Annotated in this window: 182 protein-coding genes, 9 tRNA genes, 1 other RNA gene, 1 pseudogene and 1 riboswitch (1 of these 194 only partly in view); of the genes and pseudogenes, 83 read left to right on the plus strand and 110 right to left on the minus strand. The window is 35.6% G+C overall.

The features are described 5' to 3' along the window. From DEU40_RS01160 to DEU40_RS01240, 17 genes and pseudogenes are all read left to right on the plus strand, one after another. Positions 1-1,285 carry the 3' portion of a CitMHS family transporter gene (locus DEU40_RS01160; protein ID WP_110008149.1) on the plus strand. Its footprint begins 2 nt before the window's first position, so only the last 1,285 of its 1,287 coding nucleotides appear in the window; its start codon straddles the left edge of the window (only 1 of its three bases is visible, at position 1); its stop codon occupies positions 1,283-1,285. Between the two features lie 46 nt (positions 1,286-1,331). Continuing rightward, positions 1,332-2,543: a cation:dicarboxylate symporter family transporter gene (locus tag DEU40_RS01165; protein WP_228406419.1), complete on the plus strand. Its 1,212-nt coding sequence runs from the start codon at positions 1,332-1,334 to the stop codon at positions 2,541-2,543. Continuing rightward, positions 2,530-3,321, plus strand: a complete 792-nt coding sequence (locus DEU40_RS01170) for a TerC family protein (protein WP_110008150.1) — start codon at positions 2,530-2,532, stop codon at positions 3,319-3,321. Before DEU40_RS01165 ends, DEU40_RS01170 begins: the two co-directional genes overlap by 14 nt. Positions 3,322-3,437: 116 nt before the next feature. Next, on the plus strand, positions 3,438-3,716 hold the full coding sequence (gene groES, locus DEU40_RS01175; protein ID WP_002976538.1) for a co-chaperone GroES: 279 nt from the start codon (positions 3,438-3,440) through the stop codon (positions 3,714-3,716). Positions 3,717-3,771: 55 nt separating this feature from the next. Next, on the plus strand, positions 3,772-4,128 hold the full coding sequence (locus tag DEU40_RS01180) for a four helix bundle protein (protein WP_110008151.1): 357 nt from the start codon (positions 3,772-3,774) through the stop codon (positions 4,126-4,128). Positions 4,129-4,197: 69 nt separating this feature from the next. Then, positions 4,198-5,823, plus strand: a complete 1,626-nt coding sequence (groL, locus tag DEU40_RS01185; protein WP_062675889.1) for a chaperonin GroEL — start codon at positions 4,198-4,200, stop codon at positions 5,821-5,823. 408 nt (positions 5,824-6,231) lie between these two features. Continuing rightward, positions 6,232-7,602 carry an AAA family ATPase gene (locus DEU40_RS01190; protein ID WP_110008152.1) on the plus strand — a complete coding sequence of 457 codons (1,371 nt, stop codon included), beginning with the start codon at positions 6,232-6,234 and terminating at the stop codon, positions 7,600-7,602. 9 nt (positions 7,603-7,611) lie between these two features. Beyond that, a pseudogene (gene groEL, locus DEU40_RS01195) lies at positions 7,612-7,788 on the plus strand (chaperonin GroEL); the annotation flags it as partial. 147 nt (positions 7,789-7,935) lie between these two features. Then, positions 7,936-8,397, plus strand: coding sequence for a hypothetical protein (locus DEU40_RS01200; protein ID WP_110008153.1), 462 nt, complete (start codon positions 7,936-7,938; stop codon positions 8,395-8,397). Positions 8,398-8,647: 250 nt separating this feature from the next. Beyond that, positions 8,648-9,916: an ATP-binding protein gene (locus DEU40_RS01205; protein WP_110008154.1), complete on the plus strand. Its 1,269-nt coding sequence runs from the start codon at positions 8,648-8,650 to the stop codon at positions 9,914-9,916. A 136-nt stretch (positions 9,917-10,052) separates the two neighbouring features. Beyond that, complete coding sequence (locus DEU40_RS01210) at positions 10,053-10,874, plus strand: hypothetical protein (RefSeq protein WP_110008155.1); 822 nt, start codon at positions 10,053-10,055, stop codon at positions 10,872-10,874. Positions 10,875-11,040: 166 nt separating this feature from the next. Then, positions 11,041-11,448: a helix-turn-helix transcriptional regulator gene (locus tag DEU40_RS01215; protein ID WP_110008156.1), complete on the plus strand. Its 408-nt coding sequence runs from the start codon at positions 11,041-11,043 to the stop codon at positions 11,446-11,448. Between the two features lie 27 nt (positions 11,449-11,475). After that, positions 11,476-11,925: a hypothetical protein gene (locus tag DEU40_RS01220; RefSeq protein ID WP_110008157.1), complete on the plus strand. Its 450-nt coding sequence runs from the start codon at positions 11,476-11,478 to the stop codon at positions 11,923-11,925. Positions 11,926-11,996: 71 nt separating this feature from the next. Next, a complete protein-coding gene (locus DEU40_RS01225; RefSeq protein ID WP_110008158.1) occupies positions 11,997-12,491 on the plus strand; it encodes a hypothetical protein in 495 nt (164 codons plus the stop codon). Positions 12,492-12,535: 44 nt separating this feature from the next. Next, positions 12,536-13,171 (plus strand): hypothetical protein, encoded by a 636-nt coding sequence (locus DEU40_RS01230; protein ID WP_146207820.1) that lies wholly within the window; start codon positions 12,536-12,538, stop codon positions 13,169-13,171. An 82-nt stretch (positions 13,172-13,253) separates the two neighbouring features. Then, positions 13,254-13,922 (plus strand): tetratricopeptide repeat protein, encoded by a 669-nt coding sequence (locus tag DEU40_RS01235; protein ID WP_110008160.1) that lies wholly within the window; start codon positions 13,254-13,256, stop codon positions 13,920-13,922. Between the two features lie 151 nt (positions 13,923-14,073). Further along, positions 14,074-14,580 carry a hypothetical protein gene (locus DEU40_RS01240; protein ID WP_110008161.1) on the plus strand — a complete coding sequence of 169 codons (507 nt, stop codon included), beginning with the start codon at positions 14,074-14,076 and terminating at the stop codon, positions 14,578-14,580. 183 nt (positions 14,581-14,763) lie between these two features. On the opposite strand, the gene DEU40_RS01245 is transcribed toward DEU40_RS01240, so the two are convergent. Further along, complete coding sequence (locus DEU40_RS01245; protein WP_062675879.1) at positions 14,764-15,192, minus strand: CBS domain-containing protein; 429 nt, start codon at positions 15,190-15,192, stop codon at positions 14,764-14,766. A gap of 550 nt (positions 15,193-15,742) precedes the next feature. Here DEU40_RS01245 and DEU40_RS01250 point away from each other — a divergent pair. From DEU40_RS01250 to DEU40_RS01340, 18 genes are all read left to right on the plus strand, one after another. After that, the gene (locus DEU40_RS01250; RefSeq protein ID WP_146207821.1) at positions 15,743-16,372 is read left to right on the plus strand and encodes a hypothetical protein; all 630 of its coding nucleotides are present in this window, start codon (positions 15,743-15,745) and stop codon (positions 16,370-16,372) included. Between the two features lie 576 nt (positions 16,373-16,948). Beyond that, positions 16,949-18,133, plus strand: a complete 1,185-nt coding sequence (locus tag DEU40_RS01260; protein WP_110008164.1) for a T9SS C-terminal target domain-containing protein — start codon at positions 16,949-16,951, stop codon at positions 18,131-18,133. 59 nt (positions 18,134-18,192) lie between these two features. After that, on the plus strand, positions 18,193-18,888 hold the full coding sequence (locus DEU40_RS01265) for a hypothetical protein (protein ID WP_110008165.1): 696 nt from the start codon (positions 18,193-18,195) through the stop codon (positions 18,886-18,888). A gap of 37 nt (positions 18,889-18,925) precedes the next feature. Continuing rightward, positions 18,926-19,435 carry a YegJ family protein gene (locus DEU40_RS01270; RefSeq protein ID WP_110008166.1) on the plus strand — a complete coding sequence of 170 codons (510 nt, stop codon included), beginning with the start codon at positions 18,926-18,928 and terminating at the stop codon, positions 19,433-19,435. 105 nt (positions 19,436-19,540) lie between these two features. Further along, positions 19,541-20,086 carry a hypothetical protein gene (locus tag DEU40_RS01275; RefSeq protein ID WP_110008167.1) on the plus strand — a complete coding sequence of 182 codons (546 nt, stop codon included), beginning with the start codon at positions 19,541-19,543 and terminating at the stop codon, positions 20,084-20,086. 7 nt (positions 20,087-20,093) lie between these two features. Then, entirely contained in the window at positions 20,094-20,753 is a 660-nt protein-coding gene (locus tag DEU40_RS01280; RefSeq protein ID WP_110008168.1) for a DUF2461 domain-containing protein, read from the plus strand. Positions 20,754-20,783: 30 nt separating this feature from the next. Beyond that, positions 20,784-21,359 (plus strand): hypothetical protein, encoded by a 576-nt coding sequence (locus tag DEU40_RS01285; RefSeq protein WP_110008169.1) that lies wholly within the window; start codon positions 20,784-20,786, stop codon positions 21,357-21,359. A 9-nt stretch (positions 21,360-21,368) separates the two neighbouring features. Then, a complete protein-coding gene (locus tag DEU40_RS01290; protein ID WP_110008170.1) occupies positions 21,369-22,337 on the plus strand; it encodes a hypothetical protein in 969 nt (322 codons plus the stop codon). Then, a complete protein-coding gene (locus DEU40_RS01295; RefSeq protein ID WP_110008171.1) occupies positions 22,338-22,841 on the plus strand; it encodes a hypothetical protein in 504 nt (167 codons plus the stop codon). A 1-nt stretch (position 22,842) separates the two neighbouring features. Then, positions 22,843-23,277, plus strand: coding sequence for a hypothetical protein (locus DEU40_RS01300; RefSeq protein ID WP_110008172.1), 435 nt, complete (start codon positions 22,843-22,845; stop codon positions 23,275-23,277). A gap of 85 nt (positions 23,278-23,362) precedes the next feature. Continuing rightward, positions 23,363-24,973, plus strand: coding sequence for a serine hydrolase (locus DEU40_RS01305; RefSeq protein WP_110008173.1), 1,611 nt, complete (start codon positions 23,363-23,365; stop codon positions 24,971-24,973). 131 nt (positions 24,974-25,104) lie between these two features. Beyond that, a complete protein-coding gene (locus tag DEU40_RS01310) occupies positions 25,105-25,488 on the plus strand; it encodes a 5-carboxymethyl-2-hydroxymuconate Delta-isomerase (RefSeq protein ID WP_110008174.1) in 384 nt (127 codons plus the stop codon). Positions 25,489-25,524: 36 nt separating this feature from the next. Continuing rightward, positions 25,525-26,028 carry a DinB family protein gene (locus tag DEU40_RS01315; RefSeq protein ID WP_110008175.1) on the plus strand — a complete coding sequence of 168 codons (504 nt, stop codon included), beginning with the start codon at positions 25,525-25,527 and terminating at the stop codon, positions 26,026-26,028. 634 nt (positions 26,029-26,662) lie between these two features. Continuing rightward, complete coding sequence (locus DEU40_RS01320; protein ID WP_110008176.1) at positions 26,663-27,496, plus strand: hypothetical protein; 834 nt, start codon at positions 26,663-26,665, stop codon at positions 27,494-27,496. 110 nt (positions 27,497-27,606) lie between these two features. Continuing rightward, on the plus strand, positions 27,607-28,383 hold the full coding sequence (locus tag DEU40_RS01325) for an alpha/beta fold hydrolase (RefSeq protein ID WP_110008177.1): 777 nt from the start codon (positions 27,607-27,609) through the stop codon (positions 28,381-28,383). Positions 28,384-28,392: 9 nt separating this feature from the next. Next, positions 28,393-28,746, plus strand: a complete 354-nt coding sequence (locus DEU40_RS01330; protein ID WP_110008178.1) for a DUF2200 domain-containing protein — start codon at positions 28,393-28,395, stop codon at positions 28,744-28,746. A gap of 145 nt (positions 28,747-28,891) precedes the next feature. Beyond that, positions 28,892-29,017, plus strand: a riboswitch (FMN riboswitch). 92 nt (positions 29,018-29,109) lie between these two features. Beyond that, positions 29,110-29,757, plus strand: a complete 648-nt coding sequence (gene ribB / locus DEU40_RS01335; RefSeq protein WP_110008179.1) for a 3,4-dihydroxy-2-butanone-4-phosphate synthase — start codon at positions 29,110-29,112, stop codon at positions 29,755-29,757. A 135-nt stretch (positions 29,758-29,892) separates the two neighbouring features. Further along, positions 29,893-30,891 (plus strand): T9SS type A sorting domain-containing protein, encoded by a 999-nt coding sequence (locus tag DEU40_RS01340; protein ID WP_110008180.1) that lies wholly within the window; start codon positions 29,893-29,895, stop codon positions 30,889-30,891. A 62-nt stretch (positions 30,892-30,953) separates the two neighbouring features. Here the strand turns inward: DEU40_RS01340 and DEU40_RS01345 are convergent, their stop codons facing one another. Next, positions 30,954-33,038 carry an outer membrane beta-barrel protein gene (locus DEU40_RS01345; RefSeq protein WP_110008181.1) on the minus strand — a complete coding sequence of 695 codons (2,085 nt, stop codon included), beginning with the start codon at positions 33,036-33,038 and terminating at the stop codon, positions 30,954-30,956. Between the two features lie 163 nt (positions 33,039-33,201). Between DEU40_RS01345 and DEU40_RS01350 the strand changes: the two genes are divergently transcribed. Together DEU40_RS01350 and DEU40_RS01355 are read left to right on the plus strand one after the other, a co-directional pair. Then, the gene (locus tag DEU40_RS01350) at positions 33,202-33,954 is read left to right on the plus strand and encodes a DUF3575 domain-containing protein (protein WP_110008182.1); all 753 of its coding nucleotides are present in this window, start codon (positions 33,202-33,204) and stop codon (positions 33,952-33,954) included. A gap of 110 nt (positions 33,955-34,064) precedes the next feature. Beyond that, complete coding sequence (locus tag DEU40_RS01355; protein ID WP_110008183.1) at positions 34,065-35,357, plus strand: MFS transporter; 1,293 nt, start codon at positions 34,065-34,067, stop codon at positions 35,355-35,357. A gap of 58 nt (positions 35,358-35,415) precedes the next feature. Here the strand turns inward: DEU40_RS01355 and DEU40_RS01360 are convergent, their stop codons facing one another. Continuing rightward, complete coding sequence (locus DEU40_RS01360; protein ID WP_110008184.1) at positions 35,416-35,634, minus strand: hypothetical protein; 219 nt, start codon at positions 35,632-35,634, stop codon at positions 35,416-35,418. A 218-nt stretch (positions 35,635-35,852) separates the two neighbouring features. On the opposite strand from DEU40_RS01360, the gene DEU40_RS01365 reads away from it, so the two are divergent. The 6 genes from DEU40_RS01365 to DEU40_RS01390 all read left to right on the plus strand — a co-directional run bounded on the left by DEU40_RS01365 (position 35,853) and on the right by DEU40_RS01390 (position 41,085). Beyond that, complete coding sequence (locus DEU40_RS01365) at positions 35,853-36,527, plus strand: DUF4919 domain-containing protein (protein ID WP_110008185.1); 675 nt, start codon at positions 35,853-35,855, stop codon at positions 36,525-36,527. A 202-nt stretch (positions 36,528-36,729) separates the two neighbouring features. Beyond that, a complete protein-coding gene (locus DEU40_RS01370) occupies positions 36,730-37,581 on the plus strand; it encodes an alpha/beta fold hydrolase (RefSeq protein ID WP_110008186.1) in 852 nt (283 codons plus the stop codon). Continuing rightward, positions 37,581-38,051, plus strand: a complete 471-nt coding sequence (locus DEU40_RS01375) for an RNA polymerase sigma factor (protein WP_110008187.1) — start codon at positions 37,581-37,583, stop codon at positions 38,049-38,051. Before DEU40_RS01370 ends, DEU40_RS01375 begins: the two co-directional genes overlap by 1 nt. Before the next feature lies 1 nt (position 38,052). Next, positions 38,053-38,634 carry a hypothetical protein gene (locus tag DEU40_RS01380; protein WP_228406420.1) on the plus strand — a complete coding sequence of 194 codons (582 nt, stop codon included), beginning with the start codon at positions 38,053-38,055 and terminating at the stop codon, positions 38,632-38,634. After that, positions 38,631-39,242 (plus strand): class I SAM-dependent methyltransferase, encoded by a 612-nt coding sequence (locus DEU40_RS01385; protein WP_110008189.1) that lies wholly within the window; start codon positions 38,631-38,633, stop codon positions 39,240-39,242. Before DEU40_RS01380 ends, DEU40_RS01385 begins: the two co-directional genes overlap by 4 nt. A gap of 61 nt (positions 39,243-39,303) precedes the next feature. After that, entirely contained in the window at positions 39,304-41,085 is a 1,782-nt protein-coding gene (locus DEU40_RS01390) for a GEVED domain-containing protein (RefSeq protein ID WP_110008190.1), read from the plus strand. An 83-nt stretch (positions 41,086-41,168) separates the two neighbouring features. Here DEU40_RS01390 and DEU40_RS01395 read toward each other — a convergent pair whose 3' ends face one another. The 5 genes from DEU40_RS01395 to truA form a co-directional block, all read right to left on the minus strand. Next, positions 41,169-42,926: an ABC transporter ATP-binding protein gene (locus DEU40_RS01395; protein ID WP_110008191.1), complete on the minus strand. Its 1,758-nt coding sequence runs from the start codon at positions 42,924-42,926 to the stop codon at positions 41,169-41,171. 131 nt (positions 42,927-43,057) lie between these two features. Continuing rightward, positions 43,058-43,828, minus strand: coding sequence for an alpha/beta hydrolase (locus DEU40_RS01400; protein ID WP_110008192.1), 771 nt, complete (start codon positions 43,826-43,828; stop codon positions 43,058-43,060). 86 nt (positions 43,829-43,914) lie between these two features. Next, complete coding sequence (locus DEU40_RS01405; protein ID WP_110008193.1) at positions 43,915-44,502, minus strand: Crp/Fnr family transcriptional regulator; 588 nt, start codon at positions 44,500-44,502, stop codon at positions 43,915-43,917. A gap of 69 nt (positions 44,503-44,571) precedes the next feature. Further along, the gene (locus DEU40_RS01410) at positions 44,572-44,913 is read right to left on the minus strand and encodes a hypothetical protein (RefSeq protein ID WP_110008194.1); all 342 of its coding nucleotides are present in this window, start codon (positions 44,911-44,913) and stop codon (positions 44,572-44,574) included. 29 nt (positions 44,914-44,942) lie between these two features. Then, positions 44,943-45,674: a tRNA pseudouridine(38-40) synthase TruA gene (gene truA / locus DEU40_RS01415; protein ID WP_110008195.1), complete on the minus strand. Its 732-nt coding sequence runs from the start codon at positions 45,672-45,674 to the stop codon at positions 44,943-44,945. A gap of 108 nt (positions 45,675-45,782) precedes the next feature. Here truA and lpxK point away from each other — a divergent pair, with 108 nt between their 5' ends. Together lpxK and DEU40_RS01425 are read left to right on the plus strand one after the other, a co-directional pair. After that, the gene (gene lpxK, locus DEU40_RS01420; RefSeq protein WP_110008196.1) at positions 45,783-46,808 is read left to right on the plus strand and encodes a tetraacyldisaccharide 4'-kinase; all 1,026 of its coding nucleotides are present in this window, start codon (positions 45,783-45,785) and stop codon (positions 46,806-46,808) included. Next, positions 46,792-47,607: a purine-nucleoside phosphorylase gene (locus DEU40_RS01425; protein ID WP_110008197.1), complete on the plus strand. Its 816-nt coding sequence runs from the start codon at positions 46,792-46,794 to the stop codon at positions 47,605-47,607. Before lpxK ends, DEU40_RS01425 begins: the two co-directional genes overlap by 17 nt. 13 nt (positions 47,608-47,620) lie before the next feature. On the opposite strand, the gene DEU40_RS22280 is transcribed toward DEU40_RS01425, so the two are convergent. Next, positions 47,621-47,782, minus strand: coding sequence for a hypothetical protein (locus tag DEU40_RS22280; RefSeq protein ID WP_181397920.1), 162 nt, complete (start codon positions 47,780-47,782; stop codon positions 47,621-47,623). 32 nt (positions 47,783-47,814) lie between these two features. Between DEU40_RS22280 and DEU40_RS01430 the strand changes: the two genes are divergently transcribed. The 4 genes from DEU40_RS01430 to DEU40_RS01445 all read left to right on the plus strand — a co-directional run bounded on the left by DEU40_RS01430 (position 47,815) and on the right by DEU40_RS01445 (position 51,671). Further along, a complete protein-coding gene (locus DEU40_RS01430; RefSeq protein WP_110008320.1) occupies positions 47,815-48,330 on the plus strand; it encodes a TlpA family protein disulfide reductase in 516 nt (171 codons plus the stop codon). A gap of 81 nt (positions 48,331-48,411) precedes the next feature. Beyond that, a complete protein-coding gene (locus DEU40_RS01435; protein WP_110008198.1) occupies positions 48,412-48,867 on the plus strand; it encodes a GNAT family N-acetyltransferase in 456 nt (151 codons plus the stop codon). A gap of 189 nt (positions 48,868-49,056) precedes the next feature. Then, entirely contained in the window at positions 49,057-50,154 is a 1,098-nt protein-coding gene (dinB, locus tag DEU40_RS01440; RefSeq protein WP_110008199.1) for a DNA polymerase IV, read from the plus strand. A 44-nt stretch (positions 50,155-50,198) separates the two neighbouring features. Next, a complete protein-coding gene (locus DEU40_RS01445) occupies positions 50,199-51,671 on the plus strand; it encodes an alpha-amylase (RefSeq protein ID WP_110008200.1) in 1,473 nt (490 codons plus the stop codon). Positions 51,672-51,731: 60 nt separating this feature from the next. Here DEU40_RS01445 and DEU40_RS22285 read toward each other — a convergent pair whose 3' ends face one another. From DEU40_RS22285 to DEU40_RS01455, 3 genes are all read right to left on the minus strand, one after another. Continuing rightward, a complete protein-coding gene (locus DEU40_RS22285; protein WP_171006304.1) occupies positions 51,732-51,899 on the minus strand; it encodes a hypothetical protein in 168 nt (55 codons plus the stop codon). A 247-nt stretch (positions 51,900-52,146) separates the two neighbouring features. Beyond that, positions 52,147-53,487: a carboxylesterase family protein gene (locus DEU40_RS01450; RefSeq protein ID WP_181397921.1), complete on the minus strand. Its 1,341-nt coding sequence runs from the start codon at positions 53,485-53,487 to the stop codon at positions 52,147-52,149. A gap of 225 nt (positions 53,488-53,712) precedes the next feature. Continuing rightward, on the minus strand, positions 53,713-54,615 hold the full coding sequence (locus tag DEU40_RS01455; protein ID WP_110008201.1) for a helix-turn-helix domain-containing protein: 903 nt from the start codon (positions 54,613-54,615) through the stop codon (positions 53,713-53,715). Positions 54,616-54,881: 266 nt separating this feature from the next. Here DEU40_RS01455 and DEU40_RS01460 point away from each other — a divergent pair, with 266 nt between their 5' ends. Next, positions 54,882-55,937, plus strand: a complete 1,056-nt coding sequence (locus DEU40_RS01460; RefSeq protein WP_110008202.1) for an NAD(P)-dependent alcohol dehydrogenase — start codon at positions 54,882-54,884, stop codon at positions 55,935-55,937. A 53-nt stretch (positions 55,938-55,990) separates the two neighbouring features. Here DEU40_RS01460 and DEU40_RS01465 read toward each other — a convergent pair whose 3' ends face one another. Then, a complete protein-coding gene (locus DEU40_RS01465; RefSeq protein ID WP_110008203.1) occupies positions 55,991-56,419 on the minus strand; it encodes a winged helix-turn-helix transcriptional regulator in 429 nt (142 codons plus the stop codon). Between the two features lie 82 nt (positions 56,420-56,501). Between DEU40_RS01465 and DEU40_RS01470 the strand changes: the two genes are divergently transcribed. Then, positions 56,502-57,380, plus strand: coding sequence for an NAD(P)H-binding protein (locus DEU40_RS01470; RefSeq protein ID WP_110008204.1), 879 nt, complete (start codon positions 56,502-56,504; stop codon positions 57,378-57,380). Between the two features lie 96 nt (positions 57,381-57,476). On the opposite strand, the gene DEU40_RS01475 is transcribed toward DEU40_RS01470, so the two are convergent. The 41 genes from DEU40_RS01475 to rpsU form a co-directional block, all read right to left on the minus strand. Further along, on the minus strand, positions 57,477-58,760 hold the full coding sequence (locus DEU40_RS01475) for an ectonucleotide pyrophosphatase/phosphodiesterase (protein WP_110008205.1): 1,284 nt from the start codon (positions 58,758-58,760) through the stop codon (positions 57,477-57,479). 110 nt (positions 58,761-58,870) lie between these two features. After that, positions 58,871-59,716: a GNAT family N-acetyltransferase gene (locus DEU40_RS01480; RefSeq protein ID WP_110008206.1), complete on the minus strand. Its 846-nt coding sequence runs from the start codon at positions 59,714-59,716 to the stop codon at positions 58,871-58,873. A 175-nt stretch (positions 59,717-59,891) separates the two neighbouring features. Beyond that, positions 59,892-60,641 (minus strand): DOMON domain-containing protein, encoded by a 750-nt coding sequence (locus tag DEU40_RS01485; protein WP_110008207.1) that lies wholly within the window; start codon positions 60,639-60,641, stop codon positions 59,892-59,894. 1 nt (position 60,642) lies between these two features. After that, the gene (locus DEU40_RS01490; RefSeq protein ID WP_110008208.1) at positions 60,643-61,167 is read right to left on the minus strand and encodes an ankyrin repeat domain-containing protein; all 525 of its coding nucleotides are present in this window, start codon (positions 61,165-61,167) and stop codon (positions 60,643-60,645) included. Beyond that, entirely contained in the window at positions 61,164-61,709 is a 546-nt protein-coding gene (locus DEU40_RS01495; protein ID WP_110008322.1) for a YceI family protein, read from the minus strand. Before DEU40_RS01495 ends, DEU40_RS01490 begins: the two co-directional genes overlap by 4 nt. Positions 61,710-61,720: 11 nt before the next feature. Further along, on the minus strand, positions 61,721-62,068 hold the full coding sequence (locus DEU40_RS01500) for a hypothetical protein (protein ID WP_228406421.1): 348 nt from the start codon (positions 62,066-62,068) through the stop codon (positions 61,721-61,723). A gap of 1 nt (position 62,069) precedes the next feature. After that, positions 62,070-62,912: a DUF5777 family beta-barrel protein gene (locus DEU40_RS01505; RefSeq protein WP_110008210.1), complete on the minus strand. Its 843-nt coding sequence runs from the start codon at positions 62,910-62,912 to the stop codon at positions 62,070-62,072. Between the two features lie 125 nt (positions 62,913-63,037). After that, complete coding sequence (locus DEU40_RS01510) at positions 63,038-63,688, minus strand: Crp/Fnr family transcriptional regulator (RefSeq protein WP_110008211.1); 651 nt, start codon at positions 63,686-63,688, stop codon at positions 63,038-63,040. 292 nt (positions 63,689-63,980) lie between these two features. Continuing rightward, a complete protein-coding gene (locus tag DEU40_RS01515; RefSeq protein ID WP_002976436.1) occupies positions 63,981-64,286 on the minus strand; it encodes a DUF3467 domain-containing protein in 306 nt (101 codons plus the stop codon). A gap of 87 nt (positions 64,287-64,373) precedes the next feature. Further along, positions 64,374-68,639: a DNA-directed RNA polymerase subunit beta' gene (rpoC, locus tag DEU40_RS01520; RefSeq protein ID WP_110008212.1), complete on the minus strand. Its 4,266-nt coding sequence runs from the start codon at positions 68,637-68,639 to the stop codon at positions 64,374-64,376. A gap of 127 nt (positions 68,640-68,766) precedes the next feature. Further along, positions 68,767-72,588: a DNA-directed RNA polymerase subunit beta gene (gene rpoB / locus DEU40_RS01525; RefSeq protein ID WP_110008213.1), complete on the minus strand. Its 3,822-nt coding sequence runs from the start codon at positions 72,586-72,588 to the stop codon at positions 68,767-68,769. Between the two features lie 576 nt (positions 72,589-73,164). Further along, positions 73,165-73,620: a hypothetical protein gene (locus tag DEU40_RS01530; RefSeq protein ID WP_110008214.1), complete on the minus strand. Its 456-nt coding sequence runs from the start codon at positions 73,618-73,620 to the stop codon at positions 73,165-73,167. Positions 73,621-73,889: 269 nt separating this feature from the next. Beyond that, positions 73,890-74,258, minus strand: coding sequence for a 50S ribosomal protein L7/L12 (gene rplL / locus DEU40_RS01535; RefSeq protein WP_062675820.1), 369 nt, complete (start codon positions 74,256-74,258; stop codon positions 73,890-73,892). Between the two features lie 46 nt (positions 74,259-74,304). Further along, positions 74,305-74,892, minus strand: a complete 588-nt coding sequence (gene rplJ, locus DEU40_RS01540; protein WP_110008215.1) for a 50S ribosomal protein L10 — start codon at positions 74,890-74,892, stop codon at positions 74,305-74,307. Between the two features lie 17 nt (positions 74,893-74,909). Further along, a complete protein-coding gene (rplA, locus tag DEU40_RS01545) occupies positions 74,910-75,602 on the minus strand; it encodes a 50S ribosomal protein L1 (protein ID WP_002976422.1) in 693 nt (230 codons plus the stop codon). A gap of 11 nt (positions 75,603-75,613) precedes the next feature. Then, positions 75,614-76,057 carry a 50S ribosomal protein L11 gene (gene rplK, locus DEU40_RS01550; protein WP_047435399.1) on the minus strand — a complete coding sequence of 148 codons (444 nt, stop codon included), beginning with the start codon at positions 76,055-76,057 and terminating at the stop codon, positions 75,614-75,616. Between the two features lie 266 nt (positions 76,058-76,323). Beyond that, the gene (locus DEU40_RS01555) at positions 76,324-76,992 is read right to left on the minus strand and encodes a hypothetical protein (RefSeq protein WP_110008216.1); all 669 of its coding nucleotides are present in this window, start codon (positions 76,990-76,992) and stop codon (positions 76,324-76,326) included. A 7-nt stretch (positions 76,993-76,999) separates the two neighbouring features. Further along, on the minus strand, positions 77,000-77,647 hold the full coding sequence (locus tag DEU40_RS01560; protein ID WP_110008217.1) for a hypothetical protein: 648 nt from the start codon (positions 77,645-77,647) through the stop codon (positions 77,000-77,002). An 11-nt stretch (positions 77,648-77,658) separates the two neighbouring features. Then, a complete protein-coding gene (locus tag DEU40_RS01565) occupies positions 77,659-78,279 on the minus strand; it encodes a hypothetical protein (protein ID WP_110008218.1) in 621 nt (206 codons plus the stop codon). A 515-nt stretch (positions 78,280-78,794) separates the two neighbouring features. Then, the gene (gene nusG, locus DEU40_RS01570) at positions 78,795-79,337 is read right to left on the minus strand and encodes a transcription termination/antitermination protein NusG (RefSeq protein ID WP_002976412.1); all 543 of its coding nucleotides are present in this window, start codon (positions 79,335-79,337) and stop codon (positions 78,795-78,797) included. A gap of 19 nt (positions 79,338-79,356) precedes the next feature. Continuing rightward, the gene (gene secE / locus DEU40_RS01575) at positions 79,357-79,563 is read right to left on the minus strand and encodes a preprotein translocase subunit SecE (protein WP_002976410.1); all 207 of its coding nucleotides are present in this window, start codon (positions 79,561-79,563) and stop codon (positions 79,357-79,359) included. A gap of 12 nt (positions 79,564-79,575) precedes the next feature. Further along, a tRNA-Trp gene (locus tag DEU40_RS01580) sits at positions 79,576-79,646 on the minus strand. 64 nt (positions 79,647-79,710) lie between these two features. Further along, positions 79,711-80,898 carry an elongation factor Tu gene (gene tuf / locus DEU40_RS01585; protein WP_110008219.1) on the minus strand — a complete coding sequence of 396 codons (1,188 nt, stop codon included), beginning with the start codon at positions 80,896-80,898 and terminating at the stop codon, positions 79,711-79,713. A 260-nt stretch (positions 80,899-81,158) separates the two neighbouring features. Further along, positions 81,159-82,265 carry a hypothetical protein gene (locus DEU40_RS01595; protein ID WP_110008221.1) on the minus strand — a complete coding sequence of 369 codons (1,107 nt, stop codon included), beginning with the start codon at positions 82,263-82,265 and terminating at the stop codon, positions 81,159-81,161. A gap of 2 nt (positions 82,266-82,267) precedes the next feature. Then, on the minus strand, positions 82,268-82,834 hold the full coding sequence (locus DEU40_RS01600; protein ID WP_146207822.1) for a hypothetical protein: 567 nt from the start codon (positions 82,832-82,834) through the stop codon (positions 82,268-82,270). Positions 82,835-82,994: 160 nt separating this feature from the next. Next, a complete protein-coding gene (locus DEU40_RS01605) occupies positions 82,995-86,093 on the minus strand; it encodes an efflux RND transporter permease subunit (RefSeq protein ID WP_110008223.1) in 3,099 nt (1,032 codons plus the stop codon). A 69-nt stretch (positions 86,094-86,162) separates the two neighbouring features. Next, the gene (locus DEU40_RS01610; RefSeq protein ID WP_110008224.1) at positions 86,163-87,248 is read right to left on the minus strand and encodes an efflux RND transporter periplasmic adaptor subunit; all 1,086 of its coding nucleotides are present in this window, start codon (positions 87,246-87,248) and stop codon (positions 86,163-86,165) included. Positions 87,249-87,252: 4 nt separating this feature from the next. Then, positions 87,253-88,494, minus strand: a complete 1,242-nt coding sequence (locus DEU40_RS01615) for a TolC family protein (RefSeq protein WP_110008225.1) — start codon at positions 88,492-88,494, stop codon at positions 87,253-87,255. A gap of 213 nt (positions 88,495-88,707) precedes the next feature. After that, positions 88,708-90,072: an ATP-binding protein gene (locus DEU40_RS01620; protein WP_110008226.1), complete on the minus strand. Its 1,365-nt coding sequence runs from the start codon at positions 90,070-90,072 to the stop codon at positions 88,708-88,710. Next, positions 90,073-90,753 carry a response regulator transcription factor gene (locus DEU40_RS01625; protein ID WP_110008227.1) on the minus strand — a complete coding sequence of 227 codons (681 nt, stop codon included), beginning with the start codon at positions 90,751-90,753 and terminating at the stop codon, positions 90,073-90,075. 71 nt (positions 90,754-90,824) lie between these two features. Further along, entirely contained in the window at positions 90,825-91,883 is a 1,059-nt protein-coding gene (locus tag DEU40_RS01630; protein ID WP_110008228.1) for a hypothetical protein, read from the minus strand. Between the two features lie 115 nt (positions 91,884-91,998). Next, positions 91,999-92,070 (minus strand) — tRNA-Thr (locus DEU40_RS01635). A 41-nt stretch (positions 92,071-92,111) separates the two neighbouring features. After that, a tRNA-Gly gene (locus tag DEU40_RS01640) sits at positions 92,112-92,184 on the minus strand. 86 nt (positions 92,185-92,270) lie between these two features. Further along, positions 92,271-92,351, minus strand: a tRNA-Tyr gene (locus tag DEU40_RS01645). An 18-nt stretch (positions 92,352-92,369) separates the two neighbouring features. After that, positions 92,370-92,446, minus strand: a tRNA-Thr gene (locus DEU40_RS01650). 89 nt (positions 92,447-92,535) lie between these two features. Beyond that, positions 92,536-92,608, minus strand: a tRNA-Gly gene (locus DEU40_RS01655). Between the two features lie 89 nt (positions 92,609-92,697). After that, positions 92,698-92,778 (minus strand) — tRNA-Tyr (locus DEU40_RS01660). 17 nt (positions 92,779-92,795) lie between these two features. Next, positions 92,796-92,869 (minus strand) — tRNA-Thr (locus DEU40_RS01665). Positions 92,870-92,978: 109 nt separating this feature from the next. After that, on the minus strand, positions 92,979-93,269 hold the full coding sequence (locus DEU40_RS01670) for an HPF/RaiA family ribosome-associated protein (RefSeq protein ID WP_002976393.1): 291 nt from the start codon (positions 93,267-93,269) through the stop codon (positions 92,979-92,981). Next, on the minus strand, positions 93,266-94,153 hold the full coding sequence (locus DEU40_RS01675) for a tyrosine-type recombinase/integrase (RefSeq protein ID WP_110008229.1): 888 nt from the start codon (positions 94,151-94,153) through the stop codon (positions 93,266-93,268). Before DEU40_RS01675 ends, DEU40_RS01670 begins: the two co-directional genes overlap by 4 nt. Positions 94,154-94,232: 79 nt before the next feature. Beyond that, positions 94,233-94,430, minus strand: coding sequence for a 30S ribosomal protein S21 (rpsU, locus tag DEU40_RS01680; RefSeq protein ID WP_034693154.1), 198 nt, complete (start codon positions 94,428-94,430; stop codon positions 94,233-94,235). A gap of 270 nt (positions 94,431-94,700) precedes the next feature. Between rpsU and ssrA the strand changes: the two genes are divergently transcribed. After that, positions 94,701-95,102: a transfer-messenger RNA gene (ssrA, locus tag DEU40_RS01685) on the plus strand. A gap of 181 nt (positions 95,103-95,283) precedes the next feature. Here the strand turns inward: ssrA and DEU40_RS01690 are convergent. Next, the gene (locus DEU40_RS01690; RefSeq protein ID WP_062702406.1) at positions 95,284-95,814 is read right to left on the minus strand and encodes an antirestriction protein ArdA; all 531 of its coding nucleotides are present in this window, start codon (positions 95,812-95,814) and stop codon (positions 95,284-95,286) included. Between the two features lie 1,112 nt (positions 95,815-96,926). Between DEU40_RS01690 and DEU40_RS01695 the strand changes: the two genes are divergently transcribed. From DEU40_RS01695 to DEU40_RS01710, 4 genes are read left to right on the plus strand one after another with little or no spacing between them, the layout of a single operon-like run. After that, positions 96,927-98,249 (plus strand): hypothetical protein, encoded by a 1,323-nt coding sequence (locus DEU40_RS01695; protein WP_110008230.1) that lies wholly within the window; start codon positions 96,927-96,929, stop codon positions 98,247-98,249. Continuing rightward, entirely contained in the window at positions 98,249-100,741 is a 2,493-nt protein-coding gene (locus DEU40_RS01700) for a sensor histidine kinase (protein WP_110008231.1), read from the plus strand. Before DEU40_RS01695 ends, DEU40_RS01700 begins: the two co-directional genes overlap by 1 nt. Further along, positions 100,741-102,633, plus strand: coding sequence for a hypothetical protein (locus DEU40_RS01705; RefSeq protein WP_110008232.1), 1,893 nt, complete (start codon positions 100,741-100,743; stop codon positions 102,631-102,633). Before DEU40_RS01700 ends, DEU40_RS01705 begins: the two co-directional genes overlap by 1 nt. Continuing rightward, the gene (locus tag DEU40_RS01710) at positions 102,633-103,658 is read left to right on the plus strand and encodes a DUF4238 domain-containing protein (protein WP_110008233.1); all 1,026 of its coding nucleotides are present in this window, start codon (positions 102,633-102,635) and stop codon (positions 103,656-103,658) included. The genes DEU40_RS01705 and DEU40_RS01710 overlap by 1 nt, the downstream gene beginning before the upstream one ends. A gap of 165 nt (positions 103,659-103,823) precedes the next feature. Here DEU40_RS01710 and DEU40_RS01715 read toward each other — a convergent pair whose 3' ends face one another. From DEU40_RS01715 to DEU40_RS01770, 12 genes are all read right to left on the minus strand, one after another. Beyond that, a complete protein-coding gene (locus DEU40_RS01715) occupies positions 103,824-104,471 on the minus strand; it encodes a hypothetical protein (protein ID WP_110008234.1) in 648 nt (215 codons plus the stop codon). A gap of 16 nt (positions 104,472-104,487) precedes the next feature. Then, on the minus strand, positions 104,488-105,549 hold the full coding sequence (locus tag DEU40_RS01720) for a hypothetical protein (RefSeq protein WP_110008235.1): 1,062 nt from the start codon (positions 105,547-105,549) through the stop codon (positions 104,488-104,490). A gap of 9 nt (positions 105,550-105,558) precedes the next feature. Continuing rightward, on the minus strand, positions 105,559-105,993 hold the full coding sequence (locus DEU40_RS01725) for a hypothetical protein (RefSeq protein WP_110008236.1): 435 nt from the start codon (positions 105,991-105,993) through the stop codon (positions 105,559-105,561). A gap of 13 nt (positions 105,994-106,006) precedes the next feature. Continuing rightward, entirely contained in the window at positions 106,007-107,167 is a 1,161-nt protein-coding gene (locus DEU40_RS22290) for an RHS repeat domain-containing protein (RefSeq protein ID WP_181397922.1), read from the minus strand. Between the two features lie 38 nt (positions 107,168-107,205). Next, a complete protein-coding gene (locus tag DEU40_RS01735) occupies positions 107,206-108,687 on the minus strand; it encodes a hypothetical protein (protein ID WP_146207823.1) in 1,482 nt (493 codons plus the stop codon). Between the two features lie 124 nt (positions 108,688-108,811). After that, positions 108,812-109,033: a hypothetical protein gene (locus tag DEU40_RS01740; protein WP_110008238.1), complete on the minus strand. Its 222-nt coding sequence runs from the start codon at positions 109,031-109,033 to the stop codon at positions 108,812-108,814. Positions 109,034-109,039: 6 nt separating this feature from the next. Continuing rightward, on the minus strand, positions 109,040-109,474 hold the full coding sequence (locus DEU40_RS01745; RefSeq protein ID WP_110008239.1) for a hypothetical protein: 435 nt from the start codon (positions 109,472-109,474) through the stop codon (positions 109,040-109,042). A 2-nt stretch (positions 109,475-109,476) separates the two neighbouring features. Further along, positions 109,477-109,833 carry a hypothetical protein gene (locus tag DEU40_RS01750; protein ID WP_110008240.1) on the minus strand — a complete coding sequence of 119 codons (357 nt, stop codon included), beginning with the start codon at positions 109,831-109,833 and terminating at the stop codon, positions 109,477-109,479. A 7-nt stretch (positions 109,834-109,840) separates the two neighbouring features. Then, entirely contained in the window at positions 109,841-110,263 is a 423-nt protein-coding gene (locus tag DEU40_RS01755) for a hypothetical protein (RefSeq protein WP_110008241.1), read from the minus strand. Positions 110,264-110,739: 476 nt separating this feature from the next. After that, positions 110,740-112,221 (minus strand): hypothetical protein, encoded by a 1,482-nt coding sequence (locus DEU40_RS01760; protein ID WP_110008242.1) that lies wholly within the window; start codon positions 112,219-112,221, stop codon positions 110,740-110,742. A gap of 226 nt (positions 112,222-112,447) precedes the next feature. Then, positions 112,448-112,711, minus strand: a complete 264-nt coding sequence (locus DEU40_RS01765) for a helix-turn-helix domain-containing protein (RefSeq protein WP_110008243.1) — start codon at positions 112,709-112,711, stop codon at positions 112,448-112,450. A gap of 997 nt (positions 112,712-113,708) precedes the next feature. Then, positions 113,709-115,004 carry an integrase gene (locus DEU40_RS01770; RefSeq protein ID WP_110008244.1) on the minus strand — a complete coding sequence of 432 codons (1,296 nt, stop codon included), beginning with the start codon at positions 115,002-115,004 and terminating at the stop codon, positions 113,709-113,711. 544 nt (positions 115,005-115,548) lie between these two features. Between DEU40_RS01770 and DEU40_RS01775 the strand changes: the two genes are divergently transcribed. The 6 genes from DEU40_RS01775 to pyk all read left to right on the plus strand — a co-directional run bounded on the left by DEU40_RS01775 (position 115,549) and on the right by pyk (position 120,662). Beyond that, positions 115,549-116,004, plus strand: coding sequence for a hypothetical protein (locus DEU40_RS01775; protein ID WP_110008245.1), 456 nt, complete (start codon positions 115,549-115,551; stop codon positions 116,002-116,004). Positions 116,005-116,479: 475 nt separating this feature from the next. After that, a complete protein-coding gene (locus DEU40_RS01780) occupies positions 116,480-116,719 on the plus strand; it encodes an acyl carrier protein (RefSeq protein ID WP_002976354.1) in 240 nt (79 codons plus the stop codon). Between the two features lie 35 nt (positions 116,720-116,754). Continuing rightward, complete coding sequence (fabF, locus tag DEU40_RS01785; RefSeq protein ID WP_002976350.1) at positions 116,755-117,999, plus strand: beta-ketoacyl-ACP synthase II; 1,245 nt, start codon at positions 116,755-116,757, stop codon at positions 117,997-117,999. A 9-nt stretch (positions 118,000-118,008) separates the two neighbouring features. After that, positions 118,009-118,773 carry a ribonuclease III gene (rnc, locus tag DEU40_RS01790; protein ID WP_110008246.1) on the plus strand — a complete coding sequence of 255 codons (765 nt, stop codon included), beginning with the start codon at positions 118,009-118,011 and terminating at the stop codon, positions 118,771-118,773. Then, complete coding sequence (locus DEU40_RS01795; protein WP_110008247.1) at positions 118,751-119,224, plus strand: IPExxxVDY family protein; 474 nt, start codon at positions 118,751-118,753, stop codon at positions 119,222-119,224. Before rnc ends, DEU40_RS01795 begins: the two co-directional genes overlap by 23 nt. Next, positions 119,217-120,662 carry a pyruvate kinase gene (gene pyk / locus DEU40_RS01800; protein ID WP_110008248.1) on the plus strand — a complete coding sequence of 482 codons (1,446 nt, stop codon included), beginning with the start codon at positions 119,217-119,219 and terminating at the stop codon, positions 120,660-120,662. Before DEU40_RS01795 ends, pyk begins: the two co-directional genes overlap by 8 nt. 234 nt (positions 120,663-120,896) lie before the next feature. Here the strand turns inward: pyk and DEU40_RS01805 are convergent, their stop codons facing one another. From DEU40_RS01805 to hutI, 3 genes are all read right to left on the minus strand, one after another. Continuing rightward, complete coding sequence (locus DEU40_RS01805) at positions 120,897-122,189, minus strand: aldehyde dehydrogenase family protein (protein ID WP_110008249.1); 1,293 nt, start codon at positions 122,187-122,189, stop codon at positions 120,897-120,899. 138 nt (positions 122,190-122,327) lie between these two features. Beyond that, positions 122,328-123,248 carry a formimidoylglutamase gene (gene hutG / locus DEU40_RS01810; protein WP_110008250.1) on the minus strand — a complete coding sequence of 307 codons (921 nt, stop codon included), beginning with the start codon at positions 123,246-123,248 and terminating at the stop codon, positions 122,328-122,330. A 73-nt stretch (positions 123,249-123,321) separates the two neighbouring features. Further along, on the minus strand, positions 123,322-124,545 hold the full coding sequence (gene hutI / locus DEU40_RS01815) for an imidazolonepropionase (protein WP_110008251.1): 1,224 nt from the start codon (positions 124,543-124,545) through the stop codon (positions 123,322-123,324). Between the two features lie 177 nt (positions 124,546-124,722). Here hutI and ruvB point away from each other — a divergent pair, with 177 nt between their 5' ends. The 4 genes from ruvB to coaE are packed head-to-tail and all read left to right on the plus strand — an operon-like array spanning position 124,723 to position 127,933. Further along, on the plus strand, positions 124,723-125,745 hold the full coding sequence (gene ruvB / locus DEU40_RS01820) for a Holliday junction branch migration DNA helicase RuvB (protein ID WP_110008252.1): 1,023 nt from the start codon (positions 124,723-124,725) through the stop codon (positions 125,743-125,745). Positions 125,746-125,802: 57 nt separating this feature from the next. Next, on the plus strand, positions 125,803-126,414 hold the full coding sequence (locus tag DEU40_RS01825; protein WP_110008253.1) for an FMN-binding negative transcriptional regulator: 612 nt from the start codon (positions 125,803-125,805) through the stop codon (positions 126,412-126,414). 13 nt (positions 126,415-126,427) lie between these two features. Further along, positions 126,428-127,294, plus strand: a complete 867-nt coding sequence (locus DEU40_RS01830; protein WP_110008254.1) for an MBL fold metallo-hydrolase — start codon at positions 126,428-126,430, stop codon at positions 127,292-127,294. Between the two features lie 9 nt (positions 127,295-127,303). Next, positions 127,304-127,933: a dephospho-CoA kinase gene (gene coaE, locus DEU40_RS01835; protein ID WP_110008255.1), complete on the plus strand. Its 630-nt coding sequence runs from the start codon at positions 127,304-127,306 to the stop codon at positions 127,931-127,933. A gap of 143 nt (positions 127,934-128,076) precedes the next feature. Here the strand turns inward: coaE and DEU40_RS01840 are convergent, their stop codons facing one another. From DEU40_RS01840 to lpxB, 12 genes are all read right to left on the minus strand, one after another. Further along, the gene (locus DEU40_RS01840; RefSeq protein WP_110008256.1) at positions 128,077-132,507 is read right to left on the minus strand and encodes a GEVED domain-containing protein; all 4,431 of its coding nucleotides are present in this window, start codon (positions 132,505-132,507) and stop codon (positions 128,077-128,079) included. Between the two features lie 167 nt (positions 132,508-132,674). Beyond that, on the minus strand, positions 132,675-135,707 hold the full coding sequence (locus DEU40_RS01845) for a reprolysin-like metallopeptidase (RefSeq protein ID WP_110008257.1): 3,033 nt from the start codon (positions 135,705-135,707) through the stop codon (positions 132,675-132,677). A gap of 277 nt (positions 135,708-135,984) precedes the next feature. Next, the gene (locus DEU40_RS01850) at positions 135,985-136,650 is read right to left on the minus strand and encodes a DUF6048 family protein (RefSeq protein WP_110008258.1); all 666 of its coding nucleotides are present in this window, start codon (positions 136,648-136,650) and stop codon (positions 135,985-135,987) included. Beyond that, positions 136,616-137,092: a hypothetical protein gene (locus tag DEU40_RS01855; protein WP_110008259.1), complete on the minus strand. Its 477-nt coding sequence runs from the start codon at positions 137,090-137,092 to the stop codon at positions 136,616-136,618. Before DEU40_RS01855 ends, DEU40_RS01850 begins: the two co-directional genes overlap by 35 nt. 30 nt (positions 137,093-137,122) lie before the next feature. Beyond that, positions 137,123-138,535 carry a 23S rRNA (uracil(1939)-C(5))-methyltransferase RlmD gene (gene rlmD / locus DEU40_RS01860; RefSeq protein ID WP_110008260.1) on the minus strand — a complete coding sequence of 471 codons (1,413 nt, stop codon included), beginning with the start codon at positions 138,533-138,535 and terminating at the stop codon, positions 137,123-137,125. Positions 138,536-138,643: 108 nt separating this feature from the next. Next, positions 138,644-140,185, minus strand: a complete 1,542-nt coding sequence (locus tag DEU40_RS01865) for a TlpA family protein disulfide reductase (protein ID WP_110008261.1) — start codon at positions 140,183-140,185, stop codon at positions 138,644-138,646. A gap of 309 nt (positions 140,186-140,494) precedes the next feature. Then, the gene (locus tag DEU40_RS01870) at positions 140,495-141,262 is read right to left on the minus strand and encodes a succinate dehydrogenase/fumarate reductase iron-sulfur subunit (protein WP_062675785.1); all 768 of its coding nucleotides are present in this window, start codon (positions 141,260-141,262) and stop codon (positions 140,495-140,497) included. Between the two features lie 24 nt (positions 141,263-141,286). Next, positions 141,287-143,299: a fumarate reductase/succinate dehydrogenase flavoprotein subunit gene (locus DEU40_RS01875; RefSeq protein ID WP_110008262.1), complete on the minus strand. Its 2,013-nt coding sequence runs from the start codon at positions 143,297-143,299 to the stop codon at positions 141,287-141,289. Between the two features lie 15 nt (positions 143,300-143,314). Next, the gene (locus DEU40_RS01880; RefSeq protein WP_110008263.1) at positions 143,315-143,977 is read right to left on the minus strand and encodes a succinate dehydrogenase cytochrome b subunit; all 663 of its coding nucleotides are present in this window, start codon (positions 143,975-143,977) and stop codon (positions 143,315-143,317) included. Between the two features lie 145 nt (positions 143,978-144,122). Beyond that, entirely contained in the window at positions 144,123-145,895 is a 1,773-nt protein-coding gene (locus DEU40_RS01885) for a ComEC/Rec2 family competence protein (RefSeq protein ID WP_110008264.1), read from the minus strand. A 141-nt stretch (positions 145,896-146,036) separates the two neighbouring features. Further along, complete coding sequence (locus DEU40_RS01890) at positions 146,037-147,128, minus strand: glycoside hydrolase family 99 protein (RefSeq protein ID WP_110008265.1); 1,092 nt, start codon at positions 147,126-147,128, stop codon at positions 146,037-146,039. A gap of 42 nt (positions 147,129-147,170) precedes the next feature. After that, positions 147,171-148,274, minus strand: coding sequence for a lipid-A-disaccharide synthase (gene lpxB, locus DEU40_RS01895; RefSeq protein WP_110008266.1), 1,104 nt, complete (start codon positions 148,272-148,274; stop codon positions 147,171-147,173). A gap of 78 nt (positions 148,275-148,352) precedes the next feature. On the opposite strand from lpxB, the gene DEU40_RS01900 reads away from it, so the two are divergent. From DEU40_RS01900 to DEU40_RS01910, 3 genes are all read left to right on the plus strand, one after another. Beyond that, positions 148,353-148,862, plus strand: a complete 510-nt coding sequence (locus DEU40_RS01900; protein ID WP_110008267.1) for a DUF2480 family protein — start codon at positions 148,353-148,355, stop codon at positions 148,860-148,862. Between the two features lies 1 nt (position 148,863). After that, positions 148,864-150,123 (plus strand): protein O-mannosyl-transferase family, encoded by a 1,260-nt coding sequence (locus DEU40_RS01905; RefSeq protein ID WP_110008268.1) that lies wholly within the window; start codon positions 148,864-148,866, stop codon positions 150,121-150,123. 80 nt (positions 150,124-150,203) lie between these two features. Then, a complete protein-coding gene (locus DEU40_RS01910; protein WP_110008269.1) occupies positions 150,204-150,863 on the plus strand; it encodes a DUF937 domain-containing protein in 660 nt (219 codons plus the stop codon). Positions 150,864-150,920: 57 nt separating this feature from the next. On the opposite strand, the gene DEU40_RS01915 is transcribed toward DEU40_RS01910, so the two are convergent. After that, complete coding sequence (locus tag DEU40_RS01915; RefSeq protein WP_065119703.1) at positions 150,921-151,040, minus strand: 30S ribosomal protein THX; 120 nt, start codon at positions 151,038-151,040, stop codon at positions 150,921-150,923. Between the two features lie 120 nt (positions 151,041-151,160). After that, a complete protein-coding gene (locus DEU40_RS01920; protein WP_110008270.1) occupies positions 151,161-152,555 on the minus strand; it encodes an MATE family efflux transporter in 1,395 nt (464 codons plus the stop codon). 112 nt (positions 152,556-152,667) lie between these two features. On the opposite strand from DEU40_RS01920, the gene DEU40_RS01925 reads away from it, so the two are divergent. From DEU40_RS01925 to DEU40_RS01935, 3 genes are all read left to right on the plus strand, one after another. Continuing rightward, positions 152,668-153,030 carry an ankyrin repeat domain-containing protein gene (locus DEU40_RS01925; RefSeq protein WP_137905203.1) on the plus strand — a complete coding sequence of 121 codons (363 nt, stop codon included), beginning with the start codon at positions 152,668-152,670 and terminating at the stop codon, positions 153,028-153,030. A gap of 138 nt (positions 153,031-153,168) precedes the next feature. Then, positions 153,169-154,923 carry an aspartate--tRNA ligase gene (gene aspS, locus DEU40_RS01930; RefSeq protein WP_110008272.1) on the plus strand — a complete coding sequence of 585 codons (1,755 nt, stop codon included), beginning with the start codon at positions 153,169-153,171 and terminating at the stop codon, positions 154,921-154,923. A 513-nt stretch (positions 154,924-155,436) separates the two neighbouring features. Continuing rightward, positions 155,437-156,768 (plus strand): M12 family metallopeptidase, encoded by a 1,332-nt coding sequence (locus tag DEU40_RS01935; protein ID WP_110008273.1) that lies wholly within the window; start codon positions 155,437-155,439, stop codon positions 156,766-156,768. 84 nt (positions 156,769-156,852) lie between these two features. Here the strand turns inward: DEU40_RS01935 and DEU40_RS01940 are convergent, their stop codons facing one another. Further along, positions 156,853-158,130, minus strand: coding sequence for an adenylosuccinate synthase (locus DEU40_RS01940; protein WP_110008274.1), 1,278 nt, complete (start codon positions 158,128-158,130; stop codon positions 156,853-156,855). Between the two features lie 171 nt (positions 158,131-158,301). Continuing rightward, positions 158,302-158,871 carry a Crp/Fnr family transcriptional regulator gene (locus DEU40_RS01945; protein ID WP_110008275.1) on the minus strand — a complete coding sequence of 190 codons (570 nt, stop codon included), beginning with the start codon at positions 158,869-158,871 and terminating at the stop codon, positions 158,302-158,304. 146 nt (positions 158,872-159,017) lie between these two features. Here DEU40_RS01945 and DEU40_RS01950 point away from each other — a divergent pair, with 146 nt between their 5' ends. From DEU40_RS01950 to ligD, 3 genes are all read left to right on the plus strand, one after another. Further along, positions 159,018-159,803 (plus strand): Ku protein, encoded by a 786-nt coding sequence (locus DEU40_RS01950; RefSeq protein ID WP_110008276.1) that lies wholly within the window; start codon positions 159,018-159,020, stop codon positions 159,801-159,803. Then, positions 159,803-160,408 (plus strand): DNA polymerase ligase N-terminal domain-containing protein, encoded by a 606-nt coding sequence (locus DEU40_RS01955; RefSeq protein ID WP_110008277.1) that lies wholly within the window; start codon positions 159,803-159,805, stop codon positions 160,406-160,408. Before DEU40_RS01950 ends, DEU40_RS01955 begins: the two co-directional genes overlap by 1 nt. A 71-nt stretch (positions 160,409-160,479) precedes the next feature. Beyond that, positions 160,480-162,351: a DNA ligase D gene (ligD, locus tag DEU40_RS01960; RefSeq protein ID WP_110008278.1), complete on the plus strand. Its 1,872-nt coding sequence runs from the start codon at positions 160,480-160,482 to the stop codon at positions 162,349-162,351. Positions 162,352-162,406: 55 nt separating this feature from the next. On the opposite strand, the gene DEU40_RS01965 is transcribed toward ligD, so the two are convergent. The 5 genes from DEU40_RS01965 to DEU40_RS01985 form a co-directional block, all read right to left on the minus strand. Beyond that, positions 162,407-163,252, minus strand: a complete 846-nt coding sequence (locus DEU40_RS01965) for a mechanosensitive ion channel family protein (protein ID WP_110008279.1) — start codon at positions 163,250-163,252, stop codon at positions 162,407-162,409. Between the two features lie 269 nt (positions 163,253-163,521). Continuing rightward, positions 163,522-164,256 (minus strand): SDR family NAD(P)-dependent oxidoreductase, encoded by a 735-nt coding sequence (locus DEU40_RS01970; RefSeq protein ID WP_110008280.1) that lies wholly within the window; start codon positions 164,254-164,256, stop codon positions 163,522-163,524. 184 nt (positions 164,257-164,440) lie between these two features. Continuing rightward, complete coding sequence (gene yajC, locus DEU40_RS01975; RefSeq protein ID WP_002976292.1) at positions 164,441-164,800, minus strand: preprotein translocase subunit YajC; 360 nt, start codon at positions 164,798-164,800, stop codon at positions 164,441-164,443. Between the two features lie 10 nt (positions 164,801-164,810). Beyond that, entirely contained in the window at positions 164,811-165,317 is a 507-nt protein-coding gene (locus tag DEU40_RS01980; protein ID WP_110008281.1) for a DUF1573 domain-containing protein, read from the minus strand. Between the two features lies 1 nt (position 165,318). Next, the gene (locus tag DEU40_RS01985) at positions 165,319-166,224 is read right to left on the minus strand and encodes a transcription antitermination protein NusB (RefSeq protein ID WP_110008282.1); all 906 of its coding nucleotides are present in this window, start codon (positions 166,222-166,224) and stop codon (positions 165,319-165,321) included. 91 nt (positions 166,225-166,315) lie between these two features. On the opposite strand from DEU40_RS01985, the gene DEU40_RS01990 reads away from it, so the two are divergent. Together DEU40_RS01990 and DEU40_RS01995 are read left to right on the plus strand one after the other, a co-directional pair. Beyond that, entirely contained in the window at positions 166,316-167,977 is a 1,662-nt protein-coding gene (locus tag DEU40_RS01990) for an ABC transporter ATP-binding protein (RefSeq protein ID WP_110008283.1), read from the plus strand. Between the two features lie 99 nt (positions 167,978-168,076). Further along, complete coding sequence (locus DEU40_RS01995) at positions 168,077-168,412, plus strand: DUF3276 family protein (protein WP_027375472.1); 336 nt, start codon at positions 168,077-168,079, stop codon at positions 168,410-168,412. A gap of 128 nt (positions 168,413-168,540) precedes the next feature. Here the strand turns inward: DEU40_RS01995 and DEU40_RS02000 are convergent, their stop codons facing one another. The 12 genes from DEU40_RS02000 to DEU40_RS02055 all read right to left on the minus strand — a co-directional run bounded on the left by DEU40_RS02000 (position 168,541) and on the right by DEU40_RS02055 (position 180,485). Further along, the gene (locus DEU40_RS02000) at positions 168,541-169,743 is read right to left on the minus strand and encodes a hypothetical protein (protein ID WP_110008284.1); all 1,203 of its coding nucleotides are present in this window, start codon (positions 169,741-169,743) and stop codon (positions 168,541-168,543) included. 259 nt (positions 169,744-170,002) lie between these two features. Then, positions 170,003-170,078: transfer RNA gene (locus DEU40_RS02005), tRNA-His, on the minus strand. A gap of 35 nt (positions 170,079-170,113) precedes the next feature. After that, on the minus strand, positions 170,114-170,833 hold the full coding sequence (gene bshB1 / locus DEU40_RS02010) for a bacillithiol biosynthesis deacetylase BshB1 (RefSeq protein WP_062675760.1): 720 nt from the start codon (positions 170,831-170,833) through the stop codon (positions 170,114-170,116). 82 nt (positions 170,834-170,915) lie between these two features. Further along, positions 170,916-172,568 carry a tetratricopeptide repeat protein gene (locus DEU40_RS02015; RefSeq protein ID WP_110008285.1) on the minus strand — a complete coding sequence of 551 codons (1,653 nt, stop codon included), beginning with the start codon at positions 172,566-172,568 and terminating at the stop codon, positions 170,916-170,918. A 91-nt stretch (positions 172,569-172,659) separates the two neighbouring features. Continuing rightward, positions 172,660-173,532 carry a PstS family phosphate ABC transporter substrate-binding protein gene (locus DEU40_RS02020; RefSeq protein WP_110008286.1) on the minus strand — a complete coding sequence of 291 codons (873 nt, stop codon included), beginning with the start codon at positions 173,530-173,532 and terminating at the stop codon, positions 172,660-172,662. Beyond that, positions 173,522-173,719 carry a DUF308 domain-containing protein gene (locus DEU40_RS02025; protein WP_171006307.1) on the minus strand — a complete coding sequence of 66 codons (198 nt, stop codon included), beginning with the start codon at positions 173,717-173,719 and terminating at the stop codon, positions 173,522-173,524. The genes DEU40_RS02020 and DEU40_RS02025 overlap by 11 nt, the downstream gene beginning before the upstream one ends. A gap of 75 nt (positions 173,720-173,794) precedes the next feature. Next, complete coding sequence (locus tag DEU40_RS02030; protein WP_062675757.1) at positions 173,795-174,637, minus strand: energy transducer TonB; 843 nt, start codon at positions 174,635-174,637, stop codon at positions 173,795-173,797. A 29-nt stretch (positions 174,638-174,666) separates the two neighbouring features. Then, positions 174,667-175,236, minus strand: coding sequence for an ExbD/TolR family protein (locus tag DEU40_RS02035; protein WP_110008287.1), 570 nt, complete (start codon positions 175,234-175,236; stop codon positions 174,667-174,669). 11 nt (positions 175,237-175,247) lie between these two features. Beyond that, entirely contained in the window at positions 175,248-175,856 is a 609-nt protein-coding gene (locus DEU40_RS02040; protein ID WP_047435560.1) for an ExbD/TolR family protein, read from the minus strand. Between the two features lie 61 nt (positions 175,857-175,917). Beyond that, positions 175,918-176,781: a MotA/TolQ/ExbB proton channel family protein gene (locus DEU40_RS02045; protein WP_076594929.1), complete on the minus strand. Its 864-nt coding sequence runs from the start codon at positions 176,779-176,781 to the stop codon at positions 175,918-175,920. Between the two features lie 240 nt (positions 176,782-177,021). Beyond that, positions 177,022-179,835 carry a leucine--tRNA ligase gene (gene leuS / locus DEU40_RS02050; protein WP_110008288.1) on the minus strand — a complete coding sequence of 938 codons (2,814 nt, stop codon included), beginning with the start codon at positions 179,833-179,835 and terminating at the stop codon, positions 177,022-177,024. A gap of 173 nt (positions 179,836-180,008) precedes the next feature. Further along, on the minus strand, positions 180,009-180,485 hold the full coding sequence (locus DEU40_RS02055) for a lipocalin family protein (RefSeq protein ID WP_110008289.1): 477 nt from the start codon (positions 180,483-180,485) through the stop codon (positions 180,009-180,011). A 145-nt stretch (positions 180,486-180,630) separates the two neighbouring features. On the opposite strand from DEU40_RS02055, the gene DEU40_RS02060 reads away from it, so the two are divergent. The 3 genes from DEU40_RS02060 to DEU40_RS02070 are packed head-to-tail and all read left to right on the plus strand — an operon-like array spanning position 180,631 to position 183,066. Beyond that, positions 180,631-181,662 carry an acyltransferase family protein gene (locus DEU40_RS02060; RefSeq protein ID WP_171006308.1) on the plus strand — a complete coding sequence of 344 codons (1,032 nt, stop codon included), beginning with the start codon at positions 180,631-180,633 and terminating at the stop codon, positions 181,660-181,662. Positions 181,663-181,684: 22 nt separating this feature from the next. Further along, positions 181,685-182,440 (plus strand): glycosyltransferase family 2 protein, encoded by a 756-nt coding sequence (locus DEU40_RS02065; protein ID WP_110008291.1) that lies wholly within the window; start codon positions 181,685-181,687, stop codon positions 182,438-182,440. Beyond that, positions 182,440-183,066, plus strand: a complete 627-nt coding sequence (locus DEU40_RS02070) for a deoxyuridine 5'-triphosphate nucleotidohydrolase (protein WP_110008292.1) — start codon at positions 182,440-182,442, stop codon at positions 183,064-183,066. The genes DEU40_RS02065 and DEU40_RS02070 overlap by 1 nt, the downstream gene beginning before the upstream one ends. Here DEU40_RS02070 and DEU40_RS02075 read toward each other — a convergent pair. The 7 genes from DEU40_RS02075 to DEU40_RS02100 form a co-directional block, all read right to left on the minus strand. Continuing rightward, the gene (locus DEU40_RS02075) at positions 183,058-184,296 is read right to left on the minus strand and encodes a 3-deoxy-D-manno-octulosonic acid transferase (RefSeq protein WP_110008293.1); all 1,239 of its coding nucleotides are present in this window, start codon (positions 184,294-184,296) and stop codon (positions 183,058-183,060) included. The two genes, DEU40_RS02070 and DEU40_RS02075, sit on opposite strands and share 9 nt — an antisense overlap. Before the next feature lie 5 nt (positions 184,297-184,301). After that, entirely contained in the window at positions 184,302-184,646 is a 345-nt protein-coding gene (locus DEU40_RS02080) for a cupin domain-containing protein (RefSeq protein WP_110008294.1), read from the minus strand. Continuing rightward, positions 184,643-185,110: a DUF1648 domain-containing protein gene (locus DEU40_RS02085; RefSeq protein ID WP_110008295.1), complete on the minus strand. Its 468-nt coding sequence runs from the start codon at positions 185,108-185,110 to the stop codon at positions 184,643-184,645. Before DEU40_RS02085 ends, DEU40_RS02080 begins: the two co-directional genes overlap by 4 nt. A 22-nt stretch (positions 185,111-185,132) precedes the next feature. Next, positions 185,133-185,849, minus strand: coding sequence for a C40 family peptidase (locus DEU40_RS02090; RefSeq protein WP_110008296.1), 717 nt, complete (start codon positions 185,847-185,849; stop codon positions 185,133-185,135). 85 nt (positions 185,850-185,934) lie between these two features. Further along, positions 185,935-186,582: an O-methyltransferase gene (locus DEU40_RS02095; RefSeq protein WP_110008297.1), complete on the minus strand. Its 648-nt coding sequence runs from the start codon at positions 186,580-186,582 to the stop codon at positions 185,935-185,937. 119 nt (positions 186,583-186,701) lie between these two features. Beyond that, a complete protein-coding gene (locus DEU40_RS22825; RefSeq protein WP_407936191.1) occupies positions 186,702-186,857 on the minus strand; it encodes a CCPGW family putative bacteriocin in 156 nt (51 codons plus the stop codon). Between the two features lie 601 nt (positions 186,858-187,458). Continuing rightward, complete coding sequence (locus DEU40_RS02100; RefSeq protein WP_047435593.1) at positions 187,459-188,292, minus strand: OmpA family protein; 834 nt, start codon at positions 188,290-188,292, stop codon at positions 187,459-187,461. Positions 188,293-188,379: 87 nt separating this feature from the next. On the opposite strand from DEU40_RS02100, the gene tilS reads away from it, so the two are divergent. From tilS to DEU40_RS02115, 3 genes are all read left to right on the plus strand, one after another. Further along, positions 188,380-189,732 (plus strand): tRNA lysidine(34) synthetase TilS, encoded by a 1,353-nt coding sequence (gene tilS, locus DEU40_RS02105; protein WP_110008298.1) that lies wholly within the window; start codon positions 188,380-188,382, stop codon positions 189,730-189,732. Beyond that, positions 189,705-190,265 carry an RNA polymerase sigma factor gene (locus DEU40_RS02110; RefSeq protein ID WP_110008299.1) on the plus strand — a complete coding sequence of 187 codons (561 nt, stop codon included), beginning with the start codon at positions 189,705-189,707 and terminating at the stop codon, positions 190,263-190,265. The genes tilS and DEU40_RS02110 overlap by 28 nt, the downstream gene beginning before the upstream one ends. Before the next feature lie 98 nt (positions 190,266-190,363). Further along, positions 190,364-191,305 (plus strand): redoxin domain-containing protein, encoded by a 942-nt coding sequence (locus tag DEU40_RS02115; protein WP_181397923.1) that lies wholly within the window; start codon positions 190,364-190,366, stop codon positions 191,303-191,305. The last annotated feature ends 428 nt before the right edge of the window (positions 191,306-191,733 follow it).

Consider the following 191,733-nt stretch of genomic DNA (forward strand, 5'->3'; position numbering starts at 1 on the left):
GCTTACATTTCTTGGTTTTTTAATGATTTTCATCTTCATGATCCTGATCATGAACAAAAAGATGACCCCGCTTACGGCTTTGGTCATTGTGCCGGTAACTATAGCCCTTTTTGCAGGCTTTGGTCCTCAGTTGGGGGACATGATGAAAAACGGTGTCAAAGAAATAGCTCTGACCGGTGTTATGCTGATCTTTGCGATCCTTTATTTCAGTTTAATGATAGATACAGGACTTTTTGAACCGTTAGTGAATATAATTTTAAAAGCAGTTGGAGACAATCCCATCAAAACAACAATAGGAACTGCTGTTCTTACAGCATTGGTTTCATTGGATGGTGATGGTTCATCTACCTATTTAATTGTCGTGGCTGCTATGCTTCCGTTATATAAAAAACAAGGGATGAATCCGCTGATTCTTACCTGTATTATTATGCTTGCCGGGCAGATTATGAATATTCTTCCCTGGGGAGGACCAACAGCAAGGGTAATGAGTTCCCTGAAGCTTGGCCACACTGAAATATTTGTGCCTATGATTCCTATTATGGCAATAGGTATCCTGTGGGTTATATTTGTTGCCTATATTTTGGGCAGAAGGGAAAAAATACGAATCGCAAAACATGGTAGGTTTACACGCTACAACAGCAATGATATTATTGGCGAAGCAGATCCTGCACTTCGCCGCCCGAAACTGATTCTGATCAATCTTGCTCTTACCATTACCCTTTTGGTAGTCATGATTCTTGATATTGTTCCTTTAGGGATTGCCTTTATGATTGCTTTCTGTATCGCTTCCATCATCAATTATCCCAAATTAAAAGACCAGCAGAAAATCATTTCCAAACATGCAGGAAATGCCCTATCAGTGGCCGGAATGATCTTTGGAGCCGGAATTTTTACAGGAATACTGAACGGATCGGGCATTATGCAGGCAATGGGAAACAGTATGATAGAAATAGTTCCTAAGAGCTGGGGCGGTTATATGAATATTGTGACAGCCTTATTCAGTATACCGTTTACTTTTTTCCTATCCAATGATGCCTACTACTTTGGAATATTGCCCATTATCGTTGCTACCGGTCATCAATTGGGAATTTCACCGGAAATATTGGGAAGAGCAAGTCTTATCGGGCAGGGTTCTCACCTTCTCAGTCCATTGGTTCCGTCTACTTATCTGTTGGTATCGCTGGCGGGTGTGGAGTTTTCAGATCATTTGAAATATACATTAAAGTGGGCCTTAGGATCATCAGTCATCATGTTGCTGAGTGCATTGATTCTTGGTATTATATAAGGTTATATCTTTGAATTTCGTAATCTTATTATCTATAAAAAAGTGAATGATGAAAACTGTTAAGCAAAAAACATTTACAGACTCCTATTTAAGAAACCTTACCCTGTATGTTTTCACGGCTATTATCTGTGGCGCATTAACGGGTTATTATTTTCCGGAAGTCGGTAAACAGCTGGAAAAGGTAAGCAGTTACTTTTTTATGCTTCTTGAAGTGTTGATCATTCCTGTTATTTTCATTGCGGTGACTTATGGCGTAAGCTATATTTTCAGCACTAAAAATGCTTTTAAAATTGTAATCCAGATGGTTCTGTATTTTTTAATCATCACTTCCATAAGCATTGTATTGGGAATCGGGTCCGGTCTTCTTTTAAAACCGGGAGCCAACACGGGAATTATTATTTCTTCGCACAAGGCACTTCCGGAAAGATTTTTAACAACGGCCAGCAACCCACTGCATATCAGCAACTATGTACTGTTTCTGTTCATATCCATATCTGCGGGAGTTGTGATTGGTGTTTCGAAGAAGAGAAATAACATCTTTAAAGCTTTAGACGCAGGAAGAAATTTGTTTTTCAGGCTCATCAAATATGTGTATCTGTTTCTGCCGATAGTCATTTTCTGTAACATCGCTTATGGCATTTCGGTATATGGAATCAATACTTTGCTGCCTTTAAGTAAAATTGTGGCCACTGTATATCTTACCAGTGTATTTTTTATTTTCGGAATATTAGGGATTGTAACGGCTTACTTTAAAATCAATCTCTGGGATTTTTTAATCAGCATCAAAGAGGAAATTATTCTGGTAGTAGCCACTTCTTCTTCCAAGATGGCGTTCCCTATGATTTTTGATAAAATGGAATCTCAGGGTTATGACCGGAAAATTCTTCGTCTTATAATTCCTCTCGGATACAATTTTAATCTGGCGGGCGCCTGCATTTATCTTTCAATATCGTGTATTTTCCTGGTCCAGTTATATAATATCCCTCTTACGTTACAAGATTATTTCTGGCTTTTTATCACCATTTCCATTGCTTCCAAAACAGCTTCGGGAGTACCGGGATCAGGTTTTCTTGCGCTGATGTTTACCCTAAGCAGGTTTGGAAAAATTCCCACTACAGATCTTGCATTGCTGTACAGTGTAGACCGCTTTATGAATGAAGCCAGATCTGTCACCAATTTCATCGGCATTTCAGTTTCCGCTGCCATTATTTCAAAACTTAATCAAAATTCTATTCCTTTAAAAAATGATGTTTCCTGATTTTACCCACCTTTTCAATGACATATTACAAAACCCTGCAAAATCGATAGCCATTATCGGCAATCTGATCCTTATTGAAAGCCTTCTCTCCGTAGACAATGCCGCCGTATTGGCAACCATCGTCATGGACCTGCCCGAAAATCAAAGAAAAAAAGCCCTGAAATACGGAATTCTTGGAGCTTATGTATTTCGCGGGCTTGCTCTTATTTTCGCCTCCGTACTCATTTCCGTGTGGTGGCTGAAACCACTGGGAGGATTATACCTGATCTATATTTCCTTTGACTGGTTTGTCAAAAAAATAAAAAACACAAATGATGAAGAAAATCCGGAGGAAAACCCCGACAAAGAATCCAGCTGGTTGTATAAAAATTCAATTGGATTGCTGGGCCAGTTCTGGGCAACGGTTGCTATTGTGGAAGTGATGGATCTTGCTTTTTCTATCGATAATGTCTTTGCAGCAGTGGCTTTTTCAGATAATTTACTTTTAATCACACTGGGTGTTTTTATTGGAATTTTAGCGATGAGATTTATTGCGCAGTGGTTTGTCCGTTTGATGCAGGTATTTCCTTTTCTGGAAACAGCGGCTTTTATTGTCATTGCCATTTTAGGAATTAAATTAAGTCTGTCCTTATACGAGCACTTCTACCCTGCTACGGCATTCGCTCATTTCTTAGGCAGCCATACCATGGAAATTTTAGTTTCCGCCATTACCGTTCTGTTGTTTGTAGTACCGGTAGCAACCAGTTATCTTTTGGGATTTCCGGCCCGCAAAAAATAATTTTTCTGCCAAATTTTCACATTCGGAAATAAAAATCTGCCATTTCAGCCATCAGCGTCTCATGGCATACATTTAGAGAATTACAACACAGAAATAATTAAAAAATTAAATATATTATGTCAGTAAACTTTAAACCATTGGCAGACAGAGTTCTGGTAGAGCCAATCGCAGCAGAAACTAAAACAGCTTCAGGAATCATTATCCCGGACACTGCAAAGGAAAAGCCGCAAGAAGGTACTGTAGTAGCAGTAGGTCCTGGTAAAAAAGACGAGCCTACAACGGTTCAGGTAGGTGACAAAGTACTTTATGGTAAATATTCAGGTTCTGAATTGAAGTTGGAAGGTAAAGATTATTTGATCGTAAGAGAAGCTGATTTATTGGGAATCATCGGTTAAGCTTCTGGCTATTGGCTTCTGGCAAATGGCTTTTTTTCTACATGAAAATTAATGTATGAGAGATTTTAAAAAATTTGAAGTATGGCAATTAAGTCATCAGTTGACATTGAAAATTTATACTTCAACCAGAAGTTTTCCAAAAGAGGAAATTTTTGGACTCACCTCTCAAATCAGAAGATCATTTGCATCTATTGGATATAATATCTCAGAAGGAAGCGGCAGAAATTCAGATAAAGAATTTGCCAATTTCATTAATATTGCTCTGGGATCATCCAATGAAGCCGAAAACCAATTAATTCTCGCCAAAGATTTAGGATACATTCATGAAAATGATTATCACAATCTTTTGGAAGAGTTGACAACATTAAAGAAAAAGCTTGTCACTTTGTGGAACAGGCTCAATGGAAATTAAAAATTAAAGTTAAACACGCGAATTGCAAAAGCTAAAAGCAAAAAGCAAGTCGCCAAAAGCTAAACAAACATGGCAAAAGAAATAAAATTCGATATTGAATCAAGAGACGCTCTAAAAAGAGGGGTTGATGCATTAGCAAATGCAGTAAAAGTAACTTTAGGTCCTAAAGGGAGAAACGTAGTAATCGAAAAATCTTTCGGTGCTCCACACGTAACTAAGGATGGTGTTTCTGTAGCAAAAGAAATCGAACTTGAAGATAAGGTAGAAAACATGGGAGCTCAGATGGTGAAAGAAGTAGCTTCCAAAACCAATGATATCGCAGGAGACGGTACTACTACCGCTACTGTATTGGCACAAGCTATCGTAAGAGAAGGTCTTAAGAACGTAGCGGCTGGTGCTAACCCGATGGATCTTAAAAGAGGGATCGACAAAGCGGTAACTGCTGTTGTGGAAAACCTTAAATCTCAATCTCAGGAGGTTGGAGATTCTTCAGAAAAAATCAAGCAGGTTGCTTCTATCTCTGCCAACAACGATGATACCATCGGTTCTTTAATCGCTGAAGCGTTCGGAAAAGTAGGTAAAGAAGGAGTAATCACTGTAGAGGAAGCTAAAGGTACTGATACAACCGTAGACGTTGTAGAAGGTATGCAGTTCGACAGAGGATACCAGTCACCTTACTTCGTGACGAACCCTGAGAAAATGTTAGCTGAACTTGAAAACCCATATATCCTTTTAGTAGAGAAGAAAATTTCTTCAATGAAAGAATTGTTACCAGTTCTTGAGCCAATTGCACAAGGTGGTAAGTCTCTATTAATTATCTCTGAAGAAGTGGAAGGAGAAGCTTTAGCTACTTTGGTGGTAAACAAACTAAGAGGTTCTCTTAAAATTGCTGCTGTAAAAGCTCCGGGATTCGGGGACAGAAGAAAAGCAATGTTAGAAGATATCGCGATCCTTACAGGTGGACAGGTAATTTCTGAAGAGCAAGGTTTCACTATGGAAAACATCTCTTTGGATATGCTTGGAACTGCTGAGAAAGTAACGATCGACAAAGACAACACAACAGTTGTAAACGGTGGTGGTGACGAAGCGAAAATCAAAGGAAGAGTCGCTCAGATCAAAGCTCAGATGGAAACTACAACTTCTGACTACGACAGAGAAAAACTTCAGGAAAGATTAGCTAAGTTAGCTGGTGGTGTTGCTGTTCTTTACGTAGGAGCTGCTTCTGAAGTAGAAATGAAAGAGAAAAAAGACAGAGTAGATGATGCATTACACGCTACAAGAGCAGCTGTTGAAGAAGGTATCGTTGCCGGTGGTGGTGTTGCTTTGGTAAGAGCCATCTCTGCACTTGACAATCTTTCAGGATCTAACGCTGATGAAACAACAGGGATCAAAATCGTGAAAAGAGCTATCGAAGAGCCATTAAGACAAATCGTTGCCAACGCAGGTGGTGAAGGTTCTGTAATCGTTGCTAAAGTAGCAGAAGGATCAGGAGACTTCGGATACAACGCGAAAACTGATGAGTACGTTCACATGCTTGAAGCAGGAATCATTGACCCAACTAAAGTAACAAGAGTTGCCCTTGAAAACGCAGCTTCTGTATCTGGAATGCTTTTAACAACTGAATGTGTAATCACTGAAGTGAAGAGCGCTGAACCAGCTATGCCAATGGGTGGTGGAATGCCAGGAATGATGTAACAGCGTGTCGCTGAGACAAATTTAATATACTAACCGCTCTGCTTTTGTAGGGCGGTTTTTTTTGTGAAAATTTTAAGACAAAGATACCTGGATTGACATCCTTGTCAAGGTTTAAAACCTTGACAAGGATCTGCTGAAATATACTTGAAAACGCAGCTTCTGTTTCCGGAATGCTTCTTACAACTGAATGTATAATCACTGAAGTGAAGAGCGCTGAACCAGCTATGCCAATGGGTGGAGGAATGCCAGGAATGATGTAACAGCGTGTCGCTGAGACAATTTAATATACTAACCGTTCTGATTTTCAGAGCGGTTTTTTTTGTAGATTATGGTTTTCCGTAGAGAAATGTTATCTAAATGCATTATTTTGGTATTAAAGAAAATTAATAATTTTAACAAACTAACAATATGAAAATTCGTAAAGTAAAATGGAAAGGACATCCGATTTTAGGTGATTTAGAACTTGACTTTTTAAAACCTGACAATACGCCTTTTGATGTGGTAGTTTTTGCAGGAGAAAATGGCGTGGGAAAAACATCAATTCTTGAAACAATTGCCACATTCGTAAATTTAGGTTCATTTGAATTTTTTGAATTTATAGAATACGAAACAGAAGGTAAAATAGTCCGAGCAGTACCGACGGATTCAGAAATCAACACTTTTTATAATTTGATAGATGGCGAAAGTACAACAACAATATATGCGGGCAAGGGACGTGTCCATAAAGAATCAGATGAAAACCCTTTAACTATAAGCTATAATGGAGGAGTATTCTCTAAAGCTAGAGCTGATTTCAAAACTGAGAAAATTCAATCAACAACGGTTAAACAACTTGATGTGGAGAAATTTGATAATGATCAGGAAGAAGACTTCACATCTCTAAAACAGCTTTTAGTTGATATTGATAATCAAGACAATGCAATTTATGCACGACTAAATAGAGACCGAGGAGAGAACAATCCATTAAATTGGAAAGAGTTCTACCCAACATCTAAGACATTTAGGTTCTCCAAAGCATTTGATGATTTTTTCCCAAATATGAAATATGAAAAAGCAGATGATGTTGATGGAGAAAAAACAATTCTATTCAAAAAAAATGGTAAATCAATATCAATTGATAATTTAAGTACTGGAGAGAAACAAATTGTATTTAGAGGAACTTACTTATTGAGAAATATAAAGAATCTAACCAAAGCTTTAATATTTATTGACGAACCAGAGCTAAGTATGCATCCCAAATGGCAAAAAAACATTTTAGAATATTACGAAAATTTATTCACTACAGACAATATCTTAAATTCACAAATGTTTTTTTCTACACATTCTGAACATGTATTGAACAGTGCATTAAATAAAAAAGAAAATCATATTATAATAATATTAGAAGACACACAAGGTACAATAGAATCAAAAAAAATAAATGCTCCTTCCGTTTTGCCTTCAATTACAACTGCTGAAACCAATTATGTTGCATTTGATATAATTTCTAATGATTATCATATCGAACTTTATGGCTATCTACAAGAAAAATTCCAGTTACGTAAAGTAAAAGATACCGATGAATATATTGTAAATCAAACTCAATTTTATAATCCAGCTATACATCAAAAAGTATATACATATAATCATTCCAGAGGAACGACAACTTATAATAGTCTTTCAACATATATTAGAAATTGTATTGACCATCCTGATCAAATTCATAGTTATTCAGAGGCAGAAATAAAAACATCCATAAAATTACTTATTGAACTTTGTCAACAACCATCTCCTGTCTGATAGTGTAACAAGCATGTTCACATGCTTGAAGCAGGAATCATTGACCCAACTAAAGTAACAAGAGTTGCCCTTGAAAACGCAGCTTCTGTTTCCGGAATGCTTCTTACAACTGAATGTGTTATCACTGAAGTGAAGAGCGCTGAGCCAGCTATGCCAATGGGTGGTGGAATGCCAAGAATGATGTAGTAACGTAAGCTAAGACAAATTAATATATAGACCGCTCTGCTTTTGTGGAGCGGTTTTTTTGTGGAATATGGTTTTCCGTAATGAAATATTAACAAGACATTTTAAATTAGTCAGAACAAAAACTAATTAACACGAGTAGTATAAATTATGAAATCAATCCTAATTATTGGAGCCAGTAATGCTGGAAAGTCAACAACTGCACAAGAAGTTTGTAAACAACTTCAACCAACCAAAGTATTTAGACTAAATATTTCAGAAGAAAAATTAATAGAAGCTGAAATAAAAAATATTTTCAATAATACTTTTATTATTGAAGTAAATGGTAAACTTATTTTAGTTGTTGCCGGAGCAACAACTGAACAAGGTTTCAAAATTACAGCTATAATCGATGTTTGTTTAAGATTAAAGCTTAATATATCTTTCGCCATTGTATCAATGAGAAGTTTTGAAAGAACAAAAGGATTTAACACTAAAAATCAATTATCCTCAATATCGGAAATATTGCTGGAAGAAAGAATCTATAAGATTAATGCCGAAGATTTTAGAAACTCAAAAGAATGGAAAAGTAGAATTGAAAAAATAATTAGCATAATTAAAGATAATATTTAAAGCCACCACTATCGCACTTTTTGCATAATGTGGTAGCCGTGTGTCGCTAAGACAATTTAATATATAGACCACTCTGCTTTGTAGGTCGGTTTTTTGTTGAATATGGTTTCCCGTAAAAAATATTATTACAAACGCTTTAAATTTGTATAAAACTTAAATATAAATAAATAGCATTTGTAATTTTATAATTATTATATAAAAATGATTTACTATATCGTTTAAATTTGAATTTTATCACATAATAAAAACTATGCTTCCAAACTCTACTTGCTTTTTAACAAAAAAAAATAAATCAATTACCTTCACAGAAAAAATAAATTCTATTTCAATTTTGCATTTTATTAGCGCAGTAAAATATGCATTGAAACTAGGTTATAATAGATTAACAATTGATTTTACTAAAGTTCAAAAAGTTTTCCCAAATGGGATGCTACCAATAATTTGTACTATTGACGAACTTCGAAACTCAGGTATTCAAATTTATGTAAAGCTTCCAAAACATCACGAGACTCGAAGAATGTTTAGAAGTGTAAATTGGGCACACTTTCTTTCTCCAGAACAGTATGATAAATCAGAATCACATTATGATAGACATTTAGTTACCAGAAGATTTGAAACAGCTGAAGAGCAAAAAAGTGTAGTTGATGATTTTATGGATGTTGTATTGAGAAATCTACAAGTTCCAAAAGACATTTTATCAGGACTGGAATGGTCAATTAACGAAATCACTGATAATGTTCTAAATCACTCAAATTCCAAACATGGGGGTATAATTCAAGCAAGTACTCAAACTAAGGAAAAAAGAGTTGTTTTTGCAGTTGCAGATTCAGGAAGAGGAATATTAAAATCAATGCAAGAAGGTTTCCCTGATTTACGAACAGATTTAGATGCAATTGGTGAAGCTATTAAGTCAGGAGTTACAAGAAACCCGAAATTTGGGCAAGGTAATGGGCTAGCTGGGACATTAAGAGTTACAACACAAACTAAAGGTTCAATTGAAATCTTAAGCGGTTTAGGTCGTTTAAAAGTCACTGAATTAGAAACTACACGTAGAAAAAATTCACTCTCCTACAATGGGACATTAGTAAGTGGCGAAATTAATCTTATTGAAGAGTTTTCAATCGCAAAAGCTTTAGATTTCGATGGAAGTGGTCAAAACTATATTCCATCAAATATAATAGATTATAAATACGAAGATGAAGAGGCAGATATTCTCAAATTAATAATGAAGAATGAAACAACTGGCTTCGGCTCAAGAAAATCAGGACTTCAAATTAGAACTAAAATAAAAAATCTAATTGATGCTAGAGAGGGATATCCACTAATCATAAACTGGGAAGGAGTTCCTGTTATTTCTAGTAGTTTTGCAGATGAAATGATTGGAAAGTTATTTTTAGAAATGGGAGCAATGTCCTTTTCTTCCATAATACGAAATATTAACATGGAACCATTAATTACTAATCTTTTAGATAAAGCTGTCTCTCAAAGATTAACTCAAGCTCTTGATGATGAACAATAAATTGTCAACTCTGTAAAGCTCAACTTTGCCAGCTTAATAAACGAAAATAATCTGCAATTATGCAATTATACAATATATATTAACTCAATTTGTAAATTTGGATGTTAGGTAACATATTATTTCAATACTTAATTCAATGAAGGATATATTTTTATCAATATTTAAAACAACTGAAGAACGACTAAAAAATCCATTTATTGGAACATTTATAATTTCATTTATTGTATATAACTGGAAACCATTATCTGTTTTCTTTTTATCAAGTCAGAAAATTGAACAAAGAATAACATTCATTTCAAATAATTATACGGATATTTTAAATTTATTAATTTACCCTCTTGTAACCTCTGTTATTTATATTGTCCTACTTCCTTATTTAATGTGGCTATTTGAAAGCCTTGTTTTTAAATCATATAAGGAACGTAATCAAAATCTTTACAAAAATAAATTAATTGATATCAATGGAAAAAAAAGTGTTGCTGAAAGTGAAATCGAATTAGAAAATCTCAAAGCAAACTATAAGGAAATGGCAGATCTAAATAGTCAGTTACAATTGTATAAAGATCAGGTTGTCACTAAAGATTTAGATATAAAAGCACTAGAAGACAAAATCCATGACTTTACACAATTGACTAATAATTTAGAAAGTAAAATACAAGAGAAAGACAAAAGCATAAATAACTTATATATTCAATTAGAAGATAGCGAAATAAAAACAAAAAATTATTATGATGAATATGAAAATACTCCTGAAAACACAGTTCGAGATTTTGTAAACAATCTACATTTGATAAATAAAGCTGATAAAAATGAAAGTAATACATTCTTTATTGATCGATTTATAGCTCTTGGATTATTACAAGTTGTTAAAGATGAGAAAACTAGAAAAGAATATATTCAAATAACAGATAAGGGATTATTTTACATTAAAAGAGCATTTTCCTCACGAATCATATAAAAAAGTATCTCCCTCTACACAAAGTCCTCCCGGCTTTGCTCATAAAAAACAAAGTCCGAAGTCTCCCACTTCGGATTCTTTATAATCCCATCATCTAAAATACCTCACTCCCCCATTTCCTATCCCCCAACTTTTACTTATATTTGTTTCTATAACGTACACAAATATGCAAAACAAAAAAATACATCAGGGTAGAAATATCAAGCGTTTTCGGGAGATGTTGGGCATCAAGCAGGAGGCTTTGGCTTTTGATCTTGGGGAAGACTGGAACCAGAAGAAGATTTCGCTTTTGGAGCAGAAGGAAACTATTGAAGATCCTTTGCTGAAAAGGATTTCTGAGGTATTGAAAATTCCTGTGGAAGCATTTCAGAATTTTGATGAAGAACAGGCTATCAATATTATTTCTAATACTTTCGATAATTGTCAGCAACCAGCTTCTATTTTCTATAATTCTACACTTAATCCTGTAGATCAATTAATCAAAGTACACGAAGAAAAAATTGCGCTGTACGAAAGAATGCTGAAAGAAAAAGATGAAATGATGGCCAGACTAGAGCAATTGATTCAGAAATAAAAAAACAAAACTAATAACCAACCCTTCATGAAACTCTATACTTTCATAGCAGTATTATTCTTGCTGGCCTTCAGCTGTGTAAAAAAAGACAAATACAGTGTTGGCCAGCAATGGAACTACAAAACCCGTCCTACCGAAAAAAGCTCTACCCTTACCATATTAAAGATTGAGGAATATCCTGAAACCGGAAAAGTGATTCATATTTCTGTCAGCGGTTTGAAGATGAAAAACCCTGCCAGCCCCACTGGGTATGCAGAAAACCTCAGCCATCTTCCCCTATCAGAAGAAGCTTTGAACAAAAGTATAACCACCCTGAAAAGTGAGACCGGCAAAAGGCCGGATTCTCTTGAGCTCGACGGATATTCTTACTGGAAAAAAGAGTTTGATAAAAGAAATGCCGGGATATTTACGATTCCCGTTTCTGAGATCGTAAGTACAATGGAAAAATCTATTGTTGCAGGGGATTATACCAAATAAAATACCTATATGACAAAGTCTCTGGACTTCAGAAACAAACTATATAATTTAGAATTATCCTTAATACTGGTATGAAAAACTTTAGTCTGATTTTAGCTTTATTACTTTTTTTATCTTGCAACTCACAGAAAAAATTGCAGGGAACCTATAAATCCAACAAAGCTGAATTTGGTTTCTTCGTCACCAAAATAGAATTTAAGAATAACAATGAATTTAATTACGTGTTTTCCGGAGATCTTCAACATCAGGAACTTTCCGGGCATTATACGGTAAGCGGCCATAATTTGTATTTAAAATTCAATAAAAATAAAGAAGAGGTCGAATCTGTACATGATTCATTAACAATAGCTGACATGTTATCCGGCAACTATAATAATTATGATTTAAAAAACGAAAACGGGATCAACTACCATTTAAAATATAAAATCAAAGGAAATAAGCTCTTTGTTTATGACATCAAAAGTGGGCAACTGAAAAGAAAATCAAAAGTATATACTAACCAAAGGAAGTATGTATTTTGGGGCACCCGATGGAAATACCAAACAGTTTATCTTAAAAAAATATAGTCCTGGAATATTAATTTTATATCTAAATTAAAATCAGAATGAAAATGAATTGCAACAAATGTAAAAATGAAGTGATTACTCTAAAATTTTCTGAAGAACAAAAGCTTGATCTTTATATTTTGATGCAAAACGATTTAAAATTATTTGCTGAAAAAAAATTAATTGACGAATTCAATTTGGACAAAAATGAAGCAAGAATTATTATTCAACATGTAAACAATAGAAATGGCAGATGCGCAGAATGTGATTTTGAAAAATTGAATGGAGAATATATTGAATGTCCCAATTGTGGTGCTTTTAATTATAATCTTAATGAACCCATGTTTAATTTAGAATTTTGCAGTCATTTAGAATGGACTCTGGATTTTAAAAACATTGAAAATGAAAAGATAAAATATTATGCTAAGAGTTTTTGGTGTGATGGTATACATCATTTACCCGAAGACACACAATCTTTACTTTATCATAATATTGAAAACAACAAGCAAATAATAACAAAAGCCTGGATTGGATATGGTGGCAATGAAATTTATGAAATGAAAATCAAGTTTGGGAAAAAAGCTATAGAAAATTATAAAAATAATAAAAGTTTAATCGAATGCATTCCAGGAAAGAATGAAGTTCCGAATTGGATAAAGTTATTTATGGAAGATAAAAAGATTGAAATTCAATTAAAATAATAACTGTTGCTAACGTGAGTTTACACCCGCTCCGCAAAGTCTCAGATACGACGGACAATTTACTGTGATTAAGAATATTGTTATGAACAGAAGAACATTAATAAAGCTATACATGAAAAAAAAATTACTCTTAGGAATATTGTTCTCTGTTTCAATTTCTTTTCACATTAAAGCTCAGGATTTTCCACAAAAATTTGAAAAGGAATTTTGCACTTGTTTATCTGGTAAAACAAATTACACTGATGAAACATTTAAAACTTGTTCCTATGAAGTAATGTCAAAACTTCAGAAAGATTTTGAAAACTTCCATAACAGCACAGCTAACAAAAACAGAAATGATTTCATGAAAGACCTTATGATCAGATTAATAAATAATTGTGATCCTTTCTATATTCATATGACTGATGTAAAGAAAACAGGAATGGACAAGTTTAGAAATGATTACAAAGAAATAAGTATCGATTCTCTAAAAAATAAATTTACTGAAACAAAGCTTTTATCTAATTATTGTGAAATAGCCAACTGGTATTTTGCTCATAATGAAATTGAACAGGCTGAAAGAATGTATAAAGAAATTTTAAAAAATGAACCTGATCAAATAGAAGCTGCTTATATGTTAGGAGCACTTTATGATGAATTGGGAAAGTACAAAGAGGCAAAGGTATTATATGACAAAGTATATGAAAGTACAGGAAATATACAGTATAGATTATATTCGGAAATGGACTTGAAAAAGGTAAACAATAATTAAATTCATCAGAAATAAAACGCAAACCTTTTCATTTTCCTTATAAATTCGGATAGAATCATACTATATTACTGGATAATTTGAATGCTCTACAAGAATTTATATTAAATTCTTTTTTGATATTTTCGTAGCAATCAATACAATCACAACATATATGGGAATAACAATTCATTTTGAAGGACGACTTAAAAATGAAGAAAGCTACAATACATTAGTAAAAAAAGTAATTGAGTTTTCATCATTTCAAGAATGGGATCATTTTCAATTTGAAAATGAATCTGTAACTCTGAAAAGAGTAAAAGACGAAGAAAATGTAAACTATGAAGGTCCTACCAAAGGTGTTCATATACAACCTCACGAAAATTCAGAACCCTTAATTTTCGAGTTTGATAAAGATTTGTACATTCAGGAATTCTGCAAAACACAATTTGCATCCACTGAAATACACATAAAAATAATTGAATTACTTGAGATTTTAAAAGAATATTTCGAATGTCTCAATGTTGTTGATGAAGGAGAGTATTGGGAAACAAAAAATTATGATCAACTAGAAGAACATTGGGAAAACTTCTATATAGCTATGGATAGAACAATTCAGGAAAATAGCAGTTTGCAGGGGCCATTCAAACTTAAAAGTGGCAGAATCATTGACCTGATGTAACTCAATATTATAACCACAGAAGGATTCTTACAGCAACGGGGATATTCAGCAGCCACTAAAAATTAAAGAAACCCGAAGTACAGACTTCGGGTTTCTTATAACGTATATAATCTCCAATTACTCTGAATTTGGAAAATGTAAGAACTCAGTGTAAGTGGACATTTAACATGAATACTGGTTCATTTAATACTGCTGCAATAAATACTTTAAAATATCTGTAGTAGTCACAATACCTTTTAGGTCACCATTTTCTACCACCGGAACAGAATGAAAACTATGTTCGGATAAAATCTCTGCCACTTCTTTTATGGTGGTCTCAGGATTGACAGTGAGAGGAGCTTTTGTCATCACCTGCGAAATAGTAAATACGTCGTATACCACTGCTGATACAGGAACATCCTCCGCATCATCCGATTGTTCTACGTCCGCATAGCTGATTTTTAATAAATCACTATAGCTTAATACGCCTAATAACTTTTGATTTTCCACAACCGGAATATGCCTGATTTTATTTTTTTTAAATAAATTTTCAGCCTCATACAATGATTGTGTAAGATTGAGTGTAATCAGGTCTTTAGTCATAATTTGGGAAATTGGAACTCTTTGTTTCATACCATTTTTGTTTAGATTATTGTGAAGATTTACAATGAAAAACGAACCTTAAATCCCTTTTTCATACTCAAAGTTAGCGAAGAAACACCTGCCTCATCATACCATTGCAGCTGATATTTATCAATTTTCCCCGCTGTATGATATGTTACATATCATGGTTTCATTTTTGTATTTTTTCAAAGAAACCTCTAAATTTAGTATATCATTTTCAATAACTTACAAAAAACCACTCCACATTCTATGACACTAAGCAAGCAACAATATAGCTTTTTGTCCTCATCTAAAATACCCGCTCCCCCACCTACCGCACGATTGTATTGTATGGCTCGGTTAAAACTATATAATTTATAATACTGTAACCACACGAAAGGATTCGTGCAGGTAGCATGGTATTGCTGGAATTTAGGGTTGAATGTTAGCAATAGAACTATTTGTTTCAGAAATCTTCGTAATTTTACACGGATTATGCTTCGGTTGCCCCCGAAACTACAGCAATACCCGAAACGTTAGCAGAAATTTTATCATATACATCGCTTATCAAGCAAAACTTATGAAATTAAAACCAATTATTATTTTATCATCTGTACTTTTACTTACAAGTTGCGTAAAAGTTTGGAATCAGATGAGTGAATTGAAGCCACTTGAAGAGTACTCTACTCAAAACGCAAATATCCAAGAAAAAAATGTGATGGATGCGAAAATCACTTTCATTAACGATAAAACGATTGATGGAAAAATTAGAGGTCAAAAAAATATAATTTATGGATTTCTAAATGAAACTTCAATAAACAAATTTCTTCAAATTTATGATAAGACAGGAAAAAAAGAATACATCTATTTCCAACTCCTAAAAGAAATAACTATTAAAGATTATAACGGAAACGAAAGAAGATTTGTGAATAGAGGTTCTGAATATAAATCTTTGCAGGAGAACTTTTATGATGGAAAAATTAAATGGTTTAGAGAATATTACAATAACGCATATGATGGAAGCGTTCAGATAAAAGATCATTTCATCAATGAAAAAAATCAAGAAGTGAATGTTGGCACATTCAATAGTATGAAAAATAAACTGAAAGAAATTACCTCTTCAAAACCTGAATTATCTTCAAAAATTGAAAATACATCAACATTTGACAAAGAAACTGTTATTAGAATTTTAAAAGAATATGAACAATAAGAAAAATTTCTGATAACATCGGTTTTGCAATAGTGGGGCGAACCCACGCTCCGCAAAGTCTGGAGACTTTGCGCCATCATAAAAAACAAAATCCGAAGTCTCCCACTTCGGATTCTTTATATCCCTCCGCCTAAAATACCCCCACTCTCCCGCTCCGCAAAGTCTCCCGACTTTGCGAAAAAAAATAAAGCACCTCTACCCTCTTCTATAAATCCTTCAGCCTCTGTTATAGGTTCCTCCAGCCACTTCATGAAGTATCTCCAGCCCCTTCCATAAGTCCTTACAGCCCCTTGAGTAAGGGGGTATCTCCCCTTCGGAACGGCCTCTACCCCCTTATGCAACCCCCAATAACCACTTCATAAAGCCCCTCCAACCCCTTCCATAAGTCCCTTTACCCCCTTGGATAAGGGGCTATACCCCCTTCATGAACCCCCTATATCCCCTTTGGTAAGGGGGTAGCGATACCTGATGAAATATAAAGTGTGATTGAAATCGACCATTTTTAAAAAATAACCTCATGCTTGTCTGAATAAAGTAATTTTAAAATTCTCTTCAACTTTTTCCTATCTTTAAACCATGATACCATTGAAAACAAAATTATTATTCCTTTCATTTTTGGGCTCACTGCTCGCCCATGCACAAACACTTCAATTTAAAACGCTCGCCAATATGTCTGCAGGCAGAGGAGCCCTATCCAGTGTCATCGTAGATGATAATATCTATGTGAGCAACGGATATCAGGAAAGCGGAGGTATGGCCAATTATATTGAAAAATACAATATTACAGACAACAAATGGAGTGTTCTCAATGCAACTATCAGCCCTAAAAAATTTGCTAATTCGGAGACTTACAATAATAAAATGTATATTTTTAACGGTTGGGGAAACAGCCATCTTGAAATTGTAGATCTTGAAACCCTGAAAGTAACGAAGGGAGCTGTGAACCGTTCGTATACAGGAAATGCAGGTTCTGCCATCCATAACGGGAAAATATATGTGTTCGGCGGAAGCGGACTGAACGGCGCTGCAACCACTGCATTTTCCAACAGATTCCAATATTATGATATTGCTTCAGATACCTGGCATCCCTTACCGGATATGCCCACCGCCAGAGAAGCAAAGGGCAAAATTGTGAATGATAAATTGTATGTCATTGGCGGTTTCAACGGTACTTCATCCCGCCTGATCAATATCTACGACATCAATACCAATCGCTGGACCGATCAGATTACGATGCCGGCCGGGATATCAGGACATTCATTAGCGGTATCCGGTGATAAGATTTTCATTGCAGGAGGCTATAATAATCAGACGTTTATGGCCTACTTTGATACCGCAACCCATAAATTCCACCAGCTGTCATCCAATATGATTCCCAGAAGACATGCTGCAGCAGAAGTATACAACAATAAATTATACATCATCGGCGGAAGTACAACGTCTGTAACCAAATCAGCTATTAAAAGTACACAGGCGGCTGATATTTCTGAAAATGCCCTCTCTTCCAATACAGCCAATGAAGACCGTGAGACCACAACAAGAGTCTATACCAATGCATCCAGAGACGGTTTTATCATCAGCAATAAAAATAACAGCAATCAGTTTGAATTTACCGTCTACTCTTTAGATGGAGAAGTTATCAACAGGGGCTTTGCCTACTATAACAGAAATATAGATTTATCCAAAGTACAAAGAGGAACTTATATCTTTAGTTTTAAAGATGAGAAAGGGGGTTTACAGAAGATTAAAATTGTAAGATGATAATAAGTGCTATTTATTAAATATTTGCATTAGCAACATAATCCATTAAAACAGCTTTGATGGATTTACAGGATTTGAAAACCAATAACCATACTATGACTGCTCAGGAACTTCAAACATTACTCACCGAAAGAGCTGAAAAATTTCATCTCAAAAATGAAGCATTTCACACGCTCCACAAAATACTCTCAGAAGATCCTGAAGAATTGATAGGAGGCTTTGCCCGCCACGAAATTACTTTTGTATTTGAGGGATACCAATATCTGATTGAACAGCAATACCGGGAACCTGTTATCCGGGCAAGAATAAGTCTTTGTGTGGAAAATGACATGTATCTTAGAAATTCAGAACCCATCGGATATTATGATCTTGAAATGGATTTTGATGGCGAAATAGTGGACGACTGGTTTGTTATCGAAAAGGAGAAATACCTGAAAGACATCGGAATCATATCCTATTTTCAGGAGATGAACAAAATGATGCCTTCTCACTATTTAAAAGGAAATCATGGCGAATATGAATTTGTTTCCTATATATCCTTAGTTGGAACACTATTCATAACCAAAGATTTTGAAGGCTCCGGAGTATTTGTCGACAGAGCAAGCACTTATTTAAAAGATCATTCTTTACCTGATAAAGATTACTTAAAGGAATGCAGGTATTTCCTGAAAATAATAAGCCGCTACCTGATAGACAACAACCTGGTTTCTGAAGAACTGAAACAGAAATTAGAAGATTATACGATTAATAAGTGACAATTAGAAACTTGAATTAATATCATCAGATTAAATTATGTACTGTAAATATCCAATCTATCTACTTCTAAGCCTTCTCGTATTAAGCTGTCAAAGAAAAGATCAAGTTGTAAAAAGAGATCATGAGCCCGATATTCATATTCTGCAGGGAGAAGACACCGAAATGAATACTGCGATAGAAAATGCCCAAAAATCATTATATAAGTTCAAAGAAGCAATAGAAAGCCGCAATCCGGATTACTACAATTTTGCACTGAAAGAAAGATTTAACACCGCAGGTTCCGGAGGCGAGCATATCTGGATAAGTGAAGTTCAATATTCTGATGATAAATTCTATGGAATTGTAGATGGAGATCCCATATCAACAACAGAAGTAAAACTGGGAGATACTATTGAGATTAATCCACACAATATTACAGATTGGATGTACATCGACAAAAATATTGTGAAAGGAGGTTATACTACCAGAGTTTTAAGAAAAAGAATGTTACAAAAAGAACGTGAACAAATGGACAAAGAAAATGGTTTTACATTTGAAAATGAGTAAGCCACATCATTTTCCCTTCCTTCATTTTTTATCCCTCCAACTTTCCCTTATATTTGTTTCAATAACGGTCTGATCAATGATGACGGCACAAACCAAACAAAAAATATGACAACAAAAGAAGACTTCTGGGACAGGAAAAAGAAATTAAATGATGATTTTTTCGTAATGAGTTCCCTGGCAAATCCGGCCACCGAAGAACAGATTACAAAGTATGAAGAAAGTACAGGTTTTACATTCAGTGAAGATATTAAGGATTTCCTGACAACATTTGGCTCCTTGCTTCTTGAAGTTAGAGAAGAAGTATGGAAACGGCCCGAAGAATTTGATGTTCTTCCAGCCTGGAAATTCGGGTACGGCTTTTTCGTGTACGGGCTTTCGCAGGACGAAGAAATGCCTTCATGGATGGGTTTTGAAGAGAAGCATGCCGAAGCTCTTGAATATAAAGAAAAGCCTCTGGGCCAATTATTTTTCAAACGCAGTGGAAATCTGTACAGAGCTTATACCGACAATGGAATCATAAAAATTGAATATGACAAATATGACGAGGAAGATTACGATATATTTGAAGGAAATATTTATGATTTCCTGATAGAGGAAATTAACAAATTAGAAGAAGATTATCAAGAATATATCAACGAAGGAAAATCCTGATCTGAATATGAAAAAAGCATTTGAGTTTCTCACCCATTTAAAAGAAAATAACAACCGGGAATGGTTCGCAAAGCACAAATCTGAATATGATACCATTGTAAAGGAAAATAAAGTTTTATTTACTCAGATCTACAATGAACTTCAGGAGCATGATCAGCTTAAAGGAATGCATATTTTCAGGATTTATAATGACGTCCGTTTTTCCAAAAACAAAACACCCTATAAAACCAATTTTGGAGTGGGATATTCCCGTTCGAAGCCCATGCTGAGAGGTGGATATTATATTCAGCTGGAACCGGGCAACAGTTTTGTAGGTGGTGGATTCTGGGGGCCTGAAGCCAAAGATTTACTTCGCATCCGTAAAGAATTTGAAATCAGCAGCAAAGAAATTGAAAAAATTATCGCTGATAAAACTTTTATACAATATTTTGGAGAGCTTAAAGGTGACGCTGTAAAAACAGCACCGCGGGGATTTGATAAAAATCATCCGGCTATTGATTTAATCAGAAAAAAGCAATTCCTGGTGATGCGTACATTTACAGATAAGGAGGTTCTGTCAGACAGCTTTCAGAAGGAAGCCATCCAGACCTTGCTGGCAATGCGTCCTTTTTTTGATTATATGAGTGAAGTGCTGACAACGGATCTCAATGGAGAGCCTTTGTATTAAAATTCATACTTTTTCAAAGCTAAACACGATATGAAACCGTTCCTTCTATTATCTTTTTATTTATTGATATCAGCATGTCATTCGTCAAATAAGAATGATGCAATCATCTCGAAACCTACATTTGAAATCATTAAGGAGACAGATTCAACGTCTTCTTTACGCTGGACTAATGGTAAGAGTATATTCAATTCTTCAGAGCCGATCAGTAACAATTATCTGGATCATAAAACATCCTTACAATGGAGTAATGATCAATTCATGTGTATCAGACATTCCAATGGAAGCGATACATGGACAGACTTAATTTTACCTTTCGACAGTAATGAAGTTAAATTGTATGAAAATGCTCTGGCTTATGACAAAGTGAACGGTATTGTTATCTATGAAACAGACTCTCTTCCTTACCGGTTAGTAGCCGAAAATATGATTAAAAAGGAAAAGCAGTTCCTGGGAGAAAACTGGAAAGACTGCTCCAGCATTTTCCCTCATTATTGCATCGACAGTATTCATATTGAAAACAAAGAATTGTATGTTCATTGGACTTTACCCAACAAAATAGATAAGCCCAACAAAACAGAAGTAGAAAAAATTAAAGTAAAACTTTAAAAACAACCCATGAAAATAAAAATTCTTCTTCTTCTTTTATTCATCGTCAATGCTGTCAAAGCACAAATCACCGAGAAAATAACCATTCCCAATGGCGTAGTTTATCATTATGCAGATGATAAAATCAACGAAAAAGCAAAAAAACTGCTAACGGAGAGTCTTACCAATGCACCCAATGATGATCTGTTGGGAAAAAATTTAATTATCGGACCAACACTCTGGAAAAGATTTAAAAATATTGAAAGCTTAAAAAGTATTCCTGATAGTTTGATTTTCCATATAGATGATGTGGAAATTGAAGGAAAAATGGCCAAAAAGCTGGATGACTCCAAAAAAATATGGAATGAATTTAAAAAAGAAGTTTCCGGGAATTATCAGATAAGAAAAGCCAATGAAGATGAATTAAAATATTACTGGTCTACCATCTCATTTGATATTCAGGAACCCTTGTTCATCATTCAGACCGAGAACCACTATTATATTGTCAACTTTCTGAAGGAAAAGCTAAAATTATTCTGGCTGGATGAGTTCCCATATAAAAATTCTTACAGCAATCCTATTGACAACGGAACCTATAGAACGGATAGAACCATTAAAACGTATAAAAATGGCAATGAGGTATATGTTACCGATAAAGGCAACAAAGAAACTAAACTTGAAAAGGTCATATTTTTGTCCGGTGATTCAGAATTAGAGGCCAATTCTTCTTTTGAAGATATTAAATCTGTTATTGAAAAAACCAACAGAATTTTTGAGAATTTGTTTAAAAACTCAAAAGGTGAAGGAAAAATAATGGTTCAATTTGAATTGGGAAAAAAGAAAAACGACATTCAGTTTGCAGTTAAAGATAATCCGGATCTGGAAATCATGAAAGAATTTGAAAAACAGGTGAATAAAGAAACATATCCTAATTCTAAAAAAAATACCGTTAAGTTTCAACTGCTTTATAAGGTTAATTCTTACAACGATATTGAATAAATGTCTACCATCATTAAAATAAAAAACAAGACCAATTGGCTATTGACCATTATATTAGGGTTAGGGTTACTCATACTCTCTTTTATTATTCTGATTATTATTCCTCTTTCAAGCCTTCAGGAGGAAAGTTCCTTTTTTATTTTACATTATATTTCATTTACCGCTCCATTTACAGTTTTTTTTATACTATTCCTGTATATCTGGCTATGGAATACCTTTGGAAAAACGGTTCTGACCATTGATCCCGAAACCATAAAAATTGAGTATAAAAATAAATTGTTTGCCAGCCCTAAAACTTATCTGAAAAAAGATATTAATCAGATTGAAATAAAAGATTTTCAGGTAGAAAGATATAAGTTGGGTGTTCGTTATCACTTTTCTCTGAGTGGCTCAACCTACTCTGTTGTTTTTATACATAATGGCAATGAAATAAGACTTATAGACTGGATTACAGAAACCAAAGCCAGTGAAATAGTGAATGAAATAAAAAACATGTGGTATTAAAATGAAAAAAAACGATCAATCAAAACACCGTATCTGTATTTCAAAGATAAAAAGAACTACTATTAAACCTTACGATGCTTTTCAATGGACAAAATTTTATGAAGACAATTATTCTTTTTATGATGCATATCCTGGCATCTCAATCCAATTAAATGCAGAAGAACTTCTGATCTGTTCTACTATTATTGACTTAGATAATTACAGTATTCTGACGACTCAGAAATTGATCACATCAGAAAAAGGAGTTTTGGAATCCGGACTCATTATACATGCAGAAAATGGATTATACGGAAATTTTAAAGGACATGGAAATGAGAAGTTTATTTTCGGAAAAATCATTCTGGAAAATGGAAAAATCTTAAAATATTTTATCGAAACAGGAAAAGCATCTATGATCATGGTCTATGGAGTTAAGACTTTAATTCAAATTAAATAATCCTCTACTCTTCTTCAATAAAAACATTTTTAAAACCCCATGTAATATTATCACACTCAAAAGTGTCTTATTTAAAAAAAATTACATGAAATCTATTCTCACCTGTATCGTTTTAATGTTTGCGATGCATCCTCTTTTTTCACAGAAATCCCAAAAACTGGAACAGTTATTTTCAACGTATGAAAAAGCAGGATTGTTCAGTGGTTCTGTTTTGATTGCCGAAAAAGGAAAAATTATTTTTGAAAATAGCTATGGCTACAGAAATGCTCCTAAAAAAGAAAAAAATACCAATAACAGTCTTTATAGAGTTTTCTCCACCACAAAAATGTTCACAGCAACCGTTATTTTTCAGTTGGAAGAACAAGGGAAATTGTCTCTGAATGACAAACTCTCCAAATATTATCCTGATTTTCCGAAGGGTGACAGCATTACTTTAGCTCATCTGCTTTCCCATACATCAGGAATTCAAAATCATACCAACTCTGAGGATACTGTAGATGAAGAAACATTTTTAAAATATATTTCTGCAAAACCCTTGAATTTCCCCCCGGGCAAAAATTGGGATTACTCCAATTCCGGATATTATATTCTGGGTTACATTATTAAAAAAATAACAGGTTCAGGTTATGATAAAGTGATAGAGAATAATATCCTGAAGCCCCTTAAAATGAACCATAGCGGATTCAACTTCAACAATGTTACGGATGAGAATAAAGCATTAGGTTATGAATTTCTATCCGATAATAAGTCTAATGAAGCATTACGTTTCAAAACTGACCATCCTTTTGGGGCAGGAGCCATGTATTCTACGGTAGAAGATCTTTTCAAGTTTAACGAAGCATTAAAGAATCACACCCTTCTGAAAAAGGAAACCACAGATAAAGCTTTTACTCCCTATCTCAAGGATCATTATGGATTAGGCTTCCAGATTTCGACTGTTTTTGACAAAAAACGGGTGGGGCATGATGGCGGCGGACCAGGTTACAGAAGCAGATATTACAGAATTCCGGAGGATGATATTTGTGTGATTGTCATATCAAATTCAGAACTTTCACACACGGATTTTATCTTTCCTCAATTAGAAAAAATACTGTACAATAAACCATATAGCATTCCGGCCATTGCAAAAGTGAGTGCCGGGGATTTAAAAAAGCTGGAAGGTGTTTATTCCACAGAAGATTCCAATTTTTACATCACCAGTAACGATGGACAACTTGTTTTCAAAGAAGGCAGCTATCCAAGAAACGCTTTATTACCGAAAAGCAAAACATCATTTCAGCTGGATGAAAAATTCACCTGTACATTCCAACGTGATCAAGACGGAAAAATAAATACTCTGGTCATTCATTTCTGGGATGGAACTGTAAAAACAGCAAAAAGAAAGGCCAATACTCTTACGTGGGGAATTATCGGAAACGCAACGCCGAACGGTTGGGACGGAAAAGATATACTGCTACAAACAGATCCTAAAAATCCGAATATTTATTTTCTGAAAAACTATACATTAAAAAAAGGTAATTTAAAATTCAGGTTTAATAATGACTGGGGATACAACCTCGGTCTGAATAATGACAATAAAAGTATTGCCTTCGATGCTTATGATTTCCCAATCCATGAAGATGGAATTTATGATATTGTTCTTGACATGACCAACGCTGTACAACCACAATACAGCATTAAAAAATCAAATCTATAAAACCAGTATTCACAAAGTAAAAAATACATATTTTAAAGCCGTTTTGTTTTCAAAACGGTTTTTATTTTTAATTTCCATTACTATTTTTTATTATTTTTATCTCACACAAAATCAAACACAAAATAGAATCTATGCCCCATTTTATAATAGATTGTTCACAGGATATTCTTCAGCAGAGAACACCCGATGAATTGATGGATGCAGTTTATGAAGCGGCAGACGGAACAGGACTGTTTGCTCCCAACGACATCAAAGTAAGGCTTCAGCCTTATCAGTATTACAGGCTAGGTACAGGTAAGAAATACTTTTTACACGTATTCGGTTATATCATGCAGGGCCGTACGACAGATCAAAAAGCCGGTCTTTCAAAACAGATCAGCATCAGGCTTTCAAAATTGCTGCCGGATATTTCTTTTCTTTCTGTAAACATCAGTGATTTCGAAGCAGCGACCTACAGCAACAAAGCACTCATTAATCCTGAAAATTCAGACCAGGACAGGCATTTTGGTTTATAACATTCACCTTTACACACACAACTAAACATTAATAATATGAGCTTAAAAACATTAGTCAGCAAAAGTGCACAGTACAACAACTGGGTGGTCAATAAATACATCGACTGGCTATCCACAAAGTCTGACGAACAGCTGAATCAGGAAACCATTTCGAGTTTTCCGACTATTTTAAAGACATTACACCATATCTGGCAAACCCAGGAATATTGGTGGAGTCATATTTCTGAAAAGGATGATTTTGATTTTGTAAAAACAGCAGAGACTACCAGCAAAGAAGATGTTTTCAATGCCATAAAAAACAACTCGCAGAAACTGGTAGATTATGTGGAAAGTTTGTCTGAAGAAGATCTTTCAAAAAATGTAAAAATAGAATCTCAGTGGTTTCAGTGTGATTTTTCCAAATACGAATACATCCAGCATGCTATTCTTCACAGCACGTATCACAGAGGACAAATCGTAACGATGGGAAGAAACATCGGAATTACTGATGCTCCTATGACCGATTTTAATTTCTGGAATATTTATAAAGATCAGCAATAAAAGCCCAATTTTGTGGATAAGTGTAAAATAGAATTTTCGGACACCGATCGAATCCAATTAAAATATTGATTTTAAATATTTTAAATCAAAACAGGCAGTTATCCACATTTTCAACTATTTGTGGATAACTTTCTATGATCTCTTTTTACCATTGTGGATAAACTATGGATAAGTTTTTAAGTCATTTAAAACATCCCTTACAAATATCTATAAATCATTATTTTATAATGAATACCGTTTTTTATGGATTTTCCACAATGAAAAATCATGTGGATAAGTTCTGTGGATAAAATTATCCCTACTTTTTTCAGCTTTACTCTTTTACTTATTCAAAGCAATAGTTTAAATTTTATCTATTTATTCATAAATCTTTATGAATATTTTTTATAAATTGCATCAAAAACAAATCACCAAGTAAAGAAATACATGTCACAAAATATTTATATTCAATTAATTAAAAATCTATTTACAAAAAATACTATCAGAATAACAATGATTGACAATTGTTTTTTCTGATTCATGATTAAAGCGGTTTAAGAATATAAACCATAATCAGCACAGATGATGTTTTACACAATGATGAAAAGTTATCCACAACCGAAAAAGTTTAATAACCCAATAATCCCTCATCCAGATGACAACAACCGACATCAAAAAAAACATCATTCCTTACCTTGGAGAAACAGCTCCTTATATTTCTATTCCTGAAAACACTGTTTTCAACGGAAACAGAATGGAAGCTGAAATTTCCAATTACAACTTCACCAAAGAAAATTTTTCGAAACTCATCAAGGTATTATCTTCCCTGGGAAGCTGTAATTTATACAGACTTTTAAACACCAAATCCACAGAGCAGATTTATTTTATGGGTGAAAAGGTGAGAATAAGACAGCTTTCTTATAAAAAATCAGATTCAGCTTCTATTACCTGTGAAAGTTTTTTAGAATCCAAAAGAAAAGGAAAATCGTCACTTCTTATGAGAGACAACCATTCAGGAGAAGCGCTCTATTCTTTCGAGCTTGATTATCACATTATTGCTAAAGATACCTTTAAGTTGTTTTACAAAGATTATTTCAATGATGCTGCGGTAGAATATCATGACGAAAATCTTCCTGAAGGCGACATAACTATAGAAGATGCGCATCGGTTTACAGTTTTGCTTAGCCCTTTTACTCCCAATCAATGCAAAGGTCATTTTGAAAATTATCCTATTGTTCCTTCCGTTTTCATTATGAATTGTACATTAAGAGAAATTTTCAACTTCATGGGCAGTACAAATACTTATGAGGTAGACAACCTGGAGGGTTTTGCTAGCAAAGCAATGCCTACAGGAATAAAATACCGGATTGAAATATCCCATCAGAAGTTTTTAAAAGACCTCATCTTTTTCAAATGTGAAATAAAAGATCTCCTGGGAACACTGTATGCGATCATTATCGTCAACCTGAGATCAAAAGATAAAAAATAAATTCCGGAGTTATCATTTAATGCTGGCCTTTTTACATTCTGATCATCAGATTTCCGGCAGTCTTTTGTAAATTTGGTTTAAATATAATATACTTAATTACTCTTATTGAAATGAAAAAATACGCAATATCATCAGACGGTCAGAAAATTCATTATAAAGAATCCGGAAATGGAAATCCTGCGCTGATCTTCGTCCATGGATGGCTTGGCAATACCGAATGGTGGGAAAGCCAGAAAGAATATTTCAAAGACCAATATCATATTGTTTTGATGGATCTTGCCGGACATGGAAAATCAGATGCTTCAAGGCAGGAATGGACAAGCGAAAGATATGCTGATGATATTAAATCAGTGGCTGATGCTGTTAACACGCAGGAAATAATTCTTGTAGGACATTCGATGTCCGGGGCTTATGTCCTGGAAGCTTCTTTAAAAATTCCTGAGGTAAAAGCCATCATTCTGATAGACACTCTAAAAAATCTGGACGAATCTTTTACCAGGGAACAAACTGAACAAGTGCTTTCTCAGTACAGAAAGGATTTCAAACACACTGTAGAAAACTTTCTGCCGCAATTTTTATTTGCAGAAGGAACACCTCCTTCTGTAAGAGAAAGAGTACAGCATGAATTCCTTCAACATGAATCCGAACTGGCAATCAATGCTCTCCGGCCTCTGTATGCAACAGATTTCAAAACGGTTGCAAAACAGATTCAAGTTCCCGTTATAGCCATTAATTCCGATGCTTCTCCTACACATCCGGAAAACAACAGAAAATATTTGAAAAATTATGATTATGTAACCATTGAAGGTGTCGGACATTATCCTATGCTGGAGAAACCTGAAGAATTTAATACCCTTTTGGATGGAGTCATCAAAAAATTAATCTAATATATTCCCATGCAGAATACCAGAATTTTCACAACTGCTTTTGCCAGTGTTTATCCACATTACATTCAAAAAGCTGAGAAAAAGGGACGCAGCAGAGAAGAAGTGCATGAAATCATATTCTGGCTGACGGGATATGATGAAAGTGATCTGCAGAACATCCTTAACAACAAAACCGACTTTAAAACTTTCTTTGAACAGGCACCTCAACTCAATCCAAATGTTTCATTGATCAAAGGAGTCATCTGCGGATATCGTGTGGAAGAAATTGAAGATGAACTGATGAGAAACATCCGGTACCTGGACAAATTGATTGATGAACTGGCCAAAGGAAAGAAGATGGAAAAAATTCTAAGAACAGCCTGAAAATTTAATTTCAAAAAGATTCACTGCTTAAATATGATTAAAAAGCTTCTCCAATTCAAAAAACTTCACGAAATTAGCGGTCTGTGCGTTAAATACTATTAATGAAATAAAAATTTAATTACAACATACAGCAAAACTTAGTATAAGTTTTCTTCGGGGCAGGGTGAAATTCCCTACCGGCGGTTACAGTCCGCGACTCCTTTCTTCGGAAGGGACTGATCTGGTGAAATTCCGGAACCGACAGTTAAAGTCTGGATGGGAGAAGAAAATGAGATGACCAATAAGATTCCTTATGGACTCTTGTTGCGTTGTATTTCATTTCCATGTGCCGAAGTGTATTTTAACTTTTAAAAGTAAAATAACATGGAAAAATTATTAGAACAATTCGGAGCAAACTCCAAAGAACGTGTAGAAAAAGCACTTCAGACATTACAACAGGGAAAAGGTATTCTACTGGTAGATGATGAAAACCGCGAAAATGAGGGCGATATCATCTTTCCCGCCTCCACTATTACAGAACAGGATATGGCACTTCTGATCCGCGAATGCAGCGGTATCGTCTGCCTTTGTATTTCCGAGGAAAAAAGCCGCCATCTTAATCTTCGTCCGATGGTGGAAAACAACAATTCAAAAAACCAGACCGCATTCACGATTTCCATTGAGGCAAGAGAAGGGGTAGAATCGGGAGTTTCTGCCAAAGACCGCGTGACAACAATCAGAACTGCTGTAGCAGCAAATGCCCAGGCGGAACATATTGCAAGTCCGGGCCACGTTTTTCCTCTGATTGCAAGAAAAGATGGCGTATTTGAAAGACGCGGCCATACCGAAGGCAGTGTAGATCTTGTAAAAATGGCCAATCTTGGTGAAGATGCCGTACTTTGTGAACTGACAAATGAAGACGGTTCCATGGCAAGGCTCCCTGAAATTGTAAACTTTGCCATCAAAAAAGATATGAGTGTCGTAACCATTGAAGATATTTATGCTTACCGTAAAATGGTAATAAGCAATTAAACCCAAGCATTTTTAACGCACAGACCGCCTGTTGATCCGATCAGCAGGCGTTTTTATTAAAAATATAATTAAAAAGAAAAAAAATTAACATTTGAATACTATTTTTTAATTATTTTTAACAAAAAAATTCTGACTATGAAAAAATCTCTACTCCTTTTACTAGGAGCATCTGCCATGATGTCTGCGCAGATCACGCTTACAAAAGCAGCCAATGACCCTATTTCCGGAAATATTGTTAATTACAACAACACAGCCGGCACCGTAAACAACTCTGCAACAGGTCCTAACGCAACATTTTCCAATGGCGGGCTTACGATGGGAGCAGCATCACAAACAACGTATTCAACTCCTAGTTCTACTGAAATAGCAACTTTCCCGGGTTCTACTCTTAAAATGGTAGACGGAGCAACAACCGTTTATTACAAAGCTTCAACTTCTAAACTGGAAATTACAGGAATTGTAAATACACAGGCCACTTTAAACTTTAGTGTGGATAACGGTACTCATATTAATTATCCAACAACGTACGGACCGACACAGAACGACACCGCCAAAGGTACTTTTTCCTCATCTTCTGCCAGCGGATTATTCAGTGGTACAATGACTGCCATTGCTGATGCATATGGAACTTTAATTATAGGCAATCAAACATACACTAATGTTCTTAGAGTAAAATTCACACAGAATTTCAACCTGTATTCATCTCTGGATGTTACTTATTCTAACCCTATCGGAGCAATAACCAATACAGCCTATTCTTATTACGATGCTTCTCACAGATATGCCCTGCTTAATTCTACAAGCGGAAATATCAGTATTCCACTGTTGAGCATCAACCAGAATGTAAAAACTACATTTGCATTAAGTGAAACATTCCTGGGCGTAAACAGTGCAGTAAAAAAAGAAAACTTAGTGGTTTATCCTAATCCTGCACAGGATTTTATCGGTTTCAAAGGAAATACGGATAACTATTCCAAAGCAGATATTTACAGCCTGGATGGTAAACTGGTTAAAACTTCAGATGTAAAATCCGGAAACATACAGATTTCAGATCTTCCGCCAGCATCTTATTTCATTCAGATCAGCGGAAAAAATGCTGCAGATACAAAGAACACAAAATTCATTAAGAAATAATAAAACAAAATCCCCACTCCTACAAATGAGCGGGGATTTCTTATTAACATTCAAATTAGCATCTAAAAGGTAGCTGCAGGAGCCGTTTCATTATTAAGCTTTCGCTGAATTTCTGTCTTTTTCCCTTTCGAGAAATCATAGCTCAGTCCTAATACAAACATGGATTTGTTGTTCATAATCTGTGTATGAACTTTATAATCTACGAGACTTTCCGGTAGGCTTTTCGTTTTATATTCCGAAGGCATTCCTATCCAGTACATTCCTGTAGAAAATGTCCAGTTCTTATGTTTATAGCTCACAAAAATATTATTCTGGTTTTCATTCGTATTAAGAAATGCTCCATTAAGGCTGTATACCGGAATATTGAACTGGTACTGAACAGAGAAAGATTTATATTCTGAAGAAAGCGAAAAGTAATTTCCTAAATAGTCATTTTTTATCAGAGCACCTTTACTAGTTCTTACTGTTTCAGATGTTGGTGTGATTACAGCTTTTATGACCAAAAGAGTATTTCCGAAAGGTTTATAAGATCCTGTTAACTGAACTCCATATCTCTGAGCATTCTTCCCGTTTTCATAAGTCAGGGCATATCCATTCAACACCTCATCGTGAACGTAGTACTGATTGATTACCCTGTTGGTATACCGGTAAAATAAGCCTGCATTAAAATCAAAATACTTATTATTAAAAGAATAAGTCAGGTTATTAGAAAAAACCTGCTGAGATTGTAAAAAGGGGTTTCCCCTCTGAACAATATTAGGAGCCAGCTGCACCACATTGCTACTCAAAGCATTACTCCATGGACTTACCGGATTATAACTTGCTGTAAAACGTAGGTTCTGATTCCCTTTAAGCTGATAAGCTAAAATAACCTTTGGAGTAAAAGTCCATTCATCAAAAGTATTTTCTGCACTTTTATTGTGAATATTGGTAAGCCCTGCTCCGATACGATAACTGAATTGATCTGCTTTTCCTGCAAATTCAGTATAAAAATACTGTTCCAGATAAGTAACATTATATTGAGAGTATCCGGCAAGATTATTCAGATCATTGGAAATAGAAGACCTTGAAATCCGGTATCCGGACGAAAGTTTTCCTGACTTGAAATCATGCATATGCGCAAGTTCCCCAACCAAACTTGTTTGCTTTGCTTTCAATACCATATCATTGTCATATACAGACAATCCCGAACCAACAATCCATTCTTTGGCCGTTTCTGTGGTATTGGTGGTGTAATGAGAACCTACTACATTAATACTCAACTCATCTTTTTCACCAATCTTTTTAGAATAATATAGATCCAGCTTAGGAATCACATAATCCGAGCCATTATTTTTAAACATATTGTGTTCTTCTTTCAGATAATCTTCGGTAAAGACGCTCTGTCCTGTTCCTTTCGAAAACCTGCTGAAAATATCCATATTAAGTTTAGCCTGAAAAGCATAGTCATCGGGAACAAGTCTCGTATAGCGCAAAGCTATACTCTGGAAGGTATATCCAAAATGATCTTTGCGGTTTTCATCAGACCGGTAATGCTTCCCGTTCAGCTGATAATCATAGATGCTGTTGACTCTTCTGTCATTATAATCCCTAAGATTAAGGGAATATTCCAGTCCGAAATTATTTTTCCCTTTAGTATAATTGGCGTAGGCAGAACCGTTCACAAATCCGGTATTCAAAGCCGTAGATACATCAGCCCCGAAAACATACCCTGTTTCTGTGGATCTTGTCAGAATATTAACTACCGTATCTGCTCTCGTAGCCCATCTCGCTGGCGGAATGTCATAATATTCTACTTTCACCACTTCACCGGGCGCAACACTTCGGATCTGCATATCTGTAGCTTCAATCCCGTTGATAAGGAATAGTGTGGTTCCCCCTTTCGTACTGGTAATGGTATTTTCTACGGGATTCAGTTGTAACTCCGGGAGTGTGCTAAGTAAATCTTTTGCATAGCGTGCTCTGGCAAGCGCTTCTTTATCAAAAGTATAAACAGCTTTGTCTGCAAACTGTTTTTTACGTTGTGATTTTAAAATAACTTCCTGAATTTCTTTGGTTGTCCCTACATCAGCCGTATCATTTTTCTTCTCCTGTGAAAACATAAAAGCACTGCAAAGAAAGAAGATGGTATATATAGTTTTTTTCATGTCTGAAGATGAATTATACTAGTAGGACAATCAATGGCTGATGACTATTACATTAATAACAGCAAACAATTAAAAAATCAACATATTTTTTTATTTTCCATTTATTATGTTAAATTCAGCCCGTTTTTTGCTGGTATTTTTTTACATCACAAAATATTGAGTCATGAAAAAAGCATTCATAGTAATTCCGTACTTCCTGTTTTCGGTCCTGGGAGCTCAGGAAATTCAGAACAGCCCGGCAGAGAAGATGAATATCATCAAGACCAATGTCACGGCTTATACGTTCAGAAATATCAATCTGTCTTATGAAAGAGCTATCAGCCAATGGTTTTCTGTGAATCTCGGTTTCGGCACAATGCCTGAAGGAAAAGTACCTTTCATTAATGCTTTTCTGAAAGATGAAGATGAAAAAAGATTCCAGAATCTTAGAGTAAAAGCAACCAATTTCACCATTGAACCAAGATTTTATATCGGTAAAGGCTATGGAAAAGGATTTTATTTTGCTCCTTATTACCGGTACTCAAGTGTTACTTCCAATACTTTTGATTTTTATTATGATTATAAGGGTCCGAATGGAGTTACCTATCCAATTCCACTCAAAGGACAGGGGGACACCAATGGAAACAGTGGTGGATTAATGGTTGGGGTACAATTCTTTCTGACCAGAAGCCAGAATCTTGTCCTTGATTTCTGGATCGCTGGAGCCCATTACGGAAGCGGAAAAGGTGATTTTACCATGACCTCGGATTATGTACTGACGCCTGATATGCAGGCTCAGCTTAAAAAGGAAATTGAAAATCTGGACATTCCATTTGTTAAGTATACCGTAGAAACCAATGCCAATGGTGCCAGAATAAAAGTAGACGGGCCGTGGGCAGGCTTCAGAAGCGGGCTTTCCATTGGATATCGGTTTTAAGAAATCATTCTTAATATAGTATTCAACCGTTCTTTTTAGGAACGGTTTATTTTTTTCTGAATTTTGTATCTTGGATGTCATTATAAAAAAACTTTCTGGAAACAACATCTATGGACTCAGCCTCAATCACCACAGGTCAAAGAATCAAAGCCATCATTGGCGGATCTATCGGTAATCTCGTTGAATGGTACGACTGGTATGCTTACGCCGCCTTCGCCATTTATTTCTCCCATTCATTTTTTCCTGATTCTGATCTGAATGCCCAATTGATGAATACCGCAGGTATTTTTGCCGTAGGTTTTCTTATGCGCCCTATCGGCGGGTGGATGTTCGGAAGCATTGCAGATAAGATCGGAAGGAAAAAAGCAATGACGCTCTCCGTCCTGCTGATGTCTTTTGGATCTCTGCTGATTGCCCTTACTCCCACTTATCAGTCTATTGGTATTCTGGCTCCTTTATTACTTTTACTGGCAAGATTGCTTCAGGGGCTAAGTGTGGGTGGTGAATATGGAGTTTCCGCCACTTACCTCAGCGAAATGGCCACCCAGGACAGAAGAGGATTTTATTCAAGTTTTCAATATGTCACTTTGATTGGCGGACAGCTTATAGCTTTAGGTATCCAGCTTATTTTACAAAAATTATTACTCACTGAGGCACAGCTTGAAGAATGGGGATGGAGAATTCCTTTTGTGATCGGAGCTATGCTTTCTATTATTGCCTTATATCTTAGGGCTAATCTTCATGAAACCGAAGCTTTTGAAAATAAAAAGGAAGTCAGCGAAAAGAAAAAAGGAACCGTAAAAGAACTTCTGAAACATCCAAAAGCATTACTTACCGTTGTGGGGCTGACTTTAGGAGGAACGCTGGCATTTTATACCTACACCACTTATATGCAAAAATTTCTGGTGAATACCGTACACCTTACAAAGGAAGAATCTACATTAGTCTCCTTTGTTTCACTCTTTATATTTGCCTGTCTTCAGCCTGTATTTGGAGGATTATCAGATAAAATCGGAAGAAGGCCGCTTCTTTTAGGTTTTGGTATTTTGGGAACTTTATGTACCGTTCCGCTCCTTACGGCTCTCAGTACTACCACTTCAATATGGGGTGCATTTTTCCTGATTATGGCAGCTTTAATTATTGTAAGCGGCTACACTTCGATCAATGCGGTAGTAAAAGCAGAACTTTTCCCTTCTGAAATCAGGGCACTTGGTGTAGGTTTACCTTATGCTATTACTGTTGCTGTATTTGGCGGAACAGCAGAATATCTTGCGCTTTGGTTTAAAAAGATAGGGTCAGAAGAATATTTTTATTGGTATATAACAGGCTGTATTCTTTTTTCCCTGCTCGTTTACATCGGGATGAAAGACACCAAAAATACCTCTACACTGGATAAAGATTAATATTACAAATTTTACAAAAAACATGCGCCACAGAAAATCTGCGGCGCATATTCTATTTTTAATGATAGGCCTGTTTAAATTTTTCAATCATATGATCCAGATTATGACGCTGGACATAGATACTTTTTACCTCTTCATACCTCGGCGATTTGTAGAAAACCTCATGGAAATCCATACTGCCGTTTCCTACTTTCACAACTTTCTGTACTTCGATATTCAACTTTCTTAATTCGTCTTTGAAGACTTTAAATTCATCTTGTATACTACTACTGCTCATTAATATTTTTAGTTTTTTAGTTAAAAATTCCTTTTACCCCTTCAAATGTCAGGGGTAACATCTCAAATTCCGAATAAAGTTAGTAAATTTATTGACACAAAGTAGCAGTTTGATAATATTTTATTATTTTTTTTACAAATAGTAAGTTGATATTACCCGATTGATGCATATTTCGTATTTTTAATCTCACAAAAAATTGTAACAACCTTATACAAACCATGAGTATCAAAGCATTTTTCACTTTATTCTTTCTAACACTGCTGACTTTTCTGCATGCTCAGAAAATGGAATTCAAAGCACCGGATTATGCTGCCATTCAAAAAAGTATTGAGGATAAAAATTCAGAATTCTATTATCCAAAGCTTTTAAAAAGATTAAAGCAGAACGATACGCTCCTTACCAGCAATCAGTACCGTCATCTTTATTTCGGATATACATTTCAAAAAGAATATCAACCTTATAAAATAGGAAAGAAAGCTGAAGAAGTAGCCAAATATTACCGAGGTGAAGGCATCTCCCAAAAAGATCTTTCAAAGGGAATCCAGTTGTTCCTGGGTGCATTGGAGGAAAATCCACTGGATTTGCGGGCTATGAATTATCTCGCTTACTTGTATCATTTGAATAAAGATGATGCTACCGCCGAAAAAATTGCAGGAAATTTCCACGGATTATTAAATGCCATTCTTACTTCCGGCGATGGTCTCACATGTGAAACAGGTTTTCATGTGATTTCTGTAACAGATGAATATGTCCTTTTAAACAGATTTCAAATGGAAACAAAATCTCAAAGCCTGAAGGGAAAATGCGATTATCAGGAGTTTGAAAAGGACCAATATAAAATTCCCGGATTTTATTTTGACATCAGCAGGTTCTATGGAAAAATATTGGATTAATCATCCCGAATAAATACTTATCAATTTAATATTATTGAACCATTAACAAAAAATCGCTAAAATAAATTTCATATGATTTTGCCCTGAACAAAAGGGTTGAGAAGGAGGAGAAATATTTTTTTTCAAAAAAAATCAAATAGTGTGTAACATTTTTTTAAGGTTCGTCTCTAAAAGACAAATACACTTTAAAACTTAAGAAATCATGAAAAAATTTACACTCCTTTTAATCATTATGTTGTTTTTTTTAGCAGTATGCAATATATTCGGCCAACAAACAGTGTATCCGTTTGAATTAAAGAAAACAGGAAACGGAAATCAGGCATTAATTTTCATTCCCGGATTTGCTTCTTCAGGTGACGTCTGGAATGATACCACCGCAAAGTTTGAAAAAGATTTCACCTGCTATACTTTAACAATGGCTGGATTTGCAGGAATAAAACCCCAGACAGATGCCAGTTTTAAAGACTGGGAAAAAGGAATTGCAACCTATATCAAAGACAATAAAATTGAGAAGCCCATTCTTATCGGGCACAGTATGGGAGGCGGTCTTGCCCTGGCCATAGCGGCAGATTATCCGGAGCTTGCAGGTAAAATTATCATCGTAGACACGCTTCCCTGCCTGGCAGCGCTATCTGATCCCAGTTTTACATCGAAAGAAAATAATGACTGTTCGCCTGCTATTGCTCAATTGACAGCGATGAACGATGAGCAGTTCCGGAAAATGCAGGCACAGGCGATGCCCCGTCTTCTGGCAGATGCTTCTATGCAGGAAACGGTAATTAACTGGAGTATGAAATCGGACCGAAAAACATTTGCTAAAATATACTGTGATTTTTATAATACCGATCTCAGAGAGAAAATAAAAAACATCCAATGTCCTTCTCTTATTCTTCTGGAATCTTATTTTGTCACTCTAAAGCCAACGATTGAAAACCAGTACAAAAATTTAAAAAATGCCAATATGCAGTATGCTTCAAAAGGTTTGCATTTTATCATGTACGATGATAAGGATTGGTATTTTAATCAGCTTACTCACTTTTTATCTGCGAAATAATGGTTTTTGAAGAGATATATGAACTCTACTGGCAAAGGATATTCCGTTTATGTATGGGATATGTGAATGATGCCGAACTTGCTCAGGATCTTGCCCAGGAAACCTTTATCATCGTCTGGCAGCAGCTTCCGAAATTCAGGAATGAATCCAGTATAGGGACGTGGATTTTCAGAATTGCATCCAATAACTGCCTCCGGCAGATTGAAAAGGAAAAGAAATTCAGCAAAACCGATCTCCCCATCAATCTGGAAGAGAAAAAACAGGAATCTATAGAACCTCAGATCCAGATGCTCTACCAGTTTATTTCGGAACTGCCTGAAACGGACAGAATTATTATTTCATTGGAACTGGAGGAAGTGAAACAGGCTGAGATCGCCCATATCGTAGGACTTTCAGAATCCAATATAAGGGTAAAGATTCACAGGATAAAAGAAAAATTAACACAAAAGTTTAAAGAAAATGGATTCTAATATGGATTTTAAAAATATATGGAAGCAGCAGACTTCCGGCAAACCTGATCTGGATGCGCTTCTCGGTAAGCTGAAAAAATTCAGAAATCAAAATCTGCGCAGACTGATCTTTGCTAATATTGGATTAATCGCTACCTCCTTATTGATTCTTTTTATCTGGTACCGTTACCAGCCTGAAATGATCACTACAAAAATCGGGATTGTACTTGTCGTGCTGGGAATGGTTATTTTTCTTCTTGCCTACAACAAAATGTTTATGATATTTTACAAGATTGATCAGACGCAGTCAAACAACGAGTATCTCCAGAGTTTATATGTAGTAAAGAGTAAGCAGAAATTTATGCAGACCACCATACTTAACTTATATTTTGTCATGCTCTTTCTGGGAATATGCCTGTATATGTACGAATATACTTCAAGAATGACCCTTAGCTCAGGTATTCTGGCCTATGCTTTAACATCTGTCTGGATTGCTTTCAACTGGTTTTATCTGAGACCGCGAACAATAAAAAAACAGCAAGGTAAACTTGACGAATTAATTAATAAATTTGAAGAGATCAATAATCAATTAAAAGAATCATGATATCGTCTGACAACAAAAATCACTGGGAAAATGTATATGAAACCAAAAATCCGGATCAGGTAAGCTGGACCCAGAAAAAACCTCAGACTTCCCTTGATTTTATACATTCTTCCGGATTGGGAAAAGAGGCCAGCATCATAGACATTGGTGGTGGAGACAGCAACCTTGTTGATTTTCTTCTTGAAGAAGGTTATGAAAATATTACAGTTCTTGATATTTCTGCCAAAGCTTTGGAAAAGGCACAGAAACGACTTGGAGCAGCAGCAGACAAAGTAAAATGGATCACTAGCGACATTACGGCTTTCGAACCTATGGAAACCTATGATATCTGGCATGACAGAGCAGCCTTTCATTTCCTGACCACCCCGGAACAGGTTTCAAAATATATTGATATTGCAGAAAAGAAGGTGAACCATTTTATGATTGTCGGAACTTTTTCGAAAAACGGTCCTACGAAATGCAGCGGATTGGATATTCAGCAGTATGATGAAGAATCATTATCCGAAAAATTTGAAAAAAGTTTTAAAAAAGTAGACTGTATTACTGAAGATCACACCACTCCTTTTGACACCATTCAAAATTTTGTATTCTGCAGTTTTAAAAAGTAGTAATGAATTGTATGTATTTTTTATTTATTTTTAAATTCCCAACCATTTAAATAAAAATACTATGAAAAAATTATTATTTCTGCTTATTTCAGGCACATTCTGCTCAAATTTTTATTCACAACATTTGGAATTTCAGGAATGCGGAACCGATGAATTAATGAAAAAACATTATGAAAGGTATCCTGAAGAGAAAGCGCGTGACGATGCTTTCAACCTGGAATTGTCAAAAATGATCAAAAGTGGCAAATTTACGTCTAAGCTCAACAATCAGGTATACGAAATCCCTATTGTTGTACACGTTGTAGGAGACGGAAGTGCTATAGGAACTGCTAATAATAAGTCTGACGCAGACATCATTGCATGGATAAACTATACCAATGGTGTTTTTGCAGGAAGTTCCACCAGCGGAATGTCAGGAACAAGTGCAATACTGCCTGTCAAATTTGTTTTTGCAACCAAGGATCCAAACTGTAATGTAACTAACGGGATCAATAGAATCAATGCTTCAGGTCTTCCCAAATATGTAAGCGGCGGTGTAAATAATGACAATACAACCAATGCCGTAACTGCTTCTGAGATTACTGCAATGGGAATGTGGGATACTTCTAAATATTATAATATCTATGTTGTTAAAAAATTAACATCCAACTCCGGAGGATTAAATGGCTTCGCTTATTATCCGGGAGGAAGCAAAGATTATGCTTTTATGGCAGCAAGTGCATCCGCTGTTAATGCTCAGACTTTAGGGCATGAATTCGGACACGCTTTGGGACTCCGACATACGCATGAGGGATACAATGAAACTACAGGAGACTGCCCTGTCAACAATGACTGTACTTTAGAAGGAGATCTTGTTTGTGATACTGAGCCTATGAAAAGTCTTTATCATTCGTCAGTTCCTCACACATGTCAAACCGGACAGATCAATCCTTGTACCACCCAATTATACAATGGTGGTGAGAGAAATGTGATGGCTTATACCTACTGCTTCAGAGATTTATTTACACAAGGACAGACCAACAGAGCTACAGCACAGCTTTTACAATACAGACAATCGCTGATCAACTCACCGGTTGGATCTCCAACTACTATTAATAACAATGTAACATTAACCAATGCATGTACTCCCGCAACCATTACAAATCCGGGTAATTACAATGTAGGAATTACTTTGGTAAAGTTTGGAAGTATTAATAATTATTCAACTAATTATAAGCAGGCAACCAATAATTTTTATGAAAACTTTACCGGTACTTACTGTTTGGGGATTTCAAAAACCAATATTCCACAAAATGCCGCCACCACACTTACTGTAGCTCCGGGAACAAACAACCCTCACATTATCAAAGCATATATTGATTATAATAATGACGGTCAATTCGATGAATCTACAGAGCTGGTTCTTAATCAAAGTGGAATAAGCAATGGTTCATTGGCTACAGCACAGGTAACTCCTCCTGCAGGTGCAATAACCAATACTCCTTTAAGAATGAGGGTCATTGGAGAATACAACGGAACAGCAGTAACGGCATGCTTTACTCCAAAGTACGGACAGGTGGAAGATTACTCCGTCATCATTGAACCTCAGAATGTATTAGCAATAGAAAATGCAGGATTGAAAAATGCACCTGTTATTTTTAAAGATGAAAATTCAGTATCTGTAAGAAGTAATGTGAAAATCTCCTCGGTACATATTTATGATGCTGCAGGAAGATTACTGATGAGAAAAAATGATATTAAATCTTCAGAATTCAAATATCCTGTTGACCAGAAAAATATAATCATCACGGCTACAGCAGTACTGGAAGACGGAAAAGTAATTACGAAGAAATTAAAATTTTAATTATTTCAATTATAAAATAAAAAAGAGAGTCATTGCTGACTCTCTTTTTTGTTTATCTCATTCAAAAGAAAATTTCTTCCCGATTATGATTCTTTTTTTTCTTCCATTTCCACTTCATGTCGAAGCTGAGCTTTGTAAAGCGTGGCATAATATCCGTTCTTATCCAGAAGTTCAAGATGCTTTCCTTCTTCTACGATTTTACCATGCTCCATCACAATAATCTTGTCTGCTTTCTCAATGGTGGAAAGTCTGTGGGCAATAATAATGGAGGTCCTGTTTTTCGTAATTTTCTCTGTAGCTCTCTGAATCAGCTTTTCACTTTCATGATCAATGGAAGAGGTAGCTTCATCCAGAATTAAAATTTTCGGATCTGATAAATAAGCTCTCAGGAAAGACAGTAACTGTCTCTGACCTAAAGAAATTGAAGAACCTCTCTCACTCACTACATAATCGTATCCGCCAGGAAGCTGTTCAATAAACTGATCTACCTCAATTTCTCTCGCTCCCGCTTTTATTTTTTCCAGTGTGATACTATCATCCCCGAAGGCAAGGTTTTCAAAAATACTTCCGTGGAAAAGGAATACATCCTGCAGCACCACGCCGATATGACTTCTGAGATTATAAAGCTCGTAATCTTTTAAATCCACATCATCAATGAGGATATTTCCGGAATTGATATCATAGAGTCTTGTAATCAGACTGATAATGGTAGACTTTCCGGCACCTGTTGCCCCAACGATGGCTACCGTTTCTCCCGGATTTACTTTAAAGTCAATTCCTTTCAGTACTTCCTGCTTTTCATCATAAGCAAAGTGTACTTTCCGGAATTCAATTTTTCCTGCAAAATGATCTTTCTTCACGGTTCCGTTATTCGGCATCGAGTTTTCTTCATCCATTAATCCCAGCACTCTTTCTGCTCCTACAATTCCTCGCTGGATATTGTTAAAACGGTCAGCAATCTGTCTCAAAGGACGGATCAGCATTGAAATATACTGGATAAATGCAATCACGACTCCGGCACTGATGGTAATATATCCTCCATAGAAAAGAATAAATCCTATGAATAATGAAGAAATAAGTTCCACCACAGGGAAGAACAGTGAGAAAATAAATACGGTTCTCAGCAATGCTCCTTTCAGGGTAATATTGATATCATCAAATTTCTTAAACTCAGATTCCTGTCTGTTGAATACCTGAATAATAGACATTCCTGCCAGTCTTTCCTGAACAAAAGAGTTTTGATTGGCTGTCCAGTTTCTCTCATCCCCGAAAGCTTTTTTCAGCCTTTTCTGGAAGAATCTTGTAATGACTACCATCAAAGGTAAGATGGCCAGTGTAATATAACTGAGGTGAACATTGGTACTGAACATCATCACCAATACAAACAGAATTCTCAGGATATCTCCAAATACCATCAGGAAACCATCTGTATATACGGTCGCAATGGTTTCCACATCTCCTACAGCCCGCGTTACCAGCTGTCCGATGGGTGTTTTATCAAAAAATGAAGTTTTGAAATAGATCAGTTTAGCATATAATCGCTCTCTGATATCCCTGATCACATTCTGTGAGATAAAATTTGAAAAATAAACCAGGAAAAAGTTTAATATCGTTTCAGCAAACACCAATCCCACAAGGATGTAGATGTGTTTCATCATCAAAGCTTTATCATGCAGCTTTGTAATGTCATTATCCACCACCTGCATGGTAAGATAAGGCCTGTAGGTGGAAACGATGGAAAGGAATATGGAAATGATAAGGGTAAGGATGAACCAAGAACGAAATTTCATTCCGATAAAGAACAGCCTCTTTATAATTCCCCAGGTATCTTGTTTTTTCATTGTACGAATCGAAAGAAAGAATTAAAATAAAATTCTATGCAAAAATAAGACATTATAACCGGACTGCCTTTACAACTTTTGCAAATCGTCATAGAAAATATCAGATACTTACCATTTACAATATGAATAGATTAAGTATTCTTTTGTATCCAGCCTAAAACATATTCTGCTACTTCTTCCCAATTTTTCTCTCCACAGATGAAATGACTTCTCCCTGCAAACTCTTTAAAATCTACAATGCTTCCCGGATCTTTGTAAGCCCCTGCTATTTTCTTTGAAAATGCTGCCGGGAAAATATGATCATTAGAGCCTGCAATGAACAGCAGCGGTTGATGGGGTTTCTTTAAATCTAATTTTGCAGAAGCTTTAAACAAAGGATCTTTTGCCAATTTTCTGCTTTCAGGAACTGCTACTGTCTCGTAAAGCCTGTCACTTTCTTTCTTTGAATAATTATTGAAAAAAGCTTTGTGATACCATTCTTTTTTTCCCATATATGGACTGTTTCCTTTGAAGAAATTCACTACAGGCCAAACAATTTTAATGGTAGAAAAAGGAGCCATGATATTTTTCGGAGGAGCACCGTCAATACTTATACCAGCTACTGCTTTTCCCATGTCAATCAGCTTCTGAACCATAAGTCCTCCAAAAGAATGTCCGATAACAATAGGCTTTTCGGGAAGACTGTCAATCAGTTTCACAAGATTGTCCACGGTATCGTCAAAACCGACATGTCTTAATTCTCCGGGAATATTATTTTTTAAGTATACGGGATCCCCTCCATGTCCCGGATTTGAGGGTGTATGTACAGTATATCCCTGCGCTTCAAAATAAGTTTTCCATTCTTTCCAGCTTGTATTATTCACAAATAACCCATGAATGAATACGATCGTTTTTGTTTTCATAATTTTCACTTTTTTGTTTTGTTAAATTGATGAAACAAATTTCTGCAGATAAAATGACGAAAACTTTAACCCAGGTTAAAATCGTACTATTTGCCTGAAATTCTTTTTCTTATCCTGCTCAGAGAAGGCCCCTGAATCCCTAGATAAGAAGAAATATGATACAGCGGAACATTACTGAAAATATCCGGATGCTCTTTCATCAGATCCAGATAACGTTCTTCCGGAGACTTTAATAAAAATCCTTCTACCCTTGTCATGGTAACGTTAAATGCTGCCTGTGCCAGAAGTCTCCCAAATTTTTCCCATTGATGCGACTGCTGGTAAAGAGAAATAAGATCTGCATGCCGGATAAAAATAATAGATGCATTCGTAAGGGCCTGTGTAAAATAATCACATGGGATCTGATTGAGAAAACTTTTAAAAGAAACTACAAAACCATTGGCCGAATAAAGAAAAACATTCTTTTCTTCACCCGTATCTCCATTGATGACATAAGAACGAAAAACTCCATCGACAATAAATCCTAAATAAGAACAGACGTTTCCCTGAAGATTATAAAATTCTCCTTTTTTATATTCTTTTGGAAACCAAAAATTTTCAGACAGTCTGAAATCTTCTTCTGAAAGTCCCGCAAAATGATATAATGCGAAGGCTAATTTATCAATTTCAGTCATGGCTATTTTTTTAGTATTTCTTACAGTATTTAAAAATAATCTTAATTTCCGATACTAAAAAAAGAAATCTTACTGATCAATAGTCTTCCCAATCTCCTCGATTTCGATGGTCTTTGCCGGTCTTTCTTTTATAAATTTATTTTCAAGGAATTTATAAACTCCCCAAACCGCAACAATAGAGATTAACCAGCCAACGATATTCACTGCTGAAAATCCTGTATAATTGACATTTTCTGCGGATTCAGGATCTGTTAATCCCATATACATACCATAACCGAAGCCTAACAAAAGCTGGGTCCCCAGATAAATACCGATAGCCAGAACACCATACTGCCACTTTGTTTTTCCAAACCTTTCTGCTAATTGTGCATAATACCGGTAAGCGCCGATAAGAATAAAAATTGATAACATGATTATTATTTTGTTTTTTAAGTTTTTATTTAAAATTCATATCCCACGTCTACAAGATACAGCCCGTGTCCCGGAGCTGAAGTTCCCGCAGCGTTACGGTTTTTGTCTTCAATCACTTTACGGAGATCTTCAGGCTTCAGTTTTCCGGTTCCTATTTCTACCATCGTTCCGACAATCGCGCGAACCATATTTCTTAAAAAACGATTGGCAGAAACCGTGAACTTCAGCTCTGAACCGTTCTGCTCCCATACTGCTTTGTAGATTTTACAGATATTGGTTTTGTTGTCGGTTTTTAATTTGGCAAAACTGGTGAAATCTTCATATTCAAAAAGAATTTTACAGGCTTCATTCATGGCATTAATATCCAGTGATCTTTTCCAGTGCTGCCATGCAGATTCCTGAGTGAAGGGATTTTTTTCCAGGGAAATATAATATTCGTAGGTTCTGTACGTCGCATCAAAACGGGCATGAAAATCGTCTTTTACCGGAAAAATTCTTTTAATGGAAATATCGGGCGGAAGAAAACTGTTCAGCCTTCTTGTAAGCTGATCATCCAACTCTTTTTCCGTATCAAAATGGGCAAATATTTTTTTGGCATGAACGCCTGTATCGGTTCTTCCTGCTCCTGTTGTTTTAATCTCTTCGCGCAAAATGGTAGACAGCGCTTTTTCCAGTTCTTCCTGTACAGAAATAGCATCCGGCTGTATCTGGTAGCCGAAATAATTCTTTCCGTTGTAAGAAAATTCAATAAAGTATCTCAATGTATTGTAATAACTCCACAAAAATACTTTAATTTAACGAAATATTTGTTGAAAAGTCTTCGAGAATATTACATCAATGCTTATTAAAATTCCTATTTTTGCAATCGTATGAAAAGATGGTACCTTTATCCTTTTTCCCTTGGTTATCATTTGGTAACGGGTATCCGGAACACAATGTATGATCTGGGAGTTTTTAAGTCGACGAAATTCAAAACACCGATAATCAATGTCGGGAATCTTTCTGTGGGCGGAAGCGGAAAGTCACCAATGGTGATGTATCTTGCTCAGTTCCTGTCCAAACATTACAGAACTGGAGTGCTTTCACGGGGTTACGGAAGGCTTACAAAAGGCTATGAAGTAACCAATTACGACAGCAACTACAAAATGGTGGGTGATGAAGCGATGCAGCTTTTTGAGCGTTTTAAAAACCGTTTTGTCATTGCTGTTTCCGAAGAACGTGTTCCCGGTGCCAAAAAGGTGATCGATGATATGGACCTTGAAGTTCTTGTACTGGATGATGCCATGCAGCACAGAGCCATCAAAGCCGGATTCAATATTCTGATGACCGATTTCAGTGATCCTTTTTTCAAGGATTATCTTCTTCCTGCGGGGGATCTGAGAGAATCAAGAGCCGGATATAAAAGGGCTGACATCATCATGGTCAGCAAATGTCCTGATGAACTGACAGAGGAAACAAAAAGGTATTATATTTCAAGAATACGACCTTCTTACGGACAGAAAGTATTTTTTTCATCCATCGGTTATGACGAAAATGTCTACGGAAAAGACAAAATGCTTCCGGATAACAACCTGAATTATTATGATATTTTGCTGATCACCGGAATTGCGAACCCTAAACCGCTTCTGGAACATCTGGCAAAATTCTCAAAAAGGGTAAAACATTTAAAATTCAGAGATCATCATAATTTCACGGATGATGATATTAAAAAAATCCTTGCCGAGTATAAAAAATTAGGAGAATATAAACTGATATTAACCACAGAAAAAGACTATGTGCGTCTGAAAACTTTTGACTATCTTAGAGAAATTGTTTACTACTGGCCTATCAATGTACTGATTGATAAGAAAGAAGAATTCAATCAAATCATCTTAGATTATGTTAGAAAAAATTAAAGAAACTGCAGATTTCATTAAAAATATCATTCAGGGAACCCCTGATTTTGCAGTGGTTTTAGGATCCGGACTGGGAAAATTACAAAATGAAGTAGAACAGATCCATGTTTTAGAGTACAAAGATATTCCTCATTTTCCACAGACTACAGTGGCCGGGCATACCGGAAAACTGATTTACGGAATTCTGGAAGGAAAAAAAGTACTGATGATGAGCGGACGTTTCCATTATTATGAAGGTCATTCGATGGAAACGGTAACATTCCCGGTGAGAGTTTTCAATCTGCTGGGTATTCAAAATCTTATTCTTTCCAATGCCTGTGGCGGTGTAAACCCGGCTTACAGCGTTGCAGATATTGTCATCCTGAAAGATCATATCAACATGATGCCCGAACATCCTTTACGAGGAAAAAATATCGATGAGCTCGGACCTCGTTTTGTAGATATGAGCGAACCTTATAACAAAAAAATGATTGCCACAGCGGAACAGGCAGCTGCAGATCATCATATTAAAATTCATCAGGGAGTTTATGTGGCACTACAAGGACCAACCTTTGAAACCCCGGCCGAATATGGCATGATTAAAGCTATTGGTGGGGATATGGTAGGAATGAGCACCGTTCCCGAAGTTATAGTTGCCAGACATATGGGAATGGATGTTTTCTGTATTTCCGTGATCACAGACCTTGGCGGACCGGATGTCGCTTTTGTCGTTTCCCACGAAGAAGTTCTGAATGCAGCCAACAAAGCAATGCCCAACGTAATTGCCGTTGTCAAAGGCCTGATTAAAAACTATCAGTAAAAATAACCTAATACTACAACTGAAGACGTAACATTCCCATCCTCCGGAGGAGTGGCAAAAATTCAAAGAATTTTGCCGGGTGGTTTTCGCACTCCCACTCTCCCATCCCATAGAATTCATCAATATTATAAATTTTTCCTAATTCACCGGAAATCAGTTTCAGATTCCAATTCATTGTTTAGATTTGTACCCATGAAATTGTACGAAATGAAAAAGCTGATATTAATTTTTATGATGGGTATTTTTGGGATAAGTTATTCACAAAAAGCACCTGCTGTCCTTAAAACAGGATTTTCAAAAGAAGCTTTACAGCAGAAGCTGGAAGATGAAGAAGGGAAAACCGTTACCATACAACAGATTCTGGATCAGCATAAAGGGAAAGTTTTGGTCATTGATTTTTGGGCAGGATGGTGCAGAGACTGCTTAAATGCGCTGCCAAAAGCGAAGGAATTAGAAGAACATAATAAGAATATTGATTTTGTATTCCTGTCATTAGACCGTTCAAAAGAAGGGTTTGAAAAAAGTATGGAAAGATTTGATATGAAAGACAAAGAAAATTATTGGTTTTCCACAGGCTGGAAAAATGATTTCAATAATTATGTAGACCTTAACTGGATCCCGAGATATATGGTGATTGATCAGAAGTCTTCCATTGCAAAATATTATGCAATATCTCCTGAAGATCCTGAACTTCAACAAACCATCGACAAACTTTTACAATAGTTATCCTTAACTTTAACAACATAAAAACTCATTGGAAATTTTAATTTTCAATGAGTTTTAAAATTTTATTTATATAACACCATGATCACAAGAGAAGCCACAGAAAAGGATTTAGAAATCCTCTTAAAATTTGAACAGGGAGTTGTTACTGCCGAAAGACCTTTCAACAGTACATTGATTGAAGGAGAGATTCATTATTATGATTTAAAACATTTAATACAATCTCCGCAAGCAACCGTAATTGTTGCTGAAGAGAATCATGAAATTATTGCTTCAGGATATGCCCTGATCAAAAAAGCAGAGAAAGATTATTATCAGTTTAAAGAATATGCCTATTTAGGTTTTATGTACGTAAAACCTGAGCACAGAGGAAAAGGAATCAATAAAGTGATTACCGATGAACTCATTTCCTGGTCAAAATCAAGGGGAATAAGCGAGGTAAGACTGGACGTATATGCTCAGAATGAATCTGCCATAAAAGCGTATGAAAAGGCAGGTTTTGAACCTCATCTTCTCACCATGAGACTAAAGAAGTAAATGCAGGAAGCTGGAAGATTGAAGCTGGAAGTAGTCTATGCACTAAGAATAGCCTGTGATTTTTTTTAATTAATTTTCAATAAACAGGTCATCAATTTCTATATCGTCCTCATTAACTTCCAGCCTCCCGCTTCACACTTCCATCATATAAAAAATTTACCGTCAATAAATGAATCCATATCTTTGTATATGGATTTTTCTTTGCCTCTTCGTAAAATTATTCATGTGGATATGGATGCATTCTATGCTTCTGTGGAGCAACATGATAATCCCACACTGAAAGGCAAGCCCATCGCCGTAGGAGGACAACACCGTGGTGTAGTGGCAGCAGCAAGCTATGAAGCCAGAAAATTTGGTGTCCGATCTGCCATGCCCAGTAAAACAGCCAAAGAAAAATGTCCGCAGCTTATTTTTGTTCCTCCCCGCTTTGCCCGATACAAAGAAATCTCGAAAAAGATCCGGGAAATTTTCTATGAATATACGGATCTGGTAGAACCTCTGTCTCTGGATGAAGCTTATCTGGATGTCACCGAAAATAAAAAAGGAATGGAATCTGCCAACCTCATCGCCAAAGAAATCCGCCAGAAAATTTTTGAACAGACCGGATTAACAGCTTCTGCAGGAATTTCAGTGAATAAGTTTCTGGCTAAAGTTGCTTCTGACATCAATAAACCTAATGGCCAGAAAACCATTCATCCTGATAAAATGGAACAATTCCTGGAAGAATTGCCCGTAGAAAAATTTTATGGGGTTGGAAAGGTTACGGCTAACAAAATGTTTAGTTTAGGAATTTATAAAGGAAAAGATTTAAAAAAGAGATCACTAGAAGATCTGATAAGGCTTTTTGGAAAATCCGGCCAGCATTATTATAATGTGGTTCGCGGAATTCATACATCCGAAGTGAAGCCTCACCGGATTCAGAAAAGCGTAGCCGTGGAAAGAACTTTTTTTGAAGATCTTCTTGACGAGCAGCAGATCAATGAAAAGCTGGAAAGCCTGGCTGAAGAAATTCATCAGAGATTACAGAAAAATAATATTCTCGGAAGAACTTTAACATTAAAAATAAAATATAAAGATTTCTCTCTTTTTACAAGAAGCATTACGAAAGAGGATTATTTCTCTTCGCCGGAACAGTACTACAACACCGGAAAAAAACTATGGGAACTCCGGCCGTTTGATAAAGCTGTCCGGCTGCTCGGATTGTCTCTTTCCCAACTGAATACGGAAGAAAAGAAACAGGTTTCCGTTCAACTAAAAATCCCGTTTGAGGAATTTGAAAATGAATAGATCATATTTTTTTACTATCTTGTATCAATCAAATCAGCAAATTTATGAACCCAACCATGATTCAGTTTTTTCACTGGTATTCTGAAGGAGACGGAAAGTTGTGGAAAGAAGCCGAAAAACAGGCAAAATATCTGGCAAAACTTGGAATTACTTCTGTATGGTTCCCTCCAGCCTATAAAGGAACAAATGGCGGTTACTCGATTGGTTATGATGCCTATGATCTGTATGATCTCGGAGAATTTGACCAGAAGGGAACTATTCCTACCAAATACGGCACTAAAAACGATTATATAAAAGCTATCAAAGCCTTAAAGAAACAAAATATACAAGTCATTGTAGATATTGTTCTGGGACATAAAGCCGGAGGTGATGAGCTTGAAAAATTTAAAGTCGTAAAAGTAGATGAGGAAAACAGGGAAAAAGTGATTTCCGATGTCATCGAAATAGAATCTTATACTAAATTTACCTTTCCCGGAAGAGGAAAAAAATATTCTGATTTTGAATGGAACTTCACCTGCTTCAGCGGTGTAGATTATGCCGAGGGTATGGACTCTCATATCTTTAAAATCCAATCCGAATATGGAAATGACTGGGAGGAAATGATTGATGATGAAAAAGGAAATTATGATTACCTGATGTATAATGACATCGAACACCGGAATCCTTTTGTACGGGAAGAACTCAACCATTGGGCAAAGTGGTATTTTGACCAGACAGATTTTGACGGCGTGAGACTGGATGCTTTAAAGCACATTTCATTTGATTTCTATAAAGAATGGCTCACTCTGCTCCGCTCCAATTCCGGGAAAAACATTTTTGCTGTAGGCGAATACTGGGCTCCGGGATATCTTCATTTACTTCAAAAGTATATTGAAGTGACGGAAGGCTGCATGAGTCTTTTCGACAGTTCTTTGCAAAATAACTTTCATACAGCTTCCAGAGAAGGTGATTCTTATGATCTCCGAAGAATTTTTGATGAAACCCTTACCCAGGCAGATCCCCTACATTCGGTAAGTTTGGTAGCCAATCATGATACACAGCCTTTACAGGATCTTGAAGCTCCTGTAGAGCCATGGTTCAAGCCACTTGCCTATGCTCTTATTTTATTGAGAAAAGACGGTTATCCATGTGTTTTCTATCCTGATCTTTATGGTGCTCATTATACGGATAAGGACAGAGAGGGCAACGATCAGGAAATATTCATGCCTAAAATTGATGGAATTGAAGAATTATTAAAAGCCAGAAAAGAACACGCCTATGGTGAGCAGCATGATTATTTTGAGGATGCCAACTGTCTTGGATGGGTTCGTACAGGAGATGAAAAACATAGTGGATGTGCAGTCGTTTTAAGTAATAAAGATGCCTACAATAAGCCTATGGAAGTAGGAAAACTTTATGCCGGAAAAAAGTTTAAAGACCTGCTGAAAAGATTCGAAGAAAAAGTAATTATTGATGAAAACGGATGGGGAAATTTCCCTGTTCCCGCAGGAAATGTGAGTGTTTGGATTCCTGAATGAAATTAATTTAACGAGAAACCCCTTGTCAAGGTTTGGAACCTTGACAAGGGTCTTTAAGATTTAGCAGTAAATATATCTGCAATTCCAAACATCTATAGCCCATTCACAACAATACCCTTCTTCGTTGGAAGTACAGCATACTCTGTCTCTGTTGATATCTCCGGCTTTTAAACTCTTTAATTCCTGACGGTTCAGTTTTCTTACTTTGAAGTCTCTGTTTGTTTTCATAATTATTATTTTTTATGGTTTAGATAATAAATATACATTAAAAATTATAATTATGAATAAACATTTAATACTAACTACCTGATTTAGTATATACAATTTTCATTATTAAAGATAAATATTGAGAATATGATGAGCCACCCCGTCAAAAATTTTTCGAATTTTTGCCACCCCTCCAAAGGATGGGAATGTTTACATCTTCAGTTGGATTTCGGTTAAGATTAGAGATTTCCTAAAGTTGGATTTATTATTACATCTTTCGCAGTTCCAGGATTTCCGGTCTTTCTGAGGTGTCAGCTATTTTTCCGGTTCTGGCAAATTCTGCCCAAAGTGCCCGTAATTTTACACCATTTTCATGAATACGGCTCCAGGGAATATCTTTCAGCAGTTCGGAAGATTTCCAGGCTGCCTCGTTACCAAAAATCAATGGGAGATCTATACAATGTGGTGCTCCAATGTGATTATCTTTCAATTTTGAATAAATCCTGAAGAGATAGACATTTCCACCGGCTTCAGCCAGGTTCCTCGCAAACTGTCTTGCCGGATTTCCGTAGATAAGCGCAGTCGTTTTTTCAACTGTTTTATCCATGAGTTTTAAACCCAATCCTTTTCCGAAGTATTTATTCAAGGCCTCTGAAGTTTTAAGATAAAAAGCAGTTTCATCATTATTTAAGCCAATCAGAACATCATATTTCTGAGCGTTTTTTTTCCACATTTTCACAGATTCGTCTTCTTTACACAAAGGAAAATGTCCGTATTGAGTACCAAAAGGCATTGCTGCTTTCAAACCATATTTTATTACAGAGGGTACCAATACTTTATATTCGTCCATCATTTTTAAAACATCGGTTTCATCTTTCAATATTTCTGTTTTTTTCAGAAATTCTGCCGACATTTTTTGTCTTTTATGGCGTAATCCCAGGGGAGCACTCTGAATAATCACACGCTGGAATAAGCCCTCCACACCTTCTGATATCATTAAATGGGCAATAGCATCGCCTCCTGAAGACTGTCCGAGAAGGGTAATATTATTTTCATCGCCTCCCAGATCAGCTATATTGTTTTTGATCCACTTTAGTGCTTCGATGATATCCAACAGTCCTAAATTGGCAGGTCTTTTTTCATCTCCCCCTAAAAATCCAAATAATCCCAGACGATATGAAACACTCACAACGATAATATGCTGTTCTTTTACCCATTCGGCGGGATCGGCTGTAGCCAGATCTCCACAACCTATTTCATGAGAGCCTCCATGGATCCAGACCACCACAGGAAGTTTTTCATTTTTAGAAATTGTTTCAGGCCGGGTTATGGAAAGGTATTGGGTAGATTCATCTGCTTCAAAACTTTCAACAGGTGTCGCTCCGATCATTTTTTCTACAAGCGGACTTAAAGCCTGCGGGCACACCGGAGTTTTTTCCGGAGAAATAATGATTGAAGATAGAGAGGTTTCTACAGCGACTGGTTTTTTAAATCTTTCAGAATGGGCATAACGGATACTTCTGGCTCTGATAATTCCATTTTCTTTTAAGGCTAAAATTTTTCCGAAACGAGTCTCGAAAATAGTGGTATTCTGCTGATTGGGTGTCATCTTTACAAATGTGAAAACTTTTCTCTTTAAATTTAATTATTTAAACGCAAATATCACAAATGCAGGCACAAATATTCACAAACCATCATTGTGTTATTTGTGAAAAAAATTAGTGTTATTCGTGTTGAAAAAATCTAAACACAAATTCCACAAATGCAGGCACAAATATTCACAAACAATTATTGTGTTATTCGTGAAAAAATTAGTGTTATTAGTGTTAAAAGACTAGTTCAGGATTTTATATTCGCTGGGAGAAATCCCTACTTTGGTTTTAAAAAGTCTTGTAAAATGCTGTGGATATTTAAATCCTAAATCATAAGAAATTTCACTTATTGTTTTTGTCTGATCCAGAATCTGTTCTTTGGCTATATCAATCAGTTTATTGTGGATAAACTCCTGAGCTGAAATTCCCAGTTCTTTTTTGATCAGATCTCCGAAATAATTGGCAGATAAATTCAGCTTTTCTGCAAAATAATTGACCATTGGAAAACCTATATTTTGGGGATTTTCAGATTTTAAATAATCATCCACCAGATTTTCAAATTTCCCGATGACTCCCTGGTTGATGTGATCTCTTGTAATAAACTGGCGGTCATAAAAACGCATGCAGTAGTTCAGAAAGAGTTCAATATTATTAACAATTAAAGATTTACTATGCTTATCAATAGCTTGTTCCAGCTCCAGTTTAATATTTTTAAAGCAATCCAGCACTACTTCCCTTTCTTTTTCTGAGAGATGAAGCGCTTCATGCACATCATAAGAGAAGAAGGAATAGTCTTTCATATTCTTCCCTAAGTTGGTTCCTTTAATTAAATCCGGATGAAAAATAAGGGCAAAACCTGCGGGCTGGATAAATCTGTCATTATTATAAATTCCATACGTCTGTCCGGGAGCAATAAAAACTAAAGTTCCTTCCTGATAATCGTAGCTGTGTTTCCCATACTGCATATCTCCGCACATTACATCTTTCAGAAAAACGGTATAAAACCCGAATTTTCTTTGGTGCTGGCAGATAGGATCAGATTTGGAAAAATCAATAATACTCACCAGCGGATGCAGGGTTTCATGATTGGCCATTTTATTGTATTCCGAAACACTGTTGTAAATTTCAACCTTCTGATTTTCCATGAAGTACATTTTTATTACTATTCAAAATTACCACTTTCATTTGTAACTGAAATGGTGCCAGTAAAATTGGTAAGTAATTCGGTAATCTGTATAAGTTTTGTTTACAGGAAAGTTTCGACTTTTGTATCGTTATAGAAAGTTTTAATACGGACATTCCTCAAAAAGGGAAAAGCTTTTCCGGATTAGTTCTCTTAAGGAACAGCATAGGTTCATATTGAATATCATAATTTATAACATTTATAACCCTAAATAAACTAAATATAAAAATGAGTACAATCACAGTAAAAGCTTATGGTGCAGAGTCTACCACGGCAGATCTGAAAGAAATGAATATTGAAAGAAGAGAAGTCACCTCAAAAGATGTAGAAATTGAAATTCTATACTGCGGGGTATGCCACTCTGACCTTCATACAGCCAGAAACGACTGGGGCGGATCTTTATATCCTGTAGTTCCGGGGCATGAAATTGTAGGAAGAATTACCAAAGTAGGAAGTGAGGTTTCTAAATTTAAAGCGGGAGATCTGGCAGCAGTAGGATGCATGGTGGATTCATGCGGACATTGCGACAGTTGTCAGCACGATCTGGAGCAATACTGCCAGAATGGATTTACAGGGACTTATAACGGAAAAGATAAGCATCTTGGAGGTCATACTTTTGGAGGATATTCTCAAAAAGTAGTTGTTGATGAACATTTTGTTTTAAGTGTTCCTGAAAACTTAGATCTGGCAGCAGTAGCACCCCTTCTGTGCGCAGGGATTACCACATGGTCACCGTTAAGACACTGGAACGCTGGTCCGGGTTCAAAAGTAGCCGTTGTAGGATTAGGCGGTTTAGGTCATATGGCTATTAAACTAGCAAAAGGACTGGGAGCAGAAGTTACTTTATTCTCAAGAACTCCGGGAAAAACGGATGATGCGAAACAGCTTGGAGCAGATCACGTAGTAATCTCTACGGATGATTCCCAAATGGATGCTGTAAAAGGTAAATTTGACCTTATCATCGATACGGTACCTTACGAACATGACATCAATCCTTATATGCAGACTCTTTCTCTGAACGGAACTCTGGTTCTTGTAGGATTCGTTGGTGAATTCCAGGAAACGCAGGTAAGTACAAGACCTATGATCTTCCAACGCCGTTCTGTAGCAGGATCTTTGATCGGAGGTATTGCAGAAACCCAGGAACTGTTAGATTTCTGTGGAAAACATAATATCGTATCTGATATCGAGCTGATTAAAATGCAGGATATCAACAATGCATATGAAAGAATGCTTAAAAGCGATGTAAAATACCGTTTCGTGATTGATATGCAGTCTTTATAATTCTTTGATAGAATAGTAACAGAAACAGGCTCTTCGGATTGAAGAGCCTGTTTTTATTTTTTAAGATTCTGGCTGAAAGCATTCTGATCCTGATTCGTTATATATCTGTTTCCTTCAGCACATTTATTATCATTTCTTTCCATATCCTGAAATGCCCAGGCTGCCATGGCATCAATCACGGGGGCCAGTTCATTCCCTGCGTCACTTAGTTTATACGTCACATGAGGCGGTACTACAGGTTTTGCTGTTCTGATAATGAGTCCGTCGGTTTCAAGCTGTTTCAAATGCTGGATGAGCATTTTTTCTGTTACGGCCGGAATTGCTTTTTTCAATTCACTGTATCTTTTTTCTCCTGTGGAAAGATTGAACAGGATAATAGGTTTCCAGAATCCACCGATTCTTTCCATAACATACATTACAGGACAATCCTGTACCGTCTTTCTGTTTTCCTGGATAGTTGAACTTTCTTTGATGGCTGTCATAATTACATACTTTAGGGTAAGTACTTGTATAAAAGTAAGTACAAATATAACTTTGTTCTCAGAAATAAAAAAATATTCACATATGAAAATTGTAATCACAGGATCACTAGGAAATGTAGCTAAGCCATTAGCCCAACAGTTAATTGCAGAAGGGCACGATATTACAGTAGTAAGCAGCAGCGAGGCAAGAAAACAGGATATTGAATCGATGGGTGCCACGCCAGCCATAGGATCTATCACAGATGTTAACTTTTTAACTCAGACTTTTGAAGGGGCTGATGCGGTTTTTGTAATGACTCCTCCGGCTATCAGCCCTGATAAAATTGTAGAAAATACTACCAATGCAGGGAAAAATTATGCGGAAGCTTTAAAAAAAGCTAATGTAAAAAGAGCTGTAATGTTAAGCAGTGTAGGCGCTGAATCTCCGGTAGAAAACGGCCCGATTGCAGGTCTTCACAATATTGAAAAAATATATAATGAAGCAGAGAACACTTCTTTTACTTTTTTAAGAGCCGGATACTTTTATAATAACTTTTTCAATGATATTCCTTTGATTCAAAATGCAGGAATCATTGGAGCAAATTATCCTGCAAGTATTGAAGTACCGGTTGTACATCCAACTGATATTGCGAAAGCTGCTGCCAAAGAACTGGTAAACGACGGAAATACCAATACGATCAGATATATTGTAAGCGATATAAGAAAAGCCTCTGATTTTGCTAAAGTTTTGGGTTCTGCTGTTAATAAGCCGGAACTTCCATGGGTAGAGTTCTCTGATGAAGATTCTTTAAACGGAATGCTGCAGGCCGGACTCCCTGAAGATATGGCCAAGCTATATGTTGAAATGGGAAGAGGAATAAGAACCGGTGTTGTACAGAAAGATTTTATTGATCATGGTTCCCCGGTTACAGGAAGTGTTAAATTAGAAGATTTTGCAAAGGAGTTTGCTTCTCAATTTTAATTTCTTTTGTCTTTTTAAAGACTAATAAAATTAGTTTCGGCGCACCTTTGGTGCGCCGAAACTGTTTTTTTACTATTATATTTTAAGCCTTAAGAATTATTTCTTCTCTTTCAGGGCTTCTTTTAGAACTTTTAATTTTCCATCAATAGGCTGATCGATTTTTAATCCTAAAACCTCAGCCACCAAAGGATAAACATTGATGTTCGCAAATTCATCAATCACCAGATTGTTTTTAAATTCTGGTCCCCAGGCAAAGAAAGTAGCTTTCATTTCCGGTACCACTTTAGGGTTATAGCCGTGTTTTCCAACAGATGTTTTCTTACCTTTCTCCAGGAAAATCTTTGGTGCTTTCGGAATCAGAAGAATCTGTCCTATTCTGTTGTACTGGTCATCCCTTGTAGCGAAATGCAGGTATCTGGGAAGCTTTTTATCCAGATATACTTCGTAGTCGTCTGTTTTATTGGCTTTCAGTTGTTTATAAACTGCTTTTACCTCATCAGGGTTTTTAACGTAGACTCTTAGTAAAGTCTGGGAATTATAAAAATCAAATCTGTTTTTATCAAAAAGAAGAGCAGGAATTTCCAAAGGTGTACCGCCGTCTACTTTAATCATCCCGTGATCGGAAACAAAAACAAAGTTGACATTTTTCAATCCTAATCCATTTACTTTCTGAACAAGATCACCAATAGCCTGATCTATCAGATGAACAGCTATTTCCGTTTCTTTCGCATCAGGACCAAAATGATGCCCGCTCCCATCTACTTCCGGGAAGTACAATGAAATAAAATGAGGTCTTTTATCTTCAGGCAGTTTCAGCCAGTTTACCACTTTTTCTACCTTTTCGGAAGGTGTGAACTTTTCGTGATATGGATAATAATAAGTGGGTCTCATCCCTCCTGCATCGCTGGCAGATCCTACCCACATTAAAGAGGCCGACACCATTCCCTGTTTTTCAGCAAGCCCCCAAAGCGGAGTTCCTCCATACCAGCTTCCGTCCTCAGCATTTTTCTTATTGCTCATCGCATATCCTTCTTTTCTCTTATAATCATAGAAAAAATTATCAATCAGGCCATGATGGGAAGGATAAAGCCCTGTGATAAGACTCCAGTGGTTGGGGAAAGTAATACTTGGATAGCTTGGAATCATTGCTTCAGCCTTTACACCGCCATTAGCCAGTTTTAAAAGATTTTCAGCATTATATTTCTTAGCATAATCATAACGGAAACCATCCGTTGATATCATAATCACATAAGGTTTCGACTGTGCTTCAGTACTGTTTTGTCTTCCTGGTATTACAACCTGGGCAGTATCAATATTGGCCTGCTGGGCAAAAGCCGTAAAGGAAATGAGCAGCAGTAAAAAATGGATTCCTCGCTTCATTATTTTAAAAATTTTCGGCAAAGTTACATCCTATCCTTCTCCCTGAAAAGTTTAAGAGATTAAAAGTATATTAAAACCTCTTATTTTGTTTGAATCAAAATTAATCGCTGTTAAATAGACCTTTTCATTTCAAATTGTGACAGCCAGTTGTTCAGTCCTATTTTTTCGCTAAGAAACTTATCTGTACTTTCTGAAGAATCATCCACATTGTTTAACGCTATCGCCTGCCCGTTATTTTTTTCTCTGATAGCATTAAAGAGCTTTGTACCAATTCCCTTATTTCTGTAATTCTTATCTACAGCAAACTGATATACTTTTTTCGATGCAGGACCATAAACAATATATCCGACGAGCTTTTCCCTTTCATAAGCACCTAAAGTCACATAATTTTCAGGCATCGGTTCCAATACGAAAACTGATCCCTGCCATGAAGGTTCAATATCCCAGAATGAACATAACAACTCCCATTGAAATTCTTTCAAATCCTTAATAGAAACCTCAGCATTTTCTTTTCCCTGCTGAATACTTCCGTTGAAGCAAAGTAATCTTCGTACAATCGTAAACCCGAGATTTTCATAAGCTCTGATGGCAGGCTGATTTCCTTCAATCACTTCAAGCAATAAGGTATTGGCATTTCTATCCTTTAAAACAGGAATGATAAAATCATACATTTTTCTCACCAATCCCTTGCCTCTGCTTTCCGGAACTACTCCTGTACCGCCATTGTAAATAATTTTCTCCCCGTTTTCAATTTTTTCAGACTGAAGGATAAAGGCAACCAGTTTCCCCTCTTCAAATGCTCCGGCAGACAAACTCAGATCTAATTTTTCTGCTGCAATTTTTGAAACAAGCACTTCTTTTGTCAAGTGAAAAGGAACAACATAATCAGAAAATGAGTAATTGAATACTGATAAAAGTTCATCTATTGTGATATCAGCTAAGGTTTTGAATTCCATAGGATCGTAAAAATTATAAGGTCAAAAAATTTTCCTTTATTAAGAATCAGGATACATACAAATATAAGAATTTTAAAGCAATCACCCTGAAATTGGGACTTTAAGAAAAAATGATACCCCTGAAAAATCAGAGGTATCTGTTTAAAAAATATTGAGGTGTGTTTTTTCTGAAAAATTATTCTTTGATCAGTTTTTCATAAGATGTACTTCCGTCTTTAAGCTGAATTTCAAGATAGTAACTTCCTGATTTCAGATTTTCAATACTGATGCTTTCTCCATCTGGTTTTACTGACAATACTTTTCTGCCTGTTGCTTCGTAGATATCAACGGATTTTATTTTGTCAGAATTTTTGAAATTAACGGTTGATTTTGCCGGATTAGGATATAGATTTACCTTTTTGCTATCAGCTGTAATTTCATTGGTGGATAAAGTGGCAGCTGTCATCGTCAATGTTGCATATCCTCGTCCTGCATCATGATATCCTAAAGAAGTTCCTCCACTTTTACGAGCATAGAAAATATTGATGGTTCCCGCAGCATTGGCAATGGCAAAATCTCCTGTTCCACCTGTAAGTGACCTTGTTGCCACTACAGTTCTTGTAGATCCGGATACGGTGTTCGAAGTTTCTGTCCAGTCCTGAGATGCATCGGCCGAGGGTGCATTAGGAACATTATTGAACGAATAGTCTCTATTGGCAGAAGAGTTATAAATAAATCCGTCTGATCCCGCAGCCATCCCGGTAGTTCCAAAACCTATTCCCATCATAGAGTTGCTGTCACCTGTTACCGTAATCGTTACTCCTGAAGGAGTTGTATCTAATTTCACCGTCATGGAAGTTGCCGGTAAGTTTACCGTTCCTGACGAAAACTGTGCCAATGCGAAATTGGCAAGTAGTACGCTTAGCGCTAGTAGAGTTTTTTTCATATCAATTTTTTAAAAGATTAATAATTTCCTTGTTATTGGTTTGTAATGCATATTCGAAAGGGGTCATTCCCATTGAATCTTTCTTTGTTTTATCTGCTTTATACTTCAGCAGCTGTTCTACCAGATCTTTATTTCCGGATTTTACAGCCCAGAATAAAGGGGTGTATCCTGTTTCATCTGCAATATTGGGATCTGCTTTTTTCTTAAGCAGATGTTCTACAAGGTCTTTGTTGTATTTAATCGCAAGACCTGCCAATGCCGTTCCTTCACGGCTTTTGTAATTGACATCTTTTACATTTTCAATCAGAAAATCGGCAACGTCTGTATTTCCTCTGTAACAGGCCAGAATAAGGGGTGAAAATCCGTGTTCATTGGTTTGATTGATCACATCCGGATTTTGTTTCATCAGTTCCTGTACTTCAGCAACCGTTCCGCTTCTGGCAATATCAAATATTGATTTCGCTTTTTCCTGAGCAGATAACAATGAACTCAGGAACAGTCCCAATACTAAGATTATATTTCTCATTGTTTTACCATTACATAGTTATATTCGATGTTGACATTTTCAGCCACTTTCTTGGTTACCATTTTTGGAATGGTCACTTTATAATCTACCGGTCTGGCTACAAATCCACCCTGCATATAGATTTTGCCGTCTTTTGCGTATAATGTGGCAGAAGAAGTAACAGCCTTGTCTACCCCATGGAAGTTTAGCGTTCCCTGAACGGTATATTTCTGAGGACTTGTGGTAAGTTTTGTTTTATCAAAGTTGACAATTTTCCCTTTGAAAGTAGTTTTCGGATATTTTGCAGATTCAGCGTAGCTTTCATTGAAATGCTCTTCCATTAATTTTGTTTTAAAATGAAAGTTTTTAACGGTTGAAACAGATGCCATTTCACCGTTATCTGCATTCAGAATCACAATATTATTATCATCCTGGGCAAAGATATCGTCAAACAGAGGTACTGATGCTTCAAAAGTTACTTTTCCTGTTTTGGAGCTATATTTCTGTGCCGAAGCGTATCCCGCAGAGAGAAGTAATACGCTTAATAATGCTAATTTTTTCATAATCATTTATTTTAATTTTCATTTAATCCGTCAGCTTTCCATTTGATGAAAATATTGATCTGAGCGGCAGATAATGATCCTCCCTGAGGCATTTTCCCGGGATCGCCATTAGGTCTTTGGATACGGTCCAGAATTCCGTCTATATTATTCTTTACCTGATCATAAGTAACGAGAGGTTTAAAACTTCCCGCAGAATGACAGCCTATACAGCTGTTATCCACAATTGGTTTTACATCTGCTGTATATTTTACAGGTGCTGTGATGGGTGTATTATCAGAAATCTCTTCGTAAGTTCTGCTGTCACAAGCCGTTAGTATGATTGCTGACGACAATATCAATAAGGATGTTAGCTTTTTCATATTAAAAAACTCTGTAAAGATTAAACCCAAAGAAAATATGTCCCTTTCCCCATGCTCCTGTGGCATTGGTAAGATATCCGATATCAGAATTAATCTGGGAGTTTGTCAGTAAAAGCTGGAACACATGTCCTCCGGTTTCTATATCTACGCCCAACGATAAAGGGTTTTTATAAAAACTGTGATCGTCAAAATTCACAAAGTATTCTGCATTCACAGAAACTCGTTTTGAAATTTTATAGCGTCCTCCCAAACCTGCCAGAAACTGGTTTTTGTTTTCAATGGTAGGTTCGTAAAGGTTTTTATGAACAAATGAAGGCGTAAGCTGTACTGAAAGCTTATCACTGAATCTTCTTGAGATCAATGCCTGGGTAAGATAAGAAAGCCTGTCACTGAATGTAAGGTGAGGATAAGTGTCCTTATCCAGTTCAGTATTGGCTCCCATTACGTTATACCCCACAATATCCACCGGGAAGTTTTCACTTTGTTTTATCAATCTGTATTTCACTGCTCCTTCAAATGTTTTCATATTGGTTTCTCTGGAAAGGCTTACAGATATTGCGTCTGAAATACCATAGATAACACCTAATTTGGTGGAAGCATGATCAAGACCGAAAAAGTCTTTAAATCCAGCGCTTATATCACCAAATCTATGGGCAACGATAATGTACCATTCTTTTTTGGCTGCAAGTTTTGTAGATTGTCCTGTTACAATCTGAAGGGCTTTGAAAGCAGGTTGTGAGGTTTCTGTATTGGTTTTAACCGTGTCAATATCTTTCAGCAGGTCTTCCTGTGCAAAGACAAGACCTGAAGAAAACATTGACAAAAATAAGAGAGTTTTTGTCATATACAATTTGAATTAAATTATGATATGACAAACTTATTGAGTTCTCAATTCAAAAATAGGTGATAAAAGTCACCAGTCAAATTGTTTTTATCAATAATAGAAATAAACTTTTCAAACAATTGAAATTAGACCGTTCTAACATTTTCATTTACAGGAACTTTTATTCCTTCTTTGGTCTGCATAATTTCACCTTCGCTTTCAATTTTTTTCAAAACTCTGCTTACCACTTCTCTTGAAGTCCCCAAACTGTTGGCAATTTCACGATGGGTAATCTTAATAGGGTTGTTTCCTGTGGATACAATCTGTTGTTTAATATAGTTCAGAACCCTCTTATCCAGTCTGTGAAAAACAGCATCGTTCACCATATTCATCACTTCTGAAAATCTCCGGTCATATTCATGGTAAAAGAGCTTATTAATTTCAGGAAACCTTATAAGCCATTCGTGCATGACAGAAACGGGAATAAGAATCGCTTGCGAATCTTCTTCTGCGATGGCATATACCCTGCTGATATAATCTGTCAGAATGGATGAAAAGGTCATGAGACAGCTATCTTTCGGTTTGATATAATAGTAGATCAGTTCTCTTCCGTCATTTAAGGTAAAGACTTTGATAGAGCCTTTTATGAGGAAAGGAACAAATTTATTCTTCTGTCCTTCTCTTATGATCTCTGTTTTTGCTTTTATATCAACAGCAACAGCATGTTTTTCAAGCTCCGATAAAAATTCGGCACCCAAAAAGCCAAATTTACTTACAGCGAACGAGTTATCAATCATATCTTATATTTTCTGCTTTTTCTTAAACAAAGATATAAAATTGATATATGCCTACTACATATTTTCACCTCATTAAAGAAAATTAACAATTAGACAAATCCAATATGAATTTCAGTGATGTTATAATTCAATAAAAACAAATATATTATAGATATACATGTAAAAATAACATAAATATATAAAATACCTATTTGAGCGTTTTTTGTTTTTTAATTAAAATGCTTATTTTTTTAATTAAAAAACAAAAAGCCCCGGATAAATCCGGGGCAATTATATGATTACAAAAGAAATCTTAAGCTTGAACGTTGTTTCCTCCTAATACGAAAGGCTCAACTTCTTTGATTTCTCCGAACTGTTGCTCGTAGTTAGCGATGTTCTGTTGAAGAGCGTTTAACACTCTTTTAGCGTGAAGTGGAGCAAGAATTACTCTTGATCTTACTTTAGCCTGCTGAACACCTGGCATCAACTGAATAAAGTCTACTACAAATTCAGATGGAGAGTGGTTTACCAATGCAAGGTTAGCATAGATACCAGCCGCTACCATTTCGTTTAATTCGATGTTGATGTTTCCGTCTTGTGGATTTTGATTGTTGTCCATTGTTATAAATTATGTTTTTAAAATTCGAAATTTGAGATTGTGAAAATATAAAAATAATTTCAAATCCCAAATTTCAAATCATTAATTTTAGTTAAGGTCTTCGAATTCTTTCTTAGAACCAACAATAACGTTCTGATATTCTTTAAGACCTGTACCTGCAGGGATTCTGTGACCTACAATTACATTTTCTTTAAGACCGTTAAGATCGTCTATCTTACCAGCAACTGCTGCTTCGTTAAGAACTTTAGTTGTTTCCTGGAATGATGCTGCAGACATGAATGACTTAGTTTGAAGGGCAGCTCTTGTAATACCTTGCAGTACCGGAGTTGCAGTAGCAGGAAGAGCTTCTCTTACTTCTACCAATGCTAAATCTTCACGCTTCAACTTAGAGTTTTCGTCTCTTAATTCTCTTGCAGTAATCATCTGACCTGGCTTGAATTCTTTAGAATCACCAGCATCTACTACTACTTTAAGACCGAATACTCTGTTGTTTTCTTCCAGGAAGTCATACTTATGTTCAAGAGCTCCTTCAAGGAATTGAGTATCACCTCCATCTACGATAGATACTTTCGTCATCATCTGTCTTACGATAATTTCGAAGTGCTTGTCGTCGATTTTTACCCCCTGTAGACGGTAAACTTCCTGAATTTCGTTTACTAAGTATTCCTGAACGGCAGTTGGACCTTTAATTCTCAAGATATCTTCCGGTGTGATAGAACCGTCAGAAAGTGGAGAACCTGCTCTTACGAAGTCATTCTCCTGAACAAGAATCTGGTTGGAAAGTTTTACCAAGTAAATTTTTCTTTCTCCAGTTTTAGCCTCAACAATAAGTTCACGGTTACCTCTCTTGATTTTTCCGTAAGAAACTACCCCGTCGATTTCAGTAACAACCGCTGGGTTTGAAGGGTTTCTTGCTTCGAATAATTCGGTAACTCTCGGAAGACCTCCGGTGATATCCCCTGCTTTTGCAGATTTTCTTGGGATCTTGATTAAGACTTTACCAGCCTTAATTTTTTCACCATCGTTAACCATTAAGTGGGCTCCTACCGGTAAGTTGTAAGCTTTTTGCTCAACTCCTTTAGAGTCTACCACTTTCAGGGTAGGTACGGCTTTCTTATTTCTGGATTCAGAGATTACTTTCTCTTCGAATCCTGTTTGTTCGTCAATTTCAAGCTGGAATGAAATACCCTGGATGATATCCTCGTATTCTACCTTACCTGAAGTTTCAGCAATGATAACCGCGTTATACGGATCCCATCTACAGATTGTATCTCCTTTCTTCACTTTATCACCTGGTTTTACAGATAATATAGATCCGTAAGGTACGTTAGCTACCATTAATGGAGTTCTGGACTCATTATCAGCAACTAATCTGAATTCTGTTGAACGGGAAACCACGACCTCAGCTGTATTACCGTTTTCATCTTCTGAAGTAATAGTTCTTACTTCATCCATTTCTACGATACCATCTCTTCTTGCCACGATAGATGGGTTTTCTGATACGTTTCCTGCAGTACCCCCTTGGTGGAAGGTTCTCAACGTAAGCTGAGTACCTGGTTCCCCAATGGATTGTGCTGCAATTACACCTACCGCTTCACCCATGTGAATCACTTTACCTGTTGCCAAGTTTCTACCGTAACATTTCGCACAGATACCTTTCTTAGCTTCACAAGTTAATGGTGAACGAACCTCCACAGCTTCTAATCCAGCTTCTTCGATTCTCTTCGCCAAAGATTCAATGATCACCTGATCTGCACTTGCGATAAGCTCGTCAGTTTCAGGATCGTAAATATTATGAAGAGATACTCTACCTAAGATTCTTTCAGAGATTCTTTCAACGATCTCGTCATTTTTCTTAAGTGCAGTAACTTCTGTACCTCTTAGAGTTCCACAGTCGTCTTCTGTAACGATAACGTCCTGTGCAACGTCTACCAATCTTCTCGTTAAGTAACCGGCGTCGGCTGTCTTAAGAGCGGTATCCGCAAGACCTTTACGGGCACCGTGGGTAGAGATAAAGTACTCTAGAATCGAAAGACCTTCCTTAAAGTTGGCAAGGATCGGGTTTTCGATGATCTCCGCTCCGGTAGAACCAGCTTTCTGCGGTTTTGCCATCAAACCTCTCATCCCTGATAACTGACGGATCTGTTCTTTAGAACCCCTCGCTCCAGAGTCAAGCATCATGTATACAGAGTTGAAACCACCTTGGTCAGTTTTCATTCTGCTCATGATCATTTCAGTTAATCCGGCGTTGGTATTTGTCCAAACGTCGATTACCTGGTTATAACGTTCTGTATCGGTAATCAGACCCATGTTATAGTTGGCTCTAATTTCGTCTACAGTTTCGATTGATTGTGCAATCATCTGCTTTTTCTCAACAGGAACTACGATATCCCCAAGTGAGAAAGAAAGACCTCCTTTGAATGCGTTTGAATACCCTAGGTCTTTCATTGCATCAAGGAACTTCACAGTGGTAGGGAAATCCGTATCAGCAAGGATCTTACCGATAACGTTTCTCAATGATTTCTTAGTCAGAAGTTCATTGATATATCCTACCTGCTTAGGTACAATCTGGTTGAACAGGATTCTACCTACAGAAGTTTCGATTAGTCTTGTAACGATTTCTCCGTCTTCTTTGATAGGTAGTCTACATCTTACTTTAGCATTTAAAGATACTCTTCCTTCAGCATAAGCAATTTCCGCTTCTTCAGGAGAATAGAATGCAAGACCTTCTCCTTTTACTTTCATCGTCTCTGTAGAGCTTAATTCTTTAGTCATGAAATAAAGACCAAGAACCATGTCCTGAGATGGTACTGTAATTGGGGAACCGTTTGCAGGGTTCAGGATGTTTTGAGAACCTAACATCAATAACTGAGCTTCAAGGATCGCTTCTGGTCCTAACGGTAAGTGTACCGCCATCTGGTCACCATCGAAATCGGCGTTGAAGGCTGTAGTTACTAACGGGTGCAGCTGGATTGCCTTACCTTCGATCATCTTAGGTTGGAAAGCCTGAATACCCAGTCTGTGAAGCGTAGGTGCCCTGTTCAATAGTACCGGGTGACCTTTCATCACGTTTTCAAGGATATCATAAACTACCGGTTCTTTTCTGTCGATAATTCTCTTTGCAGATTTTACTGTTTTTACAATTCCTCTTTCAATCAGTTTTCTGATGATGAACGGTTTGTAAAGTTCAGCTGCCATATCTTTAGGAATACCACATTCGTGAAGCTGTAAGTTTGGACCTACAACAATTACCGAACGCGCAGAGTAGTCAACCCTTTTCCCTAGTAAGTTCTGACGGAAACGACCTTGCTTACCTTTCAATGAATCAGAAAGTGATTTCAATGGTCTGTTTGACTCAGATTTTACTGCAGAAGATTTTCTTGTGTTATCGAATAATGAATCTACAGATTCCTGAAGCATACGCTTCTCGTTTCTCAAGATCACTTCAGGAGCTTTGATCTCCAATAATCTCTTCAAACGGTTATTTCTGATGATAACTCTTCTGTAAAGGTCATTCAGGTCAGAAGTTGCGAAACGTCCTCCATCCAATGGAACCAATGGTCTTAGTTCTGGCGGGATAACAGGAAGCACACGCATGATCATCCACTCTGGTCTGTTGATCATTCTTGTATTAGCACCTCTCAATGCTTCTACCACGTTCAATCTCTTAAGAGCTTCTGTTCTTCTTTGTTTTGAACCTTCGTTGTGAGCTTTGTGTCTCAAGTCGAAAGACAATGCATCAAGATCGATTCTTTTTAAAAGATCTTCCACAGCTTCAGCCCCCATTCTGGCGATGAATTTGTTTGGATCAGAATCATCAAGATACTGGTTTTCTACAGGAAGAGTTTCCATGATATCAAGATACTCTTCTTCTGTAAGGAATTCCATATTTTCAAAATCAGAACCGTCTAATTTTTTAGCAATACCTTGCTGAATCACTACATATCTTTCGTAGTAGATGATCATATCTAATTTCTTAGAAGGAATTCCTAAAAGGTATCCGATTTTGTTTGGTAATGAACGGAAATACCAGATGTGTGCAATTGGAACTACAAGGTTGATGTGCCCGATTCTCTCTCTTCTTACTTTTTTCTCAGTAACTTCTACTCCACAACGGTCACAAACGATCCCTTTGTAACGAATTCTCTTGTATTTACCACAAGCACATTCGTAATCCTTTACAGGACCAAAGATTTTCTCACAGAATAGCCCATCTCTTTCAGGCTTGTGAGTTCTGTAGTTAATAGTTTCCGGTTTTAAAACCTCCCCTCTTGAGTCTTGTAAAATAGACTCCGGTGAAGCTAAACCGATGGTTATTTTATTAAATCTACTTGATTTATTTTTATTTGACATTTTTTGTTATTTGAGATTTGACATTTGAAATTTGAGATTAATGAATCTCTAAAAATTTTATTTTAATTTTTGTTTGAAATCTGCGTACAGAATTTCAAATTTCAAATAAATTAATTTCAAATGGAATTTATTCCTCAAGTCTTACGTCTAATCCAAGACCTTGTAACTCGTGAAGTAATACATTGAATGATTCCGGAATACCTGGTTCAGGCATAGATTCACCTTTTGCAATTGCTTCATAAGTTTTTGCTCTACCAATCACGTCATCCGACTTCACAGTAAGGATCTCTCTCAGGATGTTAGATGCACCGAATGCTTCAAGTGCCCAAACCTCCATCTCTCCGAATCTCTGACCTCCGAACTGAGCTTTACCTCCTAACGGCTGCTGAGTAATCAATGAGTAAGGACCGATAGAACGTGCGTGCATTTTGTCATCAACCATGTGTCCTAATTTCAGCATGTAAATAACCCCTACAGTCGCAGCCTGAGTAAATCTTTCTCCGGTACCACCATCATAAAGGTAAGTGTGACCGAATTTAGGAAGACCTGCTTTGTCTGTATATTCAGTAATCTGATCAAGAGTTGCTCCATCGAAGATTGGTGTAGCGAACTTCATACCCAGCTTCTGACCAGCCCATCCAAGAACTGTTTCATAAATCTGACCGATGTTCATACGGGAAGGTACCCCAAGTGGATTCAATACGATATCTACAGGTGTTCCGTCTTCCAGGAATGGCATATCTTCTTCACGAACGATTCTTGAAACGATACCTTTGTTACCGTGACGTCCTGCCATTTTATCTCCTACATTCAGTTTACGTTTCTTAGCGATGTAAACTTTAGCCAGCTTCATGATACCTGCAGGAAGTTCATCTCCGATTGAAATAGCAAATTTCTCACGGTTTTTAACTCCTTGAATGTCGTTATATTTGATTTTGTAATTGTGAATCAATTGTTTGATCAATTCATTCTTGTCAGCGTCTACTGTCCAGTCTGAACCGCTAACGTTTACATAATCTTCAACTGAAGTTAATAACTTGTGAGTGAATTTCACACCTTTACCGATGATTTCTTCGTCAAGGTCGTTTTGTACCCCCTGAGAAGTTTTACCGCTTACCAGTGTATTTAATTTTTCAATTAACGTATTTCTCAACTCGTCAAACTTAGCCTTGTAAGTGTTTTCAATTTCTTCAAGTTTAAGTTTTTCTTCAGTTCTTTTCTTTTTGTCTTTGATGTTTCTTGAGAACAATTTCTTGTTGATAACAACACCTCTTAATGATGAGTCTGCTTTCAGTGAAGCATCCTTCACATCACCAGCTTTATCACCGAAGATTGCTCTAAGAAGTTTTTCTTCAGGAGTCGGGTCAGATTCACCTTTTGGAGTAATTTTACCAATCATGATATCTCCAGGCTTCACTTCAGCACCGATTCTGATCATACCGTTCTCGTCAAGATCTTTCGTAGCTTCTTCAGATACGTTTGGAATATCTGCTGTAAGCTCTTCCATACCTAATTTAGTATCACGAACTTCAAGAGAATATTCATCTACGTGGATTGAAGTAAACCAGTCCTCACGTACAACTTTTTCGTTGATTACGATTGCATCCTCGAAGTTGTACCCTTTCCAAGGCATGAACGCTACCACTAAGTTTCTACCAAGAGCCAATTCTCCTTTTTCAGTAGCATACCCGTCGCAAAGTACCTGTCCTTTTTCCACTACATCACCTACTCTTACGTTTGGTCTTAGGGTAATGGTTGTACTCTGGTTCGTTTTTCTGAACTTAGTAAGGTTGTATGTTTTAGTAGCAGACTCGAATTGTACTAAATCTTCGTCTTCGCTTCTTTCGTATTTAATAACGATTCTGTCAGCATCTACGTACTGTACTGTACCCGTACCTTCAGCGTTAATTAAAATTCTTGAATCTCTTGCAACCTGCTGCTCAAGCCCTGTACCAACGATTGGAGCCTGTGGCTTCAATAGAGGAACGGCCTGACGCATCATGTTGGATCCCATCAATGCACGGTTCGCATCATCATGTTCCAGGAATGGAATTAATGAAGCAGAAATACCGGAAATCTGGTTTGGTGCTACATCGATAAGATCTACCTGGCTAGGTTCTACTACCGGATAGTCACCATCCAATCTTGCAATGATTCTGTCTGTTTCAAATTCACCGTTGTCGCTCAATTCAACGTTTGCCTGAGCAATTACTTTAGATTCTTCATCTTCCGCATTTAAGTAGATAGGATCTGCGTTAAGCTCAATCTTACCGCCTTCTACTTTTCTATATGGAGTTTCGATGAAACCTAGTCTGTTGATTTTAGCATAAATACCTAAAGATGAAATCAAACCGATGTTTGGTCCTTCCGGAGTTTCAATCGGACAAATTCTTCCGTAGTGAGTGTGGTGAACGTCTCGAACCTCGAAACCTGCTCTTTCTCTTGATAAACCACCAGGCCCCAGTGCAGATAATCTTCTCTTGTAAGTGATCTCTGATAGAGGGTTGGTTTGGTCCATAAACTGAGAAAGCTGGTTGGTACCAAAGAACGAGTTGATTACTGATGTCAATGTCTTTGCATTTACAAGGTCAAGCGGAGTAAAGATTTCGTTATCTCTAACGTTCATTCTTTCCTTGATTGTTCTTGCAATTCTTGAAAGACCTACCCCGAACTGTCCAGCCAACTGCTCACCAACAGTTTTAATTCTTCTGTTGGATAAGTGGTCAATATCATCAACCTCTGCTTTAGAGTTGACAAGCTCGATTAAGTGTCTTACAATAGCAATGATATCTTCTTTTGTAAGAACCTCAGTTGTCGTTGGAATGTTAAGACCTAGCTTTTTGTTCAATCTGTAACGTCCAACTTCACCTAATGAATATCTCTGCTCAGAGAAGAATAATTTTTCAATGATTCCTCTTGCTGTTTCCTCATCTGGCGGATCTGCGTTTCTTAACTGACGATAAATATACTCTACCGCTTCTTTTTCAGAGTTAGTAGGGTCTTTTTGTAATGTATTCTGGATGATAGAGAATTCGTTGCTGTTTTCTTTGTGAATCAGGATTGACTTCACACCAGCATCAAGAATAAGATCCAAATGTTCTTTTTCAAGAATCGTTTCTCTATCCAGGATGATTTCGTTTCTTTCAATAGAAACTACCTCACCTGTATCTTCGTCTACGAAATCTTCGAACCAGGTGTTCAATACTCTCGCAGCCAATGTTCTTCCTTCTACTTTTTTAAGGGCAGCTTTAGAAACTTTCACTTCTTCAGCAAGGTCAAAGATCTGAAGGATATCCTTGTCAGATTCGTAACCGATTGCTCTTAATAAAGTTGTTAATGGTAATTTTTTCTTACGGTCGATATACGCGTACATTACGCTGTTGATATCAGTTGTAAATTCCATCCAAGATCCTTTGAAAGGGATAATTCTTGAATAGTAAAGTTTGGTTCCGTTTGCGTGGTAAGTTTGTCCGAAGAATACACCAGGTGAACGGTGAAGCTGCGTAACGATAACTCTTTCAGCACCATTGATGATAAAAGAACCACTTGGCGTCATATAAGGAACCGGACCTAAGTATACGTCCTGAACCACAGTCTGGAAATCTTCATGTTCCGGGTCAGTACAATACAGTTTAAGTCTAGCTTTTAGAGGAACTGAATAAGTAAGTCCTCTTTCCACACACTCATCGATTGAATAACGTGGAGAATCTACCAGATAGTCTAAGAATTCTAATACGAATTGGTTTCTTGAATCCGTAATTGGGAAATTCTCTTGGAAAGTCTTGTAAAGAGCTTCTGTCTTTCTGGCTTCAGGAAGTGTATCAAGCTGGAAAAATTCTCTGAAAGATTCAATTTGGATATCCAAAAAGTCCGGAGTGATGATTTTTCCTTTCGCTGATGAGAAATTAATTCTCGGATTTCCTTGAGTTGTTGATTTTGTTTTACTCATAAAACTTTTAAGAAAGGGTTAAAAAATATTTTGATTCATTAAAAAATATCAGAAAAGAACAAGAAACAAGATAAAAGTAAAAGGTAAAAGTGTTTTTGGCGCTCACAAAGGACCTTAGATTCTTTTAAACTTCCTACCTGGTTCTTTCTAACTGCAACACTGGTATATCTTTTCACAGCGTAATGCAAAATATTTTTATTACTTTTGAGGCTGTATTACCGCAGTATTTATATACACGAAATCCCCTCCACTTTTACATAGTGAAAGAGTTGATTTTCAGTATTTTATAAATTTACATACAATTTTTCGCGCCAAAAGAAGGGCAAAGATACAAAAAGTTATCCACAAAAACAAATAAATCATCTCATTTTGAAACTCTTAAAAACGAGAGAGGCTGCCCAAATATGAGCACCCCCTCCACAACACAAGCTAATCCTACGATTATCTCACAATAACCTTATAAGATTTTATTTTTGGGGTTCCCGTGACTGTATAAATACAAATACCTACCTGGGCGATTTCCCGGAAACTTACAGATCATTAGTAGAACGATGGTTAATAATTTATTTTTCATTTCTATGCTATTTGATGTTTTTTTATAAATGTATTTTTTGAAAGGACAATTCTATTCTCATCTAATTTATAAATAACACCACAAAGGCGCTTATACTTATAAGATGTTACAGGATTATGAATAATGCCATCCATTCTATTAGGCAGTCGATTTACTACTTCTGAGGAAGGACATTTCAGAATTGCTGTTTTAAAAAAAGGAAAATTATCCCGGAAACCTTTATTACATAACCAATAGCTTTCTTTTTGACCGGCAGAACCGTTATACAAACCTGTCCAATAATAAACGGAAACATCAGCAAAGCAACCCCATAAATGATTGGTAATAGCTGTACCATATGAGAACCCAGGCTTTGCCCTTATTAGAGATATTATCTTCGTGTTTAGTTTTCCTATAGCCGTCAAAATCTTTAGAAGCGTAATCTTATGACCAAAGAAAAGAAGGTTATTTCTATCCAATTATTGTGTTTTTTTCAATACAAATATAATATTTTTTCAATTAAAACAATAATTAACTAACAAAAATTCACATAAAATAATTAAACACAATAATAAACATAAAAAAAATCATATGTTACCACAAAATATGCAATCATAAAAAACTATATCAGTATTAGTAATAACAATATTATATTACTATTAAAAATTAAAAGACACATTTACAAAAGCTTACATACAAAAAAGCCCGGGCAAATGCCCGGGCTTCTTTATTTATAATACAATTGAAATTATTTCAATTCTACTTCAGCACCAGCTTCTTCTAATTGCTTCTTAAGAGCTTCAGCTTCGTCTTTAGAAACACCTTGCTTAATTGCAGCAGGAGCTCCGTCTACGATATCTTTAGCTTCTTTAAGACCAGCACCAGTTAAATCTTTTACTAATTTAACGATAGCTAATTTAGAAGCACCTGCAGACTTAAGAATTACATCGAATTCAGTCTTTTCTTCAGCAGCATCACCTGCACCACCTGCAGCAACAACTACAGCAGCAGCAGCTGGCTCAATTCCGTACTCATCCTTAAGGATAGCAGCTAATTCGTTTACGTCTTTTACAGTTAGGTTTACTAGCGTTTCAGCTAAATTTTTTAAATCTGACATTGTTGTAATGTTTTTGTTGATTATTTATTTAATTTTTTGAGTGTAATTATTCAGCAGCTGGCGTTTCGTCAGTGCTTTCTGCAGCAGCTTCAGGAGCTTCAGCAGGAGTTTCTTCTACCGCAGGAGCAGCTTCTTCAGCTTTAGCTTCTACAGTTTCAGGTTTGTTTTGAAGAGCAGAAACAACTCTCTGGATTGGAGACTGAAGTAATCCGATGATTTCACCGATCATTTCTTCTCTAGACTTGATGTTAGCCAACATGTCCAGGTTGTTGTCACCAACGTAGAAAGTTTCTTGAACAAAAGCAGACTTTAAAGCTGGCTTTTCTTCTTTCTTTCTGAATCCTTGGATCAATTTCGCAGGAGCGTTTGCTGTTTCAGCAATCATTAACGCTGAGTTCCCTTTGAAAGATGGGAACATTTCAGAGTAATCAACTCCTTCAATTTGCTCCATTGCTTTTTGTAAAAGTGTATTTTTTACAACTTTCACTTTGATATTTTGTTTGAAAGCCTGTCTTCTGAAATCTGAAGATTTACCAGCGTTCAAACCTTCTAAATCTGCTACGTATACTACTTTTGCATCCTGAAGCAAATCTTTGATCTCTTGTATTGCTACAACTTTTTGGTCTTTTGTCATTGTCTTAAGGATTATTATTAGTTAACAGATTTAGTATCAATTGCAATACCTGGGCTCATTGTAGAAGATAAATAAATACTCTTCACATAAGTTCCTTTAGCAGCAGTTGGTTTCATTTTGATCAATGTCTGGATTAATTCCTGAGCATTTTCTTTGATCTTGGCAGCATCGAAAGATACTTTACCAATACCAGCATGGATAATACCATACTTGTCTACTTTGAAATCAATTTTACCTGCTTTTACTTCAGTTACTGCTTTACCAATTTCCATTGTTACAGTTCCTGATTTAGGGTTTGGCATTAAACCTCTTGGACCTAATACTCTACCTAATGGACCTAATTTACCCATTACAGCTGGCATCGTAACGATAACGTCAACATCTGTCCAACCTTCTTTGATTTTTTGTAAATATTCGTCAAGACCTACATAGTCAGCACCAGCAGCTTTAGCTTCTGCTTCTTTATCTGGAGTTACAAGAGCTAATACTTTAACATCTTTACCAGTACCGTGAGGAAGAGATACAACACCTCTTACCATTTGGTTTGCTTTTCTAGGGTCTACTCCTAATCTTACAGCGATATCTACAGAAGCATCAAACTTTGTAGTGTTCACTTCTTTTACAAGAGCTGAACCTTCTTCAAGGTTATAGATTCTTCCTTTTTCTACTTTGCTTAAAGCTTCCTTTTGCTTTTTAGTTAATTTTGCCATTTCTTTAAGTTTTAAGCGTTAGTTGGTTTAGTTCCTGTTACTCTTAATCCCATAGATCTGGCAGTACCTGCAACCATAGAAAGAGCAGAGTCCATTGTAAAACAGTTAAGATCCGCCATTTTATCTTCAGCGATTTTCTTTACCTGTTCCCAAGTTACAGAACCTACTTTGTTTCTGTTTGGTTCACCAGAACCTCCCTTGATCTTAGCTGCATCCATTAGCTGGATTGCTGCAGGTGGAGTTTTAATAACGAATTCAAAAGATTTGTCTTCGTATACTGTAATTACTACAGGTAAAACTTGCCCTGGCTTATCTTGGGTTCTTCCGTTAAATTGCTTACAAAACTCCATGATGTTCACACCTGCAGAACCCAATGCTGGACCTACTGGTGGAGAAGGGTTAGCTGCGCCACCTTTCACCTGAAGCTTTACCATTTTAAAGACTTTCTTAGCCATTGTTTGTTTTTTAAATTTGAATAATTAATGAGTTTGGAAGCATTTATTATTCAGTAGGTTATGCACTCACATAACAATAAACCTACTTTTTGGACTGCAAAAGTATAAAATATTTTTGAAATAGCAAACGGAAATTGCTGATTTTTAAAAGTTTTAGAAAAATAAATCATGTTTCCCTGTCAAAGAATTGAAAATACAGTCAGTAAAAACGAAAACGGTTATTTTATGCAAATAACCGTTTTAAAATATTTTAAAAGGAAGGCTGATTAAAAACCTGAAGGTTTATTAATTGTTTTTGTAGAACCGTCGTTTCCTCCAAGATCATCATTGATATCGTTTATATTTTGCTTTTCAATTAATCTTTTGTAAGCCATCAGATAAAGATCAACCGTAAAGTTATTATAGGTTCTTGATGGTGTAGTTGTGTTGGTGGCAATCATTCTGCTATCTGTAAATCTAGCTCTGACATGCCATGTTCCGTTACTTTTGAAAGCCACTACATCCGGTGATCCCTGTTTGTTATCATTCACACCGTTGTCGCCATAATCAAGCATTACACTCGTATTTCCATCGTTCAGCTTGAAGGAATAATTGTGGAGGATAACCAAAAAGTTGTTGGCATCAATTTTAGTATCATAATCTGTAATGCCTGTTCCAGGTACACCGGTAAGGGTAAGTTTAAGATAATTGAACAGCCCGCTGCTTTCCAAAGCCGGATCATACAATTGTAAGGCATTCTGCGAAGTGGCTAAAAAGCTTCCTCCTGTCATCGTAGGTTCTCCCGGATTTCTTAAATATAAGGAATTCGTATATGTTTTTCCATTAACATCAAGTGTTTCTGCGGGATTAGCAGTGTTGATCCCTACTTTTCCTTTCTGGGCGTTTAAAAACATCCCAAGACATAGGATTATTGTGATATAAATTTTTCTTTCCATAGTTTTTTTATTGAAGGCCCAGTGGCGTATTGGTTGATACTCCTGAATATCCCGGTGAAACGGATGCTGAAACAGAACCGTTAAAAGTTCCCCAGTCTTTCACTAAGGATTTTTCAAAGACATTTAAGGTAAGTGTCCAGGTTCCATTGATGGAAGAAACAGTTCCTGCTCCTTTAAAAGCTAAATTAATAGCATGGTACTGTTTACCACCGCTGGTCACCTGTGTAATTTCAGTTGAGTAAGAACCATACGATTTAGGGTTGGTACTTGTGTTCGCTGCTGAAACCGCTCCTGTAAAAACAGCACCTGTAATAGCCACCACATATTTACTTGCATCTAATCCTGTATTGAGATTCACAACTTCATCCTGTCTTACATTTTTCAATACAACATTATACATATTTACAGGGGCTACATTACGGAGCGATATATCCAGCAGCTTCACCTTACCTACCGGTGAAGTATCTTTTGACCGGGTAAGAAGAAGATAGTTTCCGCTTGCCTTTGTATTTTCAGTATCTATTAAATAAGATTCTACTAAAGTTTCCCCTTCAACATCAAGAGTTCCTTTAGGTGTTTTAGTATTTATTCCTACTTGTGCATTTATGCTTAAAGCAGCAAAACCCGTAAAGAGTATCGCAATAATTTTTTTCATAATTTATGTTTTTATTGAATTAATGGAGCTGTCGCCGCACCAGTAGTTAATCCATTAAGGTTTTGTGTTGAATTAAAATCTTTGGCGTACGACCTGTCAAACACCAGTAAGTTGAGTGTCCAGACTCCTGTAGGCAAAGAATTATCAGGAGCAAATCCCTGGTAATCTGCCTTAAGTTTCCATGTCCCTCCTGCAGAATAAGCAAAGATCTGAGGTATCGGAGTAAGCCAGTCTGCAGAGTAAGTTCTTGTAGGCTGTGTAAATCCAAAAGAAGAAATTACTACCAAAAACTTGCTGGAGTTGATCTTTGTGTCAAACTGGTTTACCCAATCTTTGTCTGTAGGATCACAGGTGATTTTAAACTGAATAAGATTAATGGGAGCCGGCGAATTAGGTACAAAAGAATCATTATACGCTGTAATTTTGTTTTCCGGCGCAGGAGATTTGATAATAAAAGTGTAATTCTCATCCGCTTTCAGTTTTTCCAGGGGTTGTTTAAAAACAATTCCTGATGTTTTCATTGTACCGTTTACGGTAAGTTCTTTTTCTGGTGTCGCAGTATTGATGCCAACCTGCGCACTCATCAACACATAGGTGCCCACCAGAGTGATCATCGAAATAATTTTTGTCATTGAGTTATGTGTTTATAAAGCTTATGCTCTTGGGTGGCTTATCTGAATTCTATTCTTATTTAAAAACAACAAAGAATGTCCATACCTCTGTAACCAGTGTATGAAATAAAAAGAATAAAATTTTGTGGATTAGCTAACAGCTTGGTTGCAAGAAGCATGCCATATGAAAGTGAATTAAGGAACTAAAAGGAACTTGATCCATAAAAAACAAAAATTATCACGTAACGGGGATAATTTAATTAAAGTAAACTTCTTTATAGAAGTAGCCAACAGACTTATGAAATTTGAAAATCAACATAATAATTTTAACAAACTTAAAAAAACTCTAGCTAGAGTGAAAAAAAATATAAAGATTCAATTTCAATATTTCATTATGAATTAATACAGATGCACAATTATTTATCGAAAAATAACTGAGAAGCATCGCCAGAGGCTATTGTTACAATAAATTGAAATGGTATCAACGAAAAAAGACCACTTTAAAAGCAGTCTTTTTATATTTTATAAGTAATGTATTATACTTTTTCTACTTGCATGTAGCTCAGCTCCATCGGAGTTTTTCTACCGAAGATCAATACAGAAACTTCAATTTTCTTTTTGTCTTCAAGAATCTTCTCAACTGTACCATTGAATCCGTTGAAAGGTCCGTCGATTACTTTAACGTTTTCACCTACTACATAAGGAATTTCAACATCGCTTGCAAATTCTGAAAGTTCATCCATTCTTCCAAGCATTCTGTTTACCTCTGATTTTCTCATTGGAACAGGATCACCTCCTTTTGTTAAACTTAAGAAAGAAATAACTCCCGGGATATTTTTAATAACGTGAGGAATCTCTCCCATCAGGTCAGCTTCAATCATCAGGTAGCCAGGATAGTAAGGTCTCTCTTTAGGAACTTTTTTACCGTTTCTAATCTGGATTACCTTTTCCATAGGAATAACCACTTGAGTAACGTACTGCTCAAACCCTAAACGTTTGATTTCTGTCTCAATATAGTTTTTCACTTTATTTTCCTGTCCGCTGATTGCTTTCAGCACATACCATTTCAATTCGCTCATTATGGAAAATACTTAATTATTAATTGAACAAGTTGATTAGCATTCCTATTATGTTGCTGATTGCTTTTGAAAACAATTCATCAACTCCAAAGGTAAATAAAGCCAGAATAACTGTCGCAATAGTCACTACAATTGTAGAAGACTGAAGGTCAGCCCATTTTGGCCATTCAACTTTATGTCTGAATTCGTTATAAGAACCTTTTAAAAAATCGACAAATGAACTCATAATTTATATTTGCACGGGCACAAGGATTCGAACCCTGATCAACGGTTTTGGAGACCGGTATCCTACCATTGGACGATGCCCGTAGTTAAAAAAAGCTCCGTAAAGAGTGTTCCTTACGGAAGCTTTTTATATTGTTTTAGATGTGGATTAGTCGATGATTTCAGTTACCTGACCTGCACCTACTGTTCTACCACCTTCTCTGATCGCGAATCTAAGACCCTCGTTAAGAGCGATTGGCTGAAGTAATTCAACAGTGATTGTTAAGTTATCACCAGGCATTACCATTTCTACACCTTCTGGTAAGAAGATCTCACCTGTAACGTCAGTAGTTCTTACGTAGAACTGAGGACGGTATTTGTTGTGGAATGGAGTGTGACGTCCACCTTCTTCTTTAGAAAGGATATAAACCTCAGCTTTGAATTTTTTGTGTGGCTTAACTGAATCTTTCTTAGCGATAACCATACCTCTCTTGATGTCAGTTTTTTCAATACCTCTCAACAATAGACCTACGTTATCACCAGCTTCACCTCTGTCTAGGATTTTTCTGAACATCTCAACCCCTGTAATAGTAGAAGTTAATTTTTCATCACCCATACCTACGATATCAACTGGATCACCAGTGTTGATAACACCAGCCTCGATTCTACCAGTTGCAACAGTACCTCTACCTGTAATAGAGAATACGTCTTCGATTGGCATTAAGAATGCTTTATCCTGATCTCTAACAGGCTGCTCGATCCAAGTATCAACTGCATCCATTAATTCTTCAACAGTCTTAACCCACTTCTCGTCTCCGTTAAGAGCTCCAAGAGCAGATCCCTGGATTACTGGAGAGTTATCTCCGTCATATTCGTAAGTAGATAATAAATCTCTAAGTTCAAGTTCAACAAGCTCTAAAAGCTCAGCATCATCCACCATGTCAACTTTGTTCATGAAAACAACGATTCTTGGTACGTTTACCTGACGGCAAAGTAGGATGTGCTCTCTAGTTTGAGGCATTGGTCCATCAGTTGCAGCACATACTAAGATAGCTCCATCCATCTGAGCAGCACCAGTTACCATGTTCTTAACATAGTCGGCGTGACCTGGACAGTCAACGTGTGCATAGTGTCTGTTTTCAGTTTCGTACTCGATGTGAGCTGTATTAATAGTGATACCTCTTTCTTTTTCTTCTGGAGCAGAGTCAATAGAAGAGAAATCTTTCTTCTCAGCAAGACCCTTGTTAGCTAATACACTACTGATAGCTGCAGTAAGTGTAGTTTTACCATGGTCAACGTGACCAATAGTACCAATGTTCAAGTGTGGTTTGTTACGATTAAACGTTTCCTTTGCCATGATTTAAAATTATTTATTTATTGTTTTTCAAATTTTCGGTGTGCAAATATAATGAATTTTTAAATACCAAAAACTTTTTATTAAAAAAACTTTCAATATTATCATCCAGTGAAGGACAAACCTTATATTTCAACGTATTGAGACTGCAAATTTACACATTTTTCCGGATTGAAAAAATCTTTCTGAAACCTTTTATGAAAAAGCCTGAAACCCAATATAAAAAATAAGTTTCAGAAAGCAGCATTCACTCTTAGCTGTATTTATTTCAGAATATTATTCCGATCAGTCTTCCTTAATGACCGAATCAATAGATACAATGAAAATAAAAACGCACTTCCCAGCACAATAAGAGGTGTGGAAAGTTTGCAGAATGCAATAAGGGAGAAGAAACCGTTTATCACAGACCCCATTGTATTAATATTAAAAATTTTCAGTACTAAAAGGTAAAGGATCACTACTGCAATAGCTGCTTTCCTATATTCCGGATTAAATATTCTGAGCATCCCATTCTTTATCCGGTTTCTGAAACCTGACGGCAGAAGCCATGCCGGAATAAAAAGACTGTAAAGTCCTATGGAATTCATAAAAGATATATTCAGCATCAATAATACATTAAGGTGAAAGAAAATAGTTACCAGCAACATATACCTGAAAAATTTCGGGGACATGAACGCTACAATAAAAACCATTTCAAAAATAACAGTAAAATAATCCAGGGCTTCCCAGAATATTTTAGAATTAATTCCTTCATAAAAATCCGAAAGCAGATCGTTCCACCCTATAATAAACCTATATTGCGTAAAAAATATCTGAGTATACTGAGTGTCAGTGCTTAGCCAGCCTCCCAGAATTTTAGAAAACCCGGCAGTAAACATTCCGAAGCTGAAAATCAAACTTATCATAAACAGAGGCCACGATTTTGCCAGCTCATCCGTTTCTTTTACGGGCTCAGGAAAGAAGCTAAAGGTTTTGTTCCAGGGAGAGAATGCCATTATCATGATCGGAAGTGTATAAATAAAATCGTGATTCACTTTTCCAAACGAATAGGCATAATTATTCGTCAGTACATACAGGATCATATACAATATTGCAAATATTCTAGGTTTATATCCTATCAGTATCAACAATAAACATGCGTAGATCATATATCTGCAAAGTACAAAAAATGCTTCAGAAGGGACAATATCAGTGAAAGACAGGATGCTGATAGGCGGATGCATAGCACTGTTAGGAATAGAATGGATCCAGCTGTTATCTGCTACTCCCGACCATAACAGAAACATGGAAAAGAATATCCTGTAAAATGCCAGGAACTCATAGCTGGGACGGTAAGAAACAAAGGGAAGTTCTTTTAGTTTATTCATCATTATTAGTTTAAAAAACGATAACTCAGTACAGTATCATACACTGATTTCTGGGTCATTTTTCTTGTGGTTATATCAAAATCTTTAGTTTCATTGATCACCTGTATAGCGGCGACTTTTTTACCGGGAAATCTTTTCTCCAGTCTGTTTACAATGAATTTTTTACTTTCTTCCATATCCACTTTTTTAATGTTCCGGTTAAGGATAGATTTTTTCAACAGGTAAAGCCTCTTTTTATAAGGAGGAAGGGAATTCACACGGCTGTCCAGAACCGGATATTTCCTTGGAAAAAGCAAATTCTGAATAAGGGTAATCTGTATGGTTCTCGGTATACTTTCTCCCAGATAATCATTATTGACCAAAATACTGTCTGATCCGTCTTTAAAAAAGACATGGGAAGTGGTTTTGGTAAAATTAATATATTTTCCATCTTTTATGGGATAGGATGCAAATCCCGGAAAGTTAAATGAAGGATAGGTTTCTTCAATATTAATCTTAAAAACCAGTTGCAGAGGAAGCAAGACGATTAAAAAGCCAAACAAAAAAAGAACTCTTTTTTTGTAGCGTTTCATTTTGTGTTTTAACATTTGTGTATAAAGATGAGGGATTAATTATAAGATATCACTTGTTTATTTTTCTAATTGCCCAATTTAATTATTTTATTTGAAATCAGACGACAAGAAATAAAAAAATCGCCTTAGGAATTTCCAAAGGCGAAATATTATAACAAAATTAAATTGATTGCAGTTTTCTTGTTCTGTTGAAGATCCAGAAAATAATCGGGAAAATAAGCAGGGTAAGCACTGTAGCTGTAATCAGTCCTCCGATAATGACAATTGCGAGAGGTTTCTGAGACTCCGATCCGATTCCTGTAGACAAGGCAGCCGGCATAAGCCCGATGGAAGCCATCAATGCTGTCATAATGACAGGTCTTGTCCTGGATTTTACTCCATTTAATATAGCGGTATCGATATCCATTCCGTCTTTAACATTCTGGTGGAATTCTGTAATAAGGATTACCCCGTTCTGGATACAAATTCCCAGGAGAGCAATCATTCCTACTCCGGCAGAGATTCCAAAATTGATTCCGGTAACATGTAAAGCGATGATTCCTCCAATCAAAGCAAAAGGTACGTTCGCTAATACCAGAAGAGAATCTTTCATATTGCCGAACAGAATAAACAGCAGGAAGAAAATCATCAGAATACTCACCGGTACTACCTGCGCCAGTCTGTGTGAGGCACGCTGCTGGTTTTCAAACTGACCTGTCCATCCTATTGAATAACCGTCCGGAAGTTCAATCGTTTCTACTTTTTTCTGAGCATCCGCAATCGTACTTCCCAAATCCCGGTCACGGATGGAGAATTTAACCCCGATGTATCGCTTGATATTGTCTCTGTAAATAAATGCGGCTCCGTTATCTTTAACAATGGTGCTTATTTCTTTTAAAGGAATCTTTGCTCCATCCTGTGTAGGAACCATCAAAGCAGCAATGTCATTTTCATTGGTTCTGTATTCCTGAGAATACCGAAGACGGATCGGGAACTTTCTTTCCCCATCAAACATTTCAGAGGCAGTTTTTCCACCAAATGCCATTTCCAGCACAGCCTGAGCATCTGCGGGCATCACTCCATAAGCGGCCATTTTATCTCTGTCCAAAACCACGCTTACTTCCGGCTGGCCGATATTTTTAATAATTCCCGGATCCTTCACGCCTTGTACGTCTTTAATTTTAAGCAAAACTTCGTGGGCTAATTTGTCAAGGGTTTCCAGGTTATCACCATAGATTTTGATTCCGTTTTCAGCTTTAAAACCAGCCACTGCTTCTGCTACGTTATCGGAAATCGGCTGGGAGTAGTTGAAAGTAATTCCCTGATAACTTCTGAGTTTTTTGCCTATTTCATTGATCAGTTCGTCATAAGTAATCTTACGCTTCCATTCTTCTCTTGGCTTAAGGTTTACTGCAAACTGTACAAATCCGAATCCGTTGGGGTCGGTTCCATCATTACTTCTTCCCGTCTGGGCGAGCACATCTGTCACTTCGGAAAAGCTCATAATGTCCTTCTTTAAAAGATCAGCTGTTTTCAAAGATTCTTTTAATGAGGAGCTCATCGGCATTTCGGCTGTGATCCACAATGAACCTTCATTCAACTGGGGCAGGAATTCTGTTCCAAGGAATTTACCCGAAAACAAAGTAACAGCCAGAAAGGAAATCGCTACAATCATACTCATCTTCTTATGCCTGAACGTTAAATTAAAGCCTTTCAAAACGATTCTGTCCCAGAAGTTCACAAACGGATTATTTTTTTCTCTTACATTTTTATTCAAAAGGATATGCGAAAGAACAGGAACAAGAGTTAATGTAAATATCAATGCTCCCATTAATGCAAACCCTAATGTAAATGCCAACGGAGAAAACATTTTTCCTTCTACTTTCTGGAATGAGAAAATGGGAATCAAGGAAGTAATGATGATTAATTTTGAAAAGAAGATGGCTTTTCCCAGTCCTGTTCCGGTTTGCTTAATCCATCCTCCCTTGGCGAGTTTATTAAACTTCTCTGTCCCGTACTTATGCGCTTTATGATCCAGCATTACGAAAAGGCCTTCCACCATGACGACGGCTCCGTCTATGATAATCCCGAAGTCTACTGCTCCCAAAGAAAGCAGGTTCGCACTCATCCCTGCCAGTTTTAAACATAAAAAGGCAAACAATAAGGATAATGGGATAATGATGGAAACAATCAGCGTGGTTCTCCAGTCTGCCATAAAGATCAAAACAATAACCGTTACCAGTACAATACCTTCAATAAGGTTATGCATTACGGTATGAGTGGTAAAATCCATCAGATTGTCACGATCGTAGAAAGTCACCATTTTAACATCTTTCGGAAGTACTTTCTCATTAAGCTCTTTAATTTTAGCCTTCACACCAACTAAAACTTCTCTCGGGTTCTCCCCTTTTCTCATAACAACGATTCCTTCTACCGTATCATCATGATGATTAAGAGCGGCCTGCCCTACTCTGGGCATGGAACTTTCATGAACTTCTGCAACATTTTTTACCAAAACAGGGTTTCCACTGTCATTCTGAATGGTAATATTTCCAATATCTGCAACAGATTTTACCAAACCTATACCTCTTACCACATAAGCCTGACCATTTTTTTCAATGACATCTCCTCCTACGTTCAGGTTACTTTTGGTGACAGCATCATATACCTGAAGCGGCGTAAGGTTGTATTTATCCAATGCCCTCGGATCGATACTCAGTTCAAAAACTTTATCCTGTCCTCCGAAAACATTGATATCCGCAACGCCGGGAACTCCTCTTAAAGCACGGTCTATTACCCAATTCTGCAGGGTAAGCAGCGCCCGGGAATCTTTGGTTTTACTTTCGAGCGTATATCTGAAAATTTCACCGGTTGGCCCGTAGGGTGGCTGTACTTCGGGATCTACCTCATCAGGAAGGCTAATGGTTCTTAACTGGTTATTGACCTGATTTCTGGCAAAAGTATCGTCCACCCCGTCGTCAAACAGAATTTTAACAATAGAAAGCCCAAACATGGTGGTACTTCTCACACTTGTTTTCTTTTGAACCGGGCTCATCGCCAATTCAATGGGAGTCGTGACAAAACGCTCTACTTCTTCTGCACTACGCCCATTCCATTGGGTGATGATGACAATCTGAGTATTGGTTACATCCGGAAAAGCTTCAATAGGCATGTTTTTGAAACTTATAAAGCCGGAGATGGCTAAAATCGCTACCCAGATAAAGGTAAATGCTTTATTTTTTAATGAAAAAGCAATTATATTTTTTATGAATTTATTCATGATAGATACATTGATGACCTAAAAAAGCTGTTAAAGAAAAATGTCAGTATTCTTAATGGTTTAATAAGACTAGCTGTTCAATGAACGGTAGATCAGCAGCTGGTTGTTGGTAATTACTTCTTCTCCTTCTTTCAGACCGTCTGCAATATAGGTGACATCACCAACCTGCTTTAATACTTTGATTTCCCTGATCTTCACATCTGTCCTGGATTTAAAAATCACTACGAAGCTTTTATTATCATCAAAAATCACTGCTTTGGAAGGAACGGTAAGTGTAGAGTTGCTTTCCAGGCTGGTAACTTTTATCGTGGCTTTACTCTCTGGGATCAAAAGTCCGTTGGCATTGTCCAATACGACTCTTACCTGCATGGCATTGGTCTGCGGATCAATAATCTTGAAAATTTTATCAATTTTTCCATCAAAAACTTTGTCCGGATAAGATAGAGTAGATACCTGAGCTTTCATTCCAAGACTGATTTTATCAATATCAGATTCATTGACATTCATAATCGCCCATACATTGATGGTGTTGGCCACATCAAAAATATTATCACTTCTGTCACTTCTCAGCTGCATATCTTTATTGATACTTTTCTGAACAATATAACCGCTGATAGGTGCTACCACACTGTATATATTCCCGGTTTTTACATTATAAACCGTACTTACTGCTGCAGCTCTCTGTAACTGATCTTCGGCTTTTTGCAACTGGCTTTTAGCTTCCAGTACATCTCTTTCGGTATTCAGTTTTCCTTCATAGAGTTCTTTCGCGACACGAAGGTTATTTTTTGCCACTACCAGATCTGTTTTTGCATCACTAACATCCTTCTGAATTTCTGCAAGTTCAGTACTTCTGATGGTAGCTAAAACCTGTCCTTTTTTTACATAGTCGCCCAATTCTACATTGACGCTCATCACGTTTCCTCCAACTAATGGGTAAACATCTATGTAACTGTTTTTGTCTGCGGAGATTTTTCCGTAAAAACTGTATTCGTCTTCTATATTTCTTTTTTCAACCTTTGCCAGGGAAATAGAGTTCAGCATTGTATTGCTGAGTTCAAATCCTTTTTTGGTGTGAATATTTTTCTCTTCCTCTTTTTTTGAACAGGCTATTAATGAAATAACCATCAATACGGGAATAATATATGTTTTCATGATTTTAATAGAAGATTTTCGTTTGTACTAGTTGATTAAGCTGTTCTGCAGACTGCATGATCTCATTTTTCATATCGTAGATCTGAAGGGCTGTTTCCCTGTAGCTGTCCATAAAGTCTGTGAATTCAATCAGGTTAACATTTCCCTTTCTGAAATTGTTCAGCATTCCGTTATAAACAAGCTCCATATTCTGAAGATCCGTCGTTTTCACATCCTGCAGCTGATCATATTGTGCTTTCCAGGTTTTGTAGGCAGACTGGACTTTAGTTTCCAGAGTCAGCTTTTGAAAGTCTGCATTTTTCTGGTTTTGTTGAATCGCATAATTTGCTTTTATCACATTCCCCTGGTTGGCTTTCCATAGCGGCAAAGGAATTCCCAAGGTTAGATTCGCTTCGTTATTAAAAGTTCCTCCCGCCTGATCCCATGCAGCTCCTACTGTAACATCAGGGACATTCAGTGATTTCTGCCATTGTGCATACAGCTTACTGTTATCAATAAGCTTTAGATTATACCGGTAATCTGCATTATTTTCCAAGGCTTTACCTTTCAACTCTTCTTCATTACCGAAAGGCTGTGCTGCCAAAGCTTCTTTAGCTTCGGTTTCGGACATCGTTGGCTCTATTTCTTCTGAAACTCCTGTCAGAACTTTCAGATTCTGTTCAAAATCAAGAATATTTTTGTTGATCTCCAGCTTATCATGATTGAGTTGTATAACTATGCTCTGTAATCTGACAGCATCTTTAAGAGAAACATTTCCTTTGGAAGACTGTACACGGTAAGCATCTAAGAGATCATTCATATATCCCAGCTGCCTGTTGGTGTTTTCCAGTTTTAGTTTTTCATAATAAAGATTGAAATAAGCAGAACGAAGCTGATATCGTAAATCTACCAGCAATTGGGAAAACTGAAGCTGGGCCAGTTCTTTATTGGACCTGGCAAAAGCAATTTCATTTTTCTTTTTGCCACCCATATAAATTAATTGAGTAATACCTGCTCCCTTAGAATGTCCTACATCAAAAAACTTTTTGTCCTGCGGATTGTAAGCATTGAACTGTCCGCTTAATTGAGGTAATTCCCAGATTTTAGCCTGCAGAATATCCGCATCAGCCATATTGATATTGTACTGTTCGGCGAGCAGCTGGAGGTTGTTCTTCTGAAACGCTTCTTCGCATTCCAAAAGAGACATCTGCTGTTGTGCCGCCATGAATGAGGAAACGGCGAGGCACAGCACTGCAATTCTGTTCATTATTTTTATTTTTAAATCACAAAATTGCTTTGATGCGATTAAAAGAAACTTAAATGACGCTTAAAAAAATATTAAAATAGGCTTGAGCAGGCCGTTTATCCAATAAATCACCGGATAAAACAAGTGAATTTTTCTCTAATTATTGAATTTTTGTTAAAAAAACCAATCGCAGGTTTAACAAAAAACAACTGTTTTATATCAGTTGTTTTTCATTTATTTTTTAAAACTTAGGGTAAACTTATTGATGAAATCTGCTGGTGAAGAATATACAATATCTGCATCATGATATTCCAGAATCCTTTTGACAATTCTAAGACCTAATCCTGACCCCGCTATATTCTGTGCATTATTTCCTCTCGTGAAAGCTTCAAACAGTTTAGCCTGCTCATCTTCAGAAATAGTATTACCATGAGAAATAACTTCGATGGAAAGATTATCATTGGTTTCAGTAATCAGGACCTTCACCTCCGTATTGTCCGAATACACAGCAGCATTTTTAAACAGGTTGATAAAGACAATCACTAATAATGACTGAATTCCCTTGATGGTTAAGAATGCATTTTCAAAACTATTTTCATTGATCAGAAAATCCAGTTTCAGCTGTGGATAACTTTTCTCTACAGCTTCAAAAGCTTCAAAAATAACTTCATCAATTCTTACTTCCTCATAAATACTCTGGATATTTTCTTTATCAAATTTTGTCAGCAGCAAAAGCGAGTTGGTCAGATCGGACAGTTGATATACATCTCTCTGGATTTGCTTTAAAGATGATAATGTCTCCGGAGAATGTTCTTCAAACTTAATCAGGTTTTCCAGTTGAAAGGCCATTCTTGTTATTGGGGTTCTGATCTCATGCGAAGCACTGGCAGTAAAATCTTTTTGGGACTGAAATACATCATCCAGCCTTCCAATCATTGTATTAAAAGATTTTGCCAGAACGCTTACTTCATCATTTGACTGTTCTACCGGGATCTGTGTGGTGAGTTTATGGGCAGTAACTTCAGAAATTTCTTTGTTCAGATCTTCCAAAGGACGGAGGAACTTTTCCACAAAATAATAGCTGAAGAAACCAATAAGCATAGTACTCATCACATACGCTGTAATCAAAAGATATTTAAGATATCCCAATTTGGATTTTCCATTGGTATCAAATGCACTTGTAAGGATATAATAATTTTCACCATTGATATTCCTGAGCGCGGCGTAAATTTCCGGGACGGTTTTTTCCGTATAGATAATCTTCTTTTTGTCCAGCTCTTTAAGCATGGCACTGTCCCAAATGACATTCCTGTCTTTAATCGTGCTGTAGATGAGTTCTTTTTTTTCGTTGAAAATTAAAATCTTTTCATTCAAAAGGATATTATCTGAATTTTCATTGAAAAAAACTGGTGCTTCTTCTTCAAAGTCTTTGGATTTTGAAATGAAATGGGAAGTAAATTCAAGCCTCTGCCTGAATCTTTCTTTAAATTCATCTCTTCTGAAATCATTAAAAGATAAATAAATGACCGCCATCACCATCCCAAAAAGTAGTGAGAAGGCGATACTGATCGTTAGGGCTATCTTTCTTTTTAAAGACATTTATAATGGACTTAGGTAGTATCCGAAACCTGAACGGGTGTGGATCAGTTTTATTTTAAAATCTTTATCAATCTTTTTCCTCAGAAAATTGATATAAACTTCTACGGTATTGGTATTCGTATTAAAATTATGTTCCCATACATGTTCTGTAATCTGTTGTTTGGAAACCGTTCTTCCCTGCGCTTCCGCAAGATAAACCAACAGCTGGAATTCTTTTAATGTAAGTGTTATTTCATTTCCTCCACGATAGACCTTCTGTTCTGTTTTATTGATAATAAGATCGTCAACTCTTAGAATATCCTGATCTGCATTATCAGAAGGTGCCTTTCTTCTCAACAGCGAATTGATTCTTAAAAGAAGTTCTTCAAACTGAAAAGGTTTTACCAGATAATCATCGGCCAGTCTTGTGAAAGCATCTTTTTTATCAGAGATATCCCCATAAGCAGAGATGATAATGATGGGTGTATTTTTGTCAAAAGAGCGGATCGTCTGGCAGACATCAAGTCCATTTATCTTAGGAACATTAATATCAAGTAAATACAGATCATAACTACTGTTTTTTATCTGGCGGAGAAAAGTTTCCCCGTCATAGATTTTATCACAATTAAAATTATTTGATTCTAAAAATCTGCACAACTCTGCAGACAGAATGAGATCATCTTCCAGTAAAAGAATATTCATCAAAAATTTATTTTACACGAATTTAACGAAAATTTTCAGGAGTTTAAAAAGTATAAATAAAAATACAAGTTTCAGGGTTGGTTATTAATTAAATTGAATAAAAAACCAAACTGACAGTGTCTTACCTGAAAAATTGATAAGATCAGTACAATCATAAGGCTTATAAAAAATTCTTTGTTTAGCGTTATTTTACTCTCTTCCAGTTTTCGGATAGGCAAAATAGATGTTAAAAATAATAACAACATCATAAAGTGTATATGAAGCCATCTTCCCCAATCTAGGGCAATAATAAATAATGGGATTGTGATGATACAACATAATGTGAATCCTAATAAAATCTTTTTACTGCTTGGTGTTTTAATACTTATATAATAAGCAAATACCGCAAAAATTATAACAAAACTGATTCCGTATAAGCCATAGTCCGAAATCTTCGATATAATCTGAGCTACGATATCGAAATTCTCATCCCATGTAAAAATATTATCACCTGATAAGAGTACACCTCTTTGTTCCAATATCTGCAAAGATTTTCCATTATTAATTTTTGACCCTATAAAAGAGAAAAGAAACATTGGTATAATACAGACTGTTAAATATATTAAACTTCGTTTCAGCTTATGTTTAACATCAAAATAAAACAATGAGAATATAAAATAAGGTATATAAAAAATGATTATTTCATGGAAGAATGAAAACAAAAATATAAACCCAATAATTAAGACTTCTGTTTTTTTCCGATAAGTATTACTGCTTATATAATAAATAAAAGCACTATACACCGTAATAAAAATAATTTCTTTTCTACCTATAATATTTATATCATAATAGTAAAATAAAAAAGTAAGAGGTGTAAAAATTAAAGTTAAATATAAAGGTGATAGCTTCTTTTTATAAAGAAGTAGTATAAAATAAATGGAAAATATGATATATATAGAAAACTGAATAAAGTAAACTATCCTGTATAAAGGAATATTTGTAATGTCATGAAGCCAAATAAACAAAGTTCCCCCTAATCCTCTTCTTTTAAATCCACCGTCCTGATAATTAATAAGCCAATCTGCATAGCTCCATCCATTGTTATATTTATCGAAAAAATGTAAATTTTTATTTATATGCTTTAAAAGCATAAGAAATAATAAAACAAGAATTGTTTTATAGTTTAAAATATAAACCAGAAAGGTTTTGTTTTTTTTTCACGGAATTGTGCTTTATACTTTTTATATTTAAATATAAAAAAATTAGAGCCAACTACGGGACTTGAACCCGTGACCTCTTCCTTACCAAGGAAGCACTCTACCGCTGAGCTAAGTCGGCATCAACTAAAAAAATCACACTAAGTAGCGTGATTTTCGTTGAGCGGAAGACGGGGGTCGAACCCGCGACATTCAGCTTGGAAGGCTGACGCTCTACCAACTGAGCTACTTCCGCAATTTTGTTTCCAAAATTATTGGTAAACGCTGTGCAAAACTAAGAAAACTTATTTAATCTTGCAAGTTTTTTTATAATATAAAATGTGGGGAGAGCAGGATTCGAACCTACGAAGCCGAAGCAACTGAGTTACAGTCAGTCCCATTTAGCCACTCTGGAATCTCCCCAGATATTTTATATTAAAATGGAGCCTCCAGAGGGATTCGAACCCACGACCCCGAGATTACAAATCACGTGCTCTGGCCAACTGAGCTATGGAGGCATTTTAATAAAGGACTGAAACTGATCGAGAAACTCTACTCTACACATTCCAGTGTTAAAAAAATCACTCTTAATGGTGTGATTCTATTGAGCGGAAGACGGGGGTCGAACCCGCGACATTCAGCTTGGAAGGCTGACGCTCTACCAACTGAGCTACTTCCGCAATTTTGTTTCCAAAACTATTGGTAAACGCTGTGCAAAACTAAGAAAACTTATTTAATCTTGCAAGTTTTTTTTTATAAAAATATAAAGTGGGGAGAGCAGGATTCGAACCTACGAAGCCGAAGCAACTGAGTTACAGTCAGTCCCATTTAGCCACTCTGGAATCTCCCCAAAAGTTTATATTTTAGAGCCTCCAGAGGGATTCGAACCCACGACCCCGAGATTACAAATCACGTGCTCTGGCCAACTGAGCTATGGAGGCAAATATAAAAAAGAATTCAAAAGATCGCTGTTCCTTTTTTGCGAGTGCAAATATAGAACGGATTTTTTGAATTCTCAAATTTTTTATAAACTTTTTTTAACTTTTTTTTCTACGCCATTTCTTTTTTCTTGATTAATAGCTTTTTAGCAGTATCAACGCAAAGGTCCAGACTTTCTTCAAAACTTGTAGTGGTCTTCTTTACTACGATATCGTCTCCCGGAACCGCTAAAATAATCTCGGCAGTCTTATTGGCTTTATCCGAATTATTTTCAACTTTCAAGAACACCTTACACTCCTGAATTTTGTCATAGAAGGTATCCAATTTACTTACTTTTTTGTCGATGTGTGATTCTAGTGGTTCGTGTGGAGTTAAACCAATTGATTGTACTGAAATCTTCATAATTCTTCTTTTTTTGATGCTCGAGGGTGAGCCTGATTAAACACTTTTTTCAATTGTTCAATATTAGCATTCGTATAGACTTGAGTACTGGCAAGGCTGGAATGCCCTAATATTTTTTTCACTTTGGAGATCTCCGCCCCATTATCCAATACGTGGGTAGCAAAGCTATGCCGAAGGATGTGAGGACTTTTTTTTTCTTTCGTTGTTACAAGACTAAGGTACTTATTAACTACCACATAAACAAATTTTTCATTGAGTTTTTTCCCTTTCTTATTGACGAAAAAATATGATTTAAATTCTGTCTGCGGATTTCTTATTTCCAGATAACTTTTCAGAAGTTCAGACAATTCATTGGAAACGGGAATTACCCTTTCTTTATTCCCTTTTCCTATTACTTTTAATTCATTTCCATATAAGTCAACATTCTCAAATATCAGGCCACAAAGTTCCGCTTTACGCATTCCCGTCTGATAAAGAACCTCCATAATGCACTTTTCAAGCACGTCATGTACCTGTTCAAAAACTCTTTCATTGAGATCTGTCATTTCCTCTTTAGACATAGGAATCTGTTTTTCAGCATAAAACTTCAGGGAAGAAATTCCTTCAACGGGAGAAACTGTAATTTCACCTATTTTTAAAAGAAAAAGATAAAAACTGCGGAGAGAAGATAATTTTCTATTGATACTTCTTTTCGAAATGTCATTTTCACTCAGTTCGACAATAAAATTCCGGATAATTTTCTTGTCTGCCTTGGCTAAATTGTCAGAAGATTCTGTTCGGAGAAAGAAATGGGAAAAGTCTTCAAGGTCTTTTTGGTAGCTTGTGATGGTATGAGGAGAATATCTTTTTTCGAATTGTAAGTATTCTAAAAACTTTTCCAGCATCATAGGGTATAAAAATAAAAATTCACTCCTCAAATATAAGAATTTAAGAAGTGAATTAATATATGGTTAAGAAAAAATCTTAAGCCTGCTCTTCTTTGCTAAGCGCTCTTTGTTTGTAAGCCGCTTTTAGTCTAGCTTGTCTCAAAGTTACAGAAGGCTTAATAAACTGTTGTCTAGATCTTAATTGACGAACAGTTCCTGTTTTATCAAATTTTCTCTTGTATTTTTTTAAAGCTCTGTCGATGGATTCACCATCTTTTACTGGAATTATTAACATATTTTACATCTCATTTTGGATGGCAAAAGTAGACATTTTTTATCAGAACACAAAATATATTGCCATAAACAATCACTAATCCACCCTATGACTGTTAAAAAAACCCGTATTAAAGCCTGTTAGCAAACAATAATATTTTTATCCACAATCACTGGATATTCAATTCTTACTACCTTCAGGTTACTCATTTTATTTCCTAATTTCTATTAAAACCATCGATATTAATGAAATGTAAACAAAAAGCACTATCTTTGCATTAACTTTATTCATGGGGTTGACTGGTTTCGACAGCAAGACCAATGGGTAAGTAAGCATGCAGAGAACCGTAGCGCGATCTCTATAATCCCTTGCTACAAAATTTTAACTGGCAACGAAGAGTTCGCTCTTGCAGCTTAATATCGAAGTATAGTAGATCAAGCGTTTTCCCGAAGATTTTAGTAGGGAAGCAAGATATTCCACAAATGCTCTGTTCTGCGGCGTTTGATCCTGGGATATAGGAATGCAGAAATAAGGCTTTAGAAGCTTTGGCTAAAGCTCGAAAATTTCAGAAGATAAGCTGGTCGTTGGGTGTCTATCCTCTGCTTCCAGTCGAAAACCAATGGTAGAATAAGCATGTAGAAAGCTTATGTATTGCTTGTTTGGACGAGGGTTCGAATCCCTCCAACTCCACTTTTTAAACTAAAGAGAATTTGTAAATTATTGATTTTTAAATAATTACATTTTCTCTTTTTTGTTTTTGTACCCAAAGTTGTACCCAAATTTTTGAAAAATGCTTTTTTTGAATCTGTTTGAATTTAATTAAACTTATTTGAACTTTAAGAGTTACAACTGAGTTTATTATAATGCAAATATACTAAGATCTGAAATAATGTCCGTTACTTTCAAAATAATCATACATCAAACTTCTTGCTGTAGCTTCCCAATCAATATAAATATAATTTGGTAAGCTTTCAGGAATGCTTTCTTCTAACATATATTGTGCAAATGTTTCATCGTCTGAATATTCACCTATATAATAGTTTACTATACCTTCATAAACACTTTGAAAATCCATTTTTCCGATACAATTTACATAAGCCTCAAATATTTCAATATTATAGCCAGAATCATTTATTTGCTCTACTATCTCAAATATCTCATTTGATAAATAACTTTCTCCGATTAATCCTAACTTTTCAAAGAAAGAACAGTTTTCATAATCTTGGAACATAAACTCAGAATCGTGTTCGTCTTTGTGTAATTCTTTCATTTCGTCTAATAGTTCGTCATAATTTGAATAATCCGAAAGATTGAGCCATTTGCCGTAAAGGCTTCCGTTGTTGTACTTTGCATAGGTTCCTACATAGATACTGCAAGAATCAAGACAATTTTGTAAATTTGTCATGTTGATAAGTTTTAGATGAGTTAAAATTTATTGACCTGCCTATTGTGTTCGTAGCACTTTAGGCATTTTTTATATATTATTGTGAGAATCTATGCAGAAAAAAGAACTTGAAACAGTTCTTTGATATATTAATAAAGTCAATATTCATGCCAATTGACAGAGATTTTAACTTTAAAATAAAAGTTTTTAAAATATTTTTAAACCCAAACCGCAACAAATAAAAACTGTCAAAAAAAATATGCAGTTTGAAGAGTATCACCAGTACAAAAGAGTAAGTGGAAAATAAAAACAGCTCCGCAAAAACCAAATAAAATAAAATCTACTTTTGAGAAAACGTTTGACAGTTGGTGGGGGCTACCCAAAAAGGAACTTCGGAGGGGTACTGATTAGAGGTAGTAGGTCATGTCCGTACACTCACTATATTTCTTGGTGTTAAATTGTCGTAAATTCTACTATAAAGAGCATTTGATTTTTTGAAAGAGATTTGGTGGGGGTATTTTTGTGGATGAGGACTCACCATTACATTTTTTCACTCAAATAATTTATAAATGAATCTAACATTGAAATAAATTATTACTCAACAATCTAAAAAAGTCAATAGGTCTAGTCACAAAGCTTTCTTTCTATATATTTGACAAAATTATTAACCAAATGAAAAAAAATAAAGAATCCAATAAGGAAAGTGGAAATTTCATAGTGTTTATAGCTATTTCCTCTTTAGTTCTAATCTTAACAATGGGTATGACAATAACAAATAACTATCGTTTTGATTTAGTTGTACATTAAAAATATTTCTTTTGAGTTCAAATAAATTAATAATCATAAGTAGTAACTTAGCATATAGAGAATTAATTGCTCGCATATTTTAATATTTATCTATAAAAATAAATACTTAATTCAATAAATTTCTCTATAAAAGGAAATATTTATATTTACAATTAAAATAATCAATTTAGAATTTCAATACATTGTGTGAGTAGGATCACAACTAACATTTAGATAAGTAAGTAAGTTGTTACATTTTGTTCATATCTTTGCAGATTAAGCTATTTAATAACTAAAAAGTTAGAAATAGAATTTTAGATGAAAAAGGAATTTTAAAATCCGATAAAGTGAACAAGAGTATTAAAAATATTAAACAAAATTTAAAGGCTATAAGTTCAGAAACACTAAATGGTGAAAACTATTCTAGGAATGACTTTGCTAGAAGCATACTGAATTATCCTGCTATGATGGTTCCATCTGTTCAAGAACCAATTATAGAAAGGCTTTCAGAAGCTTTAAATAAGAATGTTTCTTTATTAGATCCTTTTATGGGAGCCTCAAATACTCTTGTTACAGGAATGAAATATGGCATGAATGTATTTGGGCAAGATATAAACCCCTTATCCATTTTGTTAAGTCAAGTTAAAACAACTTTTTACCAGGCTGAAGAACTTATAGATGCCGCTGAAAGCCTTATTAATACAATTGGTTCTGACGCTTCAACAAGTGTTGAAGTTTCATTTATTAATATTGATAAATGGTTTACAAAAGACATCCAAATAGAACTGTCAAAAATATATAGAGCAATCCACAATGAACCTTCCTTGAAAATAAGAAAATTCTTTTGGGTAGCATTAGCTGAAACAATTCGACTAACTAGTAATGACAGAACATCTACATTTAAGATGCATATGCGACCAATAGAAGAAATTAGCTCACGCCAAATTTCTGCATTAAAGACCTTTACTTCCATCACGAAAAAAAATATAAAAAACATAATTGATTATATTTCAGTCTTGGTAAGTAATGGACATATAAAGAAAAATAAATATGCTAAAAATGCTGATGTAATTTGGGGAGATACTAATATTGGAATTAAAACAAAAAAGACTTTTAATTTGTTAGTTACTTCGCCACCCTATGGAGATAATCAAACGACTGTTACTTATGGTCAATTTTCTTATCTACCTCTACAATGGATACCAATTGGAGACATTGATAACTCAATTGAAATTAATTATTTACAAACTGCCCAATCAATTGATAATAAAAGTTTAGGCGGTCAAATTAAAGAGAATCTAAAAGATATTGAAGAAGTAGTTTTTAAAAAGTCCAAAACACTTAAAAAATTTATAAATCAATTTGACAATAATGAACGAAAAAAAGCTGAAAAAGTTACTCGATTTATTTATGACTTAGATAATAGTATTGATAAGATGCTTCCAAAAATGAGAAAGGATTCTTTTTTAGTATGGACAATTGGAAACAGAAATGTCAATAAACAAGTTGTTCAAAACGATCTTATTCTTAAAGAGTTATTTGCTTCGAAAGGTATTGATTTATTTACAGATTTAGAAAGAGAAATTTTAAGTAAAAGAATGCCTGGAAGAAACAACTTCTCAAATATGATGAGTAAAGAAAAAATTATAATTTTCAAAAAGACTAATTAATGGCTAAGAAAGAATACCATTTTGACATAACGCCCCACATTGTAAAGCAGCTAGGGGAACAGTTAGTTCCAGATGAAGTTACAGCTCTTTTAGAATTAATAAAAAACTCATATGATGCAGACGCTTCTTATGTTTCTATTGAAATAAATACTTCTGGTCAATATTTGAAAGAATCTTTATCTTATCCAAACCACAAAGGATTTATTATTGTAGAAGATGATGGTTTTGGCATGAGCGAAGAAACTATACTGAAGTCATGGCTAGTAATTTCTTATTCTGCTAAGAGAGATTTTAAGGCAAAAGGAAAACATACTCCTCAAGGTAGAACTCCACTAGGAGATAAAGGTTTAGGTAGACTCAGTACACAGAGATTAGCAAATATTTGTGAGATCTATACAAATGAAAATATAAATATAGGTACCCATCTTGCTTTCAATTGGAAAGATTTCGAAACGGAAGAACGTCTTAGTAAGGTAAATATTTATGCAAATAACTTTACCCCTAAAAAACCTCACGGTACAAAACTTATTTTAAGTAATATTAATTTTCCCGATGTTTGGCAAGGTGACAGTTTAGATAGATTTAAGGGACAAGTTTCACAACTTATCTCACCATATAAAGAAAACAGACCCTTTGAAGTTTATTTATCAATAAACGGAATCAATGTAGATCTAGAAAAATCGAACGAAGAAATTAGAGATTTGGCAATCTCACGATTTACGTTTGAATTTGATGGAGAATTTTTATCAATTAAAGGAAAAACTAAATTATCTAAATTCAAAGGGAATACGCTCGAGAGAAAAGACGATTTTAATAATTTTATGATTCTAGATAATGGTAAAAAATTTAGTGAATATCTATTATCAAAATATGACGATATCGTATTATCAGATGAGGAAAAATATTATTTGAAAATTGAACATTGTTATTCTTTTAAGACAGATATACCTAAATTAGACACGATCATTGAACTTGACGATAATGAAGAAAAAATCGTAAAGGCAAACCCTGGTAAATTTGAAGGTTTAATCGATGAGTTCAACTTTGATGAATTAGCTAAAAATGAGACTGATACAAATGATATTTTTGGTCAAAGATCAAATTATAAAATATTTACTCAGAATCAAGTTGGAATAAAAATTTTCCGTAATGGATTTGCTGTTTTACCCTATGGAATTAATGGTCAAGATTGGTTAAGGTTGTCAGAATCCCAGACAAAAACTTCATTTTATGACATTAGACCTTCGAATGTTATTGGTTATTTTGCAATTGATGAAGAGAAAAATAAATATTTAAAAGAAAAAACAGATAGACAAGGTTTCATATCAAACCCTTATTCAAACAATTTTTTTCTATTGGCAAACTTTATAAAAGACCAGATTAATATCTATCATAGAAAAATACGCAGAAGCTATGATGATTTTTTAAGAGAATATAAAATTGAAAATAATGGAATTAAGACAGTCAATCAATCATTTCAAGAGCTTACTAGCATAAGTAAATCAACAGATGAAATAATTATTGACACTGAAGATGCTAAAATAGTTTTAGATAATACAGTTCAAGAACATGCAATAATAGTAGATGAGGTTGAGAATAACCCCATTTTTTCCAGTGATGAAAATAAAGAAGATTATAAAAGAGCAAAAATTCTATTAGAGAAACTAAAAAAAATCCAGGACGTATTTAATAAATTACAAAATATTGTTAATAAAACAAAGAAATTAAATGAAGTCATTGATATTCTTGAACCTAAAATAAAGATACTAGAAGAACAATTAGACAACTTTTCAGAATTAGCAAGTTTAGGGTTAGCAACTGAATCCGTTAGTCATGAATTTGCTTCTATTTCAGACAAACTTGCAGAGAAGGCATCCTTTTATACTAGTAAATTACAGAGTAATAAAATAACCAATTCTGACATTTATGTTTTAATGGAATACATAAATTCCACAGTAAATGGTTTAAAAATTCAACTAAAACACCTTGACCCTGCTTTAAAATATAATAGAGAGAGAAAAGATACTATTTTATTATCTCATCTATTTAACGAAGAAAAAGAATATTATGCCAATAGATTTGCCAAAAACAGTATTGAACTTCAAATTGATTCTATTGTTGATTTTAAAGTAAAAGTAAATAGAGGTAAACTTATTCAGATAATAGATAACCTTCTAAATAATTCAGAATTTTGGTTAATTGAGAAAAAGCTTGATAACCCCGATTTTAATCCAGTAATTAATGTTAAAATTGAAAAACCTTGGATTTATATTTCTGATAATGGGAACGGTGTAACTCCCGCAATAGAAAATCAAATTTTTGAGCCTTTTGTAACTACAAAATCTAAAGGAAGAGGGCGTGGTTTGGGTCTATTTATTGTTCAACAACTCCTTGATTCTTCTGGGTGTACAATTGCATTAGAGCCAGAGAAAAATGAATTAAAAAGAAAATATATTTTTGCTATTAACCTTTCAAATATCATCGAAAACTAATGACCCAGAAAACTACAAATAACGGTGAGGAATTAACATTGACTCAAGCTAATGATAATTTAGTTAGTGAATTGAGAAACAAAGCAATAGAAACTACAGTTGATTTATTAGATATTGAAAATATTGCTCATATTATATATATAGATGATAAATTTGATATTGAAGGTCAAAAAGAAGTTTATAAAGCATATTTAACAGAGTTAAAAAATACTGAAAACCCTATTACTGGCGATAAATTTAAAAGTATTGATTGGTCAACACCAACACCAAGGTTTGAAATTCTAATACTAAAACTTTGGGAAGAAACGGAAAACAAGTCAGAATTGTTACTTGAAGTTTGCAATCATATTAAAAAAGATGACAATGCTAATATTACACCCCCTTTAGAAATTAAAGATTACTATAAAGACAGAATTAAATTAATGACTCCTGATGAATGGATACAAAATAAATATCAAGTAATAAAAGAGCTTGAAGAAAATAAAAAAGCATTGTGTCTATTTGATTTTGAATTTCAAAGTGGTAACAAGCTTACAGAAGGTCGCAATGGTGTACAACTCGCCAAATCACTTATTGATGAAAAAGATTACACTGAAAAAATTGTGTGTGGCATCTTCTCCCATAAATTCACTGAAGAACAAGAAGATGAGTTCAGAGAAAAATATTCTGAAGACTATCAAATTGAAATTGAAAAATTCTATACTATATCAAAAAGAAGATTTGCTCTTGATCCACAAATCATTGGTTTTGCCGAAGGAATAAAAAACTTATTATTACTTCCATATGTTGAACAGTTAAAAAAAGAATCTTTAAAAGTATTAGAAAAATCTAACACAAAAGCTGGACAGCGCATACAAAAAATAACACCAAAAACTTTTAATCAAATTATTCAGAAATCATCTCTAAAAGAAGGAGTATGGGAGATAAGTACTCTTTTTAGGTTATATGGCATATTATCAAAAGAAGAAAATTATAATATGATTACTGATAGCTCTGTAAGACAGAAATTTAATGGATCAATTAAAAAAATAAGAGAAATAGATTCGAGAGATACTGGGTATAGCTCAACAATACCTAATCTACAACTTATAGAACTGAGAAATAGCGAACTTTATTTATCGGGGGATATTATTAATAAATTACATTTACCATTAACAAATGGTGACATTTTTGAAATTAAAGGCAAAGAATATATATTGTTAGTTCAGCCTTGCAATCTGGCACTTAGAGCAGAAAATAGTAATTGCGGAAAAAGAGATTATAATTATGATGTAGGAATGCTAATTCCCTTAAAAGAAATCGCAAAAGACAAATTGAATATTACATCAGAAGAAATTAAAACAGCTGAAAATTCAGATAAATTTTATGCCGCATATTTTCCAGGTTTTCAAATTGTATCATTAAATATACTTGATTTAGCAGTTTTTAATATCGAAGGCAAAACTGCAATCAACTTCAATGAATCCGAATTGATTAATGATTTAATTCATTTTCCATGGTTGAAAAGATATGAATATATTTATAAGAATTTACTAGTTTATGAAACGAAAATTCTAGAATTCAAAACAGTCAAAGATAGTCTTACACAGTCCATTAACAAAAAAAGAGGAGAACTACAGAATGCCTCTCAACAAGAAAAAGGTGTTTTAAAAACGGAAATAGATAGTTTACAAAGGCATTTAAATAATACTGAAAAAAACATCTATGAAATAGCTGATTTGACGAAACTAGGAATTAAATCTTTTGGATTATATAATGAAACAGAAAGAGTTCTAGATATGAGTTTAAAAAGAGTAAGACACTATAAATCTCCTTATTCAGATGATTTATTGCAGAAATTCATGCTGTACTTATCGAGAAATGCGTTTGATCATGATTTTACAAATAATTAATGGTAAAGAAAAAAAAGCATCATTACATACCTCGGTTTTATTTAAAAAGATTTTCCATTAATAATGGGGGTAAGTTTTTAGGGCTATACAATCTCAATAATAAAAAATTTATACCTAATGCTGCATTGAAAAATCAAGCTTATGGAAATTTTCTATATGGAGAAGATGATGAAATAGAAAATGCTTTAGCTCACATTGAAGGTAACGTTGCAAAAATGTTTTATTACTGGACAGAGGAAAAAGTATTAATTCCTCCTCCAATTGAAAGCAATGGATTTAAATTGATAAAAAGATTCATGTTGTATCAAGCCTTTCGAACTCCAAATTCTGGTGAAAATATAATGGAAAGTTTAAACAAAGGACTAAAAGCTTTTGTTAAAGAATTTAAGCCAGAATTATGGGAAAGCCTAAAAGATGCAACTTTACAACATGAAAATCCTGTATTACTTGGATTATTACATTCCATCGAACATGAGAAGCTATTAGATTATCTTGATTTTAGATTTATAGTTAATCTTTCTTTACTTCCATTTATTACATCTGATTCTCCTATTATTTTTTATAATCAATTGATGGAACAGGCTGGCAATTATATTGGAGCTACAGGTTTAGTCGCAAAAGGCTTACAAATTTTCTATCCAATTCATCCTAGACTTATGATTTGTTTATATGATCCAGAGGTATATGATCTAGGAGATGATGTTAATTGTTGTTCAACAGAATGTATTGCTACAATACATCAGTTAAATGGATTACAGTTTATTAATTGTGAGTCTCAAATTTATTTTAATAATTTTATCTCTGAAGAATATACCCATGAACTTTCTAATAATTTTCAAGAATATAGGGGAACTAAAAGAAATATCAACGAAATAATCAACCAAAATAACAAAAAATTTTTCTTCATTAGTTCGGAAGATATACAAATTGGTTTGCAATTAGACTTTCTGAACATAAAGGTTAACCTAAATGATTTTAAAAATGGAATTAATCCTCTAAGACATCCATCATTTAGTATTAGATAAATTGTATTCAGAAATTATTTATATTATCGATTTATAAAGCTATACTTTGTGTCAGTTCTTATTCATTTTATTATAATCGTAAAAAACGTAACCTGTATCATGAAAACTGTCAAAAAAAATCCCTAAAATATTGTTTTGAATGATTATGGTAGAAATATAACGGATTTAATTTGTAAGTTCTTTAAAGTAGTTTTCAACTAATTCACGCAATTTCTTTAAATCATCTTCAAAACTAGAGACTTCATAATTAGTTTTTAACTCTTCAATTCGTTTTTTTATTTCACTTGTTTCGTTTTCTGGTTCATTATATATTGTTTGAGGTTCATTACTCATATAATACTCCTCAATACTTGAAAGGGTATCTAATTCTTTATTACATAATTCTTGAATTTTCTTGAATTTTGAATGTACTACTCCTATTTGTTTTATAATTTCTTCAGTTAATAAAATTTTATTTCGGTGAAAATAATCCATGTTTGATTTGAAGATAATATTCAAATTATTTATGTTACTCTTTAATGAAGCATGTGTCAAATATTTAGGATTAAGTAATTCATAAAAGCTAAAGTGCCAATCTACTACATTATTATACATATTTTTTAAACATTCAATCTGCATTTGAGAATGTTTACTGAATTTTATTTCACTTCTTTTTAAATCATTTTTAAAAGTTTCTATTTTCTTACTCAAACAATAATTGGAAATGAATTGAATTATAATTGTTATTAATGTGTATATAATTAATAAACCTATCATTAATTCATTATTATCCTTAAAGCTTGCTTGTATTTGCTCAGTAATAATTTTATCCATTTTCTATAAATTGTATTTATTTCTGCAATCTCGTATCTTCATATTTTGATCGTTCAGTTTTTAGAGATACCAGCCAATCCAAATACATTTCTTCTGGCATACTGCGGTAGCCTATTTTGTGAATATGGCTATATTCTTTATTCATCATATCAAACAATTCTTTAGCCTTTGGATTGTTTAATGTTGTAGCCTGAATATCTTTTGTGTTCTGTTCTTTCATCAGCTTTTGAAACTGCTTTGTATGGGTTTCAGCCTGTAATAGTAAAGCATTAGCTAAATAAGGGTGTATTTGTATTGCTCTCTCAGCACATTTCAAAGCAAAACTTCCGTCATTATTGGGAAAATTTCTGTTGTAAGCAGTGGCTAAATCAACCAATAGCAATGAAAGACTTTCTTTATTGTTCAGGGCTTTCATAAATACACCATTTTTAATGGCATCCAAATGAATGAATCCAGAAGCCGACAACCATGCATCAATCGGGAAAATACCACTGGTAAGCTCTGTATTATACCAACCGAGTGATTTAATGTTATGTTTGATGTAAACATGGTTTGGAGCAAGTCCTAAATTAGCATCAACTCCCAATTCTTCTGCCAAAATCTTGTATAGATATGGCATTGAGTTACAGTTGCCTTTTTGGGTGTCTAATAATTTTGATACAAACAAGTTAGACAGTTCTTTATGTCCGAATACGTCTTCAAAATCATATGTGAAAGGCTTGTATTTAATGGTATCTTTTCCGAAAATAACAGGTGTAGATTGGCACATTACCGTATAAATAGCAGCATACTTATTTACTTTGGCTTCATCCTTATCAGTATAAGTTAGTTTTCTATTTTTCAACAAAAGATTACAGAAATGTTTTAAGAACTTAATCTTATTGTTCAACTCGACTGTATCATATTTTCCCTGATAGTAAGCATTTTCAACAGCAAAAACCCCTTCTTTGAAACTATATTTCTGCTTATCATTAAGCATATTATCTATGGTTTGGTAAGCATCAGAATAGAATTGGTTTTCTTGAGCTTTTGAAAAAATCCCGATAAAAAAAATACTGATTAATATTATTTTATGCATGATACAGAATTAAGATTTTTTATTAAATGGGAAGAGTTTTCTCTTATAAAGTCGAAAAGGGATTTCCAAAAAAATAATATATCCAGCAAAATAAAAAGAAAGATTCATAATAGGATTGACTATCCAATATTTATTAACAATATTATTACGGATATAAGATGATAATTCTAACCCTAAAAATATGTCATAATATATTTTTTCAGCCATTTTCTCCGACATAAACATTGGAGAAAAATTTAAAATACATATTGCTACAGCATACAACAACAATATTACAGAAAAAATGCTTTTTTCTATTAGCAAAGAAATGATTAAAATAATTGCTATTATATTAGTAATATCAATAAAAAATTTATCAATAGATATATTTACATAGCTATGGGCAATAAACTGTAAAAAAAGTAATATAATAAATAAATACCTGATAAATTTAAAAATTTTCATAACGCAAGTGATGTTATTTAGTTTTAGTTTTATTCCAATAGCCTACACTTTGTCCGTATTGCTTTTTCAGAGCAGATGTTTGTTCTATTTTAGGATTGACAAATAAACCATTTTTTGAAAATGTATATTCTGTTCCATTTTTAGAAGTACCAAGATAGGTAGCAGCATGATTCAACCCTTCCTCACTATCCTTACCGTTTCCGTTGAAGGTAATTACTGTTTTTCCAAAAATCTTCTTATCAGCCTTGTCAAAACCAGCTTTTAAAAAACTTTGAAATTCGGTTGGAGATAATTCATAAGAAAAATGGTCATCTTTTAAACCTTCACCACTTGCATTTCTAAAAGCACAAGCAAAACAATTATAATTTTTATCAGATAACCAACTTCCATTGTAATCTCCAGAGTTCATAATAGCATCTGTGATTGCAGCATTGATGGGAGAGGCAATACTCTCAGGAACATCAATAGATGTTTCTCCACTTTTTTGCATACCAGCAAATAACTTATCAGCTTGTTTCTGGTCTATATTCAATGTTTTAGCAAGTGTTTCGGCAGTATCTCCCTTTTCCATTTGTAAAGCCAAATGTCCTCCTGTTAATTGACCACTTTTATTTTTATCAAATTCTATAGTAGGTATCCATTTAGATTCTCTTCCGTCTGGGTCTATTGCATTAATAGGGTTATTGTACGCATAATGGTAAGGTGACCAACTTGAAAATTCTTCACTTAAAGGATCGGGAGACATCCAACGTCCGTGAGTATCACCAATAGGTTGTGCATCAGGATCAGATAAATCAATTTCCCTTACTTCAATAATATTTCCTTTTTTTGTATTGTATCTTATAGAACCAATTACTACAATACTGTCTGTATCGTGAAACTCTAAGTATTTTCCTTTACTGAGTGTTGCAATCTTTGGATAAACACCATATTTAGCAAAAGGGTTTCCAATAGCAATATTCTTTCTTCGTCTTTCTGCTTCCTCTGGTGTTAATGAATCTTTTGTTTTCAAAACCTCATCCATGTAAGGACGGCTTCTTTCTTCCTTTGTCAATTTAACAGGATTTACCCATTTTTTTTCAACTCTAGATTTTGGTTTCGTTTGGGTTTTCTTGACCTGTGCCTGTGTAAAGCCTGTTATTATTGCAAAAGCAATCAATAATATTCTTTTCATAGTCATTTGTTTTTATGATTGTTAAAATTATTCATTTTTTATAGTTTATTCGGATCTATTGGAATATATCTCGGTTTTTGTTCTTGTTTTTTCTTTTCCTGTGCTTTTTTGACAGCTTCTTGATCCTGTCTTTCCTTTTGTTTTTGAAGCTGGAATAAACGCATTCTTTCTGCCAATGCTTCGCTTTCCTGCTTGTTCTTTTCGGCTTTCAGACTTCCGAGCCATGATTCGTAAGCTGATGCAGGCATTTCGGCATATCCTAAATTATCAATATGATTAAACTGTTCGTTGATTTGATTTAACTGTTCAATTGCCTTTGGAAAATAGCCAATTCTTTGTAAATCTCTTTTGTCTTCGGGATTAATACCTAATTGTTTCATCACATTGGCAAACCTTACCTGACTGACATTTGCCTTTTCCATGTTCGGTGCTATTCCGTTAGGGTAAAGCTCCAATGCTTTATCAATAACTTTGTTTACAAATTCATCGTATCCAAATTTACTTACATAGCCTCTCGCCAAATCAAAATAAGCCATTCCTAACAGCTCCTTTTTGGTAAGGTTTTCCAAATAGATTTTATTTTGCAAGGCTTCTGATTTGATATACCCTGATTCCAAAAACGCATTATCAGTAGGAAACATCCCATTGGTAAGTTCCATATTTCTCATGGTTCCTTCATCATCTATAAAACGAATATAAGAATGATTGGGTGCTAATGACAAATAGGCTTCTGTTCCCATCGCTTCTGCCAAAATAAGGTAATACAATGGCATAGAATGACATTGTCCTGATCCTGTTTTAAGAAGTTTTAAAACAAACATTTTTGAATAGTCCTTTTCTCCCATATAGTCTTTAAAATCATATTCAAAGGCTTTGTGGATTGTTCCTCCTAATTTAATATCCTTAGAAAAATACTCAAACAGCATCAGGTTTTTAGAAACATTACTTTCCGTATCCTCCTTTCGTTCTTTCATTTTCTGTAGGAGTTGTTTTGCTGTCTTTTGTATTCCTGCTTTGAATTTGGTTATATCCTGTTTATTATCATAAAAAGCATTTTCTACTGTGAAATTAATATCTGCTAATGAGTAGTTTTGGGAATCCATTGCAGAAAGTTTGTTGAAAGCGTCATAATATGCTCCTGTTCCTGCTTTTCCTGATAGTGAGGGTAAATCAAAAGATATCTTCATCCCATTTTCTACCCACTGCCGGAATTGCATTTCCTGAACTTCTGCCATATCCCGATCTATCTCACGCATTACAGCATCATTCTGTAATCTTGACTGTGATTCATAGGTATTATGTTGCCCGACAGAATTTGAAGGCTTCTGATATGTGCTAGGCATAGACGGTGCATAATTCCTTTGGGAACTTCTACCGTTTATCGGACTACCATAATTATGATTGGAATAATTGCCTAAACTACTTTGAGTAGGAGCTTGCATTGTAGGTAGGTTCGGAATTTGTCCGAAACACACAACACCTAAACACAATAAGGGAAAAACTTGTAGTTTTTTCATCATGGATATTAATTTTTTGACTTGATTTGTGTTTCCTGCAATTTACAAATTTTCAATAAATAGTGAAATGACAATCTTTTAAATTTAGACAAATATAAATCTGTATAACGTCAAAACTTGACGTGTTTTATTTTAACAGTTGCTTTTTCAATAATTCTTCTAAGGAATTTTGGGGTTTACTTGTAATAACTGTTTTCAAATCTCTTTCAGACAATTCAGCAAATTCAACGGTCTTTAATATTGAGAAAACAACATCTTTTAACCCTAACTTTCGGAGTGACATTCTGATTTCTTTATCAGTAGGAAACTGACTGTCTGTTTGTTTTAAATGGATTTTGTGATTTTTCATACTGTTTTATTTTTTCTTGTTCATTTTTTTGTAATCATAAAAAACATAGCCTGTTCCGTGAATATCTAATAGTATTGCCCTATCTGGACACAATTTCAGTAAATAATAATTTTCATCATCTACAATTTTGTAATCATAAAATTTTACTGGAGATTTTGGAAATTTTATTTTTTGTGAATTATCAAACAAATCATCATCAATATTGATAAATATTTTGCTGTTATTAAATAATTCATTTGTACAAACTACTTTTGATTTATTAGTTCCTGTATTAAAAGTGCATACAGTAGGCATGTTAAGGTATTTAATATGCTTTCCATACTCCAAAACTTCAATTACATCATATCCGTAGGAAAATGTAATTTTATTTTTATCATGATACACCTGTGCTGATAGGAAAACGCTGTAAAATAATCCCGTGAATAAAAATAACCGTTTCATACTTACTTAACAGAATTAGCTGTATCAAAAGGATTTTCATTCGCTCCCATAAAAACTGTCCCCATTCGTTTGTATTTCATGGGTTTTCCTGCAACGCAAACAGAATACATTCCGTTTCCTTTCTGTTCCGAAATTCTCAAAAAGACTACATCTTTCTCACTACAATCATTTTCAACCGCTATGTGTTTTCTCAGGTCTTCAATTGTAGCATCTCCACGTTTTAACCAAGATTGGATTTTTTTGTCTGGTTTTGGTTCCTGATAATCTTTAGGTAAATCGCATTTACCATTTTTTTCTGTTTGTTGTGCAAAAGCCATTGTTGAAACGACTATCACTACTGCTGTTAAAAACTTTTTCATGATAGTATTATTGTTTAGTTAAATAAAATGCACCTACAGTCGAAGTATAAGGATAATTTACCCACTCAATCTTTGTAGAACTTATCTTTTTAAATTTATATTCTGCATTCGTAGAACCTGATTTTATCGTAAATTCATAAACAGTCTCGGAAATATTTTCTGGAACACTGGAAGAAGCTCCTAAACTTGCACCTTGCTGTAATATTGATTTATAACTTGTTTCGATGCTCCCCGCAATAGTAAAAAAATCATCATTAGTGAATTTATATAGTGCTGTTCCGTCTTTCTGCCATTTTCCCTGAATCCATGTTGGAGGGTGAAAATACTGTGTTGCTACTGGATTGCTTGTTGTTTGTGTGGTTTCATCATCGTGATTTGAACAACCAATGAATGATAATGCTGTAAAAACTGTGAATAATAGTTTTTTCATAAGTGAATATTTACTCACTCAGTCCCAAAAGTGAAAGGTTAGTTAAAACAGAAAGCGTGGGACTAAGCCTTATAAGTCTCAGGCATCGCCAAACGCCCCACCTCAAATAAGTTTAGCCCACGCCATAACGTGAGCATTAACCTATTATTCATTTGAGGTGTGTTTCTTAAATTTGGCGATTTTGAGACACTCAAATAATAGCTAACGCTTTACTTTTTCGATAAAATTTGAACTACAAAGATATAAATTTTTGTAACCCATTTCTTACTATCAAAAATTGTTCCTAATCTTATGAAAACAGCATTTATTTTTCACCCTTTCTGAGGCAAAATAGAATCACTGGAAAGCATTATGAATAGAGGTGTTTCGGAAGAACCTGCAACATTATACCCTTATACATATTAATTATTCAATTTATATTTAATTATTCTTTCATACTCTTATATATTCCTAAAATCAATATTTTGGAGATTTTTTTATGAGACTTTCAGGATTTGATTATTCCAATGTTCGACTTTAAAACTAGGGACAACACCCTCACAATAGCTTAAAAATAGCTCTTGGACAGTTTCTTTCATTGTTTTGAACCAACTTACCGTAGTGCAGATTGAATCGTGAATAGTCCAAAGGGGCATATCAGGATATTTTTTTGCTAATTCTACAGTAATTATATTCAAAATACAATCTGCTTCAATATGTTGTAAGAGTTTAGGGAAATCTTTGTATGATTTAATTTTAAACATTTCTATACATTCACATAATAAAGGAAAATACTGTTTGAAAACTTGATATTCTTTTGATGGCTTTGTTAAGGGTGTATAAAGAATCTGTAGGGTTACTTTTTTCATCAAATCTCTTTTACTATTATAAATTTTTAGTTCAGATATTTTTTTATCATTATTATAGAAGTATTTTCTAAAATTCCCATCCTCATCAGGTACTATATCAGGAAAGAGATGTTCTAATTCTTCATAAAAAGTTCCTGTTAAAATCCACTCTTTTATAATAGAAAATTCCTCTTGAAACACCTGACTGGAAGTAGTTTGCTGTAGTTTCTGCAACATTATACCCTTATTACTCTTATATATATTACTTATAATATTTTCTATTCTTTTATTATTAAATCTTTCTAATAATAGAACCATAAAATAGGGTTGTGAGTTTTTAATGTCCAAGCTCACAATATTTTCTCCCTTATAGCTTATAAAAGGTCTTAATTTTGAGGGCATATTGGTGAAATTTGTATGCAATCTATTGTCCGTAAGCGGACTTCTTGAAGTTCTGAAACAATGATTCTGTAACATAAGTGCCGAACACCAGTAATTATAAGCTTTTGACATAATGGGATTTAATCTTTCATAAGTCAAGCTATATTTATTGTAACAAAACTCTGATTGTAGATGATTTTTCAAACTGTCAAAATCAACATGCAGATCTGCATTCAGCCATTTACACAAGTGCGGACATGAAACAAAACTGTCATTGCAATTGTTTTCATTCAGTATTTTATCATTAAATTTTTTATCTTTTATTTCAAATGCCATAAAATCTATACATTCCATTCCTTCTGATTTTATAGCTTTAAAATTATATCGATAGCTAGTAGCTCTATGAGAATTTGTGGCATAAGGAAAGGTTTCCAAAATATCAATATCTAAAAAGTATTTAAAATACTGCTTGTATAAATAATTTTTCTTTTTTAATTCTCTGGAATCCAAAGGGACAAATCCCCACAAATAAACTTTATCCTTATAGGATGCGGGAATACTAATTATCAAACTTAGATAATATAATGCAATATCAATATTGAATCCCTTGAATGGTGGACATTCTTCTAATTTTTCCTTCAGATAACTATAAATAATTGTTGGAACTACGACTTTCCAATTAAAACCTTCATGATAAAATGTTGTAACATTGGTTTTATATTTTGATTTTTTAATTTGTTTATATTTCATAATGATTTATTTAAAATAAGGGCATAGCGATAGCTCATACAGCTTGTTTGCTATACTTTTTGAGGGTTTGTATTGTTTTAAAATTTTAGTTGATTTTTGGGCTGTTATTTGAGATCCAAGCCAACAAATTGTAATGAGAGTATTTTTTTGATTGACAGGTTATTAATAAGAGAACAGTTTTTAGATTTACGCCCCCACTGATAAAAAACAACTGTCAAAAAGAAGTTTAAGGATTTAGACGTGTTAAAACTTCATTTTTAGAGTAATAAACTCTTTTGCCAATTTTAGTATTTTTTAAAGTTCCGTCATTATTCCAATGAAAAAGTGTTGTTAAGCTAACATCTAATAATTTAGCTGTTTCTTCACGAGTATAAAACTCTTTCTGATCTTTTGGAGCTTGATCTTGTTTCATTTTTTCTAATACTTTGTAAACTATTTGCTCAAATTCCTGCATTAGTTCGTCTTTTGAAATTGAAATTAATTGTATCATAATATTTATTTTTTTATTTATTTTTAGTTCATACCAACAAAAAAAGAGACCTCAAAGGGTCTCCTATCTTGTATTTTATTTATTTTTGTTAATTTTCGGGCATAAAAAAAGACCTAGCTCTTTCGAGTTGGTCTATCTATATTAATTTTTTGACATAATTATTTTTTGTCTGCTGTTTTGAGTGCTTATATTTTAAATTAAAATACAACTCAAAATCTGAGCTTGCATAATACGTTTTTAATCAGGTGCAACCCCTCTTTGGTTTGTCAAACCTTACGACTTTTTGACTATTTACACTTAGCAATAAGACATAACTATCCTCTGTCTACTTGTTTTGAGATTTTTACAGACTTAACGTCTTCTCAAAAACTGAGCTACTCTGCTGCCGTTTTGCATGTGGTACGCCATGAATGGATTAGTTAATTCCTGCAAAGATTTTAATTTTTAGACATAGCTTTTTATGCCTACTGTCTTTGAGTGATTTTTACATCTTTCTCAAAAACAGAGTGACCAACACATTTTTATTGAGGTGCGTCCCCTCTCTAGTGGCTTGTTCTAGTTTGGATTTTTTTAGCCATAGCATTTAAACAATGCTAAATAAACATAATTTTCCCATGCCTGCTATTTTGAAAATGAATATAAAATCATTATAATGTTTCAAAACAGAGTGACCGCACGTGTTTAATGAGGTGCATCCCCTCCATAGTTGCTAACTACTTTCGGTTTTAATAGCTTATGCTCAAAAGTATTGATATAGTTATACTATATCTCAAAATGAGCGACTACTGCCATTTTTAAACAGGTGGCTCCCCTCAACAGTATTTCAACTGTAATAGATTTTTTAATATAGTTATAGACTTACTCGAAATTATTGAGTTTGCATCTAACTATTTGCATAGAAAATTATTGAATAAAGAACGCATATCTGATTATCATTTTAAATAACTTTTTTAAAAATCAATCTTTTTTAGATATTCAATTAACATGCCAAAAATTGTTAATATCCTAAACTATCAAATATTTTTGCTGTTGATTTAGCTTTTTCAACATCTGTTTTGTTAATATATGCTAATAACTGCTTCTCCGTTGTGTGTCCAGTGAAATTAAGTAAATAAGCTGTAGAAATTTTCTCATAAAAATTTGATGCAAAACTTTTTCGCCCAATGTGCGAAGTAACCAACTCATATTTAGGATAATCACCAAAAACCTTTCGGGTTATTTTAGGTTTTCCTTTACGTTCAATTGTCATCATCTTTCCATTGTAAATTATCTCATCAATCTTTGCAATTTTACATACTTCTTTTATATATAGATTAAATTTTACATCTGAAATTTTTCGAGGAAATTCACCATCCCTTTTATCTAAAACTTCTTGAACTTTCTTCAATAAGGGAATTTGCATTTTAGCACCTGTTTTTATTTGTGTAAAATCTAAATATTTCCTTCCTTCACTATCTTGAACAATTATTGAAGAGGTGAATCTCATATAATCACTAACACGTTGCCCAGTATAACAGGAAATCAAAAGCCAATCCCTCGCATTATCCAAATAATCGTGAGGCATTTCAGTTTTTTCAATTTTATCAAGTTCTTCAAATGTCAAATAAATAGATTTCGGGTCGTTCCTTATTGATTTTTCAACTTCAAATTTCCAGTTTTTAACATGTTTATGAACTTCAATATCAAAAGATTCTGCTACACTACACACCATTTTTAAAAACTTCAAATTTTTATATGTATTTGAAACTTTGTAAATTTCATTTTGACAATATTTTTCAAAATCAATTCTAAAAGTATTATCTAAATCTTTAAATTTCAAGCTCCTGAAAGTTTTCTTAATCGTATTTTTATCATCTATGTAACGTTGCAAGACTTGTTTTACCACACCTGCTTTTTTGATAGTAGCTTCCGTAATACTATCTTTTTTAAAAGAAATATAAATATCTATAAAGGGAACAACATCATCCGAATAATTTACTTTTTCCTCTTTTTGACTTTTAGGCTCAATGATAGATTTTAGCCACCCCTTCAAATCTAGTTCAGGCTTATCCTCCGCATAACTGGAAATAATATTTGCTTCCAATTGAGCTAAACGTGTGTTAATAGTTTCCGTATCGTCTTTGTGATTTTTTTTAGATGGTATTTTGCACTTACCATCTTTCCAATCTCTCGGTTTACAGTTCAGGTATGGAACAGGTACACGAATATCAATATCTCTGTCTCTGAACTTTGCCCAAATTGTACTTTCCTTATCTGCTACTTTTCCTCTAATAAAAAAACTTACTGATGCCATAATTAAAATGATTCAAGTTTAAAGTTGTACCCAAAGTTGTACCCAAAAAATTCAAATATAGTTTAATTTCAATAAATTCAATTTAATTAAGTCTGATTTAAACACTTTGATATAAAGCATTTATAAATTAATCAAGATTTTAACAGATTCAAAAAAGTAGTCCCTCCAACTCCACTAAAAGGGAATCTACTATTGTAGATTCCCTTTTTTTATTTCCACATCCGTATTACAGTTTTTCTGTCATAAAAAAATCATCTCATTAAAACCCACCACATCATTTTATCTCTCTAACGATAGATATTTGTGTTGGAAAATTTTCTTACAGAAAGATACAAACTCAACTTACCTACCCTCCTACAATCTTATTAATATAGACATTAACATAAAAGAAATTACAACAAAAAACATATCTTTACGTTAATAATTGGGACAAAAAAGTAAAGCACACTTTATTATGTTTCAAAAAGGTAAATCACAAGCCTAATTTTGAATTTAAACTAAATAACAATACTCAACATTTGAGTAGCTTAATAATAACTAAACCATGAGAAATTTATTATTATCTCTTTTATCATTATCATTTTTAACGTTCAACTGTTCCGGGAATGATGATAACTTACCTAATAATGAGCATGAAAACACCACAACTCCTCAACCTCCGGCACAGCATTTCCACCCGCCAACGTGGATACAAGGTGTTTGGGCATGGAAACAAACTAGTGTTGCACCAGTTCAATACATAAAATTCACACAGGATGATATCATTTTACCTAACAATATAAGTTATAACAGCTTAATAAACCAATCCCAAAACGCAAATCTGGTACTGGCAATTGAAAAAGAAGGATATACAAGTACATTATATTTTTATACAGAAACCCGCAAACCAGCTACCGGCAATCTGTATAGCGCTGACGAGTTTAGGGTAAAAAAAATAAATGATACATTGATGGTAAGATATCCGGATTTTTCTCCAGCTATCTACTATACAAAGCAATAACCAGCGTTAAAATCAGACTAAAACTCAAGTCTTCATCAAAACATTCGAATTAAGTAACTAACCATGAGACAAAATCCTCAGTTAGTCACGGATATTAATGTTTGGGTATTTCAAATAACATTACAGCCAACATGATAAACTATATAGTAAATTGTATAGTCTAAGAAGAATTTATAAAAAAACTTTTAAAAAGCTGATCAGTGGTAATTATACAGAAATAAATAAACTAGTTTTCATAAAACACGAAGCTAATAATACTGAAATTTGTATGATCTATCTTCTAGATCTTCATATTAGTTTTTCATGACAATTTACATCTCTACATTAACAACAATATAACCACCTGAAAACTAAAAGACTAAAGCGAAACAATCTAAAATGAAAGCTTCCGGTCCACAAAAAAGACTAAAAAAATGTTTTATCGTAAAGAATTTTATATATTTGCACCATCTAACAATTAAAAAAATAATTTACTATGTCAGACATTGCATCAAGAGTAAAAGCTATCATCGCTGATAAGCTTGACGTTGAAGAAACAGAAGTAACTCCTGAAGCTAGCTTCACTAACGATTTAGGAGCTGATTCACTAGATACAGTTGAGTTAATCATGGAATTTGAAAAAGAATTTAACATTCAGATCCCTGATGACCAAGCTGAAAAAATTACTACTGTAGGACACGCTATCGCTTACATCGAAGAAGTAGTAAATAAATAATATTCTTCAACAAAAAAAGAAATTAAACAAAGTTTATGGAATTAAAAAGAGTAGTTGTAACCGGATTTGGAGCAATAACACCAATAGGAAATAATGCAAAAGAATACTGGGAAAATCTTGTGAAAGGTGAGAGCGGTGCCGCTCCGATTACTCTTTTTGATGCCACAAACTTTAAAACAAAGTTTGCTTGCGAGGTAAAAAATTTCGATCCGTTACAGCATTTCGATAAGAAAGAAGCTAAAAAAATGGATAGAAATACTCAATTGGGACTTGTTGCTGCAAGAGAAGCAGTAGCGCATTCCGGCATTATTGAAGACAATGTAGATAAAAACAGAGTTGGTGTAATCTGGGGTTCCGGAATCGGAGGATTAGAGACTTTTGAAACTGAAGTGTTAGGATGGGCCAATACGGAAATTCCGAGATTCAACCCTTTCTTTATCCCAAAAATGATTGCGGATATCACTCCAGGACATATCTCAATTGAATACGGTTTCCACGGACCAAACTATACAACTGTATCTGCATGTGCATCTTCAGCAAATGCTATAATTGATTCCAAAATGCTGATCCAGTTAGGAAAAGCAGACGTGATTGTGTGTGGAGGCTCTGAAGCAGCCGTTACAGCAAGTGGTGTCGGTGGATTCAACGCAATGATGGCACTTTCTACAAGAAATGACGATCCAAAAACAGCTTCAAGACCTTTTGACAAAGACAGAGATGGATTTGTATTAGGTGAAGGGGCAGGATGTATTGTTCTTGAAGAATATGAGCACGCTGTAAAACGTGGTGCTACAATTTATGCAGAATTACTGGGAGGTGGTTTAAGTGCTGATGCACATCACATGACTGCTCCACATCCTGAAGGCCTTGGCGCTTATCTGGTAATGAAAAACTGTTTGGAAGATGCAGGCTTAACTGCTGATGAAGTAGATCATATCAACATGCATGGTACTTCTACTCCATTAGGAGACATCGCAGAATCCAATGCAATTTCGAAATTATTAGGCGAGCATGCTTATGACATTCAGATTAATTCTACAAAATCAATGACTGGCCATCTTTTAGGTGCTGCAGGTGTTATTGAAGCTATCGCTGCATTGGGAACTATTATTCATGGTACTGTTCCTCCAACCATCAACCATTTTACTGATGATGAAAATATTGACAGCAGACTAAACTTTACGTTTAATACAGCTGTGAAGAAAGATGTAAAAGTAGCCATGAGCAATACTTTTGGATTTGGTGGGCACAACGCTTGCGTTCTATTTAAGAAAATCTAAATTCAATGAATGGAGTTACAGAAATACTTTTCTAAATTCCTTCTCAAAAAAAGAAAAAGACAATTAACGGAGAGAGAGTATTTTCTCAGTACCGAGCTTAGAAAAGTATTGGGTACCGAGGTACAGAATATTGCTCTTTACCGCGAAGCTTTTTCTTTGAAAAATTCTTCTAAAAATCAAGACAGCAATTACGAAAGACTTGAATTTTTGGGAGATTCTGTTTTGGGTACAATTATTTCTTGTCATTTGTTCCAGACTTATCCTCAGGCCAATGAGGGATATCTGACACAAATGAAATCTAAGATTGTTAATAGGAAAAACCTCAATAAATTAGGAGAAGATCTCAAGCTTACCAGCCTTCTGCAAAAGCAGAACAGCTCATCAGCTTTGGGAGAGAATATCTCTGGAAATTTATTCGAAGCCTTAATCGGTGCCGTTTATTTAGACTTCCATTATGATACCTGTAAAAGGATTATTCTGGAAAAGTTACTGACCCCTTCCGAGATCAATAAGCTTGAAAACAAAATTGTAAGCTATAAAGGTCTCCTGCTCGAATGGAGCCAGAAGAAGAAAGTCAATATAAAGTATGAAACCTGCGAGGAAATACAGGCTAATAAATCTGTCGTATTCAGGTGCTATGTATGGCTGGGAGACGAAAAGATTGCTAATGCAACAGAGACTTCCAAAAAGAAGGCAGAGGAAAAAGCAGCACAGAGGGCATTTTATATTTTAAACAAAAAAGAAAATATACTTGGAAATTCAAAAACTTTATGATCTTGATGATATAGAATTTGAAGATATTGCCATAGGATTGGTAAGATTAGCCAAAGATATACCTGCTCACGAGTTTTTCTACAAAATAAATCAAATCAACAACCTCAGTTTTTCAAGAAAGAAAGATCTTGTCTTTCATGGAGGTTATTATGATTATTTTTTTCCAAGATATGAAGCCTATCACAAGTTTTCGAAGACCTGTTTTACCTTCATTTCCAATAAATCTTCCGAAAGTAAGCAAAAAAAAATCCAGACAGAACTCTTTACAGAAGAAGAAAACATTAAATTTTTATTAAATAATCAGGTAGATGTGGAATATATTCTGCATAGTTCGGAACAGTTTCCTGATTTTTCCGTAATTTTGCTCCCTGAAAATCTTGTTTTTCCAATTCAAGATTATACATTGAGTTCTGAAGAGGAACTTTATCAAATTATCCAGTATTATGAATAAGTATTTAAAGAAGACAAAAATTATCGCAACACTAGGGCCTGCTTCATCGTCGAAGGAGGTAATGTTAGATCTAATGAAAGCGGGTGTTGATATTTTCAGAATAAATTTTTCACATGCAGATTACGACTTAGTTCGAAAAAATATTGAAATAATTAGAGAGCTAAACAGTGAGTATGGTTATTCTGTAGGAATCCTCGGCGACCTTCAGGGACCTAAACTGAGAGTGGGAGTTGTAAAGGAAGGATCTTATCTGAACCCAGGTGATATTCTTACCTTTACCAATGAAAAGATGGAAGGAGATTCCACAAAGGTGTACATGACGTACCAACAGTTTCCACAAGACGTAAAAGTAGGGGAAAGAATCCTTATTGATGACGGGAAACTAATGCTGGAGGTTATCGAAACCAATGAAAAAGATACTGTAAAAGCAAAAACCATTCAGGGAGGTCCGTTAAGTTCTAAAAAAGGAGTTAATCTACCTAATACAAATGTTTCTCTTCCTGCCCTGACAGAAAAAGATGTTCAGGATGCTAATTTCATGCTTGACATGGAAGTTGACTGGATTGCTCTTTCTTTCGTGCGTCACGCACAGGATATCATTGACCTGAAAGAATTAATTGCAAACCACCCGAACGGTAAATTCAAGACTCCTATTATTGCGAAGATTGAAAAACCTGAAGGCGTTAAAAATATTGATGAAATCCTTCTTGAATGCGACGGATTAATGGTAGCACGTGGAGATCTAGGAGTGGAAGTTCCAATGGAGGAAGTTCCTGCGATCCAGAAAAACCTGGTAGAAAAAGCAAGATTCTACTCCAAACCTGTTATCATTGCCACTCAGATGATGGAAACGATGATCAACAGCTTAACACCAACAAGAGCGGAAGTAAACGACGTTGCTAACTCTGTATTGGACGGAGCTGACGCTGTAATGCTTTCCGGAGAAACTTCAGTAGGCAGATATCCGGTACAGGTTGTGGAAAACATGGCTAAAATTGTAAAGAATATCGAAACGACTCACTTCTACCAACATAAAAATGAGCCAATCGAGAAAGATTACAACTGTATTGATGAAAGATTCATCACCAACAGGGTTTGTCTTGCAGCAGTAAGAATTGCTAAAACAACAAACGTTTCTGCTATTGTAACGCTTACTCACTCCGGATACACCGCTTTCCAACTTGCAGCACACAGACCAAACTCTCACATCATCGTATATAGTGGTAACAGAAGAGTAATCACAATGCTGAACCTTCTTTGGGGTGTTCATGCCTATTACTATGATATGAAGAAGTCTACCGACGAAACGATCATTCAGGTCAATATGTTAACGCACAACTATGGTTATATCGAAACCGGAGACTTCGTCATCAACATCAATGCTACTCCATCCTATGAAGGTGGAAAAACCAATACATTGAGATTGACTACGGTGTAAGCAATAAGCAATAAGCAATAAGCAATAAGCAATAAGCAATAAGCAATAAGCAATAAGCAAAATTACTTTTTGTAACAGCATAAAAAACTCCCGGAAACAAGTTTCTGGGAGTTTTTATTTTATAGAGTAAAGTTTACTTTTAACTTATAAAGGTAGTTTGTCATTCTGAACGCAACGAAGTGAAGTGAAGAATCTCTGAGATTCCTTGTTTCCCCGGCATGACATTTTATCCTTTTAATTTCCTACAATCGTCTTAGCTGTTACAAATTCTTTTAAAGCCAGTAAAGACAATTCTGTTCCATATCCTGAAGCTTTTGATCCTCCGAAAGGAAAACGGGGGTCAGAGCTGGTCATGCGGTTGATATTGACTGTTCCTGACTCAAGGTTTTCAATAAAGAATAGCTGACGGTCTTTATTTCTAGTCCATACGGAATTGGAAAGCCCGAATGGAATATCATTGGCCATCTGTAAAGCTTCTTCATCATTTTTCGCAATCATCACCATACCCAGAGGCCCGAAAAGTTCTTCTTTTAAAATAGGATTTCCTTCCTGAACTCTGATTAAACCTGGTTTAAATTCATTTTCAGAAACTCTTTCCAGAGGAATAATAATTTCAGCACCATTTTCCAATGCCCTGTTGAACTGAGCTTCCAGTTCATCAGCAAGGTCAGGTCTCGCCATTCCGGCCAGTTTGGTTTCTTTATCTAAAGGATCTCCAATCTCATATTTCTTATATTCTTCAATAAAGATTGGCAAGAACTGATCTTCAATTTTTTCATCAATGATAAATCTTTTTGCCGCTGTACAGGTTTGTCCACAATTTTGAAGTCTGGATTTTGCTCCTGCTTTGGCTGCTTCTTCAAGATCTGCATCATCAAAAATGATAAATGCATCACTTCCTCCTAATTCAAGCAAAGATTTTTTGATATTTAAACCGGCTATTGAAGCTACTTCTCCTCCGGCTTTTCCACTGCCTGTCAAGCTTACTCCTTTTACAGTATCATGTTCAAGGATTTCCTTAACCGCTTTATGTCCTACTTCAAGATTCTGGAAAACACCTTCAGGAAAACCTGCTTCCAGAAGAACTTCTTCAATGGCATTTCCGCTTCCGAAACAAATTGAAGCATGCTTCAAAACTATTGTATTTCCTGCTAAAATGGCAGGAGTAGCAAATCTCAATACCTGCCAGAAAGGAAAATTCCACGGCATTACTCCTAAGATTACTCCTTTCGGAGCATAGTGAACTTCAGAATAAGCAAATTCCGATTCTACTTTTTCTGGTTGTAAAGTATTCTCGGCGTCTGCATAATAATTCATCATTAAAGCACATTTTTCCACTTCAGCAATAGATTCTGAAATGGGTTTATTCATTTCTGTTGTAATTATCTTTCCAAATTTCTCCGAATTATTCTTTAAAATTTCCGCTGCTTTTGCAATTAACTTCTGCCTTTCCTCAAACGGCACTTTTCTCCACACTGAAAACGCTTTATCTGCTTTAATAAGCTTGCTTTCAATTAATTGTTCCATAATATAAATTTCTGTTTTAAATTCAGCTAATGAATTTATAAGCGCCTTTATTCTAAAAGCACGGTGAAATCAGCAAATTCCATTCCTTAAGGGTCAATAAAATAATGATTTTCTCTATCGGAAGAATATAACTTTATCTTAAATCATTAGCCATTCGTTCACAAGACATGCTGCCAGTCTTGCTGTTCTGTCCTGGATATCGAAAGAAGGGTTCACTTCTGCCACGTCCAGCGCTACCAGTTTTTTATTTTTTAAGATATGTCTGTAAAAATGCATAAAAGCTGTATCTGCAAAGATACCGTTATATGCCGCCGCGGAAACTCCGGGAGCGACTGATGCATTAAAGACGTCCATGCAAATGGTAAGATAGGCATAATCTACACTGTCCAGCAGTTCGTCAATACGCTGATAGACGGAGGTAAGATTTTCAAAAAATAATTCGTCTGCCAGAATATATTTCATTCCATAATGATGAGCAGTATCAAAAAGCTTTAATGTATTGGAATTTCTCTGGATTCCAATATGCAAAGAATGGATAGGTCCCTCCTGAGCAATCTGCCAAAACCCGGTTCCCGAGCTTGGCCCTACTCCTTTTTCCGGCTGTCTGTTATCAAAATGGGCATCAATATTGATGATTCCTATTTTCTGTTCCGGAAAGGCTGTTTTAACGCCCAGATAATGAGCATACGTCACTTCATGGCCTCCACCTAAAGCAAGAGATTTTCCTCCTTTTAAAAGTACTTTTGACACATTTTTGGCAAGGTTATTCTGAGTATTTTCCAGATTGCCATCTTCACAGGTAACATTACCAAAGTCCAGCATGGAAAAGTCAGGAAGAATCACCGGAAAATTAGACATATTTTTCCTGATCACATCCGGAGCATCTTTTGCTCCCTGACGTCCTTTGTTTCTTCTTACTCCTTCATCTACAGCAAAACCGTGCAATGCAAAATCTCCTGCAGCAATATTGTCGTAATTACTTTCTTCTTTTACTCTTTGAAATATTCTGTGATAGAGAAGTTCTTCTCCGTCCAATCTGCCTTGCCAAATAGTACTCATTATTCAGTCATTTGCCTATTGTCTGTTCTTCAATCAGCATCGATTGAAGAACAAATATGGTTATTTAATAATTTTATATAAGATTTCCATCAATATAAACATGTTCTGCTTTCAGGCTTCCCTGGTTATACAGTACATTCTGGAAATTATTGGTTTTAAAAGTGACAAAATCTGCCTTTTTCCCTGTTTCCAATTGTCCTCTGTCTTCAAGGTTCAATGCATAAGCAGCACGGAAGGTCATACCTGCCAAAACTTCAGCTGTTGTAAGCTTTTGGAAGGTTGCTAAAATAGAAGCCTGGGTAATGAGATTTCCCATTGGGGCAGATCCCGGATTCCAATCACTTGCTATCGCTACAATAGCACCTGCGTCTAATAATTTTCTTGCCGGAGTAAATTTCTCGCCAAGTCCAAGGCTCGCTCCGGGAAGAGCTGTTGCTACTGTGTCAGACTCTGCAAGGAATTGAATATCTTTATCAATTGTTGCTTCCAGATGGTCTGCAGACTTCGCTCCCACTTCTACTGCAATTCTTGAACTTCCAGGGGTAAACTGATCTGCATGAACGGTAATTTCAAAACCTAATTCTTTTGCTTTTAATAAGAATTCTTTACTTTCTTCAGGCTGAAAAGCAGATTTTTCAATAAAAATATCTACTCTGTTTGCCAATTCTTCTTCTTTTACTTTCGGTAAAATTTCGGTAATGATATATTCCAGATATTCAGGGTTGCTTCCTTCAAAATCTCTTGGTTTTAAGTGGGCTGAAAGGCAGGTAGGAACTAAAGTAGCTTTAGTTTCATTCTGTGCTTTTTTAATAATTCTAAGCATCTTCAACTCGTTTTCAACATCCAAACCGTAACCGCTCTTCACTTCGATGGTGGTAATTCCCAGATCAACCAAAAAGTTGATTCTTTCTATTAAAGTTTTTAACAGTTCTTCTTCTGATGCATTTCTTGTATGCTGTACGGAACTCCAGATTCCACCACCACTTTCCGCAATTTCAAGATAAGTTTTCCCTGCGTTGCGCATCGCAAAATCGTTGGCACGGTTTCCTCCGAAACAAATATGGGTATGTGAATCTACAAAAGCAGGAAGAACAACCTGCTCTCCTTCAATATGTTCAATTTCTATAGTGGGATTTTCTGTTTTTAATGTTTCAAAACTTCCAACTTTCTGAATGGTATTCTGATCTACCACAATTCCTCCGTCTGCAATAATTTCAAGCTGTTCATCAGAAAGTTTTCCTCTTAGTGGTAAATTAGCAAGTGTTACCACCTGCTTAAATGGTCCTATTAATTTCATTAATATGTATTAATAATTTCTTCTCTCAAAAATACTTAAAATATCCCAATTATTTAAATCTTAGCGGTTCTCATTTTCAACCCAGGCTTAAACCGCTGTATCAATCTCAACGTTTTCTCAATCTGGCCTTCAACCTTTGTCTAAATTTGCTATCTTTGAGGTAAATGAAATGAATTAATGCCAGATTTTTTACATCCAGATAAGGAAAACTACTCAAACGAGGAGCTGATGCAGGAAGAGCAGATCCGTCCCCAGAGCTTTAAAGATTTTGCGGGACAGAGAAAAACGCTGGAGAACCTTGAGGTTTTTGTTACCGCTGCGAAAAGACGTGGCGGAGCACTAGATCATGTTTTATTACACGGTCCGCCGGGGCTGGGTAAAACGACTTTGGCCAATATTATCGCTAATGAACTTGGGGTAAACTGCAAGATTACATCCGGCCCCGTATTGGATAAACCGGGAAGTTTAGCGGGTTTGTTGACCAATCTGGAAGAAAATGATGTTCTTTTCATTGATGAGATTCATCGTCTTTCTCCTGTAGTAGAAGAATACCTGTATTCTGCCATGGAAGACTATAAGATTGATATTATGCTGGAAACAGGTCCCAATGCCAGAAGTGTACAGATCGGCTTAAATCCGTTTACTCTGGTGGGAGCTACTACAAGAAGCGGAATGCTTACGAAGCCAATGCTTGCCCGATTCGGGATTCAGAGCAGGCTGGAATATTATTCTATTGAGCTTTTATCAACCATTATTCAAAGAAGTGCAAGGGTTTTAGGTGTTGTTATTTATGAGGATGCTGCGATAGAAATAGCAAGAAGAAGCCGTGGAACGCCAAGGATTGCCAATGCATTACTGAGAAGGGTACGTGATTTTGCTGAAATTAAAGGAAATGGTGAGATTGAGATCAAGATCACAAAATATGCTTTGGACTCTTTAAATGTGGATGAATTTGGTTTGGATGAAATGGACAATAAAATCATGCGTGTCATGATTGAAAATTTTAAAGGAAAACCGGTTGGTATTTCTGCCCTGGCAACATCAATTGCCGAAAATCCGGAAACACTGGAAGAAGTATATGAACCGTTTCTGATTCAGGAAGGTTTTATTATCCGAACTCCAAGAGGACGGGAAGTTACCGACAAAGCTTACAAACATTTGAATATTACAAGGCCTAAAAACCCGGGAGAGCTATTTTAAGTTCAAAGTTTTGAGTTCAAAGTTAAAAGTTTAAGGTTAATGAGAATTGATTAGTTAATGTTTATACCTAAATTATACAGAAGCGAAGATTACGATTTGATGAGAGAGATTATCAAAGAAAACTCTTTTGCTTTACTGATTTCTTCTGTTGATAAGATACGGGCAACCCATTCCATGATGATGCTTAATGAGGATAATCCTGAAAATATTTATATTGAAACCCATATTTCACGGGCTAATCCCCAGGCAAAAACCTTACAGGATGGTGATGAAGTTCTTTGTGACTTTTTGGGAGCCCACACTTATATATCCAGCAGCTGGTATGATCATATGAATGTTTCCACCTGGAATTATGAGGCGGTACAGATTCACGGAAAAGTTGAAATAATGGATCATGATGAACTGTATGTCCATTTGGATAAATTAACGTCCAAATATGAAAATTTCCAGCAATGTCCAATGATGGTGAAAGACATGGGAAGGGAATTTGTGGAAAAGGAAATGAAAGGTGCTTTTGGGATTAAAGTTATTCCAACCGAAATATTCATCAAACAAAAACTTTCTCAGAACAGAAAAGAAAGTGATTTTAATAATATTATCAGCCAACTTGAACAGTCTGATGATAACGCAAGAAAAATTGCGGAGAAAATGAAATTAATAAAGAAATAATCAAAATATACATATGAAGTTATATCCAATACAATGTGGAAAATTTAAACTGGACGGCGGTGCTATGTTCGGAGTCGTCCCGAAGAGTCTGTGGGAAAAAACAAACCCGGCAGACGAAAAAAACCTGATCGAGCTGGGAACGCGTTCTTTGCTTATTGAAGACGGAAAAAAATTAATCCTGGTAGACTGCGGTCTCGGCAACAAACAGGATGACAAGTTTTTTGGACATTATTCTCTTTGGGGAGACGATACTCTTGATAAAAATCTTAAAAAATACGGCTTTATAAAGGAAGATATTACGGATGTATTCCTTACTCATCTTCACTTTGACCACTGCGGCGGAGCTATAGAATGGAATGACGACAGAACCGGATACAGACCTGCCTTTAAAAACGCCAACTTCTGGACGAATGAAAACCACTGGCAATGGGCTACAGAACCCAATGCAAGGGAAAAAGCCAGCTTCCTGAAGGAAAATATTATGCCGATGCAGGAAAGCGGACAACTTAACTTTTTACCACTTCCTACTACCGGAAACTACGGTTTCGCTCCTGATCTGAAGATGGACGTTATCTTCGTAGACGGACATACAGAAAAACAAATGCTTCCTGTAATCCAATATCAGGAAAAAACGGTTGTTTTTGCAGCCGATCTTATTCCTACCGCGGGACATATCAATCAGGTATACGTGATGGGATATGATACCAGACCTCTTTTAACACTGGAAGAAAAAGGGAAATTCCTTAAGCAGTGTGTAGACAACGAATATTTATTGTTCTTTGAACATGATGCTCATAACGAACTGGCAAGTCTTAAAATGACCGATAAAGGGGTAAGACTTGATGAAACGTTTAGCTTTAATGATGTTTTTGGATATTAATTTTTAATCATGGAAGAATTACATTCAGAAACACAGCAGACAGAGCCGGAACCAGCACCCAAGATCATTGGTTTAACAGGAGGAATAGGTTCCGGGAAAACCACAGTAGCGCGCTTCATAGAGGAATTCGGTTTTCCGGTTTATTATTCCGATGACAGAGCAAAAGCTATAGTTAATGAGAGTGAAGATCTGAAAATAAAAATCAAAGAACTTCTTGGTGAAGATGCTTATGATGAAAACGGATTGTATGACAGAAAATTTGTAGCGGATAAAGTTTTTAAAAACAGAGATCTGCTTCAGCAGTTGAATGAAATTATTCATCCCGCTGTAAGAATTGATTTTGAAAACTGGGTTAAGAAACAAAGCAAATATTTAGTTTTTAAAGAAACAGCTTTACTGTTTGAACTGAAACTTAACAGACAATGTTATAAATCTCTTCTGGTGACAGCCGAGGATAACATCAGGATCAAAAGAGTGATGGACAGGGATAATAAAACCTACCGCGAGGTAGAAGCGGTCATGGAAAAACAAATGCCCGAAAGGGATAAAATTAAAATGGCAGACTGCATTATCTACAATAATACCAATCTGGAAGAATTAAAAGAAGAGACTGAAAAAGTGATTTTCAGTATTGAATAAATAAAAACTCGTTAGAAGCTTTTCTAACGAGTTTTTTTCTGCAAAAATATTTCCTGGAAGGTTGTTATTCAACAAGGATCTTTTTATAAAAAATAAGCCCCCATTTCCGGAGGCTTATTCTATTTGATTTGAAATTTAAATAATTATTCTTTGATAAATTTCTTTTGGGTAGTATTACCGTTGTCATCGATATCAATTACATAAACACCGTTAATCAATCTGCTTACATTGATCTGGTTGTTGAGTAGGATACCGTCTGCGATAACCTGTCCGGCTGCATTGTAGATCTTATATTTAGCTCTCTTGCTAACATTTTTCACAAACAGCACTGAGCTTACCGGGTTAGGATAAATCATAACACTGGTCTGATCAACCGGGTTAGCAACAACAGGTTTAGAGATTCTTACCGTGTAATCCTCTACTTCTCCGTTTTTGAAGTCAGTACAGTTTACAGGAATACCGTCTCTCGACATGGCTACTCTCATCACTACATACTTATAATCTGTCATACTTACAAAGGCATCTGCCGGTACATTGAATTTACCTGAAACAGGGCTGTTTGAATTTGGCGAAGAAGTAAATACTCTTTCATTGATGTCAAACTCTCCGTTTCTGTTGAAGTCAATCCAAACTGCGATTCCTTCGTTGTAAGTAGTTCCTGTCCATTTTTTCTCAATGATGATCTCATTGTCAGTGGATCCCTGGATCATCTCGATGAATGTTTTAGGAACTCCTGTGTAATCTGTATAAGTAGATGCTCCGGATTCATTCTCCATTGTTTTCTTACCAGTAGGCTTCACTGTAACTTTAGAGATATGCTCTCCTGTTGAGTTTTCAGCCTTCATCTTACAGTAGATTACTGTAGGAGTTGTAAAGTAGTAAGGAGGAGTATAGTTTCCTGGTGTACCGTTACAGATATTTACTACCTGCATTTCATATTTTGTTAATTCTGTAAGACCTGTCAATACAAGGTTATTAACTAATGATGGTACTTCTGTCCAGCTTGGAATACCTACTTTTCTATATCTAAGCACATATGTTGCTCCCGGGAACGGATCCCACTGAATTGCCGCTGATGTAGGAAGTAATTGGGTAATGGTTAATCCCGGAGGCGGAATCTCACATATTCTTTCTGTAGTAAATACTTTAGGGTTAGAATATGGATTTAATGTACTCTCACCGTTACATTGGTTAGCAATCTGTACTTCATAAGTTGTATATGGCTCTAAAGGAGTTGCACTTCCTAATACATAAGTATTGGCAGGAGCTGCCGGTAAACTTATAGTAGCCCATGTAGTAGTACCTACTTTTCTCCATCTCATGGTATACGTAGAACTTGCTGCAAGCGGAGACCATGTAATCAATGCTGTTGTTGGAGTAATATTAGTTACTGTTACATTCGGAGGAGTAGGATCACATCTTGTAGTAAATGTTTTGATTGGTGTTGCCGTTCCAACGATATCTCCACAGATTGCCGCAACCTCTACTTCATAAGTAGTTGCTGGAGTCAATCCACTGATTACTAAAGGAAGGTTACCTAATTGTGCAGAAGCATATACCTGCGTCCAGACAGTTGTTCCCTGCACTCTGTATCTCACCACATAACTTACTCCTGCTCCTGTGATGGTAACAGTAGCTGTTGTATGCGTTGTTGTAAATGTTGGTGCGTTAGGAGTTGCATTGCTGCAAGGTCTGATTCTTACTCTGTAGTCTTCTACTTCTCCATCTACTGCGTTCTGACACATTACAGGAGCATTTGTACGTTTCAGTACAACCCTCATTGTAGTTGTTAATAGTCCTGTGTAAGCATTCGAAGGAACTGCAAAAGTAGCCGTCACCGGAGTTGTTGTGTTGGCTGGAGAAATTAAAATTCTCTCGGCATCTGTAAACTGTCCGTTTCTGTCAAAGTCGATCCAGGCTGTTACAGCATCGTTACCTGTTGCACCTGTCCAGCCTTTTGCTACGGAAATTTTATTATTCTGAGAATCTACATCTAAAGTAATAAGAGTTTCCGGAGAAGTATAACTGATATAATTGGTCTGTACCGAAGTATTATTCATCGGAGGAACTCCAAGGTTCGAAGAGGTAACTGTTACATTCGAAATATGGTCATTCGTACCGGTACCTGTCATTTGACAGTAAGTTAATGGAGGGGTTGTGAATGTTACTGTTGACGAGTAAGAACCTGTGGAACCGTTACAAGTTGTAGAAACCTGAACATCATAATTAGTCTGCTCTGTAAGACCAGTAATTCCATAGAAGTTCTGACCCGCAGGAACTGTAGCTGTCTGCCACACTCCACCCGGAGAAACTCTCCATCTGATATTATAAGTAGCTCCTGTTGTTGCCACCCATGATACCGTTGCTGTAGTAGCTCCGATATTATTTACTGTAATATTTGTTGGAGCGGCCGTTGAACAAGGCTGAGCATCTACAAATTTTACTGCATAATCTTCCACCTCTCCCTGAGTGAATGTACCACAAGGGTTAGCATTATCAAAATATCTCATTACTACACGCATACGGGTAGGAAGAGTTCCTGTATACACGTTACCACTTGCAACGGTAGGTACTGAGAAAGTAGCCGTTACAGGAGTAGTTGAATTGTATGTGGTATTAAGAATTCTTTCACTGGTTTCAAATGTTCCGTTTCTGTTAAAGTCTACCCAGGCTGAAACTGCATATGAAGAAGGAGAACCCGGCCAGTATTTGTTTACAGAAATTTTATTATTTGCTGAACCTCTTTCAAAGATCACTACTCTTGTAGCATCCGGTGTATAATCTTTATAATTGTCAGATCCGGAATTACTCATCATAATAGGAGTATTCGTAGGAGTAACAGTTACATTATTAATATATCCGCTTGTTGCAGTATTGCTTGTAGGACCTGCTGTACAATAAGTAAGAGTAGGTGTTGTAAAGGTAACAGTTGGAGAGAATGCACCTGTTACTCCTCCACAAACAGTGGCTACCTGTACATCGTATGCAGTCTGTTCCAATAATCCGGTAAGTAATTGGTTACTGATTAATGGTGTATTTACTGCAATCTGCTGCCATGCTCCGGAAGGAGAAACTCTGTATCTTACGATATAAGTAGCTCCTGTAGTGGATGTCCAAGTAACATTCGCTGAAGAAGGGGTTACATTATTAACCATGATATTAGATGGCGGTGCTGTAGAACATCCAGCCAAATCGATAAGTTTTACTGCATAGTCTTCAGTTTCACCATAATAATAAGTTCCACAAGCACTAATTGGGCTGTATTCATTTAATACAACACGCATTTTTGTAGTCAGGTTTCCTGTATAAGCACCACCGGCAGCAGTTGGTACTGTAAATGTAGCGGTAACCGGAGTTGTTGTATTACTTGGTGAAGTAAGTACTCTTTCACTCGCTTCAAAAACACCATTACGGTTAAAGTCAATCCAAACTCCTGTCAAGAAGCCGTACTGGTAGCCTGGCCACGTTTTTGAAACTGAAACGGTAGCTGTACCTCCTCTTACCAAAGTAACTACTCTTGCAGGATCTGTACTGTAATCTGTATAGCCACTCTGACCGGAGTTGCTGTACATAGACGGAGCACCTTGTGCATTTACAGAAACCTGATTGATATATCCATCAATATAGGTACTCGTAGCAGCGGAATTACAATAAGTAAGTGCAGGAGTTGTAAAGTTGACGCTGGAAGAGAATGCTCCCTGTGTTCCTCCACAGACAGTCGCTACCTGAACTTCATACTGAGTCTGCTCAGTTAATCCGGTAATAATCTGGTTTGCGACCATAGGAGTTGTCACATTGATTGTTGTCCAAGCTCCTCCTGATACAGGTCTGTATCTTACAACATAAGTGGCACCTGCAGAAAGGTACCAGCCTATATTAGCAGAAGTTGTTGTCAGGTTTGAAACTGTAATATTGGTAGGCGGAGCTGTTGAACAAGCCGGAAGCGGGTGGCTTTCCAACTGTATTCTGGGAATATCTGCAAGTCTGTCTTTTGCAGAAGGAGGTGCTGCAGGATCAGGATTTGCGCTATCTTCATAATAGATGATCCCCCTGTTTGCTCCTGCATTGTATGATCCCCAGGCCGTACCTGGAGAAGATGCATAATCAGGAGTTTTTTCATTTACAGCAACCACAAGGTTGTCTGTTCCATTCCATAAAAATGGTGTAGACAATTGAAGAGTTACCCAGCTTCCATTCGTTAAGTTAGGTAAAACTCCGTCAAACACCTGAGTCATAGAACTTACCGGAATCCAGCTTGTATTGGTGGCAAAGTTATTCTGGGTTGTATTTCCCATGTATACCACCCAATCCTTATATACAGCCTGAGAGGATGCAACGGTGGTGGAATAAAACTTTATAGCCGTGATATAGTTTGACGTACCTATAGCAGTCGTAAGCTCTGCAGCAGTATAAATCTGCTGAGAATAACTATACCCATAATAGGAACGTATGGGGAGATACACAGAGGTACCCGTTCCTGTCCCGATCTGGCCTGCCTGAGCCGAGACTTTGGATACAAAGCCTGTGCAAATCAAACAGAGAAACAGAATTAAAGAGGTAAAGAATTTCTTCATAATGTTTTCATTATAATATTAATCACACAAATCTAATCATTTTTTATTATTAATTTATAAGTACATTTATGTTTTTTTTATAAAAAAATAACAAATTAACTACTTATGATCTAAATAAAGAAATCCCCGGGAAGTTCCGGGGATTTACTAATATTTAAAGGTTATCTTTATTTCTTGATAAATTTAGATTTGAACTGTTCAATTCCTTTATCATCAATAGTAATTATATAACCACCTTTCACTAAAGCTGAAACATTTACTTTTCCATTATTGATATTTCCTCTGTCTACTAATTGTCCGGCAGCACTATAAATTTTATAAGTTGCTTTATCTGAAACTTTAGTAATATTTAAAACATCAGTTGCAGGATTTGGATAAATCTGAATACCATTATTTTTAACATCGTTTTCAGAAGTAGAAAGGTTACCTGTGATAACTACATTATAATCCTCAACCTCACCATCGAAAAGTTCTCCACAAACATAATCTGAAGGTAATGATAAACCAATGTTACCTCCTCCAGTTCCAGCACCTACATAGAATGCTACAACTCTCATTCTTAATGGCTGTCCTTCTACTGCATTCGCTGGAATTGTAACGTTTCCGCTTACTACAGTTGATGGCTGCGTTAATGTTACAGGATAATTCAATACTCTTTCTGAATCACTGAAAACACCATCTTTGTTAAAGTCTATAAATGCAGCTACCGTATCATAATCAGCACTACCGGAGTTCCCTACAGTAACAGACATAGGGTAAACATTCCCTTTTGTTAAGTTAATTTGAAGTGCTGTATTTGTTGTATAGTTTGTATATGTACTATTTACAGAAGTGTTATTTACATTCGCAAGTGTCACATTGGCAATATACTCATAGTCTGAACTTGTTGAAGCAGCTGCGCAGTAAGCAAGTGCAGGTGTACTGAAGTTTACGGATGTAGAATATGTTCCTACTGTAGTACCACAAACTAAAGCTACCTGAACTTCATACGTTGTACCATCAATTAAGTTACTTAAGTTGATTGAAGGAACTGCTGTATCAGCTTCAGTCCATACAGTTGTACCTACTTTTCTGTAACGTACTTTATAAGTTGCGCCTGTATAAGACATCCAGGATACACTTCCTGAAGACACTGTAATGTTACTTACAACAACGTTAGTTGGAGCAGCACTGCTACAAGCAGATAGAGGTGCAATACTTACAGGTCCTACCGCATAGAAAACATTTCCTATTGAAGAAACTCTTACTTTAATTGTCTGACCGTTCAATGAAGAAGGGAAAGTGAAGTTTTCGGATCCGTCATTAGGTGTTGATGCTGATAATACCGTCCAGTTTGTACCGTTATCTGTAGTATAGTCAATTTTTACGTTTGTAACATTATAAGGAGCTGCATTGGTATTGGCAACAATCCACTGAATTGGCGTTGGCGTATTCACATCAGCATATTGGTTAGCTAATCTGAAAGGACCATTATCTCCTACAACAATAGTCTGAATTTTAAAAGCAGATTGCTGTTGGGCTACATTGGAATTATTATCTCTTACCGTTAATGCAAAATTTGTAGTTCTTGCCTTAGTAGATACGGCTTCCCATGTATTGTTCGCATTATTTAATACTCCGTTCATTACAGAAGTAAATTTCGGGAAGTATCTTGTCGGGCTTGCGTTTGGAGCAGCAGATCTGAATGAAGCTCCTGATGTTGTATTTCCTAAATTATACTTATCAATAGAAACTGAAGCATTATCTACCTCTTCCCAGGAATAAGTCATTGGATCATTTTCAGGATCTGTAGCAGAACCTGTTAAAGCAAAAGCAGTACCTTTAGGTATAGTATATGTTGGAAGATCAGCAATTACCGGTGGATTGTTAGTAATTGTAGTTTCTACATCACAAGTTTTTGCAATTAAATTAGCCTGTACCTGACCGATACTTGCTTTATGGAAATAAGGATCAGAGTTTTGCTGAACATCTGTATCAGGGCCGGTAATACCTGCATATCCCATGATGGTAGTTCCTGAACCTGGTTCCATATTTACTCCGCTTCCTTCAAGATTATGAGAGAAAGTATGGTTAGCTCCTAACTGGTGCCCCATTTCGTGTGCAACATAATCGATATCAAAGGCGTCACCAGACGGAATTCCATTCGCCGGAGAAGTAAATCCTGAACCTTTTCCTTTAGGAACTGTAGTTGTAGGATTGATACATACACACCCGATACATCCGGCGTTTCCTCCACCTCCTGATTTACCGAACAAGTGTCCGATATCATAGTTTTCGTTTCCAACATTGGCTGTCAAAGCTGCTTGCAGCTGTGTGTTCCAAGCCCCTTGTGATCCCGTTGCAGCTGCTGCATATGGATCGTTATTAGGATCAATATAAATTACATTTGGGAAATTCTGTAAATTCAAATGCAGAGCAAAATCTTTTTCAAAAACTCCGTTTACTCTGGTCAGAGTATTGTTGATAGCAACTAATGCAGGAGCTCTTTTCTCGGCATCTGTAGCAGTGGCAGGCACGTTTGCAAGTGTCATAAAGTATTGTGTATACTCACCTGTAACAGACATTGCCAGTCTCATTGTTCTGTATTTCTTATCAGAACTTTTGTTAAAAGTTGTTGGCTGATTAGAAAAAGACTGCCCATTTTTCAATAAAGCATCTATTTCCTTCTTAGCAGCAGGAGATTCTTCTGTAGAACACAGGAAACCGTTCTTATCCTTTTTTGTTTTAGGATGAACAGCATAAATCGTTTTGTCTGCTGATGCCGGATCGATAAATTCATATTTATCTCCATGGATAATCATTGACTGAAAATCGTTAGGAGCGATACTGAATCTTAAGTATTTGGTAGGGTCATCGACACTTGTTCCAACATAAGATCCTAATTCATACTTGTCTGCCAGTTCTTTTACAACTACCGGAAAACTGTATACATTAAACCTTTCAATCTTCCCGCTCATAGTAGGAAGAGAAATTACTACAGGAGTGGAATTAGCTCCCATTTCCTGTGCATTCTTCAGCTGAGATCTCAGTAAGTTCAGGTCCAGTTTATAGTACCCGTTACCTCTTACATTAGATTGATCTACTCTAAATCCTGTACTTCTTTTGTTGTCGTCTCCTTTTTTAAGAGAAGTAGGTGTCCATTGCCCGAACACTGCCCCTCCTATGCAAGTTAACATTAAAGCAGTAAATACTCTTTTCATAAATTAAAACACAATTATAATTTCCGCCAAATATAGCTATTTTATAAATCAAACAAATGAAATAACTTAATATTTTTTAATATTATACATCTAAAAAACATATTCATTAAAAAAAACACAAATCAAAGAATATGATTAATTTTATATTCTATATATTGTACAATTCAAGAATTATAATTTATATAAATTATAAGTAACATTTATTAAAAAAAATACAAACTTTAGAACAATCTAAAGTTTGTATTTTATGTATTTTAAAACTTATGTATTACTATTTTTAGAACTTATAAGCAATATTCCATGCAAACCCCATATTAAACTTTGAGGAACTTCTTCCAAAACCGGGAACGATCATTGGAGAAATATCATCCTGTTTGGAAGTGTAAACCATATATCTTGGCTGAAGATTTACATCTATATAAAAATTGGAACTAAACAATTGCACTCTGCCCCCCAATGTACCTTCAAGCCAGAAAGAAGACTGAGAGGATGAAGGAAATGCTTCAGAGGAACTGCTTCCCCCAAATCCGCGAACGGGAATTGCCATATATTCCTGGTTATAGAATGATCCTGCTGCTTTTCCACCAGCATAAAATCCGTTGAATTCATTCTCTGCATCTTTTGCCAGCATATAGAAAGCCCCCAACTTAACGAAGGGACCGCTTGCTTTTGCATCATAACCATTCTTCTGATACACATTCTTTTCAAAACCTGCTTCCGCAATAGCATGCAGATTTCCTTTTATCTTTGACGAAATAAATCCCTGATACAGTTTTCTGTCTGAAAAGAATCCGGCTCCGGTGTTCAGAACATCAAGGCCAACCATAAAATTGGGTTCATATTTCTCATGAACTTTCTTTTCTGCTTCCTTTTTTTTCTCTTGTGCCCAGTTTATTATTCCCAATAAACTAAAAAGAAAGGTAAAGATTAGTCTTGTCTTCATTCTCTATTTGATTTTGCCCGGCTTCCAGTTTCAGAACAGGATTCGGAGTTACTAATTCTGAACTTAAATTCTCATAAGATTTTTTGATTCCGCATCCCGGAGATACATAGGTAGACTTTGTACTATAGCTGATTCTTACATGAGACTCCGGGCCTTTGAATCTGGTTTTGAAATAAACATCCGTATAGGGTGAGTTGTCTACACGTAAAGGAATTAACCTGGAATCAATGTTGGCAAGTTTTCCCAAATCCACCTTTCCTCCACCATAGTCTACTGATACATACAATGTATCTATGGTTGTATCCTTTCCTTCCGCCAATGTTCTGAAACCTACCTTCATTCTGGGAGTTCCTTCTCCGCTTTCACAGATATCATCATCTCCGCCACAGGAAAAAAGCATTCCTAAAAAGCAGATTGCTATGAGAAATTTAAAGTACTTCATATTAAGATTTGAAATTCAAATTTAAATAATTTATTTTTTAACAAGCAATGCAATGTTCTCAACATGGTGCGTTTGCGGGAACATATCTACCGGTAAGATCTTTACTAAAGTATAATGATCTTTCATCAGGGCAAGATCTCTCGCCTGTGTTGCTGAGTTACAACTTACATAAACTACTTTTTCAGGTGACAGTTTTAAAATCTGCTCTACAACCTTCTGGTGCATTCCATCTCTTGGAGGATCCGTGATTAACACATCTGCTTTAGGATGATTCGCCATAAATTCATCATTGAAAATATCTTTCATATCTCCACAATAGAACGTTGTATTTGTCAATCCGTTCAATGCGGCGTGTTCTATAGCTGCGTCTATGGCTTCCTGTACAGATTCTATTCCAATCACCTGTTTTGCATTTCTTGCTACATACTGGGCGATTGTTCCTGTTCCGGTATAAAGGTCATACACTACTTCATCTCCTTTAAGATCTGCAAACTCCAATGTTTTTCTGTATAGCTCCAGTGCCTGTTTGTAGTTGGTCTGAAAGAATGATTTCGGACCGATTTTAAACTGCAGTCCGTCCATTTCTTCCATAAGGTATCCTTCCCCGAAATATACATTGATATTTAAATCATAAATAGAGTCATTCTGCTTAGGATTAATAGCATATACCAATGTTTTAATCTGCGGGAATTTTTCTAATAAGAATTCAAAAAGTTTTTCTCTGTTTTCTTTTTCTTCTCTGTAAAGCTGGAAAAGAACCATCCATTCTCCTTTGGAGTTCTGTCTCATCATTAAGGTTCTTAAGAATCCTTCCTGATTTCTCACATCAAAAAAGTCAAGGCCAGTATTAACGCCATATTCTTTTACAGCCAGTCTAATGGCATTGGAAGGATCTTCCTGAAGGAAACACTCTTTCAAATCAAGAATCTTGCTCCACATTCCCGGAATATGAAAACCTAAGGCATCTTTGCTCCCGAAATTTTCTTCGGAGCTTATTTCATATTGAGTAAGCCATCTCGCATTAGAGAAGGAAAACTCCATTTTATTTCTATAAAAATATTGTTCTTCAGACCCTAGAATCGGAACCGTTTCAAAGTCATCAATTCCTCCGATCCTTTTGATATTATTATAGACTTCTTCCTGTTTAAAATCAAGCTGTTTTTCATAGCTCATATTCTGCCACTTGCATCCTCCGCAAGTACCAAAATGAATACATTTAGGCTCAACTCTGTAAGGTGATTTTTCAAGAACTTCAATTGCTTCGCCTTCATAGTATTTAGACTTTGCTTTTTTCACTCTCACATTCACAATATCACCTGGAATGGCGCCTGTTACCATTACCGTTTTACCTTCCTCTGTTTTTCCTATTGCCACGCCTTTTGCTCCGGCAGTCAACAATTTTATATTTTCAAGAGTCAGATCTCTTTTTTTCTTCCTACTCATTCTAAAATTTTCTATTTTCCTAATTGAAACTTTAACGTTCCGGTTTGCAAAAATACAATAAAAAAAACCTTATCCGAAGATAAGGTTTCTATACAGTGTTAAAGTTTATTATTTTGTTGGAGCCGGCTGTGGATTTGCTTGCTGTGGGGCTTGCTGCATTGCAGATGGATCAAGCTGCAGTTGTGGCTGCATTTGCGCATTCGGATCTACTTTCGGAGCAGAAAGACCTGTCAGTTTATCAAGAATTGTCACCAATTCCTGCTCACCAAGGTTGACGAAAGATCTGCTGGCAATTTTACCGTCTTTATCAATGATTACAAAGCAAGGTAATTTGAATCCGTATACCCCATATTTCTTAGCGATATCTGAGTTCAATCCTCCTTCTCCGTAAACATTTACTCCCTGAATTCCTTTTAATAAAGAATTACTTGTTTTAATGAACTGGTCTTTTGTATCATCAACGTTTACAAAGACAAAATTCATTTTAGACTTATAGAAGTTTACGACTTCTTTTAATACAGGTACTGTAGCTTCGCTAATGTAAGGGTTCCATGAAGCATAGAAGAACAGCATATAAGGTTTCCCTTTGTTTTCAGAAAGCTTGTAAGCTTTTCCGTCTTGTTTTGCTAAAGCGGCTTCGGGAGCTGCCTCTCCGATTTTAAGTCCTGTAATCGCTACCTGCATTTTTAAAAGGTCGCTTTTAATGGTAGCATCTTTAATATCTGAATCGATGATCTTCTTAATTTTGTCGATATTAGCAGCCGGAGTTGTTGGATGAATATCAGCCTGAGCCATTACAAATGCAAGAAGATAATCTTTTGTTGTTTGAGATAAATCTTTTTTAGTTTTTAAATATTGGGCAAACATCTCAGAAGTTGTAATACCTGTTTTTCCTTTGCTGTTTGCTTCAGCATATTTCTGGAAATCAGGAGTCATTTTTACCAAAAGATATTGTCTGTAAAGAGGAATGGTTTTCACCATTGCTTCTTTGTCTGTTTCTAACTGGGTTTCGTAATCTTTAAAAGCTTTAGAAGATTTGTAAGAAGGGTTTCCGGACATTGGGCCGTGAGACATTTCATAGTTGGCAAGCAAATTAAGAATGGTTACTTTCACATCATTTTTTTTCCACTCTAATAGTCCTTTGCTTGGATTATTTTTCTTAGCAAGGTCATCCACGTTTTTATTAATATCCGCTTCAATTTTATGCATTCCTTTCAAAAATGCAGCTTCATCTCCTGCCATCAAAGCGCCTAAGTTAACTTTATTACCATACTCAGCTAAAAATTTCTGAGAAGCTGTAAGGAAATCATTATTCTTTTTAGCATCTCCGGTAATCACATATTCATTTGGGAAGGTAGCTCCGTTTCCTGAGATATTCACTTTTTGTCCTCCTTCAAGATAGATCAGGCTTTGTCTGCCTGCGTAGTTGATTACGTACATCCCATCCTTGGGAGCATCAAAACTTCCTGAAAAGTTTCCGTCTTTATCGAGACCTATATTAATTAAAGGCAGGGTTCCTACTCCTGAAGCTTCTACAAATTCAATTCTTTCCAATGGTGAGCTTCCGGTAATTTTTCCTTTTACTTCTACTTTTTTTGAACAAGACATCACAAAGAATGTGATGATAAACAATAAAAGATATTTTTTCATTTCAATTTTTAATATTACACAAAAATACGCTTTTTAGGGCTTGCTAATTCACACTAATTATTTTTTTTAAAAATTTTATTATTACCGTTCAAAAGGGGTATTCCAATTATTGAATGACACCTTTTTGATGGTAAAAAGCATTTGAAAGCTTTTTCATTAAAACGATTCAACTACCTTTCAAATATATAGTTTATAAATAAAGAATGACGAAGATCCGGCCATAAGTTAACAAACTTTAACAGAGTCTTCTTTTTCATAAAAAAATCGCCTCCAAAAATGAAGGCGATTTTCTATGTATCAGAATCAATTCTATCCTTGATCTACAAGAGCAGCCATGTATTCTCTGTTCATTCTTGCAATGTTTTCAAGAGAAATACCTTTAGGGCATTCTACCTCACATGCTCCGGTATTTGAACAGTTTCCGAATCCTTCCTCATCCATAGCTTTCACCATGTTCAGAACTCTTCTCTTAGCCTCTACTCTACCTTGTGGAAGTAATGCATACTGAGAAACTTTTGCTCCAACGAATAACATTGCAGACCCGTTTTTACATGTCGCTACACAAGCACCACACCCGATACAAGCTGCTGCATCCATTGCTTTATCTGCATCTTCTTTAGGAACAGGAATAGCGTTAGCATCCAAAGTATTACCGGAAGTGTTCACAGAAATGAAACCTCCTGCTGCCATTACTCTGTCGAATGCGCTTCTGTCTACCATCAAGTCTTTGATAACAGGAAAAGCAGCACTTCTCCAAGGTTCAATAACGATAGTCTCTCCATCTTTGAACATTCTCATGTGAAGCTGACAAGTTGTGATACCTGTATCAGGTCCATGAGCTCTACCATTGATGTAAAGAGAACACATACCGCAGATTCCCTCACGACAGTCGTGGTCGAAAGCGATAGGTTCTTTTCCTTCGTTAATTAAATTTTCGTTCAGGATATCTAACATCTCTAAAAATGAAGAGTCTGTAGATACATCTGATATTTTATAGGTCTCAAACTGACCTTTAGTTTTACTATTTTTTTGTCTCCAAATTTTCAGCGTAAGATGTAAGCCTTTTTTTGCACTCATAATGTTATATTTATAGGTTGGAGATTATTTATAACTTCTAGTTTTAACCTCGATGTTCTCGTAGATCAGTTCTTCTTTATGCAACACTTCCGCGTTGATATCGTCTCCCTGATATTCCCAAGCTCCGACGTATTTGTAGTTTACGTCATCTCTTTCCGCTTCTCCATCCGGAGTTGAATGGTCTTCACGGAAATGTCCACCACAAGATTCGTTTCTGTGTAGTGCATCGATAGCCATTAATTGTCCAAGCTCAAGGAAGTCTGCTACTCTGAATGCTTTCTCAAGCTCAGTGTTCATTCCTTCTCCTTCTCCCGGAACTTTTACGTTTTTCCAGAAGTTGTTTCTTACTTCTTCAATTTCCTTAATCGCTTCTCTTAACCCTTCAGGAGTTCTTCCCATTCCTACCTTATTCCACATAATGTTTCCTAACTGCTTGTGGAAATAGTCTACAGAGTGAGTTCCTTTATTGTTTAAGAAGAAATTAATTTTCTCTTTAATTCCTTTTTCAGCCTCGTCAAATGGTGCTGAATTGGTAGGAATAGTTCCTGTTCTGATATCTGCAGAAAGGTAATCTGCAATCGTGTAAGGAAGTACAAAATATCCGTCAGCAAGCCCCTGCATCAATGCAGACGCACCTAATCTGTTTGCCCCGTGATCTGAGAAGTTAGCCTCACCGATTACGAAACATCCAGGGATCGTAGATTGAAGGTTATAATCAACCCATACACCACCCATTGTATAGTGAACAGCAGGATAGATCTTCATTGGAGTTTTGTAAGGATCATCAGCTGTAATTTTTTCGTACATTACGAATAAGTTACCATACTTCTCCTCAACCCACTTTTTACCAAGATCATAGATCTGCTGATCTGTAGGATTATGAATATGTTTTTCGATAGCGGCTTCTTTACCTTTTTTCATGATCTCTGTAGAGAAATCAAGGTAAACACCTTCTTTAGTATCATTATTTTCAATTCCGTATCCGGCATCACATCTTTCCTTAGCAGCTCTGGAAGCTACGTCTCTAGGTACAAGGTTACCGAATGCAGGATATCTTCTTTCCAGATAATAATCTCTATCTTCTTCTTTAATATTTTCAGGTCTTAATTTGCCTTCTCTGATCGCTACTGAATCTTCAATTTTCTTAGGAACCCAGATTCTTCCTGAGTTTCTTAATGATTCAGACATCAAAGTCAGTTTAGACTGCTGTGTTCCGTGAACTGGGATACAAGTAGGGTGAATCTGTACGTAGCATGGGTTTGCGAAGTAAGCTCCTTTCTTATGGATTTTCCACGCAGCTGAAACGTTAGATCCCATTGCGTTGGTAGAAAGGAAATATACGTTTCCGTATCCTCCTGAAGCAATTACCACTGCGTGAGCAGAGTGTCTTTCAATTTCTCCTGTTACAAGGTTTCTTGCAATAATTCCTCTTGCTTTTCCGTCAACAATAACAAGATCCAACATCTCATGACGGTTGTACATCTTGATTCTTCCTTTACCGATCTGACGGCTCATTGCAGAATAAGCACCTAATAATAACTGCTGTCCGGTTTGTCCTTTTGCGTAGAAAGTTCTTTTTACCTGAACCCCACCAAATGAACGGTTATCCAACTGGCCACCGTAATCTCTTCCGAAAGGAACCCCCTGGGAAACACACTGGTCAATAATATTTGCAGAAACTTCAGCTAATCTGTAAACGTTAGCTTCTCTTGCTCTATAGTCACCACCTTTGATGGTATCGTAGAATAATCTGTAAGTAGAGTCACCATCTCCCTGGTAATTCTTAGCTGCGTTGATCCCTCCCTGAGCTGCAATCGAGTGAGCTCTTCTTGGAGAATCCTGATAGCAGAATGCTTTTACGTTGTATCCTTGCTCAGCTAATGTAGCTGCAGCAGAACCTCCTGCCAAACCTGTACCTACAACAATAATATCAATTTTATCTCTGTTGTTTGGTGCAACAAGGTTCATATGGTCTTTATGATTTTTCCACTTGTCTTTAAGAGGACCCGCTGGAATTCTTGAATCTAATTTACTCATATTAGTATATTGATATTATTGAGTTATAAAATGGAAAACTGCTACGATGATGAATCCTGCAGGAATAAGAATTGAATACCATTTCCCGAAAGCTTTGATCACCGGCGTATATTTTGGATGTCTGGCACCGATAGACTGGAATGAAGACTGGAATCCGTGAGCTAAGTGTAACCCTAACAAAACAAAAGAGATTACATATAAAGCCACTCTCCAAAGATCAGCAAACTTTTCATGAAGCTCAGGCCAGAAACGTTCTGCATCAGGAGTCAATCCTTCTACATACTTGTAATTCATTTCGTGTAACCAGAAATCATATAAGTGAAGCGCCAAGAAAGCTAAAATAACAGCTCCTGAAATAATCATATTTCTGGACATCCATGAAGAATTCACTGATGCGTTGTTTGCTGCATACTTTACCGGACGCGCTTTATTATTCTTGATCTCAAGCACAAATCCCATTATAAAATGGAAAATTACTGCAAAACCAAGAATAGGCTGCATTAAGAACTGCACAAAAGGATTATAGCCCATAAAGTCGGATGCTGTATTGAATGCATCTTTGTTTAGAACTGATAACAAATTGGTTGTCAAATGCAGTATAAGAAAAATCAGCAAAAACAGAGCTGATAATGCCATAGCGTATTTTCTACCTATCGTAGAACTCGTTAAACCTGCCATATAAGTTTAAATTTGAATTTCCACAAAATTAAGAAAGTTTAACAATATCGAAAAGTGAGAAATCTCACAAATAGACAGTTTGTAATCTTTCTAAATAAGATTTTCATCCGTTATAAATACAGGAAAATGGCTAAATTCAGAACCGTTATTTCAGATCATAAGTCTTATCTCTGAAAACTACTTTTTGAATGGAGGGTGAGAAGGTTTTTATTTCAAAACGATCTACTCTTCTGGAAGCACAATATGGGTTGACTATATACTGTAAAATCTTCGTCTTATTTTTCATATCCGGAATCCAGAAACATACTCTGCTACCATTTTTTACTGAAAAAATCCAGCTTTTATTAAAACGATGAACCAATATCTCTTCTTTCTGATTTTCAAAAGCCGTGATTCCGCTTCTTATCATCAGAAAGAGTAAAACTGCCATCACCAAGCTCATCCTATTTTTCACATTGAATTTCAGAATAGCCGGCCTTAACCAATATACAAACACAGATGCAGAAATCACTTCTATCCCACTCATTGGAATATTTTCAAAGAAAAGAAAATCAACCTCAGCAAACCAGTGGATCATCTTCAGCAGAACCTGAATAACTTCATCATACACACTGTTTATAAGATCAAAATCAATTCCCAAAGAAATAAGACCGGTCATTACAAATGAAAAGACAATGATGATCTCAGAAAAAGGAACAATAACAACATTGGCAATAATTGATATAAATGAAAACTGATGAAAATAACAGAGCACCAGAGGAAGTGTTGCCAGCTGTGCTGATAGACAAATTGTAATGGTGTTATACAAAAGTTTTTCGATATCACTATTCTGTTTTGGAAAGCATTTCAGCAATGGCTGATTCAACCAGTAAATTCCCAAAACAGCCAGAAAGCTAAGCTGAAAACCCACATCAAAAAGCTGCTGGGTATCTCCAATCAGAATAAAAAAAGCAGATAAAGCAAGTGAATGAAGAAGATCCGGTTTCCGCTGGAGCAAAACGAAAATAAAATAAACACTCAACATGATACAGGACCGCAATACTGAATTACCCAATCCGATAAAAGCGGCAAACACCCAGATGAAAATCAAACTGAGAATAACCGCATATTTTCTGAGCTGTAAAACAGTAAAACGAATCAGAAAAAAATAGAATATCCCAAAAACAACCACAATATGAGTTCCGGAAATGGCCAGAAAATGAACCATTCCTGATCTATTGAAATCTCTGACGGTGCCAGCATCAATCTCTGTTCTATCGGCCAGAATAATAGCTTTTAGAAATTCTTTAGTTTTTTCTGAAATTGCTGTCTTATCTATTTTTCTAAGAACCTCAAACCTGTATTGTTTAAGCCGGTCTGCCCATGTTAAATCATTCCGTTCCGCAGAAACAATTCCTTCTGAAATATAAATCTGGTAATGAATATGCTTCCTTTTCAGGTATTGGGCATAATCGAACTGAAAATCATGTGTTGGCGCCTGAGGTTGCGTAATATAAGCCTCAGTTTTGTAGTAGTGAATAAAATCCAGTTCTTTCCTGTCTTTTGGAATATAAAAAATTGAATTGAAACAGGTTCCTTCTGCCTGTATTACGCCTTCATATTTTCTATACTTTTCAGAAGAATTTAATTTCTGAGAGATCTTAAATGTAACTGTTTCATGTTTCTTTATCAGAAGCTTATCGTCTGACAAAGAGGTATTATAAAAATGAAGAATAATGCCTCCTCCAAACAATAGGAGCATCAGTAAAACAGTTTTGGTTTTATGTAGAAAATAAGAATGAAAGCAGATTACAACAAGCAGAACCAAACAAGTTACAGCAACCCCATCAATAAAATATTCTGCCAATGCTATTTTATCCTGAAAAAGAATTCCAAGAATAAAACATACTGCCAGAATAAGAAGAGGCTGCTTGTTCAATTTCCATTAATTATCCTTTTAAAATAAGTGATTAAAGGAGAATTTATAAACTCTTAAAGAACTAAATAAGTGCTTTGTCTTCATCAAAAATGTCAACAGAACGCTTTATTTTTTGTTTTAAAAATTAAGTTTGAAAGTATATTATTTCTTTTTCAGAAATTTATCCGTCAAACGCTTCGTTTCTTTGATATAAAATAAAGGATCTTTACCGTAATCTTCATATTTGAAATCACCTGCTTTTTTAGGAACAGCAGGCTCTATTTGTGTTCCTTCATGCCATTCATTGAATGATGTAATTCCAATAAATTCCGGTTTTACCCTAATAGCTGCATCAAACAACTTCTCATAATATTTTCCGTTATCTCTGCTTTTGAAATTAGCTTCATTCCATGGGCGGATTCTTGTATCGGAATAACCAGGACCTACACACGGAATAAAAATCAGATGATGATCTTTAGCAAATTTGGCCATAAAATCCCAGTTGTCTGCTGTACTTCCATACACAAACCCTTCACTGGCAAAATAAGTGTAGAAACCGTCAAAACCAGATTTATTAAAGAATTTAGCATCATCTTTCTCCACCCAAAGCCCGATATAAAGTGCATCTAAATCTGTGTTTCTAACTGTTCCCTCGCCATTTTTGGATAATATTTTCATCCATTCTTCTTTGGGGATTTTATAACTGTCATAGACATAAAACAAAGGCTTCCCTTCTTTTTTATAGAAAGCATGATGATGAGAGTAGGTTTTTACCAGATAAGAAAGCTGTTCTTTTAATTCTGATGTATTTTTATAGAACGGCTCAATATGAAAGGCAATTTTTAAATCAAAGCGATCTGCAATATCCAGATATTTGATAAGACTTTTATCCGTGAACGAATCTTTTCCCAGCCAGCTTACCACCACCACTCCCACCCCGGAGTCTTTGATCATTTTCATGTGCTGCTCTATGATTTTTGTGTCATTCGAGCTATAATTTCCAAGCGCCGGGTAAAAATTAGCACCAATATCATCTCCTCCCGTGTGATGGCCCAGATTATTCCATTTCGGATTGCTCCAGTGAGGAAGGATCTCATGATTCCAGTGCTGATAACTTCCGTCCGTTGCAGGATTTCCGTACCAGCCGTAATAAAATATCTGGATTTTATCTCTTTTATCGTTCTGCTGGGCAAAACTGTTTGAGAAAAATAATGTAAACGTTAATAATAGGAGAAAACGGCTAAAATAATTCATAGTTACAATGTAGATTAAATTCTCAAAAGCATTTGATAAATACTATACTTTCAATATTACCTCAGCAGCATGCTCACTTGCGCCTTTTCCACCTAGCTTTTCTCTAAGAAGGTTATAGTCATTCAGAACCTGTTCTCTTTTCTCTCCAGCTATGATTTTATTCAGTTCTTCTACCAGATTTTTAGTATTCAGATCATTCTGAATCAATTCTTTTACGACTTCTCTGTCCATAATCAGATTAACCAGAGAAATATAATTGATATTTTTCACCAATCTTTTAGCAATGGCGTAAGAAATTTTACTTCCACGATAGCAAACCACTTCAGGGATATTCAGCAAAGCTGTTTCCAGCGTTGCAGTTCCGGAAGTCACAAGAGCTGCCTTTGAGCATCTTAGCAGATCATAAGTTTTATTGGAAACAAAATGAACATTATCATCTACATATTTCTGATAAAATTCTTTTGGTAAACTTGGCGCCCCGGCAATGACAAACTGGTAATTTTTAAAATGCGATCTTACGGAAAGCATGATTTCAAGCATTTTTTCCACCTCCTGTTCTCTGGAACCGGGCAGCAATGCTATGATTTCTTTTTCGTTCAATCCATGCTCTGACTTGAATTTTTCAATACTGATTTCCTGCAGATCCGAAATAGCATCCAGCAAAGGATGACCTACAAAATGAGAGTGAACGCCGTGTTTTCTGTAAAAATCTTCTTCAAAAGGAAGAATCACCATCATTTCATCCACATACTTTTTGATAATTTCTACGCGGCCTTCTTTCCACGCCCAAAGCTGCGGAGAAATATAATAAACAACTTTAATTCCCAACTCTTTGGCAAATCTTGCAATTCTCAGATTGAATCCCGGATAATCTACCAGAATCAGGACGTCAGGTCTGTTTTTCTGAATATCCTCTTTACAGAATTTGATATTATTCAGAATAGTACGGAGGTTCATCACCACTTCCAGAAATCCCATAAAAGCAAGGTCACGGTAATGTTTTACCAGAGTTCCTCCCTGAGCTTTCATCAGGTCGCCACCCCAAAATCTGAATTCCGCTTGGGGATCCTTGTGTTTTAAGGCTTTCATCAGGTTGCTTCCATGCAAATCACCGGAAGCTTCTCCTGCAATAATATAATATTTCATTTCTATAGTAAGGATAGAGAACAAATTAAGACAGATATGATCTTAATTCGTAAATTTGTTCAAAGATAATGATAAAAAATGTCAGAAGAATTTGAAATCCGGAATAAAGTTGCAGAAAGCGGCCTTATCAATTTTGACCTTACCACTTTACTGCCAAAAGGGGAAAGAAAAGGTATTGACCTTAAAGATTTCCTTTTTCAGGAAATGATCCTTAAAGAAAAGGATTTTCGTGAAAAGGTAGATGCAATCGATACGGAACAATATAAAGATACTTATATATACATCTACAATTCTGTAGATACCATTATTCCTCTTTGGGCTTATTTTGTTTTAACTGCAAAACTTACAGATGTAGCTAAGAAAATAGTTTTTGGAAGTCGTGAAGACCTGGAAGTTATTTTAATGCATAACGCCATCCAGACTCATGATTTTGAGGAAATGAGAGGAAAGAGAGTCCTTGTAAAAGGATGTTCAGATAAAGAAATTCCTGAAAATGCTTATATTGAATTGGTAGAACAATTAAAGCCAATAGTAAAATCCCTGATGTTCGGAGAAGCCTGTTCTAATGTTCCTATTGTAAAGAACTAATATGAACAAATCTTTATCAGCCGTATTTTTATTTATTATTTTTCTTGGTATCTATTATTGCGGGAGTTTTTCAAAAATTCCTTTTGCTGACTGTGTAGGATTTGTGCTGAGTGCAGAAAAAGGCATATGGGAAACAACCGCTACCGCAACCAGTCACTTTTTATATATTAATACTGTTATTTTCATTAAAAATCTCGCAGGCATCAACGCTATTGAAGCAAGCAGGTTTTTAGTAGTTTTTTCAGGAGCAGCCACAGTTTCTGTCATTTATCTTACGGTGAAAAGTATTTCAAAAACAGAATGGGCATCTATTACAGCTGCTTTTGTATTCGGCTTCAGTTTTACCTTTTGGAGAAATGCGGAAATCGTGGAAGTATATACTTATAATTCGCTTTGGGTAAGCCTTTTTTTCTTTTCGGTTATCAAAAGTTTTACGGAAAACAAGAGAGTCTATATTCTGTTAAGCAGTTTATTTCTAGGGGTAAGCTTATGGGTACATATTCAGAATATCCTTCTGATTCCTGCTTTACTGATCTTTTTATTTTATTTCAGAAATGAAAAAAAATATGCAGCCGCTTCATTATTGATTTTTATTCTGCTATTCGGTTCTTTATTCATCTTGAATATTTCCCAGGGACTTCCTTTCAAATCTCCTTATAGTTCTGACCAGGGAACTTGGGTAGAAGACTCCCTGAAAAAAGACATCATTCAATACATAAAGGATTTCTTTCAATCTTTCGTATATCTTATTTATAATTTCAATCTGTTTATATTTTTTGGTATCGCAGGTATCCTGTCTCTGTACAAAACCAACAGAAAAATGTTTTTTGTTTTTGCTGCGGGGGCCGTATGTGTATATGGGTTTTCAACGTTTTATGCGGTATCAGACAATTACGTTTTCTTTCTGCCTTTCAATGTCATTTTTGCTTTGTCTATCGGCTACGGTCTTTCTTCTGTCAAATATGCCCATCTTAGAAAATTTTCATGGGTCTGCCTATTGATTCCTGTAGGATATCTTCTACTGTATAAAGTCATTTTTTTAACTGAGAAAGGAAAAGAATTTCATTCATTTAAGGAGTATAAAGGCGGACTCTCTTATTATGTACTTCCTTGGATGAATAACAATGTAGGTATTCTGGAGTTCACCATTGATAAAAAACAGGCACCGGAACCCATTGAATGGATGACCGCTAGTGCAGCAGAATATATAAAGCTGTTAAAAAGCAGAGGGCATACAGAAGAGCAGATCAGAAAACTTTAACAATATTTGTGAAAGCCGGTTATTTTCTGAGGCATATTTTTTGATAACTTTGGTTTACTTAATACTAAATAAACACAAAAATGAGTTTAATTGACCTTCTTACAGGGAACACCGGCAATCAGGTTGCTGAACAGGCTGAGAACAAATTCGGAATCAGCAAAAATCAGGTAATTGCCCTATTAGCCGTTGCTGCACCTCTTATTATTTCTTATCTTAGAAATAAATCTCAGGATGCTAAAGAAGCGGAAGCTTTAAATAATGCTTTAGATAAGGACCATAACGGCAGTATTTTAAATGATGCTTCACAAATTGAGGCAAGACAGGCTGAAGGCGGATCGATCCTTGATCATATCTTTGGTGGGCAAAAAAGTACTGTTGAAAACCAATTATCACAGAATACAGGAATTTCAATAGACAAAATTGGTCCTATCCTTGCGATGCTGGCACCTGTAGTTATGGGCTATATCGGACAGCAGAAACAACAGAGTAATATAGGAGCAGGCGGCTTGGGAGATCTTTTAGGAGGAATTCTTGGAAACGCTTCCAATCAGGCTCAATCCCAGCAGTCTAATCCTTTGAATGACATTCTTGGAAGTGTTTTGGGAGGTGGAGGACAATCTCAATCATCAGGAAATCCTCTGAACGATATACTGGGAAATGTGTTGGGTGGCGGAGGAAACCAACAACAAGGCGGCGGCGGACTAGGCAGCATCCTTGGCAATATTTTAGGTGGTAAATAATTAATTTAATTTTCATAAAAAAGACCGGAGGTATGATCTTCGGTCTTTTTATTTTGATTACTTTTTAGATTTTTCTTCAGAAGCTGCAAAAGATTTTGAGGCTTTTTTAGGTCTTCTTTTACCATAACTTCCGGAATTAATTTTTCCTCTTCTTGATTTTTTGTCTCCTTTTCCCATAGTATTATGTATTTGTTGTTCTACGAATTTAGAAAATACAATACTAAAATCCAATTAATGAAGCTGTTAAAGTTTTATAAATTAGGGAGGGAAGCTGTAGAACTCCATCACCCACGCTTTCTACACTTTTATTGTCTTCCATTTTCCTTTTTTAAATAAGATAAAGGCAACAATGGTAATCAATGTTTCTGCGGCTGGAATTGATATAAAAACTCCTTTTGGCCCCATATCAAGATATTTTGATAAAAAATAGGCCAGCGGAATCTGAAACAGCCAGAAACCGAAAAGATTAACCCATGTAGGAGTCCATGTATCACCAGCTCCATTGAATGCGTTGATCATCACCATCCCGATTCCATAGAAAATAAATCCTATACTCATAATCTGAAGGGCATTTTTAGCAAAATCTTTAATCGCCATTTCCTGAGTAAAAAAGCCTACTAAAAAATTCCCCATAAAAAGAAAGATCAGACTTACGATCAGCATAAAGATGACATTATATTTCACGGTTTTCATCACCGACTGTTCCGCTCTCAACATTTCATTCGCTCCCATATTCTGTCCTACCAATGTAGAGGCAGCATTACTCAAACCCCAGGCCGGAAGCATAAAGAACATCATCAGTCTTAAAGCGGTCTGATAACCTGCCGATGCATTCTCTCCTCCTGTAGTTGCTACCAGTTCTGCAAGAAAAATCCAGCTGCACGAAGCAATGACAAACTGAAAAATGCCGGGAGTTGCAATTTTTATAATAGATTTGATTAATCCGTAATTCGGTTTAAAATAAGAAATCAGAATACGGATCTGAGTATCCGCGACCAAAAGATGGTACAGCTGATAAATTACCCCAATACTACGTCCGATTGTTGTTGCCAAAGCAGCTCCCGTAAGCCCCAAAGCAGGTACAGGTCCCAATCCTTTTATCAGAATCGGACAGAGAATGATATTCGCAATATTCGCGATCCATAAACTTTTCATAGCAATCATAGCATTTCCGGCTCCTCTGAAAATCCCATTAATTAAAAATAAAAGCATAATGATCGTACTGCTTCCCATCATAATTCTGGTAAAATTCTTCCCATAAGCTGCTGCCTCTGGTTTTGAGCCCATCAGGATCAGGATTTCTTCTGCATAGATGACTCCCAGTAAGCTTAAAACAAAAGTAACCGCAAAAGAAACCAGCAATACCTGCGCAGCACTTCTGGAAGCCTGTTCCGGGTTTTTCTCACCAATTCGTCTTGCTACCAATGCTGTTGCCGCCATACTCATCCCAATCGCAATAGAATACATTATGGAAAGTACAGATTCGGTAAGCCCTACCGTTTGAATCGCAAAACCGCTTTCTTTCAGATGGCCGACAAAATAAAGATCCACAAGAGCAAATACGGATTCCATTGCCATTTCCAGCATCATGGGAATGGCTAAAAGCAGGACAGCACTTCTAATATTCACTTTCGTAAAATCGGTCTCTTCACCGCTGAATGCTTTTTTCAAAAATTCAATATATCGTGTCATTTCACAATTAATAATTTATGTAATTCCAAAAATACAAATCCAATTATTAGAAAAACTTAGCAATTGGTAATAAAATTTAATTTAGATTTGTATATTCTTAAAAATTATCCTTATGAAAAAAATAATCTCTACTATCTTTCTATTTGGAATGTTACTGTCTGGCAGTATGTTATCTGCCCAGAAGATGACTCAGGAAAAGATGAAAGCCATTTATTCTGATGATATAGCAACATTTAAAAAACAGTTTGCTCCGGGAGATTACAACAAATGTTTCCTTGTGGGAGATATACTTTATTCACCCCTTGGCTTCAGTGTAATGTCTGACAGAAAGAATATTATCAACTTCCTTTTGGACAATAAGGCTAATGTGAATAAAAAATGTCAGAACAAAACACCTCTTGAAGTAGCTGATGAAACAAAAGGCAGTGAAGAAGTAAAGAGAATTCTGATCGCAAAAGGTGGTAATAGAATTTAAAAATATCTAAAAACAATATATGAAACTTCCGAAAGGGAGTTTTTTTTATTTATAAAACCTGCAAAAATCTTATCTTTGCCAACGAAAAATTCAAGGTCCGGAACTGGACCTTAAACATTGAACTTTAAACAAATAATTATGTTTCGATCACACACCAACGGAGAGCTATCTCTGAAAAATCTGAATGAAGAAGTTACACTATCAGGATGGGTACAGACTATCCGTGATAAAGGATTTATGATTTGGGTAGATCTTCGGGATCGTTACGGAATTACCCAGCTGGTTTTTGACCAGGACCGTTCTTCTGCACAATTGATGGAAGAAGCTAAAAAACTGGGCCGTGAATTTGTGATTCAGGCTACCGGAAGAGTTATTGAAAGAGTAAGCAAAAACCCTAATATTCCAACCGGGGAAATCGAAATTCTGGTAGAGAAACTGACAATTCTGAACGATTCTCAGCTTCCTCCCTTCACCATTGAGGATGAAACGGATGGTGGTGAGGAATTAAGAATGAAATACCGCTATCTGGATATCAGAAGAAATCCGGTAAAAGATAAACTGATCTTCCGCCACAAAATGGCACAGAAAGTAAGAAATTATTTATCTGACGAAGGTTTCATTGAAGTGGAAACCCCTGTTTTGATCAAATCTACTCCGGAAGGTGCAAGAGACTTTGTGGTACCAAGCAGAATGAACCCGGGGCAGTTTTATGCGTTGCCACAATCACCACAGACTTTCAAACAGCTTTTGATGGTAGGTGGAATGGATAAATATTTCCAGATTGTAAAATGTTTCCGTGATGAGGATTTAAGAGCAGACAGACAGCCGGAATTTACACAGATCGACTGCGAAATGGCTTTCGTAGAGCAGGAAGATGTCATGAATGTATTTGAAGGAATGACTAAAACTCTTTTAAAAGACATTACCGGTCAGGAATTCGGAGATTTCCCAAGAATGACTTTCGCAGATGCGATGAGAAAATACGGAAATGACAAGCCGGATATCCGTTTCGGAATGGAGTTCGTAGAATTGAATGAACTGGTAAAAGGAAAAGATTTCAAAATATTTGATGATGCAGAATTAGTAGTAGGAATTAATGTAGAAGGATGTGCAGACTATACAAGAAAGCAGATTGATGAACTTGTGGATTGGGTTAAACGTCCTCAAATTGGTGCTTCAGGAATGGTTTGGGCAAAATTCCAGAATGATGGTGTAAAAACCTCATCGGTAAACAAATTCTACAACGAGGAAGATTTAGCAAAAATCATCGAAAAATTCGGGGCAAAAGAAGGTGACTTGATGTTGATTCTTTCCGGAAACGAAAATAAAGTAAGAGCTCAGCTTTCAGCATTAAGAATGGAACTTGGAAACCGTTTGGGATTAAGAAAAGGAAATGAGTTTGCTCCACTTTGGGTAGTAGACTTTCCGCTATTGGAATGGGATGAAGATACCGGAAGATACCATGCAATGCACCACCCGTTCACCTCTCCGAAGCCAGAGGATATCCACTTACTGGAAACTGATCCTGGTAAAGCAAGAGCTAACGCTTATGATATGGTTCTGAACGGAAACGAAATCGGTGGAGGATCTATCAGAATTTTTGACAGAGATCTTCAGTCTAAAATGTTTGATTTATTAGGATTTACCAGAGAAGAAGCAGAAGCTCAGTTCGGATTCCTTATGAATGCCTTCAAATACGGAGCACCACCACACGGAGGTTTAGCATTCGGATTTGACCGTCTGGTAGCTATTCTTGACGGAAATGAAGTGATCAGAGATTACATCGCTTTCCCTAAGAACAATTCAGGACGAGATGTAATGATTGATGCACCTGCTTCTATTGCAGATGCACAGCTCGACGAACTGGAATTACAATTGAACTTAAAAGCATAAATGTAAAGCGGGATTTTCATCCCGCTTTTTTTATATTCCCATACAGCCTTAAGTTCACTTTGAGCTTCCTGATATTTTATACTGACAATACTATTTTGAAAAACAAATCTTAATCAAGTAATATTATTTAGAATCAAAAAACATTACAAATTTTACTATAATTTATCAATTTAGTAGCAAAACAAACTTTACACTGGTAAAATATGCATTTTTACATACTATATCAAACATTCATGAAATAACTTAATTCATAATTTAATAGTAAAAATTAAATCAAACCAATTGAATCAACGAAATAAATACATTTTTCAAATAAAAAAAACAACAAATCAATCATTATATTATGTTATATGTAAATATGATTTTTATTAATATATTTACGTTACACAGCTGAATTATAATGAAGACTTAATCAAAACTTAGGAGTTGATGTATTTTTATAATCTCATGCGTATGATAATAATATAGCTGTTCATATTTTAAACCTTGATCACCAAACAAATATTAAATAATATGAAAAGCAAACTATTACTATTATCAGGATGCCTTGTTCTGGCCCTGAATTCATGTAGATCGGATATTGAAAATCCACAAACAGATTCAATCGACCTTACAACGACTAAACAAGACAATGCGAAGATTCACAAATTATTAATTGACGGAAAATACACCTATATTAATGAAGTCAATGGCGAATATTTCTATGCAGATGATATAACAATCAGTACCGAGCAGTTTAATAAATTAAAAAGCCTGGCTAATTCAGAAATATCCACAGCTCAAAAAAGTACTATTGTAAGCTCATTTATTAAGACGTGGCCGAATGCCACAGTCTATTATACATTACCCAGCCAGGGAACTATGAGCACTCAGAATTATAATACGTTCCTTACCAATATCAGCAAAGCGTTTGAGATGATCTCGTCTCAAACCACTATGCAGTTTGTTCAACGTACCAATCAAACAGAATACATCACCTTTACTTATACAACTTCCAACAGCTCTCCACTTGGATGGCAGAAAAACAGAGTTAACGGTATTAAGATTTATAATATCACGTATCCCGCCATTATCGCTCACGAAATAATGCATTCTATGGGAATCATGCACGAGCAGTGCCGCCCGGACAGAGATCAGTACATTATTGTAGATGTTAACAAAGCCGTAGAAGGGAGCCGCCATAACTTTAATATTTACAATGATTACGCAGGATATGGAGCTTTTGATTTCGGTTCAGTCATGATGTATCAGTCTACAGACTTTGCTATAAACCCAAGCCAGCCTGTAATGACTAAGCTGGACGGATCCACTTTTACCAAGCAAAGGACAGGACTGTCTGCCGGTGATTATGCCGGAATCAATCATTTATATGGTCCTGTTAATGCCAGTTCTGCCATCAACGGTACTTATACGATGACAACAGCTTTAGCGAATAATAAAAATGTAGATATTACCGGAAGTTCCACTACAGATGGCACCAGTATAATTTTGTATTCAGCTTCCACAGGAAATAATCAGAGGTTTACTTTCAGTAAATCAGATCATGGGTATTATATCATCAAATCTATACTGGATCCTTCAAAGGTGCTAACCGTAAGAGGTAACGGAACAACGAATGGAACGGCTGTTGAATTAAGAACCAATGTTAATGCCGATTCTCAGAAATGGTTATTATTCAACTTAGGAAATAATGGCTTTGGATTTGCTCCCAAAAATGCTCCGGCATTGAGATTAGAGGTAAAAGATGGCTTAACAACCAATCTTACCCCTATTGTAATCGGCACTACAGATCAAACGGTTCAGCCTTCTACAAAGCAGCGCTTTACACTTACAAAAGTTAACTAAGTTTTTTCCATACAATAAAGAGGTTAGAAAATATTTTCTAACCTCTACTGTTTATAAGATCAATATATATTGCCTGGCATAAAACTATTTGCTGATCAATTTCAACATCTGCTCCCTTCCCGGCCCTGTCGACAGATACGCTACAGGAATTCCCAATTCTGCTTCCAGAAATGATAGAAACTCATTCACTTCTTTTGGCAGCTCTGAAGGGCTTCTCATAACTGAGAAATCAGCATCCCAGCCATTCATCCACTTCAATACAGGTTTTCCGTTTTCAGGAAGTAAACCTGAAACATCCACTGTTTTTCCATCTTCCAGTTCATAATGGGTACAGATTACTACAGATTTTAATCCGCTCAAAACATCTGCTTTTGTCAGAACCAGCTGGGTAACTCCGTTGATCATTACCGCATATTTTAAAGCAGGCAGATCAAGCCATCCTATTCTTCTTGGCCGGCCTGTGTTGGAACCAAATTCATTTCCTTTCATTCTGAGATCATCTCCAAATTCATCTAAAAGTTCCGTTGGAAATATACCATTTCCCACACGGGTGCAATACGCTTTCGCTATTCCGTAAATATCACCGATCTTTTTCGGTGACACACCTAAACCGCTACTCGCGCCTGATGCTGTCGTTGAGGAAGACGTTACATACGGGTACGTACCATGATCAATATCCAGCATTGCTGCCTGAGATCCTTCTGCCAATACTTTTTTACCTTCAGATAAAGCTTTGTTAATATAAATTTCAGTTTCTGTACAATTGAATTTTTTAAGGAATTCCACCGCATCAAAAAACTCTTTACTGATTTCTTCTAAAGCAGGCAAAACAATCATTCCTCCTTCTTCCAGCATTCTGTAATCTCTATCCAGAATATGCTGTGCCCTGCTTTGAAAATCTGATGAAAATATATCTCCTGCTCTCAGGTTCTGTCTTAATATTTTGTTTGAATACGCCTGGGCAATCCCATTCTTTGTAGTCCCGATCGTAGTATACTCACGACTTTCTTCCATGAAAATATCCAGAAGCTTATGCGTTGGCATTACCAGGTGTGCTTTTTTGGAAATAATGATATTGTTTTCCGGCTGAATGGTTTTATCAAATACCTGAAGATTCAGAATTTCTTTTTTAAAACTTACAGGATCAATAACAGTTCCCGTACCAATCACATTCTGTACTTCTTTCATAAAGATTCCCGAAGGAATCATTTTAAGCGTTATTCTGCGCCCATTTCTTTCAATGCTGTGCCCAGCATTAGATCCGCCGTTAAAACGAGCTGTAATGTCGTAATTTTCACTGATCAGATCAATAAACTTTCCCTTTCCTTCATCTCCCCATTGTAGTCCTAATACAATATCCATATTCGTACTTTAAATTTTATGAAGCAAAGCTATGGCAGTCAGCAGGAAAGACCATTGTCATTTGACAAAAAGAGATTTATGAAATGTTTGAAGTTTGAAAAATCGACAAACTCTATTGCCCCTGCACGCTCATTAAGATCATCTATCAATTATCATTTATCAATAATAATTCTAGACAATATTTCTCCTGATCCTGCTCAGTGAAGACGGCGTAACACCTAAATAAGACGCCAGCATAGACTGCGGAACCCTGTTGGCAAGGCCAGGATAATGATTTAAAAAATGAATATAACGGGATTTAGCATCCTGGTTCAGCATGATACTTGCCACCTTCAGTTTATTCTCTACAACAAAGGCGTGGATCCTTGCAAACAGAATCGGCCATACTGTGATTTTCTCTTCCAGAATTTTAAAATGTTCACGGTCAATCACCAGTAATACAGCATCGGTAATCGCTTCAATATCTTCATGCGCGGGCAGTTGATCCGTAAAGCCCTGAAAATCTCCGATAAATCGCCCTTCGTAAATAAAATACCGTGTGAAATCGTCACCTTGCTTGTTGTAATACAAAGACCGGAAAACCCCTTCCTTCACAAAGGCAATTCTCTGACTTACTTTCCCGGCTTCTATAAAAGGCTCTCCTTTTTTTACTGTCATTTCCTGAATTCCTTCAGCAATCAGCAGCTCGTCCTGAGGATTCAGTGTTCCGAATTTTTTGATATAAGTAAAAAGCTCTTCCATATTTTGATATAACCACGGATTGCGGAAAGATAAAGATATAAAAGTCGGAGATAAAAACAATTGTCATTTGGCAACAAAGTCCATGAAAGGTACCACACGGGCTTCTGTCGGCATATTAATTGCTTGATTTTTAAAAACGTAAGACAATGAAAGCAATCTGGAACGGCGCAATTGGCTTCGGATTAGTCAACATTCCTGTAAAAATTTATTCCGCAACGGAAACCACAAAACTGGATCTCGATATGCTCGACAAATCTGATTTTTCAAACATCCGGTTCAAGCGAGTAAATGAAAATACAGGAAAAGAAGTAAAATGGGAAAACATTGTTAAAGGTTATCTCATGGATGACAAATATATCGTTCTTGATGAAGAAGATTACGAGGCTGCAAGCCCGGAAAAAACAAAAATCCTTTCTATTGACCAGTTTGTAAAGGAAGTAGAGGTAGACAGTATGTATTTTGAGACTCCTTATTATCTGGAACCTCAGAAAAATGGTGAAAATGCCTACAGACTTTTATTAAAAGCTCTTGAAAAAACATCCATGGTAGGAATAGGAACTTTCGTACTCCGCGAAAGCGCTGCTATTGGGATGATCCGTCCTTACAATGACGACATACTGGTTCTTAACCGCCTGAGATTTGATCAGGAAATAAGAGACTATTCAGATTTAAAAATCCCTGCCCAAAAAGCTCCGAAACCTGCAGAGCTGAAAATGGCTGTCAGCCTTATTGAACAGCTTTCTCAGGAATTTGATCCCGCAATGTATAAAGATACCTATTCTGATGAGCTGATGAAGATCATCAAGCAGAAAGCAAAAGGCAAAAACGTAAAAGCCCAAAAAGCGCAGCCTGCAAAAGAAGGTAAAGTGATTGACCTTATGGCCCAATTAAAAGCCAGCCTGAATACCTCTAAATCCAAATCCGCATCGTAATGGCTCTCAAAGATTATCATAACAAAAGAAAGTTCGATGAAACCAGCGAACCTGAAGGAAAAACAAAGAAAAGCAAAGACAAACTGATTTTTGTGATTCAGAGGCATGCAGCCTCCAGACTTCATTATGACTTCCGGCTTGAAATGGAAGGTGTACTGAAGAGCTGGGCTGTTCCGAAAGGCCCGTCTTTGGACCCAAAAGACAAACGTCTTGCCATGATGGTAGAAGATCATCCTTACGATTATAAAGATTTTGAAGGAAACATCCCGGAAGGAAATTATGGTGCCGGACAAGTGGAAGTATGGGACAGCGGAACCTATGAACCTTTGGAGGAGAATTCAAAACTTTCTGATGAAAAAGAACTTCTGAAGGAACTTCATGCCGGTTCTTTAAAATTCATTTTGCATGGCAAAAAGCTGAAAGGTGAATTTGCTCTGGTTAAAATGAAAAATAATGATGACAACTCATGGTTGCTTATTAAACATAAGGACAAATTTGCAGAAAGTCCTTACGATGCTGAAGAAAACACTTCACCAAAATCTCTGGTTACCCAATTTTTAGAGGAAAAAAAAAGCCTAAAATTAAAAGAAAAAAAGAAGTCGTAACTTCTCAAAACCCTTTTAGAAACTTCAATTCTCTAACGAATGAAAAAAAGCTCAAGTCTTTCATTAAACCAATGCTGGCTAAACTTTCAGAGGAACCTTTCAATGATAAAGACTGGATCTTTGAAATAAAATGGGATGGCTACAGAGCTATTGCAGATCTCAGCTATGATACTCCGCTTTTCTATTCCCGGAATGGAATTTCCTTTTTATCAAAATTTGACAAAATTGCTCAGGATTTCGAACAACAAAAACACAGCATGATCCTGGATGGCGAAGTTGTGGTCTATAACGAACAGGGAAGGCCTGATTTTCAGCTTTTGCAACAAATCGGGGATAACCCTGGTGCCGCCCTTACCTATCAGGTTTTTGATATTCTATGGCTCAATGGTCATTCTACGGAAGATCTTCCCTTAATTCAACGAAAAGAACTTTTAAAAGAAGCTTTAACAGAAACGGAAAGGATCAAGTATTGCGATCATATTCCTGAAAAGGGCATTGAGTTTTTTGCGCAAATGAAAGAAATGGAACTGGAAGGGATGATCGCAAAAAGGGCAGACAGCCTGTATGTTGAAAATCACAGAACCACCGATTGGCTTAAAATCAAATTTTCCAATACAGAAGAGGTCATTATTTGTGGTTTTACGGAACCCAGAGGATCCCGGGAAAGCTTCGGAGCGTTGATATTAGGAAAATTTATCGATGGGCAGCTTACTTACTGTGGTCATACAGGAACAGGTTTCAATACGGCTTCTTTGAAAGAAGTGTATGAGAGACTTCAGAAAATAATTGTAAAGTCAGCTCCATTCGAAACAGCTCCGAAGACCAATATGCCGGTAACGTGGGTAAAACCTGAGCTGGTATGTGAAATCAAATATTCTGAAATTACCAAGGACGGAATCTTCAGACATCCGGTTTTTATCACAATCAGGGATGACAAAAGCCCGGAAGATACTAAAGATCCATCCTTCACCGAAAAATCTAAAGATATGAATACGAAAGCTTCACCAAAAAAGACAAAAGTTTCTGAGAAAGAAAAAGAGGTTACCTTAGACAAGCATTCTGTAAAGCTTACCAATCAGGATAAAGTCTATTTTCCTAAAGATGAAATTACGAAAGGAGATGTTATTGAATATTATCAATCCGTAGCCCGGTATATTTTACCTTACTTAAAAAATCGTCCGCTTTCTCTGAACCGTTTTCCCAATGGAATTGAAGAGCAAAGCTTTTATCAGAAAGATGCTGGAGATCATGTTCCGGACTGGATAAAAACCACCCAGGTCTATTCCGAGTCGAACGATAAATACATTGATTATATTTATTGTAATGACAAAGCAACATTAGCCTATCTGAATAATTTAGGCTGTATAGACCTCAATCCATGGAACAGTTCGTTACCTCATCTTGAGCATCCTGATTATCTTGTTTTAGACCTTGATCCTTCTTCAAAAAATACATTCGATGAGGTGATTGAAACGGCACTTCAGGTGAATGAAGTTTTAAAATCAATTAAAATAAAAGGTTACTGCAAAACCTCGGGGAGTACAGGAATTCACATTTATATTCCGATGGGTGGTAAATATGATTTTGACCAGGTAAAAGATTTCGCTCATATCCTCATGAAACAGGTGAATGAAAAACTGCCCAAGATTACCACGTTGGAAAGGAGTCTTCAAAAAAGGGATAACAAAAAAATTTACCTTGATTACCTGCAAAACAGAACAGGGCAGACTCTGGCAAGTGCATACAGTCTGAGGCCAAAACCCGGAGCTTCAGTTTCCATGCCTTTGGATTGGGATGAGTTGAAGCCTGGTGTGAAACCAACAGATTTTACTATTAACAATGCCCTTGACAGAATTAAGGAGAAAGGAGATTTGTTTAAACCGGTTTTGGGTAAAGGAATCGATATGATGAAGGCTTTGGAGCTGCTGCAGAATATGGAATAAAATAAAACTCCCACATAATATAACGCAGGAGTTTCTTTAAAAAAATTAAATATAATTATTGATTGTAAATATGCACATCCCTTTGAGGAAAAGGAATTCCGATTCCTGCTTTATCGAGTGCTTCTTTACAACCGATGATTAATTCTTCATTCATTGTCCAGAAGTTTTCAGTGGAAGTGCTTACTCTTACCGATACATTGACAGCACTGTCTCCAAGCTCTGTTACTACTACCTGGGGCACAGGTGTTTCAAGAGCATATTGATTATTTTTAATAACTTCCATTAGAATATCCTTGGTCTGTCTAAGATCCGCATCATAAGCAACTCCGATATCCAATGATGTTCTTCTTGTTCCCAGCTGGGTAAAATTGGTAATGCTATTATTTGAGATTACCCCATTAGGAATAACAATCAGTTGGTTTTGTGGTGTAACCAGTTTTGTATGAAAAATATCAATAGCCTGTACAGTTCCTGACACACCTGAACTGGTAGAAATAAAATCTCCAATTTTAAAAGGTTTTAATAATAAAATTAAAATTCCACCTGCGAAATTCGTTAAGGATCCCTGTAAGGCTAAACCTACTGCCAGTCCTGCGGCACCAATCATGGCAACAAATGCAGAAGTCTGTACTCCAAGCTGCGTTACAACAACAATAAACAAAAGAATATTCAATCCCCAGTTGATAATATTTAAAAGAAAGTGCTGCAGTGAAGCTTCCATATTTCGTTTTTTGAAAGCTTTTTCAACCAGCTTTTTGATCATTCTGATCATCCATGAGCCAATCAGGTAAATTAATAATGCAGAAATGATTGCAGTAAAAATCCTCGGTGCCCATGAAATTGCTGAAGAAATTAAGGTGTCCCAGTGTTGTTGAATCTTGTTCAATTCTAAATCGTCCATTTTTATACTATGTGTTACTATTTATATCAATACAGCATTGATATCTTCTGCAGGATTTGAAAAAAGAATTCTACCCTTCCCTACCTGAGCGAAGGTGAATCATATTTATCCTTGAAATAGATTGACAGCAGAAAAAGAATGTTTCAGCTTTATTCAATAATCATTCAGAAACTGAATCTTGCAGGAAGAAATAATTTTTGGGACATAGAATTACAAAAACGATACCGAACTGTCTGCTATTAGAGAAAAATAATATTAATGAAAATTCCTTAAGGTAATTTCGCAACCAGGCTTTCCGGCAAAAGTCTAAGAATATGATAAATCATTTTCCATTTAAAATTTGGAACAATGGTAAAAGAGTTTCTTGCACCGACAATAAATTTCGCCACATAATCCGGTTCCATGATCAGGGATTGATTCAGTTCCAATCCTTCATTGATTTTTGTTCTGATATACCCGATAACCAAAGCATTCACGATGATTTTACGGGAAGCTAATTCCTGTCTCAGTCCTGCCAGAAACTGTGTAAATGCAGCCTTTGTACTTCCGTAGACAAAATTGCTTTTTCTCCCTCTTACCCCTGACAAGGATGAAAGACCAATTATTCTTTCCAGGTTCGTATTGCTTTTATCCATTGCAATAATACTCAGAATAGACACACCTCCCATATAATTGACCTCCATCATTTGCTTTGCTCCCTTGAAATCAGTGAGAGCTTGTTGGTTGTCTACTAAAAAACCTGCAGCATAGACTACAATATGAGGCTTTACAGAAAGATTGTAATAAAACTGATGATGAGAACCAAAATCAGCAGCATCAAAATACAAAACAGAAACTTTTGAGCGGTCAAGATTGTTTGAATCAACGAAATGATCCAAAGATGTTGTATTTCGGGAAGCAGCAATAACTGAGAATCCTTTTTCAACATATAGTATCATGCATTGTTTCGCTACATCTGAATTTGCGCCAAGAATAAGAACGGTTTTGTTTGTGTTTTGATTCATAAGGCAAAGATAATTTTTTTATTAAACACTAATCGCATTCATTACTTTCACAATTAGATACAAAAGCCGCCAGACATATTAAAAATATAGGAAGCAAATACGACTTATAAGATTTTAATCTTATAAAAAAGCTGCGGCGGGTGAACTTTGTTCACCCGCCGCAGCTTACTATTTTCAGACTGAATTATTTTTTTTCTTCAGTTGCTGTTTCTTTTTTGTCATCTGCCTTATCAGCAGATTTTGCTCCAAAGCGCGCTTCCGTCATTTCTCTTGAAACCGCAGCTTTTTCGAATTTCAGTTTTCCGGATAATGTTTCGATTACAAAACCATCATCCTGAACCTGAGCAATTCTTCCGTGAAGACCCGATGTAAGAACTACTCTTGTTCCTACCTTAAGGTTTTCCTGAAAGTTTTTTTCCTGCTTCTGTTTTCTCATCTGAGGTCTGATCATCAGGAAGTAAAACCCTACAAACATCACACCCATCATAATCAGCATCATTGATGAAGATCCTTGTGGCTGTGCCTGTAAAAATAATGTCAACATATTTTAAATATTATGGTTGAATGTTCGCAGTGAACGTTAATCTGATTGGCGATTTTTCTACGTTTGCAAAAACGTCAGCATACTTTTGAACATTTCCGTCGAAGCTTGAAGAATCAAAGTGCAAAGTAACTTTTCCTTTTTTACCCGGCATGATTGGCTCTTTTGTAAAATCAGGAGCTGTACATCCGCATCCTGGCTTCACTTCAGAAATAATTAATGGATTTTTCCCTGTATTGGTAATTTCATATACATGCTCTACTTTATCTCCTTTTTTAATTTTACCAAAATCAAAGCTGTTTTCAGATAAAGCTACAGAAGTAGATGGTTCGTTGGAAACCGGAGCTGCCGTTTCACCGGTTACAGCTGCTGCTGTAGAATCAGTGGTTACCGGAGCCGCAACAGCTGCAGAATCAGTAGTTGCAGTTTCAGCACTTTGAGTTTCTTTGCTTTCTTTTTTACATGAAACTAACCCAAAGCCTATAATTGACAAGGCGATAATTGATAACGTCTTTTTCATTTTATATTCTATTTTGATCTTTACAATATTTATCTAAAATACCATTGATGAAGATATTGGAACGGTCTGTAGCAAATACTTTTGCAATTTCAATATATTCATTAATGATCACTCTTGAAGGTGTGAAAGCAAAGTTATCAAGCTCTGCAATGGCTGTAGATAAAATTACTTTATCCATAAGAGAAACTCTTTCCAGATCCCAGTTTTCGAGTCTTTCTTCCAGCTTCTTTTCATTGTTCTCCCAGTTATTCAGGGTATCTCTCAACAATTTTGCAGCAAATGTTTTATCTTCTTCATCTTTAATCATTTTGATCAAAGTTCTGCTTTCTTCATCTTCTCTCAGGAAACCGATTGTTTTTTGTACCATTGAATTGGCGATATGGATATCATCATACCATGAAAGTTCCTTATCACCTAAATAATCATGAAAATCTTCATTCTCAGCAATATATCTTAAGAATAATTTCCCAATAAATTTCTGATCTTCTTCAAAAGAATATCCTTCTTCTTTCATGAAATCCTGATAACGTTTTCCAGCAGTAATTCTCTGGAAAGTTTTTACCAATAAGTCATCATGCATATCCCATTTCAATTGCTTGTGCTGACCTGTAAAAAATAATCTTTCAGGATTTTCTTCCAGTTTACGCAATACCTGGTTGTTGATGAATTTTTGGTTAGGATTAATATCAGCATCAGTTTTAAGAAATTTATTCTTACCAATTTCGATCTGATTCTCTGCCAAATCTTTCAGACCCACCAAAAAGTTGAGCTGATAGATGTATAGATAATAGATTTTCTCTATCCCGGCAAACATGTTTTTCTCTAAAACATCAAATTTTACAGGATTTTGGTAGTAAGAATACACGGTCTGTACTACTTTTTCACGGATTTGTCGTCTTCCTAACATTCAAAGAGCTTTTTTATGGCTGCAAAGATACAAAATTTAAAATTGATGAAATTCGCAGTGTGATGACATTTTTGTAATTTTGTCAAACTATATGAAAGCGCTAAAAACCTTAAACCCTTATTTTTGGAAACACAAAATACTATTGTTTTGGGGGGTACTCTTTATCATTGCCAGTAATTTCTTTAATATATATAAGGTTCAGTTTGTAGGAAAATCTGTTGATGAACTTACAAAAAATGGGAATCTCGGCTTCAACCAGCAGGTTTTAATCTATGTTGGAATTATTGTAGGATGTTCTCTTTTAACCGGATTCTTCACTTTTATGATGAGACAGACTATTATTGTTGCGTCAAGAAGAATAGAATATGAACTTAAAAATAAAATCTACAGACATTATCAGGATTTATCTTTAACGGATTATAAACAGACGACTATCGGAGACTTAATGAACAGATTGAGCGAAGATGTTGTTGCAGTAAGAATGTATCTTGGTCCCGGGGTGATGTATGTAGCCAATCTGATTGTCTTAGTATTGATAACGGCGATCTACATGGTAAAAACAGATGCTTCCATGACGATGTGGACTTTACTTCCTCTTCCTATTTTATCGTATGCTATTTATAAGGTAAGCTCAATCATCAATAAAAAGTCAAAAATCATGCAGAAAAGCCAGTCTGCGATTTCAACTTTTGTACAGGACAGCTTTTCCGGAATCCGTGTGGTAAAATTTTTCGCCAGAGAAAAATATATCGAAAAAAACTATGGCATCAAAGTTACTGATTATCAAAACAAAGCCTTGGATCTGGCCAAGACAGAAGCGTATTTCTTCACCATTATTCTTTTCGTTATCGGTTTATTAAACGTAGCCATCATCTGGATTGGAGGTGCTAAATATATTGCCGGTGAATTAAGTATTGGTAAGATTGCTGATTTCTTCATGTATATCAACACCCTGATTTTCCCATTCTCTATGGTAGGATGGGTAACATCTGTGAATCAGAGAGCTGAAGCATCTATGCAGAGGATCAATGAATTCATGGATAAGAAATCGGAGATCATTAATACCAATTTTGAAAACTATCCTATCAAAGGAGATATTGAATTCAGAAACGTTTCTTATGTATATCCGAATACGGGAATCAAGGCACTGGATAATTTAAGCTTTAAAGTAAAAGCCGGAGAGTCATTGGCTATTATGGGTAAAACCGGTAGTGGAAAATCAACAATTGCCTTGCTGTTATGCCGATTAATAGATCCCACAGAAGGGGAAATTTTAATTGATGGCAAAAACCTGAAGGATCATAATCTGGAGAACTACAGAAACTTTATCGGGTATATCCCTCAGGAAAGTTACTTATTTTCTGATTCTATTGAAAATAATATTGGTTTTGCCATTGATCATCCTTCTCACGAGAAAGTAGTAGAATACTCAAAAATTGCAGATGTTCATAAGAATATTGTAGAGTTTAAAGATCAATATAAAACACTTGTTGGTGAACGCGGAGTAATGCTTTCGGGGGGACAAAAGCAGAGAATTTGTATCGCAAGAGCCTTAATTAAGGACCCCAATATTATCATTTTTGACGATTCTTTGTCTGCTTTAGACACAGAAACTGAACAGAATATTCTGGAAAATATTGATAGAAAAATCAGCAATGCCACTTCCATAATTATCACACACAGAGAGTCTAGCGCTCAAAAAGCCCATCAAATTATCAACCTTACTGAAATTGCCAATTCTGTAACCGCTTAGCCATTTCATTCTCAATTGTTAAATAAATCATAAAAAAAATTTTGTGATTAAAAGAATTCTTTTATATTTGTTCTTAACAAGATTAAAAAATATCTAACAATGAGTGAATACAAGGAACGCCATGAAAATGAGATTTTCACGAAGGTGTTAAAAGCAGGGAGAAGAACTTATTTCTTTGATGTGCGCGAGACGAAAGCAGGAGATTATTATCTTACAATCACTGAGAGTAAGAAGAATTTCGGAGAGAATGGGGAAGCTACATTCGAGAAGCATAAAATTTACCTTTACAAGGAAGATTTTAAAAGTTTCCAGGAGATGTTTAATGAGTCCACAGATTTCATCATTAATGAAAAGGGTGAGGATGTAATTTCAGAAAAACATGACAAAGACTTCAAAAGCAGATCTTTTACAATTGATTCTGACGACGAAGTTTAAAAAAGAATATCTAAAAACACAAGCATCTGAAAAAGATGCTTTTTTTATGTGGTAAAAACAATGTTACTTAATTAGAAAAAGCAAAGAAAAGTGGCTTCTTTGGTAAAAAACTTATGTAATAAATCGGATTAAATCTCATTAAAAGCAAAAAGTGCTATTGTTAAAGGGTCAGTTGTAGATAATTTCGTATAATAATTTTTATTTTTTTGTATTTCAACAATCAATGAATATAATCCTTTGTCATATTCTGATAAACACAACCATCTAGTGCAAATATAACTGTCATATGTGAGACTTCCAACTTTAGTATTAGATCTAAGATCCCAATATTGAGTATTATCATTTATATTACCATTCATTAAAAAAGTAGATTTTACAAGATCTTTCGTAAAAGTGTTAATATATCTTTGGATGTCTGAGTACGAATAAATAGACTTTTTATTATATAATATTTTGTATTTATAGCATTCATATGGAAAACTTATTGTCAAACCCGCATGAGAAACATCCTCAGGCAAGTCATTTTTTTTCCAATAACTCCATTTATTAGACTGCAATTCATTATTATAGAATGTATTTGATTTTATAAAATTTGCTATTTGATATGCCTGTGCAAGATAAGAGAACTGAGAAGTTGCTCTGTACATTTGGATCAGAACCCTTCCAGCAGCACTTTGCATATTAAGAGGTAAAATTACTCCTGGATGCGCCAACGGAGAATTACTACTCTCCCATTCCTTATAATAACCTATACTTTTAGATTCAGTATGCCATTGTCCTTTATGATAATCAAGAGTTTCTTTTACTTTTTGAAGAATATTTTCTGCAATCTGAATATAAGTTTGGTTACCGTAACGGCCTCCGGAATTCGAAATTAACCGTTGAGTAGACTTATTAAGCTTAACTATTGCCGCAAATTTAGCCATTGGATAAACAATATTAGCACTATGGACTAAATGTGAATAAGGCTCTCCTTCATCAGTAATAATATTGTAATGATTAGTTGACCAAGCTGCTCCAGAAACTTTCCTGTAATCATAAATCTTATTTAAGCCTTTTACCTGACTTCTGAGATCATCTCTCCTATCTAGTACATTTCCCATAAACTTTATTAAGGTTTCAGCATACTTTTTTTCTTTCGTTTTTTCATACATCAGTACCAATGCTTCCATATGAGCAGAAACACCCCATGAAAATTCAAGTTGATCAGCACTTTCTGAATAACCTATTGATACATCATATCCTTTACTATCAAATAATTCTTTATAGTAAGATTGAGCATAAGATTTTAGAGTAAATAGCACAGTAAGGATTATAACAATTCTTTTCATAGTAGTAGCTTTGATTTTGAGGTCATTTTAAAGAGAATTATCTTCTCTTAATTCTGGTAAAACAAATATAAAAGTTTCAATCATCAATCCAGAAATTTATTTTAAAGGATTAAAAGAAAACCATTTTTATACGTTGACTCAAGATTATAAACATAACACATGAAAAATTTCGGAGAAAAAAAGTAAAAAAAGAAACCTTCAGAGGATACTGAAATGGTACAAAATAAAAAAGTACACTTTCAAAAAGTGTACTTTCTTTGGGTGAATGATGGGTCTCGAACCCACGACCTTCGGAACCACAATCCGACGCTCTAACCAACTGAGCTACAATCACCGTTTTCTGAGTGCAAATATAGGACAATTTCCTCAACTACCAAACAATTCCATCAAAATTTTTCAAAGAAATTAATCTTTCAGACGTAAAGCCCTCAGCATAAGCAACTCCCGATAACCGCCCTAAATCCTGTGCGCGGTACGTTAAACTTTCATAGAAGTCTTTTGTGGTAATGGGAGTCTCAGGTTCTTTAGAAGTTGGGTCATAAAACTGAGTTTTGTACGCCATACAAGCTTCCAGTTTTTTAGGCAGATACTCTGAAATGTCAATAACAAATTCCGGTTTAATATCTTTCCACTGAATATAATGAAAAATATGTTTTGGCCTCCACACTTCCTGAGATTCACCTTCCAGTACGGTTTCAATTTTTCTCAGTCCGGACAAAAAGCACGCATCCGATACTAATTTCGCTCCTTTTGCATGATCCGGGTGTCTATCATCAATTGCATTAGCCAAGACGATTTCTGGCCTGTATTTGCGAATCATTTTTACAATCCTCATTTGATATTCTTCGGAATTTACTAAAAATCCATCTTTCATTCCAAGATTCTCTCTTGCGGAAAGCCCAAGGATTTTGGCTGCATCTGCTGCTTCAGTCTTTCTGGTTTCATCTGTACCTCTTGTTCCAAGCTCTCCCCTGGTAAGATCTACAACAACGCATTTTTTTCCTTCAGAAACCATTTTAGCAATAGTTCCGCCACATCCAAGTTCTACATCGTCAGGATGTGCACCAAAAGCAAGTATATCAGTTTTCATAAACTCAAAGATAGGATTTAAAATAAAAACTTCCCAAACATTACGCATGGGAAGTTTTAATATCTATAATTTAAATTTTAAATTACTTGTTGATTTCTGCATTTAATTTTACAGCATCCTGATAAGTAGGGTCTAGCTGTAAAGACTTAGCTACATAATCTTTTGCTTTTGCTATATCAGAATCTTTGCTCATGTATGCTACCGCGAAGTAAGCATAAGCAAGGGTCTGTTTGTTAGCTTCCTGATCAGCAGGTTTTACTGTGCTGATGAATTTCTCATAAGCCAATTTTGCTGCTTCATTGTTTCCTGCCTGCTGGTAAGAATATCCCTGGCTGTAATAAGCCGGAGCCCAATCAGGAAGAAGTGCTGACATTTTTTGCCATGTAAGAATTGCTCCATTCCAGTTTTTCACATCCTGGTAAGCTGTTGCTAACTTAAATAATGAATCAGAATCCTGGCTGTTGGCAGCAACTTTCTGTTTCAATGCTTCAATTTCAGGATTAGTAGGTCCTTTATCAGCTTCTGCCTGAGAAGCTCCTCCACCACCTGCGATGTTTGCCAATTCAAGATCCCACTTCATTGTTTCATCCTTAGCAGCTTTTGCAATACCTACTTTTTGCTGAGCTTCAGCCATTAAAGCAGATTTTTTAGCAGCATCTTTTTCATCTTTTGCTAAACCAGCAGCAATAAGTCCCTGTAAACCTTGGTCTGCAGGCAATACTCTTGTTTTCTCTGCCTGAGAAACGAAAGTATCCATATTTTGCTTGGCGTCTGCATAATTTCTATCTGCATATGCATTATAAGCTCTCAATTTGAATTTGATAGGATCATCAATTTTATCAAAAATCTTATCTAATACCATTTTAGAATTTGCATAATCTTCATTCGTGAAATATAGTTTTGCAATTTCTAACTGGGTATATGGATCTTCATCAGCATATTTTGTATAGTTGATAAGATCTTGAGTAGCCTTTGCATTTTGCTGGTATCTGATATCGTAACCAGCCAATGCTTTGTACGCAGGAGCGTATGTAGGATCTACAGCAATTGCTTTATCAACGCTTTCTTTCGCTTTTTGCCACACTTGAGCAGCCATCCATAAAGTAGCCATTCTCGTGTAAACTGAAGCTTTATTTTTTGCTACAGGTAACGCCTTGTCGTAAGCAGACATGGCTTCTCCCGGAGATCTTTTCAATCTGTAAGCATCTCCTAATGTATAATAATAATGTGCAGGAACACCTTTTTTCTCAGCTTTCTCAATAGCTTTAGTCAAAAACTGGATTGCCAGGTCCGGTGAACTGTTTTTCTCGAATAAAGTTAAAGCTTCTGCTGCTCTGAAAAGAACTTCAGCATCTTTTTCTCTTGAATCAGCAACTACTTTTTGAATTTCAGCAACAGCATTTTTATCGCCTTTACCTAATTTAACAGCAGCTAAACCAATTTTGTTCAGATAGCTTTTACCGTCTGCAGCTAATCCTTTATTAAAGTTTTCAGTTGCCTTAGCATAATCCGGTTCTCCTTGTCTTAAGAAAGTATTTCCCAAATAGAAGTAGTTTTCAGCTGTAGGCTCTTTAGCGATCATGTCAGTGAAGTTTGTTTTCGCCTGCGCAAATTTATCACTGTCTATACTGTTGATACCATCCTGCAGTGTTTGTGCAGAGGCAAAACCGGTAAAAAATACCACGGCTGCTCCAAAAGCAATCTTCTTTACATTCATATTCATTATATCTTTCATTTTATATTTTCTAATAATTGAGTTTTATTATACACAATTTTCAGACCAAATCAAAATTTTTAATAAGGACAAATTGTGAATTTAATATTTTTTAACGCATCTGAACTTCTCTCTTATAAATGTTATAAGGTTGTAAGCCTTCTTTCTGTACAATTTTCTGTCCTAAATGGGTACATGAAAATCTTATAAAGCCATTGGCAATGTTAAAGTTACCTTCATTAATCAGGAAATAAAGAACTCTGGTAAACGGGTATTCCATCGTGCGAAGTCCATCAAAATCTGCAGTATACGATTTCCCTTTCTCTACTACAGGAAGTACCTTCACCATGTCTCTTAGTTTTTCTGAAGTTTTATCATAAGGACGGCTGAAAGTATTCAATCCGATAACGCCAATTTTATCAGGATATTTTCCCAATTCCTCTATAATCTTCTGATTTCCCGGAATAATGGAAAATTTCAGATCTTTTGGCTGTTTTTTTAATTTCTCGGCAACAAAGTTCAGGTTACTGGAATTGGTTCCATCAAAAATAAATTCTTTTTTATCAGACATCAGACCGCTGCTGATTTCTTCCATTGAAATACTTTCTTTCGGAGAATCTTTAGGAACTACAAAAACCACTGCATCCGCAGCAAATTTAGCAGGAAGGAACTTCAGATCTGTTCTTTCCTCATATGTTTTAATTTCTTCAGGATTAAGATTTCTGGACATCACCACCACTTTAGCACTTCCTTTCAAAAGATCAAGAAGTCCTAAGTCTTCTTTCTTGGTTTCTACTTTGATATGTGTTTCAGGATAGTTGATCATATAGCCTTCGGCTAATGCTTCTGTGACGCTTTGAAAAGATTCGTCGGTAAAAATGGTAAGATCACCTTTGTGATAGGAAGGAGCGTTTTTCTCCTTTTTGCAGCTTGCAAGCATTATGCTCAGTACAAAAATTACTGCAAGCTTGAAACTATTCTTCATTTCTCGATTTTTTAATTCTTGAGATCGCCCTGTAAATTCTGAAAATACCATAGATAATGAGCACCACTCCCAATGCATAAGCAACAGCAGGCTCTAAAATAGTAAAGAAGAATTTGTAGACAATCACTACAATTCCTAAAACGATATAAAACAATCCCGTAACCAGGGATAACCAATTGAACATCATGTAACAAAAATACCAAAAAAAATAAAAAGAGAAGCATAAGCCTCTCTTTTTATTTATATTTTGAATAAATAAGTCTTATTCAAAGTTCATCGTAAATGGTACGCTATAGTAAGATCTAACGCTCTCACCGTTTCTCTTCGCAGGAGTCCATTTTTTAAGTTTCTTAACTACACGCATCGCTTCACTGTTGAAGTCGCCGTTTGGAGATTTTTCTTCAATAGTAACATTCGAAACAGTACCGTCTTTTTCTACAACGAACTTAAGCTTCGCTTTAAGTGTTCCTTCACCTCCTTCCATCAAAGAAGTATCAAAGTTATCACCCAGGAACTTTCTCAATGCTCCCATACCTCCAGGATATTCTGCAGACTGGTCAACATCTTTATAGATCTCGTTAGGGTTGTTCGCTTTCACTTCTACTGTACTAGCTTTAGTACCTGTAGATGGTGGTGGCGGTGGTGGTGTATAAGCCGGAGCTTTTACCCCCTCCTGATTCTGTAAACCAGTTGTTGTTTCCAACTGCTTAGAAATCGGCGGCGGTGGAGTTTCAATTTTCGGAGCTTTTACAGGCTCAGGAACTACGTTCTGAATTACCTCAATTTTCTCCTCTTCTTTTGGAGGTGGAGGTGGTGGAGGTGGTTCTTCTTCTTTAGGCTGCTCGATAATCGGATCTTCTTCGATAATATCTACAAGATCTGCCTTCACTTCCTGCTTAGGCGGAGCTGTAAGATTTTTAATCGTAAGATAGATGAACGGAGACAAAGCTGCCAAAAGGAATAATGCTGTTCCGATAATAAAAGACTTGGTTAAAAGTCTCGGATACTGATGTCTAAGATCATAGGCACCATATTCCTTGTTTCTATTTTCAAATACGATCTCGTCTAAAGTAAGATTCTGACCGTATACATTTTCATCTGCCATAGATTAGATATAACAATTTTATGGTTAAATTACTTTGTAGCAGCAGCCGGTGCAGCAGCACCTCCTACTTTTTTCTCATAAATAGCTTTTTCCCAAGGTTTGATATCAGTAACCCCGTACTGCTCACTTTTGGTAATTGCCATTTCATCAAGAATATCAACAAAGTTCTTATATACAGCATCGTCAGTTGGCTTAATGATCACGGTAAATTTCGTTTGATCTGCAGCTCTAGATTTTGCCTGCTGAATTACTTTTCTAATTCCTTCTCTATCAAGAGTAGTTTCCATAAGAGTCTGGTCATTCAAGGATGTAGCATCCTGCTGGTGCCAGAAAACTCTATTATTTTTTCCTAATAAGATAGAAATTGAGTTAGAAAGTTTAATTTCTGTTGGAGGTGGTTTTTTTGTTTCATCTTTCGGTTTAGCCGGAAGACCCAAATCCATAACGTTCGGTTTACTGAACGTAGTTGTGAACATAAAGAAGGTAATCAATAGAAAACCCAAGTCCACCATCGGAGTCATATCGACTCTGGTACTTTGCTTCTTGGAACGGACCTTGCCGCCCTTGCCGCCTTTCTCTTGTACTTGTACTTCTGCCATTTCTATCGATATTATTCGTTAGGTTTACCTTCTTGTGATGTAATCAACCAAAATTTAAGAAAATCAATATCTCTTAAACCCTCAAATAGACTTTTAACTTTAGGATACTCAGTTGTAACGTCACCTTTAATAGCTAACTTGTAGTCAGGGTTAACGCTCAAACTTTCTTTTACCCAATCAATTAATTGTTTATTTGTACTGTCCATAGGAATACCTGTAGGACTCTTATAATTTTTCTGCTCATCTGCAGGCAAATCCAAATACCCTTTAAGTTGGTTCATTGGAACTCCAATTGCCTGAATTTTCTGGAAAGCTGCTTTTTGGTTGTTGTCAAAAGTAATACCATACTTTTGTCCCATTTTATCCAAAAGTGCAAGTCTTTCTGATGCATTTTCTACTGGCTGGAAATAGAATTTTCCGTCCGGAGTAGCGTTGATAGTCATTAAACTAGCATCAGGAAGCAATTTTTCCGAAATTGAAGATGGCGGTTTGATCTGCTCCACGTCAGGTTTTTTAAACTGAGTGGTCAAGATAAAGAACGTAAGGAGTAGGAACGCAACGTCACACATTGCAGTCATGTCCGTAATTACTCCATGTCTTTTTGGTTTGACTCTCGCCATTATTATAAAATATTTTTAATTAAACTTCTTTTAATTGCTAATGCAAATATCTTGCTAATTCTTAGTTGAATTCAGCGAAAGACTGTTGGATACTCATAGAGATCTCATCGATCTTGTAAGTTAATCCGTCAATTTTAGATGTAAAGAAGTTATAAAGGATAATAGCGATTGCTGAAGTACCAATACCTAAAGCTGTGTTAATCAAGGCTTCAGAGATACCAGTAGATAGAGCAGCTGCATCTGGAGTACCACCTCCTGAACCTAATGCGAAGAACGCCTTGATCATCCCGATTACCGTTCCAAGTAGTGCTACTAACGTTGCAACAGTACCTAAAGTAGAAAGGATCATCATGTTTTTCTCAAGCATTGGCATCTCAAGAGTAGTAGCTTCTTCGATAGCTTTGTTAAGCGCTACCATTTTCTGCTCTTTATTTAATGTAGTATCGTGAGAAAGTGCTTTGTAAGTAGTAAGACCTTCTTTTACCACGTTACCAACAGAACCTTGTTGTCTGTCGCACTCTTCGATAGCTTCGTCGATTTTGTTTTGGTTTAGTAAGCTTCTTACCTGTACAACAAAGTTGTCTAAGTTTCCTTTTCCAGCTGCTTTACCAAGAACGAAATATCTTTCAAAAGAGAAAACGATTACAGTAATCATGAAAGTAATCAAGATTGGTACGATAACCCCTCCTTTGTAGATAATACCTAAAAACGATTCTGGGTGAATGTCTTTTCCTTCAACACTTGAAAAAGCTACAGAACCACTTCCTAGTTTATCTGCATCTTTAAAGTTTCCTGGGCTACCAAGAACGAATAAATAAATACATACTCCTATAGCAAATAGAATAGGAATAATAACAGCTGGATTTAAACCTCCTGCCTTTCTAGCAACTACTTGCTCATCATTTTTTGAAACATTCATTTCCATATTTAACTAAATTATATTGTTTTAAAATTTTACAGGGTGTAAATTAAAGGCAAAATTAATTAAAATGCAAGAGTCTTAATTAAACATTTTGCTTTTTTTTGATAAAGAAATTTTAATACGATTTCGAAATAATAATTATTTTAAATTATTTTATTTATTTTTTCCAAATTTAACATTTGAATTAAAAAATCAAAAAAATAAGACACCCATTTTTTTTAATTTCCCAATGTTAATTTTTTTTTAAATTACGATATTCACAATACGGTGAGGGACTACAATGATTTTTTTAGGGGTTTTACCTTCCAAAATCTGTTGCATTTTCTCGTTCGAAATCACCAAATCTTCCACTTCCTTGGCAGATAATTGAGCTGAAAGTGAAATTTTGAACTTCATTTTACCATTTACGCTTACCGGATACTCAATTTCATCTTCAACCAGATAATCCTCATTCAATGCCGGGAATCTTTCAAATTCTATCGATGTACCGTGTCCTAGTAGACTCCACAATTCTTCACAGATGTGAGGAGCATACGGAGAAATGATAACGGCAAGCGGTTCTAAAATATTGCGCTTGTTGCATTTTATTTTCTGAAGCTCGTTTACAGCAATCATAAAGGATGATACTGAAGTATTGAAAGAGAAGTTTTCAATATCATATACTACCTTCTTTATTAAGGTATGTAAAACTTTGTATTCCGCTTTTGTAGGTTCTTCGTCTGAAACTTCAAATACGTCTCCGTTGAAATACAGGTTCCAGAATTTTTTAAGGAAACCATATACTCCGCTTAATCCTTGAGTATTCCAAGGCTTGGATTGTTCTAACGGTCCTAAGAACATTTCATATAATCTTAATCCGTCTGCTCCGTACTCTTCACAGATATCATCAGGATTGACTACATTATATTTTGACTTGGACATTTTTTCTACTTCACGGTCTGTGATGTATTTTCCGTCTTCCAGAATAAATTCTGCATCTGCATAATCCGGTCTCCATGCTTTGAAGGCTTCAGTATCCAATTCATCCGAAGTTCCCTTTAATAAGGATACATCTACGTGAATCTGCTGAGTCTGGTAATCTTTAGCTAAATTTTTAGATACATACTGATTCGTTCCGTCAATTCTGTACACAAATGCACTCATCCCTAAGATCATCCCCTGGTTGATCAATTTCTGAAATGGCTCATCATGGCTGATATAGCCTCTGTCTTTTAAGAACATGTTCCAGAAACGGGAATACAATAAGTGACCGGTTGCATGTTCGCTTCCTCCTATATACAAGTCTACCTGTCCCCAATAATCTGCTAACTCTTTTTTAACAAAAGTTTCTTCATCATTAGGATCCATATATCTAAGGAAGTACCATGAGCTTCCTGCCCAACCTGGCATTGTAGATAATTCTAACGGGAAAATAGTTTTGTCATCAATAAGATCTGTAGCTACTACCTTCTGGTTAGCTTCGTCCCATGCAAATTCTTTTGCATTTCCTAGCGGCGGATCTCCATCTTCTGTAGGTAAGTATTTTTCAACTTCAGGAAGTTCCAACGGTAAAGCAGAAGTTGGCAGCGTGTAAGGCATTCCATCCTTATAATATATAGGAACAGGTTCTCCCCAATAACGTTGTCTTGAGAAAATAGCATCACGCTGTCTGTAGTTGGTTGTTCCATGACCGATTCCTTTCGTTTCGATCTCGGAAATCATTTTTGCTTTCGCTTCATTATAGTGTAATCCGTTTAAGAAATCAGAGTTTACACAAACAGAATCTTTGGAATCAAAAGATTTCTCCTGAACATCCTCTTCAGTTTCTACAACTTTCTTGATTTCAAGATTAAATTTCTTAGCGAATCTATGGTCACGCTCATCATGTGCCGGAACTGCCATCACAGCTCCTGTTCCATATCCCATCAACACATAGTCTGAAATATAGATCGGCATTTTTTCATTGCTGAAAGGATTGATTGCATAACTTCCTGTGAAAGCTCCGCTCACGTTTTTCACGTCAGACATTCTGTCTCTCTCCGTTTTCTTGGAAGTTTCTTCAATATAAGTATCTACTTCTACTTTTTGAGCATCTGTAGTAATCGTTTCCACTAAAGGATTTTCCGGAGCCAGTACCATAAAGGTCGCTCCAAAGATCGTATCAGGTCTTGTTGTAAAAACCTCAACAGTTTCGTCATGTCCTTCTACTTTGAACTGAACCTGTGCTCCCTGAGATTTCCCAATCCAGTACTCCTGGGAATCTTTCAACGGCTGCGGCCAGTCCAGAGTGTTTAATCCCTGTAATAATCTTTCAGAATATGCGGAAATTCTCATACTCCACTGCATCATTTTCTTCTGGAAAACCGGGAATCCTCCTCTTTCGGATTTTCCATCCTTTACTTCATCGTTGGCCAATACAGTTCCTAATGCAGGGCACCAGTTTACAGTGGTTTCTGCTCTGTAGGCAAGACGGTAGTTTAAAAGGATATCTTCTTTATCAATATCGGAAGCATTCTTCCATTCTTCTGCAGTGAAATTTAATTCATCATTCTGATTGGCATTTAGTCCTTCTGTTCCTTTTTCTTCAAAATGCTGAATTAAAGAATCAATAGGCTCCGCCTTATCTGTATTTTTATTATACCAGGAATGATACAACTGGATAAAAATCCATTGTGTCCATTTATAATAAGAAGCATCTGAAGTTCTTACTTCCCTGCTCCAGTCGAATGAGAAACCGATATTTCTCAGCTGCTCTTCATATCTGTTGATATTTTGTTCTGTAGTAATAGCAGGATGCTGTCCTGTCTGAATAGCATACTGTTCAGCAGGAAGTCCAAAGCTGTCATATCCTACCGGGTGGAGTACATTAAACCCCTGATGTCTTTTGTATCTCGCATAGATATCCGATGCAATATATCCCAGCGGGTGACCTACGTGAAGTCCTGCTCCTGATGGGTACGGAAACATATCGAGTACATAAAACTTAGGTTTGTCTGTGTTATTAGAGGTTTTATAGGTTTGATTTTCCTCCCAGTATTTCTGCCACTTTTTTTCTATCTGCTGATGATCGTAAAACACTTGATATATATGTTATATGTTAGACTGATTATTTTTTCTTTTTGTCAAGATTCACAAAATTAATGATTTTAAAGTAAATAGAAATTGAAATTATGATGAATTACAAATTCTACCCTCAACAAAAAAATCCCATCCGGAGATGAGATCTGTTTTATATCCTGAAGTATATACTATTATTGAGTAACTCTTTTGAAGGTATATGTTCTTGTCTGGAATATAGTAGGATCCTGAGTCTCCTCTCTTACCGCAAGATTGAGCGTTGTTGCATCCAAAGTAATCACCTTTGCATTCTGCGGTTCTACGATTCCCTGAATTTTCATCTGAACATCTTTCCCTTCCTTATTATAAGTGTAATTGAATTTTATATCTGAAAGAATAGCACACTGACCTGGTGTAGCAGTATCTCCCCAGTTCGTTTTCCCTCCTTTGGAGTCAGCGCTGAACCACCATCTTGTCTGTTTCTGACAGTCTGTATAAGTAATCGTGTTAGAAACCGGGTCTTCACCAACTTCCACAGTGGTAACTACTTCTTTTAACGGTTGCCATGTCCCAACAAGAGGAGCTTCCAGAACAGTATCGTCGTCACTGCTGCAGCCTGTAGCGGCAGCAAACAAAGATAAACCTGCAAATAGTAATGCTAATTTCTTCATAGATCAATTTTTTCAAGCGCTAAAATTATAATTTTTTTGATTTATATTACTATTTTTTATGAAAAATTATTTCATCGACGATTATTTATATATATTTAAAAATAGTGACACCTCATTTTCCCTTTATTTAACAAATAATGAATACATGAGCATCGTTCATTCTATTAAAAAAGTTATTTTTGCAGGAAACAAAATACAAATGCAGGATATTACGAGAAACAATTTTGATTTTATACGTGTTCTCCTTGCCTTTATTGTCTTTTTGGGACATCTTGGCACACTCAGCGCTTCTCCTGACCTCAAGATTTTTGAGCACAGCCCTATAGAAATTGCAGTTTTCGGCTTTTTTGCGGTGAGCGGATTTCTTATTGCAAGGAGCTATGAAAGGTCTTCAAGCCTGAAAAGCTATTTAAAAAAGAGAATCAGAAGAATTGTTCCCGCCTACTTATTGGTTATTTTTTTATGTGCAATTTTATTAAGTCTGGTAAGTACCTATTCCTTCATTGAATATTTCAGCAATACACAAGTTTATAAATACCTATTTTGGAATTCATTATTTTTAAATTTTAAAGCACCCTGGCTTCCCGGAGTTTTTGGAAATCAAGCAGTGAATGGTGCCCTATGGACACTGAAAATAGAAATGTGCTACTATTTTGCGGTTCCTCTGTTGTTTTTGCTTTTCGGGAAAAACAATAAATACAGAAATGTAAGTTTGGTTATTCTATACTTCTTATCACTTATTTATCTCAATTATTTTGAATCTTTAAATAAAATTTCGATTGCCAAACAGCTCCCTGGAACATTATCCTATTTTATCCCTGGAATGTTGATTTACTTTAATTTTGATAAATTCATCCAGCATAAAAATCTCATTTTCATCATTGCATTCGTTACTGTGTGGATTGACTTATTTTTAAAAGTTCAGCTTTTTTCTCCAATGATGATCGGGGTTATCGTAATGTACATTGCCTATTCATTCAAATTCTTAAATAATTTTGGAAAATATGGTGATTTCACCTACGGAATCTATATTTTCCACTTTCCTATTATCAGAACTTTTCAGACTTTAGGATTGTTTGAAGATTACAATCCATTTGTAATGGCTTTGGTATGTATGTTGGTGGTTATTGCGGTAGGTGTAAGCTCATGGCATCTTTATGAAAAAAGATTTTTATAATTTATCAGTTTAAAAAACACAAATGAAAGATCTTGTCTCCATCATTACTCCCTGTTATAATTCTGCAGAATTTATCGAGGAAACCATACAGTCTGTTCTTAACCAAACCTACGAAAACTGGGAGTGGCTGATTACGGATGACCTTTCTAAAGATAATACTGTTGAAATCATCAGAAAATATAATGATCCCAGAATAAAACTGCAGGTACTGGAGAAAAATGGCGGCGCGGGAAATGCAAGAAACAACAGTCTGGAAAGAGCTCAGGGAAGATATATTGCTTTTCTGGATTCTGATGACTACTGGTATCCAGAATATCTGGAAACAATGACAGATTATATGCAGGAACACAATGCAGAACTGGTATATTGTAACTATTCAAGATGTAATGAACAGCTTCAGCCTATACTGAAAGATTTTCTGGCGGACAAAGTGGTTACCTTCTCCAATCTGCTGAAGACATGCCGCCTTGCCCCGGTTTCCACAATGTACGACACGAAAAGGGTTGGAAAATTTTTGTTCCCCGTAAAAAGTAAACGTGAAGATCACGTCATGTGGCTGAATCTTTTAAAAGTGATTCCGGAAGGAATTCCTGTACAAAAGACACTGGCAAAATACAGAATGCGTGAAAACAGCGTTTCAAGAAATAAAAAAAATATCATCAAAGATCAGTATCTTGTCTATAAAGATTTCATGGGATTCTCAACAGTAAAATCATTGTATTATACGGCTAACTGGGCCGTAAACGGATTCCTGAAATATTCGAAAATTTTTAATTAATGGAATATTCAAAAGAGTTCAAAGCTGCGCTGAGTGCTTTTTCCGGAACGGAGAAGGACAAACTTATTTTCAGACTCCTGAGAAAGGATAAATTATTGTCAAAAAAGCTCTACTTTGAACTGATAGATCCGGAAACTACAGATGATAAAAGAAATGCCATGGAAGAACATGTGGAGGAACAGGTTCTTCTTGCATCAAAATACGTGGGAAATGCCAAATATTTCCTGTCTACTGTGCGCAAAATAAGTGCTGAAATCACGGAGCATGTAAAAATCACGACCGATAAATTCGGAGAGGTTTCCCTGAATCTTCTTCTCGTGAACAAGGTATTGGAAAATAATGGTGATCTCAGCAGACAAAGGTTTGATAATGTTTACAAACTTTATATTTACATCATCAACAAAATCTTCAAATCTTTGGTCCTCATAAAAAAGCTGGATGAAGATTACTGGATGGAAATTGATGAATACCTTCGTGATACCCTGAATAAAGTTTTAGAGAATCATTATCTCCAAAAGCTATGCATCAATAATGGTCTTGACTTCAACTGGTTTGAATGCGACAGAATTCCTGAAAACATTGATCAGATCATGAAAGAGATTAAAAGCCAGGGATTTTTACGATAGAATTTTCTGAAGAATCATTCTCGTAGAGTCTGGCTTCCCATCTACAAATTTTTCAGCATTTTGAGACATTTCAGTAAGTTCTTCTTTGTTATCTTCATTCGTTAGAAATAAGATAAATTCTGAGGCCGTATACTCATCAGAGAAAGATTTCCCTCCATTGGCAGAGATCAGGTCGTCAGCTTCCGGATTCTTTTTGTAATGATTCCCAAAGATCACTGGAACACCAAAAGTAGCGGCTTCCAGAATATTGTGAAGTCCGGCATCATGAAATCCTCCTCCCACAACAGCTACATCTGCATAAGAATATAATTTTGATAATAAACCAATGCTGTCTATAATTAGAATCGAAGCATTGAAAGTTGAAGACCAGGTATTTTCTATTTCACTGTACAATAAGGCATCCGGGAACATATTTTTCAAATGCTCTACTCTTTTCAGATCGTGGGGTGCGATAATAAGTTTTACCGTATTATTTTTACGTGAAACCATTTCTGCTATTTTCTCTTCCGCATGCCATGAACTTCCAAAGACTATTGCTTTATTTTCACCAATAAAGTCTGCAATGAAATCTACATGATTATTTCTTTCCCGCAGCTGTTTTACTCTGTCAAATCTTGTATCTCCCGTTACGGAAGACTTTACCAGTCCTATACTTTTCGCCAAGGCCAATGAAAACTGAGTCTGATGAAAAAACCAATCCACATTTTTCTGAAGCTGTTTTACAAACCATTTTCCGTAGGAAGTAAAGAAAGATTGCCTTTCATAGAATAGCGCCGAAATAACATAAATTTTTGTCCCTTTACTTTTCAGCTCAGCAAGGAGGTTGTACCAATAATCGTATTTAACCGTAAAAAATAGTTCAGTATTAAATTGATCTGTAAATTCTTTTACAGCCTTCTTATTGTCGAAAGGTAAATAACAGACAACGTCAGCAATGTGTTTCTTCTTAACCACATTTTCATATCCTGACGGAGAAAAGAACGTCACCAGAACTTTGTGCTGAGGAAAATTCTCCTGGAGCTTCTCCAGAACAGGTAATCCCTGCTCATATTCACCCAGACTTGCCGCATGCATCCAGATGACTTTATCAGTTTTTGAGAATTCAGATTTTACTTTACCCAAAGACTGCCTTCTCCCTTCAACGCCTTTTTTAGTTTTATCATTAATCAACGCGAAAGCCTTCATTCCGAAGGTAAGGAGACTGATGAAAATATTATATAAAAAAGCCATTTTACTTATTCTTTAATTTCAATTCTGTCATGATCCGTAGGAGGATTGGATATGACCAAAAACTCAATTTCTTCATTGGATTCATTGGAGATAAAATGTTTTGCTCCCGGCTCAATTGAAATAGATTCTCCCTGGCTAACCAGGAATTTCCTTTCGTTGATGTAAAATACGGCTTCTCCTTTCAAAATATAGAAAAACTGTTCTGCCACTTTATGAAAGTGCAGTTTCTCCGAAGTTGCTGCAGGCATCTTCTCCTGCTTTACGGATAAGTCCCGGGTATTTTTAAGGATCCAGCTGTCACATTGGTTCCCCCATGTATAATGTTCTGAATTATTTTTAGAATGTATCATTTAAACAGATAAGCAATAAAGAGTAATGCAGGAGTAAATAAAACAACTGATAAAAAGATAGTAGCAATTGAAATTCTGGGTTTAGCTTTATCATCAACAGCATATCTGAACATATAGTCCTGAAGGTTCAGAAAAACCATTGCCAGTACAACAAAAAGAATTCTCAGTCCGATTTTCATAATTAAAAACTGAGCATTCGTGTTCTGGTCTGTAATTTCTACCGGAAAATTAGTGTCTTCGGGATGTCTGGTGCCATAAGTGAATACAGCATACAATCCCAGCGCCAGTACAGGCATCAGAAAAGCATACATTTTCCCTCCAAATCCATCCGCTTTTCCTTCCATATCAAAATGGACGGGAATTCTCTCTGGCAACGTGTTATAGTTTTTCAGGGTAAATCCCCATAAAAAAGCGACCCATCCAAAATTTAAAATATCAAAAATTGTAAAAAGAATATTTTCCATTTCAGATGATATTGAATGAGGATTAAATTACACTTTTCAACACTCTCAGTTTATGAGTATGCTTATTCATTTCTTTATTGAAGATTCCGGTGGAATCCAGCGTGTCTATTCTTACTTTTCCGGAAGCATGAATGATCTTCTGATTCTCCAGCATAATTCCTACATGGATAATCTTTCCTTCTGCGTTTTCAAAAAAAGCAAGATCACCAGGCTGTGTTTCTTCCACGAAAGTAAGCGGTTCTCCTACCTCAGCCTGCTGTGAGGCATCTCTGGGTATTTTTATATTGTGAATTTTATAAACCAACTGGGTAAATCCGGAACAGTCTACTGCAAAAAAGCTTTTGCCTCCCCACAGATAAGGCACGTTCAGGAACTCTTTTGCCGTCAGAGCGATGCTTTCGCGCACATCATGACTTCTTCTTGAAGCTACCACCGGAAATTCCACTTCTGAACCCATAGAAAGCAAAGTTTTTCCATCATTCATTAATACGGAAGAAAAATCTTCGGTAACGACGGTCACTTTTCTTTTGGCCAGCTCTTCGTCTGTTACAGGCTTCAGCTGTTTGGTATCCATCCATCCTTCATAGCCATCATAATGCATTTTTATTTTGGTCCAGTTTTTATCCACTTCCAGAATATCCGCACTTTCTCCAAACAATATTTCCGTAACAATTTCAGCTCTGTCAGAATTTTCTGCACGAACCGGCGCTACTGTAACAATACAAACTCCTTTATTCATTAATTTTCAATTTAAAGATTGAATAATTTAAAGATTAAAATACAATGTTGTATTTCTTTAAATGTTTAATCCTTGAATATTTCAGTTACTTTCTGCGAAGAAAGTTCACTCCATCACGCAAAGGTAAAATAAGATTTTCAAAATCTTCGTCTTTTGCTGCCAAATCATTTAATTCCTGGATCGACTGGGTAGATTTCAGTTTCGGATTTTCTTCCAGCACTTTCCCATACCATAATACATTGTCAAATAACACCACTGTTCCGGATTTTGTATGAGGTTTAATCAATCTGAAATATTCGGCATAGTTTTCCTTATCAGCGTCTACAAAAATCAGATCAAAAAATTCATCTGTTCCTTTTAAATATTCCTTGGCATCCTGAAGTTTAAAATCGATCTGGCTGGCATATTCGCTGGATTCAAAATATTTTTTAGGAAGATAGGCAAGATCTTCATTCACATCCAATGTGGTGATTTTTCCGTCTTTTGCCAATCCTGATGCAAGACATAGCGTAGCATATCCGGTAAATGTTCCTATTTCAAGAATATTTTTCGGCTGCAGTATCTGGGATATGATCGTCAGCAGTCTTCCCTGCTGATATCCGGAAATCATATGAGGCTGTGTTGTTTTCTGATACGTCTCTCTTCTCAGCTTTTTCAGAATTTCGGATTCCGAAGAAGCGTGCGCCTCCAAATATCTGTCCATTTCAGGATTCTTTTCTTCAAAAAAACTCATACCATTTTAATTTAAACAAATTTAAGGATTTTAAAGCTACTTTTTTAATTCAGGAAGAAGATACAAAAAAAGAGAGAAATTAATCTCTCTTACATACATCTGTATATTTTAAAAGTTTATTATATTGCTATACAGTATTCTCTTATACCGGCACAAACCCATCCCGGGCAACACTTTGTTTGCAGGCTGGTACAAAATATCTGTGGATTACACCCGTTAATAGCACCCTGTACAGTTTTCATTTCTCCTCTTGAAAGTTTTTTTGAATTTTTCATAATAATTTTAGTTTAGTATTAATTTCCTACTCTTTAAGATTTTCGGATACCTCTGTTATTATTTCCTTATATGGAGATTTAAATATACATATTCTTTTATTAATCAGCTAATTATATACGTTAAAATCGCTTATTAAATGTAAAAAAATATGTATCCCAGTAAAAACCCCATATAAAATACCGTGAAAACACGGATGGTATTTTTGTGGTATTAGTTATAAGTTTGCAGTAAGAATAAGGGGTAAAAACACTAAGAGAAAACATGATGATTGCAGGAGAGACACAAACTAACCATGAGAATCACACTAAAGTTGTACTGAAAAGTAGAACTGATTCTTCTGCAGCAAAAAGTAAGAAAGAAATATCCACTTCATTTTTGCAACGAATTATTTCACTCCTGAAAAAGGAAGAATTAATTTGATTAAGAATAGATCCCGGCCACCTTCGGGATTTATTTTTGTTTTAAACGGTCGAATTCATTCCAAAAATAAAGACAATCTTTTCTTCAAAAAAATCGACAAATTATATTCCGAAACAGATTAACACACCATAAAAAAATCCCGAATTACTTCGGGATTTGTGATGATATAAGGTGTAGTTATTATTTCTTAGGAGCGATATCCATCAGTTTCATAAACTCATCAAGTTTAGGCATAATGATGATTTCCGTTCTTCTGTTTTCTGATCTTCCTGAAACGCTCATGTTAGTCGCTTTCGGGTTGTATTCAGAACGTCCGCCAGCAGTAATTCTTGCCGGATCTACTCCAAACTGAGTCTGAAGAACTTTAGCAACTGAAGTACCTCTTAATGCAGAAAGATCCCAGTTGTCTCTTGGAAGATTTGGAGAGTTCAACGGAGCGTTATCCGTGTTACCTTCGATCAATACAGAGTATTTATCGTAATCGTTGATTACTTTTGCTACTTTACCTAACACTTCCTGAGCTGCCGGCAAGATATTGTAATCTCCGGTTTTGTATAACATTTTATCTGAAAGAGAGATCATAACCACTCCTTTCAATACTTTTACCTGTACATCTTCATCAGATACATTATCCAAAGATCTCTTCAGCTTATTAGACAATGCAAGGTTCAGACTGTCGTTCTTGGCATTACTGGAGATCAATTGCTTGATATAAGAATTGGAAGCATTGATTTCTCCTACCAGTTTATCAATGTTAGCAGAACTTTTTCCTGTGTTCGACAAACATGCATCAAGTGATGATTTTAAAGCATCATGCTGGCTTTTCAATAAGTTATTTTCCCCTGCCAATGCAGAGTTCTGAGATTTCAAATCCTGAATTTCTCTTTGTCTTTCCCCAATATTTTCAATACACTGCTTATAGTTTGTGCTCAAAGCATCATACTGCTTTTTGCTGACACAAGATGTCATCCCCAGCGCCATTGCAGAAACTGCTAAAATTTTTAAAATCTTCATAAATAATCATTTTTAGACTACTCAAAGTTAGGAAAATTCAATTGAATTATATCGGTTATCTTTGCATAAAAGAAATTCTCAACATATATGTTGAATAAATCAGCCTTTATCAGTCAGTTAAAAAATCTCGTTCACGAGCCGGAAAATCACACCTATCTTTTAGCGGTAAGCGGAGGAGCAGATTCTATGGTTCTGGCCTCATTGTTCAGGGATTTCAGGCAGGAAATTCAAGATGCCGGGTTTCAGTTTCAGGTAGCTCATATCAATTATAAACTTCGGGGAAATGATTCGGATCTGGATCAGAAAACAGTGCAGGATTTTTGTGAGAAAAATCATATAAAATTTCATTTGTATGAAGTTTCAGAAAAAGACCAGAAGCCTGAAAATTCAATCCAGCTTTGGGCCAGGGAACTGCGATACCGTTTTTTTAACGAAATCAGGGAAAAAGAAAAGCTGGAATTTCTTGTTACCGCCCATCATCTTAATGACCAGCTGGAAACTTTCATTATTAATCTTTCCAAAGCTGCAGGTATTAATGGATTGAGCGGAATTCCATCGAATGATAATAACATCCTTCGTCCCCTTTTAAATGTTTCAAAAAAAGAAATTTATCAGTTTGCTGAGCAGAATACTATTGAATTCCGCGAAGACCTTTCTAATAAAAAAAGTGATTATCTGAGGAATAAGATCAGGAATGAGATTGTTCCGATGCTGATGGAGACCAACGATCACTTTCTGGAGAACTTCAGAAAAAGTTCTTTATACCTGAATCAAACCAAAGAGTTTGTACAACAACAGATTCAGGAAATAGAAAATCGTCTGACCATATTTAACCCAAACTATAAAATCTTATCAAAGGGAAAGCTGGATAGTGAAAGCGACTTTGTAAAATTTGAAATATTAAAGAAATACGGATTCAATCAGGAGGAAGAAATTCCGAAAATTTTTAAAGCCGGAAATAACAGTTCTTTTTTTTCAAAGGAATATCAGTTGATTGTCAACCGGGATGAACTGATCTTTATTGATAAAAGTGGAAAAAAGGAAACTACGGAAGAAATAGTATTGATTGAACACTTTGATTTTTCTGAAAACCAGATGAGCATCAATCTCGTAGATGATATTGAAAACATTTCCGGAATCAATAAAGGATTTGAATGGGATTTCGATGCTGAAAAGCTTCAGTTTCCACTTCTTTTGAGGAAACAGCAGGATGGAGATGAATTTTATCCGACAGCGTTTCCAGGAAAAAAGAAAGTTTCTAAATTTTTCAGAGACGAAAAACTATCTCCTTTGATTAAGGAAAAGACCTGGTTATTATGTGACTCCGGAAACCATATCCTGGGAGTTATCCCTCTCAGACAGGATCGCAGATTTCAGGCAGACAGTACTACTCAAAAAAAGATAACTGTAAAGTGGACAGAAAAACAACTAATTCGTTAGCTGTTGATGATTTTAAGAAAGACAGCAATATAGCTTTTGGAATTTTATACCAACAGTATTTTGGTTATACCCAGAAATTCATTCTCAAAAATAAAGGAAATCTTGAAGATGCAGAAGATATCTTCCAGGATGCACTGCTCATTCTTTACGAAAAGTTGAATGCTGACGAATTTAAAGTTCAGACCTGTCTCGGAAATTATATTATCGGAATTGTAAAAAATCTGTGGTTTAAAAAACTAAAAAACAGAAACTTTTATGTTGAGTCTCCTGAAAACTATTTCATGGAACATCGGGAGGAAATAGGTACGGCCATTGAAAATGAAAGATATTACTGGGAAAAACTGGTTGGTTATATCAAATCGATCTCTTCCCATTGTCAGAATCTGATTCATGACATTTTTATTGAAAACAAAAGTATAGAGGAAATTCAGAATAAATATCAGTATTCAAGCAGGCATAATGCTCAGAATCAAAAATACAAATGTGTAGAGCAGATCAAAAGGATTAAAAATAATAGCATTTTTTCTATCTGACAATCAAATCATTAAAAAAAATAATTTAATCTGTGGGTGATTTTTTCATAAATCAGGGAACCTAATAAGAAAAGAAATATATGTTCAAAAAAATCGTTTTGAGTTTTCTTATAGCAATAGGAATTTCATTACATGCACAAAGCACAGGCATCAGTTTTCAAAAAATTGATTTGGAAGCCGCGAAAAAAATCGCAACAAAAGAAAATAAACTGATCTTCATTGATCTGTTCACTACCTGGTGTGGTCCATGCAAACTCATGGCAAAAAACACTTTCACAGATTCCAGAGTCGGAGAAATGTTCAACAAAAATTTTGTAAACCTTGCCATAGACGCAGAAAAAGAAGGCCTGAGCCTGGCCAAAGAATTTAAAGTAGTCAACTACCCTTCTTTTTTATTCCTGGATCCGAAGGGAAAACTGGTTCAATATGATTTCGGCTATTATAATGCTGAACAGTTTTTAGGCGTAGGAGCAGCTGTTATTGAAAAAAAAATGCCTCAGTCCGGTAAAACTTTAGATCAGGTAAAGGGAAAAATGATTGGAGATAAGATAGGTAATTTCAGTGCGAAAGATCATTTGGGAAATACATTTTCTTCATCAGAAGAAAACAAAAAACTGGTGGTCGTTTTTATTCGCGGACAATGGTGCCCTTATTGTAACAAATATATTAAAACATTACAGAATCTGGCTCCTGAACTGAAGTCGAAAAATGCAAAACTCATTATTATTTCTCCTGAAAAACCGGAATTTATCGAAAAGACAATCAGTAAAACAAAGACCGATTATACCGTTTTATATGATGAAGGCTATAAAATAGCAGAAGCATTTGACGTCCTTTATACTCCTGACAGTGAAACTCTTAATTTATATAATTCAAAATTAAAGGAGGATTTTGCCGACAGCAGATCAGATCATTCCGGAAGACTTCCTGTATCGGCAACCTTCATCCTTAATGAGGGGAAAGAAATTACATGGAGACATTTTGATACAGACTATAAAAAGAGAGCATCCCTAGAAGATATTGTAAAAAACCTGAATTGATTGATCCAAAAACTGTTATCAGGACAAACGATCATCATCATAATACCACTTTGGAAAAATTGACAAAATCAATAATCACTTTAAATGATGAAATAAGTGATAGCGCTATGGTGATAAAGGCAGAAGACGAAATATTTTTAGGCATCAGGCTTAAAAAAAGAAAGTTTCTAAATTTTTTAGGGACGAAAAATTATCTATTTTAGCGAGGCAAAAAATCCGGACACGCACTCATCAGGAAAAATACTGTATTTGACAGCTATCCTTCAGGGAAAACAGAAGATATGCAAAGAATGAGAAAACGAAATGGAGTCTCAAAACTTTAATGAAATGAACAATGAAATTTAGAAACTGGTTTTTATTAATTCTACTATTTTTAGCGACAGGAATTAATGCGCAGATAAAAAATCCTGTAAAGTTTAAATTCACCA

It is taken from the genome of Chryseobacterium sp. AG844 (assembly GCF_003182335.1).
Lineage (GTDB): Bacteria > Bacteroidota > Bacteroidia > Flavobacteriales > Weeksellaceae > Chryseobacterium > Chryseobacterium cupriresistens.

Excerpts from the sequence above, each read along its gene's own strand:
- DEU40_RS01165 (WP_228406419.1), top strand. The coding sequence starts at position 1,332 with ATGATGAAAACTGTTAAGCAAAAAACATTTACAGACTCCTATTTAAGA.
- DEU40_RS01170 (WP_110008150.1), top strand. The coding sequence starts at position 2,530 with ATGATGTTTCCTGATTTTACCCACCTTTTCAATGACATATTACAAAAC.
- groES (WP_002976538.1), top strand. The coding sequence starts at position 3,438 with ATGTCAGTAAACTTTAAACCATTGGCAGACAGAGTTCTGGTAGAGCCA.
- DEU40_RS01180 (WP_110008151.1), top strand. The coding sequence starts at position 3,772 with ATGAGAGATTTTAAAAAATTTGAAGTATGGCAATTAAGTCATCAGTTG.
- groL (WP_062675889.1), top strand. The coding sequence starts at position 4,198 with ATGGCAAAAGAAATAAAATTCGATATTGAATCAAGAGACGCTCTAAAA.
- DEU40_RS01190 (WP_110008152.1), top strand. The coding sequence starts at position 6,232 with ATGAAAATTCGTAAAGTAAAATGGAAAGGACATCCGATTTTAGGTGAT.
- DEU40_RS01200 (WP_110008153.1), top strand. The coding sequence starts at position 7,936 with ATGAAATCAATCCTAATTATTGGAGCCAGTAATGCTGGAAAGTCAACA.
- DEU40_RS01205 (WP_110008154.1), top strand. The coding sequence starts at position 8,648 with ATGCTTCCAAACTCTACTTGCTTTTTAACAAAAAAAAATAAATCAATT.
- DEU40_RS01210 (WP_110008155.1), top strand. The coding sequence starts at position 10,053 with ATGAAGGATATATTTTTATCAATATTTAAAACAACTGAAGAACGACTA.
- DEU40_RS01215 (WP_110008156.1), top strand. The coding sequence starts at position 11,041 with ATGCAAAACAAAAAAATACATCAGGGTAGAAATATCAAGCGTTTTCGG.
- DEU40_RS01220 (WP_110008157.1), top strand. The coding sequence starts at position 11,476 with ATGAAACTCTATACTTTCATAGCAGTATTATTCTTGCTGGCCTTCAGC.
- DEU40_RS01225 (WP_110008158.1), top strand. The coding sequence starts at position 11,997 with ATGAAAAACTTTAGTCTGATTTTAGCTTTATTACTTTTTTTATCTTGC.
- DEU40_RS01230 (WP_146207820.1), top strand. The coding sequence starts at position 12,536 with ATGAATTGCAACAAATGTAAAAATGAAGTGATTACTCTAAAATTTTCT.
- DEU40_RS01235 (WP_110008160.1), top strand. The coding sequence starts at position 13,254 with ATGAACAGAAGAACATTAATAAAGCTATACATGAAAAAAAAATTACTC.
- DEU40_RS01240 (WP_110008161.1), top strand. The coding sequence starts at position 14,074 with ATGGGAATAACAATTCATTTTGAAGGACGACTTAAAAATGAAGAAAGC.
- DEU40_RS01245 (WP_062675879.1), bottom strand. The coding sequence starts at position 15,192 with ATGAAACAAAGAGTTCCAATTTCCCAAATTATGACTAAAGACCTGATT.
- DEU40_RS01250 (WP_146207821.1), top strand. The coding sequence starts at position 15,743 with ATGAAATTAAAACCAATTATTATTTTATCATCTGTACTTTTACTTACA.
- DEU40_RS01260 (WP_110008164.1), top strand. The coding sequence starts at position 16,949 with ATGATACCATTGAAAACAAAATTATTATTCCTTTCATTTTTGGGCTCA.
- DEU40_RS01265 (WP_110008165.1), top strand. The coding sequence starts at position 18,193 with ATGGATTTACAGGATTTGAAAACCAATAACCATACTATGACTGCTCAG.
- DEU40_RS01270 (WP_110008166.1), top strand. The coding sequence starts at position 18,926 with ATGTACTGTAAATATCCAATCTATCTACTTCTAAGCCTTCTCGTATTA.
- DEU40_RS01275 (WP_110008167.1), top strand. The coding sequence starts at position 19,541 with ATGACAACAAAAGAAGACTTCTGGGACAGGAAAAAGAAATTAAATGAT.
- DEU40_RS01280 (WP_110008168.1), top strand. The coding sequence starts at position 20,094 with ATGAAAAAAGCATTTGAGTTTCTCACCCATTTAAAAGAAAATAACAAC.
- DEU40_RS01285 (WP_110008169.1), top strand. The coding sequence starts at position 20,784 with ATGAAACCGTTCCTTCTATTATCTTTTTATTTATTGATATCAGCATGT.
- DEU40_RS01290 (WP_110008170.1), top strand. The coding sequence starts at position 21,369 with ATGAAAATAAAAATTCTTCTTCTTCTTTTATTCATCGTCAATGCTGTC.
- DEU40_RS01295 (WP_110008171.1), top strand. The coding sequence starts at position 22,338 with ATGTCTACCATCATTAAAATAAAAAACAAGACCAATTGGCTATTGACC.
- DEU40_RS01300 (WP_110008172.1), top strand. The coding sequence starts at position 22,843 with ATGAAAAAAAACGATCAATCAAAACACCGTATCTGTATTTCAAAGATA.
- DEU40_RS01305 (WP_110008173.1), top strand. The coding sequence starts at position 23,363 with ATGAAATCTATTCTCACCTGTATCGTTTTAATGTTTGCGATGCATCCT.
- DEU40_RS01310 (WP_110008174.1), top strand. The coding sequence starts at position 25,105 with ATGCCCCATTTTATAATAGATTGTTCACAGGATATTCTTCAGCAGAGA.
- DEU40_RS01315 (WP_110008175.1), top strand. The coding sequence starts at position 25,525 with ATGAGCTTAAAAACATTAGTCAGCAAAAGTGCACAGTACAACAACTGG.
- DEU40_RS01320 (WP_110008176.1), top strand. The coding sequence starts at position 26,663 with ATGACAACAACCGACATCAAAAAAAACATCATTCCTTACCTTGGAGAA.
- DEU40_RS01325 (WP_110008177.1), top strand. The coding sequence starts at position 27,607 with ATGAAAAAATACGCAATATCATCAGACGGTCAGAAAATTCATTATAAA.
- DEU40_RS01330 (WP_110008178.1), top strand. The coding sequence starts at position 28,393 with ATGCAGAATACCAGAATTTTCACAACTGCTTTTGCCAGTGTTTATCCA.
- ribB (WP_110008179.1), top strand. The coding sequence starts at position 29,110 with ATGGAAAAATTATTAGAACAATTCGGAGCAAACTCCAAAGAACGTGTA.
- DEU40_RS01340 (WP_110008180.1), top strand. The coding sequence starts at position 29,893 with ATGAAAAAATCTCTACTCCTTTTACTAGGAGCATCTGCCATGATGTCT.
- DEU40_RS01345 (WP_110008181.1), bottom strand. The coding sequence starts at position 33,038 with ATGAAAAAAACTATATATACCATCTTCTTTCTTTGCAGTGCTTTTATG.
- DEU40_RS01350 (WP_110008182.1), top strand. The coding sequence starts at position 33,202 with ATGAAAAAAGCATTCATAGTAATTCCGTACTTCCTGTTTTCGGTCCTG.
- DEU40_RS01355 (WP_110008183.1), top strand. The coding sequence starts at position 34,065 with ATGGACTCAGCCTCAATCACCACAGGTCAAAGAATCAAAGCCATCATT.
- DEU40_RS01360 (WP_110008184.1), bottom strand. The coding sequence starts at position 35,634 with ATGAGCAGTAGTAGTATACAAGATGAATTTAAAGTCTTCAAAGACGAA.
- DEU40_RS01365 (WP_110008185.1), top strand. The coding sequence starts at position 35,853 with ATGAGTATCAAAGCATTTTTCACTTTATTCTTTCTAACACTGCTGACT.
- DEU40_RS01370 (WP_110008186.1), top strand. The coding sequence starts at position 36,730 with ATGAAAAAATTTACACTCCTTTTAATCATTATGTTGTTTTTTTTAGCA.
- DEU40_RS01375 (WP_110008187.1), top strand. The coding sequence starts at position 37,581 with ATGGTTTTTGAAGAGATATATGAACTCTACTGGCAAAGGATATTCCGT.
- DEU40_RS01380 (WP_228406420.1), top strand. The coding sequence starts at position 38,053 with ATGGATTTTAAAAATATATGGAAGCAGCAGACTTCCGGCAAACCTGAT.
- DEU40_RS01385 (WP_110008189.1), top strand. The coding sequence starts at position 38,631 with ATGATATCGTCTGACAACAAAAATCACTGGGAAAATGTATATGAAACC.
- DEU40_RS01390 (WP_110008190.1), top strand. The coding sequence starts at position 39,304 with ATGAAAAAATTATTATTTCTGCTTATTTCAGGCACATTCTGCTCAAAT.
- DEU40_RS01395 (WP_110008191.1), bottom strand. The coding sequence starts at position 42,926 with ATGAAAAAACAAGATACCTGGGGAATTATAAAGAGGCTGTTCTTTATC.
- DEU40_RS01400 (WP_110008192.1), bottom strand. The coding sequence starts at position 43,828 with ATGAAAACAAAAACGATCGTATTCATTCATGGGTTATTTGTGAATAAT.
- DEU40_RS01405 (WP_110008193.1), bottom strand. The coding sequence starts at position 44,502 with ATGACTGAAATTGATAAATTAGCCTTCGCATTATATCATTTTGCGGGA.
- DEU40_RS01410 (WP_110008194.1), bottom strand. The coding sequence starts at position 44,913 with ATGTTATCAATTTTTATTCTTATCGGCGCTTACCGGTATTATGCACAA.
- lpxK (WP_110008196.1), top strand. The coding sequence starts at position 45,783 with ATGAAAAGATGGTACCTTTATCCTTTTTCCCTTGGTTATCATTTGGTA.
- DEU40_RS01425 (WP_110008197.1), top strand. The coding sequence starts at position 46,792 with ATGTTAGAAAAAATTAAAGAAACTGCAGATTTCATTAAAAATATCATT.
- DEU40_RS22280 (WP_181397920.1), bottom strand. The coding sequence starts at position 47,782 with ATGAATTGGAATCTGAAACTGATTTCCGGTGAATTAGGAAAAATTTAT.
- DEU40_RS01430 (WP_110008320.1), top strand. The coding sequence starts at position 47,815 with ATGAAAAAGCTGATATTAATTTTTATGATGGGTATTTTTGGGATAAGT.
- DEU40_RS01435 (WP_110008198.1), top strand. The coding sequence starts at position 48,412 with ATGATCACAAGAGAAGCCACAGAAAAGGATTTAGAAATCCTCTTAAAA.
- dinB (WP_110008199.1), top strand. The coding sequence starts at position 49,057 with ATGGATTTTTCTTTGCCTCTTCGTAAAATTATTCATGTGGATATGGAT.
- DEU40_RS01445 (WP_110008200.1), top strand. The coding sequence starts at position 50,199 with ATGAACCCAACCATGATTCAGTTTTTTCACTGGTATTCTGAAGGAGAC.
- DEU40_RS22285 (WP_171006304.1), bottom strand. The coding sequence starts at position 51,899 with ATGAAAACAAACAGAGACTTCAAAGTAAGAAAACTGAACCGTCAGGAA.
- DEU40_RS01450 (WP_181397921.1), bottom strand. The coding sequence starts at position 53,487 with ATGACACCCAATCAGCAGAATACCACTATTTTCGAGACTCGTTTCGGA.
- DEU40_RS01455 (WP_110008201.1), bottom strand. The coding sequence starts at position 54,615 with ATGGAAAATCAGAAGGTTGAAATTTACAACAGTGTTTCGGAATACAAT.
- DEU40_RS01460 (WP_110008202.1), top strand. The coding sequence starts at position 54,882 with ATGAGTACAATCACAGTAAAAGCTTATGGTGCAGAGTCTACCACGGCA.
- DEU40_RS01465 (WP_110008203.1), bottom strand. The coding sequence starts at position 56,419 with ATGACAGCCATCAAAGAAAGTTCAACTATCCAGGAAAACAGAAAGACG.
- DEU40_RS01470 (WP_110008204.1), top strand. The coding sequence starts at position 56,502 with ATGAAAATTGTAATCACAGGATCACTAGGAAATGTAGCTAAGCCATTA.
- DEU40_RS01475 (WP_110008205.1), bottom strand. The coding sequence starts at position 58,760 with ATGAAGCGAGGAATCCATTTTTTACTGCTGCTCATTTCCTTTACGGCT.
- DEU40_RS01480 (WP_110008206.1), bottom strand. The coding sequence starts at position 59,716 with ATGGAATTCAAAACCTTAGCTGATATCACAATAGATGAACTTTTATCA.
- DEU40_RS01485 (WP_110008207.1), bottom strand. The coding sequence starts at position 60,641 with ATGAAAAAAACTCTACTAGCGCTAAGCGTACTACTTGCCAATTTCGCA.
- DEU40_RS01490 (WP_110008208.1), bottom strand. The coding sequence starts at position 61,167 with ATGAGAAATATAATCTTAGTATTGGGACTGTTCCTGAGTTCATTGTTA.
- DEU40_RS01495 (WP_110008322.1), bottom strand. The coding sequence starts at position 61,709 with ATGAAAAAATTAGCATTATTAAGCGTATTACTTCTCTCTGCGGGATAC.
- DEU40_RS01500 (WP_228406421.1), bottom strand. The coding sequence starts at position 62,068 with ATGAAAAAGCTAACATCCTTATTGATATTGTCGTCAGCAATCATACTA.
- DEU40_RS01505 (WP_110008210.1), bottom strand. The coding sequence starts at position 62,912 with ATGACAAAAACTCTCTTATTTTTGTCAATGTTTTCTTCAGGTCTTGTC.
- DEU40_RS01510 (WP_110008211.1), bottom strand. The coding sequence starts at position 63,688 with ATGATTGATAACTCGTTCGCTGTAAGTAAATTTGGCTTTTTGGGTGCC.
- DEU40_RS01515 (WP_002976436.1), bottom strand. The coding sequence starts at position 64,286 with ATGGACAACAATCAAAATCCACAAGACGGAAACATCAACATCGAATTA.
- rpoC (WP_110008212.1), bottom strand. The coding sequence starts at position 68,639 with ATGTCAAATAAAAATAAATCAAGTAGATTTAATAAAATAACCATCGGT.
- rpoB (WP_110008213.1), bottom strand. The coding sequence starts at position 72,588 with ATGAGTAAAACAAAATCAACAACTCAAGGAAATCCGAGAATTAATTTC.
- rplL (WP_062675820.1), bottom strand. The coding sequence starts at position 74,258 with ATGTCAGATTTAAAAAATTTAGCTGAAACGCTAGTAAACCTAACTGTA.
- rplJ (WP_110008215.1), bottom strand. The coding sequence starts at position 74,892 with ATGACAAAAGACCAAAAAGTTGTAGCAATACAAGAGATCAAAGATTTG.
- rplA (WP_002976422.1), bottom strand. The coding sequence starts at position 75,602 with ATGGCAAAATTAACTAAAAAGCAAAAGGAAGCTTTAAGCAAAGTAGAA.
- rplK (WP_047435399.1), bottom strand. The coding sequence starts at position 76,057 with ATGGCTAAGAAAGTCTTTAAAATGGTAAAGCTTCAGGTGAAAGGTGGC.
- DEU40_RS01555 (WP_110008216.1), bottom strand. The coding sequence starts at position 76,992 with ATGGAAAGAAAAATTTATATCACAATAATCCTATGTCTTGGGATGTTT.
- DEU40_RS01560 (WP_110008217.1), bottom strand. The coding sequence starts at position 77,647 with ATGAAAAAAATTATTGCGATACTCTTTACGGGTTTTGCTGCTTTAAGC.
- DEU40_RS01565 (WP_110008218.1), bottom strand. The coding sequence starts at position 78,279 with ATGACAAAAATTATTTCGATGATCACTCTGGTGGGCACCTATGTGTTG.
- nusG (WP_002976412.1), bottom strand. The coding sequence starts at position 79,337 with ATGAGCGAATTGAAATGGTATGTGCTGAAAGCAATCAGCGGACAGGAA.
- secE (WP_002976410.1), bottom strand. The coding sequence starts at position 79,563 with ATGAGTTCATTTGTCGATTTTTTAAAAGGTTCTTATAACGAATTCAGA.
- tuf (WP_110008219.1), bottom strand. The coding sequence starts at position 80,898 with ATGGCAAAGGAAACGTTTAATCGTAACAAACCACACTTGAACATTGGT.
- DEU40_RS01595 (WP_110008221.1), bottom strand. The coding sequence starts at position 82,265 with ATGATGAATAAACTAAAAGAACTTCCCTTTGTTTCTTACCGTCCCAGC.
- DEU40_RS01600 (WP_146207822.1), bottom strand. The coding sequence starts at position 82,834 with ATGAAACGCTACAAAAAAAGAGTTCTTTTTTTGTTTGGCTTTTTAATC.
- DEU40_RS01605 (WP_110008223.1), bottom strand. The coding sequence starts at position 86,093 with ATGAATAAATTCATAAAAAATATAATTGCTTTTTCATTAAAAAATAAA.
- DEU40_RS01610 (WP_110008224.1), bottom strand. The coding sequence starts at position 87,248 with ATGAAAACATATATTATTCCCGTATTGATGGTTATTTCATTAATAGCC.
- DEU40_RS01615 (WP_110008225.1), bottom strand. The coding sequence starts at position 88,494 with ATGAACAGAATTGCAGTGCTGTGCCTCGCCGTTTCCTCATTCATGGCG.
- DEU40_RS01620 (WP_110008226.1), bottom strand. The coding sequence starts at position 90,072 with ATGTCTTTAAAAAGAAAGATAGCCCTAACGATCAGTATCGCCTTCTCA.
- DEU40_RS01625 (WP_110008227.1), bottom strand. The coding sequence starts at position 90,753 with ATGAATATTCTTTTACTGGAAGATGATCTCATTCTGTCTGCAGAGTTG.
- DEU40_RS01630 (WP_110008228.1), bottom strand. The coding sequence starts at position 91,883 with ATGCTTTTAAAGCATATAAATAAAAATTTACATTTTTTCGATAAATAT.
- DEU40_RS01670 (WP_002976393.1), bottom strand. The coding sequence starts at position 93,269 with ATGAAGATTTCAGTACAATCAATTGGTTTAACTCCACACGAACCACTA.
- DEU40_RS01675 (WP_110008229.1), bottom strand. The coding sequence starts at position 94,153 with ATGCTGGAAAAGTTTTTAGAATACTTACAATTCGAAAAAAGATATTCT.
- rpsU (WP_034693154.1), bottom strand. The coding sequence starts at position 94,430 with ATGTTAATAATTCCAGTAAAAGATGGTGAATCCATCGACAGAGCTTTA.
- DEU40_RS01690 (WP_062702406.1), bottom strand. The coding sequence starts at position 95,814 with ATGACAAATTTACAAAATTGTCTTGATTCTTGCAGTATCTATGTAGGA.
- DEU40_RS01700 (WP_110008231.1), top strand. The coding sequence starts at position 98,249 with ATGGCTAAGAAAGAATACCATTTTGACATAACGCCCCACATTGTAAAG.
- DEU40_RS01705 (WP_110008232.1), top strand. The coding sequence starts at position 100,741 with ATGACCCAGAAAACTACAAATAACGGTGAGGAATTAACATTGACTCAA.
- DEU40_RS01710 (WP_110008233.1), top strand. The coding sequence starts at position 102,633 with ATGGTAAAGAAAAAAAAGCATCATTACATACCTCGGTTTTATTTAAAA.
- DEU40_RS01715 (WP_110008234.1), bottom strand. The coding sequence starts at position 104,471 with ATGGATAAAATTATTACTGAGCAAATACAAGCAAGCTTTAAGGATAAT.
- DEU40_RS01720 (WP_110008235.1), bottom strand. The coding sequence starts at position 105,549 with ATGCATAAAATAATATTAATCAGTATTTTTTTTATCGGGATTTTTTCA.
- DEU40_RS01725 (WP_110008236.1), bottom strand. The coding sequence starts at position 105,993 with ATGAAAATTTTTAAATTTATCAGGTATTTATTTATTATATTACTTTTT.
- DEU40_RS22290 (WP_181397922.1), bottom strand. The coding sequence starts at position 107,167 with ATGAAAAGAATATTATTGATTGCTTTTGCAATAATAACAGGCTTTACA.
- DEU40_RS01735 (WP_146207823.1), bottom strand. The coding sequence starts at position 108,687 with ATGATGAAAAAACTACAAGTTTTTCCCTTATTGTGTTTAGGTGTTGTG.
- DEU40_RS01740 (WP_110008238.1), bottom strand. The coding sequence starts at position 109,033 with ATGAAAAATCACAAAATCCATTTAAAACAAACAGACAGTCAGTTTCCT.
- DEU40_RS01745 (WP_110008239.1), bottom strand. The coding sequence starts at position 109,474 with ATGAAACGGTTATTTTTATTCACGGGATTATTTTACAGCGTTTTCCTA.
- DEU40_RS01750 (WP_110008240.1), bottom strand. The coding sequence starts at position 109,833 with ATGAAAAAGTTTTTAACAGCAGTAGTGATAGTCGTTTCAACAATGGCT.
- DEU40_RS01755 (WP_110008241.1), bottom strand. The coding sequence starts at position 110,263 with ATGAAAAAACTATTATTCACAGTTTTTACAGCATTATCATTCATTGGT.
- DEU40_RS01760 (WP_110008242.1), bottom strand. The coding sequence starts at position 112,221 with ATGAAATATAAACAAATTAAAAAATCAAAATATAAAACCAATGTTACA.
- DEU40_RS01765 (WP_110008243.1), bottom strand. The coding sequence starts at position 112,711 with ATGATACAATTAATTTCAATTTCAAAAGACGAACTAATGCAGGAATTT.
- DEU40_RS01770 (WP_110008244.1), bottom strand. The coding sequence starts at position 115,004 with ATGGCATCAGTAAGTTTTTTTATTAGAGGAAAAGTAGCAGATAAGGAA.
- DEU40_RS01775 (WP_110008245.1), top strand. The coding sequence starts at position 115,549 with ATGAGAAATTTATTATTATCTCTTTTATCATTATCATTTTTAACGTTC.
- DEU40_RS01780 (WP_002976354.1), top strand. The coding sequence starts at position 116,480 with ATGTCAGACATTGCATCAAGAGTAAAAGCTATCATCGCTGATAAGCTT.
- fabF (WP_002976350.1), top strand. The coding sequence starts at position 116,755 with ATGGAATTAAAAAGAGTAGTTGTAACCGGATTTGGAGCAATAACACCA.
- rnc (WP_110008246.1), top strand. The coding sequence starts at position 118,009 with ATGGAGTTACAGAAATACTTTTCTAAATTCCTTCTCAAAAAAAGAAAA.
- pyk (WP_110008248.1), top strand. The coding sequence starts at position 119,217 with ATGAATAAGTATTTAAAGAAGACAAAAATTATCGCAACACTAGGGCCT.
- DEU40_RS01805 (WP_110008249.1), bottom strand. The coding sequence starts at position 122,189 with ATGGAACAATTAATTGAAAGCAAGCTTATTAAAGCAGATAAAGCGTTT.
- hutG (WP_110008250.1), bottom strand. The coding sequence starts at position 123,248 with ATGAGTACTATTTGGCAAGGCAGATTGGACGGAGAAGAACTTCTCTAT.
- hutI (WP_110008251.1), bottom strand. The coding sequence starts at position 124,545 with ATGAAATTAATAGGACCATTTAAGCAGGTGGTAACACTTGCTAATTTA.
- ruvB (WP_110008252.1), top strand. The coding sequence starts at position 124,723 with ATGCCAGATTTTTTACATCCAGATAAGGAAAACTACTCAAACGAGGAG.
- DEU40_RS01825 (WP_110008253.1), top strand. The coding sequence starts at position 125,803 with ATGTTTATACCTAAATTATACAGAAGCGAAGATTACGATTTGATGAGA.
- DEU40_RS01830 (WP_110008254.1), top strand. The coding sequence starts at position 126,428 with ATGAAGTTATATCCAATACAATGTGGAAAATTTAAACTGGACGGCGGT.
- coaE (WP_110008255.1), top strand. The coding sequence starts at position 127,304 with ATGGAAGAATTACATTCAGAAACACAGCAGACAGAGCCGGAACCAGCA.
- DEU40_RS01840 (WP_110008256.1), bottom strand. The coding sequence starts at position 132,507 with ATGAAGAAATTCTTTACCTCTTTAATTCTGTTTCTCTGTTTGATTTGC.
- DEU40_RS01845 (WP_110008257.1), bottom strand. The coding sequence starts at position 135,707 with ATGAAAAGAGTATTTACTGCTTTAATGTTAACTTGCATAGGAGGGGCA.
- DEU40_RS01850 (WP_110008258.1), bottom strand. The coding sequence starts at position 136,650 with ATGAAGACAAGACTAATCTTTACCTTTCTTTTTAGTTTATTGGGAATA.
- DEU40_RS01855 (WP_110008259.1), bottom strand. The coding sequence starts at position 137,092 with ATGAAGTACTTTAAATTTCTCATAGCAATCTGCTTTTTAGGAATGCTT.
- rlmD (WP_110008260.1), bottom strand. The coding sequence starts at position 138,535 with ATGAGTAGGAAGAAAAAAAGAGATCTGACTCTTGAAAATATAAAATTG.
- DEU40_RS01865 (WP_110008261.1), bottom strand. The coding sequence starts at position 140,185 with ATGAAAAAATATCTTTTATTGTTTATCATCACATTCTTTGTGATGTCT.
- DEU40_RS01870 (WP_062675785.1), bottom strand. The coding sequence starts at position 141,262 with ATGAGTGCAAAAAAAGGCTTACATCTTACGCTGAAAATTTGGAGACAA.
- DEU40_RS01875 (WP_110008262.1), bottom strand. The coding sequence starts at position 143,299 with ATGAGTAAATTAGATTCAAGAATTCCAGCGGGTCCTCTTAAAGACAAG.
- DEU40_RS01880 (WP_110008263.1), bottom strand. The coding sequence starts at position 143,977 with ATGGCAGGTTTAACGAGTTCTACGATAGGTAGAAAATACGCTATGGCA.
- DEU40_RS01890 (WP_110008265.1), bottom strand. The coding sequence starts at position 147,128 with ATGAATTATTTTAGCCGTTTTCTCCTATTATTAACGTTTACATTATTT.
- lpxB (WP_110008266.1), bottom strand. The coding sequence starts at position 148,274 with ATGAAATATTATATTATTGCAGGAGAAGCTTCCGGTGATTTGCATGGA.
- DEU40_RS01900 (WP_110008267.1), top strand. The coding sequence starts at position 148,353 with ATGTCAGAAGAATTTGAAATCCGGAATAAAGTTGCAGAAAGCGGCCTT.
- DEU40_RS01905 (WP_110008268.1), top strand. The coding sequence starts at position 148,864 with ATGAACAAATCTTTATCAGCCGTATTTTTATTTATTATTTTTCTTGGT.
- DEU40_RS01910 (WP_110008269.1), top strand. The coding sequence starts at position 150,204 with ATGAGTTTAATTGACCTTCTTACAGGGAACACCGGCAATCAGGTTGCT.
- DEU40_RS01915 (WP_065119703.1), bottom strand. The coding sequence starts at position 151,040 with ATGGGAAAAGGAGACAAAAAATCAAGAAGAGGAAAAATTAATTCCGGA.
- DEU40_RS01920 (WP_110008270.1), bottom strand. The coding sequence starts at position 152,555 with ATGACACGATATATTGAATTTTTGAAAAAAGCATTCAGCGGTGAAGAG.
- DEU40_RS01925 (WP_137905203.1), top strand. The coding sequence starts at position 152,668 with ATGAAAAAAATAATCTCTACTATCTTTCTATTTGGAATGTTACTGTCT.
- aspS (WP_110008272.1), top strand. The coding sequence starts at position 153,169 with ATGTTTCGATCACACACCAACGGAGAGCTATCTCTGAAAAATCTGAAT.
- DEU40_RS01935 (WP_110008273.1), top strand. The coding sequence starts at position 155,437 with ATGAAAAGCAAACTATTACTATTATCAGGATGCCTTGTTCTGGCCCTG.
- DEU40_RS01940 (WP_110008274.1), bottom strand. The coding sequence starts at position 158,130 with ATGGATATTGTATTAGGACTACAATGGGGAGATGAAGGAAAGGGAAAG.
- DEU40_RS01945 (WP_110008275.1), bottom strand. The coding sequence starts at position 158,871 with ATGGAAGAGCTTTTTACTTATATCAAAAAATTCGGAACACTGAATCCT.
- DEU40_RS01950 (WP_110008276.1), top strand. The coding sequence starts at position 159,018 with ATGAAAGCAATCTGGAACGGCGCAATTGGCTTCGGATTAGTCAACATT.
- DEU40_RS01955 (WP_110008277.1), top strand. The coding sequence starts at position 159,803 with ATGGCTCTCAAAGATTATCATAACAAAAGAAAGTTCGATGAAACCAGC.
- ligD (WP_110008278.1), top strand. The coding sequence starts at position 160,480 with ATGCTGGCTAAACTTTCAGAGGAACCTTTCAATGATAAAGACTGGATC.
- DEU40_RS01965 (WP_110008279.1), bottom strand. The coding sequence starts at position 163,252 with ATGGACGATTTAGAATTGAACAAGATTCAACAACACTGGGACACCTTA.
- DEU40_RS01970 (WP_110008280.1), bottom strand. The coding sequence starts at position 164,256 with ATGAATCAAAACACAAACAAAACCGTTCTTATTCTTGGCGCAAATTCA.
- yajC (WP_002976292.1), bottom strand. The coding sequence starts at position 164,800 with ATGTTGACATTATTTTTACAGGCACAGCCACAAGGATCTTCATCAATG.
- DEU40_RS01980 (WP_110008281.1), bottom strand. The coding sequence starts at position 165,317 with ATGAAAAAGACGTTATCAATTATCGCCTTGTCAATTATAGGCTTTGGG.
- DEU40_RS01985 (WP_110008282.1), bottom strand. The coding sequence starts at position 166,224 with ATGTTAGGAAGACGACAAATCCGTGAAAAAGTAGTACAGACCGTGTAT.
- DEU40_RS01990 (WP_110008283.1), top strand. The coding sequence starts at position 166,316 with ATGAAAGCGCTAAAAACCTTAAACCCTTATTTTTGGAAACACAAAATA.
- DEU40_RS01995 (WP_027375472.1), top strand. The coding sequence starts at position 168,077 with ATGAGTGAATACAAGGAACGCCATGAAAATGAGATTTTCACGAAGGTG.
- DEU40_RS02000 (WP_110008284.1), bottom strand. The coding sequence starts at position 169,743 with ATGAAAAGAATTGTTATAATCCTTACTGTGCTATTTACTCTAAAATCT.
- bshB1 (WP_062675760.1), bottom strand. The coding sequence starts at position 170,833 with ATGAAAACTGATATACTTGCTTTTGGTGCACATCCTGACGATGTAGAA.
- DEU40_RS02015 (WP_110008285.1), bottom strand. The coding sequence starts at position 172,568 with ATGAAAGATATAATGAATATGAATGTAAAGAAGATTGCTTTTGGAGCA.
- DEU40_RS02020 (WP_110008286.1), bottom strand. The coding sequence starts at position 173,532 with ATGAAGAATAGTTTCAAGCTTGCAGTAATTTTTGTACTGAGCATAATG.
- DEU40_RS02025 (WP_171006307.1), bottom strand. The coding sequence starts at position 173,719 with ATGATGTTCAATTGGTTATCCCTGGTTACGGGATTGTTTTATATCGTT.
- DEU40_RS02030 (WP_062675757.1), bottom strand. The coding sequence starts at position 174,637 with ATGGCAGATGAAAATGTATACGGTCAGAATCTTACTTTAGACGAGATC.
- DEU40_RS02035 (WP_110008287.1), bottom strand. The coding sequence starts at position 175,236 with ATGGCAGAAGTACAAGTACAAGAGAAAGGCGGCAAGGGCGGCAAGGTC.
- DEU40_RS02040 (WP_047435560.1), bottom strand. The coding sequence starts at position 175,856 with ATGGCGAGAGTCAAACCAAAAAGACATGGAGTAATTACGGACATGACT.
- DEU40_RS02045 (WP_076594929.1), bottom strand. The coding sequence starts at position 176,781 with ATGGAAATGAATGTTTCAAAAAATGATGAGCAAGTAGTTGCTAGAAAG.
- DEU40_RS02055 (WP_110008289.1), bottom strand. The coding sequence starts at position 180,485 with ATGAAGAAATTAGCATTACTATTTGCAGGTTTATCTTTGTTTGCTGCC.
- DEU40_RS02060 (WP_171006308.1), top strand. The coding sequence starts at position 180,631 with ATGAGCATCGTTCATTCTATTAAAAAAGTTATTTTTGCAGGAAACAAA.
- DEU40_RS02065 (WP_110008291.1), top strand. The coding sequence starts at position 181,685 with ATGAAAGATCTTGTCTCCATCATTACTCCCTGTTATAATTCTGCAGAA.
- DEU40_RS02070 (WP_110008292.1), top strand. The coding sequence starts at position 182,440 with ATGGAATATTCAAAAGAGTTCAAAGCTGCGCTGAGTGCTTTTTCCGGA.
- DEU40_RS02075 (WP_110008293.1), bottom strand. The coding sequence starts at position 184,296 with ATGGCTTTTTTATATAATATTTTCATCAGTCTCCTTACCTTCGGAATG.
- DEU40_RS02080 (WP_110008294.1), bottom strand. The coding sequence starts at position 184,646 with ATGATACATTCTAAAAATAATTCAGAACATTATACATGGGGGAACCAA.
- DEU40_RS02085 (WP_110008295.1), bottom strand. The coding sequence starts at position 185,110 with ATGGAAAATATTCTTTTTACAATTTTTGATATTTTAAATTTTGGATGG.
- DEU40_RS02090 (WP_110008296.1), bottom strand. The coding sequence starts at position 185,849 with ATGAATAAAGGAGTTTGTATTGTTACAGTAGCGCCGGTTCGTGCAGAA.
- DEU40_RS02095 (WP_110008297.1), bottom strand. The coding sequence starts at position 186,582 with ATGAGTTTTTTTGAAGAAAAGAATCCTGAAATGGACAGATATTTGGAG.
- DEU40_RS22825 (WP_407936191.1), bottom strand. The coding sequence starts at position 186,857 with ATGAAAAATTCAAAAAAACTTTCAAGAGGAGAAATGAAAACTGTACAG.
- DEU40_RS02100 (WP_047435593.1), bottom strand. The coding sequence starts at position 188,292 with ATGAAGATTTTAAAAATTTTAGCAGTTTCTGCAATGGCGCTGGGGATG.
- tilS (WP_110008298.1), top strand. The coding sequence starts at position 188,380 with ATGTTGAATAAATCAGCCTTTATCAGTCAGTTAAAAAATCTCGTTCAC.